General features: G+C 42.1%; 209 protein-coding genes, 5 tRNA genes, 2 pseudogenes and 1 CRISPR repeat array (2 of these 217 cut by a window edge). Of the genes and pseudogenes, 95 read left to right on the top strand and 121 right to left on the bottom strand.

Translation table 11 applies throughout. The features are described 5' to 3' along the window. The 9 genes from THEIN_RS01135 to cas2 all read left to right on the top strand — a co-directional run. Positions 1-390, top strand: the 3' portion of a protein-coding gene (locus tag THEIN_RS01135) for a (Fe-S)-binding protein (RefSeq protein ID WP_013906857.1). It extends 159 nt beyond the left edge of the window; 390 of the gene's 549 nt are visible here — the last part of the coding sequence; the start codon falls outside the window, past its left edge; it ends in the stop codon at positions 388-390. Positions 391-823: 433 nt separating this feature from the next. Then, entirely contained in the window at positions 824-2,275 is a 1,452-nt protein-coding gene (locus THEIN_RS01140; RefSeq protein WP_013906858.1) for a hypothetical protein, read from the top strand. Between the two features lies 1 nt (position 2,276). Further along, positions 2,277-3,227, top strand: a complete 951-nt coding sequence (cas7i, locus tag THEIN_RS01145) for a type I-B CRISPR-associated protein Cas7/Cst2/DevR (protein WP_013906859.1) — start codon at positions 2,277-2,279, stop codon at positions 3,225-3,227. After that, complete coding sequence (gene cas5, locus THEIN_RS01150; RefSeq protein WP_013906860.1) at positions 3,215-3,940, top strand: CRISPR-associated protein Cas5; 726 nt, start codon at positions 3,215-3,217, stop codon at positions 3,938-3,940. Before cas7i ends, cas5 begins: the two co-directional genes overlap by 13 nt. Then, a complete protein-coding gene (locus THEIN_RS01155; RefSeq protein ID WP_013906861.1) occupies positions 3,925-6,105 on the top strand; it encodes a CRISPR-associated helicase/endonuclease Cas3 in 2,181 nt (726 codons plus the stop codon). Before cas5 ends, THEIN_RS01155 begins: the two co-directional genes overlap by 16 nt. 96 nt (positions 6,106-6,201) lie before the next feature. Continuing rightward, complete coding sequence (locus tag THEIN_RS01160) at positions 6,202-6,435, top strand: AbrB/MazE/SpoVT family DNA-binding domain-containing protein (RefSeq protein WP_013906862.1); 234 nt, start codon at positions 6,202-6,204, stop codon at positions 6,433-6,435. Then, positions 6,435-6,932 (top strand): CRISPR-associated protein Cas4, encoded by a 498-nt coding sequence (gene cas4 / locus THEIN_RS01165; protein WP_013906863.1) that lies wholly within the window; start codon positions 6,435-6,437, stop codon positions 6,930-6,932. Before THEIN_RS01160 ends, cas4 begins: the two co-directional genes overlap by 1 nt. Positions 6,933-7,347: 415 nt before the next feature. Continuing rightward, complete coding sequence (cas1b, locus tag THEIN_RS01170) at positions 7,348-8,340, top strand: type I-B CRISPR-associated endonuclease Cas1b (protein ID WP_013906864.1); 993 nt, start codon at positions 7,348-7,350, stop codon at positions 8,338-8,340. Beyond that, on the top strand, positions 8,340-8,606 hold the full coding sequence (cas2, locus tag THEIN_RS01175; protein WP_013906865.1) for a CRISPR-associated endonuclease Cas2: 267 nt from the start codon (positions 8,340-8,342) through the stop codon (positions 8,604-8,606). Before cas1b ends, cas2 begins: the two co-directional genes overlap by 1 nt. Before the next feature lie 133 nt (positions 8,607-8,739). After that, positions 8,740-12,582: direct repeats of the CRISPR family, unit length 30 nt; unit sequence GTTCACAGCCTAACTAAAAGGAATGGAAAC. Between the two features lie 465 nt (positions 12,583-13,047). On the opposite strand, the gene THEIN_RS01180 is transcribed toward cas2, so the two are convergent. Continuing rightward, positions 13,048-14,301, bottom strand: coding sequence for an IS110 family RNA-guided transposase (locus THEIN_RS01180; RefSeq protein ID WP_013906731.1), 1,254 nt, complete (start codon positions 14,299-14,301; stop codon positions 13,048-13,050). A 991-nt stretch (positions 14,302-15,292) separates the two neighbouring features. Here THEIN_RS01180 and THEIN_RS01195 point away from each other — a divergent pair. Then, positions 15,293-15,916 (top strand): FmdE family protein, encoded by a 624-nt coding sequence (locus THEIN_RS01195; RefSeq protein WP_013906866.1) that lies wholly within the window; start codon positions 15,293-15,295, stop codon positions 15,914-15,916. A gap of 83 nt (positions 15,917-15,999) precedes the next feature. Continuing rightward, a complete protein-coding gene (locus tag THEIN_RS01200; protein WP_013906867.1) occupies positions 16,000-16,752 on the top strand; it encodes a sulfite exporter TauE/SafE family protein in 753 nt (250 codons plus the stop codon). 375 nt (positions 16,753-17,127) lie between these two features. On the opposite strand, the gene extKL is transcribed toward THEIN_RS01200, so the two are convergent. From extKL to THEIN_RS01245, 8 genes are all read right to left on the bottom strand, one after another. Then, the gene (extKL, locus tag THEIN_RS12440) at positions 17,128-18,435 is read right to left on the bottom strand and encodes a multiheme c-type cytochrome (seleno)protein ExtKL (protein WP_281054743.1); all 1,308 of its coding nucleotides are present in this window, start codon (positions 18,433-18,435) and stop codon (positions 17,128-17,130) included. Positions 18,436-18,583: 148 nt separating this feature from the next. Beyond that, on the bottom strand, positions 18,584-19,405 hold the full coding sequence (locus THEIN_RS01215; protein WP_169311138.1) for a hypothetical protein: 822 nt from the start codon (positions 19,403-19,405) through the stop codon (positions 18,584-18,586). Positions 19,406-19,407: 2 nt separating this feature from the next. Then, positions 19,408-20,010 (bottom strand): DUF8082 domain-containing protein, encoded by a 603-nt coding sequence (locus tag THEIN_RS01220; protein WP_013906872.1) that lies wholly within the window; start codon positions 20,008-20,010, stop codon positions 19,408-19,410. Beyond that, complete coding sequence (locus THEIN_RS01225; RefSeq protein ID WP_013906873.1) at positions 20,007-20,795, bottom strand: DUF4388 domain-containing protein; 789 nt, start codon at positions 20,793-20,795, stop codon at positions 20,007-20,009. Before THEIN_RS01225 ends, THEIN_RS01220 begins: the two co-directional genes overlap by 4 nt. Before the next feature lie 56 nt (positions 20,796-20,851). After that, entirely contained in the window at positions 20,852-22,999 is a 2,148-nt protein-coding gene (rnr, locus tag THEIN_RS01230; RefSeq protein WP_013906874.1) for a ribonuclease R, read from the bottom strand. Then, positions 22,999-23,373 (bottom strand): hypothetical protein, encoded by a 375-nt coding sequence (locus THEIN_RS01235; protein ID WP_013906875.1) that lies wholly within the window; start codon positions 23,371-23,373, stop codon positions 22,999-23,001. Before THEIN_RS01235 ends, rnr begins: the two co-directional genes overlap by 1 nt. Positions 23,374-23,383: 10 nt before the next feature. Next, the gene (locus THEIN_RS01240; protein ID WP_013906876.1) at positions 23,384-23,713 is read right to left on the bottom strand and encodes a histidine triad nucleotide-binding protein; all 330 of its coding nucleotides are present in this window, start codon (positions 23,711-23,713) and stop codon (positions 23,384-23,386) included. A gap of 23 nt (positions 23,714-23,736) precedes the next feature. Beyond that, positions 23,737-25,167, bottom strand: coding sequence for an RtcB family protein (locus THEIN_RS01245; protein WP_013906877.1), 1,431 nt, complete (start codon positions 25,165-25,167; stop codon positions 23,737-23,739). A 490-nt stretch (positions 25,168-25,657) separates the two neighbouring features. On the opposite strand from THEIN_RS01245, the pseudogene THEIN_RS12315 reads away from it, so the two are divergent. Beyond that, a pseudogene (locus tag THEIN_RS12315) lies at positions 25,658-26,950 on the top strand (SLC13 family permease). A gap of 381 nt (positions 26,951-27,331) precedes the next feature. Here THEIN_RS12315 and def read toward each other — a convergent pair. From def to THEIN_RS01270, 4 genes are all read right to left on the bottom strand, one after another. Then, positions 27,332-27,835, bottom strand: coding sequence for a peptide deformylase (gene def / locus THEIN_RS01255; RefSeq protein WP_013906878.1), 504 nt, complete (start codon positions 27,833-27,835; stop codon positions 27,332-27,334). A gap of 29 nt (positions 27,836-27,864) precedes the next feature. Beyond that, positions 27,865-28,815: a branched-chain amino acid ABC transporter permease gene (locus tag THEIN_RS01260; RefSeq protein WP_013906879.1), complete on the bottom strand. Its 951-nt coding sequence runs from the start codon at positions 28,813-28,815 to the stop codon at positions 27,865-27,867. Beyond that, complete coding sequence (locus THEIN_RS01265) at positions 28,812-29,684, bottom strand: branched-chain amino acid ABC transporter permease (RefSeq protein ID WP_013906880.1); 873 nt, start codon at positions 29,682-29,684, stop codon at positions 28,812-28,814. Before THEIN_RS01265 ends, THEIN_RS01260 begins: the two co-directional genes overlap by 4 nt. A gap of 114 nt (positions 29,685-29,798) precedes the next feature. Beyond that, positions 29,799-30,938: an ABC transporter substrate-binding protein gene (locus THEIN_RS01270; RefSeq protein WP_013906881.1), complete on the bottom strand. Its 1,140-nt coding sequence runs from the start codon at positions 30,936-30,938 to the stop codon at positions 29,799-29,801. Between the two features lie 78 nt (positions 30,939-31,016). Between THEIN_RS01270 and THEIN_RS01275 the strand changes: the two genes are divergently transcribed. The 4 genes from THEIN_RS01275 to THEIN_RS01290 all read left to right on the top strand — a co-directional run bounded on the left by THEIN_RS01275 (position 31,017) and on the right by THEIN_RS01290 (position 35,761). Further along, a complete protein-coding gene (locus tag THEIN_RS01275; protein ID WP_013906882.1) occupies positions 31,017-31,478 on the top strand; it encodes a hypothetical protein in 462 nt (153 codons plus the stop codon). A 266-nt stretch (positions 31,479-31,744) separates the two neighbouring features. Next, complete coding sequence (locus tag THEIN_RS01280) at positions 31,745-32,827, top strand: 3-isopropylmalate dehydrogenase (RefSeq protein ID WP_013906883.1); 1,083 nt, start codon at positions 31,745-31,747, stop codon at positions 32,825-32,827. Then, positions 32,827-34,134 (top strand): phosphomethylpyrimidine synthase ThiC, encoded by a 1,308-nt coding sequence (thiC, locus tag THEIN_RS01285; RefSeq protein WP_013906884.1) that lies wholly within the window; start codon positions 32,827-32,829, stop codon positions 34,132-34,134. Before THEIN_RS01280 ends, thiC begins: the two co-directional genes overlap by 1 nt. 10 nt (positions 34,135-34,144) lie before the next feature. After that, positions 34,145-35,761, top strand: a complete 1,617-nt coding sequence (locus THEIN_RS01290) for an SWIM zinc finger family protein (RefSeq protein WP_013906885.1) — start codon at positions 34,145-34,147, stop codon at positions 35,759-35,761. 9 nt (positions 35,762-35,770) lie between these two features. Here THEIN_RS01290 and THEIN_RS01295 read toward each other — a convergent pair whose 3' ends face one another. The 5 genes from THEIN_RS01295 to THEIN_RS11460 are packed head-to-tail and all read right to left on the bottom strand — an operon-like array spanning position 35,771 to position 45,359. Then, positions 35,771-37,306 carry an ATP-binding protein gene (locus tag THEIN_RS01295; RefSeq protein WP_013906886.1) on the bottom strand — a complete coding sequence of 512 codons (1,536 nt, stop codon included), beginning with the start codon at positions 37,304-37,306 and terminating at the stop codon, positions 35,771-35,773. Positions 37,307-37,320: 14 nt separating this feature from the next. Then, positions 37,321-40,578 carry a carbamoyl-phosphate synthase large subunit gene (carB, locus tag THEIN_RS01300; protein WP_013906887.1) on the bottom strand — a complete coding sequence of 1,086 codons (3,258 nt, stop codon included), beginning with the start codon at positions 40,576-40,578 and terminating at the stop codon, positions 37,321-37,323. 8 nt (positions 40,579-40,586) lie between these two features. Continuing rightward, entirely contained in the window at positions 40,587-42,473 is a 1,887-nt protein-coding gene (locus THEIN_RS01305; protein WP_013906888.1) for a SurA N-terminal domain-containing protein, read from the bottom strand. 47 nt (positions 42,474-42,520) lie between these two features. Then, a complete protein-coding gene (locus THEIN_RS01310) occupies positions 42,521-43,480 on the bottom strand; it encodes a glycoside hydrolase family 3 N-terminal domain-containing protein (RefSeq protein WP_013906889.1) in 960 nt (319 codons plus the stop codon). Beyond that, positions 43,464-45,359, bottom strand: a complete 1,896-nt coding sequence (locus THEIN_RS11460; RefSeq protein WP_013906890.1) for a PAS domain-containing hybrid sensor histidine kinase/response regulator — start codon at positions 45,357-45,359, stop codon at positions 43,464-43,466. The genes THEIN_RS01310 and THEIN_RS11460 overlap by 17 nt, the downstream gene beginning before the upstream one ends. A gap of 147 nt (positions 45,360-45,506) precedes the next feature. Here THEIN_RS11460 and THEIN_RS01320 point away from each other — a divergent pair, with 147 nt between their 5' ends. Further along, positions 45,507-46,241, top strand: coding sequence for a lysophospholipid acyltransferase family protein (locus tag THEIN_RS01320; protein ID WP_013906891.1), 735 nt, complete (start codon positions 45,507-45,509; stop codon positions 46,239-46,241). Here THEIN_RS01320 and THEIN_RS01325 read toward each other — a convergent pair. The 6 genes from THEIN_RS01325 to THEIN_RS01350 form a co-directional block, all read right to left on the bottom strand. Further along, positions 46,227-47,132, bottom strand: a complete 906-nt coding sequence (locus THEIN_RS01325) for a D-alanine--D-alanine ligase family protein (protein WP_013906892.1) — start codon at positions 47,130-47,132, stop codon at positions 46,227-46,229. The two genes, THEIN_RS01320 and THEIN_RS01325, sit on opposite strands and share 15 nt — an antisense overlap. After that, positions 47,122-47,679 carry an HD domain-containing protein gene (locus tag THEIN_RS01330; RefSeq protein WP_013906893.1) on the bottom strand — a complete coding sequence of 186 codons (558 nt, stop codon included), beginning with the start codon at positions 47,677-47,679 and terminating at the stop codon, positions 47,122-47,124. Before THEIN_RS01330 ends, THEIN_RS01325 begins: the two co-directional genes overlap by 11 nt. Before the next feature lie 181 nt (positions 47,680-47,860). After that, entirely contained in the window at positions 47,861-48,838 is a 978-nt protein-coding gene (locus THEIN_RS01335; protein WP_013906894.1) for a 2-hydroxyacid dehydrogenase, read from the bottom strand. Next, positions 48,819-49,481 carry a 2-C-methyl-D-erythritol 4-phosphate cytidylyltransferase gene (gene ispD / locus THEIN_RS01340; RefSeq protein WP_052299024.1) on the bottom strand — a complete coding sequence of 221 codons (663 nt, stop codon included), beginning with the start codon at positions 49,479-49,481 and terminating at the stop codon, positions 48,819-48,821. Before ispD ends, THEIN_RS01335 begins: the two co-directional genes overlap by 20 nt. A 1-nt stretch (position 49,482) precedes the next feature. After that, the gene (locus THEIN_RS01345) at positions 49,483-50,160 is read right to left on the bottom strand and encodes an endonuclease V (protein WP_013906896.1); all 678 of its coding nucleotides are present in this window, start codon (positions 50,158-50,160) and stop codon (positions 49,483-49,485) included. Next, the gene (locus THEIN_RS01350; RefSeq protein ID WP_013906897.1) at positions 50,136-51,551 is read right to left on the bottom strand and encodes a UDP-N-acetylmuramate--L-alanine ligase; all 1,416 of its coding nucleotides are present in this window, start codon (positions 51,549-51,551) and stop codon (positions 50,136-50,138) included. The genes THEIN_RS01345 and THEIN_RS01350 overlap by 25 nt, the downstream gene beginning before the upstream one ends. Before the next feature lie 120 nt (positions 51,552-51,671). Here THEIN_RS01350 and THEIN_RS01355 point away from each other — a divergent pair. The 3 genes from THEIN_RS01355 (at position 51,672) to THEIN_RS01365 (ending at position 55,688) form a co-directional block, all read left to right on the top strand. Further along, a tRNA-Pro gene (locus THEIN_RS01355) sits at positions 51,672-51,748 on the top strand. 20 nt (positions 51,749-51,768) lie between these two features. Continuing rightward, positions 51,769-55,317, top strand: coding sequence for a YhdP family protein (locus tag THEIN_RS01360; RefSeq protein ID WP_013906898.1), 3,549 nt, complete (start codon positions 51,769-51,771; stop codon positions 55,315-55,317). A gap of 2 nt (positions 55,318-55,319) precedes the next feature. Further along, positions 55,320-55,688: a DNA polymerase ligase N-terminal domain-containing protein gene (locus THEIN_RS01365; protein ID WP_013906899.1), complete on the top strand. Its 369-nt coding sequence runs from the start codon at positions 55,320-55,322 to the stop codon at positions 55,686-55,688. Here THEIN_RS01365 and THEIN_RS01370 read toward each other — a convergent pair. From THEIN_RS01370 to aprB, 21 genes are all read right to left on the bottom strand, one after another. Next, positions 55,685-56,449, bottom strand: coding sequence for a MinD/ParA family protein (locus THEIN_RS01370; RefSeq protein WP_013906900.1), 765 nt, complete (start codon positions 56,447-56,449; stop codon positions 55,685-55,687). The two genes, THEIN_RS01365 and THEIN_RS01370, sit on opposite strands and share 4 nt — an antisense overlap. Next, positions 56,439-57,143, bottom strand: coding sequence for a GGDEF domain-containing protein (locus tag THEIN_RS01375; RefSeq protein WP_013906901.1), 705 nt, complete (start codon positions 57,141-57,143; stop codon positions 56,439-56,441). The genes THEIN_RS01370 and THEIN_RS01375 overlap by 11 nt, the downstream gene beginning before the upstream one ends. A gap of 525 nt (positions 57,144-57,668) precedes the next feature. Further along, positions 57,669-61,772: a DNA-directed RNA polymerase subunit beta' gene (rpoC, locus tag THEIN_RS01380; RefSeq protein ID WP_013906902.1), complete on the bottom strand. Its 4,104-nt coding sequence runs from the start codon at positions 61,770-61,772 to the stop codon at positions 57,669-57,671. A gap of 61 nt (positions 61,773-61,833) precedes the next feature. Continuing rightward, positions 61,834-65,925: a DNA-directed RNA polymerase subunit beta gene (rpoB, locus tag THEIN_RS01385; RefSeq protein ID WP_013906903.1), complete on the bottom strand. Its 4,092-nt coding sequence runs from the start codon at positions 65,923-65,925 to the stop codon at positions 61,834-61,836. A 97-nt stretch (positions 65,926-66,022) separates the two neighbouring features. Further along, a complete protein-coding gene (gene rplL, locus THEIN_RS01390; RefSeq protein ID WP_013906904.1) occupies positions 66,023-66,412 on the bottom strand; it encodes a 50S ribosomal protein L7/L12 in 390 nt (129 codons plus the stop codon). 26 nt (positions 66,413-66,438) lie between these two features. Continuing rightward, on the bottom strand, positions 66,439-66,969 hold the full coding sequence (gene rplJ, locus THEIN_RS01395; protein ID WP_013906905.1) for a 50S ribosomal protein L10: 531 nt from the start codon (positions 66,967-66,969) through the stop codon (positions 66,439-66,441). 177 nt (positions 66,970-67,146) lie between these two features. After that, positions 67,147-67,863 carry a 50S ribosomal protein L1 gene (gene rplA / locus THEIN_RS01400; RefSeq protein ID WP_013906906.1) on the bottom strand — a complete coding sequence of 239 codons (717 nt, stop codon included), beginning with the start codon at positions 67,861-67,863 and terminating at the stop codon, positions 67,147-67,149. A gap of 3 nt (positions 67,864-67,866) precedes the next feature. Beyond that, positions 67,867-68,295: a 50S ribosomal protein L11 gene (gene rplK, locus THEIN_RS01405; protein ID WP_013906907.1), complete on the bottom strand. Its 429-nt coding sequence runs from the start codon at positions 68,293-68,295 to the stop codon at positions 67,867-67,869. 16 nt (positions 68,296-68,311) lie between these two features. Continuing rightward, positions 68,312-68,839 (bottom strand): transcription termination/antitermination protein NusG, encoded by a 528-nt coding sequence (gene nusG / locus THEIN_RS01410; RefSeq protein ID WP_013906908.1) that lies wholly within the window; start codon positions 68,837-68,839, stop codon positions 68,312-68,314. Between the two features lies 1 nt (position 68,840). Then, the gene (secE, locus tag THEIN_RS11885; RefSeq protein ID WP_013906909.1) at positions 68,841-69,134 is read right to left on the bottom strand and encodes a preprotein translocase subunit SecE; all 294 of its coding nucleotides are present in this window, start codon (positions 69,132-69,134) and stop codon (positions 68,841-68,843) included. Between the two features lie 23 nt (positions 69,135-69,157). After that, positions 69,158-69,234: transfer RNA gene (locus THEIN_RS01420), tRNA-Trp, on the bottom strand. 3 nt (positions 69,235-69,237) lie between these two features. Continuing rightward, positions 69,238-69,408 carry a 50S ribosomal protein L33 gene (rpmG, locus tag THEIN_RS11890; protein ID WP_013906910.1) on the bottom strand — a complete coding sequence of 57 codons (171 nt, stop codon included), beginning with the start codon at positions 69,406-69,408 and terminating at the stop codon, positions 69,238-69,240. 11 nt (positions 69,409-69,419) lie between these two features. Beyond that, on the bottom strand, positions 69,420-70,619 hold the full coding sequence (gene tuf / locus THEIN_RS01425) for an elongation factor Tu (protein WP_013906911.1): 1,200 nt from the start codon (positions 70,617-70,619) through the stop codon (positions 69,420-69,422). Positions 70,620-70,682: 63 nt separating this feature from the next. Further along, positions 70,683-70,758, bottom strand: a tRNA-Thr gene (locus THEIN_RS01430). 11 nt (positions 70,759-70,769) lie between these two features. Then, a tRNA-Gly gene (locus THEIN_RS01435) sits at positions 70,770-70,845 on the bottom strand. Positions 70,846-70,861: 16 nt separating this feature from the next. Continuing rightward, a tRNA-Tyr gene (locus tag THEIN_RS01440) sits at positions 70,862-70,946 on the bottom strand. A 74-nt stretch (positions 70,947-71,020) separates the two neighbouring features. Next, positions 71,021-72,295 carry a quinone-interacting membrane-bound oxidoreductase complex subunit QmoC gene (qmoC, locus tag THEIN_RS01445; RefSeq protein ID WP_013906912.1) on the bottom strand — a complete coding sequence of 425 codons (1,275 nt, stop codon included), beginning with the start codon at positions 72,293-72,295 and terminating at the stop codon, positions 71,021-71,023. A 12-nt stretch (positions 72,296-72,307) separates the two neighbouring features. Then, positions 72,308-74,524: a hydrogenase iron-sulfur subunit gene (locus tag THEIN_RS01450; RefSeq protein WP_013906913.1), complete on the bottom strand. Its 2,217-nt coding sequence runs from the start codon at positions 74,522-74,524 to the stop codon at positions 72,308-72,310. A gap of 4 nt (positions 74,525-74,528) precedes the next feature. Continuing rightward, positions 74,529-75,782 carry a CoB--CoM heterodisulfide reductase iron-sulfur subunit A family protein gene (locus tag THEIN_RS01455; protein ID WP_013906914.1) on the bottom strand — a complete coding sequence of 418 codons (1,254 nt, stop codon included), beginning with the start codon at positions 75,780-75,782 and terminating at the stop codon, positions 74,529-74,531. Positions 75,783-75,923: 141 nt separating this feature from the next. Continuing rightward, positions 75,924-77,924, bottom strand: coding sequence for an adenylyl-sulfate reductase subunit alpha (gene aprA, locus THEIN_RS01460; RefSeq protein WP_013906915.1), 2,001 nt, complete (start codon positions 77,922-77,924; stop codon positions 75,924-75,926). A gap of 39 nt (positions 77,925-77,963) precedes the next feature. Beyond that, positions 77,964-78,416, bottom strand: coding sequence for an adenylyl-sulfate reductase subunit beta (gene aprB, locus THEIN_RS01465; protein WP_013906916.1), 453 nt, complete (start codon positions 78,414-78,416; stop codon positions 77,964-77,966). Between the two features lie 278 nt (positions 78,417-78,694). On the opposite strand from aprB, the gene mobA reads away from it, so the two are divergent. Further along, positions 78,695-79,288 carry a molybdenum cofactor guanylyltransferase gene (gene mobA / locus THEIN_RS01470; protein ID WP_013906917.1) on the top strand — a complete coding sequence of 198 codons (594 nt, stop codon included), beginning with the start codon at positions 78,695-78,697 and terminating at the stop codon, positions 79,286-79,288. 130 nt (positions 79,289-79,418) lie between these two features. Here mobA and cybH read toward each other — a convergent pair whose 3' ends face one another. Genes cybH through THEIN_RS01485 form a run of 3 tightly spaced genes read right to left on the bottom strand, consistent with a single transcriptional unit; the run spans position 79,419 to position 82,897 of the window. Then, positions 79,419-80,069 (bottom strand): Ni/Fe-hydrogenase, b-type cytochrome subunit, encoded by a 651-nt coding sequence (cybH, locus tag THEIN_RS01475; protein WP_013906918.1) that lies wholly within the window; start codon positions 80,067-80,069, stop codon positions 79,419-79,421. A gap of 44 nt (positions 80,070-80,113) precedes the next feature. Next, positions 80,114-81,814, bottom strand: coding sequence for a nickel-dependent hydrogenase large subunit (locus THEIN_RS01480; RefSeq protein WP_013906919.1), 1,701 nt, complete (start codon positions 81,812-81,814; stop codon positions 80,114-80,116). 3 nt (positions 81,815-81,817) lie between these two features. Then, the gene (locus THEIN_RS01485; RefSeq protein WP_013906920.1) at positions 81,818-82,897 is read right to left on the bottom strand and encodes a hydrogenase small subunit; all 1,080 of its coding nucleotides are present in this window, start codon (positions 82,895-82,897) and stop codon (positions 81,818-81,820) included. A 199-nt stretch (positions 82,898-83,096) separates the two neighbouring features. Here THEIN_RS01485 and THEIN_RS01490 point away from each other — a divergent pair, with 199 nt between their 5' ends. The 5 genes from THEIN_RS01490 to hypF are packed head-to-tail and all read left to right on the top strand — an operon-like array spanning position 83,097 to position 87,111. Beyond that, positions 83,097-83,594, top strand: a complete 498-nt coding sequence (locus tag THEIN_RS01490) for a HyaD/HybD family hydrogenase maturation endopeptidase (RefSeq protein WP_013906921.1) — start codon at positions 83,097-83,099, stop codon at positions 83,592-83,594. An 8-nt stretch (positions 83,595-83,602) separates the two neighbouring features. Next, on the top strand, positions 83,603-83,815 hold the full coding sequence (locus THEIN_RS01495) for a HypC/HybG/HupF family hydrogenase formation chaperone (protein ID WP_245523079.1): 213 nt from the start codon (positions 83,603-83,605) through the stop codon (positions 83,813-83,815). Continuing rightward, entirely contained in the window at positions 83,808-84,158 is a 351-nt protein-coding gene (locus tag THEIN_RS01500; RefSeq protein ID WP_013906923.1) for a hydrogenase maturation nickel metallochaperone HypA/HybF, read from the top strand. The genes THEIN_RS01495 and THEIN_RS01500 overlap by 8 nt, the downstream gene beginning before the upstream one ends. Before the next feature lie 2 nt (positions 84,159-84,160). After that, positions 84,161-84,838, top strand: a complete 678-nt coding sequence (gene hypB, locus THEIN_RS01505; RefSeq protein ID WP_013906924.1) for a hydrogenase nickel incorporation protein HypB — start codon at positions 84,161-84,163, stop codon at positions 84,836-84,838. Beyond that, positions 84,805-87,111, top strand: coding sequence for a carbamoyltransferase HypF (hypF, locus tag THEIN_RS01510; protein ID WP_013906925.1), 2,307 nt, complete (start codon positions 84,805-84,807; stop codon positions 87,109-87,111). The genes hypB and hypF overlap by 34 nt, the downstream gene beginning before the upstream one ends. On the opposite strand, the gene rimO is transcribed toward hypF, so the two are convergent. From rimO to THEIN_RS11465, 4 genes are read right to left on the bottom strand one after another with little or no spacing between them, the layout of a single operon-like run. Next, entirely contained in the window at positions 87,081-88,364 is a 1,284-nt protein-coding gene (rimO, locus tag THEIN_RS01515; RefSeq protein WP_013906926.1) for a 30S ribosomal protein S12 methylthiotransferase RimO, read from the bottom strand. The genes hypF and rimO overlap by 31 nt on opposite strands. Positions 88,365-88,368: 4 nt before the next feature. Next, on the bottom strand, positions 88,369-88,743 hold the full coding sequence (gene panD, locus THEIN_RS01520; RefSeq protein WP_013906927.1) for an aspartate 1-decarboxylase: 375 nt from the start codon (positions 88,741-88,743) through the stop codon (positions 88,369-88,371). A 4-nt stretch (positions 88,744-88,747) separates the two neighbouring features. Continuing rightward, the gene (gene panC / locus THEIN_RS01525; RefSeq protein WP_013906928.1) at positions 88,748-89,593 is read right to left on the bottom strand and encodes a pantoate--beta-alanine ligase; all 846 of its coding nucleotides are present in this window, start codon (positions 89,591-89,593) and stop codon (positions 88,748-88,750) included. A 2-nt stretch (positions 89,594-89,595) separates the two neighbouring features. After that, entirely contained in the window at positions 89,596-90,501 is a 906-nt protein-coding gene (locus THEIN_RS11465) for a L,D-transpeptidase family protein (protein WP_013906929.1), read from the bottom strand. Positions 90,502-90,589: 88 nt separating this feature from the next. On the opposite strand from THEIN_RS11465, the gene extJ reads away from it, so the two are divergent. Beyond that, positions 90,590-90,799: a selenite/tellurite reduction operon protein ExtJ gene (extJ, locus tag THEIN_RS01535; protein ID WP_013906930.1), complete on the top strand. Its 210-nt coding sequence runs from the start codon at positions 90,590-90,592 to the stop codon at positions 90,797-90,799. Positions 90,800-90,810: 11 nt separating this feature from the next. Here the strand turns inward: extJ and THEIN_RS01540 are convergent, their stop codons facing one another. From THEIN_RS01540 to THEIN_RS01555, 4 genes are read right to left on the bottom strand one after another with little or no spacing between them, the layout of a single operon-like run. Further along, complete coding sequence (locus THEIN_RS01540) at positions 90,811-91,575, bottom strand: ATP-binding protein (RefSeq protein WP_013906931.1); 765 nt, start codon at positions 91,573-91,575, stop codon at positions 90,811-90,813. Then, positions 91,575-93,176, bottom strand: a complete 1,602-nt coding sequence (cimA, locus tag THEIN_RS01545) for a citramalate synthase (RefSeq protein WP_013906932.1) — start codon at positions 93,174-93,176, stop codon at positions 91,575-91,577. Before cimA ends, THEIN_RS01540 begins: the two co-directional genes overlap by 1 nt. A gap of 10 nt (positions 93,177-93,186) precedes the next feature. Next, positions 93,187-94,419 carry an aspartate kinase gene (locus THEIN_RS01550; protein WP_013906933.1) on the bottom strand — a complete coding sequence of 411 codons (1,233 nt, stop codon included), beginning with the start codon at positions 94,417-94,419 and terminating at the stop codon, positions 93,187-93,189. Positions 94,420-94,421: 2 nt separating this feature from the next. Continuing rightward, on the bottom strand, positions 94,422-94,724 hold the full coding sequence (locus THEIN_RS01555; RefSeq protein WP_013906934.1) for a J domain-containing protein: 303 nt from the start codon (positions 94,722-94,724) through the stop codon (positions 94,422-94,424). A gap of 156 nt (positions 94,725-94,880) precedes the next feature. On the opposite strand from THEIN_RS01555, the gene THEIN_RS01560 reads away from it, so the two are divergent. From THEIN_RS01560 to uvrA, 3 genes are all read left to right on the top strand, one after another. Next, on the top strand, positions 94,881-95,738 hold the full coding sequence (locus tag THEIN_RS01560; RefSeq protein WP_013906935.1) for a transposase: 858 nt from the start codon (positions 94,881-94,883) through the stop codon (positions 95,736-95,738). Positions 95,739-96,101: 363 nt separating this feature from the next. Next, positions 96,102-96,725 (top strand): 4Fe-4S dicluster domain-containing protein, encoded by a 624-nt coding sequence (locus tag THEIN_RS01565; RefSeq protein ID WP_013906936.1) that lies wholly within the window; start codon positions 96,102-96,104, stop codon positions 96,723-96,725. A gap of 1 nt (position 96,726) precedes the next feature. Beyond that, a complete protein-coding gene (gene uvrA, locus THEIN_RS01570) occupies positions 96,727-99,462 on the top strand; it encodes an excinuclease ABC subunit UvrA (RefSeq protein ID WP_013906937.1) in 2,736 nt (911 codons plus the stop codon). On the opposite strand, the gene THEIN_RS01575 is transcribed toward uvrA, so the two are convergent. Beyond that, positions 99,449-101,182, bottom strand: a complete 1,734-nt coding sequence (locus tag THEIN_RS01575) for a B12-binding domain-containing radical SAM protein (RefSeq protein ID WP_013906938.1) — start codon at positions 101,180-101,182, stop codon at positions 99,449-99,451. The genes uvrA and THEIN_RS01575 overlap by 14 nt on opposite strands. 56 nt (positions 101,183-101,238) lie before the next feature. Here THEIN_RS01575 and THEIN_RS01580 point away from each other — a divergent pair, with 56 nt between their 5' ends. Beyond that, positions 101,239-102,858, top strand: a complete 1,620-nt coding sequence (locus tag THEIN_RS01580) for a radical SAM protein (RefSeq protein ID WP_013906939.1) — start codon at positions 101,239-101,241, stop codon at positions 102,856-102,858. Here the strand turns inward: THEIN_RS01580 and THEIN_RS01585 are convergent. The 3 genes from THEIN_RS01585 to pomA are packed head-to-tail and all read right to left on the bottom strand — an operon-like array spanning position 102,855 to position 104,964. Then, a complete protein-coding gene (locus THEIN_RS01585; protein ID WP_013906940.1) occupies positions 102,855-103,436 on the bottom strand; it encodes a PilZ domain-containing protein in 582 nt (193 codons plus the stop codon). The two genes, THEIN_RS01580 and THEIN_RS01585, sit on opposite strands and share 4 nt — an antisense overlap. Next, on the bottom strand, positions 103,433-104,206 hold the full coding sequence (locus tag THEIN_RS01590) for a flagellar motor protein MotB (RefSeq protein ID WP_013906941.1): 774 nt from the start codon (positions 104,204-104,206) through the stop codon (positions 103,433-103,435). The genes THEIN_RS01585 and THEIN_RS01590 overlap by 4 nt, the downstream gene beginning before the upstream one ends. Further along, the gene (gene pomA, locus THEIN_RS01595; protein WP_013906942.1) at positions 104,206-104,964 is read right to left on the bottom strand and encodes a flagellar motor protein PomA; all 759 of its coding nucleotides are present in this window, start codon (positions 104,962-104,964) and stop codon (positions 104,206-104,208) included. The genes THEIN_RS01590 and pomA overlap by 1 nt, the downstream gene beginning before the upstream one ends. Positions 104,965-105,096: 132 nt before the next feature. Between pomA and THEIN_RS01600 the strand changes: the two genes are divergently transcribed. Together THEIN_RS01600 and rpe are read left to right on the top strand one after the other, a co-directional pair. After that, positions 105,097-105,483 (top strand): hypothetical protein, encoded by a 387-nt coding sequence (locus THEIN_RS01600; protein WP_148236920.1) that lies wholly within the window; start codon positions 105,097-105,099, stop codon positions 105,481-105,483. Continuing rightward, positions 105,480-106,148, top strand: coding sequence for a ribulose-phosphate 3-epimerase (rpe, locus tag THEIN_RS01605; RefSeq protein ID WP_013906944.1), 669 nt, complete (start codon positions 105,480-105,482; stop codon positions 106,146-106,148). The genes THEIN_RS01600 and rpe overlap by 4 nt, the downstream gene beginning before the upstream one ends. A gap of 596 nt (positions 106,149-106,744) precedes the next feature. Here rpe and THEIN_RS01610 read toward each other — a convergent pair. Together THEIN_RS01610 and THEIN_RS01615 are read right to left on the bottom strand one after the other, a co-directional pair. After that, complete coding sequence (locus THEIN_RS01610) at positions 106,745-108,244, bottom strand: methyl-accepting chemotaxis protein (protein WP_013906945.1); 1,500 nt, start codon at positions 108,242-108,244, stop codon at positions 106,745-106,747. Positions 108,245-108,499: 255 nt separating this feature from the next. Then, positions 108,500-109,423: a helix-turn-helix transcriptional regulator gene (locus tag THEIN_RS01615; RefSeq protein WP_013906946.1), complete on the bottom strand. Its 924-nt coding sequence runs from the start codon at positions 109,421-109,423 to the stop codon at positions 108,500-108,502. Positions 109,424-109,534: 111 nt separating this feature from the next. Here THEIN_RS01615 and THEIN_RS01620 point away from each other — a divergent pair, with 111 nt between their 5' ends. From THEIN_RS01620 to THEIN_RS11470, 3 genes are all read left to right on the top strand, one after another. After that, the gene (locus THEIN_RS01620) at positions 109,535-110,362 is read left to right on the top strand and encodes an ABC transporter substrate-binding protein (RefSeq protein WP_013906947.1); all 828 of its coding nucleotides are present in this window, start codon (positions 109,535-109,537) and stop codon (positions 110,360-110,362) included. A 133-nt stretch (positions 110,363-110,495) separates the two neighbouring features. Continuing rightward, positions 110,496-111,185: an ABC transporter permease gene (locus THEIN_RS01625; protein ID WP_013906948.1), complete on the top strand. Its 690-nt coding sequence runs from the start codon at positions 110,496-110,498 to the stop codon at positions 111,183-111,185. Then, the gene (locus THEIN_RS11470; RefSeq protein WP_013906949.1) at positions 111,179-112,186 is read left to right on the top strand and encodes an energy-coupling factor ABC transporter ATP-binding protein; all 1,008 of its coding nucleotides are present in this window, start codon (positions 111,179-111,181) and stop codon (positions 112,184-112,186) included. Before THEIN_RS01625 ends, THEIN_RS11470 begins: the two co-directional genes overlap by 7 nt. Here the strand turns inward: THEIN_RS11470 and THEIN_RS01635 are convergent. The 6 genes from THEIN_RS01635 to THEIN_RS12325 form a co-directional block, all read right to left on the bottom strand. Next, a complete protein-coding gene (locus THEIN_RS01635) occupies positions 112,183-112,917 on the bottom strand; it encodes an adenine nucleotide alpha hydrolase family protein (protein ID WP_013906950.1) in 735 nt (244 codons plus the stop codon). The two genes, THEIN_RS11470 and THEIN_RS01635, sit on opposite strands and share 4 nt — an antisense overlap. 19 nt (positions 112,918-112,936) lie before the next feature. Continuing rightward, positions 112,937-113,380: a hypothetical protein gene (locus THEIN_RS01640; RefSeq protein ID WP_013906951.1), complete on the bottom strand. Its 444-nt coding sequence runs from the start codon at positions 113,378-113,380 to the stop codon at positions 112,937-112,939. A gap of 146 nt (positions 113,381-113,526) precedes the next feature. Beyond that, positions 113,527-114,915 carry a sigma-54-dependent transcriptional regulator gene (locus tag THEIN_RS01645; RefSeq protein ID WP_013906952.1) on the bottom strand — a complete coding sequence of 463 codons (1,389 nt, stop codon included), beginning with the start codon at positions 114,913-114,915 and terminating at the stop codon, positions 113,527-113,529. Further along, a complete protein-coding gene (locus THEIN_RS01650) occupies positions 114,906-116,318 on the bottom strand; it encodes a sensor histidine kinase (RefSeq protein WP_013906953.1) in 1,413 nt (470 codons plus the stop codon). The genes THEIN_RS01645 and THEIN_RS01650 overlap by 10 nt, the downstream gene beginning before the upstream one ends. Before the next feature lie 368 nt (positions 116,319-116,686). Then, complete coding sequence (locus THEIN_RS12320) at positions 116,687-117,199, bottom strand: transposase (protein ID WP_245523077.1); 513 nt, start codon at positions 117,197-117,199, stop codon at positions 116,687-116,689. A gap of 104 nt (positions 117,200-117,303) precedes the next feature. Beyond that, a complete protein-coding gene (locus tag THEIN_RS12325) occupies positions 117,304-117,903 on the bottom strand; it encodes an IS110 family transposase (RefSeq protein ID WP_342606929.1) in 600 nt (199 codons plus the stop codon). A gap of 389 nt (positions 117,904-118,292) precedes the next feature. Here THEIN_RS12325 and THEIN_RS01660 point away from each other — a divergent pair, with 389 nt between their 5' ends. From THEIN_RS01660 to THEIN_RS01705, 10 genes are all read left to right on the top strand, one after another. Beyond that, positions 118,293-118,955, top strand: a complete 663-nt coding sequence (locus tag THEIN_RS01660) for a hypothetical protein (protein ID WP_013906954.1) — start codon at positions 118,293-118,295, stop codon at positions 118,953-118,955. A gap of 41 nt (positions 118,956-118,996) precedes the next feature. Then, complete coding sequence (locus THEIN_RS01665; protein WP_013906955.1) at positions 118,997-120,112, top strand: sulfite exporter TauE/SafE family protein; 1,116 nt, start codon at positions 118,997-118,999, stop codon at positions 120,110-120,112. Between the two features lie 218 nt (positions 120,113-120,330). Continuing rightward, positions 120,331-120,756, top strand: a complete 426-nt coding sequence (locus THEIN_RS01670; RefSeq protein WP_013906956.1) for a universal stress protein — start codon at positions 120,331-120,333, stop codon at positions 120,754-120,756. A 181-nt stretch (positions 120,757-120,937) separates the two neighbouring features. Then, a complete protein-coding gene (locus tag THEIN_RS01675; RefSeq protein WP_013906957.1) occupies positions 120,938-121,918 on the top strand; it encodes a sulfite exporter TauE/SafE family protein in 981 nt (326 codons plus the stop codon). A 15-nt stretch (positions 121,919-121,933) separates the two neighbouring features. Beyond that, positions 121,934-122,365 carry a hypothetical protein gene (locus THEIN_RS01680; RefSeq protein ID WP_013906958.1) on the top strand — a complete coding sequence of 144 codons (432 nt, stop codon included), beginning with the start codon at positions 121,934-121,936 and terminating at the stop codon, positions 122,363-122,365. Between the two features lie 120 nt (positions 122,366-122,485). Further along, complete coding sequence (locus THEIN_RS01685; RefSeq protein WP_013906959.1) at positions 122,486-124,261, top strand: ArsB/NhaD family transporter; 1,776 nt, start codon at positions 122,486-122,488, stop codon at positions 124,259-124,261. A gap of 10 nt (positions 124,262-124,271) precedes the next feature. Further along, the gene (locus tag THEIN_RS01690) at positions 124,272-125,225 is read left to right on the top strand and encodes a universal stress protein (RefSeq protein ID WP_013906960.1); all 954 of its coding nucleotides are present in this window, start codon (positions 124,272-124,274) and stop codon (positions 125,223-125,225) included. A gap of 565 nt (positions 125,226-125,790) precedes the next feature. Next, positions 125,791-127,536, top strand: a complete 1,746-nt coding sequence (locus tag THEIN_RS01695) for an ArsB/NhaD family transporter (protein ID WP_013906961.1) — start codon at positions 125,791-125,793, stop codon at positions 127,534-127,536. A gap of 9 nt (positions 127,537-127,545) precedes the next feature. Beyond that, the gene (locus tag THEIN_RS01700; RefSeq protein ID WP_013906962.1) at positions 127,546-128,496 is read left to right on the top strand and encodes a universal stress protein; all 951 of its coding nucleotides are present in this window, start codon (positions 127,546-127,548) and stop codon (positions 128,494-128,496) included. 272 nt (positions 128,497-128,768) lie between these two features. Continuing rightward, entirely contained in the window at positions 128,769-129,692 is a 924-nt protein-coding gene (locus THEIN_RS01705; protein ID WP_013906963.1) for a manganese-dependent inorganic pyrophosphatase, read from the top strand. A 38-nt stretch (positions 129,693-129,730) separates the two neighbouring features. Here the strand turns inward: THEIN_RS01705 and THEIN_RS12180 are convergent, their stop codons facing one another. From THEIN_RS12180 to THEIN_RS11475, 5 genes are all read right to left on the bottom strand, one after another. Continuing rightward, complete coding sequence (locus tag THEIN_RS12180) at positions 129,731-129,904, bottom strand: hypothetical protein (protein WP_013906964.1); 174 nt, start codon at positions 129,902-129,904, stop codon at positions 129,731-129,733. Positions 129,905-130,037: 133 nt separating this feature from the next. Next, positions 130,038-130,172 carry a hypothetical protein gene (locus tag THEIN_RS12445; protein WP_013906965.1) on the bottom strand — a complete coding sequence of 45 codons (135 nt, stop codon included), beginning with the start codon at positions 130,170-130,172 and terminating at the stop codon, positions 130,038-130,040. Between the two features lie 9 nt (positions 130,173-130,181). After that, positions 130,182-130,694, bottom strand: coding sequence for an LPS assembly lipoprotein LptE (gene lptE / locus THEIN_RS01710; RefSeq protein ID WP_013906966.1), 513 nt, complete (start codon positions 130,692-130,694; stop codon positions 130,182-130,184). A gap of 4 nt (positions 130,695-130,698) precedes the next feature. Then, on the bottom strand, positions 130,699-131,148 hold the full coding sequence (locus THEIN_RS01715; RefSeq protein WP_013906967.1) for a phosphate-starvation-inducible PsiE family protein: 450 nt from the start codon (positions 131,146-131,148) through the stop codon (positions 130,699-130,701). 120 nt (positions 131,149-131,268) lie between these two features. Next, on the bottom strand, positions 131,269-131,730 hold the full coding sequence (locus tag THEIN_RS11475; protein WP_013906968.1) for a hypothetical protein: 462 nt from the start codon (positions 131,728-131,730) through the stop codon (positions 131,269-131,271). A 394-nt stretch (positions 131,731-132,124) separates the two neighbouring features. On the opposite strand from THEIN_RS11475, the gene mutL reads away from it, so the two are divergent. Further along, positions 132,125-133,819 carry a DNA mismatch repair endonuclease MutL gene (gene mutL, locus THEIN_RS01725; RefSeq protein WP_013906969.1) on the top strand — a complete coding sequence of 565 codons (1,695 nt, stop codon included), beginning with the start codon at positions 132,125-132,127 and terminating at the stop codon, positions 133,817-133,819. Continuing rightward, the gene (gene miaA / locus THEIN_RS01730; protein WP_013906970.1) at positions 133,785-134,744 is read left to right on the top strand and encodes a tRNA (adenosine(37)-N6)-dimethylallyltransferase MiaA; all 960 of its coding nucleotides are present in this window, start codon (positions 133,785-133,787) and stop codon (positions 134,742-134,744) included. The genes mutL and miaA overlap by 35 nt, the downstream gene beginning before the upstream one ends. Here the strand turns inward: miaA and THEIN_RS01735 are convergent. After that, positions 134,724-135,572, bottom strand: coding sequence for a GGDEF domain-containing protein (locus THEIN_RS01735; RefSeq protein WP_013906971.1), 849 nt, complete (start codon positions 135,570-135,572; stop codon positions 134,724-134,726). The two genes, miaA and THEIN_RS01735, sit on opposite strands and share 21 nt — an antisense overlap. A 494-nt stretch (positions 135,573-136,066) precedes the next feature. Continuing rightward, on the bottom strand, positions 136,067-136,912 hold the full coding sequence (locus THEIN_RS01740; protein ID WP_013906972.1) for a damage-control phosphatase ARMT1 family protein: 846 nt from the start codon (positions 136,910-136,912) through the stop codon (positions 136,067-136,069). Between the two features lie 254 nt (positions 136,913-137,166). Here THEIN_RS01740 and THEIN_RS01745 point away from each other — a divergent pair, with 254 nt between their 5' ends. Continuing rightward, positions 137,167-137,778, top strand: a complete 612-nt coding sequence (locus THEIN_RS01745; protein ID WP_013906973.1) for an HNH endonuclease — start codon at positions 137,167-137,169, stop codon at positions 137,776-137,778. 311 nt (positions 137,779-138,089) lie between these two features. On the opposite strand, the gene THEIN_RS01750 is transcribed toward THEIN_RS01745, so the two are convergent. The 6 genes from THEIN_RS01750 to THEIN_RS01775 are packed head-to-tail and all read right to left on the bottom strand — an operon-like array spanning position 138,090 to position 144,487. Then, positions 138,090-138,551 (bottom strand): chemotaxis protein CheW, encoded by a 462-nt coding sequence (locus THEIN_RS01750; protein ID WP_013906974.1) that lies wholly within the window; start codon positions 138,549-138,551, stop codon positions 138,090-138,092. Continuing rightward, positions 138,532-139,461 (bottom strand): DnaJ C-terminal domain-containing protein, encoded by a 930-nt coding sequence (locus THEIN_RS01755; protein ID WP_041434455.1) that lies wholly within the window; start codon positions 139,459-139,461, stop codon positions 138,532-138,534. Before THEIN_RS01755 ends, THEIN_RS01750 begins: the two co-directional genes overlap by 20 nt. Further along, on the bottom strand, positions 139,458-142,160 hold the full coding sequence (locus THEIN_RS01760; RefSeq protein ID WP_013906976.1) for a hybrid sensor histidine kinase/response regulator: 2,703 nt from the start codon (positions 142,158-142,160) through the stop codon (positions 139,458-139,460). The genes THEIN_RS01755 and THEIN_RS01760 overlap by 4 nt, the downstream gene beginning before the upstream one ends. Positions 142,161-142,218: 58 nt before the next feature. Next, complete coding sequence (locus THEIN_RS01765) at positions 142,219-143,037, bottom strand: CheR family methyltransferase (protein WP_013906977.1); 819 nt, start codon at positions 143,035-143,037, stop codon at positions 142,219-142,221. Further along, a complete protein-coding gene (locus THEIN_RS01770; protein ID WP_013906978.1) occupies positions 143,034-144,119 on the bottom strand; it encodes a protein-glutamate methylesterase/protein-glutamine glutaminase in 1,086 nt (361 codons plus the stop codon). The genes THEIN_RS01765 and THEIN_RS01770 overlap by 4 nt, the downstream gene beginning before the upstream one ends. After that, on the bottom strand, positions 144,116-144,487 hold the full coding sequence (locus tag THEIN_RS01775; protein WP_013906979.1) for a response regulator: 372 nt from the start codon (positions 144,485-144,487) through the stop codon (positions 144,116-144,118). The genes THEIN_RS01770 and THEIN_RS01775 overlap by 4 nt, the downstream gene beginning before the upstream one ends. A 158-nt stretch (positions 144,488-144,645) precedes the next feature. Here THEIN_RS01775 and acpS point away from each other — a divergent pair, with 158 nt between their 5' ends. Further along, on the top strand, positions 144,646-145,020 hold the full coding sequence (gene acpS / locus THEIN_RS01780; protein ID WP_013906980.1) for a holo-ACP synthase: 375 nt from the start codon (positions 144,646-144,648) through the stop codon (positions 145,018-145,020). Here the strand turns inward: acpS and THEIN_RS01785 are convergent. The 4 genes from THEIN_RS01785 to THEIN_RS01800 form a co-directional block, all read right to left on the bottom strand. After that, positions 145,017-146,072, bottom strand: a complete 1,056-nt coding sequence (locus tag THEIN_RS01785; RefSeq protein WP_013906981.1) for a phosphotransacetylase family protein — start codon at positions 146,070-146,072, stop codon at positions 145,017-145,019. The genes acpS and THEIN_RS01785 overlap by 4 nt on opposite strands. After that, complete coding sequence (locus tag THEIN_RS01790) at positions 146,069-148,162, bottom strand: acetate--CoA ligase family protein (RefSeq protein WP_013906982.1); 2,094 nt, start codon at positions 148,160-148,162, stop codon at positions 146,069-146,071. The genes THEIN_RS01785 and THEIN_RS01790 overlap by 4 nt, the downstream gene beginning before the upstream one ends. Positions 148,163-148,223: 61 nt before the next feature. After that, a complete protein-coding gene (locus THEIN_RS01795) occupies positions 148,224-148,460 on the bottom strand; it encodes a FeoA family protein (protein WP_013906983.1) in 237 nt (78 codons plus the stop codon). Positions 148,461-148,469: 9 nt separating this feature from the next. Then, positions 148,470-148,940 carry a Fur family transcriptional regulator gene (locus tag THEIN_RS01800; RefSeq protein ID WP_052299080.1) on the bottom strand — a complete coding sequence of 157 codons (471 nt, stop codon included), beginning with the start codon at positions 148,938-148,940 and terminating at the stop codon, positions 148,470-148,472. 374 nt (positions 148,941-149,314) lie between these two features. On the opposite strand from THEIN_RS01800, the gene THEIN_RS01805 reads away from it, so the two are divergent. The 4 genes and pseudogenes from THEIN_RS01805 (at position 149,315) to THEIN_RS01815 (ending at position 155,289) form a co-directional block, all read left to right on the top strand. After that, positions 149,315-150,232 carry a PEP-CTERM sorting domain-containing protein gene (locus THEIN_RS01805; RefSeq protein WP_013906985.1) on the top strand — a complete coding sequence of 306 codons (918 nt, stop codon included), beginning with the start codon at positions 149,315-149,317 and terminating at the stop codon, positions 150,230-150,232. A gap of 265 nt (positions 150,233-150,497) precedes the next feature. Then, a complete protein-coding gene (locus tag THEIN_RS01810; protein WP_013906986.1) occupies positions 150,498-151,451 on the top strand; it encodes an IS5 family transposase in 954 nt (317 codons plus the stop codon). A 135-nt stretch (positions 151,452-151,586) separates the two neighbouring features. Further along, positions 151,587-151,811 (top strand): annotated as a pseudogene (locus THEIN_RS11895) (ABC transporter substrate-binding protein); the annotation flags it as partial. Between the two features lie 202 nt (positions 151,812-152,013). Further along, complete coding sequence (locus THEIN_RS01815) at positions 152,014-155,289, top strand: LAGLIDADG family homing endonuclease (protein ID WP_013906987.1); 3,276 nt, start codon at positions 152,014-152,016, stop codon at positions 155,287-155,289. Here the strand turns inward: THEIN_RS01815 and aroD are convergent. The 6 genes from aroD to priA all read right to left on the bottom strand — a co-directional run bounded on the left by aroD (position 155,286) and on the right by priA (position 161,707). Next, positions 155,286-155,960 carry a type I 3-dehydroquinate dehydratase gene (gene aroD, locus THEIN_RS01820; RefSeq protein ID WP_013906988.1) on the bottom strand — a complete coding sequence of 225 codons (675 nt, stop codon included), beginning with the start codon at positions 155,958-155,960 and terminating at the stop codon, positions 155,286-155,288. The two genes, THEIN_RS01815 and aroD, sit on opposite strands and share 4 nt — an antisense overlap. Beyond that, positions 155,960-156,565: an IMP cyclohydrolase gene (locus THEIN_RS01825; protein ID WP_013906989.1), complete on the bottom strand. Its 606-nt coding sequence runs from the start codon at positions 156,563-156,565 to the stop codon at positions 155,960-155,962. The genes aroD and THEIN_RS01825 overlap by 1 nt, the downstream gene beginning before the upstream one ends. A 9-nt stretch (positions 156,566-156,574) precedes the next feature. After that, positions 156,575-157,759, bottom strand: a complete 1,185-nt coding sequence (ahbC, locus tag THEIN_RS01830) for a 12,18-didecarboxysiroheme deacetylase (protein WP_013906990.1) — start codon at positions 157,757-157,759, stop codon at positions 156,575-156,577. Between the two features lies 1 nt (position 157,760). Then, entirely contained in the window at positions 157,761-158,126 is a 366-nt protein-coding gene (locus THEIN_RS01835; protein ID WP_013906991.1) for a response regulator, read from the bottom strand. Beyond that, positions 158,123-159,778 (bottom strand): AAA family ATPase, encoded by a 1,656-nt coding sequence (locus tag THEIN_RS01840; protein ID WP_013906992.1) that lies wholly within the window; start codon positions 159,776-159,778, stop codon positions 158,123-158,125. The genes THEIN_RS01835 and THEIN_RS01840 overlap by 4 nt, the downstream gene beginning before the upstream one ends. Positions 159,779-159,880: 102 nt before the next feature. Next, a complete protein-coding gene (priA, locus tag THEIN_RS01845) occupies positions 159,881-161,707 on the bottom strand; it encodes a replication restart helicase PriA (protein ID WP_013906993.1) in 1,827 nt (608 codons plus the stop codon). Between priA and THEIN_RS01850 the strand changes: the two genes are divergently transcribed. The 17 genes from THEIN_RS01850 to THEIN_RS12330 all read left to right on the top strand — a co-directional run bounded on the left by THEIN_RS01850 (position 161,706) and on the right by THEIN_RS12330 (position 175,427). Then, a complete protein-coding gene (locus tag THEIN_RS01850; protein ID WP_217125049.1) occupies positions 161,706-162,575 on the top strand; it encodes a TatD family hydrolase in 870 nt (289 codons plus the stop codon). The genes priA and THEIN_RS01850 overlap by 2 nt on opposite strands. Further along, positions 162,548-163,150 carry a Maf family protein gene (locus tag THEIN_RS01855; RefSeq protein ID WP_013906995.1) on the top strand — a complete coding sequence of 201 codons (603 nt, stop codon included), beginning with the start codon at positions 162,548-162,550 and terminating at the stop codon, positions 163,148-163,150. Before THEIN_RS01850 ends, THEIN_RS01855 begins: the two co-directional genes overlap by 28 nt. Further along, the gene (gene tolR / locus THEIN_RS01860) at positions 163,140-163,541 is read left to right on the top strand and encodes a protein TolR (RefSeq protein ID WP_013906996.1); all 402 of its coding nucleotides are present in this window, start codon (positions 163,140-163,142) and stop codon (positions 163,539-163,541) included. Before THEIN_RS01855 ends, tolR begins: the two co-directional genes overlap by 11 nt. Further along, complete coding sequence (locus THEIN_RS01865) at positions 163,538-164,290, top strand: energy transducer TonB (RefSeq protein WP_013906997.1); 753 nt, start codon at positions 163,538-163,540, stop codon at positions 164,288-164,290. Before tolR ends, THEIN_RS01865 begins: the two co-directional genes overlap by 4 nt. A 9-nt stretch (positions 164,291-164,299) precedes the next feature. Further along, on the top strand, positions 164,300-165,535 hold the full coding sequence (locus tag THEIN_RS01870) for a DPP IV N-terminal domain-containing protein (protein ID WP_083817641.1): 1,236 nt from the start codon (positions 164,300-164,302) through the stop codon (positions 165,533-165,535). Between the two features lie 296 nt (positions 165,536-165,831). Then, a complete protein-coding gene (locus THEIN_RS01875) occupies positions 165,832-166,998 on the top strand; it encodes an acyl-CoA dehydrogenase family protein (RefSeq protein ID WP_013906999.1) in 1,167 nt (388 codons plus the stop codon). Then, a complete protein-coding gene (locus THEIN_RS01880) occupies positions 166,998-167,780 on the top strand; it encodes an electron transfer flavoprotein subunit beta/FixA family protein (RefSeq protein WP_013907000.1) in 783 nt (260 codons plus the stop codon). Before THEIN_RS01875 ends, THEIN_RS01880 begins: the two co-directional genes overlap by 1 nt. After that, positions 167,780-168,793, top strand: coding sequence for an electron transfer flavoprotein subunit alpha/FixB family protein (locus THEIN_RS01885; protein WP_013907001.1), 1,014 nt, complete (start codon positions 167,780-167,782; stop codon positions 168,791-168,793). Before THEIN_RS01880 ends, THEIN_RS01885 begins: the two co-directional genes overlap by 1 nt. Further along, complete coding sequence (locus tag THEIN_RS01890) at positions 168,786-169,928, top strand: NAD(P)H-dependent flavin oxidoreductase (RefSeq protein ID WP_013907002.1); 1,143 nt, start codon at positions 168,786-168,788, stop codon at positions 169,926-169,928. The genes THEIN_RS01885 and THEIN_RS01890 overlap by 8 nt, the downstream gene beginning before the upstream one ends. A 2-nt stretch (positions 169,929-169,930) precedes the next feature. Continuing rightward, entirely contained in the window at positions 169,931-170,674 is a 744-nt protein-coding gene (gene fabG / locus THEIN_RS01895) for a 3-oxoacyl-[acyl-carrier-protein] reductase (RefSeq protein ID WP_013907003.1), read from the top strand. An 85-nt stretch (positions 170,675-170,759) separates the two neighbouring features. After that, positions 170,760-170,981, top strand: a complete 222-nt coding sequence (locus tag THEIN_RS01900; protein WP_013907004.1) for a type II toxin-antitoxin system HicB family antitoxin — start codon at positions 170,760-170,762, stop codon at positions 170,979-170,981. Next, positions 170,981-171,217 (top strand): type II toxin-antitoxin system HicA family toxin, encoded by a 237-nt coding sequence (locus THEIN_RS01905; protein WP_013907005.1) that lies wholly within the window; start codon positions 170,981-170,983, stop codon positions 171,215-171,217. The genes THEIN_RS01900 and THEIN_RS01905 overlap by 1 nt, the downstream gene beginning before the upstream one ends. A gap of 27 nt (positions 171,218-171,244) precedes the next feature. Beyond that, positions 171,245-171,484: an acyl carrier protein gene (acpP, locus tag THEIN_RS01910; protein ID WP_013907006.1), complete on the top strand. Its 240-nt coding sequence runs from the start codon at positions 171,245-171,247 to the stop codon at positions 171,482-171,484. Then, positions 171,484-172,731 (top strand): beta-ketoacyl-ACP synthase II, encoded by a 1,248-nt coding sequence (fabF, locus tag THEIN_RS01915; RefSeq protein ID WP_013907007.1) that lies wholly within the window; start codon positions 171,484-171,486, stop codon positions 172,729-172,731. Before acpP ends, fabF begins: the two co-directional genes overlap by 1 nt. 2 nt (positions 172,732-172,733) lie before the next feature. Continuing rightward, entirely contained in the window at positions 172,734-173,174 is a 441-nt protein-coding gene (gene rpiB, locus THEIN_RS01920; RefSeq protein WP_013907008.1) for a ribose 5-phosphate isomerase B, read from the top strand. A 4-nt stretch (positions 173,175-173,178) separates the two neighbouring features. After that, positions 173,179-174,438, top strand: a complete 1,260-nt coding sequence (locus THEIN_RS01925) for a serine hydroxymethyltransferase (protein ID WP_013907009.1) — start codon at positions 173,179-173,181, stop codon at positions 174,436-174,438. Next, positions 174,435-175,427 carry a deoxycytidylate deaminase gene (locus THEIN_RS12330; RefSeq protein WP_013907010.1) on the top strand — a complete coding sequence of 331 codons (993 nt, stop codon included), beginning with the start codon at positions 174,435-174,437 and terminating at the stop codon, positions 175,425-175,427. The genes THEIN_RS01925 and THEIN_RS12330 overlap by 4 nt, the downstream gene beginning before the upstream one ends. A gap of 110 nt (positions 175,428-175,537) precedes the next feature. On the opposite strand, the gene THEIN_RS01935 is transcribed toward THEIN_RS12330, so the two are convergent. Genes THEIN_RS01935 through THEIN_RS01945 form a run of 3 tightly spaced genes read right to left on the bottom strand, consistent with a single transcriptional unit; the run spans position 175,538 to position 177,862 of the window. Continuing rightward, positions 175,538-176,287 carry an amino acid ABC transporter ATP-binding protein gene (locus THEIN_RS01935; protein WP_013907011.1) on the bottom strand — a complete coding sequence of 250 codons (750 nt, stop codon included), beginning with the start codon at positions 176,285-176,287 and terminating at the stop codon, positions 175,538-175,540. Continuing rightward, on the bottom strand, positions 176,280-177,056 hold the full coding sequence (locus THEIN_RS01940; RefSeq protein ID WP_013907012.1) for an amino acid ABC transporter permease: 777 nt from the start codon (positions 177,054-177,056) through the stop codon (positions 176,280-176,282). Before THEIN_RS01940 ends, THEIN_RS01935 begins: the two co-directional genes overlap by 8 nt. A 59-nt stretch (positions 177,057-177,115) precedes the next feature. Then, positions 177,116-177,862 (bottom strand): basic amino acid ABC transporter substrate-binding protein, encoded by a 747-nt coding sequence (locus THEIN_RS01945; RefSeq protein WP_013907013.1) that lies wholly within the window; start codon positions 177,860-177,862, stop codon positions 177,116-177,118. Positions 177,863-178,208: 346 nt separating this feature from the next. Here THEIN_RS01945 and THEIN_RS01950 point away from each other — a divergent pair, with 346 nt between their 5' ends. The 3 genes from THEIN_RS01950 (at position 178,209) to THEIN_RS01960 (ending at position 180,675) form a co-directional block, all read left to right on the top strand. After that, the gene (locus THEIN_RS01950; RefSeq protein WP_013907014.1) at positions 178,209-178,928 is read left to right on the top strand and encodes an aspartate/glutamate racemase family protein; all 720 of its coding nucleotides are present in this window, start codon (positions 178,209-178,211) and stop codon (positions 178,926-178,928) included. After that, positions 178,919-179,812, top strand: coding sequence for an MBL fold metallo-hydrolase (locus tag THEIN_RS01955; RefSeq protein ID WP_013907015.1), 894 nt, complete (start codon positions 178,919-178,921; stop codon positions 179,810-179,812). The genes THEIN_RS01950 and THEIN_RS01955 overlap by 10 nt, the downstream gene beginning before the upstream one ends. A gap of 251 nt (positions 179,813-180,063) precedes the next feature. Beyond that, on the top strand, positions 180,064-180,675 hold the full coding sequence (locus tag THEIN_RS01960) for a Tll0287-like domain-containing protein (RefSeq protein ID WP_013907016.1): 612 nt from the start codon (positions 180,064-180,066) through the stop codon (positions 180,673-180,675). 202 nt (positions 180,676-180,877) lie between these two features. Here the strand turns inward: THEIN_RS01960 and THEIN_RS01965 are convergent, their stop codons facing one another. From THEIN_RS01965 to THEIN_RS02000, 8 genes are all read right to left on the bottom strand, one after another. Further along, positions 180,878-181,636 (bottom strand): carbonic anhydrase, encoded by a 759-nt coding sequence (locus THEIN_RS01965; protein ID WP_013907017.1) that lies wholly within the window; start codon positions 181,634-181,636, stop codon positions 180,878-180,880. Positions 181,637-181,826: 190 nt separating this feature from the next. Then, on the bottom strand, positions 181,827-183,410 hold the full coding sequence (locus THEIN_RS01970; RefSeq protein WP_169311140.1) for a cytochrome c3 family protein: 1,584 nt from the start codon (positions 183,408-183,410) through the stop codon (positions 181,827-181,829). A 2-nt stretch (positions 183,411-183,412) separates the two neighbouring features. After that, positions 183,413-186,016, bottom strand: coding sequence for a cytochrome c3 family protein (locus THEIN_RS01975; protein WP_013907019.1), 2,604 nt, complete (start codon positions 186,014-186,016; stop codon positions 183,413-183,415). Continuing rightward, complete coding sequence (locus THEIN_RS01980; RefSeq protein ID WP_013907020.1) at positions 186,017-186,982, bottom strand: NHL repeat-containing protein; 966 nt, start codon at positions 186,980-186,982, stop codon at positions 186,017-186,019. It abuts the gene before it with no gap. A gap of 10 nt (positions 186,983-186,992) precedes the next feature. Next, entirely contained in the window at positions 186,993-188,576 is a 1,584-nt protein-coding gene (locus THEIN_RS01985; protein WP_013907021.1) for a formate dehydrogenase subunit gamma, read from the bottom strand. 32 nt (positions 188,577-188,608) lie between these two features. Beyond that, on the bottom strand, positions 188,609-189,751 hold the full coding sequence (locus THEIN_RS01990) for a hypothetical protein (RefSeq protein WP_013907022.1): 1,143 nt from the start codon (positions 189,749-189,751) through the stop codon (positions 188,609-188,611). Between the two features lie 347 nt (positions 189,752-190,098). Then, entirely contained in the window at positions 190,099-191,244 is a 1,146-nt protein-coding gene (locus tag THEIN_RS11480; RefSeq protein WP_013907023.1) for a sensor histidine kinase, read from the bottom strand. Then, a complete protein-coding gene (locus tag THEIN_RS02000) occupies positions 191,222-191,896 on the bottom strand; it encodes a response regulator transcription factor (RefSeq protein WP_013907024.1) in 675 nt (224 codons plus the stop codon). Before THEIN_RS02000 ends, THEIN_RS11480 begins: the two co-directional genes overlap by 23 nt. Positions 191,897-191,908: 12 nt before the next feature. Between THEIN_RS02000 and THEIN_RS02005 the strand changes: the two genes are divergently transcribed. Genes THEIN_RS02005 through THEIN_RS02020 form a run of 4 tightly spaced genes read left to right on the top strand, consistent with a single transcriptional unit; the run spans position 191,909 to position 193,878 of the window. Beyond that, positions 191,909-192,556: a riboflavin synthase gene (locus tag THEIN_RS02005; RefSeq protein ID WP_013907025.1), complete on the top strand. Its 648-nt coding sequence runs from the start codon at positions 191,909-191,911 to the stop codon at positions 192,554-192,556. Beyond that, entirely contained in the window at positions 192,549-193,076 is a 528-nt protein-coding gene (gene scpB / locus THEIN_RS02010) for an SMC-Scp complex subunit ScpB (RefSeq protein WP_013907026.1), read from the top strand. Before THEIN_RS02005 ends, scpB begins: the two co-directional genes overlap by 8 nt. Continuing rightward, positions 193,069-193,494 carry a hypothetical protein gene (locus tag THEIN_RS02015; RefSeq protein ID WP_013907027.1) on the top strand — a complete coding sequence of 142 codons (426 nt, stop codon included), beginning with the start codon at positions 193,069-193,071 and terminating at the stop codon, positions 193,492-193,494. The genes scpB and THEIN_RS02015 overlap by 8 nt, the downstream gene beginning before the upstream one ends. Before the next feature lie 9 nt (positions 193,495-193,503). Next, positions 193,504-193,878 carry a hypothetical protein gene (locus tag THEIN_RS02020; protein ID WP_013907028.1) on the top strand — a complete coding sequence of 125 codons (375 nt, stop codon included), beginning with the start codon at positions 193,504-193,506 and terminating at the stop codon, positions 193,876-193,878. A gap of 42 nt (positions 193,879-193,920) precedes the next feature. Here the strand turns inward: THEIN_RS02020 and THEIN_RS12185 are convergent, their stop codons facing one another. The 7 genes from THEIN_RS12185 to THEIN_RS02045 form a co-directional block, all read right to left on the bottom strand. Then, complete coding sequence (locus THEIN_RS12185; RefSeq protein WP_169311141.1) at positions 193,921-194,070, bottom strand: hypothetical protein; 150 nt, start codon at positions 194,068-194,070, stop codon at positions 193,921-193,923. A 51-nt stretch (positions 194,071-194,121) separates the two neighbouring features. Next, positions 194,122-194,250 (bottom strand): hypothetical protein, encoded by a 129-nt coding sequence (locus tag THEIN_RS12450; RefSeq protein ID WP_013907029.1) that lies wholly within the window; start codon positions 194,248-194,250, stop codon positions 194,122-194,124. 9 nt (positions 194,251-194,259) lie between these two features. Then, the gene (gene thrC / locus THEIN_RS02025; RefSeq protein WP_013907030.1) at positions 194,260-195,651 is read right to left on the bottom strand and encodes a threonine synthase; all 1,392 of its coding nucleotides are present in this window, start codon (positions 195,649-195,651) and stop codon (positions 194,260-194,262) included. Positions 195,652-195,840: 189 nt separating this feature from the next. After that, positions 195,841-196,080, bottom strand: a complete 240-nt coding sequence (locus THEIN_RS02030; RefSeq protein ID WP_013907031.1) for a dissimilatory sulfite reductase D family protein — start codon at positions 196,078-196,080, stop codon at positions 195,841-195,843. A 23-nt stretch (positions 196,081-196,103) separates the two neighbouring features. Further along, positions 196,104-197,228: a dissimilatory-type sulfite reductase subunit beta gene (gene dsrB, locus THEIN_RS02035; RefSeq protein ID WP_052299081.1), complete on the bottom strand. Its 1,125-nt coding sequence runs from the start codon at positions 197,226-197,228 to the stop codon at positions 196,104-196,106. 176 nt (positions 197,229-197,404) lie between these two features. Next, on the bottom strand, positions 197,405-198,694 hold the full coding sequence (dsrA, locus tag THEIN_RS02040; protein ID WP_013907033.1) for a dissimilatory-type sulfite reductase subunit alpha: 1,290 nt from the start codon (positions 198,692-198,694) through the stop codon (positions 197,405-197,407). 178 nt (positions 198,695-198,872) lie between these two features. After that, positions 198,873-199,721: an HDOD domain-containing protein gene (locus tag THEIN_RS02045; protein WP_013907034.1), complete on the bottom strand. Its 849-nt coding sequence runs from the start codon at positions 199,719-199,721 to the stop codon at positions 198,873-198,875. Between the two features lie 84 nt (positions 199,722-199,805). Here THEIN_RS02045 and THEIN_RS02050 point away from each other — a divergent pair, with 84 nt between their 5' ends. From THEIN_RS02050 to THEIN_RS02095, 10 genes are all read left to right on the top strand, one after another. Further along, entirely contained in the window at positions 199,806-200,207 is a 402-nt protein-coding gene (locus THEIN_RS02050; RefSeq protein ID WP_148236924.1) for a roadblock/LC7 domain-containing protein, read from the top strand. A 9-nt stretch (positions 200,208-200,216) separates the two neighbouring features. Next, the gene (locus THEIN_RS02055) at positions 200,217-200,861 is read left to right on the top strand and encodes a GTP-binding protein (protein ID WP_013907036.1); all 645 of its coding nucleotides are present in this window, start codon (positions 200,217-200,219) and stop codon (positions 200,859-200,861) included. After that, entirely contained in the window at positions 200,858-202,162 is a 1,305-nt protein-coding gene (locus tag THEIN_RS02060) for a hypothetical protein (protein ID WP_013907037.1), read from the top strand. Before THEIN_RS02055 ends, THEIN_RS02060 begins: the two co-directional genes overlap by 4 nt. After that, positions 202,163-204,469, top strand: a complete 2,307-nt coding sequence (locus THEIN_RS02065; protein WP_013907038.1) for an ATPase, T2SS/T4P/T4SS family — start codon at positions 202,163-202,165, stop codon at positions 204,467-204,469. Between the two features lie 117 nt (positions 204,470-204,586). Then, positions 204,587-206,521 (top strand): c-type heme family protein, encoded by a 1,935-nt coding sequence (locus THEIN_RS02070; protein ID WP_013907039.1) that lies wholly within the window; start codon positions 204,587-204,589, stop codon positions 206,519-206,521. Next, positions 206,496-207,902 carry a sigma-54-dependent transcriptional regulator gene (locus THEIN_RS02075; protein WP_013907040.1) on the top strand — a complete coding sequence of 469 codons (1,407 nt, stop codon included), beginning with the start codon at positions 206,496-206,498 and terminating at the stop codon, positions 207,900-207,902. The genes THEIN_RS02070 and THEIN_RS02075 overlap by 26 nt, the downstream gene beginning before the upstream one ends. Before the next feature lie 225 nt (positions 207,903-208,127). Then, a complete protein-coding gene (locus tag THEIN_RS02080) occupies positions 208,128-208,331 on the top strand; it encodes a hypothetical protein (RefSeq protein ID WP_013907041.1) in 204 nt (67 codons plus the stop codon). Positions 208,332-208,333: 2 nt separating this feature from the next. Next, a complete protein-coding gene (locus THEIN_RS02085) occupies positions 208,334-208,588 on the top strand; it encodes a DUF5395 domain-containing protein (protein WP_013907042.1) in 255 nt (84 codons plus the stop codon). A gap of 1 nt (position 208,589) precedes the next feature. Next, positions 208,590-210,206, top strand: coding sequence for a putative sulfate exporter family transporter (locus THEIN_RS02090; RefSeq protein WP_013907043.1), 1,617 nt, complete (start codon positions 208,590-208,592; stop codon positions 210,204-210,206). Between the two features lie 109 nt (positions 210,207-210,315). After that, positions 210,316-210,585, top strand: a complete 270-nt coding sequence (locus THEIN_RS02095; protein WP_013907044.1) for an amphi-Trp domain-containing protein — start codon at positions 210,316-210,318, stop codon at positions 210,583-210,585. Here the strand turns inward: THEIN_RS02095 and THEIN_RS02100 are convergent. The 3 genes from THEIN_RS02100 to selA are packed head-to-tail and all read right to left on the bottom strand — an operon-like array spanning position 210,582 to position 214,263. Beyond that, the gene (locus THEIN_RS02100; protein ID WP_013907045.1) at positions 210,582-211,343 is read right to left on the bottom strand and encodes an MBL fold metallo-hydrolase; all 762 of its coding nucleotides are present in this window, start codon (positions 211,341-211,343) and stop codon (positions 210,582-210,584) included. The genes THEIN_RS02095 and THEIN_RS02100 overlap by 4 nt on opposite strands. Continuing rightward, positions 211,340-212,872 carry a tetratricopeptide repeat protein gene (locus THEIN_RS02105; RefSeq protein ID WP_013907046.1) on the bottom strand — a complete coding sequence of 511 codons (1,533 nt, stop codon included), beginning with the start codon at positions 212,870-212,872 and terminating at the stop codon, positions 211,340-211,342. Before THEIN_RS02105 ends, THEIN_RS02100 begins: the two co-directional genes overlap by 4 nt. Next, positions 212,872-214,263 carry an L-seryl-tRNA(Sec) selenium transferase gene (selA, locus tag THEIN_RS02110; RefSeq protein WP_013907047.1) on the bottom strand — a complete coding sequence of 464 codons (1,392 nt, stop codon included), beginning with the start codon at positions 214,261-214,263 and terminating at the stop codon, positions 212,872-212,874. The genes THEIN_RS02105 and selA overlap by 1 nt, the downstream gene beginning before the upstream one ends. Positions 214,264-214,395: 132 nt before the next feature. Between selA and THEIN_RS12120 the strand changes: the two genes are divergently transcribed. The 4 genes from THEIN_RS12120 to THEIN_RS02130 are packed head-to-tail and all read left to right on the top strand — an operon-like array spanning position 214,396 to position 217,404. After that, the gene (locus THEIN_RS12120) at positions 214,396-215,253 is read left to right on the top strand and encodes a hypothetical protein (protein WP_013907048.1); all 858 of its coding nucleotides are present in this window, start codon (positions 214,396-214,398) and stop codon (positions 215,251-215,253) included. Next, positions 215,246-215,545, top strand: a complete 300-nt coding sequence (locus THEIN_RS12125) for a hypothetical protein (protein WP_013907049.1) — start codon at positions 215,246-215,248, stop codon at positions 215,543-215,545. The genes THEIN_RS12120 and THEIN_RS12125 overlap by 8 nt, the downstream gene beginning before the upstream one ends. Further along, the gene (locus THEIN_RS02125; RefSeq protein ID WP_013907050.1) at positions 215,545-216,384 is read left to right on the top strand and encodes a DUF8082 domain-containing protein; all 840 of its coding nucleotides are present in this window, start codon (positions 215,545-215,547) and stop codon (positions 216,382-216,384) included. Before THEIN_RS12125 ends, THEIN_RS02125 begins: the two co-directional genes overlap by 1 nt. Further along, positions 216,385-217,404 (top strand): Tll0287-like domain-containing protein, encoded by a 1,020-nt coding sequence (locus tag THEIN_RS02130; protein ID WP_013907051.1) that lies wholly within the window; start codon positions 216,385-216,387, stop codon positions 217,402-217,404. 29 nt (positions 217,405-217,433) lie between these two features. Here the strand turns inward: THEIN_RS02130 and THEIN_RS02135 are convergent, their stop codons facing one another. Further along, positions 217,434-218,735, bottom strand: coding sequence for a multiheme c-type cytochrome (locus THEIN_RS02135; RefSeq protein WP_013907052.1), 1,302 nt, complete (start codon positions 218,733-218,735; stop codon positions 217,434-217,436). A 450-nt stretch (positions 218,736-219,185) separates the two neighbouring features. Here THEIN_RS02135 and THEIN_RS02140 point away from each other — a divergent pair, with 450 nt between their 5' ends. The 3 genes from THEIN_RS02140 to THEIN_RS02150 all read left to right on the top strand — a co-directional run bounded on the left by THEIN_RS02140 (position 219,186) and on the right by THEIN_RS02150 (position 221,947). Then, entirely contained in the window at positions 219,186-220,154 is a 969-nt protein-coding gene (locus THEIN_RS02140; protein ID WP_013907053.1) for an IS110 family RNA-guided transposase, read from the top strand. Between the two features lie 574 nt (positions 220,155-220,728). Further along, positions 220,729-221,544, top strand: coding sequence for a YkgJ family cysteine cluster protein (locus THEIN_RS02145; RefSeq protein WP_013907054.1), 816 nt, complete (start codon positions 220,729-220,731; stop codon positions 221,542-221,544). A 13-nt stretch (positions 221,545-221,557) separates the two neighbouring features. Further along, on the top strand, positions 221,558-221,947 hold the full coding sequence (locus tag THEIN_RS02150; RefSeq protein WP_013907055.1) for a DUF3135 domain-containing protein: 390 nt from the start codon (positions 221,558-221,560) through the stop codon (positions 221,945-221,947). On the opposite strand, the gene ftsZ is transcribed toward THEIN_RS02150, so the two are convergent. The 8 genes in view from ftsZ to mraY are tightly spaced (at most 6 nt apart) and all read right to left on the bottom strand, a layout consistent with a single transcriptional unit that may run on beyond the window. Beyond that, the gene (gene ftsZ, locus THEIN_RS02155; protein WP_013907056.1) at positions 221,944-223,098 is read right to left on the bottom strand and encodes a cell division protein FtsZ; all 1,155 of its coding nucleotides are present in this window, start codon (positions 223,096-223,098) and stop codon (positions 221,944-221,946) included. The two genes, THEIN_RS02150 and ftsZ, sit on opposite strands and share 4 nt — an antisense overlap. Further along, positions 223,095-224,288, bottom strand: a complete 1,194-nt coding sequence (gene ftsA, locus THEIN_RS02160) for a cell division protein FtsA (protein ID WP_013907057.1) — start codon at positions 224,286-224,288, stop codon at positions 223,095-223,097. Before ftsA ends, ftsZ begins: the two co-directional genes overlap by 4 nt. A 6-nt stretch (positions 224,289-224,294) precedes the next feature. Beyond that, positions 224,295-225,065, bottom strand: a complete 771-nt coding sequence (locus THEIN_RS02165) for a cell division protein FtsQ/DivIB (RefSeq protein WP_013907058.1) — start codon at positions 225,063-225,065, stop codon at positions 224,295-224,297. Further along, positions 225,046-225,936, bottom strand: coding sequence for a UDP-N-acetylmuramate dehydrogenase (murB, locus tag THEIN_RS02170; protein ID WP_013907059.1), 891 nt, complete (start codon positions 225,934-225,936; stop codon positions 225,046-225,048). The genes THEIN_RS02165 and murB overlap by 20 nt, the downstream gene beginning before the upstream one ends. Next, positions 225,933-227,321, bottom strand: coding sequence for a UDP-N-acetylmuramate--L-alanine ligase (gene murC / locus THEIN_RS02175; RefSeq protein ID WP_013907060.1), 1,389 nt, complete (start codon positions 227,319-227,321; stop codon positions 225,933-225,935). The genes murB and murC overlap by 4 nt, the downstream gene beginning before the upstream one ends. Further along, on the bottom strand, positions 227,314-228,378 hold the full coding sequence (gene murG, locus THEIN_RS02180; RefSeq protein ID WP_013907061.1) for an undecaprenyldiphospho-muramoylpentapeptide beta-N-acetylglucosaminyltransferase: 1,065 nt from the start codon (positions 228,376-228,378) through the stop codon (positions 227,314-227,316). The genes murC and murG overlap by 8 nt, the downstream gene beginning before the upstream one ends. Further along, positions 228,378-229,769 (bottom strand): UDP-N-acetylmuramoyl-L-alanine--D-glutamate ligase, encoded by a 1,392-nt coding sequence (gene murD, locus THEIN_RS02185; RefSeq protein ID WP_013907062.1) that lies wholly within the window; start codon positions 229,767-229,769, stop codon positions 228,378-228,380. The genes murG and murD overlap by 1 nt, the downstream gene beginning before the upstream one ends. A 6-nt stretch (positions 229,770-229,775) precedes the next feature. Further along, a protein-coding gene (gene mraY, locus THEIN_RS02190) for a phospho-N-acetylmuramoyl-pentapeptide-transferase (protein WP_013907063.1) crosses the window boundary here: on the bottom strand, positions 229,776-230,686 show its 3' portion. The gene runs 166 nt beyond the window's last position; only the last 911 of its 1,077 coding nucleotides appear in the window; its start codon lies off the right edge, out of view — the gene reads right to left on this strand; the stop codon is at positions 229,776-229,778.

The following is a 230,686-nucleotide window of genomic DNA, read 5'->3' on the forward strand; positions in this document are numbered from 1 at the left end:
AAGGGCTTAAGTATCATCACCATTTACAAAGACTCTTTTGTGGCCATGACTTACATGGCTGACCGAGAAGAAGCCTTGAAAACACTTAAATACATTGAAGAGATGGCAAGAGTTGCGTCCGCTAATAAAGATAAAATTGACCTTTCTAAACCCTTGATAAACCAAAACCTTACGGCACTAGACATTTATAAACTTTTGCCTCAGACTAATTGCCAAGAATGCGGCGAAGCCACCTGCCTGGCCTTTGCCGTAAAAATTCTCAATTCAGAACGAGAAATTTCTCAATGCCGTCCACTTTTTAACGAAGAGCAATACCAAGAAGCTAAAGAAAAACTTCTGAGTTTGTTTACCCTGCCTGACAACGTCAATAGCGGCCCGCAAAGTCAATAGTCACTGCGAAGCTACGCTAGCAACCGAAGAGGTTACTCAAAGCAACATATGAGGCATTAAATAGGCGACAATTGAGTCATTACAAGCGAAACGAAGCAATTCCTGTCGCGAGGTGACTTAGTTGTCGTGGCGATCACTATTTCTGAGACTGCTTCGTCGCGCTCGTGCGCTCCTCGCAGTGACAAATAGGCGGTCATTGCGAGCCACGAAGTGGCAAAGCAATCTCCCTGCTATCTGGTAGAGACTACCTCGTCGGCACTACATTTTTCCTCGTAAGACATGCGGGGTCACTTCGTCGGTACTTTGTGATAGTGCTATGTCGTGTAAAAAAACTCGGCTTAATAGTAGCTTCAGGAATCCCAATTTAAATTTTTTTATTGACTTACCGATAAGGAAAATATAGTAAGTCCTCAAAGGGATGGAGTAATTTTAAATGGCCTCAGTAAAAATAAGCCTTTCTCGTCAGAGGGGTAATTTCTGGATTGATAACGGCCTGGTCGTGCTCTATCGCCTCTTTGGTGAGGGGGAATTTGAGCACGAACAACTGCTTGAAGCCATTGTAGAAAAACTCGTGCAAGAGACCGAAAACGAAGGAGAATATGTCGATACAGAAACTGGTGCCATCAAAAAATACCCCAAAAAGAACTGGCTTTATCCGGCTAATCTGTTTATAAAGGCTACTCCCAAAGCCTCAAAAACAAAAATAGATGGCAAAACTTACTTCACTAGTCCACCGACCTACGACCTCAAGCTCTCTTTTAGCCGCAAAAAAGAGAGTTGCGATCTGTGTGGGGAAACAGCCCCGCTTACCAAGGCCAAAATGTGGAACTATCCCTTTGTGGTAGAGCCCGGAAAGTTTGCCAATTTTTACCCGGGGCTGAAACGTGAACTCAAAATTTGCCCGACCTGTGCTGTAGCTGGCCTTGCCGCCTATCTTGGCTGGCTCTGGTGCGCTCAGGGGCGTGAGGCCCTGCACATCTTTTGTTTTCAAGGTGATCTCAAAGATCTTGAACGTTTGCAAAGAGAAATCTTCGATCACCTACGCTTGGGAAATAAAAAAAGAAATACTCCTTTGGCCTTTTACGGTCCTTATCTTCATGAAACAACGCTAGGTCTTCTTTTAAGGCTTTTTTCCTATGTAAGGCGAAACTCAGAAGAGGCAGAAAAGCTTAGTGATGAAGCCCTGGAACTGCTCACCAAGCTTTTTGGAGCTTCGGAAAACCCCCTCTCTCGTCCTTTAGTGCTTTATGTAGTTACCGGAAAACCTGGAAAAGCTTTTGATATGCAAGCCTTTAAGGAATTCAGCCACCTGGCCACCCTTTATCGCCTTTATGAGGCTTTCGTTGAAAGCCTTCCCTCGGAACGTCCTCAAGAAATACTGGAAGGTGTCTTCAGACAGTTTCAAAAAAAAGAGGGGCGCGGCTACAACACCATCTGGCGCGAAAAGATCGCCGCTGCGGTCTTGGAGTTTGGTGATCCTCTACCCTTTATAGAAGATTTTCTTTACGAAGGCTCTGAAAAAAGGCCCCTGGTTTTCAAGACTCTTGAGGTCTTTGAGGTCTATCTCAAGGAGGTTCTTAACATGGACGCACAATTACTAAAGGTAATTCGAGGTTTTGGGTATACCCTGGGCTCTCATGCCCAAAAAGAAAACGAAATGGGGCTGCTGTATGCCTTGCGAAACGCCAAAAATCTAGATGAATTTTTCCGAGTCTTAAACGACGTGCAATATCGTCTTGGTTTGACCGTACCTGAAGACATGCTTGCTGTAGAATCCGGAGAGCTCATAAAAGGTAGCCCCTGGAGACGGGTCAAAACATTGCTTTCGATATACGCCATGAATGCCTTTTTAAGAGGCCAAACCGAAACATCTAAGGAGGACTAAAATGAGCAAGGCTATAAGCCTGGGATATCTCTTCAAAGTCTCGGCAGGCAATGTAAACGCATCTCACACCGAAGGAAACGTTATGGTCACCAAAAAGGTAACTCTTCCCGATGGAAGCACCCTCCCTTATATCTCTGGCCAGGCCATAAGGCGCATGTTGAGGGATCGCCTTGAAGACCTGGGCTGGGCCCTTTCCGAACCCTTCTGTAAGGTCTCCGGCCAGGAAGTAACCCCGCCGGTAAGGCCCTGGGACTTCATTGACGAAGACCTCTTCGGTTATCTTGACCCTTCTGGAGGGAAGCGGCGTACCTCTCCGGTGCGGGTCTCAGCGGCGATAGGACTTTTTCCTTTCCAGGGAGACCGCGACTTAGGAACTCGCTCGTTCGAAAAATTCGGCCAGGCCATGAGCGAAGGCGGCAATATGTTTGAAACCGAGCTCTACGCCAATCTCTTTCGGGGAGCGATATTGATAGAACTCGACCGAGTGGGAAGCTTTACCACTCTCGAAATAAATACTGAGAGGATTCCCGAAAATTTAATCAAAGAAGAAAATCTATTCTCACTTCATCCAACGGAAAAAAGAAATAGGCTCCAAACCCTACTCGAAGCTCTGAGCTTACTTTGGGGCGGTGGCCGTACAGCCAGAATGCTGGCTGATCTTTCGCCACGCTTCCTGGCATACGCGCGTCTTTCAGTAAAACACCCGGTTTTTCTCGAAAACATAGAGGTTGAATTTCAAAATGGAAAATACCGTCTTATGCTAGCCCCGCTAAAAAATGCCATGGAAAAATTTCAGGATCGGATGGAAAAAGCCATCTTCGGTCTTGAACCTGGCTTCTTTGTCAATGAAGAGGAAATACGCGACAACCTTTCAGCCTATGGTGACGTGGTAAGTCTCTCTGAAGCTATTGGTAAAGCTAAAAAAGACGTAGAGGAGCTATGGAAGGATTAGCTGTTACCGTAAGCGCTCCGGTGGCCTCTTTTCGGAGGCCACTTGATATAAATTTTCAGCGCACCCTGCTTCTGCCCCCGCCGACGACCTGCCTGGGAATCGCCGGGGCAGCCCTGGGGCTTTCTGAAGGCGAATTATGGCGGCGAGGGAGCCCTCTTTCCGATCTAAAGGTCTCTGTACTTCTTGAACCCTCTCCGGTGACTGGTGGAGACCCGGCGGTGACCCGCGATCTTTTGAAAGTATTAAAAATCAAAAATAAAAAGATTTCCGCCGAACGTTCCCCCTATTTTCGAGAGCTTCTCTTCTTCTCGCGTTATACCTTGCTATTTGCCGGAAAGGATGAGCTTCTTGACCGTCTCCGCAAGGCCTTTGCTGATCCGGCTTATCCCCTTTCCCTCGGACGGGAGGACGAACTCGCCAGGATTGAAGCCATAGAGGAGGCCGTATTTTCTCCCGGAGAACCTCTTCTTTTCGGGACCATGGTGCCAGGAGATCTTCGCGAGCTGGAGGTAAAAGTAAAGCTCGCCCCAGGTCTGCGTGTAGAACCACCGAGTGTCGAGGTCCTTCCCGCGGGCTTTGAGGTGGTCAAGGGAGTAAGACACCCTGTAGGGCGTAAACCCTTCACCATCATCCCTTTGAAGTGCCGGCTGGAGTTTCCGAAACTGGAGACTTTATCCTTCCGTGGGCGCAACTTTGTATGGCTGAACTCTTAGCCAAACCGGATAAAACCCTCCGGGAACACCTTGAAAAAGTAGCAGAACTTGCCCGGGAATTGGCTCTCCGGCTGGGTTTAAGAGAAGACTTGCTCAAGAGGAGCATTCTTGCGGCTCTATTTCATGATCTCGGCAAGGCTACAAGAGATTTTCAGCGCTACATGCAGCTCTTGAAAGAGGGATGCGAAAAAGAGGCCCGGCATCTAAAGCCTAAAGTATTTCCTCACGCTCTAGCCTCTCTAAATTTTGTCTTCCTTGTTGAGGCCGAAATTTTTGGAGAGCCTTTCCTGGCCACCGGGGCGGTGCTGAGTCACCACTCTCCTCTTTCAGGAGATCTTTACCATACCTGGGAAGGGAAGCCGGTCTTCGAGAAAGGCTTAGAGGAGCTCATCACCCACCTGTTGGAGGCATGGAAGACGGTTTTGGGTGATATCCCGGGGCCAAATAACTTTGACACTATACGTAAGATTCCGCCTCTTGTCCTTCTTGAAAGAGCTCACGAAAGAGATGGCCGTAAGGTGAGTCTTCGGGGGCTTATCAAAGAGGCCCCGCGGTGGGATTTCGCCCGGGTAAAAGCCGTGCTCCATCTTGCCGATTGGCTGGAATCTTCAGGAAAACAGAGTGTTGACGAGATTTTCCTCAAAGACGCCAGAAAGGCAGTAAAAGATCATTTTTCTCGGCGTAAACTTACACCTTACGAATTTCAGCGAAGAGCCGAAGAGTCTTCTCAAAATGGCCTGGCTCTCAGGGCACCTACAGGTTCTGGAAAAACAGAGGCCCTTCTGCTTTGGGCCGGAGGTGCCGAGCGCATTCTTTATCTTCTCCCCACCCAGGCCACGGTAAACGCCATGTTTCAGAGGCTGAAGGATATTTACGGGGCCAAGAAAGTGGGGATTGCTCACGGCCACGCCTCTTACATATTGCATCAGGAAAATGAAGAAGACTTTCTCTGGGAGAGGCTTTCCTCCTCAGTCTTTGCCAAACCGGTTACCGTAGCCACGCTGGATCAATTCCTCCTGGCCGGCCTTCAGGGAAGGCACTGGGAGGAAAGGCTTACACTAGCAGCTTCGGCGAATATCATATTTGACGAAATTCATTCTTACGAACCCTATACCTTGGGGCTCCTTGCGGAGGCACTTTCCGATTTCCCGGCCCAATCTCTCGCCTTTGCTAGTGCCACTTTGCCAAAGGCGCTACTTGAAATCTTTTCACCAGAAAACCTTCTTGAGGCGGAAGAGGAATTCTTTTCTCGAAAACGACATCGTCTGTCCCTTAGGCCTTTTCCCCTCAAAGAGGCCCTTCCTGAAATCATTGCTCTTGCTCAAGATGATCACCGAATTTTGGTAATTTTGAATACTGTTCGAGAAGCCCAAGAAATCTATCGGGAATTGCGTCAAAACTACTCCGACCAGGTCTACCTCTTTCATTCTCGTTTTGTGTTCAGGGACCGCCTGGAAAAAGAAAGACTGGTGCAGGAGCAAAGGCCGGGCACCATCCTTGTGGCCACACAGGTGGTAGAGGTAAGCCTTGATATTTCGTACGATGTGCTCTTTACGGAACTTGCCCCGCTTGATGCCCTTGTCCAGCGTCTGGGGCGGGTAAACCGCCGGGGAGAAAGACCTCTTGCAGAAGTGAAGATCTTTACCCAAGTGGGAGAAGGCAGCCAGCGTGTTTATCCAGAAGGTGTCCTCAAAAATAGTCTTTCCCTTTTGAAAGATCTCCCCAAAAATCCTGCGGAGAGGGAATGGGTAGAGGCCGTAAGCCTGCTATACGAAGAGATTGTTCGGGAAGATTCGTTTCAGAGGGATTTTGATCTCGGGCGCAGGACTTTGCAAGAGGTTCGAGAAATACTCGGTTGCTATACTATTGATCTTGCTGACGAGGAGCTACGGGCGCGCTTTGCTACCCGGAAGGGTACTCCCTCGGTGGAAGTATTGCCGGAAACCTTGCTTGAGGAGGCTCAAGCCTTCAAAGCTCAAGGGGAAGCCTGGCGCCTGGTAGAACTGCTGGTCCCGGTTCCCATCTGGTGGCTTCATGCCTTCAAAGGTTGGTTCTATCCTTCAGAAGATCTCGGATGTTTTGTAACCCGCCTTCCCTACAGCATCGAAGAGGGCCTTCTACCACCGAAAAAGGACGAGACGCCTGAAGAGTATGAATTCTGGTGATTCTTAAAAGTGGTTGTCTTTCGAGTTTTTCTTACTCAAATTTAAAGGTAAGACATGAGTCAGAAGGTAAATCGAATTTAATATGGAGGCTCTAAAATGCTCGTTACCGTTACTTCCAAGGGGCAGATAGTCATTCCTGCCCCGGTGCGGAAAAAATTGAACATCCAGAAAGGGGCTAAATTTGTCGTTTCCGTGGAAGAAGACAAAATAATACTAGAACCGGTGGAGAATGTTATCCGAAAAGGAAAGGGGCTGTTAAAAGACGGCGGCGGAGAAATTCTAAAATATCTCTTAGAGGAAAGAAAAAGAGAGGCTGAACGTTTTACATAATGCCCAACCTGGCGCATCTCAACGGTACCATTTTCTATGCCTATCAGGTATGCCCGCGGGAGGCGTGGTTTTACTACCATCGTCTAAATCCCTCCCAGGAACACGACCTCCTTTTGCTTGGCCGGCTTGTACACGAGGGTTCGTACCAGCGGGCGCGGAAGGAAATTTTCGTAGACCGGCTGCTCAAGATCGACCTCTTTCGCGATGAAATGATCGCCGAGGTCAAGAAATCTTCCCGCCACAAAGAGGCCGCAAAACTTCAGCTCGCTTTCTACCTCTACTACCTGAAACACGAAAAGGGGCTTATACTTTCAGGCTTATTGCTCTTCCCAAAAGAACGAAAAACAGAAAAGGTTGAGCTTAAGCCAGAGCTTGAGGCTGAGATTGAAAAGCTCCTCCAAGAAATGCTCCCAGTCCTTACAGCCGAAAAACCACCCCCACCGGTAAAGTCAAAATTCTGCCGGACTTGTTCTTTTCAGGAAATGTGCTGGGGGTAATTCATCTATAACTACGGCCAAAAGCGAAGAGGCAGTATCAATCTCTATCTTCTTAAAGTTCTTATCGCGTCAAAGGTTGCCTCCCTAGACAAGGTTTGCGATAAGCGAAAAGGCAAAAGGAGGTTTATTTCCTCCTTTTTTGTTGCTCGCTTAAATTTATCAAAAAAGCCGGCTGTCAGAATAAGATTTTTTGAAGGCCTTAAGCCCGCGCGTATCAGCAAGTTTTATTTGGGTTTTAAACTTGACCTCAAGTGCTAGCTGATAAATGAATAGTTAAAAACCTTAGGTCAAAAAATATCTATTTTGGACTTTAGGTCAAATTTAGAGCATATATTTTGAACTTAAATTGGGGACAGGCAAATATGCCTGCCACTTTTGTGGTAACTTTGGTTAACTTGGGTTAAAAAAATAAGTTATGAAGCGTTCTCTTTATATTTTCAACCCTGGCCATATTAAACGAGAAGGGAATACCTTGGTTTTCATAAGCCGGGACGGAAAAAAGGCTCTGCCGATTGAAACCATAGATAGCCTATACGTCTTTGCCGAGGTAACTTTCAATAAAAAACTTTTAGAATTTCTGAGTCAGAAAAAAATTCCGGTCCATTTCTTCAACTACTTTGAGTATTACGTGGGCTCGTATTACCCGAGGGAATACATGAATTCCGGCCTGATTACCTTACGTCAGGCGGAGTATTACCTTAACCGAGAGTGGCGCCTTGGTCTGGCCCGGGCCTTTGTTTATGGTGCTCTGGCCAATATGCTCTTCAACTTACGCACTTATTCTTCAAGAGGAAAAGAGCTTGCCAGCCGCATTGCCGATCTTGAAAAAATTATAGCGAGATTAAACGAAGCACAAAATTCAGCGGAACTTATGGCTTTGGAGGGCCAGGCCCGCCAGAGTTATTATCAGGCTTTTGATGTAATTTTAGCTAACCCGGATTTTTCTTTTGAGGTAAGGACGCGCAGGCCACCTGCCAATCGCCTGAATGCTTTGATTTCCTTTGGCAACTCGCTTATTTATGTAACGGCTCTTTCGGAGATCTACCGCACCCATCTTGACCCCCGGATTGGCTATCTCCACGAAACTAACCAGCGTTCTTTTACCTTGAACCTGGATCTAGCCGAAATTTTTAAACCTTTAATTGTTGACCGCGTAATCTTTAGCCTAATCAACCGCAGTGAAATTAAGCCCGAAGATTTTACCGAGGAAATGGACGGTATTTATCTCAAAGATAAAGGAACTAAGAAATTCCTTGAAGCTTATGAGAAGCGTCTTTCAGAAACTATTATGCACAAGGGCCTTGGGCGCAAAGTTTCTTATCGGCGGCTCATCAGGCTTGAATGTTACAAACTTTATCGCCATTTTCTGGGAGATGAACTTTATAAGCCCTATGTGAGGACGCGCTGATGTTCGTAATTTTGGTTTACGATGCCGGCGAAAAGAGAGTGCAGAAGTTTCATAAGGCCTGTAAAAAATTTCTCCACTGGGTGCAGCTTTCCGTATTTGAGGGAGAATTAAGCAAGGCCCAGCTTGAACAGCTAAAATTTGAGCTAAAAGCCCTCATGAAACCTGAAGAAGACTCGGTGATTATTTATACTTTCCGCACCCGGCACTACTTTTCGCGAGAGGTAATGGGTAAAAAGAAAGGAGACCCTGACAGCATTTTCGTTTAGCCTCTCCAGCCGCCGGACGGCCGAGTATTTTTGCACTACTAGGGGTTAAGCGGCTAAAACGCAACTTTCGGAAGAATTGACTTTTCCTGAAACCCTTGGTATTTAAGTCTAAAATGCTCTTTGAACTGATTGGGTTCACAGCCTAACTAAAAGGAATGGAAACCTAACTCTACTTTCTTTTTCCCCTGCTGTTTTGTAGGTTCACAGCCTAACTAAAAGGAATGGAAACTTATTTTGTAACTTTTCTTGTATCTCATCCCAACCAGTTCACAGCCTAACTAAAAGGAATGGAAACAAAATCCTTGATAAATTCCTGCTGCTATTCTTCTTAGGTTCACAGCCTAACTAAAAGGAATGGAAACAACAATTAAAAAATTCTCCTGCTCTTTCCCCTCCAGCGTTCACAGCCTAACTAAAAGGAATGGAAACGAAGGTTATAGAGCTTTGATTTCTTTAGTTAAACAGGGTTCACAGCCTAACTAAAAGGAATGGAAACTTAGATTTAAAAATTAAGGTAGCAGTTAAAGAAGGAGTTCACAGCCTAACTAAAAGGAATGGAAACTGGGCAACAAATATTTATAAAATCACGCCCCACATTGTTCACAGCCTAACTAAAAGGAATGGAAACATAGAATACAGCTAAGAAGAATAGCAGCAGGAATTTGTTCACAGCCTAACTAAAAGGAATGGAAACGGGCTTTAAGAGAAGACTTTGGAAAAGTGGTTGGAGGTTCACAGCCTAACTAAAAGGAATGGAAACAAGTCTCAAATATTTAATGCAGTTAGCACAGTATTTGGTTCACAGCCTAACTAAAAGGAATGGAAACTTCCCTTAGAGGGACAGGTTATGTGGTAATAAAATCCTGTTCACAGCCTAACTAAAAGGAATGGAAACCTAACAAAATCTCTCCACTTTCTCATAAAAACCTCCGTTCACAGCCTAACTAAAAGGAATGGAAACATAGACATAAGTGCGTGGGGGACATACCCATTTGCGTGTTCACAGCCTAACTAAAAGGAATGGAAACGACTGATGGAACATACGGCCTCCATTCAAGCTCTCCCGTTCACAGCCTAACTAAAAGGAATGGAAACGGGGGTGTGGGTGAGGAAAATAGAAAAAAGAGTACTGGTTCACAGCCTAACTAAAAGGAATGGAAACCAAGAACTTATACTTTTTAGGAAAATGTTTCTTAGCAGTTCACAGCCTAACTAAAAGGAATGGAAACTCATTATTGAGGCTGACACAGCACGATGCGAAAGCCCGTTCACAGCCTAACTAAAAGGAATGGAAACTCTTCCTGCTTTTTGGTTTTTGGATATTTTTGGTTACCGTTCACAGCCTAACTAAAAGGAATGGAAACCGATTTCCGCGGCTCTAATACTCCATGGCGGAGCATGTTCACAGCCTAACTAAAAGGAATGGAAACGGTAGCGTTCAAGGGCTGTTGCGTCAAAGCCTTGCTCGTTCACAGCCTAACTAAAAGGAATGGAAACGTGCGTAACGCCTGAACATTTACCCTGGCATCTGCACAGTTCACAGCCTAACTAAAAGGAATGGAAACTTGATATTATTAGTGAAAATCCTTACTCATTGACTCGTTCACAGCCTAACTAAAAGGAATGGAAACATATCCAATAGTTATTATTCCTATGACTTCATCTCACGTTCACAGCCTAACTAAAAGGAATGGAAACATGGCAAAATAACGGGCCGCCCTTTCTGCAGCCAGAGTGTTCACAGCCTAACTAAAAGGAATGGAAACTTACCTAACCTCTATAAATTTTAGCTTGAACGAAGTAGTTCACAGCCTAACTAAAAGGAATGGAAACATTAAACTAATTTGGTTAGCAAGAAAACACACCACAGTTCACAGCCTAACTAAAAGGAATGGAAACTAATCATATTCAGATAAGGCCTCTAACAAAGGAACTAGTTCACAGCCTAACTAAAAGGAATGGAAACTTTGGTGGCCGTCATACCCTCCGACTATTTTCACTTTGTTCACAGCCTAACTAAAAGGAATGGAAACTAAAATGTTTTATCCCCTGCCTAATAGTTCCCTTGAGTTCACAGCCTAACTAAAAGGAATGGAAACAAGCTAAACTTCGGGACTTGTGAAATAGTCATATCGAGTTCACAGCCTAACTAAAAGGAATGGAAACTTTCTTCTATGCTCCGCATTATTTATCCTCCAATAAAGTTCACAGCCTAACTAAAAGGAATGGAAACTCGCCACCAGCCCGGATAATACGGGCATTCTTCTAGCGTTCACAGCCTAACTAAAAGGAATGGAAACTCGCCACCAGCCCGGATAATACGGGCATTCTTCTAGCGTTCACAGCCTAACTAAAAGGAATGGAAACTTTTGCCATCGGTCAGGTGCCGGTGGCCGTCCAGGTAGTTCACAGCCTAACTAAAAGGAATGGAAACTAAACTCTGCTTTGGTTAACCCTAGGCCCGCCTTTACGTTCACAGCCTAACTAAAAGGAATGGAAACTTACCAGACTTTTGGTTAATATTATTAAGCTCGTTCTGTTCACAGCCTAACTAAAAGGAATGGAAACAAAGATTGAGCATCAACAGCGTTAATAATAATGTTGTGTTCACAGCCTAACTAAAAGGAATGGAAACCTTTATTGGTAAAATTATCAATTGTAGAGGAATTGAGTTCACAGCCTAACTAAAAGGAATGGAAACGAAGGACAATGCAAATAATACTAACCGAGAAACCAAGGTTCACAGCCTAACTAAAAGGAATGGAAACCTAAACCTTCTGCACTTCTTTGAATTAAAGCCACTGGGTTCACAGCCTAACTAAAAGGAATGGAAACGATATGGTAATGGAGAAATGAAAACAACAGCGTATTTGTTCACAGCCTAACTAAAAGGAATGGAAACAGCATTTTGGTGAGGAATTTGAGCGTTATATGGGAGTGTTCACAGCCTAACTAAAAGGAATGGAAACTTTTATTATTCATTTCCCCCTTTTTCTATGTATTCTTGTTCACAGCCTAACTAAAAGGAATGGAAACTTTTATTATTCATTTCCCCCTTTTTCTATGTATTCTTGTTCACAGCCTAACTAAAAGGAATGGAAACTAATCCCACCGGAGTGGTTCCGGTTCAGCAATGCATAGTTCACAGCCTAACTAAAAGGAATGGAAACGCGAAACGTCTGGCTTCAAGAGGGGACAACCTGATTCGGTTCACAGCCTAACTAAAAGGAATGGAAACTCGGCACCCACGAGGCAGGAATCTGGCGAAGAGTCGGGTTCACAGCCTAACTAAAAGGAATGGAAACAGCATTTTGGTGAGGAATTTGAGCGTTATATGGGAGTGTTCACAGCCTAACTAAAAGGAATGGAAACAAAAGCTTGAGGTAAAACTGGAAGAAGTCTTCCCTCAGGTTCACAGCCTAACTAAAAGGAATGGAAACAGTACTAACTAACTACTTTCTTAATACTTAACTAATAGTTCACAGCCTAACTAAAAGGAATGGAAACACCTCATTTCCGAGAGCCTTAGCAATGGCACTTTTACCGTTCACAGCCTAACTAAAAGGAATGGAAACACCTCATTTCCGAGAGCCTTAGCAATGGCACTTTTACCGTTCACAGCCTAACTAAAAGGAATGGAAACGGTAAAATTTCTTTGTTACGCATATTCACAATCCTCGTTCACAGCCTAACTAAAAGGAATGGAAACCTGGATCGGCCTATCGATGTAATTTTTGGTGCCTTAGTGTTCACAGCCTAACTAAAAGGAATGGAAACTCGTCCATGAGGGCTGGCACGACCGAAACGCTTCGAGGTTCACAGCCTAACTAAAAGGAATGGAAACTTTGAACGAGCTCATGCGGAGGTTCAAAGGGAAGGAGTTCACAGCCTAACTAAAAGGAATGGAAACTTTGAACGAGCTCATGCGGAGGTTCAAAGGGAAGGAGTTCACAGCCTAACTAAAAGGAATGGAAACTGGCCTTACGATAACGGAAGGCGGCTCTGAGAGAGGGTTCACAGCCTAACTACTAAGGGGAGCACTAAATAGGCGACAATTGAGTCATTTTGCGAGCGAAGCGAAGCAATCCCTGAGACTGCTTCGACCTCTAACGAGGCCTCGCAGTGACAGCGAAGGTTACTTTGCTTTAGCGATTATGTAAGCGGCGATACTTTGTCGTGTAAAACACACTCGGATTAATATTACTGGGAGCACTTTTTAGGTGACACTCAGGCCTCATGATTACAAGCTTTTAGAAGCTGAAAATGTCATATATTTGATGACCCCATCCTGTGAAAACATCGACCAATAACCACCAACTCTAGTTCAAGAGAGATTCCTGTGCGTGGTCAAAGCCTACAATTTGTTGTGCCTGCTGGTGGTCGGTCAGGTTAATATCGCGCTCTTTGGCTTCAGTGGGGGCTACGACCTTACCTCGCTGTTTTATGCCGCTACCACTTTATACCCAAGTCTTTCTGCTTCTTCTTTTATTTTTGTCAATAATCTCTCCCTATTTATCTGCTTCAGATGATTTGCCCCTAATTCCCTGTATTCCTGACCCTCTTTGATGATAAAATACACCGCTTTCAATATCTTATGCGCTATGGCCCCTATGGCTTTCTTAGGCCCTCGACGAGCACGAAGTTGCCTATATTTTGCCGCATAATATGTCCCTTTCTTCCTCGTGGCCGCCCAAGACACCTCTATCAAAACGCTTCTTAAAGGATGTTTCTTTACCGGGCTCTTGCCGCTAATCCTCTTTCCTCCACTTTCGTTATTCCCTGGACAAACTCCTGCCCAACTGGCTAGCGCCCTCTCATTTGGAAAACTTCTCAGATCCGGCCCTACTTCTGCCAAAATAGCTCGCGCTGAAACTTCACTTACTCCTGGTATCCCTTTTAATCTCTCTATTAAATCTTCATGGTGTCTCATTACTTCCTTGATCCTTATATCCATAATCCCTATCTCTTTTTCCAGAGTCTCTATTATGCTTAAGAGCGAATGCAAAAGAAAACGATGATGCTCTTCGAAAAAGCCACAAATAGAGCGATAGAGCTCTTCTACTTTCTTCTTAAGTTTCCCTTTAGCACAAGCCCTAACTTCTTCAAGGCTAGGCTTGGGGGTCTCTAAAAGTAATCTCATGATTTGACGACCTGTTTCCCCAAACAAATCTGAAACTACATTGTCTAGCTTAATATTTGCTGATTCAAAAAGCTTTTGAACTCTTTTCTTATAATCAGCAAGCGTTTTGACATGTTTCTGTCTAAGTCGTACTAGCTCTCTCCAGAAACGAACTTGTTTTGGGGGAATATAACTTGCCCGTAGCAGACCTACACGAAGTAATTCTGCTAACCAGCGGCTGTCTGAGACATCCGTCTTTCGTCCAGGGACATTTTTGATATGCCTGGCATTGACTAAGATCACTTCCACATAGCCTTCTAAAATATTGTGTATAGGCTGCCAGTAAACACCTGTGCTTTCCATGGCTACAATGGGACAATCTTTTTCGATCAGCCATTCTCTCAGGGCTATAAGATCGTCGGTAAAAGTTTCAAATTCTCGAACTTCGACTTCTATAGAACCATCAGGAAGAGTCTTTAGGATACATGCTGAGACGAAACGCTTATGAACGTCAAGGCCACAACAAATGGGATGAATAATTCTTAAAACCTGGTTATTTTCTTTTTCAGGAGCCATGGGTATATACCTCCTTTTTAAAGACTTTTTGAAGCAACAAAATATCCATGGCTCCTCTCTTTTCAATGTTTTCATGCCTTCGTTGTGCCCCTTTGGGGCATGGAGGTTAATAAAAGGAATGGAAACTGCGTTCTGAAATTTCGCGTAGCGCCTCCTTAACACCCTTGTCATCCACTTTCATCTTGATGTCCATCGTAAAACCCCTTATCCTGAATTTGGGCCTATGGCAAAATCCCCCGGCGATATGCTGAGCGTGTCCCGGCACGCAAAAAGTTCCGTCGGCGGGGCGAGGGGGGTCCGCCGCATAGGCCCCAGGGGAGCCCGGGGACTCCCCGCTTACTTTCCTAAAGTTCATCCTTGAGCACGTTCACATCCTAACTAAAAGAAATGGAAACAAGTTAGGCCCTGGCAACGCGGTAAATCCCCCGGCCGTGCTTCCACGCCTCGTTGAGGCGTGTCAGAGAGCTCAGGAGGAGGCATGGGGGTCCCTCCCCAGGGCCTATTTATCTTTTCAAAACCTATAAATGGGGGCTTTAAATAGTGACAAAAACACAGTATCTTGCGAGCGAAGCAATCCCTGTCGCGAGGCGACTTATTCGCTGTGGCGATCTCTATTTCTGAGACTGCTTCGTCGTGCTCGTGCGCTCCTCGCAGTGACAAATGGGCTGTTATTGCGAGCCAAAGTGGAGAAGCAATCTCCATGCTCTTCGGTAAAGATTACCTCGTCGGCACTTCGTGCCTCCTCGTAATGCCCCAGTCAAGTCAATTAGCTACAGCTACTCCGTAACCTTGTGGACACTGGGTCGTGTAAAAACGCTCGGATTAATAACTACAAGAAACGCCCTTCGAAGATCTATTAGAACCTCTATTCACCAACTGACTAATTCTGGTCTAAGAGGTTTTTTATTAAAACTTATTGACAAATAGCTAAATAGCTATATATTTGCACGCAATTGAGAATCTTTATTAATAGAATAGAGGGGAGGTTTATATGGCCTTAGAGATCAAAGATCCAGAGTTAGCCGAAATGTTTGCCCACGGTGTGTATTTTCACGGACACCTTTGTCCGGCCATGCCTATGGGGCTTCGGGCCGGACTTATTGCGCGCAAACGCCTTGGAGTAGAAAGGGCCAAGAGTAAGGAGCTCATGTTACTTTCTGAGACCGGCACCGGCCATCTCATGCAGTGTTTCCTAGACGGGGTGATGATGGCCACGGGGTGTACCTACGGCAAAGGGAACTGTCAAAAACTCTATTACAACAAGATGGCCTTTGTTCTGATTGATGTAGTAGAAGAGAAGGCCGTGCGGGTGGCGGTGAGGGCAGAATTCATCAAACATGCCTTAGAGCATTCGCCTTTTATGAAGAAACGCCAAGAGGGTATCCCTCCGGAGATGATCGAACCAGAGATTGCCGAGGCCGCGGTGAATAAGGTCTTGACCATGCCTGAAGAGGAACTCTTTAACATTAGTGATGTTTATGATTATCACTATGTTTACGCCCAAGAGGGCCCTCCAGAATTTTGTACCTCCTGTGGTGAGGTAGTCTTTGGGAGCAAGGCCCGGGTCAAAAAGGGGAAGATCTACTGTATACCGTGTAGTGGCTACAAAGATTGATATACGAGGCTTTGAGGTAAGCGCATTCAAAGGGGACGGGCTAGAGCTTGTCCCCTCTAAATTTTTGTACACATGAGGCAGAGATGATCTACTTGGTCGTATCCCTCATCATTTTATTGGCAGCCTTTGTCTTTTCCATGTTGGGGCTTGGAGGGGCCTTACTCTACATCCCTATCTTCAAGTGGTTTGGCTTTGATTTTAAGAGCGTGGCCATCCCCACGGGACTCTTTCTAAACGGGGTTACGGCGCTTTCTGCGGCCCTTTACTATCTCCGCGCGGGTATGGTTGATGTACGTGGAAGCCTACCCATGGTGTTGGCCTCGTTTCTCGGGGCACCGGTGGGGGCCTATTTCACCCGTTTTGTCCCTACGGATACATTAGTTCTACTCTTTTCTTTCGCTATGGTAGTGGCTGGCATACGCATGCTCTTTGCCAGCGGCCAGGCCGAACCCACGGAATTAATGCCCTTTGCCAAACGGGCCCTTATCACCGGAGTAGCAAGCTTTTTTATCGGGTTTATCGCTGGCCTTTTGGGCATAGGAGGTGGTTTCCTCTTTGTCCCCTTGATGATTGCCGTGGGATATCCCACCAAAAAGGCCGCAGCCACCTGTTCTTTTATTGTGGTCTTTTCTTCGTTTTCCGGTTTTTTGGCCCACGTAGCCGAAGGACATTTTGACCCCAAGCTCCTAGTGGCCACTACTTTAGCGGTGATTGTAGGGTCTCAACTAGGGGCCCGGGTCATGCGGGGCAAGATGAAACCCAAATGGATCAAACGCCTCTTTGGAGTGCTACTCATTGCCGTGGCCATAAAGCTTGCCTGGCGCGTATTAGGCTAATGAACTTAAAGCCCAAATTATTAATGGGTTCACTAAATAGGCGACAATTGAGTCGTTTTGCGAGCGAAGCGAAGCAATCCCTGAGACTGCTTCGACTTCTAACGAGGCCTCGCAGTGACAGCGAAGGTTACTTTGCTTTAGCGATTATGTCAGCGGCGATACTTTGTCGTGTAAAACACGCTCGTATTAATATTAACTTCACTCACTGAGTTAAAAAAGAAGAAAAAATTGAGGGCTAAATACTCTTGTAACCATGGACTTGAAGGTAACCCAATAGCAAAACGGCGATTTTGGGTAATATAAATGTTTTGCAAAACTTCCGCGAGTAATAAAAAGAAAGGGGGCCAATAAGCCCCCATTTCTTTAAGCCAAAAATCAATTACGCCAGACCCACTCGGTTTTCAAATCTACTTTCTTTGTCTCTTTGTAAAAGAGGACTTCATAACCATCAAATTCACCGTAAGGCAGATACCAAACCTTTACGTCTATTTCTAATTCGTCTGCCAATAGTTCACGTGTCTTCTTGCCGTTTTTAACTACATCTTTATACGGGAAGGGAATTTCGAAGGTCTCTTTTACTTTTCTCAAAGGTGGAAGGCTTGTATCTCTTAACAAGCCGCTCTTCTCGTAAGGACCTCGGCCCATTTCTTTACCTCTACCCAAACGTCCAGGGTGAGGCATATAAATTACTTGTTTTTTATAGATTTCTTTAGCATCTTTGCCCACAGTTTTAGCGGTCACTTCCAGGACCACTCTGTTAGGAGTAGGTCAGCCATCAGGGATTACGTGGCCCGCTTTATTAAATATTTCCACGTTTACTACCGCCAAGGGAATAACTCCCTCTTTTTTATTTTTACGCCAGAAATAAGACATGGCATCCACATCTACATCCAGGGCCATTTTAATCATCGTTTCATCACGATAGGCCTGCATATCATGACCCAGGCCACTTTTTTTCATGTGACAATCCTGGCAGCTTTCATGCCCCCCTTCAGGGATGTAGGCGTAAAGATAACTACCGTAAAGCGTGGCACACTGAGACGGATGCTCTAGCTCAAAATTTGGTCCTAAACCGTGACATTGGCCGCAGAAAATAGACTCACCAAGAGCCGGAGCCTTTTTTACCATAGGATATTCTTCAAATTCGTGTTCATATTCATCTTTACCATAAACAGCCTTGGGATCTACCGGACCATCAACCCAAGGATGAATAATGGCCTTTTTCTGATGACAAACGAGACAACCTATGTTCAACGAGTTTAGCTTTTCTTCCATTTCGTCAGCCAGGTCGTCGTCCCCCTCTTGCAAAGCCTTTTTCCAGGTATAAAGGGTTTCTACTATTTCTCGAGCAACATCATCGGTGGCTTCGTCAAGCTGGGGCAAGTGACATTTGGCACAAATCATCAAATGCTTAACTTTAATGTCCTTGATGTCTTTTACACCAGAGTAGGGGAAACGTTTTAGCCCCTTTTCAATAGCGGTAATGATAGTAGGTGCGGTGCGTCCGGTGCCGTAAAGAGGACGAGCGTGAAGCGAATTTTCCCATTGCTCGTAAATTTCTTCATGACATTCCTGACATGATGATGAGTCGTATCTGGCTGCTAGTTCAGCCATGGTTTTAGCTTTCTTCTTTTGGGCCGCTAAAACCTGGCCACTGCTAAAACAGCCTAAAAAGGTGAAAATGAAAAAATAAAGTGATTAATCTAACAATTTGCATAAGCCCCCTTCAATTTAATTAATCATTTCATTCACCGAAACTAGCATAAAGAAAAAAAGGGGAGCAAGAGTCAGAAAAATAGGAATTTACCCATTTAGAAGTTTTTATCGGCTTTTATAGCATCAGAGAATCGTCATCCAGCATTTTTTCCATTGTTTTTTGACTTCTTCTAAGACGTTCAATAGAAATAGCCAATTTGACAATCTCGTCTCGGGAATTTTCTTCAGCCAGGCCTTTTACTCCGAGATCAACATCAAGGTTGCCAAGGCTCATCTCATGTACTTTTTGGGTCAATTCAGAAAGGGGTTTAATCAACTCAAAACGAACTAAAACATAAAGAATAAGAGTGACTAACAGAAAGACTGCTGGTGCGTATAAGGACATAGATTGTCCCAGCAAAGTCCAGAGATTTTGATCATAAAACTTGATAGATATAGCCCCCGCAGCCTCACCTAAACGAAGAGAAGGGGCTCCTTTATTCGCTTGGTGACAGGAAACACAGGCTTTAGAAACAAGAACAGGTTTTTTATAAACAAACACACCATCTTTTAAAGACCAGGTTTCACTGGAAGGGGGAACAGATTTAAAGTCTAAGTTGATTTTAGCTTTAGGATCATTAATTAGTTTGGACACAAAATACATAAATTCCGGATCGTGTATTCGATAAAGATCTACTTGGGAACCATTAGGAGTAATACCATAAACCGTAGCTACAGCCTTTAAATCTTTTTTATCAGCAACCCAAAGACCTTTTAGCTCAGACGAAGCAGAAATAAGTGAATTGATCATATTAGCCATCACTCGCGAACTCATGAGAAGTTCTGTCTTTTGTAAACGGGTTAAGTTGTAATAAAGGCCAGCTGCTCCGAAGACAAAAACCATTATAAAAAAGAGCGCTACTTTATCAGCCAAGCTAAAACGCCTATCTTTGCGCATTATCATTGCAACCTCCAGTTGCGAACAAGATCTTTGGTTTTATTAATGGCCTGCTGGGCCAAGTGACTTTCATCTATTTGTTCTTGAAGCGCTTTCAAAAACAAAGAAACATTAGCTAGGGGCAACCCTTTGTCTGTAGCTTCGGCTTTTTGGAGAGATTTCTTTACGATTAATTTGGCGGCTGGCCCGTAATGCTTGGCAAGGAGTTTGACTATTTCGTTGAAAAGAACAAGAGGAACAAGCTCCTGAACTTTGGGCGTCTGCTGCTTGTTAGCAAGCTTTTCAAGCTTAAGACTTAAGGCGTTTAATGCTACACTGACCAGGGGCCCAGGAGTTGGCGTTTTAAGCACTAAAAGAACCTGATAATCTTTCACATTCTTGACCACTACTGAACCGGCTTCAAAAAGGGCCACTAGTTCCTGAGATGAAGAATCCTTTTTTTGGTCCAAAGCAGCAAAAATTTCCTCAAAAGATTGGAATAGTACGTCTTGAATCTCTGAGGAAAAAAATTCTGGCAAATAACTAAATACAGGCTGGCCTTCACGACTTACCAGTATGGCATTAACTTCGTCTAATTTGACCAGGCTGGTTAGCAAGTTCTTCACTGGACTAACTCCTTACGCAACTCAATAAGTTTTTTGCTCCACCACAGGAGACCTTTTTTAAACGGAACCTTCAAAGCGATAATGTTTTCATCGAGAGAGACAGCGCCAATAAGCTTGTTTTTTTTGGCTAGAGCAAATCCAGACAGTTCTCCTAAGCTTAGAAGGTTTCCTATTTCCTGAAGATGGAAAACAGCATAAGAAACAATTCCAGCGAGTTCTTCACTTTTGCTTTCACCTCGCTCTTCTATTACTTCACCTTGTTTATCAAGCAAAATAAGATTATCTGCTTCGGAAAACTTTTTACTTACTCGCTCAAGCAAAGATGGTTTTAATTCTTCTCTTTCGGTAACTTCAGGAGGGTCAAACTCTAAGGCTTTTTCAAACAGATCCTCGTTAAAGAAAGTTTCTTTAAAAGAGGCTTCATCTTCCTGGCGAAGGGCTTCAAGCAAAAGGGCCTGAACCGGGCCAATTAAGTTTCCCTCCTCAGGCCACCTAATAGGCAGCCTCACTTCAAAACGGCCGTCTTTGAGAGAGATGAGCTTGCGCAAGGCCGAAAGCCCTTCTTCATATTGGCTCCCGGCTATTTCTACATGAAAGAGATTTTCTCCTTCAAGAAAAACCCGCCCCACCCCATCTGGAAGATGTATCAACACTAATAAACGTTCCCCACGACCCGCTAAGAGCTGTAAGACATCTCCAAGAGAAATGGTTTTTAACTGCCCTTGCATTATAGGAGGGCCGCTTAACTCTACGACCTTTTCTTTTTTGCGTTGCGGTTGGCCCATAAGGACCTCCTGAAAAGTCTCTTTTACTAATTTTTCGGCTAAAAAAGGGGAAAGGTTTAATTTGGAGACTTTAGTTTTTCTACTAATTCAAAAGTGATGTGACGGCGGGAAACATTTACTTCTTTTACTTTTACGCGCACCAGGTCTCCCAGTTGAAAGACTTTTCCGGTGCGTCGGCCCACTAAACGATGATTTTTTTCGTCAAGCACGTAGTAATCGTCAGCAAGGTCCACCAAGCGCACCACTCCTGAGACATAAATCTCAAAAAGATCTACAAAAAAGCCAAAGGCCGTAACACTTGAGATCACCCCGTCAAAAACTTCACCAATGCGGTGCTTCATAAGCATTACTTTCACCCGGTCAAGGGCCTCGCGCTCAGCCTCCATGGCCGTGCGTTCTCTATCAGAAAGGTGTTTGCCCATTTCTTCAAGCTTCTGAAGCTTATAAGGTGGCTTTTTCTTTTTAAGTGCCGCCTTTAAGGCCCGGTGAACAACCAAATCAGGGTAACGCCTGATAGGCGAGGTGAAATGGCAGTAACACTCAGAAGCCAAACCGAAATGGCCAATGTTTTCAGGTGAATACTTGGCTTGTTTGAGAGAGCGTAAAAGAAGGGTACTTACCAGATAAGCATAAGGTTTTCCTTCAGCCATTTCTATGACCATCTGGAGCCAGGAAGGCTCAGGCTCGCGGGGAAGTTTAAGTTCAAGGCCTAAAGTTGCGGCAAAATCTACGAACTCTTTAAGTTTCTCAAGATCTGGTGGCTCGTGAACCCGATATAATATCGGATACCCTTTTTCAGTCAAATATTCAGCTACAGCCTCATTGGCCGCAATCATAAATTCTTCAATGATAAAGTGGGCGAAATGCCTTTCACGACGGACTATGTCTTCAGGCTGGCCCTGAGCATCAAGGATTACTTCCGGCTCTGGCAGGTCAAAGTCAATGCTTCCGCGGGCCAGGCGTTTTCGCCTTAAAAGACGGCAAAGCTCAGCGGCATTCTCAAGCATTCCCAAAAAACGCTTGTACTTACGCCTGACTTTAGGATCTTTCTTTTCAACAATGTCTCGCACAATGTTATAGGTAAAACGCTGGTGGCTTTTTATGACTGCTTCGTAAAACTTCATCTGGCGGCGATTGCCCTCTTTATCAAAATCTATCACCGCCACCATGGCCAGGCGGTCCACCTCGGGGTTCAAACTACAAAGGTTGTTGGAAAGTTTTTCAGGAAACATGGGGACCACTGTGCCCGGGAAATAAACACTTGTGCCCCGCTCGTAAGCCTCTTTATCAAGGGCAGTGTTTGGCCTTACGTAATGGGCCACATCAGCAATGGCTACGTAAAGACGCCAGCCCTTGGGCAACTTGCGGACATAAACGGCGTCGTCAAAGTCTTTAGCCGTCTCCCCGTCAATGGTAACAAAAAGAAGTTTACGAAAATCTTTGCGGCCGGCTTTATCTTCCTCGCGCACTTCATCGGGAATTTCTTTTAATTCTTTCTTTACCGCTCGGCTGAAACGAAAAGGAAGTTCATATTTATAAATAACGGCTTTAATTTGGGTAGAGAGGTCTTCTGGGTCTCCAAGAACCGCGATTATGCGGCCTTCGGGAATCTTGCGCCCGGGGCTAAAATCAATAATTTCCGCCACCACCATATCGCCATCTTCAGCTCCTTTGGTAGCGTCTGGCGGGATAAGGATTTCAAAAGGAAAGCGGTCATCCTCGGGAATTACCGTAGAGACCCGCTTCCCGCGGTAGAAAAAGCCAACGATATATTTTTTAGCCCGCTCAAGAATTCTTATAACCGTGCCTTCGGGACGCTTGCGCTGGGAAACTTCCACCCGCACTACAACCTTATCGCCGTTTATAGCCCCTTTAAGGCGGCTTGGCGGCACATAAACCATAGGTTTTTTAGGGTCTTCTGGCTCAACCAGGCCGTAGCCGTCAGGGTGAATCTTGATTTTGCCAGGTACAAGTTGCATCTGCTCTGGGAGCCCGTAACGCTTGCCTTTTATGTGAACGAGCTTGCCTTCTTTGGTAAGCCTCTTTACCAGAGTGCGAAATGCTTTGCGGTCAGAGGTGGGAATATTCAAGATGTGATAAAGTTCGCGCAAAAGAACCGGGCGTCCAGCTTTTTTCATGGCCGCCACTATTTCTTTTTCCGTCGGAAGCCCTTGACGGGGAGATTTTTTCTTCTTTTTAGCCATTAATTTAACCTGTTAAGTTCATCTGAAGTTATTACCCTTATAATTACTCTTTTACCCTTGGCGTTGGGACGCACCTCTTGAAACATCCAGCCTGTTATATCTTTTAAAAACACATGACGTCTGAAACCATCTGTAGGCGTATAAACAAGGAAAACTCCTGCCACTTTTCCGTCTCGGTCAAGCACAATGTCCACTCTTTCAAGGTAATTAATGCTTCCTGGGCCAAAATTGGTGAAAATATAGCCAAGGGTAGTAGGCGGCCTTTCAGGGGCAAAGAAGTAAGCCGCGTATAGTTCTTTCTCTTGTTGAGAAATAACTATCGCCTGCGCAACACTAGCCCAAAACAAAAAAAATAAAAATAAAAGTAAGCGCATTTGGTCTCCCCTACTTCCAACCACCAACCAAGTGTAGATGCAGATGAAATATTATTTGGCCACCGCCTTTTTCTACATTAAAAAAGAGCTTATACCCACTTTCTGCTGTACCGAGCTCTTTAGCTAGGTTTTTGGCCACCATTATCATCTCGGCTACCAAAGGGGCGTCTTCTTCGGTAAGGTCATTGATGCTTCGTATGTGCTTTTTGGGGACAATGAGAATGTGAATAGGAGCCTGGGGATTTATGTCTTTAAACGCCACTATACGTTCGCCCTTATAAACAAAATCTGCCGGTATTTCGTTATTGATAATCTTACAAAAGATGCACTCTTCAGCCATAAGCCACCTCCTATTTTAGACTTTTATCCCTTAATACAACCCATGGGCAAAAGTTTAACTACCTTGCGGGCAAGGCCAGCCCGGTGAGCTGCCTCCACCACTTCTATCACGTCTTTATACGCCTCTGGGGCCTCTTCCACAAGCCCTCTTTTTGATTTTGCACGCACAATTATGCCTCTCTTGCGGAGCTCAGCAATAATCTTGTCTGCCCGCCAGCGCTTTAACGCTTGATGCCGGCTCATGGTGCGCCCTGCTCCGTGACAGGCCGAACCAAAGGCCTTTTCCTCACCTTCTTTCGTACCAACCAATATGTAAGAAGCCGTCCCCATACTTCCACCAATTATTACCGGCTGGCCTACGTGGCGATATCTTTCTGGAAGCTCGCGCCTGCCCGGCCCCCAGGCGCGCGTTGCTCCTTTACGGTGCACGTAAAGCTTTTTCATTTTGCCGTTCACTTCGTGCTCTTCTATCTTGCAGGTGTTGTGGCTTACATCGTAGATAAGACTAATTCTTGCTTGAGGCAAGACCTCCGCAAAAACTTCACGCACTAGATGGGTAATAACTTGGCGGTTAGCCAGGGCACAATTCACTCCACAGGCCATGGCCCGGTAATATTGCTCACCTTCAGGAGACCTTATAGGCGCGCACACAAGCTCCCTTTCTTTTATGGGAATCCCGTATTTTTTAGAGGCCTTGGCCAACACTTTTAGATAATCAGTAGCAATTTGATGGCCAAGGGCGCGAGAACCACAATGAATAGAAACCACTACATCTCCTAATTCAAGGCCAAAGGCCTCGGCAGCTTCTGGGTGATATATTTCCGCTACGTATTGTATTTCAAGATAGTGATTGCCAGAGCCCAAAGTTCCCACCTGGCGGTGCTGCCTTTTTTTGGCTTCAATAGAAACACACTTGGGGTCTGCCCCTGGGAGACAACCCTTTTCTTCAATGTATTCAAGGTCTTCAGGAAAGCCATAACCTTTAGCCACGGCCCAACGGGCCCCGCCTACTAGAACTTCGTCAAGCTGGCTTACCGAGAGTTTGATTTTGCCCTCGGAACCTACGCCAGCCGGGATAGTATGAAAAAGCTCGTCAATTAACTCTTCAAGGACAGGTTCTACCTCTTCGCGTTTAAGGCCAGTGCGTAAAGAGCGCACTCCGCAGGATATGTCATACCCTACTCCGCCTACGGAAATAATGCCTTCATCGTCAGGATCAAAAGCGGCCACTCCGCCAATGGGAAAACCGTAGCCCCAATGGGCATCTGGCATGGCAATAGAGGCCCTCACTATTCCAGGAAGGCAAGCTACATTGGTTACCTGTTCGCGGACTTTTTCATCCATCTCTTCTATCAGCTTTTTGCTGGCAAAAATACGGCCTGGTACCCTCATAGAACCTTTTTGGGGAATTTCCCACTCATATTCGCTAATCTTGACTAAAGATTTGAGTTCCATAGCGGCCTCCCTTGTAATTCTGTCCTCAAATTAGATGATAAGAGTTAGACTGATGAAATACAAGTAATTTCCCTTTTCAGAGAAGTTATCCGCGATTAAAGTTTTTTAAGAGATAACTCTTTGGCAAATTTTTCGCCCGATAGCAATAGGAAATAAGCGACAGTTGTGGTTATTGCGAACTACGAATTGGCGAAGCCTTCCCTGTCCCGAGCGCTAGCGAAGGGATCCCTGCCGCCAGCAGCCGAAGCAACTCTCTCGCGAGGCGCCAATGGCGCCGTAGCAATCTCTGTCGAAGCAAATTTCGAGAAATTCGTCTTCTGGTAAGACAGTTATCCAAAAACTGGCTTATATAAAATAGGCAAGTAGCTTACAATATAGCTAGCCTGGAAATAATAATGAACAACAATTTAAACAAAATACTAAGCTTAGAAAAAAGATAAATACAAATTTAACGCCTAAATGTATTATCTCGCTGATTACTGCTCCGATTTTGGCCGTACTGATTTATTGGTTGACCATACCTCAAGGCCATCTTATTGCAGGAGCCCTGGCAGTCACTGTTTTCGCGGCCGTACTATGGTTTACAGAGGCAATACCTTTACCTGTCACAGCGTTATTGATTCCTGTAGGGTTGGCCACACTCGGTGTATTTAAAACCAAAGAGGCTTTCCAATCATTTGGTAGCCCGGTTTTGTTCTTGGTCTTGGGTGGCTATGCGCTGGCAGTAGCGGTTGAAGCAAATGGAGTAGATCGCTGGTTAGCACAAAAAATACTAGGTTTGGCAGGAAGTAAGGTAATTGGCTTGTTGGTCGCTTTAATGGTATCTTCGGCCTTGCTTTCAACGCTTATTTCTAACACTGCAACCACGGCTTTGTTGTTGCCGGTGGTGCTCGGGATTCTCAGCCGTCAAAAAAACTACGATGAAAAATTACCCCCATTATTAATGCTTGCAGTTGCCTATGGTGCAAATATCGGAGGAGTAGCGACTTTAACAGGTACTGCCCCTAATGCCATTGCTGCAGAGCTACTAAATATAAACTTTTTGGAGTGGTTAAGTTACGGTTTACCTGTAAGTATAAGTATGTTGATTTTGGCCATTCCCATACTCTGGTGGACATATCGTCCTAAACAAAAAAACAATCAACATTCAATTAGGCGAAAAAGTCTTAGTGAATAAGAAAGGAAAGCACACCCTCGGTGTTGTTGGTGGTTATTTGGCCCTATTATAGGAAAAATGTTACAGTTGCCAGCATTTTTGTTTAGCTCTGCTTCAGTAGCCATCTATGCCATAGTATTGTTAATATTGACCTGTAGTGCGAACTGGAAAACCCTAGAAAAAGGAGTTCATTGGGGTGTATTAATACTTTTAGGAGGAGGGTTAAGCCTAAGTCGTGGGCTTACAGAGTCTGGGGCCGCAGATTGGCTTGCTAAAATGTTAAGTGCAAGCGTAAGTGACTTGCCCATGTTTGTCATAATGTTAGTACTTGTTAGTATTGGTGTCTTTACTACAGAGCTTATTTCAAATACGGCGGTAACGGCCAAGCTTGCCCCTATTCTTATGGGGGTTGCGTTGCAGCTTGGAGTATCACCAGATAGTCTGGTTGTGCCTGTAGCTATATCAACTTCCATGGCATTTATGTTACCTGTTGCCACTCCTCCTAATGCTTTAGTGCATTCCAGTGGGGTAGTAACTCAACGGGAAATGATACGTGTTGGTTTGCGCCTAAATTTTGCGGCAATAATTGTTATTACTTTACTTTTCCATTTTGGAATTACCAAATGATTTGGCTTCTAACCCTATTTCCGCTCAAAAAGCAATTTAAATCATATGTTTTTAAACAGGAGCTCAGAGGCAGAGTCCTAATTCTTAACCAGAGATTAGAATTTTAAAGTCATCTTTTGTAGTTTTAAGTCTTTCAGTAAGAAAATTTTTTCTTTAAAAATTTTTCAAGAAAAATTCTTGACACTTAAAAGACATCCGCTATCTTTATAAATGGCTCTTGGGCCATGGAAGCCCTTGGGATTCGTCCCAAGGGCTTTTTTATTTTTTGACAAAAGAAAATGATGGGGGATGGTGTCTGGTTTTTGTTAGTCCAGCGGGCCGGCCTTTCAAAAAATCTCGCCCGCCCCTCCCGCAGAGATTTAGGCGGCCCGCTGGTTTTTTTTATTTAGGACGGTGTTTTTTCCACCAGCGCTTGAAGAGATTCTTTTTAAGTGGTGAAAGATAATCTATATAAAGCCTTCCGTTTAAGTGGTCCAATTCGTGTTGAATTGCCTTGGCTCCAAGGCCTTCAAGTTCCATTTCAAAAGGATTGCCTTCTCTATCTAAGGCTTTTACTAATACTTTTGCTTTGCGCTTGACCTTAGCACTATAACCGGGAATACTTAAACAGCCCTCTTCTTCTACAATCTCACCTTCAGCTTCAACTATCTCTGGATTAATGAAAACTAAAAGTTCAGGAGAACCTTCCCGTTGTTTTAGGTCAAGCACAAAAAGACGTTTAAGCTCCCCTACCTGATTAGCTGCCAAACCAAGGCCTTTGGCCTCATACATGGTTTCGGCCATATCATCTATCAGGGATTGGAGCTCACCGTCTATTTCAGACACAGGCTTCGCCGTCTCCCTTAAAACCGGATCACCTAGTATTCTTATTTTTCTTTTGCTCATAGCTAAACTCTACCAAAAAGATAGAAATTTTAAACCCTATTTAGCTGTTTTTTAAATGAACTTACCAATTTTCCTAAACCTTTAAACAAACCTTCAGGCAAAAATATCATAATTAATACCAAAATGGCACCAAAAACCAAGACATCATAATCTTCAAAAACAGTAAGAACTTCAGGAAGAATAGTAAGTACTACTGCTCCTAAAAGAGCTCCCCAAAGGCTAGCCACCCCACCGATAACCACCATAGTGACAAACTTTACCGAGTGAAGAAAAGTAAAGCTTGTGGGAGCAATGAACATGGCAAAGTGAGCGTAAAGACTTCCAGCCAGCCCCGCTAGCGCTGCCGAAAGAAGAAAAACCACTAACTTTAGCCGGTTGGTATCGTAACCTAAAGAGACCGTGGCGGCTTCGCTGTCGTGAATAGCAAGAAGGCTCCTACCAAAAGGAGAATGAGCCAAATGCAAGGCTCCAAGCAAGGCCAGCCATAAAACCCCACCAAAAATAAAATAATATTCACGGCTTTCCATAAAGGTCTTGCCAAAAATTTCTAAAGGAGGAATTCCCACTAGCCCAGATGGACCGCCAGTTAGAGAGATAAGTTCCTTAAAAATTATGTAAACAATCACGCCAAAACCGAGCGTAGCCATAGCCAAGTAATGGCCTTTAAGCCTTAGAGCAGGAAGCCCAATAATTAAGGCGGCTACCAATGTTACTAGCTGAGCCATTCCTAAAGCTGGCAAGCAGCTCCAACCAAATTTGGTGGTCAAAATTCCTGAAGTATAAGCTCCCAAGCCGTAAAAGGCTGCGTGCCCTAAAGAAACCTGGCCGGCGTATCCCATTAACAAAGAAAGGCCGATAACAATGAGGCCTTTTAAGAAAAGAATGTTCAACACATTGAAGTAATAATCATTCTGGTTTAAAAAACCCACCACGAGAATAGTCAGGGCAAAAATAATCAGGGCCAGGTATTGCTTTCTCATAGTTTTTTGACCGCCCCTTTACCAAAAAGGCCTTCAGGTTTTAGTAACAACACCAGAATAAGAATCACAAAGGCCGCGGCGTCTTTATAGGCTGAAGAAATAAAACCTGCGGCAAAAGATTCTAAAAGGCCAAGAACAAAACCTCCTATTACTGCGCCAAGCCCTGAAGTAAGCCCCCCTAAAACAGCCGCACTAAAGCCTTTCAAGCCCAAAAGGGTTCCCATGTCATAGGTGGCAAAAGTTATAGGAGAAATAACTACTCCGGCCACCGCCGAGGTAGCAGCACTTAAAGCAAAGGCCAGCAAAACCAGAGGTTCTACTTTAACTCCGATAAGCCTTGCCGCCAAACGGTTAGCCGCAGCGGCCCTCATGGCCTTTCCCACCAAAGTTTTTCTAAAGAAAATTTCAATTAAAAGTACACAAATCAAGGTAGCACAAACAATTAAAATCTTTTGGGGAATAATAGTTGCGCCTAACAATTTAATTGGTTTATCACCTAAGAAACTGGGGACGGATAAAGGATCCTTACCCCAAACAAACATGGCAACGCCTTTTATCAAAATAGAAAGTCCAATAGTAATGATAATTAGAGTTATATGGCTGGCCTGGCGGGCAGGATAAATAGCTAATCTTTCAATGATTATACCCACAAGAGAAGTAAGCCCAACAGAAAGTAAAAAAGCAAGAGGAATAGGTAGCCTTAAAGAACAAAAGGTAGCCATAAACATGGCCCCAAGCATTACAAACTCGCCCTGAGCAAAGTTTATCACTTCGGTGGCGTTATAAATAATGGTAAAACCAAGGGCAATTAAGGCATAAATTGCCCCGTTAGTTAGGCCAGAAAGGATAAATTGTATTAATTCACTCATCTGGATCTTCCGCTAAAAACGGAAGTGACTTTATTACGAGGATCTAAAATTAGCAACCCTTCGTGGCAGAAGTCATAAAAGAAAAAGGGGGAGCTTGTCCCCCTTTTTTACAATCTATTTCATGAGCTGCCAGTCGCCGTTTTGAATACGAATGAGAACAAAAGCGGTTTTTTCATCAAGGCCATTATGGTCGGTGAGAGACATATTGAAAACTCCATGGATCCCTACAATACCTCTGGTATTTTCGAGGGCCTCACGAATTTTTGCTCGATCAGCTCCGGCCTTTTCAAGGGCAGCTTTCAAAAGCAAGAAGGCGTCATAGGCGTGCCCACCAAAAGCCGAAGGCTCTTTGCCGAAACGGGCCTTGTACTTGGCAATGTAGTCCAAAAGAAGCTTTTTCTGCGGGTCATCATCGGGAAGCTGATCAGCCACGAGAATCTTTCCGGCCGGAAGAATGATCCCTTCAGCGGCATCACCGGCTAGCTCTATAAATTTTTTAGAGGCCACCCCATGGCTCATAAAAAGCTGCTGTTTCATACCGAGCTGCTTCATGTTTTTGGCTACAATAGCAGGCCCGGGGTTGGTTCCCCAGCAGATAACAGCATCGGGGTTTTTAGCCCTTATACGGGTAAGTTGTGGAGTCATGTCTGAATCTTTAGGACCGTAAAGCTCATCAGCTACGATTTCAATCCCGTAATTTTTGGCAAGGGACTTGAGCTCTTCCCTTCCACTTTGTCCGAAACCATTTGAAACCGTAATAATAGCCACTTTTTTAAGGCCATTTGCCTGGCAATATTCATAAATTTTTTTAACGGCCAGACGATCACTTTGGGCCGTCTTAAAAACCCAGGGCTTTACCGGTTCTACTATTTTTATACCTGCCGCACAGGAAATAAGCGGAACTTTATAGCGCTCAACAAAAGGAATTACAGCCAGGGTGGTACCTGTCCGGCTGGGACCAATTATGGCGAGAACTTTATCCTGAACTATGAGCTTGGTAACTTTTTTAACCGTGTTGGTCTCTTCGCCTTCGGTATCATAAACCACTAATTTTACAGGATGGCCATTAATTCCACCGGCTTTGTTTATTTCATCTACAAGCATAACCAGGGTATTACGTTCAGGTTCTCCAATAAAAGAAGTAGGCCCTGTAATAGAAAAGAGGGCTCCTATTTTGTAGGGCTTTGCTGCCCAAACGCTGGTGCTAGCCATCAAGAAAAAAGCTAAAACCACTGCTACCATAAACTTTTTCATACGCTCCTCCCTCAATTTTGTGGATTAAATTTTGGACATAATAGCCAAAATTTTTTATTTTTTCAAAAAGAAACAGCGATGATTAAAATTTTTGTTCATCCTCATAGAATAGCTATTGGCGAGCTTGGCCATTTCAGGACTAAGGAAGAACTTATCTGCTGGCTAGCAGCTTATAAGGACAAACTTCCGAGCGCTAGCGAGATTATTAAACCCAAGTTTTATTTATTTCTAAATTTTGATGACGTAAGAAGCGAACAAGAGGCTATTAATTTTGGCCTCACGCCTTTTGACGAACTTATGGCCGAGCTTGCTGCTGAAACCTTGTTAGAAGCTTTAAGGGCTGGCTGCCAAAAGTTTATTTTTTCATGCGACGCCGGGGTTAGCCGTTCAGCTGGTATGGCCGAAGGGTTCGGCCTCTTTCTTCAAAAACTAGGCAAACCTTTTCAAATGGTTTCCTCCCGTCAAACCAGCCCAAATTTGCTGGTCAAAGAAAAGCTCTTTGAGAGCCTCAAAAAACTTTATTTTGGCGTGGCCACATAGGCTATTGTAAAACCACAGGAGCTTTTATAAAAACACCTATCGGTCTTTTATTTTCAGTCACGGCCAGCCCTTCCCTGTCACTGCGCGCCATAGCCACAATTGTCTCTGCTAGGAGCCGTTCCCATCCCGTCACTGCGAGCCCGTAAGGGCGAAAACTTGAGCGAAAATACAAAATTAACGCCAATAATATCTTCCATTTAAAACCTTGAAGAATTTTTCTAATGTTACTAAAAAAGACTATTCAAGATAAAAGGAGGAGGAGTGTTATGGCTGAAGAAAAAGTTTATAAAATTGCGGTAATCCCTGGTGACGGAACCGGCCCAGAGGTTATTCGCGAGGGAGTTAAAGTCCTTGATGCCGCCGCTGAAAGATTTGGCTTCAAACTTTCCTACAATTATTTTGACTGGGGTGGTGAACGCTACCTCAAAACCGGTGAAACCATTCCTGAAGGGGGAATTGACGAGCTTCGCAAGCACAACGCCATTTATTTAGGCGCCATCGGCCATCCTGATGTTACCCCAGGTATCCTTGAAAAGGAAATACTTCTGCGTATCCGCTTTGAGCTTGACCAGTATATCAACCTTCGTCCAGTAAAATTATATCCTGGAGTGTGGACTCCGATAAAAGATAAAGGCCCTGAAGATATAGATTTCGTAGTAGTGCGTGAAAACACCGAAGGATTTTATGCTGGAGGTGGAGGTTTTTTGCGTAAAGGTACCCCCCACGAAATAGCTGTTCAAGAATCCATCAATACCCGTTACGGCATAGAGCGCTGTATTCGCTATGCCTTTGAGTATTGCCGCAAACGCAACAAAAAGAAAACTTTGACCATGGTAGGAAAAACCAACGTTCTTACTTACGCCTGGAATTTATGGGAAAGAACGTTTCACGAAGTAGCCAAAGATTACCCAGACATAAAAACTGACTACGCCCACGTGGATGCCACCTGCATGTGGTTTGTTAAAAACCCCGAGTGGTTTGATGTCATTGTCACTGACAACATGTTTGGTGACATCATCACCGACCTTGGCGCCATGATCCAGGGTGGAATGGGCATTGCCGCCGGTGGTAATATTAACCCTGAAGGTGTTTCCATGTTTGAACCCATTGGCGGTTCAGCTCCAAAATACACTGGTAAGAATGTAATTAATCCTTTAGCCGCCATTTGCGCCGGTATGATGATGCTTGAACACCTTGGCGAAGAAGAAGCTGCCCGCGCTATAGAAAACGCTGTTATCAAAGTCTGCCGTGACCACTTAAAGAGCCTTTCCGCTGGCAAAATGGGATACTCTACCACTGAAGTAGGCGATCTGGTCGCCAATTATACTAAAGAAGGAGTAGAGCTTTAATGACCGAGCTAGAATTGGCCAGAGCCGGGCAAATAAGCCCGGCCGTAAAAGATATAGCTTCAGCCGAAGGTATTGACCCTGAACTTTTACGCCAAAAAGTGGCCACCGGTGAAGTGATCATCATCAAGGCCCGCCAGAGCGGTAAAGCCGTTGGCGTGGGAAGCATTTTAAGAACTAAAGTTAACGCCTCCATAGGCACTTCAAGTCTTGTATGTGACCTTGAATTTGAAAAAAGAAAGGCCCTTCTGGCTGAAAAAGCCGGCGCTGACACCCTGATGGAGCTTTCTGCCGCTGGCGATATGGATAAAATCCGCCGCGAAATCATAAACACTGTATCACTGCCAGTAGGAAATGTTCCTCTTTATCAGGCCTTTTGCGAAACCATTCGCCATTATCAAGACCCGGCCAAATTAGACCCGGAATACCTGTTTGACTTAATTGAAAAACAATGCGCCGACGGCATTGCCTTTATGGCCATTCACTGTGGTATAAACCTTTTCACCATGGAGCGCCTGGAAAAACAGGGCTATCGCTACGGTGGCCTGGTCTCAAAAGGCGGAAGTCTTATGGCCCAGTGGATGGTCAAAAATAAGCGCGAAAACCCCCTTTACGAACAGTTTGACCGTCTTATTAGCATTTTAAAAAAGTACGACACGGTACTTTCTTTGGGAAATGGTCTGAGAGCCGGTGCCATTCATGATTCTCTTGACCGGGCACAGATAGCCGAGCTCCTAATAAATTGCGAACTTGCAGAGCTAGCCCGCGATGCCGGTTGCCAGGTAATGGTAGAAGGCCCTGGACACGTGCCTCTAGATGAAATTGAGACTTCGGTGCTACTTGCCAAAAAGATGTCTGGCGGCGCCCCTTATTATATGCTTGGGCCGCTTCCTTCAGACGTGGGCGCTCCTTTTGATCACATAACTGCGGCCATTGGGGCGGCTATTTCCGCCAAAGCCGGAGCAGACCTTATTTGTTATGTTACGCCAGCGGAACACTTATCTCTTCCCAATGAAGAAGATGTAGTTATCGGGGTTAAAGCGGCAAGACTTGCGGTTCATGTTGGAGATGTCGTCAAAAGGAGAGGAATTGCTGATCTTAAAGATAAACAAGCAAGTAAAGACCGCCGTGACCTTAAATGGAATAAGGTTTTTGAAAGCTTGCTTTTTCCAGAAGACGCCAAGCGCCTTGTAGAAGAAAGAAAGTCAGTGCAAACCAGGCGCTGCTCTATGTGTGGTGACCTTTGCGCCTTGGAGCAGGCGGAAGTAGTTTTTAAGGATTACCTGAAAAAAGACAAATTAAATGACTAAAGTGAGCTAAATGAATTATAAAGAATGGCTTGATTTAATTCCTGAGCAGATAGTAAAACGCGGCGAAAAGTTAAAAGATCACATCACAGACCTTATTCTAAAAGAAGACAAAATACTGGCGCAGGTCAAAGGAAATTATCAGCCTTATTACCGGGTGGAAGTCAAGTTTAAAGAAGAAGAGATAGAGAGCTGGGAGTGTGATTGCCCCTATGACGGCGAGGTCTGTAAGCACGTGGTGGCGGCAGTTCTTAAAGCCTTTGAACCTGAGTCTAAAAAGGGCACAAAAAGGAAGGGCAAAATAGAAAGCGCCCTTGAGATAGTTGAAAAGCTCTCCGAAGACGAACTCAGATCTTTACTGAAAGAGCTAGCCTATGAGGATATGGCGGTAAGGAATATGCTTCTGGCTCGCTTTCCGCACTATGTCTCCTCAGGGCCATTTAGCCTTGAGTCAATCTATCGTGACATCGTAAACAAACTTATCCAGGGCTACAAAAAACAGGGCTTTATCGGCTACTACGAATGTATGGACCTGGCGAGAAATCTATCCGACTTGTTACGCACCGGTGAAAACTTCGTTCAGCAAGGAAAGCTTGAGCCAGCTTTTAGCATCGCTAAGGCGGTTTTACAGGGCTTGACGAGAGCCATGAACAGCATGGATGACTCATACGGCTCAACCGGCGTGGTTTTAGCTGAAGCATTTGGACTGCTGGTTAATATTTACCGGGCAGGGAAGGAAGATGTCTTTGACTTCCTTTTAGGAGAAATCAAAAAGAAGGCCTATCGGGATTTTGACCTTCACTATGACATCGCCGAGGCCCTGGTTGAAATGGCAGACTCTCCTAAAAAGGCGAAAAAAATTCTAAAACTTATTGAAAAGCTTAAATACGGACACGAACTTAAAGCCACACTGCTGGCGAAATTCTTCCCTGAAGAATACGAAAAGTTCGTTTGGGACGAAAAAAACATTTTAAAAGTCTGGGAGCTACACCTCGAAAAATTACAAGAAGAAAACAGACTGGATGAAGCTTTGCGCTACTTAGACCATGTGCTTTCACACCATGAGCTTTCTACTTACCGCAAGCTAGATGTGCTTGAGATTAAAGCCGAGATTCTTGAAGCCCTTGGTCGGTTAAAAGAAGCGCTTGTCCTTTACCGCAAGCTTTTTGATAACACCCTGGAAAGCCGTTTTCTCCCGAAAATAAAAGAGTTTGCCTCGGATGAAGAATGGGCCGAAGTTAGCCAGCTTGCCAGAGAAAAATTAAAAGGCCTAGAATTTTTAGAGTTTCTCTTGGAAGAAAAAGATTTTGAAGCGGCACTTGAGCTTTTAAAAAGTGGAAAGGTTACGCCCTCTGATGCTTATTCTCTTAAAGACTTATTTGAACTTAGCCAGGAATTTCCCGAAAACTTGCGAAAAGAGGCCTTTTTAACGGTACTTTCTTCATCTTTGTCCGTTATAAAAGAGGCCTCCTCCCGCGACAAATACCGGGCTTACTTAAAAGCCTTAAAGCCCTATCTAAAAACTGAATACAAAGAGCAGGTAAAGAATTTTATTCTCAAGCTTAAAAAGCTTTTCCCTCAACGCCGCGCCCTCCACGACGAAATAGACAAAGTTTTGAAGAAGGTGTGAGGAAAATTTTTATACTTTCTCCCACTCAAAGCCAACGATGTTACGTTCCCTATAGCTAAATTCAACACCTATGAGGTAAATCTCTTCACACCGGGCGGCATATTTTTCGTGGTAGTGCCGGGTTTTAAGTTGCTCTAACGCCCTGCCCTTTCCTTCAAACTCCACCACTTTGAATTCAAATAAATAGCAGCGGCCGTTAAACTTGACGGCCATGTCAAGACGGCCGTGGCTGGTAGCGTCCTCTACCTTTACCTCCAGCCCTAAGGCGGCAAAGTAAGCGTAAAAAATACTGGCGTAAAAACCCTCATAACGGTGAAGCTCCGTTTTACGGTACCAGTCGTGCGGTATGGAGGCAAAAAAGGCCTGAAAGGCCTCCCTGAGGCCTTCAAGGTCGTTTTTCTCAAGCGCCTCATAAACACGGTCTAGGTTTTTCTCCTTTTCAATGAGGTCAATGAAGGTATTCAAAAGATAATTATTAAAGCTTACTTTGACTTCAAGATTAGGCCAGCCTAGACAGTATTTAAGCATTACCCTCCGCTTTTTTACTTCTTTTATGGTGAGATAGCCTGTCTGAAAAAGAAGGCTCTCGGGATAAATTCTATCCACATCAAAGCTTTCAATAATTTCATCACCGAGCTCAAAGTTTTCAAAAGTTGGCACACAAAGACGCTTTTCAAGAATGAGTTTTATGAGAAAACTCGGCGTGCCGGTCTCAAACCAGTAAGGCCGAAAGATCTTTTCCCGCAGGAAAAGCAAAATGTCAAACGGGTTGTAAACAGGCTCGCCAAGCCAGGAGTAGCCGTTATACCAGCGGCGGACTTCGTCCAGGTCAACGCCTTCAAGGCGGTCGGCAAAAACAGTTTCAAATTCCTTTTGTGTATAGCCGCAAATGGTGGCAAATGCCGGCGAGATGGTTATGTCTTCAAGGTTGTTAAGACCAGAGAAAAGAGAGACCTTGCTAAATTTGGTAACACCGGTGATGAAGACGAATTTAAGATACGGGTCAGCGTCTTTTAAGACTGAGTAAAAATTTTTAAGTTCCTCACGTATTTCAATGGCTATTTCTATTTTGTCTATGTTGTCAAGAATGGGTTTGTCGTATTCGTCAATTAGAACTACTACCTTCTGGCCGTATTTTTTATAAAGTTTTTTTATTAGTTCAAAAAAACGCCTGTTTGGTATCTCTTCCGTTAAAGTAATTTGTTCTTCTTCGTAATGTTCCCGCAATATTGATTCAAAAGTTTTAAGAAGAATCTCTTTTTCTCTGATTACACCGCTTCCGAATGAAATGTAAATAACCGGGTATTTTACCGACCAGTCCCAGTTATTCTCTAAATAAAGGGAGTGGAAAAGTTCTCTTCTACCGAGAAAGGCCTGGCGCAAGGTGTCCAGGAAAAGAGATTTTCCAAAACGCCGCGGACGAGAAAGAAAAAAATATTTTCCTTCGTCAACGAGCTTCTTTACAAAAGATGTTTTATCTACGTAGTAATAATTTTCCGTGCGTATCTCGACAAAACTTTGAATCCCTACCGGAAGTTTCTTCATAAATTAAATTATACCTACTTCCTAGCGTAAAAGCACTCGGGCAGGTGGCGGTAGTAATCCTGGAGCGCCCTTACCTCAAGGCGCGACTCTTTTAAGCGCCTTATGGCCTCAACCATGGCCTTGGCACAGGAAAGCGTGGTAGCGTAAGGTACATCTAGTTCCATGGCGTAACGCCTGATAAGGTAGGCATCCTCCCGGCTTTCTTTGCCGTAAGCCGTGTTAATCACCAGGGCAAATTCGCCATTTTTTAACTTATCAAGGGCATTGGGGCGGACTTTTTCAGAAATCTTAGGAATTACCTCTACCTCAAGGCCGGCTTCCCTTAATACCGCCGCCGTACCCCGTGTAGCCACGATTTTAAAACCGAGTTCCGCGAGAGCCTTGGCAATAGGCACTACCAGCGGCTGATCAGGGTCTTTTACGGAAATAAAAACCGTTCCTTCAAGGGGAAGGTTCATACCGGCCGCCAGTTGAGCCTTGGCATAAGCCATACCAAAATCAAAGTCTATACCCATAACCTCACCGGTTGACTTCATCTCCGGGCCAAGCATTACGTCAACCCCGGGGAAACGCCTGAAAGGAAACACCGCTTCTTTAACCGAAATGTGTTTGGGTTCAATCTCTTTAGTAAAACCGATTTCTTTTAGGCTTTTACCCATCATCACCCAGGTGGCCAGACGCGCCAGCGGCACCCCGATGGCCTTGGAAACAAAAGGAATGGTCCGCGAGGCCCGTGGATTTACCTCTAACACAAAAAGCTCGTTATCTTTTATGGCGAACTGAATATTCATAAGCCCGATGACATTAAGCTCTCTGGCCAGGGCTTTAGTGGCGGCCTTAATATCTTCAAGGATATTTCGCGGAATAGAAATAGGCGGAAGTACACAGGCCGAGTCTCCAGAATGAATACCTGCTTCTTCAATGTGTTCCATGATACCGCCTACCACTGTAATTTCGCCATCAGAAATGGCGTCAACATCCACCTCAATGGCGTGCTCTAAAAACTTGTCTATCAAAACCGGATGTTCCGGATTTACTTTAGCAGCGGTGGCCATGTAATTTTTGAGGCTTTCTTCGTCCCAGACGATTTGCATGGCGCGGCCACCAAGCACATAAGAGGGCCTAACCAGCACGGGATAGCCGATTTTTCTGGCAATCTCAACGGCCTCTTCAATGGTAAACGCTGTGCCGGCCGGTGGTTTTTTAAGACCAAGCTTATCAAGCAACTCTGTAAAACGCTCACGATCTTCTGCCCGGTCAATGCTATCAGGTGAAGTACCAAGGATTTTTACTCCGGCCTTCTCTAACGGCACCGCGAGATTAAGAGGGGTTTGCCCGCCAAACTGGACTATCACTCCCTCAGAATTCTCCTGCTCGTAAATATGAAGCACGTCTTCAAGGGTAAGGGGTTCAAAGTAAAGACGGTCAGAGGTGTCGTAGTCTGTTGAGACGGTCTCAGGGTTTGAGTTAACCATGATGGATTCAATTCCGAGTTCGCGCAAGCCAAAAGAGGCGTGCACGCAGCAGTAATCAAACTCAATGCCCTGGCCGATACGGTTAGGCCCACCGCCAAGGATCATAACTTTTTGCTTTTTAGAGGTACGGGCTTCGTTCTCCACTTCGTAACTTGAGTAATAATAAGGGGTATAGGCCTCAAACTCAGCAGCACAAGTATCAACCAGCTTGTAAACCGGCCTGATACCGACCTCTTTACGGCGTTTAGCCACTTCTTCTTCGGTTTTTCCGGTGAGAAAGGCAATCTGTTTATCGGAAAAGCCAAAACGCTTTACTTCAAATATTTTTTCCGGCTCAAAAAGACTGTCGCCCGCTTCTTTGACTTCGTCTTCTTTTTCGATTATGGCCCGCATCTGCTCAAGAAACCAGGGGTCGATGTGGGTGAGTTCGTAAATTTCCTGAGTGGAAAAACCGGCCTTATAAGCTTCTCTTATGTAGAAAATACGCTCACTGTTAGGAATTCTAAGTTTTTCAACGATAAGTTTATGAGGGACAGTTTCGCCGCGGTCCGAAGGGGATTTACCATCAGCCCCAAGGCCAGCCCGGCCTATTTCCAGGCCGCGAATGGCCTTTTGCAAGGCCTCTTTGAAAGTGCGGCCAATGGCCATGGTCTCACCAACGGACTTCATGGAAGTAGTAAGTTCGTCAGGGGTCTCGGGAAATTTTTCAAAGGTAAACCGCGGGAACTTAACCACCACGTAGTCAATGGTGGGCTCAAAAGAGGCCATGGTCTCCCGGGTTATGTCATTAGGGATCTCATCAAGGGTGTAACCAATGGCCAGTTTGGCCGCTATCTTGGCTATAGGAAAGCCCGTGGCTTTACTGGCCAGCGCTGAGGAGCGAGAAACCCTGGGGTTCATTTCAATGACGACCATATCTCCGTTTTCAGGGTTAATGGCGAACTGGACGTTTGAACCTCCAGTCTCAACGCCTATCTCTCGCATTATAGCGATGGCGGCGTTTCGCATCCGTTGGTATTCGCGGTCGGTAAGGGTTTGTGAAGGAGCCACGGTGATAGAATCGCCGGTGTGCACGCCCATGGGGTCAAAGTTTTCGATGGTGCAGATGATAACCACGTTGTCATTTTTATCGCGCATCACCTCAAGTTCGTATTCTTTCCAGCCAAGAACGCTTTCTTCTATCATCACTTGATGGATAAGCGAAAGCTCAAGGCCGCGGGTGGCAATTTCTTCTAGTTCTTCCCGGTTATAGGCCACGCCACCACCGGTGCCTCCCAGAGTAAAGGCCGGCCTAACGATGACGGGATAGCCTATTTTTTCGGCCGCGCGCAAAGCATCTTTTACGGTGGTAACAATTTCGCTGCGAGGTACTTTAAGGCCTATGTTTTTCATGGCCTCGCGAAAGGCCTCCCGGTCTTCGGCCTTGCGAATCACTTCGGCCGAAGCGGCAATCATCTCTACGCCGTATTTTTCAAGCACGCCGCGGCGAGCCACTTCAAAGGCGGTGTTAAGGGCCGTCTGCCCGCCAAGGGTGGGGAGAAGGGCATCTGGCCGCTCTTCTTTTATGATTTCTGCCACCACTTCAGGGGTAATGGGTTCAACATAAGTGCGGTGGGCGGTTTCTGGATCAGTCATAATAGTGGCTGGGTTTGAATTGACGAGGACTATCTCGTAACCCTCTTCTTTTAGGGCTTTACAGGCCTGGGTGCCGGAATAGTCAAACTCACAGGCCTGACCGATAACTATCGGGCCTGAGCCGATTATCAAAATCTTTTTAATGTCTTCCCTTTTGGGCATAAATCCTCCTAAATTTTGGGAAGTTCATGGTAAAGTTTTATCTCCGCCTTTTCACGCAGGTTTTTATACCAATCATTAAAGGCCTCTTCTCGCTTTTGTCTGGTAAGCAAATCTTGCAAAAGTTTTTTCTCTTCCTCAAACTTTGTCATATCCGCTGGTTTTATTTCCAGAAGTTTTACCAGATAAATGGCATCGCCTGTGAGAACCGGAGTGTCCAGCCATTGACCGGGATTGGCGAGGGTCTTGGCCTCCCTAAGCACTTGTGGTGGAACACCCAGTATTTCAGTATCTTCACGTGTAAAGAATTCACTCTCTTTAAAGGTAAGGCCGTATTTTTTAAAGACCTTTTGATAATTACCTTTCTTGGCTTCTTCTAAAATATGTTTGGCCTTTTCCGCACATAACTCCTGGGCCTTTTCATGTTTTAGATCACGAACTACTTTGTCTTTAATCTTTTCTAAAGGCGGAATTCTTGGTGGTTCTTTCTTAGTCAGTTTAAAAATTAAAATACCTTCTGGCACTTCCATTATAGGCCCAAGTTCCCCTTCGCTAAGCTTAAGAGCGGCAGAAATAACATCATTCGTAATATGGTTATCTGGAGGCGGAGAATCAGGGCTAAAAAGAGGAGTAGTAACTAGCGTTTTATTCTCTTTTTGAGCCCAAGGTTTTAAACCTCCCACCAAAACTATTTTGTCGTAAATCTTTTCGGCCCTATCCCAGGCGTAAGACTTTAACTTTGTTTCAATTAATTTTTTCCGAATCTCTTCTTTAACTTCCTCAAAAGATTTAGTTTTAGCAGGCTTAATCTTTTCTATAAGAAAGATGTGATAACCAGACGGAGTTCGTAAAGGGCCTATAATCTCTCCTTCTTTGGCCGTAAAAATTACTTCTCTAAGATTTTGGGAAATTTCGTTAGCTTTAACCCATCCTAACTCTCCACCTTTATCTTTAGTATGAGGATCATCAGAATATTTAGCCGCGACTTTAGCAAAATCTTTAGGGGCTTTAATTTTAGCTCTGATTTCTTGAGCACGTTTTAAAAAGTCTTCTTCACTTTCTCCTTTCTTCCTAGCTATAAAAATGTGTCTAAGTTTACGTTCTTCAGGAAGAGTATATTCTTTTTTATGGGCTTCGTAATAATTTTTTAAATCTTTATCAGTAATTTTTATTTCTTTTTCTAAACTTTTAAAAGGTAAAAAGTAATAAGTTAAAGCTATTTTAAGTTTTGTTTTATATCTTTCCTTGTTAGCTTCATAGTAAGACTTTATTTCTTTTTCATTTATTTTTACTTCTTTTTCACAGGTAGATATAGGCAGTTTTGCCCAAAGTATTTTTAGTTTTTCATTTTGAAAAATATACCATTCTTTAGTTTCCTCTGAAGTAGCAACAATTGGTGTTAGTAAGAGACTCTTAATTTTAGCTTCTATAAATTCAGATTTTATCAAGTCTTCGAATTCTTTAGGTGTAAGACGCAATTCCCGCAATACTAGCTGATATTTCCGTGGATCAAAGCGACCGTTTGTTTGGAAGGTGGGAATCTGTGAAATAGCAATTTGTAGTTCTTTGGTGGTTACGGTGATACCCATTTCTTTAGCTACTTGGAACATCAGTTTACGTCGCACAAGATCTTCAAACACCTGGGCAGGCAACTGCAACTTTTTTAAAAGCTCATCATTTAACTGGGGGCCAAAAAGACTGCGTAACTGGTTGAGCCGCTGGTTATAAAGGACTTGAAACTCTGTAAAGGTTATAGGTTGGCCATTTACTTCAGCCAAAATGTTTTTTTGGCCGGTACGAAACGTTCCTACTCCCCAAAAAATAAAAACGATAATAATAGCTCCCAAGATAATTTTTACCAGCCAAGAACCTGCACGCTGTCTAAAAAAATCGAGCATATTTTCCTCCCCTAATCTCCAGCTTAAAAGGCTTTAACATTTAACCTCTAACTAGGCAAGAACGAGTTTAAAACCTTGTTTTGCCGCCCCAAAGACTCGGCAATTAATTCTTTTAACGAATAGCTATGTTCTGCCTCTTTAATAAAATTTTCAATAACTATAACTGATTGCCAAAAATCCTCACAAAGGAGTAATAAGTCATGTCCAGAAATAAAAGCCCTAAGAACCCTTTCTTCAAAAGAAGAGATAGCCGCTCCTTTCATGTAAAGATCATCTGTTAAAACAAGCCCGCGAAAATCTAACTCTCTGCGTAACATATTTATTATTTTTGGAGAAAAAGTGGCCGGCTTATCATCAATGTTTTTGACGACCAAATGAGTAGTCATCACCGCGGGCACGCCAGCTTCGAAGGCTTTAACAAAAGGATAAAGATCATCTTTAGTAACTTCTGGTTTTTCAGGAAGACTGTGGTGGGGATCAAGATCAACACCTCCCAAGCCGGGAAAATGTTTGGCACAACAAAGAAGACCTTCTTCAATAAAAGTTTTTATGTAAATAGTTCCGAGTTCAGCCACAAGGGAGCTTTCTTTGTCAAAAGAGCGTTCGCGAATAAAAGAAGGGGCTTTATCATCAGCCAGATCGAGCACCGGAGCAAGATTGAAATTAAAGCCCAGTTCCTTTAGATTTTGAGCACAAAGTTTAGCGGTGTTTCTCACCTCCTCGGCAGGTTTTTCTCTCTGGGCTAGCGCATATAGAGAAGGCAATTGCGGAAAAAGCGGAGGCAAAAGCCTTACTACAGGCCCGCCTTCTTGGTCAACAGCCCTTAAACCCAGGCCTGTTTTTTCATTAAGTTTTGTCAAAAGACTTTCTATTTGCTCTTTAGAAACAAGATTCCGTTTAAAAAAAATAAAATGGGAAAGCTTTAAAGCTTTGATGGCTTCCAGTTCTTCGGCACTCAGAGAATCTCCTTCAAGGCCAACGATAAAAAGTTTACCTATTTTTTGCATTTTTAGTGGATTTTGTCGGCAGAAGTTTATCAATCACAGCAAAAAGTTCATCAAAAGTAAAAGGTTTTTTTAGAAAAGCGTCAAACTCCTTAACTTTTTGGGCTTCAAGGGAATAACCACTCATAAGAATTGTTTTTGTTTTGGGGGTATAAGACTTGATAAAAGGAAGAACTTCTTTAGCTCCCATGCCCCCAGGAATAGTCAAATCAAGGATGGCCAAGTCAAAATTTTGAGCCTTTATTTTTTGGATAACCTCTTGGGCGTCTTTGGCTTCTTCCACCTGAAAGCCACTCATTTCAAGGACTTCTTTTAGTGTTTCCCTGATAACTTCTTCGTCGTCAAAAATGAGTACTCGTCCTTTACCTTTAAAAATTTCTTTCTGGACCAGATTATACGAAGTAGGTTTTTCTTCTTTTGAGGCTGGAAGATAAATTTTAAAAGTGGCCCCTTTCCCTTTTTGAGAAGTTACTTCGATATGCCCCCCATGTTTTTTAATGATAGAATGGCAAATAGCTAACCCCAGGCCGCTTCCGTCTTTTTTAGTAGTGAAATAAGGATCAAAAATTTTGGAGAGATGTTTTTTAGGAATCCCCATTCCTTCGTCTCTGAAAATAATCTCTACATAATCTCCCGGTTTTAAAGGCCCTTTAGGCTCCTTAAGTTTTAAATTGCTGGCCTTAATCCAGAGCCTTCCACCTGAAGGCATGGCCTGTTTGGCGTTTATGACAATGTTGCTCACCACCTGACCGAATTGAACAGTATCGATATTAACCAGAAATAAATCATCGGGAATAGAGATCTCCCAGCTGACATTTGAACCCCGCAAACAGAAAGAAACCGTATCTTCAATCATTTCTTTGATAGAAGCTACTCGTTTTATTGGAGAGCCACCTTCAGCAAAATTCAAAAGTTGCTTGGTAAGCCCCTGGGCCCTAAAACACACACTTTCCATTTGTTTAAAGAGCTTTTCCTCTTTCTCAGTAAGGTGCTTTTTCAAACGCAGGCGCAAAAGGGAAATGTTTCCCAAAATGGCTGTCAGAATATTATTAAAATCATGGGCAATACCGCCAGCCAGAAGAGAAATTGATTCAAGCTTAGAAATTCTGAGTATTTCTTGCTGGGCCCGTTTTTGCTGAGTGATATCCATAAGGATATGTAAGGCGTGCTGGCTTCCGTCAGGATATATCAAAGGGGTAGCCACTACGTAATACCATTTGTCCTCCTCAGGAATATGAATATCTTTTTTAACTGAACGCCCTTCTAAAACTTCTTTGAGACTACACCAAGGACAGGGTTCTTTTAAACCAAATATTTCTTCGTAGCATAGTTCCCCAGAAACAGGATGGCCTATTTGCTTTTCCAATTTTTTGTTAACAAAAGCTAGGCGAAAATCTGGGGTAACTGTATAAAGAAGACCATCAAAGGCCTGTAAAATGGCCTTATATTCACTTAAAGTATCTGCCAGATTTCGTGAATAATTTTTGATTTCTGTAATATCAATAGTGGTAGCAATACAATAGATTTGGTTATCTTTTTCAAAAGTGGCCACTGAAACTTCAAACCACTTTTCCTGACCTTCAGAAGTTAAGATTTTTATCTCGTATTGAGGAGGAGTTTTTTCTCCTCTAAGTCTTGCAAGTGTTCTTTCTTTAACTGTTTCCCGATAATCTGGATGCACTAGCTCCCAGACTTTTTTGTTTTTAAGTTCAGAAAGTTTCCAGCCGGTTATTTTTTCAAAGGCGGGATTCACATAAATGAATTCTTCGCGATACAGATAAATACCCACACTTGCTGATTCTAAAAAAACACGTAGTACTTCTATTGCTTCGTGGGTATCAAATAATTGAGAAATTTCGCTCAAACTTTTACAATTTGACATCTAGGTCTAAACTATAACTTAAAATCTATACTATTAAACTGAAATTTTATTAGATAAGTTTGAGATTTCTGTAAAACCTTTAAAAAATTGGCTTTGATATGTTACTTTGCCGATAGCTCATCAAGATTTTACAAGCCGAGGAGCAAAATGAAGTTTTTAAAAACTTGCGAAATCATTATAAGAAATTTCTTCTTTGGCCTCTATCTTCTAATAACCGTCCCTACGCTGGGTACTATAATTATTCTCCTTTCCGTTACCCCCTGGGAACGAATAATTCCCAGGATTCAACATTTCTGGCTTAGCAACATGGTGCGCATTGCGGGCGTTAAACTTGAAGTAAGAGGGCTTGAGCATATCAAGCCAGATCAAAATTACGTCTTTGCCGCCAACCACCAGAGCCAGTTTGATATTCCTGTAATAGGCACCGTATTGCCGCACCGCATTTCCTGGCTGGCCAAAAAAAGCCTTTTCAAGATACCCTTTTTTGGCTGGGGGTTGGCCGCGGCTGGCTGTGTACCTATTGACCGGGAAAACCCACGCAAAGGCCTGGAAAGCCTTATGAAAGCTGTAGAAAAAATCAAAAAAGGCTTTTCTGTGCTTATCTTCCCTGAAGGAACCAGAAGCCCTGACGGTAAACTTCAGGAGTTTAAGGTAGGCGGGTTTATTCTGGCCATAAAAAGCGGCTTACCCCTTGTCCCCATAGCCGTGTGTGGCACACGCCATGTTATGCCTAAAGGAAAACTTTATGTTAAACCAGGGCTTGTAAGGGTAAAAATATTCCCTCCTATTCCTACTCAAGGCCTTACTTTAAGAGACAAACATAAATTGGCCGAACTCGTTAAACTCCGCCTAGAAGACGGCTTAAAATCAGGCTGCCGTTAATGCTAAGTCAAGAAGCTTTTGCACTAAATCCTCAAAAGGATACCCGGCCACTTTAGCCGCCAAAGGCAAAAGGCTTGTTTCGGTCATACCAGGAATGGTATTGGTCTCAAGAACATAAAGCCTCTCTCCTACTAAGATAAAATCTGTACGGCTGTAATGCCTGAGTCTTAAAGCCTGGTGAGCAGCAAGGGCCGCCCTCTGTGCTTCTCTGGCTATTTCTTCCGGGATAGGAGCCGGGCAGAGCTCCTGCGTAACACCTGGGGTATATTTGGCCTGGTAATCAAAAAAGGTATGCCCTTCTCCAGGTATAATTTCAACTACCGGCAGAGCTTCTTCTCCAAGAATACCCACGGTAAGCTCACGACCTTCCAGATACTCTTCAACCAAGACTCTCTCTTCCAAAGCAAAAGCCGCTTCTAGGGCAGAGTCTAATTCATCGGGAGTTCTGACTATGGAGATCCCCACACTTGAACCTTGCGAGACCGGCTTAACTACTAACGGAAAAAAATTTATCTGGGGCAAGGGTTTGTTTTTTTCTAAAACCAGACCTTTGGGCACCAGAAGGCCTGCCTCTTGGTAAAGGATTTTACTAAGGGCTTTATCCATAGCCAGGGCGCTTCCCAAAACCCCTGCCCCTTGGTAAGAAAGCCCAAGCGAATCGAGAAAACCCTGAATAGTTCCGTCTTCACCTCCAGGGCCGTGAAGCACAAGAAAAGCCACGTTATAATTTTTAGTTTCCTGGGCTAACAAGGGAAGGTCTTTGGCCGGGTCAAAAATTTTAAATTGATGCCCTAATTTTTTTAAGGCCGCGGCCACGGCCTGGCCACCTTTTAAAGAAACTTCTCTTTCAGCCGATTTTCCACCGCAAAGAAGGGCTACTTTAAGCATCATTTAGTTCCTCAAGTCTCTCTGGATTAAAGGGCAATTTTTTGAAAAGTCTTCTTTCAAGAAGCTTACAAAGTGATTCCATATGTTCAATTTTTATAAGAGAATGTACCGTTTTACCATAACGCACTTTTAAATCTCTAAAACGCTCTTTTAGGGAAACGATCTCAGTGTGTTTTACTCTTTTATCCGCGTAAAAAACCACTTCTTCTTCACGAATAGGCGCACCTGGAGGCCCAGGTTTTAAAAACACATGCTGCCCAACAATCCTTGCCACTTCAGGATAGCCTAATTGTTCAAGAAGTTTTTGCCCTGAAAGGGCATGATCTTCTCCGCTTTTTAGCGAAAGATGCTTGGTAACATCATGAAGAAGGGCTGCGGCCTCAATTAAAGCTAAATCAAGATCTTCATCCACTCTGTTTAGCTCTCGGGCTAAATAAAGCGCCACTTTGGTAACCACCTCACAGTGTTTGACAATATGAGGGGGAACCTGATTTTCGCCAAGAATTTCATAGCATCTTTCGCGATTGGGTATCCTTAAAGCGTCCGCCATTTCTTATTAATCCGAACGTTTTTTATCATCACAGGCATAATCGGCCACGGAAATAACCCTATTAAGTCACTGTGAGGCCTCGTTAGAGGCCGAAACAGTCCTTGCCCTGAGCGCAGCAAAGGGATCTCCGAGATCGCCACGGCGACTGCGTCGCCTCGCGATGACAGAGAGAAGGCTAAACTCAGATTTCATTTTTAAGCTTTGCCTGGGGATTCTTTTGCCATTCTAAAATATTTTCTACGGTAGTTTCTTCTATGTTTTTTACAGCCTCTCGCGTAAGAAAGGCCTGATGCCCGGTTAACACTACATTGGCCAACCCCAAAAGCTGGGCAAGATAAGGGTCTTTTATACCTTCTTTTTGGTGGTTTTTAAAAAAGAGGCCCCGTTCATATTCATACACATCAAGGGCTGCGCCGCCAAGTTTTCCAGACTTTAAGGCCTCAAGCAAGGCCTTGGTATCTATAAGACCTCCTCGCGCCGTGTTAACCAAAATAGCCCCGGGTTTCATCCGCTTAAAAGTCTCTTCATTAAACATATGAAAATTTTCTCGCGTAAGAGGACAATGAATAGAAATGATATCAGCCTGAGTGATAAGGGTATCCAAATCAACATTTTCTACTATTTCCGGCTGAATGTATGGATCATAGCCTAAAACTTTGCAACCAAACGCTTTTAAGCGGGTAGCTACCAGGCGACCTATTTTCCCTAGCCCAATTACACCAGCAACTTTGCCATTTAAATCAAAGCCCATAAGACCATCGAGATCAAAATCTCCCAGGCGCACTTTATCATGGGCCCGGTGAAGACGACGAATAAGAGCAAGCATTATAGCTAAAGTATGGTCAGCGATAGCGTGGGGAGAATAGGCTGGCACATTAACTACTTTTATACCCAGGCGTTTTGCGGTCTCAATATCTATGTGATCATAGCCAGCACTACGAAGGGCCAAAAGGCCCACTCCGTAAGAATGTAGCGCTTCAAGTACGGGACCATCAGCTTTGTCCGAAACAAACAAGCTTACTACCTGGGCTCCTTTAGCCTTTTCCACCGTGGTTTCGTCTAAAAAGTCAGGCGTCATTTCTACGTCCCAGTCAGAAGGTAAAATAGGCCCTAAAAATTCCTCTTCATACGGGTGCATACTAAAAAAAATTACTTTCATAATGGCCTCCATTTAAGTTTCTTTCTAACAAACATTTAGCTAGTTCAAAGTCTTCTTTGGTAGTTATTTTAAAATTTAAAGGCGAAGACGGAACTACATAAACCTCTATACCCGCCGCCTCAAAGAGGGCTGCCTCATCAGTAAAAACTAGATTTCTTTCCTGAGAGTAAGTTAAAGCCCTTTTAAATAAGAAATACTGTGCTCCTTGTGGAGTGTGAGCCAAAAAAATTCTTTCTCTAGGAAGAGTTCTTACAACCCTTTTTTCTTCAACTTCTTTTACGGTATCCCTGGCAGGCAAAGCGGCCAGGGCCGCTCCCTTTTCTTTTATTTTAGAAATGACCTGCCTTGTTAATTCTGGCGTAATAAAAGGCCGGCACGCATCGTGGACCAGGACTATCTCTGTGTCTTCTGGAAGAAGAGAAAAACCATTAGCTACTGAGGCCTGCCTGGTTTCACCGCCAGAGGCTAGCAGATAAGGCTTGCTAAAACCGTTTAAAAGATCTTTAAGTGTTTCTTTCCATTCAGAGAGCACAGGAACGACCAGCAGGTCTATTTCGTCAACCTGTTCAAAAACAGAAAGGGTATGGGCTATAAGGGGTTTTCCCGCAATTTCTAAAAATTGCTTGGGGATTTTTTCCCCCACTCTACTGCCTATCCCCCCAGCCGGAATTATTACGGCATTCACCACGCAACCTCTGGGTCAATAGATGGGCCTTACGCAACGGCTCTGGAATACGATAACCAGAAAGACTGGCCTTGACCACCTTTAAGGCACTTTCAAGATCAATTAAATGCCCGGGAGATACAAAAACCGGCTTAACTCCTTTTCGCGTGCGTAAAACAACACCCTTAACCTGGCCATTTATAAAAATGGGACAAAAGGCACCAGGCTTGTCCTCGGGAAGCTCAAACTCACCTATTAAAGGTTTTTTGGCTACGCCAATCGTTGGTATGTTAAGTTCGAGCCCTAAATGTGAAGCTAACCCCAAACCCCTGGGATGTAAAATACCCTGCCCATCAACTAGCAAAACTTCTGGTTTTATCTTCAATTTGGCAAAGGCCTTTTTCAAAACCGGTACTTCTCTGAAGGAAAGAAAACCTGGAATGTAAGGAAAAGTTACTTTTTCCACCGCGTAGGTCTCTTCTATCACTTTTCCTTTTTCAAGATCATAAACTACTACAGCTCCAATAGCATAACCTGGCTCAATGTAAGAGACATCAGCTCCGCCTATTAAGCGCGGCAAGTGCGAAAGGGGAGCTAGTTTTATTTGCCGGGCTAGATTCTTTTGTAATGTTTTCAGGTCATCAAGTTTTCCTGGCAAAACTTTACCAACTCTTCAGGAATATTGGCCAAAGCGGCGTTTGACATGAAAAGAACAATATCACCAGGGCTTATCTCTTCTTTTAAGGCCTTCAAAAGCTCCGGATAATCGGCAATAACAGAGGCTGATGCCCCTAAAGAGGTAATTTCCTGAGCTAATTCTTTGAGGTTAAGCCTGTCCTCAGGCGGAACTTTTTCTATGTCAGCAGGCACCTTAATAAAAACCACGTCAGCTATTGAAAAAGCTATGGCATAATCTTTTTGAAAGATCTTGCGGCGACTGGTATTAGTGCGTGGTTCAAAAACGGCTATGAGTCTTCGGCCAGGCCAAGTTTCTTTTACCGCTTTAGTAGTGGCCGAAACCGCCGTTGGATGGTGGGCAAAGTCGTCAATAATGGTTACCGGTTCCTCTAACAAAATCTCCTGGCGCCGTTTGGTGCCGGGAAAATCAGCAAAGGTATTTTTTAAATTTTCTCTCCGAAAGCCAAGTCCTAAAAGCAATCCATAAACCCCTAAGGCATTTAAAGCGTTATGTTCACCAATCAAGGGAAGAAAAAATTTGTCTTCTTGTTGGTTAAAAGAAAAAGTTAGCCACTGCCCGGGAGGGGTTGAGGTAGGTTCTCTCTTAATTAGCTTTAGGTCTCCCTTTTTACCATAGGAAATTTTTGGCCCAGAAAAAAGAGCCGCAAGTTCCGAGGCACCCTCATCATCTGCCGCATAACTCAAAAATCCATTAGAGGGAATAACCGAAAGGAAATATCTAAAGCTTTCTTTTAAAGCAGAAAAATCAGGATAAATGTCAGCGTGGTCAAATTCAACGCTAGTTAAAATGGCCCCATAGGGCGCATAGTGGATAAACTTCGGCCGTTTATCAAAAAAAGCGCTGTCATATTCATCACCTTCAAGAACAGCAAAACGGCCTTGAGTGTAATTGAAGTTACGGAGGATATCTCGCCTTAGCCCTCCAATAAAATAAGTTGGGGCCTCACCGAGTTTTTCCAACACATAGGCTAATAGGGCCGAAGTAGTTGTCTTTCCGTGGGTTCCCGCTACGACCAGGCTTTTTTTTCGAGCAATAAAATAACCGTAAAGAGCTTCTGGAAGCGAAAGATAAAGAATTTTATTTTCAAGTACAAACTGGACTTCAGGGTTATCAACCCGGGCCACATTGCCTATAATAACCAGGTCTGGATCAAAATTTTTAATATTGGCCGGATTGAAACCTTGAAAGTAGGTAATACCCAGTTCGTTTAAAAGATCACTCATAGGGGGATAAACGGGGCCTTTTTCTGAACCAGAAACTTTAGCCCCAGCCTTTTTAAAAAGGCCCGCTAGGGCTCCCATCCCTACTCCACCAATTCCAATAAAATAAACTTTTTCAGGAAATTTCATGCCTAAACTTTATGGGGACAGGCAAAATTTGGCAAGTCTGTTCGCAGAATTTGCCTGTCCCTAAATTCATTTTTCAGGTTGCCAAGGTTATCTTTAGAGGATAAATTTTAAGAAGTTTTTCGGGGAGTGGCGCAGCCTGGCAGCGCACCTGCCTTGGGAGCAGGGGGTCGGCGGTTCAAATCCGTCCTCCCCGACCATTCTCTAAAAAGTATTCCCTATGAAAAAGCGACTTAAAACCTTAGCGCTCATTCTGAGCATCACCACTTTTGTTTTACTGATACTTTTGGCTTTTATCGTAGTTTTTCTCCCTTATCTGGTAAATCTCGAAGTGATTCGATCCCAGATAGCCAATAAGCTCTCTAAACAATTACACGCCAAAGTTTACTTAAAAGAAGTCAGAATTCGCCTAATACCTAGGCCTACAATCAAAACCAAAGAACTTGAAATAGAACACCAAAAATATTCATTTTACCTAAAAGAAGGGGATCTCATTCTCAAACTGGTTCCTCTTTTTCATAAAAGAATAGAAGTCGAAAAATGTCTCCTTAGCCAGCCAGTTTTTGTTAAGAAAAAAGGAAAAGGGCCACCTCCTGTAATTTCACCCCAAAAAATTTTTAAAATTACAGGAGAACTCTTACCCAAAATTCCTACCCTCACTGTCCAGATAAAACAAGGGGCCATTATATTTAGCTCAGCTAACCAAAAGGAAATCCTTTTTGATAAAATAGACGCTACCCTTTCTCTTCAGCCAGACTTTTTAGAATTTGAAGGCAAGGCTCTAAATCCGGCTTTAAAAAATTTAACGTTTTCTCTACGACTCTGGCCAAAGGAAGAATTAGCCGAAGGTTTACTTAGAGTAAAACATTTAGACTTGTCGCTTTTCCCTCTTTTAAATTCATATAGCTCTATAACACGTCTAAAAACCGATATAAATTTGGATTTATCTTATCGTTACGAAAATCAAAAATGGTTATTGGGATTCACGGCCTCAGCTCCTTGCTTTCTTAAAGAAGAACCTAATAACTTAATTTTTGATTGCGCCGCCCTGGTTGGCCAAGCCACTTATGGCTCTTCTGGTCTAAAAATAGAAATAAAAGACCTTGCCATGAAAAATCCCGCCCTATTTGCCTCGGGGTATTTTTTGCACGAAAACAAAAAAGCTGCTTTTGACTTCCACATCCGAGAAGGAGATTGGGGAGCTATCAGAAAAAGGCTTTTACTGCTTCTACCTGAAAACCGAGGCCTTAAAACTCTTTGCGAAATCGTAATAGACGGTAAGGCTAAAGATATTCACCTAAAAAGTGAAGCCCCAAACCTAAAGACCCTTTTCCATCTAGACAATTTTTCTTATGAAGGGACAGCTGAAAATGGTGTCATTCGAGTTCCTACCCTTAATTTGAGACTGGAAAATGTATCTGGCTGGGCTTCTTTAAAAAAGGCAATTCTTAAAGTAAAAAAAGGAGAAGGAGATTACCAGCAAACCCATCTTTCTAATGTTTCTTTAGAACTTAATTTAAGAAAATTAAAAGACAAAACATCGCCGCTCATTTTTGAAGCAGATTTCAAAACAAATTTCAACGACCTTAGAAAAATATTAGGCGCCTTGCCCTTACCGGCTAAAATAAACGAAGAGTTAAACAACTTAAATGGTACCGGAAAACTTTTCGGTCAAGTAAAAATCGGCGGCCTTTTAAAAAAGCCCATTGTTTCCTTTTCTTTTACGCCTGCTAATCTCTCATTGAAATATGCTCACTTTCCTTTACCAGCAGTTTTAAATGACGGGCTGGTCACTTATAAAGCCCATACCCTATCCGTAAAGGGAATAGAAATCTCATTCCCTAAAAGTAAGATTTTTACTTCTTTTTCGTTAAATATTTCTAAAAAACCTTATTTTTTTACTTTATCTGAGGCTAGAGGAACAATTTTTATACCTGAACTCAAAAAAATATTACATAGTTATCCCAAAGGAGAGGAAATACTAAATCGCTATCCTTTTGACGGCGAGTGGATAGACTTAATTTACGCCAGCTACAAAGGCCTTTTAGAAGAAAAATCACTTGTCCAAAACTTTTCTCTTAAAGCTCAAACAACAAACTTCAAAATATCGATGACCTATTTACCTGGACCCCTTTTCTTTAAAAGAGCCACGGTGATTTATGACAAATATAGCCTTGCTTTTGAAAATTCAGAAGCAAATCTTCTTGATGCTCATTTTTTGGGAGCAGGAGAAATAGATTTTAAGCCTTTAAGCTTATACCTAAGAGGTGAAGGGCAAAGTGGAAAAGATTTCATTTCTTGGATTTATAAAAAAGGAAAAATTCCTGATAAATTCTTTCCTGTAACGCCTATTAAAGCAAGTTCCCTAAAATTTAAAATGGCTCTTCCAAAAATTACTTTTAACGGACAATTAATAAACCATAAAAACGTTAAGGCCTCTTTTAATTTTGAAAAAGATAAAAACTATTGGAAAATCAAATCTATAATTTATCCCAGTGCTTCGTCTCCAATTAATATCCAAATAGAAAAAAATTATATGTGGAACATAGCTTTTAACGGGCATTTAACCCAAGATCAGATAAAACAGTTTTTCTTAAAAAATCCCTTTGTATTAAAAAAAATTTCCGGCGATTTTACCGCTAAAATCAATGCAAAAGAGTTAACTCGTAGTCAATTTACGGGAACCTTAAAGGTAAGCGGGTTTAAATGGCCAACTAAGCCTAATATCTGGATAGAAGAACTCGATGTCAAAGCTCGTAAGAAAAATGTAAAAATAAAACATCTGGAAGCAGATATCGGCGATACTACTATCGAAGCCAAAGGTAATTTATATTTTGACCCTAATTTTATAAACTTTGAAGGTAAAGTTTACTCTCCTTTCATTGTCCTTGACGATATTCTTTCTCTAAGAAAAAGAAATTCAAACAAAAATTCTAAAATTAAATTAGTAGGAACAGTAGATTTTGAAGTAGACTCGTTAGTTTACAAAAATTTTGAACTATCTCTCGTAACAGGAACTCTGTTTTATTATCCTGAAAAAATCCGTGTGGTAGTAAATCAAGCCAATTTATGTGGCATAAAATTCTGGGGAGACTATGAAAAGTCTTTAAAAGCACGAAAGTTAAAAGTTTTCTTCAAACGTCAAAATGGAGAACTGGCCAAAACATTATTTTGTCTTTTCCATCAGAAAAAATTTGAAGGCCCTTATAATCTCAAAGGAAATCTCTTAACTAGCGGTCATAAAGCCTTATTTGAGAAAAGTAGTGGTGAAATAAATTTTATCTCTAAAAAGGGAAGGATACATCAGTTTGGTCTTCTATCTAAGCTTCTAGCATTTTTAAGCCCTATAGATATATTTCAGGGAAATCTGCCCAATTTAGGAGAAGAAGGCTTGACCTACAATTTGTTAAAACTGGATGGTCGCTTTCAAAAAAAATATTTAGAGATTGAAAATCTCGAATTAAATGCCCCGGGGTTTCGTTTCTTCGCTACTGGAAAGATAGACATCTTGAATAAAAAAATAAACCTTACCGCTTTAGTCTCTCCCTTCAAAACTGTTGACACCGTAGTAAGCAATGTCCCATTAGTAGGCTGGGTGTTAACTGGGAAGTCAAAAATGATCGTAGGGGTACCGATTCGTATAAGTGGAAAACTTGAAGACCCTAGCATTATTCCCCTTGACCCTACTACCCTTGGATCTCACTTTTTAGGTATCGTAGGAAGAACATTTAAATTGCCATTTAAAATACTATTTCCGGGTAAAAAATAGCTATGCCTCGCTTTTCGGTACAGGAACACCATGCCAGCCATCTACATTGGGACCTGCGTCTTGAAAAAGACGGAGTCCTTAAATCTTGGGCTATACCCAAAGGCCCTCCCCTTGAACCAGGTGTAAGACGGCTTGCCATTCAAACAGAAGATCATCCCCTTGATTACATTTATTTTGAAGGCATAATCCCGCCAGGATATTACGGAGCAGGCGTAGTAAAGCTTTGGGATAAAGGCGAATATGACATTGAAAAATGGGAAGACGAAAAAATTGTGGTCAATTTTCACGGCGAAAAATTAAAAGGCCGCTACACCCTTCTTCGTTTACGAGACAAAAATTGGCTTATATTTAAAAATAAAAGACAAGATTAAGATTTAGAAAGCAAAGAATTTTCCGTCTTTTGAGGGATTATCCCCTTAATTTTACCTGCTATTTCTAAAATGGCTTTAGCGGCTTTTGTCTCCCGATTATAAGCTAGTAAAGGTTTTTGGAGACGAATACTTTGCGTGAGGGCAGGATCTTTAGGTATAGAGCCTAAAAACAAAGGGTTGGCCCCCAAATAATGATCAATAACCTTTTTAAGGTGTAGAAAATATTGTTCTCCTTCCTGTTGAGAAGCCTGATTAGCCACCAATAAAAAGTTTTTTTGACCGTAATCTCGAAAAAGGACCTTTATAAGGGCATAGGCATCGGTAATAGAAGTAGGTTCAGGGGTAAAAACCACTATAGTATAGCTAGCCAGACAATTAAACCAGAGAACTGCCGGAGAAATGCCAGCTCCAGTATCAAAAAGTAATAAATCATAGCTAGAAGAAAGCTCATGAAACCCTAATTCCAGAATACCTTTCATATCCGAATCAGGTTGTACTAACTCCACTACCCCAGAAGCTGCCGGAAGGACATGGAAACCGTATCCCCCTTCCACTACAGCCTCTTTAAGGGAACGGCCTTCTAGGAGGACATGCTTTACAGTAACTTTAGGCGCCAGAGAAAGCATTATGTCTACGTTAGCCAGACCAAGATCAGCATCCACCAACAAAACTTTATATTCTGGACTCAACGCCAGAGCCAGATTAACAGCCAGAGAAGTCTTACCTACTCCTCCTTTACCGCTTGTTATACTAATCATCATATTGCCACACTCCTTTTAAAGCTTCCCTTTCTTCGTAGGTGATACCATCCTGTTCGGTAGAAAGAATTTGCTCTTCTTGGTCAGTCACGATACAGTTACGTCCAGCTTCTTTGGCCTGATAAAGAAGCTTATCAACTTTGGCCAAAAATTCTTCGGCAGAAAGCCCTGAAAGAGGTCTGTAAGTTCCTACTCCCATACTAGCCGTTATATGGAAAGGTTTATCTTTAGGGCCAAAGAGGGCCTCGTTTATACTGCGTTTAAGACGTTTGGCTACCGCAAAAGCCCCCTCACTCCCTGTAGTTGGGAGAATAACAGCAAATTCCTCACCACCATAACGAGCCGGGATATCTATTTTGCGGATATTCTTCTTTATTATTTCGGCGACTTTTCTAAGTACTTCGTCACCGACAAGATGGCCATATTGGTCATTTACCTTTTTAAAGTGATCAAGATCCATAAGAATTAACGAGAAAACACTTCTATCTCGCTTGGCCTTCTCAACATTAATTTCCAGCTCTTTTTCAAAAAAACGACGATTATAAAGACCCGTCAAAAAATCAATAGAAGCCTGGGCATGGAGTTCCTCACAGAGACTACACAGCTCTTTTATCATCTGGTTGGTTTTGGGGTCTATTTTGTGGCCGTTTTGGGCCAAAAATTCCTTTATTTGTTTTAAACGTCCTTCTATATCCATAAATGCCTCTAAAAATTTTTCGGAAAGCGGGTAAAAAACTAAAATAAAAATTAATTATTAGCTACTTTTTGAGGAAAAATCTAAAAGTAGAAGCGTATTTATTTGAGACCTTTGCAAAAACTCTAAAAAAACAGAGATTGCTTCGGCTGCTAACGCACCATACAATGACTCGTTTCCGGTCTTACGGTGAGCCTTTACCTCCGTTGTCATTGCAAGCACTTACCATATTTGTTACGGTGAGGAGCCGTAGGCGACGAAGCAGTCTCTGCGCCAATAGCTATCTGCCATCGGCCATCAGCCATTTAGTCGCTGCGACCCCGTACGGACGAAGCAGTCTTTCAATACAAAGTTCTTTACTTTGACTTTCTTTTACTCTCACGGGATTTACAAAAATAAAGCTTTTTAAGGTTTATGCTTATAGCTTTTAAAACTCTAAGCCCGGGGAAGATAAATTTGAACTCGGGGCTATTGAACAAAAAAGGCGGCCTAAAGGCCGCCTTTTAAAGCTAGTCTCAAATTACATAGTTAAGCAGTCAATTCAGATAGACCAGAAGGCGATTTTTTGGCTCTTTGTTCTTCTTTCATGTCGTAATAAACACGACCGGTTCCCGCAGGAATTAAGCGTCCAATAATGATATTTTCCTTCAAGCCCCGTAGATAATCCACCTTGCCGGCCAGAGAGGCTTCGGTAAGCACCTTGGTGGTTTCCTGGAAAGAAGCTGCCGCGAGAAAGCTTTCCACCGCCAGCGAGGCCTTGGTAATTCCTAAAATCAAAGGCTCAGCTACAGCCGGACGCCCTCCCATAGCCAGCACACGTTCGTTTTCTTCCTGGAAGCGGGTCTTATCCACCAGCTCACCCAGCATGAAGTTGGTATCACCTACTTCGCGAATCTTAACCTTCTTGAGCATCTGGCGCACAATAACTTCAAAGTGCTTGTCATTAATGCGCACACCCTGAAGACGATAAACTTCCTGAATCTCTTCTACCAGAAAGCGCGCGAGCCCCTTTACGCCTTTAACTCGCAAAATATCGTGCGGGTTAGGAGAACCTTCAATCAAGGGCTCACCTGCCCTAACATAATCCCCCTCGTGAACGGCAATGTGCTTGCCTTTAGGGATTAAGTATTCTTTAGGATCACCTACTTCAGGCTGGATGATAAGCTTTCTTTTACCTTTAATTTCCTTATCAAAATGGACTATACCGTCAATTTCACTGATAATGGCAAATTCTTTAGGTTTGCGGGCTTCAAAAAGCTCCGCCACTCTTGGCAGACCACCGGTAATATCTTTAGTCTTGGTGGTCTCACGAGGGATCTTAGCGATAATATCTCCGGCCTTAACCTCATCGCCCTCGTTAACCGTAAGAATGGCACCTACAGGCAGAAGATAACGAGCATGACCCTTGCCAGGAATTTTAACGGTGCGCCCGCGTTCGTCTTTAATAGAGATACGTGGGCGATAGTCCGTATGTTTGTATTCCCTCACTATGATACTTACCTTACCGGTAATCGGGTCAGTCCTTTCGTCAACAGTAACACCTTCTATGATGTCTCCAAACTTAACTCGCCCGGAAACTTCCGTAATAATGGGAATAGTAAAGGGATCCCATTCAACTAGAAGGTCTCCGGGATTTACCTTCTGGCCTTCTTCTACAAGAATGCGAGCTCCATAAACCACCGGATAACGCTCTTTTTCGCGGCCGTCAGGAGTTATGATAGCAATCTCGCCCTGACGATTCATAGCCACCAGATAGCCCCTGTCAGTCCTAACTGTACGCAAATTGATAAACTTAACTATACCCTGGCTTTGAGCCCGGTGTTCCGACTGCTCAGCTGCCCGACTAGCCGTACCACCAATGTGGAAAGTACGCATGGTAAGCTGGGTTCCCGGCTCACCAATTGACTGCGCCGCTATAACACCTACCGCTTCACCTATTTCCACTAAACGACCAGTTGCAAGATCTCGGCCATAACACTTGGCACACACACCATATTTGCTCTGGCAGGTAAGCACTGAACGAATGGTTACTTTTTCAATACCTGCCTCTCGGAGTTTTTCCGCAGCTTTTTCGTCGATCTCTTCATTGGCACGAATAAGTATTTCACCGGTAACAGGATCTTCTACATCTTCCAGAGCCACACGGCCAAGCACACGATCCCACACGGGCTCCATAATTTCACCACCTTCAATCAGGTGGCCCACTTCAATACCGTCAATGGTGTGACAGTCTTCTTCAGTAATGGTGCAATCTTGCGCCACATCCACCAGACGACGAGTAAGATAACCAGCGTTAGCCGTCTTAAGAGCCGTGTCTGCTAAACCTTTGCGCGCACCGTGAGTGGAAATAAAGTATTCAAGCACCGAAAGACCTTCACGGAAGTTGGATTTAATAGGCGTTTCAATAATCTCACCAGTAGGCTTGGCCATCAAACCACGCATACCAGCCAGCTGGCGAATCTGGTCTTTAGAACCACGAGCACCAGAGTAAGCCATGATGTAAAGAGGGTTTCCACTAGGCCCTTTTTTCTTTTTCTTCCCGTCCGGGCTGACATACTCTTTAGTTTCCATTTCTTTAATCATTTCTTCGGTAACCTGCTCTGTTACCGTAGCCCAGACGTCAACTACCTTGTTGTATCTTTCACCATCGGTGATAAGACCTTCCTGGTACTGTTCCCAGATTTCGCGGACTTTTTTCTCGGCCTCTTCAAGGAGCTGCTGCTTTTTAGCCGGAATCTGCATATTGTCTAAGCAAATAGAAAGGGCCGCTTTGGTGGCGAAGTAATAACCCATATCTTTCATTTTGTCGGCAAAGATAACTGTCTTTTTAGCCCCAGCCCGACGATAGGAAAGGTCAATTAATTGCTGCAAGGCCTTTTTAGCCAAAGGCTTGTTGTATTCTTCAAACTTGATTTCCTCAGGCACAATGGTGGAAAAAAGTACCCGCCCCACGGTGGTCTCTACCAGCTTGCCGTCCATGCGCACTTTGACTTTGGCCTGAAGATCAACCTCACCTTCTTCATAAGCAAGAATAGCCTCTTCTCTGTTGGCAAAAATACGGCCTTCTCCCCTAGCAAAAGGCCGTTCCTGAGTGATGTAAAAGATCCCAAGTACCATGTCCTGAGTGGGATAAACCACCGGAATACCACTTGCCGGAAGCAAAATGTTATTGGTGGAAAGGAGAAGCACCCGGCATTCAGTTTGGGCTTCAACGGAAAGAGGCAGATGAACGGCCATCTGGTCACCGTCAAAGTCAGCGTTATAAGCCACACACACCAGTGGATGAAGCTGTATGGCCTTAGAGTCGATAAGAATGGGCTCAAAGGCCTGAATACCAAGGCGGTGAAGAGTTGGAGCACGGTTTAGCATAATCGGATGTTCTTTTACGATTTCGTCAAGGGCATCCCAGACCAGGGGATCTTCTTTTTCCACCATCTTTTTAGCACTTTTAATGGTGGTTACGTGACCATTTTTCTCAAGCCAGTTATAGATAAAAGGCTTAAAAAGCTCTAAGGCCATCTTTTTAGGAAGCCCACACTGGTGCATCCTGAGCTCAGGCCCCACCACAATAACCGAACGCCCAGAGTAGTCCACCCGTTTACCAAGGAGGTTCTGCCGGAAACGGCCCTGCTTACCTTTGAGCATATCAGAAAGACTCTTAAGCGGCCTGCGATTTGGCCCTGTAACAGGCCGTCCACGGCGGCCGTTGTCAAATAAAGTGTCCACCGCTTCCTGGAGCATGCGCATCTCATTGCGCACAATGATGTCAGGAGCATCAAGGTCCATCAAGCGTTTGAGCCGATTATTGCGGTTGATAACCCGTCGATAAAGATCGTTCAAATCAGAGGTGGCGAAACGTCCGCCTTCAAGGGGCACAAGTGGCCTCAAATCCGGTGGGATTACAGGGATAACATCAAGTATCATCCATTCAGGTTTATTCCCAGACTCTTTAAGGGCTTCCACGATACGCAGACGTTTACCAAGCTTTTTGCGTTTAGCCTCACTGCGGGTCTTGGCCATCTCTTCCCGCAACTCTTTGGAAAGTTCCTCCAGGTTGAGATTCTGAAGTATAGTCTTTATAGCCTCAGCTCCAATGCCAATTTTGAACTTCGGCCCATGAGCCTGAAGAAGATTCTGATACTCTTCTTCATTTAAAACTTTGCCTACCGGAACCTCTGGAATTTCGCTTTCCGTAACCACAAAGCTTTCAAAATAAAGAACGCGCTCAAGTTCTTTTAAGGTCATATCAAGAAGGGCCCCGATTTTGCTAGGAATACTCCGAAGATACCAAATATGGGCCACCGGGGCTGCAAGACTTATATGCCCCATGCGTTCACGGCGCACTTTGCTTTGAATCACTTCAACACCACACTTTTCACAAATAACACCGCGGTGTTTCATGCGTTTATATTTTCCGCAGAGACACTCGTAGTCCTTAACAGGACCAAATATTTTGGCACAGAAAAGCCCGTCTCTTTCTGGTTTTAAAGTACGGTAGTTAATGGTTTCAGGTTTCTTGACTTCTCCGTGACTCCATTCAAGAATCTTTTCTGGAGAAGCAAGCCCAAGCCTTATCGCTTTGATATTCATGGGATCTTTTGGCTTGGAAAAATAGGAAAGGAGATCTTCCATATCTCTCACCCCTTAAAAAATTTTTTAGGTAGGTCCCTAAAAGGGACCTACCGGTGATTCGTTATTCTTCTTCAATCATCTCTACGTCAAGGCAAAGACCCTGGAGTTCTTTAACCAATACTTTGAAGCTTTCAGGAAGACCTGCTTCAAGGAAATTATTCCCTTTAACAATGCGCTCATACATACGGGTACGGCCAGTTACATCGTCACTTTTAACGGTAAGGAACTCCTGAAGGGCATAAGCTGCTCCGTAAGCCTCCATGGCCCAGACTTCCATCTCACCGAGACGCTGCCCACCAAACTGGGCCTTTCCACCAAGCGGCTGCTGGGTAATAAGGGAGTAAGGCCCGGTAGAACGAGCATGAATCTTGTCTTCCACCAGGTGATGAAGCTTTAGCATATACATATAACCCACTGTCACCGGCTCGCGGAAAGGTTCTCCTGACATACCATCGTAAAGCACTGTCTGACCAGTTTCAGAAAGGCCAGCTAGCTTAAGGAGCTTTTTGATTTGTGGCTCTTTAGCGCCATCAAATACTGGCGTAGCTACCGCCAAACCATCTTCAAAGGTAGCAGCAAAACGCAAGATGTCTTCATCGGTCTTATCTCTAAGAAACTCTTCAAGCTCTTCTGGCCCGAAAATTTCCGCCAGAAATTGCTTTACTGCTTCTACCTGATAGGCTTTAGCTAATTCGGCTATCTTTTTACCAACTTCCTTAGAAGCCCAGCCGAGATGTGTTTCAAGGATCTGCCCAATATTCATACGAGAAGGCACTCCCAGTGGAGAAAGTACCATGTCTACTGGAGTACCATCAGGGAGATAGGGCATATCCTCAATGGGTACCACCTTGGAAACCACACCTTTGTTTCCGTGACGACCAGCCATTTTATCTCCTGGCTGAAGCTTGCGCTTCATAGCCACATAAACTTTTACCACTTTAAGAACTCCAGGAGGCAACTCATCTCCCTTCTTCATACGATTGATGCGTTCTTCGATCTGTTTTCTAATTTGTGCTTCTTTGGCTTCGTAATCACGCAAAATATCTTCTACAACCGGATCCTTCTTACGGCCGCCAGCCAATTCACGGATCTTCATAAAAGGAACCTTGGCCAGAACTTCAGGTGTAATAGGCTCCCCTTTCTCTATAACTACCTCGCCTCTGACTTCTATAGTAGCCGCCGCCGTCTTTCCAGTGAGATGGCGCTCAAGACGCTTCAAAATACTCCGACGTAACACTTCTAAAAATTCTTCCTGATCTTTAAGAAGCCTTGCAATTTCACGGTCTTCTATTTCTTTGGCCCGAGCGTCTTTTTCAAGGCCTTTGCGCGTAAAGACTTTGGCGTCTATCACGATTCCTTCAATGCCAGGAGGCACCCTTAAAGAAGTGTCTTTTACATCACTTGCCTTTTCACCAAAAATGGCCCTGAGAAGCTTTTCTTCAGGTGAAAGCTGGGTCTCCCCCTTAGGAGTTACTTTACCAACCAGAATATCTCCTGGCTTTACATAGGCACCAACCTTAACAATACCGCTGGCATCAAGGCGTTCTAAGGCCTCTTCTCCTACGTTTGGAATATCACGGGTAATTTCTTCACGCCCAAGCTTAGTCTCCCGAGCGATACACTCAAATTCTTCTATATGAATAGAGGTAAAAACATCGTCACGTACCAGCCGTTCAGAAATAACAATGGAGTCTTCAAAGTTATAACCACGCCAGGGCATGAAAGCCACCAGGATGTTTTTCCCTAGAGCAATTTCACCCTGGCTGGTAGAAGGACCGTCAACCAAGACCTGGCCTTTTTTTATCCTCTGACCAGGTTGCACCACTGGCTTCTGAGTAAAGGTGGTATTTTGATTAGACTTGCGCCACTTAATAAGCTTATAGATCTTTACTTCTGGGATATCCCCGTTTTCAGTTTCGTAACGTACCACTAAACGAGTAGCATCAAGATCTTCAACCACACCGTCAGCCTCAGCAATAATGGTAAACCCGGAGTCACGCGCCACGTACTTTTCCATGCCGGTGCCTACCAGCGGAGCCTCGGTGCGAATTAATGGCACTGCCTGACGCTGCATGTTAGACCCCATGAGCGCACGGTTAGCGTCATCATGCTCAAGAAACGGGATCAAAGAAGAAGAAACACTGACTACCTGAACCGGCGTAAGATCAATGTAATTCACCGTTTCTTTGGGAGCCATTATGAAATCACCAGCCTTACGTGCCGGGACAAGCTCCTGGATAATATTTCCATCTTTGTCTATTTCTATAGTGGCCTGAGCGATAATGTTATCTCCCTCATCAAGGGCACTCATATAGACAACTTCGTTGGTTACCTTGCCATTTAGCACCTTGCGATACGGGGTCTCTATAAAGCCATAGCGATTTATCTTAGCATAGGTAGTAAGAGAGACGATAAGTCCGATATTAGGACCTTCTGGTGTCTCAATAGGACAAATACGGCCGTAATGGGTATGATGAACGTCTCGTACTTCAAAACCAGCCCGCTCTCTGGTAAGTCCACCAGGACCTAAGGCCGAAAGACGACGCTTGTGCGTCATCATGGAAAGTGGATTGGTCTGATCCATAAACTGAGAAAGCTGGCCTTGCCCGAAAAATTCTCTTAAAGCAGAGGTGACCGGTTTGGGGTTTATAAGATCATTAGGCATAAGGGCTTCTACATCCTGCAAAGTCATGCGCTCACGAATAGCCCGCTCCATACGCACTAAACCTACCCGCATCTGATTCTCAACAAGCTCTCCCACCGAACGCACCCGACGATTACCAAGATGGTCAATATCATCTACCGGGCCTTCAATTTCTTTAAGATAAATAAGATGCTTTAAAGTGGCTAAAATATCTTCTTTAGTAAGCACACGAACATTTATGGGAATATCAAGTCCCAAACGTTTGTTCATTTTATAACGGCCAACTTCTGAAAGGTCATACGTACTTGGATCGAAAAAGAGTGACTGGAAATAAGCTCTAGCTACTTCAAGGTTGGCCGGACTTGAAGGACGAAGACGGCGGTAAATCTCTATCAAGGCCTCTTCCTGCGTGTGAGCTTTGTCTAAAGTAAGGGTATCGCGTAAACAAGGTGTATGACGGTGAAGACTCATATAAAGACACTCTATCTCTTCAATGCCGGCTTCTCGCAATCTCTCAAGGGTTTCTTTATCAACTACCGCATTGCAAGAAATAATAACTTCGCCGGTGTTAGGGTCTATTACGTCTCTAGCCACCACCTTACCCAAGAATTCTTCCTCAGGTACAGGAATGGTCTCTAGACCGGCCTCTTGAATGCGTTTTAAAGCCGCCTTGGTAATCTTGCGTCCTTTCTTTAAAATGACTTCCCCTGTCTCAGGATGATAAATATCGAGAAGGGCCTTTTGCCCAAGCAATGTCTCAGGATTTACTATCTTTTCGATGCTATTGGGCTTAATAATGTATTTTTCGATTGGATAAAAAGTAGTAAGTATTTCTTCAGTAGATAATCCAAGAGCCTTTAAAAAGGTTGTTACCGGAAAGCGACGACGGCGATCTATGCGAACATAAAGATAATCACGGTGGTCAAACTCAAAATCAAGCCAGGAACCACGAGTGGGAATAACCCTTGCCGAATAAAGTACTTTACCACTGGCATGAGTTTTTCCCTTGTCATGATCAAAAAATATACCCGGAGAGCGCTGAAGTTGGTTAACTACTACTCTTTCCGTACCATTAATGATAAAAAGCCCATCTTCCGTCATTAAAGGTACAGTGCCAAAATAGATTTCCTGCTCTTTGATATCGCGAATACTTTTGTCACCTGTATCAGGATCTATGTCATAAGTAAGCAAGCGCACCCTAAGCCGCATGGGAGCTTCATAGGTAAGCCCCTTTTCACGGCATTCATCAGGTGTATATTTGGGAGGTAAAATAGAATAATCTACGAATTCAAGTTCACAGGTACCAGTGTAATCTACAATTGGAAAAACGCTTTTTAATGCCCCTTGAATACCACTTTCTTCTCTGGCTTCTGGAGCTACATCAGCTTGCAAAAAACGCTTGTAAGATTCTTTTTGAATGGCTATAAGATAGGGCACATCAAGGATAGGCTTAACACGACCAAAATTTTTACGTACACGGCCGGGAATAATGCTAAGATCTTCTGACATAGGCTTTCGCCTCCCTTAAGAAATGATAAAACGCAAGATGGGACCTTCCTCCTAACCGAGGACAGGTCCCTCTTTTAGCTATAAAAATACCTATTTTTTACTTAATTTCAACCTTTGCGCCAGCTTCCTCAAGACGTTTTTTGAGCTCTTCAGCCTCTTCTTTGGACACACCTTCTTTAACAGGCTTAGGTGCACTTTCAACCAGTTCTTTGGCTTCTTTAAGTCCAAGACCGGTGATAGCTCGAACTTCTTTAATAACCTGAATCTTGTTACCGGTAACTCCTGCAAGAATTACGTCAAATTCAGTCTTTTCTTCGGCTGGGGCTGCCTCGGCACCAGGAGCCGCACCAGGAGCCGCAGCCACTGCTGCTACCGGAGCCGCAGCAGACACACCAAACTTATCTTCAAGTTCTTTAATAAACTCTGCCAACTCCAAAACAGTCATATTACTGATAAATTCAATTACTTCTTCTTTTGTTACTGCCATTTTACATTCCTCCTTATTTCTAAAATTTAAGCCGCTTCTTCAGCCTTCTTTTCTTTAATGGCATTAAGGGCAAACAAGAAATTACGTGGCACCGCCGCCATAAGCTGTACAAACTGAGCCATAGGCGCTTGTAAGAGCCCAAGAAGCTGGGCCATAAGTACCTCGCGCGGTGGCACCTTGGCCAGCGCTTCAAGAGAAGCTGCCTCTAATGGCTTGCCACCAAGAACCCCTCCGCGATTAATCAAACTTTCGTGTTCCTTGGCAAACTCTACCAGAACTTTGGCCACTTCTACTGGGTCTTCGTAACAAATGGCTACTCCAGTAGGACCTTCAATAAATTCCTGCAAAGGCTCAGCAGGAGTCCCGCTGCTGGCCCTTCTCAATAGGGTATTTTTGACCACCTGATAACGTGCACCCTTTTCACGTAACTTTTTGCGAAGTTCATTGCTTTCTTCGGCAGTCATAGCACGGAAGGTGGTCACAAATACGGCAGGAACTTCTTCAAATTCTTTACGTAGCTTTTGAACTATTTCTTCTTTCTGTTTTCTAGTAAGCAATACTCTCTCCCCCCTTTCCTTTGACATTTAAATGTCAAAGGCAGAGGCCACCCATGGTCTAGGTAGGCCGGATCTGTTGATCCGATTAAACACCCTGGGTGTACCTACTGTCTTTGACTGGCCTTTCGGCCCGCGACCTCCCGGGGGACTCTACCGGGAAATCACAAAAATTAAAGGCTAGTCGCGCCCATACTTTTCAAGAAGGTCTTTTACTGCTGCAGGGTCTATTTTAATACCAGGACCCATAGTAGTAGAAAGGGTAATATTTTTTATATATTGCCCTTTAGCGCCAGAAGGTTTGGCCTTAATTATAGCATCAAAAAACGCTGCCAGATTTTCAAGAATCTTCTGAGGACCGAAAGAAACCTTACCTACCGGCGCATGAACCACTCCAGCTCTATCAACTTTAAAATCAACCTTTCCTGACTTAATCTCTTTAACTGCTTTAGCCACATCCCAGGTAACCGTCCCCGTTTTGGCGCTAGGCATCAAACCACGTGGACCAAGAATTTTACCAATACGGCCTACAAGCGGCATCATATCAGGAGTAGCTACAGCCTTATCAAAATCAAGCCAACCTTCCTGAACTTTCTTAACCAGGTCTTCAGCCCCTACATAATCTGCACCCGCAGCCTCAGCTTCTTTGGCCTTATCTCCCTTGGCAAAAACTGCTACACGCTGGGTTTTACCTGTACCGTGAGGCAAAACCACTGAACCACGGACCATCTGATCGGCATGGCGAGGGTCAACCCCTAAAACCACTGCTACATCAACACTTTCATCAAACTTGGCATAAGCATTTTCAAGGGCTAATTTAACCGCTTCTTCAAAGTCATATCTTTTAGAACGGTCTATTTTTGCCAAAGCATTTGCATACTTTTTTCCGCGTGCCATAATTTACCCCTCTACAATTTCTATTCCCATACTACGCGCTGTACCTTCTATGGTACGCATAGCTGCTTCTAAGTCTGCCGCCTGAAGGTCTGGCATTTTTATCTTGGCTATTTCTTCAACCTGCTTTTTAGTCACCTGGCCGACCTTTTCTCTCTTCGGATCAGAAGCACCTTTTTCAATACCAGCTGCTTTTTTAAGCAAGACCGAAGCTGGTGGTGTCTTCAAAATAAAGGTAAAAGAACGATCAGCATATACCGTAATAACCGCCGGTATAATCATTCCTTCCTGGCCTTTAGTCTTAGCGTTAAAGGCCTTACAAAATTCCATTATGTTTACACCGTGCTGACCAAGCGCAGGCCCTACAGGAGGGGAAGGGTTTGCCTGACCAGCTGGAAGCTGAAGCTTAATAACCGCTATTACTTTTTTGGCCATACTACATCACCCCGAACTAAATTTTCTGTACGTGGGCAAATTCTAACTCAACTGGAGTTTCTCGCCCAAAAATACTAACTAAAACTTTAACCTTACCTTTATCAGGCTTAACTTCTGTTACCACACCGTGAAAGTTTGCAAAAGGCCCCTGGGTAACACGTACGCGATCACCCTCTTGAAACTGATACCTCGGCTTAGGTTTAATCTCAGCAACCTTAAGACGTTCAATAATCTTTTTGGCCTCTTCCTCACGCAAGGGCAGAGGTTTTTCTCCACCCATAAATCCTACCACTTTGTCAATCTTTTTAATGACTTCAAAAACTTGATCCTCAGGCTCTGCCTTTATAAGCACATAGCCCGGATAAAAGCGTCTAGCCACAGGGCCAGACTCTAGGCCAATAATCTCAATAATTTTTTCAGGCGGCACTACAATCTCTGAAATTTTATCGCTTAGACCAGCCGCCTCAAGAGCTTCTCTTAACTTTTGCCCTATTTCCCTTTCAAAACCCGCATATACGTAAACGACAAACCATTGCTGTGCCATCTTAGTAAACCAACCATTGAACTAATTTAGAAAGAACCATATCTACAATGCCCAAATAAAAAGACACAAACAACGTAAAACTAACAACGGCTGTAGTAGTGGCCAAAGTTTCTTTACGAGTAGGCCAGGTAATTTTTTTAAACTCTACCTTAACTTCCACAAAAAAGTTCTTGGCTCTATGAATAAAGTTCTCCTCACGTTGCAGAGGAACCACCTTAGCCTCGCCCTTGTCAGACGAAGCTCCAGATCCAGACACAGATGCCATCCGTTGTTTCCGAGTCCTTCTTTTGGCCATCTCTTTCTCCCAAACAAGAAAAATGGCAGGCCAGGAGGGATTCGAACCCCCAACCCCCGGATTTGGAGTCCGGTGCTCTAGCCGTTCGAGCTACTGGCCTGCACTATTTAGCTTTAACTTCCCTGTGAATCGTGTGTTTACGATCCCAAGGACAATATTTTTTTAATTCAAGTTTATCCGGTGTATTCCTGCGATTTTTAGTAGTTGTATAGTTACGCCTCTTACAAACCGTACACTGCAAATGAATAGTAATCCGAACGTCTGATTTTGCCATAACCTATCACCCTATTCCAAAATCTTGGTAACAACACCAGCACCTACTGTGCGGCCACCTTCTCTTATCGCAAAACGTAAACCCTCTTCCATCGCCACCGGCTTTATCAACTGTACCTCAAACTCCACATTGTCTCCCGGCATCACCATCTCTACTCCCTCTGGCAACGTCACTACTCCTGTTACATCCGTCGTCCTAAAATAAAACTGTGGCCTATATCCATTGAAAAACGGCGTGTGCCGCCCTCCCTCTTCCTTCGTCAATATATATACCTCTGCCTTAAACTTGGTATGCGGCGTGATACTACCAGGCTGCGCTAATACCTGACCCCTCTCTACCTCGTCCTTCCCTACTCCTCTTAACAATATCCCTACGTTGTCTCCTGGAAGACCCTCATCAAGTATCTTCCTGAACATCTCTACACTAGTCGCCACTGTCTTTATCGTCGGCCTAAGCCCTACTATCTCTACTTCATCTCCAGGCCTTATCACTCCTCTTTCTACCCTACCTGTCACCACCGTCCCTCGTCCACTTATGCTGAATACGTCCTCAACCGGCATCAAGAACGGCTTGTCTACCTCCCTCTTGGGCTCAGGTATATACTCATCTACCGCCTTCATTAATTCCCATATCTTCCCACACCACTCACAATCCTCCTTCCCACATCCACACTCTAGCGCCTTTAACGCACTCCCCCTTATCACCGGCACATCGTCTCCAGGAAAATCATACTTAGAAAGCAACTCCCGAATCTCAAGCTCTACCAACTCCAAAAGCTCTTCGTCATCTACCATGTCAACTTTGTTCATAAATACCACGATAGCCGGAACGTTAACCTGACGCGCCAACAATATGTGCTCACGGGTCTGCGGCATAGGACCATCAGTGGCCGCTACTACCAAAATAGCTCCGTCCATCTGTGCCGCTCCCGTAATCATGTTCTTGATATAGTCAGCGTGCCCAGGACAGTCCACGTGGGCATAGTGGCGCTTCTCTGTCTCATACTCAACGTGCGCCAACTGAATGGTAATCCCCCTCTGCTTCTCCTCAGGCGCACGGTCAATATTATCAAACGGAATCCATTCCGCCCATCCCTTGGTAGAAAGCACCCTGGTTATGGCACTGGTCAATGTCGTTTTTCCGTGGTCAATGTGACCAATCGTCCCAATGTTTAAATGCGGCTTACGCCTCTCAAACTTCTGCTTACTCATTTCCTCTCCTCCTCAAGAAGTTCGATGTTTACTTTTTGATCAAGTTGATCAAGCCAAAATAAATGGAGCCCACGACCGGACTCGAACCGGTGACCTCTTCCTTACCAAGGAAGTGCTCTACCTCCTGAGCTACGTGGGCTCAATAAAAAATGGAGCGGGAAACGGGACTCGAACCCGCAACCCTCAGCTTGGAAGGCTGATGCTCTACCAATTGAGCTATTCCCGCTCCCAATTTTCTAAATTGGTGGAGAGGGGAGGATTCGAACCTCCGAAGGCTACGCCATCGGGTTTACAGCCCGACCCCTTTGGCCACTCGGGAACCTCTCCACAAAAACGGCAGGCCAAGTATGCCCTGACCTGCCGTAACCGAAATATAACAATAGTTAAATTAATGTCAAGAACTAAGCTTCTTTCTTTTCAGAAGATTCCTCGGCCTGGATGGCCTCTGTTTCTACAGGCTCTTCTTGAGCTTTAGGCTGAGAAAGCGCAGCGGTAGCGGCGGCCATTTTGGTTCTCACTCCAGCCATATAATGATCAAAAACCATAACCGTAGTCCTGTAAAGAAGGTGAGCAAACTTAGAATAAGGGAGTCCTAAAAATAGGACAAAGATGCAGGCTAAATGTGCTACGTAAACAAAGTAGGCAATTTTAAGATCAAAGATACGAAGATATTGAGCCGCAAGACCAGTAATGCCGACAAAAAGAACTAAATAAAGAAAAAACCAGTCACTATAGGAACTGCGCATTATACCTTCAGCCTCTTTGGCCTTACGGTTCTGGATCAAAAGAATGGCTCCATAAATTAAAATGAAACCACCAAGATTTCCAAGAATTTTTATGGGATTCCAAAGAGGCCATGGGGTGTGGAAAATCTCGTTTCCAGTAATTGTTCCCACAATATCGGCAAAGAAAAACACCACCATGGTAACAAAGAAAAGAATAATAAAGGCCCAAAGAACTAAACGGTGACCACTATATCTTGGCAAATTAGCTACACACTTCTTGAAACGCTCGTGATTAAGAATTTCTTTAAAAACAGGGATTACATGGTCTTTTATTAATTCCCAGGTGGTTGCCCGATAAGCAACAGGGATATTGGCTCCTTCATTTAATTGACGCCAGAGATTACTTATTCCTCGCCAAGCAATTATCGCGGCAAAACCAGCTACAGGTAAAAAGATAGCGTCAACCGCTAACACCGGTAAAAAACCGTGAAATAGCCCATGAGAGAAACGCACCGGTGATTCAAGCTCTGGTAACCCCTGATGAACAATTAAAAGCATAGCAAAAATAACCGCTAAAGCAAAACCAAAAAGCAAAACGGTCCCTGCTAGGCTATTGTAAAGAGACCAGAGAAACTTAGGCTCAGCCAACTCCCTTATAGCCATGGCCCTTATAGCTGAAAGAACATCCCCTGGCCTTGCCCCACGAGGACAATATGCCGTGCAGTCACTACACTGGTGACAGAGCCAGATAGCTGGATCCTTGGCCACTCTGTCCGCCATTCCCCACTGGGCCAGAATCATCTGCTTTCGCGGAAAAGGCACATCCTCTGTGGAAAGAGGACACACCACCGCACAGGTGGCACACTGGTAACAACGCTTTACCGTATCACCACCTGAGGCAATAACACCTTCAACAAACTTTAAATCCGGTTCGACATAATGATGAGACATATCTCTACCTCCTTACCAACCTTTAAAGGGGCTTTCTCCCACAGCTTCAAGTGCTTCTTGAAATTCCTGAAGCAGTTTAGGCAATTCTTCGTATTCGTCAATAGATACCGTTTTAATTACCACTCGTTCGGGTTCAAGGGCTAACTGCTGTAAGGTTTCAGCTACGTTTTCCATACGACGATTAGCAAGCTCACTACCTTTAATAAAGTGACATTGATAATTTTCACCATATTTACAACCAAGCATAAGTACTCCGTCCCAACCTCCACTCATAGCATCTCTAATCCAGGCCACATTCACTGCCCCTAGGCATCGAACCGGAATAAAGCGTATAGAAAGTGGAACATTTTTACGATGATAAGCGGCCATATCAAGGGCTGGCAGGGCATCATTCTCACAGATAAAAGCCACGACTCTATACTGACCATATTCGGGCTCAGGCATCTCACAGGCCTTAAGCATGGAGCTACCCATGTCAATATTGTAGTCCTTGAAATTAATGACCCTTTCGGGACAGGCGCCAAAACAGGTTCCACAACGCCTACAACGCGTAGGATTAGGCATCGGGGTGCCTTCAGGATCGTCATCAAGGGCCCCAAAAGGACATTCTTCGGTACAACGTTTACACTGGGTACAACGCTTAAAATTAAACTCCGGATAAGCAAAATCCCAGGTACGCGGATGGACAGCATGCCCCATTTCTACCGCCTTCAAACACTGAATAGCCTTTAGAGCCGCTCCAGCCGCATCTTCCATGGCCTGAGCTGTAGCCATAGGCTGATGCACACAACCAGCCGCATAAATTCCGGTCCGTCTGGTTTCATAAGGGAAGCATATATAGTTTGAATCCGCATAGCCGCTAAATAGTTCAAGTTCAGGGAAACCAGGACCCTGACGGTATTCAAGAGGGATAATAGGATCATCAGCCGTAGTGGGGACCATACCCGTGGCCAAGACGACCAAATCAACAGGTACAGCCATATCATCACCCAACAAAGTTTCTCCTACTTCTACCACCAAACGGCCGTCATCAGCCTGGGCAAGCCCCTTAAATTCAGCCTTGGTCAAAAAGACACCAGGATCGTCCTGAAGGGCCAAATAAAAGTTTTCGTAAATCCCCATAGTGCGCATATCTTTGTAGAAGATATACGCTTTAGCCTCGCTATCCATTTCCCGCAAAAGTTTGGCCTGTTTTAATGAAGCGAGACAACACACTCCTGAACAGTATGGAAGATGATTTTCATCACGCTGACCAGCACACTGAATAAAAGCAACACTTTTAACCGGAGAACCATCAGACGGACGTTTAAGCTCGCCCTTGGCAAGCATCTCTTCAAACTGAATATTAGTTACTACATCGGGATACTTCCCATATCCATAAGGCTCTTCAAGTTTTGTAGCGTCATAGGGCTTCCAACCTGTAGCCACTACAATAGCCCCAATGTCAACAGTTTCTTCGTTGCCACCCGCATTATAAGTAACTTTAAAGGCCCCAGGAGCTCCAGCAATCTTTTCTACCGTAGCTCCGGTTACCACTTGAATTTTGTCATTAGCTTGAACATCTTCTATAAGCTTTTTAACCACAGGATCAACAAGATTTTTGTAAGGATGGCCAGGTTCAAGCTGCTTTTTCATCTTAGCCACAAAACCACCAAGCTCATTTTCCTTCTCTACCAGTAAGGCCTCGTAACCAGCCTTGGCTACTTCCAAAGCCGCCGTAAGACCAGCTACACCACCACCCATAACTAATATCTTCTTACAAATTTCCCCTTCAAGTTTATAAGGCTCAGGCGGGGCGATCTTTTGAGCCTTAACTACACCCATACGAACATAATCTTTAGCCAGAGCCATAAGTTCATCTTTAAAGGACACCCCTTCAGCAAACTCAATCTGGCTTTCATCTTCGGGCATTTCTTGACCTTCTTCAAGTTTAGGCCAACGAGACCAAACTACCTCTTCACGTAAGCTAACTCGCACTACCGGCAATTTTTTGCCAAAATCAAATACGTCGTAATTTACCCTAGATGAACAGGCACAAATTACCACGCTATCAAGCTCATTTTCCTGAATAGCTTTTTTTATAGCTTCTACCCCTTCTTTACCACAAAGAAAGGGCATAGAAGCACAATAAGCACAGCCCTGTTCATTGGCTGCCGCTTCAAGATCTCCAATTTCCAAACGATCGCCAATATTACAGGAGGTGCAAATAAAAACTCCTACTTTTTCCATTGATTTACCCCCTTACCAAAGTTTGAATAGCTTTTAAAGCCGCAGCAGTTGCGGTTTCATTCGAAGACATAACATCTAGAGGCAACCTAGCACAGCCACAGGCATACATGCCTTTAGCTTCACTAGGAATGACAAAACCATTTTCGTCCATCTCCAAGATCTGAGGCACTTCCTCACCAGCTAAGCTCGGCTGCATACCGGTAGCTAGAACTACCATATTCACCTGCTTCTGGATCTTTTTCCCGGAAAGAGTATCTTCAGCCACTACTATCAGGTCACCATTTTCGGCTTGCTGAATATCAGCAACTTTTCCTTTAATAAATTCGATATTGGCTTCTTCTTTAGCCCTGTTTAGGAACTTTTCATAACGGCCAGGAGTTCTAATATCAATGTAAAAGAAGTAAACTTTTCCTTCAGGATTTTGCTCAGCAAAATAAATACTGTGCTTAAGAGAAGCCAAGCAACAAATATACGAACAATAAGGCAAGTGGTTCTCATCTCTTGAGCCAGCACACTGTACAAAAGCTATACTTTGCGGAACCTGCTGATCTGAAGGCCGGACAATCTTTCCGCCCGTAGGCCCATTGGGAGCGGCTAACCTTTCCATCTGCATATTGGTAATTACATTTTCAAAACCAGGCTGGCCGTACTTCAGATTATCAAGCTTTTTAGCGTCATAAGGCTTCCAGCCAGTAGCCCAGATGATAGCCCCTACTTCTAGAGTTATAGTCTGAGGCTGCATATCAGGATCTATAGCATTATACTTGCAAGCTTCTTTAATTCTTTCTAAATCGCCATCAGCTAAAGCTGACTTGTCCAGAACGTAACGGGCGGGAAAAGCATGCTCATGGGGTAAATAAATGGCCTTAGTTTTTCCCAGTCCAAAATTAAAAGTGTCTTCCCGCTCCCCTTCACATACCTTTTCACATTCACCGCAACAGGTGCAGTTTTCATTTACATAACGAGGTGCGATTTCAACGGTTACTTTATAGTTTCCCGGTGCACCCTGAATGTCTTTTATGGTTGCCATAGTGTAAAAATTAATGCGTGGATTCTCTTTGATCCGGCGATAGTTGATTTCCAAACCGCAAGTCGGAGGACAAAGTTTAGGAAAATAATAGCGAAGCTGATTAACTCGACCACCTAAAAAGGGTTCCTTTTCAATAAGAATTACGTCATATTCCATTTCGGCTGCCTCAACGGCAGCAGTAACACCACTTATTCCCCCGCCTACTACGAGGATCTTCCCCTCTCCCATATACGCCTCCTTACAGAAATTTCCTTACCCAGAACTCAAATCCCTTTTAAAAGGAATCTCAGATCTGAATAAGGTTAAAAAAAACTCCAGGCACCGCCTATTAGGCAGCACCTGGAGTTTTATATTAGCGCAAATCAAGCATTACGGTCCAAGAGGATCAGGAATAATCTGGACATAAGGGAATTTCTCCATTTCCCACTCGCCAGTTTCAGGGTTGTAGCGAGAAAGGGTGAAGCAGCGCCATTCAGCATCGTTGAGCTCAGGGAAGTCTGCACGATAGTAGTAACCAGGATAGCGAGTTTCTTCTCTAAAGAGAACGTGGCGGAGATGAAGCTCAGCCGTCCAGACACGGTGAATGTTTTCCCAGGCTCTCATGAGCTCGTGGAGATCCCGAGCTGCTGCCTTTTCCATATCTTCCTTGAGCATGGTCAAAAGTTCAAGGCCGCGTTCAAGCATGACCTTATTCGTCTGATAGAAAGTAGCGATACCAGCGACATATTCGTCCATAAGTTTCATAAGACGAGCCTGGATCTGTTTAGGCAAGAGGAAATTCGGGTTAACTTCATAGGAAGTAGAAGCCTCTTTATTTTCTTCAAAGCGATACCAAGGTGCATAAATCTCTTTCTTGAGAGCTTCAGGATCTTCCTTAGGAGTAGGCACATAGTCTTTATTGTCAAGACAGAACTTAACCATAGCCTTAGCCGCAATACGGCCCTCAGCATGAGCACCAGAAGAGAACTTGTGACCACAAGCGCCCACGGTGTCACCAGCGCAGAACATGCCTTTAACCGTGGTCATACGGTTATAAAGACCAATTTCTTTCCAGGGTTCTTTATACTGATCAGGCACCCAATCTTCGTCAGGACCGCAGCACCAAGCACCAGCACAACCAGCGTGAGAACCAAGGAAGTAAGGCTCAGTAGGCATAATTTCGGAAGGTACCTTTTCAGGTTCGATGTTCAAGCAAGCCCAAAGACCCGCCTGAGTTACACACATGTCAAGGAAGTCTTCCCAGGCTTCGGCTTCGAGCTTCTTGAATTCCTTCTTGTCCATGGTCTTCATGGCTTCCTGAAGAGCCCACTCAGTATGGATGTAGATAGGACCACGACCTTCTTTCATCTCAATGAGCATGGCGTGGTTACGCAAGCAGGTTCCGATAACGGAAGCTTCACTGTAAGGCTTAAACTTTTCAAGTTCACCCTTGTGCTTGGCGATATAATCTTCACCAAAAGCGTTGGTAGCACGGGCTTTAAAAAGCAAGAACCAAGCACCAACCGGACCATAACCATCTTTAAAACGAGCAGGCACAAAGCGGTTTTCCATGAGTACAAGCTTGGCACCGCTCATGGCACACATGGCGTAAGCTGAACCAGGGTTCCAAACCGGATACCAAGCACGACCCTGACCTTCAGCCACAGAACGAGGACGGAAGATGTTAACCGCACCACCAGTAGCCAAGAGGGTGGCCTTAGCTTTAATGATGTAGAGCTTGTTTTCACGAACAGAAAAGCCTACACCACCACAGCAACGGTTGGGTTCATTAGCGTCCATCAAAGGACGGACTATAAATACACGTTCAAGGATTTCGCCATTTTCACCAAGCTGCTCCATGGCGTTTTTAGCCGCTTCCGCTACGATGCACTTATAAGATTCACCGTTAATCATGATCTGCCAGCGACCAGAGCGAACTGGCTTGGCCCCAGATTTAAGGGTCATACCCTTGGCCTTGGCCTGAGCACCGTCAAGAATCTTACCATCATCGGTACGCTTCCAGACGGGAAGACCCCATTCTTCAAAAGCAATAACACTATCATCAACGTGGCGACCTACGTCAAAAGAAAGATCTTCACGGATGATACCCATCAAGTCACAACGGACCATGCGGACATAGTCATCAGGCTTGTTTTCGCCAATGTAAGTATTAATAGCCGAAAGACCCATGGCTACCGCACCAGAACGCTCAAGCGCGGCCTTGTCAACCAAAGTTACCTTGAGCCCAGCAGGCTTAGCCCAACGAACAGCCTCTACAGCGGCACCGCAACAGGCCATACCACCGCCCACCAAAAGAATATCGGTTTCTTTTTCTACAATCTCAGGCTCAGCACAAGGAAGCCCAGGATTATAAGACCAAATCTTAGCCATAATTTACCTCCTTATCTTAAAAATTTTTATTTTCGTTAATTATTTCCAAGCTACTGCTTCAGGCACAGCCGGAGTTACATTATCAGCCACCTCGGTGAAAAGACGGTTATCACCAATAGCAGAAAGATCAGGATCAGGTTTACCAAGAGTGGGATCAGCTTCACCTTCGGGTGTAGTACGAATCGGGAACTTAAAGCGCTTTACTACACCATTACGGAACTTAATGGTCCACATAATGTCAGTAGTACCACGCATAGGCTGACAAGTTCCGCCAAGGGGAGCAAAGTCAGCATAGTGACGGACCATAATCGCACCTTGAGGACAAATCTTCACACAAGAATAACATTCCCAACACTGATCAGGTTCCTGGTTGTAGGCCTTCATGGCTTCAGTGTCAAGGATCATCAGGTCGTTCGGACAGATGTACATGCAAGCTGTCTTTTCGCCGCCCTTACATCCGTCACACTTCTCGGGGTTTACATAGCTCGGCATACTCCTACCTCCTTATTTATTTTTATGCTTTAAACAGAACATTAAGCTGAATTGAACTTTTTTAAATGAACGTTCACTCATTTCGCCATTCCTTATACGTTGGACGAAAAATAGTGTCAAGGCAAATTTAAGAAATTAATAGCGATAAAAGAGGTTTAATTCCCATTAAATAGGGCTTTTAGGCCGTTTTTCTAAAAAATTTGTCTTATGACTTTTTTTTTTACAAAAATGTTTTAAGCTGATAATTTCATGAATATTGTTTGACATTTTTAAAACAAATGAAGAATTGCTTTTATAAGCTAACTATAGGACTAATACTTGCGGGAGGAGAGGCTCGCCGTTTTGGAGGGGGCAAGTGCCAGGCCATACTCCAAGGCAAACCATTAATACAATGGGTTTACGAATCTATAAAACCTTTTACCTTTGAGATATGGCTTTCAGTAAAAAAACAAGAAGATTTTGGTTTGACATTTACCAAGGTTATAAAAGATCCCTTTCCAGGAGCTGGGCCAGCAGTAGCTTTAAGAGAAACTTTAAAACATGTTGCTAATAATAAAGTTTTATTGGTTACAAGCTGTGACCAGCCCTTAATCCAGAAAAAATTACTAAAAGGTTTAGTCTCTTTTTTTGATCCCCATCAATACGAAATAGCCGTCTTTATTGATGAAAAAGGAAAAATTTTACCCTTTCCCGGTCTTTATAAGGCTTCGCTGAAAAATAAAAAAGTCAACGCCTTAAGAGATTTCTTGAAAAATACTAAGGCCCTTATAATAAAACCTGAACTCTGGCGTAAATGGGACCCAAAAGGACTAAGTTTTTATAATATAAATTACCGTAAAGATTTAGAAAGATTAGAAAAAGGTACTCCCTAATCCTCGGTTAACCCTCTGATAGGTTTTAGGCATAGCTCTAATAGAGCCAAAAGGCTCTCGGAATCCCTCGTTTCTTTTGTTTTAGGGGATCAGGGGCAAAGCCCCCGATGACTATGCCCCTTTGAAATATTTAATGGTGATCTTTTAAATATTTACGTCCGGAAAAAATACTAGAAATAATACCTTCGTCGCCAAAAATGTCATTCCAAACTACTAGATATATATGCACCATACAAAAGATAGCAAAAATCCAGAACAAAAAGTAATGCCATAGACGAGCTACCTGTTGATTGCCGAAAATAGCAGTACCTATGGCGTAAATAATCCCATTTTCAGGATACATTAAATAAAGTCCTGTCAAAATCATAATTATACCGAGAAACACCATTCCCATATATGCAGTTCCAGCTAGAGGGTTGTGACCACCATGACCAACATGTTCATCGGTGAGATATAAATAGTGTTTAATGGTGATAAAAAGGCCTCTGATATTACGAGGAGTAACGGGAATAAAATCTGTAAAGCGTTCATATTTATTTCCAAAAATAAACAAGTACAGCCTCACCATAATAGCGGCAATAAAAATATAACCTGCTAGGAAATGTATATAACGCATTTCAGCCATAATAAAGTTGGTATTGATCCCTTCCCAGACCCCCAGGACAAAAGGATCTCGGATATAGTAACCAGTAATACAAAGGGTTACGATCGAAAGGGCAAAGGCCCAGTGATATAACCTCATTAAAACGCTCCAAACTTTAACGCGTCTGTAACCGCCCATACTTACCTCCTTATTAAAAAGAGGCCGGAGCCCCGGCCCCAATTTTATAAAGCTTTGACCTTAATAAGCTCCTCTCTTTCAGGATTCAAAACATGTACGGCGCAAGCAATACAAGGATCAAAGGAATGAATAGTCCTTAAGGCCTCAAGCGGTTTTTCTGGATCAGCCACGGGATTACCTACTAACGCCGCCTCATAGGGCCCCATACGCCCTTTATCATCACGTGGACTCATATTCCAAGTAGAAGGAACCACACACTGGTAATTTTCTATACGTCCGTCACGAATTACCACCCAGTGAGAAAGGGTACCGCGAGGGGCTTCATGAAAGCCTACGCCTTTTATAACTCCCTTAGGAAACTTAGGCGGGACATAAACTTCCAGATCTCCGCGACCAATATTTTGGGTCAAAAGGTTAAGATGTTTGGGACCAAGCTCGGCCAGCATAGCTGCTCTTATAGCCCGTGCCAAATGTCTTCCAGGAGTGGAGTGAAAAGCCTCAAGAGGTACCGGACCACCTACCAAAGAAGAAAGTTTTTCTACAGCGTAATCTACCCATTTTTTAGTAAGCTCGTGACCCAAGGCGTAACCAACAAGCACCTGAGCCAGAGGGCCTACCTGCATAACTTCACCTTTAAAACGCGGAGCTTTAGACCAAGAATACTTACCATCAGGCTGAAAGTCAGTGTAATGCGGAACAGTCTCTTCTTCCCAAGGATGCTTGGTCCAATCACCTTCGTACCAGGAGTGTGCGATACACTCGGCTACGTTTTCACGGAAATAAGGATCTTTGAAGCTCTTAATCGGTTTTACGCCGGCCAGGTTACCATTGAATATAGTTCCACCAGGAAGGTCAAAGGTTTCTCCTTTAGTGTCAAGAGGAAGATCAGGCACAGCCAGATAGTTCTTAACACCAGCCCCGTATTGAAGCCAATCTTTATAAAGGGCACCTACAGCGATTACATCAGGGAGATAAACCTGATGGACAAATTTCTTTACTTCTTCAAAAAGCTTTTGGGCAAAAAGAATCCTTTCCATATTAAGGGTGGCTTCGTTATCAGGATTAATGGCTAATGCCACTCCTCCTACTACTACTGTCTGGATATGCGGACTTTTACCGCCAAAAATAGCTACTATCTGGTTAGCTTTATATTGGTACTCAAGGGCCTCAAGATAATGAGAAACCGCCATTAAGTTTACTTCTGGCGGAAGCTTCATGGCCGGATGGCCCCAGTAGCCATTTTCAAAGGGACCAAGCTGGCCACTGGCCACAAAGGCCTTTAATTTTTCCTGCACTTCACGAAAACGATTGACATTATTTCCTGGCCAGGGAGAAATGCTTTGGGCTAAATCTGCGGCCTTTTTGGGATCTGCCTCTAGAGCAGAAACCACATCTACCCAATCAAGAGCAGATAGGTGATAGAAATGGACGATGTGGTCGTGCAAAGAGTGGGCCGCCATGATTACATTTCGCACATACTGAGCATTGATAGGAATTTCGAGATTTAGAGCGTCTTCCACGGCCCTTACCGAAGCTAGAGCGTGAACCGTGGTACAAACTCCACAAATACGTTGGACAAAAGCCCAGGCATCTTTGGGATCTTTGCCTTTTACTATGAGTTCTATTCCACGCCACATCTGGCCAGAAGACCAGGCGTTAGTAATCTGGCCTCCATCTACTTCTATATCAATACGTAAATGGCCTTCAATTCTGGTTACGGGGTCAATGGTAACTTTATGGGCCATACTTTATTCCTCCTCTTTTTCTTTTGTTACTACTTTTTTAACTACACCGGCCGCAGCGTGGACGGCAATACCTGCGGCAGCTGCTCCAAGGGCAAATTTACCAATACGTTCGGCCTGACCAACAATACCCATACCAGAAGGCACTTCGGTACCAGGCACATGCTCATAGAACGGAATCATGGTATCCCAGCAGTCTGGCTCTGTACAACCAATACAGCCATGACCAGCTGATACCGGCCAAACCCCAGCATCACAGAAACGGATTACCGGACAATTAGCATAGGTTACAGGGCCTTTGCACCCGACCTTATAAAGACAATAGCCTTTCTTGTGGCCTTCATCGCCAAATTGCTCCACAAAGCGGCCTTCATCAAAGTGAGGACGGCGCTCACAATGATCATGAATTTTTCGCCCATAGGCAAATTTAGGACGCTTAAGATAATCAACCTCTGGGAGTTTATTGAAAGTAAGAATGTAAGCAATAGTGGCCAACAAATTATAACCATTTGGAGGACACCCAGGAACATTGATCAAAGGTTTGTCCTTAACTACATCAGATACTCCTACCACACCAGTAGGATTGGGCGAAGCTGCGGCCACTCCGCCAAAAGAAGCACAGGTACCATAGGCAATAACCATACTCGAGTGCTTGGCCACTTTTTTCAACAGTTCAAGAGTAGTGTGACCAGAAATCTTGCAATAAATTCCTTTGTCTTTTAAGCTTACCCCGCCTTCCACCACACAAATCAGCTTGCCACTGTATTTTTCGAGAGCACGTTCAAGATTTTCTTCCGCCTGATGACCTGCAGCAGCCATAAGGGTTTCATGATATTCAAGAGAAATTAGATCAAGTATTAAACTTGCTACATCAGGATGAGAGGTTCGCAATAGAGCCTCAGTACAACCGGTACATTCTACCAAGTGGAGCCACACAACAGGTGGTCTTGCAGGATCTTTAAGAGCTGCCTCTACTTTAGAAATCATTGAGGATGGGAGCCCCATAGCTGCCGTAGCAATAGTGGCAGCTTTTAAAAAGTCCCTCCTCTTTAGTTTTAGAAGATCATTTGCTAGAAATCGATTCATACCCTGCCTCCTAAATTAAGATTAGGATTTACTTAAATAAATTATTTTAATTTCAACTTTCAATTACATTTCACTATCTACTAACTATTCTTTCGTTATTTTATAGGTTAAACTTTAAAAAAAGTAAAGCTATTTAATTCGTAATTTATAATGTTTTTTGATTACAGTATCGTCTATATTACTTTATAGGATTTAGTATATGATAAGTGCTACCATAATAGGATTAGATAACATCTTATTCCAAGATGAGGGTTTTGGGGTACATTTAATTAAATTTTTAAAGAAAAATTATTCTTTTCCTGAGGGTTTTACTTTGATAGACGGTGGTTGCGCAGGCCTTTCTTTAATTAATTTAATACGTGATAAAGACTTGGTCTTTATAGTAGATGTTTATCTATCTGATAGTCCGCCTGGAACTCTAAAAGTTTTTTCCTGGGAAGAAATAGAAAATTTAGGCGGGCAACATTTTGCCTCTGTACACCAGTTTGGAGTAAAAGACGCCTTAGGATTAGCCAGGCTTTACCATATAAGACCCAAAACATTTAAAGCCTATGCTGTAGTTCCTGAAAGCATGGAACTTGGTACAGAACTAAGTCCTACTCTAAGAAAAAATCTTCCTTTAATTGCCGAAAGAATCGTTAAAGACTTAAGAGAATTAAATTTTGTTATAAGAGAGGAAAACAGCTTATGTGTTTAGGCGTACCGATGAAGCTTATTGAAATAAACTACCCTATAGGCATTGCTGAAGCTGAGGGTGTAAGGAGAGAGATAAACTTACAATTACTTCCTCAAGAAGAAATAAAAGTTGGCGACTATGTAATTGTTCACGTAGGTTTTGCTATTCAAAAAATGTCTCCAGAAGAAGCCGAAGAGACCTGGCGCCTTTTAAAGCAGGTGATGGAACAAAGATATGCATGAGACTTCTCTTGTAATAGCCATGTGTACCCAAATAGAAGAGATGGTCAAGGCTCAAAATGCCCAAAAAGTGGTTTCTATCACTGTTCGCGTGGGAGAATTTTCAGGTGTTGAAGAAGAGGCCTTTAGTTTTGCCTTTGAAGTATATAAAAAAGAACACCCTCTTTTTAAAGAAGCGGTTTTAAAACTGGAAAAAGTACCTGCCCTTAAAAGATGCCTCAATTGCGGGGAAGAATTTAGCTATTTTCAACAAAGGGTCTGCCCTCGTTGCCAGAAAGAAGAAATAATCTACACTGGTGGCGAAGAACTAGAAATTGCCAAACTTGAACTTTTAGTGGAGGATTAAAAATGTGTGAACACTGTGGTTGTAACCAAAGAAGTCAAGAAATCACCCTTGAAAAACAAATTCTTGCCGAAAACGATCTTATCGCCCAGAAAAACCGAGCTCATTTCCGGGAAAAAGGTATAAAAGTTATAAATTTGATCAGTTCGCCTGGTTCTGGGAAGACAACTCTCCTTGAAGCCACCATAGATGCCTTAGGTAAAGAAATCCCCCTAGCCGTTATTGAAGGAGACCCGGAGACAGAACGCGATGCCGAACGCATTCGCCAAAAGGGTGTTCCTGCTATCCAGGTAACCACCGGTGGGGCCTGCCATCTTGACGCGCGCATGGTGCACCGAGCTTACCATCAGCTTGAAGAAAACAACTTTAAACTTCTTTTCATAGAAAACGTAGGCAATCTTCTTTGTCCTTCTTCTTTTGATCTTGGTGAAGATTTAAGAGTAGTATTGGTCTCAGTACCAGAAGGGTCAGATAAACCTGCCAAATATCCGGCATCTTTTTACAAGGCCCACGTTTTCCTTATAACCAAGATAGATCTGCTGCCTTACTTTGACTTTGATCTTGAAGAGGCCGCTAAATTGGCTCGTCAGGTGAATCCGAATATTAAAATTATTCCGGTCTCCGCCAAGACCAGAGAAGGAATGGCCCTGTGGCTGGACACACTAAAGGCCTTAGTATCATAGTTAAAGGGGTTGTTCAGGGCGTAGGGTTTAGGCCCTTTGTTTATCGCCTGGCTAAAAAGCTGAACCTTTCGGGAAATATACGTAACACCGGTAAAGGCGTCCTTATAAATGTCTGGGGAGAAGAAAACCAACTAGAAGATTTTATTAAAGGCTTAAAAGAAGAAGCCCCACCCCTTGCTCGTTTAGAAAAAATAATCACCAGCCCTATAAACGGGACCCCGCCTGCAAAATTTGAGGTCCTTGAAAGCGAAGCCGGCCCAAAGCAAGCTAAAATTCCCGCTGATGTGGCCACCTGTGAGGCCTGTCTAGCCGAACTTTTTGATCCGCAAGATCGCCGGTATCGCTATCCTTTTATTAATTGCACAGATTGCGGCCCAAGATTTAGCGTAATTCTTGACTTACCTTATGACCGCGTAAAAACTACCATGCACGTCTTTCCTATGTGCCCAGAGTGCCTTGCGGAATACCAAAATCCCGAAAACCGCCGTTTTCACGCCGAGCCAAACGCCTGCCCGGTATGCGGCCCCCAAATATGGCTGGTTGATAAAGACGGTAATAAAATACACGCCGAAGATCCCGTAACCTATGCCATAGAAGCCATCAAACAAGGGAAAATAGTGGCCTTAAGAGGGCTTGGCGGCTTTCTTCTAGCCTGTGACGCTACTAACGAAAAGACAGTTAAACTTCTTAGGTACCGTAAAAAAAGGCCCCGAAAACCCTTTGCTATCATGGTAAAAGATCTTGAAAGTGCTGAGAGCTTAGCCTTTTTAAGCGATAACGAAAAAGAAATTCTAACTTCTCCGAAAAGGCCTATAGTTCTTGCCAAAAGAAAACTTGCCTCCCCTCTTCCTGAAGAAATAGCGCCTGGGCTTGAATTTATAGGCCTAATGCTACCTTATACCCCATTACATCACCTTATTTTAAAAGAAGGGAACTTTTTGGCCCTGGTAATGACAAGCGGCAACCTTTCAGGTGAGCCCCTTTGTGTTACCAATGATGAGGCCTTGCGAAGGCTCTCACATATTGCTGATCTTTTCCTCTTCCACAACCGCGAAATAGTTCAGGGCATAGATGATTCCGTAGTTCGTGTTATAGCAGGGAAGCCTCGTCTCATAAGGCGAGCCCGCGGCTATGTACCAGAGCCTCTACCCTTTACCTGCGAAACCAAAAAATTTTTTGCCTTTGGAGCCCATCTAAAAAACACATTTACCCTTACTCGTGGTAAAGAGGCTTTCATTTCCCAGCACATAGGAGATCTTGAAGATCTTGAAACCCTAAACTTTTTTCAAAAAGCACTAATGCACTTTGAAAATTTATTAGACATTAAGCCCGAAGTTCTTGTTTGCGATTTACACCCGGGCTATTTGAGCACGCAGCTTGCTGAAGAAAGAGCTAAAAAGGCCCAGATCCCTTTGATTAAGGTCCAGCACCATGTGGCCCATGCGGCAGCGGTTGCCGGGGAGTTTGGCCTTGAGCCGCCCTTTCTGGCTCTAATTCTTGATGGCTTAGGCTTAGGAGATGATGGCACCCTCTGGGGGGGCGAACTTTTAAAAATAGAAAGAGGGCAATATGAACACCTTGGACATCTCTTTCCCGTAAAACAACCTGGTGGTGACGCCGCCTCTCGTGAGGCCTGGCGCATGCTTCTCGCCTACCTTTACGAAATTTATGGCGAGAAAACCTCAGAAATCGCCAAAAAATTACTCCCTAAAACTTATCACGAAAAAATTCCTCTTGTCTTAAAAATGCTTGAAGGAAACATTAATGCCCCCATAACCACCAGTACCGGAAGGCTCTTTGACGCCTGTGCCGCCTTGCTTGGTATATGCTTTGAGCAGACTTTCGAAGGAGAAGCCCCCATGCTCCTTGAAAGCCTGGCCTTGAAAACAAAAAAGTCCCCTATTTTTTCTTCTAGCTTGTTTAGAAGCAAAAAGTTAGTCCTTGATACCAGGGCTTTAATAAAAGACCTGTTAGAAAATTTGGACTCTTTTTCCAAAGAAGAATTGGCTCTAAGCTTTCATTTATCCCTGGCCCATGGCTTAAAAGAAATGTTAGTCTCGGCCTCTCGAAAAACAAAACTTAAAAATATAGTTTTTTCGGGAGGGGTTTTTCAGAACAAAATTCTTGCTGAAGCCCTGATAAATTTTCTCAGAAAAGAAGGTCTAAAAGTTTATTTCCCAGAAAAACTTCCGGTAAACGATGGAGCCATTTCTTATGGCCAAGCAGTTTGGGCCTCCTGGATTTATGAAAGAGGTTTAGCAAAACAGTCGTAAACGTCAGTACTTACAATTTTTACCGGGACAATATCGCCCACCGTGGCTTCTCCTTCCACATAAGTTATACCGTCAATTTCAGGGGCCTGAAAACAAGCATGGCCAACAAGACGCCCTTCTTCGTCCACCCCTTCGATTAAAACTTCGGTAGTATCTCCCAAACGCTTGGCTAAACGTTTTTGAGAAATCTCCTGCTGAAGCTTCATTACCTCGTGGAAACGAGCCTTTTTCTCTTCTTCAGAAATCTGGCCTGGCATTTTGGCAGCCAGAGTACCTTCTTCTGGTGAATAAATAAAAGCCCCCAGATGGTCAAACTGAGCCACTTTCAGAAATTCGAGCAGAATCTCGAAATCTCTTTCCGTCTCTCCGGGAAAACCAACAATTATACTGGTTCTAATGGCGGCTTCTTTAGAAGCCCCGCGAATTTGCTCAATAAGAGACAATATTTTTTTGGGATCAGCTAAACGCCTCATTTTTTTGAGAATTTCAGGACTGGCATGCTGAATAGGTATGTCAAAGTAAGGGCAAATGGATTTTTCCATCAAAACAACCTCAATAATTTCTTCGCTAAGGCCATCTGGATAAAGATAAAGGAGCCTTAACCAGTAAGGGGAGACCTCTTTTACCAGGCGACGCAAAAGAGACGCCAGTTTAGGCTTTCCTTGGTCTTTACCGTAAGCGGTGACATCCTGCCCTACCAAAATTATCTCCTGCACTCCCTGAGCCACCAAATTCTTTGCCTCTTCAAGGATTATTCCCTCAGGTACACTACGGAGAGGCCCTCTTATACGCGGAATAGTACAAAAAGAACAAGCATGGCTACATCCCTCAGTTATCTTGAGATAGGCACAAAAAGGATTTTCTGTAAGAAGACGTCGAGGAGTTTCTCTCCCTTCAAAACGTAGGCAATATCTATCTTGTGAGAAAATAACTTCAGGTGAACGGTAAGCCTCAATCCCTATAAATTGATCCACCTCTGGCAACTCATCTAAAAGCGATTCGCGATAGCGGGTAACAAGGCAGCCGCCCACCACCAAGCGCTGGCCTTCTTTTTTTTGCTCAGCTAATTCAAAAATAACATCAAGGGATTCTTCCACTGCCTCGCGAATGAAAGCACAAGTGTTTACGTAAAGGATTTCAGCCTCTTCGGGATCGAGAACAATGGTGACCCCTCTTTCTTTGAGCTCGGCCAAAAACTTTTCCGCATCAACACGGTTTTTGGGACATCCTAGAAGGACGGGATAAATTTTCATTGAATTATTCTTTTACAGGCAGGTCTTTTTCCTGAAGGATATTATTATCATTATCAACATAAACAAGCCTTACCGAAGCCCTTTCAATTTCTTCGGGCCTAAGCCAGTGATAAGAAACCACAATCAAGCGATCGCCGACTTCTCCTTTACGAGCCGCAGCCCCATTCAAACAGACTTCTTTGCTCCCCCACTCGCCCTTGATGACGTAAGTTTCAAAACGCTCACCATTTTCTAAGTTATAAACCCAGATGCTCTCAAAAGGCTCAAGGCCAGCGGCAATCATAAAACGAGGATCAAGGGTAAGACTCCCTTCGTATTCTAAATTTTTTGCCGTAACCCGCACCGTATGTAATTTTGAACGTAAAAATTTGCGCCACATAGACTTAAGGTTCAATAATCATGTTGTCTATTAACCGAGCCTTGCCTATAAATACGGCTAGAGCTAGAAGAGTTGGCTCAGTAATCTCCCTTACTTCTATTAGGTGTTCTGGGTCTCTAAATTCGATATAGTCCACTTTAGTATAAGGATGAGACAAGATAAATTCTTCGAGCTCCTTTTGCAAAATATTTGTATCCTTTAATCCCTTTTTTACCTTCTCTTTTGCTAAGCAAAGGGCCTTGTATAAGCAAACTGCTGACTTTCTTTCCTCAGGGGAGAGATAGATATTTCGCGAGCTCATGGCCAGGCCATCTTTTTCGCGCACAATAGGATGGCCAACTATCTCCACATCAAGGTTTAAATCTGCAATCATGCGTTTAACAACTAAAAACTGCTGATAATCTTTTAAGCCAAAAACCGCTAAATGGGGCTTTACAATATTAAAGAGTTTGAGACAAACGGTAGCCACTCCTTTAAAGTGCCCCGGGCGCTTGGCCCCACACAAAGGCTTACTAAGCTCGGTTACCTCTACATAAGTCTGGTAAACTTGAGGATACATATCCTTGGCATTAGGAGCAAAGACTACGTCCACCCCCACTTCTTGAGCAAGGCTGGCATCTCGTTCAAGGTCTCGCGGATATTCTTTTAAGTCTTCCTGAGGGCCAAATTGTATAGGATTTACAAAAATGCTTACCACTACCTTATTCGCCAGGGTTTTAGCCTTGCGCATAAGAGCAAGATGCCCTTCATGAAAATATCCCATAGTGGGTACCAAGGCAATTCTTACCCCGTTTTTGCGAGCGTTTTCGCTCCAGATCTTCATTTGTGAAACTTCTTTTATTAGTCGAATGGTTACCCTCCTTGATCTACCAAAGTCTTTTCTTCAATCCATACGGGCAACAAGTCTATAATAATATTTTGAAGTTCTTCAAATTTCCACTTCTTATTTTCAAAAGATCGAGCTTTCTCCCACCAGGAAAGTCTTCCATCTCCATTGTCATCTTCATACAAAAAATAAAGTTTCTGGCTAGTGGGTTCCTCTCCCCAGATAGTTAATCTTTTATAACCTGATAAATCTTCCCACAGAGAAACCCGCACCAATATTCCAGACAATCTAAAAGACCACTCTCCCCACCAGGGAAATAAAAGATTTGGCTGATTAATGGAAACAAGATTTTTCATAATTTCAAATAGAGGTTTTTGAGCATCAAAAATCAAAACTGGGGTTCCCTTTTTTACCAGCTTATAAAGATCTGCTACGTCTTTGTCTTCCATAGCTACGCAACCGAAAGTCCAGTCTCTTACAAGTTTGCCTTTTTTTAACCTCCAAATACCTCCTCCGTGGATACCCAAACCAAAACCTAAAGGACATTTGGGGTCTGGCGTCTTTTTAAAATACGCCTTAAGGCAACGCTTATAAGCCTCATCATCAAGTCGATGCTCCCAATACGCTAGATTTATGTCTTTCAAGTTTGGGTAAGAAATAGCTAAAAAAAGACCGTATTTACGGGACGGCCTTTTTTCAGTAATAAAATACAAACCCTCAGGAGTTGCTCCATCTCCTTGGCGAGTTTTAGGGGCCTCAGGATTCCAACCTAAAGAAATAGGATAGGCTTTTATAATATGATCGTTTTCATAAACATAAAGAGTTCGTGAATACTTTTCTATTACTATCAGACGAAAAGCTTTGGCTTCAAAAAATCCAAAAAACAACAAAATTGAAAGATAAAAAGTTAATTTCAAACCTATTTTTGGCAAAACCTTCTCCTTTCGTCAAAAATAATTTAGCATTTTGTTCAATTTTATATTACATTTTATTCGACAAAAAACATGAGGAGGTAAACTTATGAAGAAAAAGTTAATGGCCTTAATAATGGCAGTGTCCTTTATTGGAGCATCCAGCGGTTCTGTTTTGGCAGCTAAGTCTTGTAAAGGTATAGTAAAAGAGTTCGATGGAAAAGTCATGGTCATTAAAATCGAGGGCAAATGTAAGGTTGAGCCTGGAACTAAAGTAAAAATAAAACCTAAGAAAAAGGCTGCCATAGAAGGTTGTTAGTTTAAGGGGGCTTAAGCCCCCTTAAGTAATTTTTCAAAAAGTTGTCCTGCCTCTTTAATTACAGGAGTATTGTCTGGTAATTCAAGAAGAGATTGACGATTTATTTCTGCTTCAAAAATTTCCGGGCTTTCTTTTAAGTATCCTAAAAATGTCATCCCCTTTTCGTGACATACTTGTTTTACATAGTCATCAAGAACTTCGGGGATTTCCTGGGGGGCTCTGTTAACCAAAAGCCATATTTCTTTGACATCGAGCTGAAGGGGTTTGATAAGCTCTGCAATACGTCCAGCCGTCATAACCCCACGTGAAGAAGCATCTGAAACAATCAAGAGCTTATTTATCTTCCTAAGATTCATACGAGAAAGATGTTCCATGCCAGCTTCGTTATCGGTTATCACGTAAGCATAATTTTTAAGGAGCTTTTCTAAGGCCTGGGATAAAAAAGAATGGGCGGCACAATAACAGCCAGGGCCCTCAGGCTGCCCCATAACGAGAAGGTCAAAATCGTCTGTTTCGATAATGGCTTCATTTAGCCTCATTTCTATAAAATCACCGCGGGCCATATTATCTGGCACTGAGGAACGTAACTCGTCTTTTATTTCACCAAGAGTAACTTCTACCTGGAGTCCGAGAAGTTCATTCAAATTGGCGTTAGGATCAGCATCTACGGCTAGTATAGGTGTGCGGCCAGTTTCCGTTAGATAACGTATCAAAAGGGCAGCGGTGGTTGTTTTACCGGTACCGCCTTTTCCTGCCAAGGCAATAACTTGAGACACTACCCCTCCTTATTTTTATGTCTATCTTTAAAAAGTTTATAATTGATACTATCAACAAGGGCCCTACAGCTGGCCTCAATTACGTCGTGAGAAACGCCTACTGTTCCCCATACTTCATGGTTATCTCTTGAAAAAATAAGCACCCTCACTTTGGCCGCTGTCCCTGGTTTGCCCGGAAGTACTCTCACTTTATAATCAGCCAAGGCCATTTCTTTAAGCTGTGGATAAAATCTGCCTATGGCCTTACGAATAGCGTTATCAAGAGCATTAACCGGCCCGTTACCACTTGCCGCCGTATGCTCAATTACCCCTACCCCAGGCGGTACTCGTATCATCACAGTGGCCTCTACCAATGGCAAACCATCTTCTGTGCTCTTCATGTCAAGTACACGATAGCCCAATAATTCAAAATACTGCTTTGGTTCTCCAATTAGGCGATACATAAGCAATTCAAGAGAAGCCTCTGCTGCTTCAAACTGGTAACCTTCGGATTCTAGTTTTTTAACCTCAGCCACAATGTTGGCCAGCATGGGGTCATCAGGCTCAAGCCTTATGCCAAATTCCTTGGCCTTATACAAGATATTGCTACGGCCAGAAAGATCCGAAACAAGAATACGACGCACATTACCCACCAGCTCAGGTTCGATGTGCTCATAAGTACGGGGATGACGCATTACCGCGGAAACATGAACCCCTCCCTTGTGGGCAAAAGCACTATGCCCAACGTAAGGCAAATAAGATGGATGAGGAATGTTGGCCACCTCACATACGTAACGGGAAACTTCTGTGAGCCGGTGTAAATAATTTTTGGACTGGGCTTCATAACCCATTTTCAAGACTAAATTGGGTATCAAGGAACATAAGTTGGCATTTCCGCAGCGCTCACCAAAACCGTTGATGGTACCCTGCACCTGAATAACGCCTTCAAGCACGGCCATCAAAGAGTTCGCTACTGCACATTCAGAATCATTATGGGCGTGAATACCGAGGGAAACTCCTTTCCCAAGACGTTTCTTTACTTCTTTTATGATCTCTACGATTTCGTGAGGAAGGGTGCCCCCGTTAGTATCACAAAGCACTAATACATCTGCTCCAGCTGCCTGAGCTCTTTTGAGAGTCTCACAGGCATAGTCCTTATCAGCTTTAAAGCCATCAAAGAAATGTTCCGCATCGTAAAAAAGTTTCTCGCAATGGGGCTTAAGATAGGCTACCGAAGCTTCGATAATTTCAAGGTTGCGCTCAAGGGTTGTTTTAAGAGCTTCTTTTACATGAATATCCCAGCTTTTACCAAAAATAGTAATAACTGGCGTACGGGCTTCAATAAGAGCCTGTAAATTAGGATCATCTTCTGGATTTTTACGAGGATGGTGAGTACTCCCAAAAGCAGCCAGTTTGGCGTGTTTAAAGTTAAGGTCTCTCACTTCTTTGAAAAATCTAGCATCTTTGGGATTAGACCCAGGCCAGCCACCTTCAATATAATCTATGCCAAGTTCATCAAGCTTTTGAGCTACTCTCAGTTTATCTTCCACTGAAAGAGTGAAATACTCAGCCTGGGTACCGTCACGCAAGGTTGTATCGTAAAATTCAATTCTTTTGGCCATGCTAACCTCACTAAAGGGTTTCTTCTTCCGGGGCCCTGTCTAAACCAAAGGCCTCATGCAGTGCCCTTACAGCCAATTCTGTGTATTTTTCGTCTATCACACAGGAAACTTTGATTTCTGAAGTAGAAATCATGTGAATGTTTATACCGTGATCCGCCAGTACTTGAAACATCTTGGCCGCCACACCTGGATGAGCTCGCATACCAGCTCCCACAATGGAAACTTTGGCAATATCTTCGTCTCCTTCTATTTTTTCAATGCTTAGTTCAGGGGCAAGTTTATCAACCAGCTTAAGAGTGGCTTTGTAATCAGTCTTAGGGACGGTAAAAGTCATGTCCGCTCTGCCATCAGGACGCCCTGTTTGAATAATCATATCGACTACAATACCGGCATCCGCAATAGTCCCAAATATTTTGGCAGCCAGGCCGGGCCTGTCTGGCACACCGTAAAGCGAAATACGGGCTTCATTGCGATTATAAGCTACGCCTGAAACAAGGACTTTTTCCATGGATTCATCCTCCTCCACCACCATGGTGCCCGGCTCGTCGGTAAAACTTGAGCGCACATGAACCGGCACACCATAAATTTTAGCAAACTCAACAGAGCGAATCTCAAGAACCTTGGCCCCCATACTAGCCAGCTCAAGCATTTCTTCATAAGAAATTTTCTCTATTTTTCGGGCCTTAGGCACTATGCGGGGGTCTGCTGTATAAACACCATCAACGTCTGTAAATATTTCACAAACATCTGCTCCAAGGGCAGCGGCAATGGCCACGGCCGTGGTGTCAGAACCACCTCGACCCAATGTAGTTATATCACCTGAATCGGTAATACCTTGAAAACCAGCTATTATGAGTATGTTACCATTAGCAATTTCTTCTTTTAACCTTGCAGTGGCTACGTCTCGGATGCGGGCCTTACCGAAAAGTTCGTCTGTCTTAATGGGAATCTGAAAAGCAAGAAGTGCTTTGGCCGAATACCCCATGGCATTTAAGGCCATAGCCAAAAGGGCAGAAGAGACCTGTTCTCCTGTGGATACCAGCATATCTAGTTCTCTGGGGCTTGGTTCTTCTACCAGGTTGTAGGCCAGTTTTAGTAAACGATCCGTCTCGCCAGCCATGGCTGAGACCACTACCACTACGTCGTGCCCTTCGTCACGATATCTGGCAATGCGCCTAGCTACGTTTCTAATCCGGTCAAGATCACCAACCGAAGTACCGCCGTATTTCTGAACTACGAGCATTTCTAATCATCCTCCTTTTTACCTCGCCAGACTGGATCTTCACCAAAGTGTAAAAACCACCAATCCTCAGCGTCTGCCCCTTGATCATTGGGGCGCAGGTCAATGCGATAATGTTCACAGTAATCCATTAACAAATGGTAGGCCTCATTTAACCGCTGCATGGCCTGAGTATCCCCCTTTTTATCAGGGTGAAACTCAGCTGCAAGCTTCCGATACCGAGCTCTTATCTCTGCTCGCGTAGTTTGCAAAGGAAGTTTTAGCAACTTCCGTGCTTCTTCTATTTTTTGCCACTTATTTCTGGCCATATTTCTCTCTCATTTAACCCGTTGAAATTTAACCTATTTTAGAAAAATTGACTAATCCTATGTTGGTGTTTTTGGGGACAGGCAAATTTTAGCCTCCGCTACAACATGCCGATATAAGGGACAGGCAAAAAATTTTAAATTTTAAGGAGGTCTCTTATGCCACGTATCCCACGTTTTTTCATGAATGATCCACGAGCCGCTTATCATGTAATTTCACGCACCGCCCTACCCGGCCACGATGTCCTCGGCTATGAAGAAAAAGAACACTTGCTCCATCTTATAAGCTGGCTCTCGCAGGTCTATTTTGTCGAAGTCTATGGCTTTGCCATTATGGGCAATCACTTCCATCTCCTCTGCCGCATGCTCCCTGAAAACCAGTTCTCTGACGAAGAAGTAAAACGCCGTATCAGGCTCTACTATGGCGAAAAACGCAAAATTTTCTTCTACGAAGAGATGTTTAAAAAATGGCGGAAAAGACTCGGAAATCTTTCTCGATACGTCCAGGACATTAAGCAACGTTTTTCACGCTGGTATAACAAACGCGTTGACCGCAAAGGTTACTTCTGGGCTGACAGGTTTAAGTCCGTAATCATTGAAACTGGGGAGGCTTTGCTCAACTGCTTGGCTTACATAGAGCTAAACCCAGTGCGGGCAGGAATTGTAGAAAAGCCAGAAGACTACCGTTGGTGCTCGCTGGGATACAGAGCAAGAATAGGGACAGGCAAAAACTTTCTGTCGCTTGACCTAGGGCTACCGCGGTATGAGGAAAAAAGCGAGAAAGAGAGATTTGAACTTTTACGAGAGTTTGTTTATGGCAAGGGTGGGCTTGGCGAGCCAGAAAGAGAGACAGGTGAAAAATTTAGACAGAGAATCAGGTATTTTACAGAAAGTTTAGCCATAGGAAGCAAGAGTTTTGTAGAAGAGACGGTAAACAAATTGAAGGACTTGTTGGGCTTAAAAAGAAAGAGGAAATGTAAAGCTCTTAAAAACTTTGGAGATTTGGCGTTGATTTAAATTTTTGCACGTTAACCGAACTTGTTGCACGACAAATTGTCATCGCGAAAAACAAGGAAGGCGCCTAGACGATTTAAGCGCCAACGCAGTCTCTTTTAACCCTTAAACTTTTTACAAGATCGGCTAGCCATTTCGTGACCTGTAAGGCCCGTAATAACTGCATAAAACACTCGTCAAAAATAAAATTTCCCTTTTACTTCAGCAGAACACTTTCAGCAGAACAGGAACCTAAGGTATCCAGAGTTTCAGATTGATATAAGTTTCGAAAAACGAAAAAGAGCCAAAAATTTTGCCTGTCCCCAAAGCTGACAATGCCTGTCCCCAAAGCTGACAAAAAATTTTTTCCTGGTATTTATTAGCCCCATGATCAAAGGAGATGGTTTTGAACTGAGAAGTTGTCGTGGCGACTCCTGCCCCATGGCGGTAATTGATACGGAAAATCTCACTAAAAAATGCCAGGAGGTTCTTGAAAAAGCCAATTTAGGCGACTTTTTTCGCTCGCTCGGTTTAAAAAAGAATAAGTGCTATCGCTTTAGAGTAGCTATTGCCGCCTGTCCAAATGCCTGTACCCAAGTGCACATTGCTGACTTTGGTGTCATTGGCCAGGCCGTACCTGCCCTGGTTGGAGATTGCAACACCTGCGGCTCGTGTGTAGAAGTATGTGAAGAAGAAGCCATTACTCTTTTTGAGGACCGTTTCCCCTTGATTAACACTGAATATTGCGTAAACTGCGGTGCCTGCGTCAAGGCCTGCCCTAAAAGAGCTTTGCAAATAGAAGAGTGCGGCTTTAAAATCCTTGCTGGTGGTAAATTGGGGCGCCATCCCCGCCTGGCCGAAGAAGTTTTGGCCATGGTGGATAAAGAAAGGGTCCCCAAACTCCTTGAAAAGACCATTTTATTTTATAAAAAACACTGCCAAAACGGGGAAAGATTAAGAGTAGTCATAGAAAAACTAGGCTGGGACAGTTATCTTGCCTCACTAAAGTAAAGTGTCTGCCATCAGGTTAAAAAATATACGCCAGCACAATTTAAAGAACTTTGACCTGGAAATCCCTCTCTATAAAGTCACCGTCATTACCGGAGTTTCAGGAGCAGGTAAGTCAACGCTTGCTTTTGATGTGCTCTACGCCGAGGGCCAGCGCCGTTATGTAGAGACCTTTTCGGCCTATCTCAGGCAATACCTTGAGAGGCTTCCGCGCCCACAGGTGGAAAGCATTGAGGCCATCCCTCCAGCCATTGCCATCTCTCAGACGAATCCCGTAAAAAGCTCGCGCTCAACCGTAGCCACGCTTGCGGAAATAACCAGTTTTGCCAAAATGCTCTGGTTCAGAGCAGCCACTCCCTTTTGCCCGCTTTGCGGGCGAGAAGTCCTCACGGCTGACCCGTATTCAGCCGCACAAGAGGTAATACATCGTCTGGCCGAAAAACGCATCGTAATCACCGCTCCCCTCGTAGTTAAGGACGAAAATCTATTACGCGAAGGGCTCCTTCAGGCTGGCTATTTTCGCCTTTTCATGGAAAACCGCGTCTGCGACCTAGAAGAAGTAGAAAAAATTCCTGAACAGGTAGAAATCTTGCTTGACAGGCTTAAAGTCGGCGAAAAAGATCTTTCCCGCCTTATTGAGGCCTTTGAACGAGGGTTCAAAATTTCAGGAGAAATACGAGTCCACACTACTTACGGAGAAGAAATTAGATTTTCTAAAGAAGCGCGCTGCCCTTACTGTAATTTCAAAATCCCTGAAAAGAGCCCTGATCTTTTCTCTTTCAATAGTCCGGTAGGAGCTTGCCCTGAGTGCCGGGGTTTTGGCCGCGTGATGGACATAGACTGGGACCTGGTTATCCCTGACCCGCAAAAAAGTCTCGCAGACGGTGCTATTAGCATTCTTAGTATGCCTTCTTTCTGGGAGGACGAAGAAGAACTTTTTGACTACTGCCGTGAGAAAAGGATCCCTCTTGACCAACCTTGGCAGGAACTCTCCCAGGAAATGCGCGAAAAAATACTTTATGGAGACGGAGATTGGTACGGCGTAAAAGGCATATTTGATTGGCTTGAAACCAAAAAATACAAAGCCCACGTAAGGATACTACTTGCAAGATACCGGGCCTATCTCCCCTGCCCTTCCTGCCAGGGTACCAGATTCAAAAAAGAAAGCCTTTACTTTCGCCTGGGAGATCTTGACATTGCCTCTTTTTACGCTCTTTCGGTAAAAGACGCCCGCCACTTTTTAGAAAAACTTGGTTCTCAAAATCTGGATAAGGCCACTCAGGTTTTGTGGCGAGAACTTACCAGACGGGTAAATTACCTTGACGAAGTGGGACTTTCTTACCTTACCCTTGACCGCCAGAGTCGTACTTTATCTGGCGGAGAGGTAGCCCGCGTGCTGCTCACCCGCGCCCTGGCTTCAGAACTGGTAGAGACTTTGTATATCTTTGATGAACCCACTACCGGCCTTCATCCGAGGGATACGGCCCGTATCATATCTTTTCTCAAAAAATTGGCCTCCCAGCAAAATACAGTAATAGTGATCGAACATGACCCCGAGGTGATTCTTTCTGCTGACTATGTGATTGACCTGGGGCCAGGAGCCGGGGAAGCCGGCGGAAATTTGCTTTTTGTGGGGACAGGCAAAGATTTAGTTTCGGTTAAAACTCCCACCGCCGAAGCTATAAAAGAAGTCCAGAAACCTAAAAGCCTTGAGCCTGTCTCTCCGGTAAGTGACGAATTTTTGGAAGTCATTGGGGCCAGGCAAAATAATCTCAAAAACATAGATGTCAAAATTCCGCTTAAGGCCTTAACGGTATTTACGGGCGTTTCTGGCTCAGGCAAATCAACGCTTCTTGAGCTAATTCTTTACCGGGGGCTTAAACGCCTGAAAGGCGAAGCCACCGAGCCACCAGGGGCTTTTACGGCTATAAAAGGAGCAGAAAACATAAACGAAGTGATCCTCATTGACCAAAGCCCTCTGGCCAAGTCTCCCAGGGCCAACCCCGCCACTTATCTCAAAGTTTATGACTTGATTCGCAAGCTCCTGGCTAACACGCCTTTGGCCAAGGAAAAAGGCCTATCCGCCTCGGCCTTTTCTTTCAATTCAAGTATTGGCCAGTGCCCACATTGTGAAGGGCTTGGCTTTGAAGTAGTAGAAATGCAGTTTCTCTCTGACCTTTATTTTCCGTGCAGCCTCTGCAAAGGCAAGCGTTTTAAGGAAGAAATACTTCAGGTGCGTTACAAAGGTAAAAATGTCGCGGAAATCCTTGAGCTTACGTTTGACGAAGCTATTTCTTTCTTTGAAAGCGAAAAAGAGCTCATAAGACGTCTTGACGCAGCCAGAGCCCTGGGGCTTGGTTATCTGAGGCTCGGCCAGCCTTTGAACACCCTCTCTGGTGGCGAGGCCCAGCGCCTAAAAATGGCCAAATATCTATTTTTGGGAAAAGGCCAAGGGCACCTGTTTTTACTGGATGAACCCACCGTGGGCTTACATCTTAAGGACATAGAGGTACTTGTAAACGCCCTAGCCCACTTAGTAGAAAAAGGAAACACAGTAGTGGTGGTTGAGCATCATCTAGAGCTAATCCGCCGGGCCAGTTGGGTAGTGGACCTGGGGCCAGAAGGAGGAGAACAGGGTGGAGAGTTACTTTACCAGGGGCCTTTGGCAGAGTTTATCGCTAGAGATACTCCTACCAGCCGGCATTTAAGAAATTATTTAAAAGGAATTAGGCCTTTTTAAGCGACTCCAGCCGGGCGAGGTACTTTTGCATGCGTGGAATATCTCCAAGGGCCTGGTAGCAAGCCGCCATACGAGCCAGGACATCAGGTGAATTTTCAAAGGGCAAAAGATGCTCAAGGGCCTTTTTAAAATCTCCCAGTTGCATGTAGTTTACCGCCTGGCAAACATTGAGTTGTTCACTCTTGGGATAGAAAGAAAGGCCTTTATGTAAAATTTCTATGGATTTTTCAAAATCTCGCCTTTGTTGATAAATAATACCAAGCCCCAAAAAAGCATGGTGGTCCGGATGATAACGTAAGGCCTTTAAAAATAGCTTTTCAGCCAGGTAATCTTTTTCAGGAATGTCTCGTTCGGCAAGCTCGCCGTAACGTAAAGTCATGGCCAGGCGGGTTAAAAAATCCGCATGATGAGGGTAAAGCTCCTCGCGGTCTATTAAATTCAGGGTCTCTACAAAACGCGGGAAGTTCTTATCAAAGGCCTGATGCAATTTGCGGCCGAAGTTTTTAACCCTTTCAGCAGAAAGATTAGGGTCGGTTTCGTAATACATAATATCTTCTATACGCTTTAGCCAGATGTCATCATTAACCCCTGCACGTTTTTTAAAGTCATCATAGAGAGCAGTGCCGGGATAGATATCAAGGATATAACAGAGCATGCTAAGGGGTTTAATCTCTTTCATGAGATCAATGCTGGCCTGGATGGTCTTTTTGCTTTCACCAGGGCAACCGTAAATAAAATAAGCCCGAGGAAGAATCCCGTACGCACGGCAAAGGGAAAAGGCTTTTTTAATACTTTCTTTTGAAATTTTTTTGTTAAGGATTTTATTGCGGATCTTCTCGGAACCACTTTCCACCCCGAAGCTTATTTGCAAACAACCTGCCCGCCGCATCCAGTAAATTATCTCTTCATCAAGGCAATCAACCCGAGAGATGGCCTGCCAGGTGATGTTTAGCCCTCGTTTGAGAATACCCTCGCAAATTTTTATAACCCTTTCTTTATCAAGGGTGAAAGTATCGTCAGAAACGTAAAAAAAGTTTATACCTCGGCGATAAAGACGTTCCAGTTGTTCCAAAAAATACTCAGCCGAATGAAAGCGAACTTTACGCTTCCAGAAACGCGGGGAGCCACAGAACACACAGTTCCAGGGGCAACCACGAGAAGAGATTACGTGCTGGAAACTAAAAAACTTGGCTGGATTTGGTAAAGAGTCGATATCGTCAATAAAACCAGCCTCACCGGTAAAATACACTTGGCCATCAAGACGCAGACCAAGGCCTTTAATCCTGGTTATTTCTTTTGAAGAAGCTTTGGCCGCGAGCGCCTTAGTCAAATCAAGAAAAGTCTTTTCGCCTTCGCCTACTACCACGTAGTCAATTTCGGGAAAATGAGTGAGCAAATGCTCCCAGAGATAAGTGGCCCCTACCCCGCCAAAGATAATCGGTGTGTCCGGCAAGACTTCTTTGGCTACTTTGGCCAGGTCAATACCTCCCCAGCGGTTGGCGTTAAAAATGGAAAAGGCGATTATATCCGGCCTTAAGGTCTCAAAAGTTTTTTTAGCCAGAGAAAGGTCATTGAGATTGTACCAGTTAAGGATTTCTACCTGAAAATTCTCCTGCTTCAACACCGCGGCCAGGTAATAAAGCCCGATTGGTAAAGGGCGCACGTCATAATCTTTAGGCCGTGGGTTCAGAAAATAGGGATAAACCAATAAAACTTTCATACCGGAAAATATAACAGATTTTTGCCTGTCCCCATAAGTTCCAGTAAATTTATAACATGTCGTTTAAGAAACCTGCTGAAACTGGAGCTATTCGCAAGAGGTGGCGTGGTCGCCTACCTGTCGCTCTAATTTTTCCCAATACCTATCACGTGGGAATGTCAAACCTTGGCTTCCGTTTGGTTTACGAAACCCTTAACGCTTACGACGAAATCGTTTGTGAACGCTTCTTTTTGCCCGAAGAAAATGCACCACTGCGGTCTATTGAATCAAACCGTCCTCTTAGTGACTTTAAACTCGTATTTTTCTCTGTGTCCTTTGAGGCGGATCTAATAAATCTCGTCAAGATCTTAAAATTAGCGGGTTTTTCCCCTTTGCGCCAGGAAAGGAAAGACGCCCCTTTAATAGTAGCCGGCGGTATTGCCACCTGGCTTAACCCTGACCCCTTTACTCCTTTTGTAGATGGCTTTTTTATTGGCGAAATAGAGGCCTTTGCCGAAGAGTTAGTTACCTGCTTGGTTGACGAAAAGCCCCTGGATAATATTTCCTGTTACCTTCCGGCTGATTACGAGCTCGTTTTTGACGAAGAGGGCTATCTTCTAGAAATCAGACACCCCCGGGTAAAAAGGCTCATCGCCCAGAACCTGGATAAACCGCCACTTTCTGGTCTCTTAACCAAGGAGACGGAATTTTCCGAAACCTATCTATTGGAAGTTGGCCGTGGTTGTGGCCAGGGCTGCCGCTTCTGCGCTGCTGGTATCCTTTATCGCCCGCCTAGACCCTGGCCTAAAGAACTTCTTCTAAGCGCCGTTGATGAAATACCAGAAGGAGCCAAAGTGGGCCTGGTGGGCCTTGAATTTGCCTCAGCAGAAACTATAGAAGCTCTGGGAAAGGCCCTTCTTGACAAAGACTGTGTAATCACTTTTTCTTCATTAAGAGCCGATGCTTTAACCCAGAGTTTTGTAAAACTACTTGCCCGTCAGCGCACAGCCACCATTGCCCCAGAGGCCGGAAGCCAAACTATGCGCCAAGCGATAAACAAAGGTTTAAGCGAAGAAGACATCATTTCGGCGGCCAAACTTTTGAGCAAATCAGAAATCAGGGTCTTGAAACTATACTTCATGGTTGGGCTTCCGCAGGAAACCCAAAAAGACCTTGAAGCTATCGTAAAACTCACCAAAAAGATAAGACACGTGCTTGATAGTGAAACCCGGCCCAAAGGCTACGTGATAGACTTGCGGGTAAGCGTTGCGTCTTTTGTGCCCAAGCCCCATACACCTTTTCAATGGGCTCCCTTTGAAGGGGCTAATCTCCTTAAAAAGAAGCTTTCCTGGCTTAAACGCGAGCTCCGCAAGATCTCAAGCACCCGCTTTACCAGCGACTTGCCCAAATGGGCGGCCTTACAAGCCCTCATCACCAGAGGGGACCGGCGAATCAAAAATCTATTTTTAGCCCTGGCCCATGACCAAAACCTTAATCAGGCCTTGAAAGAACTTCCCCTTAATCCAGAGTTCATCATTGGCCGAGAGAGAAAAAGAGAAGAAATTTTTCCTTGGGAAATAGTTGATCTAGGGGTTAAAAAAGAATTTTTATGGGAGGAATGGCTGCTTGCCCAAAAGGGCAAGCCAAGCCCGAGCTGTTTGTTGGGCCGCTGTAAACGCTGTGGGGCCTGTGGCTAATCTTTTTTGACCCTACGCGTAGCCCTTAACTGGAGAACCTGCTGTCTAAAAATGTGCTCTACCAGGCGGTCCTGGTCGGCCTCGGTTATCCAGATAAATTTAAAGGCTACTTCGTAGCCACCTTTTGGTGAAGGCTCAACTCGTATTACCTCGCCAAAAGTCTTTAGAAATATCCAGTCTGGTAATAAACCAAGATCTATTTCATAAATAGTACCTACTTGAACCTCTTGGGGAAGATTTACCCTAAGCCCTCCTGCACTGAGATTTACTTCTACTTCCTGAAATCCCTTTAAAAACTTATCTCCCAGAAGATTTATCAAAATACGGTCAATCTTTTGGTTTAAAACCTGAAGGACACCTGCTAGTTCACGATCTTTTTCGCGCAATCTTTTAAGATAAGATTCCAGTTTAAATATTTCCCCTGGTGGCCTGATAGGGTCAATCCACGGGCTTTCTTTACCTTCACGAAAATTCTCAAGTTTTTTTTCAAATTCTTCCCGTGAAATAGGATTAAGCCTTAAGAGAACATGGTCATATACACGAATGTAATTACGTTTTTCTTCGGGTTTTTCCGTCATTTGGCCTCCTGTGGTAAAGGTTCTTGTTCTTTAGTATGTTTAAAGCCTTCTTTGTACTCTAAAAGGGGGACTTTTTTCTGTAAAAGAATTATTTCTACCCGACGATTAGCAGCCCTATGTTCTGGAGTATCGTTGGGATAAAGAGGTCGGCTTGGCCCATAACCCACAGCCGCGATCTGGTCTGGAAGAACGAACTTATGAGCCAATAAAAACTCAACTACGGCTACAGCCCTAGCGGCAGAAAGTTCCCAGTTAGAACGATAACGTCCAGAAACAATGGGTAAATCATCAGTATGACCTGCTACAACAATTTCGCCGTCAAAAAGCTCAAGGATTTCGCCTATTTTCAATAAAATCTTTTTGGCCTTGGGAGTTAAGGTGGCGCTACCTTTAGGAAACATTAATTCATCTTTAAAACGAAGTACAACACGGTCTTTAAGGCTCTCTATCTGGATTTCGCCTTTTATCATTTCAAGTTTTACCGTAGCCTTAACCCGTTCAAGCAGGTCATCTACGGTAAATTTAGGTGGGAATTCCGTAGTCACTACGCTTATGCCTTTAGGTAGCTGAAAAACTATCTCTTCGCGCTGCACACCAAAGGCGTCTTTTAAAGAGCCGGCTACTTCTTTAAAACGAGCAGGGTCCATTTCCGAAAAAGAGAGCAGTAATACGAAAAAACACATGAGAAGGGACATAAGGTCAGCAAAGGTGGTCATCCATTTAGGAGCACCGCCTCCCTCTGCTTTTTTACGTCTGGGATTGCTGGCCATTACTCTCCACCTTCAGAACGCTTCTTAGGAGGAAGGAAAGCCTTTAATATCTCCTCAAGCACCCGAGGGTTTAAGCCTTTCTGTAACCCGATTACCCCTTCGATAATTAAACGGTAGTTGAGCTGTTCCTCCTGTGAACGCAATTCCAGCTTGTTGGCAATAGGCATAAAGATAAGGTTAGCCAAAACAGCACCATAAAGGGTAGTCAAAAGAGCCACGGCCATTGAAGGCCCGATGGACTTAGGATCAGACATGTTGGCCAGCATTTGTACCAAACCGATAAGGGTTCCAATCATCCCAAAGGCTGGAGCAAGATCGGCCATGGTCTTAAAAAGTTTCTGACCTGTTTCGTGACGCTCCGCCGTGAGTTCTACCTCTTTGTTGAGTACTTCTTCAATGAATTCGGCCTCGTGCCCGTCCACACAAAACATAATGGCCTTCTTGAGAAAAGGATTATTTATAGGCTGCTTTTCAAGTTTAAGAAGCCCCTCACGCCTGGCGATGTTAGCAAGATTAGTGATTTCTTTGATTATCTCTTCAGGGGGCTCAAGTTTATTAAAAAAGGCCTTCATAACTACCTTCATAGAACCAAGCACATCAGCTAGAGAAAAAGAAATAAAAGAGCCGGCAATAGTTCCTCCGACGACAATCAAAATTGAAGGGATATTGATGAAGAGCCCCAGGCTCCCGCCCATTAAAATAGAAACTAAAATCAAGACAATACCGAGCACCAGGCCGATAACCGTTCCCAGGTCCATAGAACCTCCGCCAATCTAAAGTTCTCTCCGTTGTTATCGGCAAAAAGGCAAGAAGGTTTAAGGCCATAATTTTGTACTTTTTGTTAATCAAAAAAAACTTGCAAGAAACAAGCCTTTGTTTATGTTAAAGGCATGCTGCCAAAAGCGACAAAAAGAGAACCGGTATTATTTCAAACGAGTTCTGGCTTGATGATGGGCCTGGTCTGCTATCACCACGGCATGGAAACTCTGGCCTTTGTCCTTGAAAAACGAGAATTCTTTGACCTAGAATGGCCCGCTCTTGTGGCTATTGACGCCCAAGGCTGGCACCCTATTCCACTGGGTATTGAATATGTCGTTATGCAAAGGGCTAATATTATCTGGTACACCACACAAATTCCTGAAATTCTCGTCACCCAATATCGTGAAAGGCTCCCTATTAAACCAGATAAGCCCCCTGAACCGCCTACTCCAGAACCACCTAAACCTACTAGAAACAAAAAAGAAAAAATCGTCCGTTTCCCGGGGTTGAAGAAATGATAAAAATAGCGCCTTCTATTCTTTCCGCTGATTTTGGCCGTCTGGCCGAAGAAGTGAAGGCTATTACTGAAGCTGGAGCAGATGTTATTCACATAGACGTGATGGACGGGCATTTCGTGCCCAATATCACTATCGGGCCAGTGGTGATAAAGGCTATTCGTGAGGCATCCTCCCTTCCCTTTGACGTACACTTAATGATTACCAACCCTGATAATTACCTGGAAGATTTTGCCAAGGCCGGGGCTGACTGGCTTTCAGTCCACGTAGAAGCTGCCGTTCATCTTCATCGTACTATTTCCCGCATCAAAGAACTTGGCAAAAAAGCAGGCGTAGTTTTAAACCCGGCTACCCCTATTGAAAGCGTAGATTATATCCTGGAAGAAGTTGATTTTGTTCTCATCATGAGTGTAAACCCGGGTTTTGGTGGGCAAAAGTTCATCCCTTCAGCCCTTCGCAAGATCAGGGAATTAAAACAGCTAATAAGGAGCCGTGGGATTGATATACCTATACAAGTTGACGGCGGCGTTAACCTGGAAACCCTGGCAGAGGTAGTAAAAGCTGGTGCAGATATCGTCGTAGCTGGTTCAGCCATATTTGGCACAGAAGACTACGCTAAAACCATAAAAGCTTTTCGGCAGAAGATTACTGAAACCCTGGCCATATAATTTTTTTGCTCCCCTCGCAAATAGGTAAAAAGATATATGATTGGCGTAGCTTTACAAAATGATTTACCTAAGAGACTGCTTCGCCCTTGCGGGCTCGCCGTGACAAGGTAGGGAAAGGACTCGCCGTGACTAAATGGCAGATGGCAGATGGCCGATGGCTGGTGGCTGGTGGCTGGTGGCTGATGGCTGATGGCTGATGGCTGATAGCTAATGGCTGATGGTAAATAATTGTTACTTCTCACTTACTTGTATACGCGAGGATACCAGTATTGCCGACGAAGTAATCTCTGAGACTGCTTCGCTCCACTCGCAGTGACAGGCTGACCAGAGGCCACTGGCCGATGACTATAAGTATTTTTCACTTTTCGCTTATCATTTCACTTATTCTTGCAAGGCTGCGTTAGCAGCTGAAGCAACACTCTCGCCAGGCGATAGTATCGCCGTAGAGAAATCAGTATCTTTTCAAACTCGCTGGCCTGGCTGATAATACTTAGTCGAGATGTTTAACAAGTCGGCAAGAAAATATTTCAGACAAGCAACTTTAGGGCTCCTGGCTCAAAAAACCAGAAGCCCCGAAAGTATTAACTTTATCTAAATTAAACCTTGAATTTAGAAGCCAATTCTTTTAAACGACCAGCAAGAGTTATCATCTCTTCCGATAGCGCCTTGCTCTTAAGGCCTTTTTCCGCGGTCTCTTGAATAGCTACAGACATTTTTTCAACTTTTTCTTTGATTTGATCAACACTTTCGGCAGACATGTTAGCTGCCTGGCTTATTTCGCCCATCATGGCCGTCTGTTCTTCTACAGCGCTAGCAATCATATTAGAAATATCATTTATGCGGCTAATGATTTCGGTAATCTCTTCAATAGCTTTAACCGAAGCCCGGGCATCTGTCTGAATGGCCTGAATCTTTTGCGTAATCTTTTCGGTAGCCTGGGTGGTCTGACGGGAAAGCTCTTTTACTTCTCCGGCCACTACGGCAAAACCTTTGCCAGCTTCACCCGCACGAGCCGCTTCAATGGTGGCGTTTAAAGCCAACAAATTAGTTTGTTCCGCAATACTTTGAATGAGATTTACCACCTCACCGATTTCTTCTGAAGAAATACTAAGTTTATTTACGATTTCATTTGTTTCCTGAGCTTTTATGACGGCATCGTTAGCAATGTGGGCTGCTTCAGAGGTATTACGAGATATTTCGGTAATGGCTTCAACCATTTGCTCAGAAGCTGCCGAAACCGCCCGAATATTATTGTTAATAGCCTCTTCGGCCTCTTTTACTTCTTCGCCTTCTCTAGCAAGGTTTTCGGCCTTTTCCGCCACTTCTTCACCAGCCCGATATATTTGTTGAGAGGCCGAATAGACCTTGTCTGACGAGTCTACCACGTGGCTCAAAGTTTCGCGTAATCGCCTGGTCATACCTTCAAGGGCAGCCAACAGGCGGCCTATCTCATCCTGGCTGGCTTTAGGAAACTTAACGGTAAAATCGCCATTGGAAATTCTGGTTACTAAGGCCACCGCTTTATCAATAGGAGCAATGATTTTGGTTCTGGCCATCCACCAGATAGCCAGAAGTAGCATTATGCTAAAGCCCGAGATAATTACCTGATATATTCTTAATCTATGAAGGCCAGCCACCGCCTTTTCTTCAAACTTTTTTGTAAGATCATTGGCCAGGGAAAGAACTTCCAAGTTATGATCAAGGAGATACTTTAAGGCTTTTTCGTCTTGGGTTTTTATGTAAATATCAAAAGAAGTTTTAAACTTTTGCCAGGCTTGATTTAATTTTTCCCAGCTCGCTAGAATTTCAGGGTCTTTTACCGATTTAAGCCCCATACTGGTATCGCCGTCTTTTAAGGCTTTAAGACTTTTTTCAAAAAGGGCCGCGGTCTGCGTGGCTGAAGCAAAATCTTTACTTAAAATTTCTTTAGTAAGTTTTTGCACAAGCATTCTCTGTCGTCCGGCAATATTTACATATTTGGCGTCCCCTTCGTTTTTATGAAGGGACCAGAAAACTACCCCAGCGTTAAAAATGCTCAAGAAAAACATTATCAAAATGATCGCCTGCACCCGGGCTTTAATAGTATTTAATTTCATAACTATCCTCCTTGTAAAGTTCTTCACTATGTTTGTCGGCAACAATGAGAAAAACTTTAGAGAGATTTAAAAAGGAAGGATTAAACTCCATGGCATTTTCCAAAGGGGAAAATAGCCGAAACTCAGCAAGGCTCTACCAAACATTCACTAACAACCAGCCATCATCAGCCACTTACTATCTAGTCAATACGAATAGCGTTTAAGCACGCCAAAGCTGTCTCTTGAGACAGACAAATCAGCTCTACCTAAAAGCAATTAAGCAGTTGTAGCTGCCTTAGGAAAAATCACTTTCCCACTAAGACTTACATCATACCCTGATAAGCTATTAGCCAAAGTCTGAAATTCTTCATCTTGAAGAAGACCTAAAAAAGCCTGGATATTTTCTTGAAAGAAAAACTCTTTCGGTATAAGCAAATCATAGCGTTCTTGCTTAAGGGGAACAAAATCAAGCCCAAGAAGATCTGCCACTACCTTTATAGCCAGACCTGCTTGGGCTTTACCTGTTAAAACAGCTAAACCTACTTCTAAATGGCTTGCATATTCTTCACCTTCAATTTTTTCTGACGAGAGGCCTATCTTTTGTAACTCATGCTCCATCAGAACCCTTGTGCCTGTACCTTTGGGACGTAAGGCAACTCTTATTTTCTTTTTAATAAAGTCCTCTACAGAAGAAATTCCTTGAGGATTACCAGGGGAGACTACGATTCCCTGCTCTCGAAAACAAAAATTAACTACTGCAGGTAAAGGCCCTTCTAGCTTCTCCTTTAAATAGGCAAAGTTGTAGTCTCTTTCATTAGATTCCATGAGATGTGCTGTGGCTATATGACAAAGCCTTTTGGAAAGAGCCTTTAACCCACCCATACTGCCTACTGAAGCGAAAACCGCTGGATTATCAGGGAAACGACGGTTATAAAGAGCTATTGTTTTTTCAAGTAAGGGATCGTTACTGCCTATAATTACAAGAAGTCTTTCTCTGTATGCTCCTTGTTCAGGATGATTAATTACATGCTTTTCAAGCCAGGCCTCTACCAGATGCCTAGGAAAAAGCCACTTACCCGTAACTTTAGTGGCCGGAAGACCCTTTTCATTTATAAGCTGATAAACAATCTTTTCATTTACTCCTAAAAGCTCAGCTACTTCCTTGGTAGATAGATAAGATTTGGGGTTGTCTTTTGACATTTTATTCTCCTAATCGGATTATTTTCTTCCAAAATGATTTATATCAACTTGATCTACTTTAATAATCTATTATATATGTTCCAACAAAACAAATCAAAAGGGAGGTACTTGATGAAAAAATTAGCTTTTCTTTTAATTATCATGTTGTGTCTGTTTGTTGGCCAGGGATTTGCTGGCGAAAAGAAAGTCTTACGAATGGCCACTACCACCAGCACTGACAACACTGGCCTTCTAGACTATCTTGCTCCCATGTTTAAAAAAGACACTGGCATTGAACTTCAATGGATAGCTGTGGGGACAGGCAAGGCTTTACGTCTTGGGCAAAACTGCGATGTCGATATCCTTTTAGTTCACGCTCCTCCAGCCGAAAAGAAGTTCGTAGCTGCAGGTTACGGTATAAACCGCCGGGAAGTAATGTACAATGATTTTGTAATTGTTGGCCCACCTGAAGACCCTGCCGGTATTAAAGGTCTATCTGTTAAGAAAGCCCTAAAGAAAATTGCCGCTAAAAAGGCTACTTTTGTGAGCCGTGGTGATGACTCGGGCACCAACAAAAAAGAGCTAGCTCTCTGGAAAATGGCAGGTATTGACCCCAAAAAGTTGGATAAAGAACCCTGGTATATTCAAACTGGCCAGGGGATGCTGGCCACTTTAAACGTAGCGGCAGAGAAAAAAGGTTATACCCTTACCGACCGCGGAACTTACATAAAGTTCGAATACAATCATAAAGGGAATCCGCCCTTGGTTATTCTAGTGGAAGGCGACAAGGCCTTGCGCAATCAATATAGCGTCATAGAAATTAACCCTAAACGTTGCCCTAATGTTAAAAATGACCTGGCTCGCGCTTTTTCCGATTGGATAACTTCACCAAAGGTCCAAAAAGCCATTGCCGAGTTCAAACTCCTTGGTAAACAACTTTTCATCCCTAATGCCAAGTAAAAAATTTAAAAAGACCTTTAACCCTGTCACAGCGAGGCCTCCAGCGGGCCTCGCCGTGATTCCCTGTTATCACTGCGAGCGGAGCAAAGCAGTCTAAAAAACTCAAAAAGTGAAGAGGTCTACTTAGGATTAAATGGGCTACATAACTGAAGGAATTTTAAAAGCTTTTGAGCTACTGGTAACTTTTGACCCTGAAACTTATTCAGCCATAAAAGCTACTCTCAAAGTTTCAAGTTATTCTATGGCGGCAAGCCTGGCCATCGGTATTCCCCTTGGTTTTCTGCTTGGTTTCTACGAATTCCCAGGGAAAAAACCAATAAGAACTATTGTTGATACTTTGCTGGCCCTACCAACTGTGCTAATAGGCCTTTTGGTGTATGCCCTGCTTACCCAAAAAGGCCCGCTTGGAGAATATGGTCTATTATTCACTCTTCCAGGAATCGCTATAGGCCAAACTATTTTGGCTTTGCCTATTGTTATCGCCCTTACCGCCACCGCTGTAGAGAGTCTTGACCGCAATTTACGCCTTACCCTTTTATCTCTTGGTGTAAATCGAATTCAGCTTCTTTTTACCTATTTGTGGGAAGCTCGTTTTGGCATTTTAACCGCGGCGGTGGCTGCTTACGGCCGAGTATTAACAGAAGTAGGTATCTCCTTAATGGTTGGAGGGAATATCAAGTGGCATACACGTACCATTACTACCGCCATAGCTCTTGAAACATCTAAAGGCCAATTTGCCATGGGTATAGCTTTAGGCCTGGTGTTGTTAACCATTGCCCTTCTGGTGAATTTAAGTCTCTCTTTTTTTAGGAAGCGATGTTAGCTCCAATTTTTGAAATAAAAAATTTATTCCACACTTATGGCCCGAAGCCAGCCATAAAAATAGACCATTTATTGGTTGAAAAGGCTGAAATAATAGCCCTGGTAGGGCCAAATGGTGCAGGTAAAAGCACTCTCCTCAAGCTCTTAGGTTTAATCGAAAGGCCAACTTCAGGAGAAATCCTTTTTAAAGGGAAACCTGTTAGCCCTTTCAGCCAAGCTGCCAAAAATATTACCCTTCTTCCTCAGCAGCCTTTTTTATTAAAACGAAGAGTTTTTGAAAATGTGATATATGGGCTAAAAATTAGAAAAATTAAAAACAAAAACCTACTCCGACAAAAATTTCATCAGGCTTTAGAACTAGTAGGACTTCCGCCTGAAGAGTTTGCCAAAAGGCCCTGGTATGCCCTCTCAGGCGGAGAAACCCAAAGAGTAGCCCTTGCCTGCCGTCTAGCTCTGGAACCAGAAGTCCTGCTTTTAGATGAACCAACCGCAAGCGTAGATATTCATAGTGCCCTGCTAATAAAGGAAGCTATTTTAAACGCGTACCATTTATGGAACACCACTATCATCATAGCTAGTCACGACCAGGCCTGGCTTGACGAAGTACCTCACAAAACTTGGCATATCTTCAAAGGCCATGTTTTTACTAAAGAAATAAATTTTCTTTGGGGACCATGGGAAATGGCTAATGGAAAATTGATAAAAAAATTTAAAAATGGTCAAAAACTTATGTTCAATGCTCCTAGAGAAAATATAGATAAGCCCGTGGCCATTATAGAATCATCTAAAATCAAAGTACTACCACAAAAAGATAAGAAATCTTTAAAAATGACCATTAAACAAATAAATAAAGAGATCAATTGTAAAGACCTAAAAATAACGGCTTCGCTGGAAGATATTTCCTTAAATTTCAAAATAAATGAAAATTTATTGAAAAAGTACAATTTCTGGCCAGGCGAACCTATATATGTAGATTTACCTGACCAGGTAACCTGGCTTTAATGTTTAAAACTTTTGACCCAAAATGGTCTAGCCTCAAGGGCATGTTTAGCTGACACTTCTTTCAAAGTAAAGATATATTTTATACCTTTGTTTTGCATAAGGAATTCTTCTAAAACTTGTATTGGCTCTCCAAATTTTACAACTTGAGCTACTTGTACTTCTGGATATTTCTCTTTCCAGAATTCTAGACCTTCTTTAGCCCTTAGTCGAAATTTATCCCGCCATTTTTGAGTATGTTCTGAATCTTTAGCATGCATAGTTTGCATAAAAATATTTAAAACAATCAACTCCGTATTCATATTTTTAGCCATATCAAAAGCTTGTCTCATAAGGCGTTCTGGAAAATTTGCTCCCTCACAGACTACTAAAACTTTCTTTCCTCTTAGCCGAGCAATAATTTTAACCGCTTTATAGAATTCGCTGGCTTCAGCAAAAGTAGCAGCAGTGGCCACTTCAATGGATTGTTCAAGCAAATTCTCAACTGCTCTTGTTTTAATTTTTACATCAGACGTAGGCGAAACAGCCAACCATCTTAAAGCCTCTTCAAATTCTCCAGCCTCAGCGAAAGCTGAAGCCGCAAAAATTCGATGCCAAAACGGAAGTTTTTCGGAAAAACCCAGATTCCATTCACGAGCCCATTTCTGGGCAATATCAAATTCCCCAGCCTCTGCAAAAGTCTTCACTACGAAAGAGTCTATAAACTGACGCAAAATGTTTGAAAATTTGGCCATTTCTCTAACTCCTTTGAGACTATTTTTTTAAAGTTATACAAATAAAAGGACACATAAATTCCCTGTTTATTTTATTAGCCAAAGCTTTTAAACGCGGGGTATTACTAGAAGAAATAACCATTTTAATATTTTTAGTTTGTCTAAGATAAACGGGCAAAATTCTATTCAACTCTTTATTTGTCAAATCAGCTTGCCAAAAAATATCTTTTAGTTCTTTAACAAAAAGATCTTCTGATATTTTTCCTTTCCATATTATTTTTAATGCACTCCTATTAGCCAAACATAGTTTTTTCACATAAGAAATAACCTTATGAGAAAGGTTATCTCCTTCTCCAACTAGTACAATCCAACCGTTTAAATCCTTAGCTATTTCTTTAGCACAGTCAAACTCTCCCGCTTCCGCAAAGGCGGCAGCGCTAAAAGAGTCCTCCCATTCTTTGTTTATACGTTGCCATATTTTCATATAAACCTCCAACTAACACAAATTTTATCTTCAAAAAGCATGCCAGTTTATAAAAAGCTGATAAAAATAAAATAGAGATTGGACAGACTAATAAAGGGAAAATTTTACGTTAAAAAGAGCAACATTAATATTGCATATTGCAACGCCTAAAATATAAAATCTTTGTCTAAGCCATATTTTTTTAGCTTCCTCCAGAGGGAGACCCGATCAATACCCAAAATTTTAGCCGCTTTAGTTTTATTGCCTTTGGTTTCCTTTAAAATCCATTTAATATAGGCCAATTCGTGCTCTTCAAGAGTAGGATAATGACCGTCTTTTCTCCTAAAAGTATGAATTTCCAAAGTTTTTAATTCCTCAGGTAAACAGGTGAGATCAAGAACCTCACCTCGAGCTAAAGCAACTCCTCGTTCGATAATATTTTCTAATTCTCTGACATTTCCAGGAAAGTCGTACTGTTGCAAACTGTGAAGAACCTCCGGAGCAATTTCTTTTACGTTTTTATTCATAGCTTTAGCGTGGCGCCTCAGAAAATAGTAAGCAAGAACAGGGATATCTTCTTTTCGTTCTGCTAGAGGAGGTAAATGAAGATGAACCACATTTAAACGATAATAAAGATCCTGTCTAAAAGAGCCAAGTTCTACCATCTTTTTTAGGTTGCGATTAGTAGCGGCAATAAAACGTACATTAACTTTTATAGGTTTTAGACCGCCAATCCTATAAAATTCATGTTCTTGTAGTAGGCGTAACAACTTAACTTGCATAGAAGGAGACATTTCGGCAATTTCGTCAAAAAAGAGAGTTCCACCATCAGCCTGCTCTACAAGACCCATTTTCGTTTGTGATGCGCCAGTAAAAGCACCTTTTTCATAACCAAATAATTCACTAGCTAAAAGTTCTTCAGAAAAAACCCCACAATTTATAGCTATAAACGGTTTATCTTTTCTATTGCTAGCTTCATGGATAAAACGAGCAAATAACTCTTTTCCTGTACCAGATTCCCCTGTTATGAGTACTACACAATCAGTTTTAGCAATTTGTAAAGCAGTGTTTAGCAAGTCTTGCATATATTGATTGTGAGTAATAATTTTAACCTTTCCCTTCAAACTTTCGATTTCCTGTTTTAACAATTTATTTTCTTTCTTTAATTTAACTTTCTCCATAGCCTCAGCAATTATCTTTCGGACTTCATCTAATTTAAATGGCTTAGAAATATAATGAAACGCACCGGATTTTAAAGCCTCTATAGCAGAATCAATGGTAGCATAAGCAGTTATTATAACTGTTTCAGCCTCTGGCTGATAATACTTCATGGCTTTAAGCAATTCTAGACCATCTATTTTTTCCATTTTAAGATCAGTAAGTAAAACATCAAACTCTTTTCTTTTTATTAATTCTAACGCTTCGACACTATCACTAGTGGCTACAATGTTATAATTTTCTTTTTTAAAGATATAAGTTAGATTTTGTAGTGCGACTCTTTCGTCATCAACTATCAATATTTTCCCTTTATATTTTTTTTCTGAATTTAAAGACACGACAATCCTCCCTCTATGCTATTTTCATCTGTCGTATTACGTGGAATAAATATGTAAAAGCATGTTCCTTCTCCTTCCTTGCTTTCTACTTTAATAGTTCCTCCATGACGAGAAACAATTTCATTTACTAAATATAGACCTAGTCCAGATCCTTTTACTCCTTTAGTAGTAAAAAAAGGATCGAAAATCTTATTCAAGATATTTGTAGGTATTCCACAACCATTATCTTTAACAGTAACAACAACTCCTTCTCGACCATGATCAAAATAAGCTTTAACTAAAATATGACCATCGTCTTCTAGAGCATCAATGGCATTAGATAATAAGTTTATTAGTACTTGCTGAAATTTCTTTTTATCTACATAAATATTTAAACCTTTATCCACATCAATATCTATTTTTAAATTAGTTTTTATTCTGTCTTTTAAGATAGATAGCACTTCTTGTATCACTTGATACAAATTAATTTCTTCTAATTTAAGATTGCGATATCTCGACAATTCTAGCAAGGACAACACAATATCTCTAGCTCGCCATATTTCCCGATCTATTTGTTCAATAAAAGCTTTAGCCGTATTTTTGTCCATGTTTTCTATATCTTCCAACAATATTTGGCAACTAGAAGATGCATTCGATAAAGGATTATTAAGTTCATGAGCCACACCAAAAAGCAAAGTACCTAATGATGCCAACTTTTCTGACTGAACTAACTGAGACTTTCTTGCTTCTAATTCTTGCAAAATTATATTTAGCGTTTTAATAACCGATCTTATTTCCTTATCTTTTGTTCTTGGACAATCAATAGAAAGTTTTTGAGTCTTCAAAATCTTTTTCATACATTCTTCTAAATTTTCTAAAGGAGAAACTACTCTCCTGGCCATAAAATATCCTACTCCACTTATTATACCAATAGATATTAAAGCAAAAATAAAAAGATATACAATCAATTTTTCAAATATACCATCTATAATAGCTAATTCCTTGTCTCTCAAATCCTTACTTATAATGACCAAATCATGACCTAATTTCCTCATTTCGTTAGCATCAATAGTATTCAGATTAACCAAATAGGAGAAATATTTATTTAATTTTTCAATCAATTCCTTAGCTTTATCATCATCTATTTGAAAAAATAAACTTTTATGCTTTTGCAAAGTTTTAATAGCTTTATTAGTTAACTCTTTAGTCTTTTGTAAATCTTCCTTGCTATTATAAAGAAAAAAATTTTTTTCATATCGTCTAACATCAAGTAAGTTTTGAGTGAAGCAATCTATTGTTTCTAAATTTTTAATCTTATGCCAAAGAGAGTTCAAACTAATATAGGATAAAATTAAAGAAAGAAACAAGGGAATCAATAATACCAAATATCCTATCTGGATTTTAAAACGCAGGCTGGTCTCCATATGGCCTGACCCCCAAAATTATTAATCCGAGCATTTTTTAATTAACAAAGTGTCATCGCTAACATAATCGCTAAGGCTAAGTAACTCTCGCCGTCACTGCGAGGCCTCGTTAGAGACCGAAGCCGTCTCACAGACCCCTTCGCTGCGCTCGGGACAATGATTGCTTCGCTTCGCTCGCAATGATTCAATTGTCGCCTATTTAAATGACTCCATTCCTGTGAAAACATCGACCAATAACCACCAACTCTAGTTCAAGAGAGATTCCTGTGCGTGGTCAAAGCCTACAATTTGTTGTGCCTGCTGGTGGTCGGTCAGGTTAATATCGCGCTCTTTGGCTTCAGTGGGGGCTACGACCTTACCTCGCTGTTTTATGCCGCTACCACTTTATACCCAAGTCTTTCTGCTTCTTCTTTTATTTTTGTCAATAATCTCTCCCTATTTATCTGCTTCAGATGATTTGCCCCTAATTCCCTGTATTCCTGACCCTCTTTGATGATAAAATACACCGCTTTCAATATCTTATGCGCTATGGCCCCTATGGCTTTCTTAGGCCCTCGACGAGCACGAAGTTGCCTATATTTTGCCGCATAATATGTCCCTTTCTTCCTCGTGGCCGCCCAAGACACCTCTATCAAAACGCTTCTTAAAGGATGTTTCTTTACCGGGCTCTTGCCGCTAATCCTCTTTCCTCCACTTTCGTTATTCCCTGGACAAACTCCTGCCCAACTGGCTAGCGCCCTCTCATTTGGAAAACTTCTCAGATCCGGCCCTACTTCTGCCAAAATAGCTCGCGCTGAAACTTCACTTACTCCTGGTATCCCTTTTAATCTCTCTATTAAATCTTCATGGTGTCTCATTACTTCCTTGATCCTTATATCCATAATCCCTATCTCTTTTTCCAGAGTCTCTATTATGCTTAAGAGCGAATGCAAAAGAAAACGATGATGCTCTTCGAAAAAGCCACAAATAGAGCGATAGAGCTCTTCTACTTTCTTCTTAAGTTTCCCTTTAGCACAACCCTAACTTCTTCAAGGCTAGGCTTGGGGGTCTCTAAAAGTAATCTCATGATTTGACGACCTGTTTCCCCAAACAAATCTGAAACTACATTGTCTAGCTTAATATTTGCTGATTCAAAAAGCTTTTGAACTCTTTTCTTATAATCAGCAAGCGTTTTGACATGTTTCTGTCTAAGTCGTACTAGCTCTCTCCAGAAACGAACTTGTTTTGGGGGAATATAACTTGCCCGTAGCAGACCTACACGAAGTAATTCTGCTAACCAGCGGCTGTCTGAGATATCCGTCTTTCGTCCAGGGACATTTTTGATATGCCTGGCATTGACTAAGATCACTTCCACATAGCCTTCTAAAATATTGTGTATAGGCTGCCAGTAAACACCTGTGCTTTCCATGGCTACAATGGGACAATCTTTTTCGATCAGCCATTCTCTCAGGGCTATAAGATCGTCGGTAAAAGTTTCAAATTCTCGAACTTCGACTTCTATAGAACCATCAGGAAGAGTCTTTAGGATACATGCTGAGACGAAACGCTTATGAACGTCAAGGCCACAACAAATGGGATGAATAATTCTTAAAACCTGGTTATTTCTTTTTCAGGAGCCATGGGTATATACCTCCTTTTTAAAGACTTTTTGAAGCAACAAAATATCCATGGCTCCTCTCTTTTCAATGTTTTCATGCCTTCGTTGTGCCCCTTTGGGGCATGGAGGTTAATAACTTCCATGTTTCTCGTTAATAACTTCCATGTTTCTCGTTTTAGCTATTTTTATTTAATTTTTTATATTTTGCAACATTATGTTGCATTTTGCATCAAAAAATTTTTTTCTTTTATAAAAAAGAACTTTTAAAAAGTCAAAATTTTTTTGAATTTTTCTTACATTCTAAGAAATTTAGAACAAATCCGCTGTATGGCATAAGTTTTGCTTTTCAAACAATGAAAATTAAAAAGGAGGTCTATATGGAAAGAATACTTTTTATTGAAGAAGTGGATCGAGAACCGAAATATATTAATCATGCTATTGAGATCGCTAAAAAGAAGAAAGCTAAACTTTACATCTTATTTCTAGTTCCTGTATCTCTTGAAACCACAGACTGGATAGATATACAGGAAAAACAAATAAAAGAAAAGAAAGAAAAGCTAGAAAATTTACTCAATGAAATAAAAGCAAAAGGAATAGGAGTAGAAATAGAAGGAAAAGTTATTGAGTATTTACCAAGGGCTTTTATGTTAGCTTTAAAAGAATTTTCTCCAATAGATTTAGTAATAGTTGGGAATCTTGATCTTGAGCCATTAGCTAGCGAAAAAATAAAACATCTTGAAGACATAAGTATCCGTTTAAAGTGTCCTGTATTGTCTATAAAGACTTTATTACCTCAAGAAAGAACTTCTAAAAAGAAGGTAATATCTAAAATGTGCTTATATGGATCTCTGTCGGCCATCAGCTATTTTGGGTTCTTTCCAATGATAGAAAAACTAAATTACAAAATATATATGACTGGAACCTTCTTAGGAGCTATTGCTGTTCTCGCTACAGTTCCTATACATGCTTATATCTACGGTAGTTTTGCTGAATGTCTTCCTAAATTATTAGGATTAGAAAAATCTGCAGGCAAACATTAGCACTTTAAACTATAAATAAAAAATTATCTAAGGAGGAAAAAATGGCAGGCGGACCAGTAACAGGGCATGTAACTGTGGAACAGATTGAATTAGTTACCCAGTTGCTAAATTCAAATCATCTTAATTATTTATGGATCGCTTTATTAGGTTTCATGGGTGGTACACTTTCAGGTTTTATAGGCTCTGGAGGAGCTTTTTTAATGACTCCAGGAATGATGAACTTAGGCATTCCCGGAGTAATGGCTGTAGGCGCTAATATCACCCATAAGTTTGGAAAAGCTATGATGGGGTCTAGAAAACATGGAGAAATGGGCCATGTAGACAAAAAATTAGCTGTTTTTCTATTAGTAACCGCTTTAATAGGAATTAAATTGGCGGTTTGGGTCAACGGATATTTTTTTCACAGCCTAGGTAAAGCGGGATCAAGTTTATATGTAAGTACTTTTTTTGTTCTTACGTTAAGCGCTATAGGTTCTTCTATGTTTCGAGATGCATGGCGTACAGCTAAAGGAGTAGCTATTGGCCCATCTGAATTCTTACTAAACTTATCTAAAAAACTTCGTATTCCCCCTATGATCAATTTTCCCGTAGCTGGAGTAAAAATTTCTCTGTGGGTTGTTCTTTTTGTAGGTACAGCTGTAGGCTTTATGGCGGGAACTATTGGAGTTGGTGGTTTTATTGGTGTTCCGGCCATGATTTATGTCTTCGGTGTCCCTACAGTAGTAGCCGCAGGAACAGAGCTTTTCTTGGCCATGTTCATGGGAGCATGGGGAGCCTTTAATTACGCCTTAGCTGGATTCGTTGATCTTCAATTAACTTTCTTGCTTTATGCAGGTTCTCTGATAGGCGTTTATTTTGGAGCCATTGGAACTACTCTGGTGAAAGAACTTTATATCCGCATGGTTACCGCGATCTTGATACTTTTGTGTTGTGTTTCAAGAGCTCTCGCTATTCCAGAGTATTTACACAAACTAAATGTTATTACCCTTTCAGACAATGCTCTCAAAATGTTTGATCTAGGGAGCAAACTCTTTTTGTTTGGTAGCGGAGGAATAACTACTATTTTAATCTTATATTGGACATTCAAGGGACATATCGAAAAACAACGCTTGGTCAAAAAATATGGTTTAGTTACGATAGCAGAAAAAACTATTTAAGTAAGGGAAAAAATCCCTCCTTTACCAAGATTCCCGGTTAAGCGGGAATCTTGGTAATTAAAATGGCTTTAGTTATAGCTCAAAGTCAGAATAACTTTTCATCCACTAGGTGAAAGAACAAAAAATCGAAAATAGAGCTTGACATATTGGTAATAGGAGGTTTGGGGGCGAAGCCCCCAATGCTTAACCGGGGATTAGGGTACTTTTATTTGATGAGAATGGGATACAAACATATTTTAATTCCTATTGACGGCTCAGAAGTAAGTTTTAAAGCGGTTGAAAGGGCTATTGATTTAGCTAAGCAATATAATGCCAAAATAACTATTTTATACGTTATACCCAAAGGAGGAGAATTTATCGATCTTTTTAATTTAAAATCTGTTCGCCAAGCCTTTGAAGAAGAAGCCCATAAATATTTCGAAAAAGCAAGGAATATTACCAAAGCCCAAAATATATCGGCTGGTTTTCGCTTAGCAGAAGGGAAACCCTGGGAAAAAATTATAGAAACCGTTAAAAATTTACATTGTGATTTAATAGTTATGGGAAGCCACGGGCGAGGACGTATAGAAAAATTTTTAATAGGTAGTTGTACCAAAAGGGTCCTTTCCGAAGCTCCTTGTCCTGTTTTAGTGGTTAAAGAGTAAACATAAATTCTTAAATTTCTCTTTGTTTTCAAAAAAACAGAACAAAATTGAGAAAAAGTTTACAAAATCTTATATGTTTCAAAATTAAACAACAGATTGTCTGTATTCAACTCTTATAACTTTTGACCTCCCTAATTTATTTTTTTAGAAAAGCATAAACCCTATAAGGGGAGGTTTTTATATGGAAAATAAAAAACTTATCCTAGGTCTTCTGGTTTTTTTTGCTCTAGCTTTTCTTTATTACTCTTGGGGACAAGCCTCGCCTGAAGAAGCCAAACACGCTATTGCCTCGGTAGCAGAAAATACCCAAGCGGTAAGTAGTAAGCCGTGGTGGTTCTGGCCTATAGCCCTTTTTATTACTAACTTTCTCATAGGTATTGTAGCTGTTTTGGGCGGCGTAGGAGGCGGAGTACTTTTTGTTCCCATCGTAAGTGGATTTTTTCCGTTCAACCTTGATTTCGTCAGAACTGCTGGCCTTTTGGTAGCATTATCAGGTGCGCTGGCAGCAGGTCCTGGGCTTCTTATGCGGAACTTGGCCTCTTTAAGGCTAGCTATACCCATCGCTTTAATAGCCTCTACAGCCTCTATAGCCGGGGCTATGATAGGTCTTGCTTTACCACGTAACTTAGTTCAGTTATTACTAGGTGTAACTATTTTATTTATTGTTGCTCTCATGTTCTTTTCTAAAAAAAGCGAATTCCCCGAAGTCAAAAAACCTGACAAACTCGGTTTAGCATTAGGCATATGGGGTATTTATCGCGAAGAATCCACTGGTGAAGTATATAAGTGGCATGTCCATCGCACCCCTATAGGTTTATTACTTTTTGTAGTGATTGGGATTATGGCTGGTATGTTTGGTCTGGGTGCAGGTTGGGCTAATATCCCGGTACTTAATCTATTGATGGGAGCTCCTATTAAAATATCAGTAGCTACCAGTAAATTCTTATTAGCTATTACTGATACTTCTGCAGCTTGGGTGTATATTAACAGCGGCGGAATAATACCATTGATAGTTATTCCTTCTCTTGTGGGAATAATGCTCGGTTCTTTTATAGGAGTAAGATTGTTAGCTATAGCGCGTCCAGCTACAGTAAGGTGGATAGTTATTGGTATGTTACTCTTTGCAGGAATAAGGGCTGTATTAAAAGGTTTAGGAATCTAATTTAGGAGGTAAATCATGGCTGAACGTCTTGACCCCAATACCCAGATAGAAACACCACCAGAGGCTATTATTTTTGCCAAAATTTTGCAGTATGGTTCTATGTTTGGAATAGGTTTAATGATAATTACTTTTCTAATTTATATTTTCGGAATTTTACCATCATTTGTTCCTCCAGAAAAATTGCCTAAAATTTGGCATCTTACTGCTCATGAATTTGTAAAACATATAGGCCTAAAAACTGGCTGGAACTGGATTCATTATATAAATTATGGAGACATTCTAAATTATATTGGCATTGCTTTTTTAGCAGGCCTGGTCATCATTGGTTACGTAGCTATTTTACCCTTCCTTTTTTCTTCTGGAGCCTATGCTGTAGGCATTATATCCGTTCTCGAAATAGCTATTCTTATTTTAGCAGCTTCTGGCATCCTTCAAGCTGGCCACTAATTGTCTGTCAAAAGTGGGGCCTTTGCCCCACTTTTCCTTTCTTTTTAATTTTTCGTTTAAGTATATAAACACTTTTATCGAAATATAAAAACAGCAAAAAAATAGAGAGGGAGAAATCCCATGCTTAAAGCCTATATGGAAAAAGTTTTTTTGGGGAATTTATTCTATCTTCTAAGTTTAACTATTTTTCTATTAAATTTAAGTTCTCCGGTATGGGCTGGAGAAGGAGGTGCTAAACAAACTCTTTCTCTTGCTGGAAATGTTTATATTTTTGGCAAAATTTTAGATTCTCATAAAGAGCCTGTTGCTCAAGCCGAAATTTCCGTTTTTGTTAACGGAAAACCTTATCATTTCGACTCCAAACATGAAATTTCTAAAATTTATACCGAACTTGATGGATCTTTTTATTTAGCTCTTGATATACCCAAAGAAAAATTTCAACAAAGCAAGATAAAGTTAAAAATTTACAAATCAGCATACAAGACCCAGGAGGTTTACCTTTCTCCAAAAGATTTTGCTATAAAAAATGGAGAATATTACACTAAAGTCAAAGTAGTCCTAGAAAGGACTTTAAATCCGGCCTTCTGGATTGCCACAGTTGTTTTCTTCCTTGCTTATATCCTTATTTCTTTTGAGCTCCTTCACCGAACACTGGCGGCTATGCTGGGAGCCGCCATTATGCTGGCTATCAGCTACACTATAGGCACTTTCAATCCTGACTACCATATCATTTCCTACGAAAGTGCCATCAAAGCCATTGATATGAACGTTATTTTTCTCTTGATGGGCATGATGATCATTATCGGTGTTCTCAAAAACACCGGTGTTTTTCAGTGGTGTGCCTACAAATGCTACCAGCTTTCTAGAGGAAATGTATTTCTCCTTTCTATTATTTTGATGGTTTTTACAGCGGTATCTTCTGCCTTTTTAGACAATGTTACTACCATGCTCCTTTTAACACCAGTAACTATTGAAATTGCTCTAGCTTTAAGAATAAATCCTTTATCACTTTTAATCCCTGAAATTCTCGCTTCAAACGTTGGCGGGACGGCCACACTCATCGGTGATCCTCCCAATATCATGATTGGTTCTTATGCCAAATTAACTTTTTTACAGTTTGTTGAAAATCTCGCTCCAGTATGCCTAATAAGTCTTCTAGTGCTTTTTGTTTATAATCGTTTTGTTTTTCAAAGTGAATATAACAAATCAAAAATTGATAATGTCGAAGCTTTTATAGAAAAATTACGTCAAGAATATCAGATAACCGATAAAACTCTTCTTACTTTTGGTCTCCTCATAATGGGAATTGTTATTCTTATGTTTTTACTTCATGGAGTTTTACACATGGAAGTAAGTATTGCGGCTCTTTTCGGAGCTAGTATCTTATTCGCTTATAGCGCTGTTACCAAAAAAGTAGATATCGCTCACTTAGTTGAAAAAGACATTGAGTGGCTTACTCTTCTATTTTTCATATTTCTTTTTATTCTCGTTGGTGCAGTAGAATCTGTAGGACTTTTAGATATGGTAGCTGATGGTGTTCTAAATCTTTCTCAAGGAAATCTTACCATAGCTATTTGTCTTATTTTATGGGTCTCAGCCATTATGAGCGCTTTTGTAGATAACATCCCTTTTACCGCTACTATGTTACCTATTACTGCTTATCTCACCAAAGTTATTCCAGGGGCAGAGTCAGGAGTACTCTGGTGGGCCCTGGCCCTTGGAGCCTGTTTTGGAGGCAACGGCACCATAATAGGCGCCAGTGCCAACGTAGTTACCTTGGGAATTGCTGAAGCTGCTGGGTACCGGATAACATTTTTTAACTTTATGAAAAAGGCTGGGCCATATACTATACTCACTATCATACTGGCTAATATCTGGTTGCTATTATTCTTTTAAGGGAGGCCTTATGGATAAACTTTTACCTAATCTTAGAAAAGTATTAATACCTATAACTGACGATGACCATTCTCTAAGGGCTGTAACCTTCGCTGCTAATCTCCTCTCTCCCCTTTCTCCTAATATCGCCCAAACGGTCTTCCTGCTACACGTTATCGCCCCTAGCTACATCGAAAAAATGGCTTCTAATGTCGATATTCGCTTCCGAAATATCCTTGAATCCCCCATCTTTAAAAATATTATCCAACAACATATCGAAAATAACGTTAAACCCTTCCTCGATAAGTTCGCCCGTATATTCAAAGAAAACTCCTTCCAAGGCGATATCCAAACCATCGTCTCCCAAGGTGAACCCGGAAAAGAAATCGTAAATGTCGCTCAAAAAAATAATGTCCAAAGTATTATTATGGGCCGACGCCGCCGCTCCCACGCCGCTGAAACTTTCCTCGGTAGTGCCAGCCAGATCGTCATCCATCGCGCTAAAAAACAATTCGTCTATATCGTCGGCCAATGCCTCCTAGAAAATGGCTGCCCTGTAAATAAAATCCTTGTTGCCCTTGACGGCTCCTCCCCCTCTTTAAAAGCCCTTAATGAAGCCGCTGCTATCGCCTCCTCATTCCCCCCGGGCTTGGTTAAAGTCTCTGTGGTCTCCGTTATCGATCCTCTCTACCTTGAAAAAAACTCTCAGGAAGAAAAAGAAGCTCACCTGCTCCTTGAACAAGCTAAAAATTTCCTTCTTAAATCAGGTCTTAATGAAAACTACATAGAAACCTTTCTCGAATTCGGTGACCCTGGAAGAACTATCGCCAAAATTGCTGACGATGAAAATTACCCCCTAGTTATGATGGGTCGCACCGGAAAAACCGGCCTTAAAGAAATAGTCCTGGGAAGTGTCTCTACCAGAGTTATTCATAAAGTGAAAAAGGCTACCGTAGGACTAGCTCCTGTTGAAGAAAATATATGATATTTTTCTTTACAAAACGTCTAAACTGTAATTCTTTTAAAAAAGATCTTTGCAAAATTCAGAAAATATAGATTGATCGCCACAGCGCTTAGCGCTTCGCGACAGGGATTGCTTCGGCTGCTGGCGCAGCCTCGCAATGACTCTTTTCCGCTGTCACTGCGAGCCCGGATGGGCAAAGCAGTCTCTTGAACAAGATATTTTGCAAAGGTCTCTTAAAAAGAAACCCTAAAATTTAGGTTTAGATTGTTTACAGGAGGTTTTACCGTTGCAATGGGAAAGATCACTTCTGGCAGATTTTTTATCCGCTCAAGAAAAAGGCAAAGAAGTCTATTAAATTTCACAATTTGTTCAAGGAGGTATAAAAAGTGACTTATCATGCAAGCGGCTTTTTGTTTTGCAAGCCCTGTAATAAACAAAGCATTCTCAGAAGCGAAAATACTTCGTCGGCCTAACAGGCTCCTCGTAATAATAACAGGGGTTTGTTTGCCATGGTAACAATATTGCCTCGTGAAATATTTTGTCGTAAAAAACGCTAAATTGATATTTTTTATCAAAGAGGTGAGCCATGTTAAAATTGTTTTTAAAAGCAGTAAGTTTATGTGCTATTTTAACCCTAGTTTTTACTTCTTTTGCTATGGCAACTCCTCCAGAAACCCAAAACTCCCTTCAAAAAGTCTTTATCTTTGGCAAGGTTATAGACACGCATAAAGAACCTGTAGCTCAGGCCAAAATTAAAATTTTTATAAATGGAAATCCCTACCATGTTGAGACTCCTGGCAAGTCAAAAGAACACCTTCTTACCGAAGAAGATGGGTCCTTTTATTTAACCTTAGATATCCCTAATAAAGAATTTTCTGAAAGCAAAATTTCTCTTATTATTGAAAAGTCAGCTTACAAAAAAACTAAAATTTCTTTTACTCATTCTGACTTTGCCCAAAAAGATAACAAATATTTTGTACAAACAGAAGTAATACTTAAAAGGACCTTAAATCCTGCTTTTTGGATTGCCACAATCGTTTTTTTATTAGCTTATATCCTCATTTCTTTTGAGCTCCTTCACCGAACACTGGCGGCTATGCTGGGAGCAGCCATTATGCTGGCTATCAGTTACACAATAGGCACTTTTAATCCTGACTACCATATCATTTCCTACGAAAGCGCTATCAAAGCCATTGATATGAACGTTATTTTCCTCTTGATGGGTATGATGATCATCATAGGTATTCTCAAAAATACCGGTATTTTTCAGTGGTGTGCCTACAAATGCTACCAGCTTTCTAGAGGAAAAGTATTTTTACTTTCTATTATATTCATGAGCTTTACAGCGATAACTTCTGCCTTTTTAGACAACGTTACAACTATGCTCCTTTTAACACCTGTTACTGTTGAAATTGCTCTTGCGCTAGGAATAAATCCTCTTTCTCTTTTAATTCCTGAAATTCTTGCCTCAAATATTGGAGGTACCGCTACTCTTATTGGTGATCCCCCTAATATTATGATTGGTTCTTATGCCAAATTAACTTTTTTACAGTTTGTTGAAAATCTCGCTCCAGTATGCCTAATAAGTCTTCTAATGCTTTTTGTTTATAATCGTTTTGTTTTTCAAAGTGAATATAACAAATCAAAAATTGATAATGTCGAAGCTTTTATCGAAAAGCTACGTCAAGAATATCAGATAACCGATAAAACTCTTCTTACTTTTGGTCTCCTCATAATGGGAATTGTTATTCTTATGTTTGTTCTACATGGAGTTTTACACATGGAAGTAAGCATTGCGGCTCTTTTTGGAGCTAGTATCTTATTCGCTTATAGCGCTGTTACCAAAAAAGTAGATATCGCTCACTTAGTTGAAAAAGATATTGAATGGCTAACTCTTCTATTTTTTATGTTTCTTTTTATTCTCGTTGGTGCGGTAGAATCTGTAGGACTTTTAGATATGGTAGCTGACGAAGTTTTGCGGTTATCCCACGATAATCTAACTGTTGCCATCAGCCTTATTCTTTGGGTCTCAGCTATTATGAGTGCTTTTATAGATAATATCCCCTTTACCGCTACTATGCTGCCCATAGTGGCTTATCTCACCAAAGTTATTCCTGGTGCAGAATCAGGAGTACTCTGGTGGGCCCTGGCCCTTGGAGCCTGCTTAGGAGGTAACGGCACTATGATAGGAGCCAGTGCCAACGTAGTTACTTTAGGAATTGCTGAAGCCATGGGATATCGCACTACTTTTTTTGGCTTTATGAAAATAGCTACTCCTATTACCATTTTGACAATAATTATTTGTAATATCTGGCTTTTACTCTTTTATTAGGAGGACGAAATGTCAAATAGTTTACCTAATCTTAGAAAAGTATTAATACCTATAACTGACGACGACCATTCTCTAAGGGCTGTAACCTTCGCTGCTAATCTCCTCTCTCCCCTTTCTCCTAATATCGCCCAAACGGTCTTCCTGCTACACGTTATCGCCCCTAGCTACATCGAAAAAATGGCTTCTAATGTCGATATTCGCTTCCGAAATATCCTTGAATCCCCCATCTTTAAAAATATTATCCAACAACATATCGAAAATAACGTTAAACCCTTCCTCGATAAGTTCGCCCGTATATTCAAAGAAAACTCCTTCCAAGGCGATATCCAAACCATCGTCTCCCAAGGTGAACCCGGAAAAGAAATCGTAAATGTCGCTCAAAAAAATAATGTCCAAAGTATTATTATGGGCCGACGCCGCCGCTCCCACGCCGCTGAAACTTTCCTCGGTAGTGCCAGCCAGATCGTCATCCATCGCGCTAAAAAACAATTCGTCTATATCGTCGGCCAATGCCTCTTAGAAAATGGCTGCCCTGTAAATAAAATCCTCGTTGCCCTTGACGGCTCCTCCCTCTCTTTAAAAGCACTTGATGAAGCCGCTGCTATCGCCTCCTCCTTCCCCCCGGGCTTGGTTAAAGTCTCTGTGGTCTCTGTTATCGATCCTCTCTACCTTGAAAAAAACTCTCAGGAAGAAAAAGAAGCTCACCTGCTCCTTGAACAAGCTAAAAATTTCCTTCTTAAATCAGGTCTTAATGAAAACTACATAGAAACCTTTCTCGAATTCGGTGACCCTGGAAGAACTATCGCCAAAATTGCTGACGATGAAAATTACCCCCTAGTTATGATGGGTCGCACCGGAAAAACTGGCCTTAAAGAAATAGTCCTGGGAAGTGTCTCTACCAGAGTTATTCATAAAGTGAAAAAGGCTACCGTAGGGCTAGCTCCTGTTGAGGATTTATAAGGCCAATTGAAATGATAGTTGGATTTTTATAACAAGAGGGTGATCATAAAATAGAGTTTATAAATTTTAATTTTTTAATTATATCATCAAAAATTGGCCTTTTAAAAAGATTTTCAAACTAAAAGAAGAAAAACGCTTGTCATTTCTCAATATTACCACTTGGCAAAAAAATTTTACTTAGGCTATCTTTAAATGACCTTAGGCTTTAAGCATCAAAAAGATTTAAAAGAATTATATAATCATTCAAGAAAACAAATTAAAAGGAGGGTAACATGGCAGCAATTGTAGTAGGTCACAAGAATCCTGACACTGACTCTATCACCGCGGCAATTTCTTTAGCTTATTTGAAAAGCAAGTTGGGAGTAGAGGCTAAACCAGTAGCTCAGGGTGAACTTAATCCTGAAAGCAAATTTGTCCTTGATAAGTTTGGTTTCTCTGCACCTGAAATTGTAACTGATGCTACAGATCAGAAAATCTTTTTAGTTGATCATAGTGACAAGTCTCAAAGTCTTGACAACCTGGATAAAGGCGAAATTCTTGGCATTGTTGACCACCACAAACTCGGTGATATCACTACCCCCAATCCCATTGAAATCTGGGTCTGGCCAGTAGGGTGTACCTGCACGGTTTTAAAAGGCATGTATGATTTTTACGGCGTAGAGATTCCTAAAGAAATAGCTGGTATCATGTGCTGTGCTATTTTGAGTGACACAGTTATTTTTAAATCTGCTACCTGTACACCTCAAGATGTTGAAGCTGCTGAAACCTTGGCCAAAATCGCTGGCATTGATGATCTCAAAGCCCTTGGCCTCGAAATGTTCAAAGTAAAGAGCGCCATAGAAGGCACTCCTATTCGTGACCTTGTCTATCGTGATTACAAAGATTTCGATATGAGTGGCAACAAGGTTGGCATTGGTCAGCTTGAAGTAGTAGATCTTTCTTTAGTTGAGCCTATAAAAGATGAACTTTATAGCGAGCTTCAGAAAATCAAAGAAGAAGGTGGCTATCACAGCATATTCTTCATGCTCACTGATATTATGAAAGAAGGAACTGAGCTTCTCATTGTTTCTGATAATCCGGCTGTAGTAGAAGTAGCCTGGGGAGTAAAACCTGAAGGTCGTTCAGTATGGCTCCCTGGTGTAATGAGCCGTAAAAAACAGGTAGTACCAAATCTTGAAAAGGCCTTTGCTGGCTAATATAGAGTTAGGGGCACTAAAGGTGCCCCTAACTACTTCTACTGTATTCTTTTCTCAAGCTCTTTTATCAGATTTGTTAGCTTTTCTTTGAGTTCGTTTTCGTTTATTAACTCCAGATCATCAGTTACATAATAATCAAGCGGAATACGCACTTTTATTTCTTCATCTAAGTCAAGCTCAATACCCAGAATACCCTCTAAAAGGTCTTCCATTTTTTCACGGTGGAAAGTTTCTGCTTCTAATTTTAAAATAAATTGATTTCCTAGGCGTTTGGCATCTATTTCAAGCTCACGGCACGGATAGGACTCTGGAAATTAATATATGAGGCCTCGTGTTCATCACCTTTCATAACAAATTTTTTGATTCCCAGCCGAGTTCTTCGGTCAATATGCGGTGTATAGCAGTAAAAAGCACATCATCTTTTTGGGCCTTAACCGCATAGTTTCTTATAAAGTCAAGCAATCCATCAAATAGTCCCATTTCCCTTCCCTAAAAAGATGAAGATATTTGATGATAAATTATTTCTGCTAGGTCCTGACATATCTTTTGTAAGGCTAACTCTCGCCCAGGGTCTACTTCTTCTCCCACTACTTCACGAAAAACAGGATATTCTTCAGTTCTCGAAAGGCTATCATTGCGCCAGATGACATGACCCGTTTTGTCTATAAGTTTGGCCCTAGCCCTAAGATATACTCGACGTTCAAGCGTCTCAGTATAAATGTTATAAGAAAGGCCACCTACTGAAACTGAAAGGATTTGGCCTTCAAGGATAAGATCTGCATCGTCCTGGTCAGTTATTTGAAAATCGCCAGCCATTTCTATACGTTTCCTAAGTTCCTGGGCGAGAATTTCTCCCAAGCGAATCTCAGAGGTGGGATTTTTCCAAACTGGCACGTAAATCGTTTTCCATTTTGAAGAAAAGTTAGTCGGCCGACCTTCAAGCTGATATCCACAGGAACACAATGAAAATAAAAAAAATAGAGCTATAAAAAGACGAAACATTATTTTATTCTTCCTTGTAACGTAAAGATTGTTCTCTTAGAAGCCAATAAATTATTCCTAAAACCAACACCGAAAATGCCAAAGCAAAAATTTTAAGAGGAGCTACTCCCTTAAAGTCCAAAATAATAAACTTACGAGTAAGGGCCAAAAGGGCTATCAAAACCACGGTTTTTACCTGAACAATTCCCTCTTTGTGCACGGTAACTTTTAAAATTGAATGCTTGAATTCAAGGGCAATTAAGACCGTCATAAACATACCAAAAAGGGTTTGAAAAACTTTGTGTTCAAGCGGATTTAACCTAAACTTGAAAAGGATTAAAAAAGTCTGCAAGAGCAGATCATAGAGGGAGATCAAAATAATGAGAGCAATAACAAAGGTTAAAATCCAGGCCACTACCTGTTCAAACTTTTGATAAAAAGTAAGGGTATGCCACTCTTTACACCATCTTTCCATAGTGCCCATTTCCTACCTTCCATTTGGCGTTTTTGATCAAGACATTGAAGGCCAGGCCTTAGTCCCAAGCCCGGTTTTTAAAAAATCTTTTTAAACAAAAATTTCGGAGCTGCTACTTTATTATTCTCCTATAACGCGTTTTTCCAGGTAGCGCAGGCGGTCTAACACATCGGCCATCACCTTTTCTTCACGTTTCAGGCGTTCCAATTCCTGAGCCACTTTGCCAACCTGGAAAGTAAGCTGATCAATACGATGGTTGGTGCTGTCTATACGGGAGGTAAGATCCGATTTCACCTCATCAATTCTTGCAGTTAGCTCATTACGAACATCCTCAATTCTTGCCGAAAGCTCAAAACGTACTTCATCAATACGCTTGTTGGTCTCATCAATTCTTGCCGAAAGCTCAGTGCGAACCTCGTCAATACGGCGGCTCTGATCAGCCAGGTGGATATTTACATCATCAAGTCGCCTGCTGATCAGTTCAATAGCGGTTTTTATTTCCCTCTGCTCCTGTTTAATGCCTTCAAGTTCAGGGAGCATATACTCTTTAAAAACACTTCTAACAGCTTCTTTGATGTCCATAGTTTTCTCCTGAGGTATTTTTTAAATTATCGTTCCAAAAGGACAATTTGAAAAGAGTTAATTATTTAAACCTCGGAAAAAAGGATTTTTAGGAACTCTCATATTCAATTTAAAGAAACCTTTGCAAAACTCAAAAAATAGAAAGTAAATCGCCACGACGCCACCGGAGCCTGGATACAGGGATTGCTTCGGCTGCTAACGCTGACTCGCAAGAATAAGTGAGAAGTGAGAGCCATCTACCATCAGCCATCAGCCATCTGCCATTTAGTCACTGCGAACCCGTAGGGCGAAGCAGTCTCTTGAAAGATATTATGGTCTCATTAAAAATTAAATTCTTACAGCAAGCTGTTTGCTACCTTCCTTTTTAACTATTAACATCTAACTTTGATTGATCATGGCGCGTATCAAGATTTTACCCGAAAACATAGCCAGAAAGATAGCCGCTGGCGAGGTTATAGAACGCCCAGCCTCGGTAGTCAAGGAACTTTGTGAAAATGCCTTTGACGCCCAGGCCAAACAAATAGAAGTAGAACTTGCCGATGGTGGACTTTCCCTAATTAGAGTAAGAGATAACGGCCTTGGTATGTCTCCTGAAGACTTAAAAGTCTGCTATCTTCCCCACGCTACCAGTAAAATTGAGACCGAAGAAGACCTTTTACGTATTAGGACTTGGGGTTTCAGAGGAGAAGCCCTTTCTAGCATTGCCGCTGTCTCCGAGCTTACTATTACTTCGCGTGAAAAAGAGGCCCTAATAGGAGCTAGGATAAAAATAAAGTTCGGTAAAGAAGTCTCTTTTGTGGAAAAAGGGCTAGCCCCAGGCACTATCGTTGAAGTTGTTAATCTTTTTGCCAATGTACCAGCCAGAAGGGCCTTCTTAAAAAGTCCGCGTGCGGAAACAGCAAGGGTAAATGAAATTGTAAAACTTATGGCCCTTGAAAACCCTCAAACTAATTTAAGCCTTAAAACTAAAGGTAAAATTCTTTTTGAATATAATTACAAGCTCGGGCGTTTAGGACTTTTAGCTGAATTTTCTGGTCTCAAAGCAGAAAATTTCCTAACAGAAGAAGTAGAAGTAAGAGACATCCGCTTAACTATTATCCTTTCTAAAAGTGAACATTTCTTTCCCACGGCAAGATATCTATATTTTCTGGTAAATAACCGAGTGGTCAAAGATAAGCTTATTTCTGCCGCCGCCTTTGAAGGCCTAAAAAGTGTTTATCCCAAAGGGCGCTATCCCGCCCTGCTCCTTGCCCTTACCCTTCCGCCTGAACAGGTGGACGTAAACGTACATCCAGCCAAATGGGAAGTACGCTTTCGCGAAGAACGCCGCCTTTTTGAACTAATTAAAAAAAGTCTTGAAAATCTATTTAAGCCTACTGTTTCCTTTGAAATCAAAACTAAAATTGAAGAAGACTTACCTATCTCATATGACCGTAAAACTACTTCAGAAGAAGACATCTGGTCCACTTCCAAAGTAGCTGAACCAGCGGAAAATATTTTTAAAAAACCCTCAACGTTATTTTCTAAAAATACGAGTTATCAAGTACTTTCTCGCTTCGGTAAAGAATTTTTTCTAATCCTTGCTGATGATGAACTTTATATATTTGATTACCACGCTGCTCATGAAAGGCTTCTTTTTGAACAATGGAAAAAGGAATTAAAAGATAATTTAAAAATTCAAGCCCTCCTCGTACCACAAGTGTTTTCCCTTACGGGAAAAAGTCTTGAAAGAGTGGAAATTCTTCTGCCTGTGCTTAATTCTCTTGGCTTTGAGATAGATTTTTTCGGAGAGGAAAAAATCATTTTAAGAAGCGTTCCGGCACTTTTAGGCGACTTTTCAAGAGAAGTTTTAGAAAAATTTCTGGCCGAAGAACTAAGTTTTTCTGCAGAAAATCTTTTGGAAGAAGTAATGGCAAGAATCTCATGTAAGGCTGCCCGCAAAGCCGGTGAAAAATTATCTTTTGAAGAAGTGCTTAATTTATTCATTGAAGTTAAAAATACCGGGCTTTCTAATTGCCCTCACGGAAGACCTCTTTATTGGAGAATTGGCCTTGATGAAGTGCGCCGCAAACTCGGACGAAAGATTTGAGCACAATATTCCTTTGATAGCCGTAGTGGGGCCCACAGGGGTAGGGAAAACCGAAGTAGGTATATTTTTAGGTGAACACCTGAATGGCGAAATCATAAACTATGATTCTGTCCAGGTATACCAGTTACTAAACATCGGGGCCGCCAAGCCAAGCAAGGAAGAACTTGCCCGAGTGCCACACCATTTGCTTGACTTTTTACCTCTTGATGAAAAATTTAACGCCGCTCGTTTTGTAGAGATGGCCGATCGGGTAATTAAAAAACTACACCACCAAAAAAAAATACCTATTTTGGTAGGCGGAACAGGACTTTACCTCAAGGCCCTGCTCCATGGTCTTTTCGAGGTGGGGGACACTTCTTCTGCCAGGAAAAAGTTAAAAGAAAGACTTAAAAAAGAAGGACTTAAGCCTCTTTACGAAGAACTCCTAAAAATTGACCCTACCTATGCCCAAAAAATAAGTCCTAGAGACTGGGTTCGCATCTTGCGGGCCCTAGAAATTTATTACACTACGGGAAAGCCCTTTTCGGAGCTTGCCAAAAAACACGCGTTTGCTAGAAGGCGGTATCCCTGTTTTAAAGTTGGCCTTAGTCTGCCGCGAGAAGAACTATATCGTCGCCTTGATCAGAGAGTTGATAAAATGCTTGAAGCTGGCCTTTTAGATGAAATTCGCGATATTCTAGCCAGAGGCTATTCTTCAGGGCTTAAGCCACTTAAATCCATTGGTTATAAACACATGATAGCCTATCTCAAAGGAGAATTAGCTTTCGAAGAAGCCGTACGCCTTATGAAGAGAGACACCAGACGCTATGCTAAAAGACAACTCACCTGGTTTAAAAAAGACCCTGAAGTAAAGTGGTTTCACCCAGAAGAAAAAGAAAAAATCCTTACCGAGGCCCAAAGATTTTTAAACTCGTATCGGTTTTAAAGACCCGTTTTCCTTACACCAGTACATAGAAAAATCCGCTCGCTCAAGGGCCTTCTCCAGATTGTCAGAGGCAATGATATTAGTAAGCCCTATGGAAAATTTTATCTGGTGAACTCCATCTGGAAACTTCATAGCAAAACCTTTTTCGTATAATTCTTCAGCAAAGGAAGTAAACTTATCAAGGGTAACCCCTACAATTACCGCACAAAACTCATCACCATGGAGCCGGCAGGGAAAGTCTTTGGGTTTGAGGTTTCGCCTTAACACCTCAGCAAAGGCTATAAGGGCCCGGTCCCCCCATTTATGGCCGTATTTATCGTTAATAGACTTAAATTTATCTAAATCAAAATAGCAAAGCAGATAGTCCTCTTCAAAGATGTTAGCGATTACTACTTCGTAAAAAAACTTCTCAAGGGCGTTTTTATTCCAGAGAAAAGTTAGTTTATCCCGCAAAAAACTCTCTTTTAAGAAAGAAAGCTCCTGTTCAAGCTCTTCTATGCGGCGAATGTAATTGGCGATCTTGTTAATTTCTTCGGCGATGCCAATACGGCCTGCCAAATGAGGATCAAGCTTTTCAAGAAGAGAATTAAAAAGCCCTTTCCCTTCAATTAAGAGATTCAAAATATAATTGTCTTTCTTCTTGACTTTGGTAGCCGCATAAAAGGCATCGGCATATTGAGGAGGGAAAGGAACTTTCTTGGCCCGTTGAAGCTCAAGAAAAGCAATCCAAGCTGCTAAAAGGGATTCTCTTTCGGCCTTGAGTTTTTCTTCGAAACCTGAAGCCTCTGTTGCTTTGGGAACAATTTCTTCTCTAGCGCCTTCAAACATACCCGCCCCTTTCAACAGTTTATTTATTTTATCGTCTATTGTCAGGAAAAACTTAAAAATTTATTTAAAGTTATAACTATTCTTTATTGTTGGAACAATTGAAAGATTGAGATCACCGACCGCGTGCCTCATTGCTAGGCGCAGCCTCGTAATGACTCGTTCTCAGTCTAACGGTGAGCCTTTACCTCCGTTGTCACTGCGAGCACCTAGCATATTTGTCACTGCGAGCGGAGCGAAGCAGTCTCAGAGATTACTTCGTCGGCGCTACGCGCCTCCTCGTAATGACCCGGTTGGGCCACTTCGTCGGCAATACTGGTATCCTCGCGTGTATAAGTAAGTGAGAAGTGACAATTATTTACCATCAGCCATTAGCTATTAGCCATCAGCCACCAGCCATCGGCCTCCACCATGTAGTCACTGCGAGCCCGTATGGGCGAAGCAGTCTCTTAAATAAACATTTTACAAAGGTCTCATGAAATGTCAGCAGCCATAGATTATTCCATTAAAAAAACTACGTAACTTTTGTGGGGAACTTTTAAGGCTGTAGCTACTGGCACACATTTGGCACAGAGCAAAAAAGCAATTTCTTCTCTTCCCGGTTTCATACTCAAAGTTTCAAAATGGCCCATGCCTTTAGCCAAAACCAGATCGGCATTTAAATAAAGTTTTTTGAACTCCTCTGAGGCATAATCTAGATCAAGCCCTACCATCTCAGCTCCAGTAGCGATCACTTTGGCCGGTATTTTGAGATGTAGTTTTTCAAGGTCAGAAAGAGATAGGTCATTTTGAATGGGTTTAGGCTTAACGGCGTAATAAATCTCGTATCCCCTCTGAGAAAACCACTTAAGTAATGGTAAATCAAAAAAAACTTCGCCAGCATTATCGGTAAGCAAAATAATAGTTTGAGATTGTTTAAGGCGATTTTCTATTTCGATTACGTGGTCAATAGCCAGCGTTAGACCAGTTTTAAGGACTTCTTCTATATCTTCTGGCGGACGAAAAAAATCTATCGTATTGCCTAAAAGAGAAAAGATTAATCGTTTTCTAAAGCTATCTTCAAAATCTTTCCCGTATCTTTGAAAAATATCTCGGCTTATATCTATCTCTCTAGTCTTCAAAGGCGCATAGGGGTCTTCATTTTGACAATAATTTTTTATGCGGCAGTGAAGCTTAGAAGCTATTAACGGAGGAGACGTGCTTTCATCATAAATCTCATCAAGCCAGGAAAGGGCTAAAGTAAGCTTTTCGTGGTCCTCACCACAGGCAAACCCCATGGCCTGTTTGACTAAATTCTCTAAACAAGGACGACAATATTCAGGAATCTGTTTAAATGTAATCACTTTAACCTGCCAAAATTATTTTTACTTTTCTCTCTTTTGAGTTTAAGAAAACCCTTCGCCTTGGCGGACGTCCCTTTGGAAAAAACTTTACCTGTATTATAGCGGACATCCTGCAAAACACCTAATTCTCTATCTAAAAATTTTGCCTGTCCTTAATTGTCCTAATTGTTACATTTTTTGAACGTTTTCTTCAGAGAATGACAAAAAATATTTTTTGAGTTAGATTATCTACAAAATTAACTTTAGGTGGTTGCTTGAGTAGTAACGGAAGTATCCTAAGCGAAAAGGTCTTAGTGCTTAACCGTAGTTATCAAGCAGTACAGATCACTACGGTACAAAGGGCTATTTGTCACCTAGTAAAAGGAACAGCCAAAGTAATTACTCCTGATTGGACCACCCATACTTTAGAAGAGTGGATTCTTGCCTCGCAATTTTATGCTAACGGCAATGGACATCGTTTTATAAGGAGCCCTAATCTTTCCTTCTTAGCCCCAGACGCCATTTATCTCACCACTTATGACCGCCTTCCTCGCGTTGAAGTGGTTTTTTCGCGGGCTAATCTTATGATGAGAGATCGTTATACCTGCCAATATTGTGGCAAAAGTGTTAAAAATCCTAAAGACCGCACTATTGACCACATCATCCCCCGTTCCCGTGGAGGCAAAACCACCTGGGAAAATGTAGTACTTTGTTGCCGCAAATGTAATATTAAGAAAGGCAACCGCACGCCAGAAGAAGCCGGTATGAAACTACTTTCAAAACCTAAGGCCCCACGCTGGGAAAGCCTCATTATGGAAGATTTCCCTAAAGAAAAACAAAAAGTCTGGCGTCATTTCCTTGATTTTGCCGGCCTTATAGAATTTTAATTAAACTTTATTTGAGACTTTACAAAATGCCATACTTAAGAGACTGCTTCGCCCATACGGGCTCGCAGTGACTACATGGTGGAGGCCGATGGCTGGTGGCTGATGGCTAATAGCGGAAAAGACTGCTTCGCTCCGCTCACAGTAACTAAATGGTAGATGGCAGATGGCTGATGGTAGATGGCTCTCACTTCTCACTTATATTTACGAGGAGCCCCCGCAGGGCCGACGAAGTGGCCCAGCAAGGTCATTGAGAGCCACAAAGTGCCGAAGCAAAGCTCTCGCGAGGTGACATAGTCGCCGTGGCGATCAATCTAAACTTTAAACAATTTTTCAGAATCAAGAATTACTAAAAGTCTATCAGGAAGCTTGGATACATTTTTTACAAAATCAGTATCAATACCTTCTATTACCTCTGGTGGTTCTTCTATTTGAGAAATTGGTATTTCAAGCACATCACCAATTTGTTCTACCAAGAGGCTTAGGGGTTCTTCTTCTCGGCCCACAATTACGTTATGATTGGCTTCTCGTTCTCTCTTAAGCCCAATCCTTTGGGCCAGATCAATAGCTGTAAGTATTTGACCACGCAGATTAATTATTCCGCTCACGTAATTAGGAGCTTGTGGTACTGGTGTGATATCAAGGGAACGATTAATCTCCACTACCTCTTCCACCGGCAAAGCAAACAAAAAATCTGCTAACCAAAAAGTAATAAAAAGTTTAGTTTTTTCAGATACTATACTTTTTTCCTGTTTTTCAGGAGTTGGTAGGCTCATCTTTTACCTCCTTCATTATTTCCTTTATTTCTTTAAGTTTTTGGCATACTATTTTCGGCAAATTTTCTGGAAAATAGACCTCAAATTTAACTAATAAATCATCTCGAGAACCATCAGATAAATAAGCCCCTCTCTTTGGTAAGGTCACACAATATGTTTGCGAAAAGTTTTCAGGAATCTTTATCGTTTCAGGACCTTCAAGGGTACAGATAGAAATTTCTTCTTTTAAGGCTGCCTCCCAAAAAGGAACTCTAACTTTTAGAACTAAAGTTTCTCCCTCAAAATAAAAGCCACAAGACTCATGGACTTGGAGCTCAAAATAAAGATCCACCCGGGCTTCAACTTTTTCTGCTGGTAAATAAAGAATATCTCCAGGTCGCGCTCCCAAAGGAAGTTTAAGTGTTATTTCCATGTCTTGAGCTATAGCTCCTTTTCCTCGGCAGTGGGGGCATAAATCAAGCCATTTAACACCTTTACCTTCACAATGGGGGCACGAAATCGCTATATTCTTATCGTTCAAAAAAATTTGTCCCTTTCCTTTACAAACTTCACACGTAATTTTACGACCTGACAAATCTTTTCCTTTTCCCTGACAAGCCTCACATTTAACTGGAGGACCTGGCACCGCAACCACTACTTCAGCCCCTAGGGCCAACTCTTTAGCCGTTACATCTAAGAAAGAAAAAACATAATTCCCTTGTCCGGGCCGTTTTTTTACAATTTCAAGGGAAGGGCTTAAGTGTTTCTTTTTTAAAAATTCATAAGAACGCTTAAGCTCCCGAAAGGCTTTTTCTTCTCCTCCTCTGTCAGGATGAAGGAGACGGGCCTTACGCCTGAAGGCCCGTTTTATCTCTTCTGGTTTTGCTCCAGGAGATATTCCTAAAATACGATATGGATCAAAAGCCATCATGCTGCCTGCGCTTCTTCTTTTTTCCTTTTTAATAGCTCAGCTAAAGATTCAAGTACTCTGCTTCTTTCAAGTTTCACCTGATATTCGTCAATTCCAGCTTCAAGACCTCGGCGTCGGTCTTCATCACTAGCCAAAGAAGTAAGGGCTATAATCGGAAGATTGGCAAAGCGTTCGTCACTTCGCACTTGCTTGGCCAGTTCAATACCGGTCATCCTTGGCATTTCAATATCAGTAATCAGCACGTCAAAAGAGTCTTTCTGGAGTTTTTCCCAGGCATCCAGGCCATCAGTAGCAGTTTCTACTTCATAACCAGAGGAAGCCAAATAATTGGCAATCATTTGACGGAAAAATGGAGAATCCTCGGCCAGAAGTACTCGATAAGGTCTATCATCTTGAGGGACAACTTTTACGAAGAAATAGGGATCATGCATTTCAATGATCTTGTAAACATCTAAGAAAAGCGTCGTACGGTCTTTAATAATCGCCGAACCTAAAACCCCTTCAATTTGATAGAGTTTTTCGTCAAGATCTATTTTAGTTTGGATACTATCTACGATACGGGACACTAAAAGGGCTACCTCGTTTTCACCCTCAGCAAATACCAACAAATGATATTCTTCCTGTTCAGGCAAGGGTTGTATAGGCAGGAAGTTTTCAAGCCGAATAATCGGCATACTACGCCCACGATATTGAATAATCTCTTTACCACCGACAAACTCAAGTTTATCAGCTGAAATCTTGTCTAAACGAGCCACTAAAGCCAAGGGAATGGCAAATTGTTCTTCAGGAGCTACATTGAAGAGTAAAATGAATTGCTGATCATCTTCGGTGAATGTTTCGCTTACTATCGTTTCTTTAGCACGATCTACATCCTCGGTCTTAAGGCCAATTTTTCTAGAAATGCCAACTACATCAAGAATAAGAGCCATTTTTCCGTCACCCATGATGGTCGCCCCGGCAAAAATGGAAAGGTCTTTGAAATGCTTACCAAGGGGCTTTACTACTATCTCTTCAGAATCCCATATCTCATCTACCACCAGCCCAAAGTCCATAGCCCCACTAGTAAGAATCACGAGACTTTCTTCTTTATGATTTTCCTCACTGGGTTGTACGCCAAGAATTTTAGAGAGCCTGATTATGGGGACCATCTCTCCTCTCAATCTAAAGAATTCAGAATTACCAATCTGATGGATATTTTTACGGGTCTCCTCTGAAAGGCCTACCAGTTCTCTCAAGCTTACTTGAGGGATAGCGTAACGTTGACTATTACAGGTAACCACCAAGGCGGGGATAATGGCAAGAGTAAGCGGAATCTTTAGTCTAACAGTTGTTCCTGCCCCAAGTACAGACTGAATATCTATACTTCCACCAAGTTTTTCTACGTTAGTTTTAACTACATCCATGCCCACACCACGGCCAGAAATGTTAGTGACCTTTTCCGCCGTGGAAAAACCAGGCCTAAAAATCAGGGCCAAAGCCTCTCGATCACTTAATTTTTCGGCCTCAGAAGGAGAAATTAAGCCTTTTTCAATGGCCTTTTGTTTTACCTTTTCAACGTCTATACCTCGGCCGTCATCTTCAATTTCTATAACTACTTGGCCCCCTTCATGATAAGCTCGAAGAATCAGCGTACCAGCAGGAGGTTTACCTACCTGAACTCTAATGTCAGGATCTTCGATACCATGGTCAATAGAGTTACGCACTAAGTGGGTTAGTGGGTCTTTTATGGCATCAATGATAGAACGGTCTAGCTCAGTATCAGCCCCCTCTATGCGCAAAGTAACTTTCTTCCCTGTTGAACGGGCAAGGTCTCGCACTATGCGAGGGAACTTATTGAACACATTACCAATAGGCTGCATGCGCGTCTTCATTATCTTTTCTTGAAGCTCAGTAGTTACTAAAGAAAGATTTTGCGTGGCGTTTTGAAGCTCTGAGTCGCTTAGTCTGGAGGCAATTTGCACCAGCCTGTTTCTGGAAAGAACAAGCTCTCCAGCCAGATTCATAAGCTGGTCAAGAAGTTTGACATCTACTCGTACATGAGTCTCAGTAAGCTGGACATGAGGAGTTTTATCTGTTTTTGGAGTTGCTTTTTCTTTTTTCTCTGGCTCCTTCTTGGGGGCTGGAACTTTGGCCTCAGCTTCTTTTTGGGGCTGTTCTTCAGGTTGGGTTTTTTCTTTCTCGGAAGTCTTTTCAGATTTAGGTTGTTCTTCGGTTTTAGCTTTTTCTTCAGGAGAAGTCTCGGAAGCCTCTTCCGCCTTCGCTTCCTGAGATGGCTTTTTATCCTCCCCTCCCCCTTCAGCTCTTTTGGCCACTTTTTCGGCAAAATTTCGCAAATCCACCAGAAATTCAAGATAGGTATCATCTATAGGTTCTTTCCCTGTTTCTTCAAGGGCGGCAATTATGGCCTTAATGTAATCCACCGACTTTAGTAACACGTCTATAGTTTCTTCATCAGCTACAACTAATCCGTCACGAAGTTTGGCCAGGATATCTTCAGCAAAGTGGGCAATGGCTTCTAAAGTTTTAAAACCAAAGAAGCCAGCTGTTCCTTTGATAGTGTGAATAGTTCTAAAAATACTTGATAAAAGCTCTTTGTCTTCTGGCCGCTGCTCAAGTTCAACAAATTCTTCATCTAAACGTTCTAAATTTTCTTTAGCCTCGGTAATAAAGTCCTTTAGGACATCTTCTTCAAAACTCATAACTTCCTCCTTATTAAAGGCCTTTCTTCCTACTATTCGTTAAGAAACAGAAAAAACTTTAACCTTCCCACTGATAGCAAATAGTCCTTCCGATAATCTTGCGTTTAAAACCCTGAGGAAGCCCCTGTGGACTTTCAGTAGCACCTAAAAACAAATAACCTTTAGGTTTCATCACCCGACTAATATTTTTTAAGACCTTGGCTTTTATTTCTGGAGAGAAATAAATGAGCACGTAACGGCAAAAGACTACGTCAAACTTACCAAGCGTAGGTGGGAAGGGTTCTACCAGATTTAACTTGCGAAATTGAATCATACGACGGATCTTATCCTGAACCTTCCACTTGGCCCCGTTTTGCTTGAAATACTTAACCAAAAAGGTAACAGGAAGCCCACGGTTTACTTCTATCTGTGAGTACTCACCCTTCTGACCTTTTTTAAGGGCCTCCTGAGATATATCCGTAGCAAGAATCTGGATACGCCAAGAAAGCAGATCAGGAAAATACTCGTGAATGAGCATGGCCAAACTGTAAGGCTCCTGACCGGTTGAAGCCGCTGCCGACCAGAATCGTAGCTCTTTTTCCTTTTCCCTTAGCTTCTTTAACTCAGGAATTACCACTTTACGTAAGGCCTCAAAGGGATGCTGGTCTCTAAAAAAATAGGTCTCATTAGTGGTCATGGCCTCAATAATTTCGTCGCGAAGCTGAGGGGTAAGACGTTTTGAGGCCACCTGATATAATTGATCCACATCACGATAATTAAGGGCCCTAGCAAGTTCCCTTAAGCGGCTTTCAATAAGGTATGTCTTTTCTTCCTTTAAAACTATACCGCTATGCTTAAAAACCAAATCTGCAAAAAAACGATATACTTCGGGTCTCATGCTACCTTCCGTTGCAAGAATATTTTCTGAAGAAATAAAGGTATTTCTTGAAGGGGCAGCACATAATCAGCAAGACCGGCTTCAACTACCGCCCTTGGCATACCGTAAACCGTAGAAGTAGCTTCATCCTGAGCCACAATAAGAGCTCCGGCCTCTTTCAAAACCATGGCTCCTGCAAGACCATCCTGCCCCATTCCTGTAAGCACCATGGCCACACTTCGGCCTCCGTAAACTTTAGCTACTGAGCGAAAAAGAACATCTACTGCAGGACGACAGCTATTTTCAGGAGGGCCTTTGTGCAAGTGTATGACCTTAGCCACCCCTCGCTTAACTACCTCCATATGTTGATCACCCGGGGCAATAAATACCTTTCCAGGCCCTACCGGCACGCCAGCCTGAGCTTCAATGACCTTCAAAGATGAAAGTTGATCAAGTCTTGCGGCCAGCTGAGCTGTAAAAAGGGGCGGCATGTGCTGCACAATAAGAATAGGAACTGGAAAGCCCGCCGGAAGTTTGGGAATTATTTCGGAAAGGGCTTTAGGCCCTCCAGTAGAAACACCAATGGCCACTACTTCTCTTCTTCCAACAATAGGCCTTCGAGGAACGGCTCTTACCGCTGGTTTAACTACTGAAGGCCTTGAAGGGAGTGGCCTTGCCGGTGTTACTGGTTTAGTTACTCTAGGAACAGCTGTTTTTATTTTTGGGATGAGCTCTTCTTTTATGCGCTTAATACTTTCATTTAAAGAACTGGTAGAAGGTTTGGTGACAAAATCAAAGGCCCCTAAAGACAAAGCCTTTATAGTTTCTTTAGCGCCTTTTTCCGTAAGAGTGGAAAACATTATTACCTGAATCTTAGGATAAAGGCGCTTGAGCTTCTCTAAAGCCGTAAGCCCATCCATAACAGGCATTTCGATGTCAAGAGTAATTACTTCAGGGCGCAAGAGCCTGGCTTTATCAATAGCTTCCTTGCCGTTTGAAGCTGTGCCAACCAGTTCAATGTCAGGGTCAGCTCTTAGAGCCTCAGAAATAAGGCGACGAATAAGGGGGCTGTCATCCACTATCAGAACACGAATCTTTCTCACAGGGCTTCCTCCATAAGCCAACGGATCTTGGACTCAAGCATTTCTTGATCAAAAGGTTTCATAAGATACTCGTTAGCTCCGGCCATAATGGCGTCAATTACGCTTTTTTCCTGGTTTTCAGTAGTGACCATCATAATCTTTACGTTATTCCAGCGTGGGTCCTGGCGAACGGTCTTTAAAAATTCGTAGCCATTCATCACTGGCATGTGCCAGTCAAGGAGAATAAGGGCGACATCGGGATTTTCCTCAAGCACCTGAAGGGCCTCTTTTCCATTAGCAGCTTCAAGAACTTCATAACCCATGCCTAGTAAATAACGTTTTTCGATTTGCCTGATGGATTTTGAGTCATCAACCACCAGTACTTTCATAATCTATCTCCTAAAGGTCTTTGACCAGATGTCTCTTCTATCTTCGGCAAAAAGAGGGAGTTTCTTAAAAAATTTTTAGTTGATGGCTAACGGTTAATAGTGAATGGTTATAAAATCTGTTCTGCTAACCAAAACTAAAAAATTCTTGGGAGTTCATTATGATAATTGGCCTAGGAATTGACCTGGTAGAAGTTCCACGCATAGAAAAAGTGCTTACCAAGCACCAGAAAAGATTTTTAAACAGAATTCTTACTGAGAAAGAAAAAAATGCTATTTCTCGCAAAAGATTCATAGCTACTTATGTAGCGGCTTATTTTGCCACTAAAGAAGCTTGCTCCAAGGCTCTTGGCACCGGGCTTCGCGGCGTTTCCTGGAAAGAAATGGAACTTCTTCACGAACCTTCAGGAAAACCTTTTATGAGACTACACGGCCGCGCTTTGGAACGATTCAAATTTTTGGGTGGTAAAAGAATACACGTTTCCCTTTCTCACGAAAGACTTTACGCCACCGCCATAGTTATAATTGAAGATTAGCTTACGAATTCGGCTAATTTGTCGTAATCAAGGGAGCGAGCCGTTATTTCAAAGGCACAGGAAAGCTTTTCTGGATGGCGTATGCGAGCCTGCCCAGGAAGGCGTTCAGTGCGTCTGGCCACCGAATAGGTATCTTCTTTCGCAATAAGAATGGCTACCTGTTTCTCTTCTGCTCTGGCTAAAATTATTTCGTTAGGATAAAGACCACCAGTTAAGATGAGACAAACCGCTCCAGTTTCAATAGCCGCTAGCTGAATATCTGAGCGATCTCCTCCCACAATAACACCAAAATTTGAAAGCTTACGAAAATATTGAATGGCTTTATCCACTTGCATACCACCAATGAGGAAACTTTCCACCAGGCGGTCTTCAGCGGTATGGCCCAAAAGGCGAGCCCCAAGGTATTCCCTTAAGTCTTTCACAGAAACAGCAGCTAACTTGTTATGATGAGGGATTTCTCCAAGAATCTCTATTCCCTTTTTCTCTAGATAAGGCTTTATGAGATCTTGATAGTTATAAAGGTGCTCTTCACGTATGTCATTAAAAATCACACCGAGTTTTTGTTCTGGAAATTCTTGAGCCGCTTGCAAAATGTAATCTACCACGTATTCTCCCTCGTAGCGTACTACTAAACATATGTGAGCATTTAGGCTTTTGGCTAGATCAACACCAGAGATCCCCAAAAATTTTCCTGAGTAAAGACTTCCGTATCCACCCAGTAATAAGACATCAGCCTCTTTTTGTGCCTCTTCACAAAAAGTCAAAACTTGAGGCATAAGAGCTTCTAATTCGCCTTTAAAGCCTTTCACCACTGTATCTTGCGTAAGAATTACGGCTGAAAGCTTATCAAGGGGGACATCAAGCTCAAAAACCTTTGCCAGAAAAGCGGCGTCATCGTCAACAATATAACCATTTTGATAAACAGGCCGGTTTCCAACAGGTTTGCGATAAGAAAAAGGAATATTTTTTTTCTTAAAAAATTGGCCAAGCCCCAAGAGGGCCAATGTTTTGCCAGAAAAACCTGAGGTTGAACAAACATAAACAATACTCATTTTTCTCCCCCTAAACTTAAGCGGGCATCAACGGCTATGGTTTTGGAGCCCTTAGGGCCAACAATCAATGGGTTTACTTCCCCCTCACTTAGCTCAGGAAAATCAGAAACAAGCTGACCCATGGCCACTATGGAACGCGCTAGAGCATTCATATCAACTTCTGGTTCGCCTCTTATACCTTTAAGCACTGGATAAGCTTTAATTTCCCTAATCATTTCAAGGGCCTCTTCTTTACTCAAAGGCGCCAGGTTAAAAGTCACGTCTTTCATAACTTCTACGTATATGCCTCCTAGGCCGAACATTACCATGGGGCCAAATTGAGGGTCTCTCAAGAAACCTACGATAACTTCTTTGCCTTTAGGGACCATCTCCTGGACTATAACCCCTAAAACTGAGATACCTGGCAGGCGTTTACGGACATTGATGATCATTTCCTGGAAAGCTTTTACTAGTTCTTCATCATTTTTAATATTAAGCCTTACGCCGCCAATATCAGTTTTGTGTTGCACCTGTGGGGAAGCAACTTTTAAGACCACAGGGTATCCTATAACTTTGGCCGCTAAAAGGGCTTCATCCGTAGTGCGCGCCAGCAAACTTTTGGGAAAAGCAAAACCATAGGCTTCTAGAAGCTGTTTTACTTCATGATCAAGAAAATGGTTACGCCCCTCTAAACGTAAAGTTTGTAAAACTTGAGCCGCTTTTTCAAAATCTACTTTAAGGCGCTTGATTTTAACCGGCGGCCTTTTTCGTCTGTACTCATAAATCCACGCTTTTTCAAAAGCAGAGACCGCCTCTTCGGGAAATTCATAATGAGGTATATGTTTTTTCAAAAGATGAGACCTGGCTTTTCTAACACTTTCCTCACCTATAAAACAGGCGGCAAGTGGCTTAATATCTTTTTTATCAGAAAGTATTCGAGCCACCGCTTCAGGGTCCACCATAGCTGTACGCGAAAGGATAACCAAAAGGCCGTTTAGGCTTTTATCTTCAAGAAGAAGGGACAAGGTCTTTTCGTAACGTTCAGCATCAGAATCACCAGTAATGTCAACGGGATTATAAAACGAAGCATAGGGCGGCAAGACTTTTCGTAATTTTTCCACCGTCTCGGTGGGAAGGGTTGGAAGCTCAAGAGAAGATTTTTCGCAGGCATCGGCAGCAACAATGCCTGGGCCACCAGAGTTAGTAAGTATGCCAAGATAAGGGCCAGACATCGGTGGGTTACAGGCAAAGAAAAGGCCAAGATTGAAAAACTCTCTTAGTGTTTGCGCCCTGATAATCCTTGCTCTTTTTACCGAGGCTGAAAAAGCCTCTTCAGAACCAGCAAGGGACCCGGTATGTGATGAAGCCGCCCTTGCCCCTGCAGCCGTTGTGCCGCTTTTAAAGATTATCACAGGTTTTTTACGAGAAACCTCGGCCGCTACTTCGGTAAAGGCGCGTCCATCTTCAATGCCTTCAAGATAGCCCATTATAATTTCCGTATGAGGGTCTTCTGCAAGAGCCCTTAAACATTCTATTTCAGAAATATCAGCCTTATTACCTAAACTAACAAAACGAGAAAGGCCTATTTTTTGTGCTCGTGACCACTCTAGTACCGCCAGACATAAAGCCCCTGACTGTGAAAAAAAGCCGATCTTGCCTTTAAGAGGCTTCAAAGCAGCAAAGGTTGCGTTTAAATGCGAATAGGTATCAAGAATCCCCAGACAGTTAGGCCCTATAACCCGAATTCCGTAATTTCTGGCCTCTTTAACGAGCTCTTGCTCAAGTTTCGCCCCTTCACGGCCCATCTCTTTAAAACCAGAGGAAAGCACCACCGCCCCTTTTATGCCTTTCTGGCCACAAAGAGAAATAACTTCGGGAACAAAAGAGGCTCGCACGGCCACAATGGCAAGATCTACTTTTTGGGGAAGGTCTTTGATAGAAGGATACACTTTAAGCCCTAAAATCTCCTGGGCTTTGGGATTTACTGGATATATGGCCCCAGGAAACTTGAAATCTAAAAGATTTTTTAAGACATCATGGCCAACCTTTCCCGGTTCCCTGGAAGCCCCTACAACGGCAATGGCCCTTGGTTTAAAAAAGAAATCTAACAATTTACGCCTCACGAAGTTTTAATTAATGATCGGCAATTTGAAAGGGCCAGTCAAGCAAAATTTAATCTAATTTTTTAACTAAAATTTGGGCAGCTTCTTCGTGCCTTAAAGTGATGTGATAACCTTTGATTTCGTACTCTACAGGGTCTTTTAGAGGGGCATATCTTACAACTTTTACCTCGGCACCGGGCACAAAACCTAATTCCATCAAACGAATACGAAAAGAACCGTTTCCTAAAATTTTTACTATTTTTCCTTTTTCTCCGGTACGTAAGTCATCGAGTTTTAATTCCGCCATTTTCCCTCTTTAAACAGGGACTTTCTTTAAACAATCAGGGCAATACCCTAATATCTCAAAACGAATACCTGTAATACGATATCCGTATTTTTCAGTTACGTTTTTTTGAATTTGCTTAATGCGCTCATCATCAAACTCTTCTACTCGGCGACACTCAAGACATCTTATATGGCCATGGGGATGAGGCGAAGCCGGCTCGTAGTGCATATGGCCATCTTCATGGTAAACTTCCTGGAGAAGGCCACAGTCAATAAGCAAAGGAATAGTTCGATAAATAGAAGCCTTGGATAATTTTTTGCCCTTGTTACGTAGGCGTAGATAAAGTCCATCTACGTCAAAATGCCCCGAAAGAGAAAATATTTCTTTGATAATGGTCTCTCTCTCTGGGGTGTATCTAAGGCCCTTACGGCGAATGTATTCTTTAAAAACTTCGAGCTGGATAAGAGCATCTTCTTGCTTAGAATTATTTTGTTCTGCCATAAAAACCTCTTTTTGATTTTCTTTAACAATTACTAAAAGATTTATAGCTATTTTGTCAAGTAAAAAGCTAAACCCTGATATATAATGCTCTTTAAAAGCCCCTTCTGGGGAGTGGAAAAATTTTTCCCACAATGAAAAAAAATTTCCCACAAAGTGGAAGTCTTTTTCCCTCTTTTTTGCTGGCTTATTTGGCAATCTCTTTTTTTCTCCTTTTTTCTTTAATTTTCACCCTTATTTAAATTGGCATAATATTTGCTCTTTATTAAAAATAGAAAAAACAAAAAGGAGGTGGGAAACAGAATTTAGTGGCTATTATCTATCTACTTTAATTTAGATTATCTCACTTCAAAAAAATAACCAAAGGAGGAGGGGTTATGTTTAAGAAGGTTTTAAGTAGTTTGTTTTTAGCGGTTTTAATGTTGGGTCTAGCTGTATCAAATGCAAAGGCTGCCCCTATTGTTATGGAAGGTAACTATGTTTATACCCAAGTTTCAGAAGACGGAACTCTTGGTAATGGTTTTAATTTTCCCGGAATTCAATATGATCCTTCTGGAACGGCATCTTTTCCCGGGAGTGGGGGTAAAGACTTTCTTCAGCCAGGCGATCCGTTTGAAGGTTTTTATCTTAAAAGTAATGAATCGGGTATAATAGGGAATAACAATGACTGGTCTGTTTTTATAGGAACCTTAACCGACCTTAGCGGTTCTGGTTATGACAACTTTATTAGATGGGAAGGCTCACTAGGAACTTATTTTGATGTGGCAATAGAAACTTATTTCAATGACAGTGATAAATTTATCAAATTTTCCACTACTGTTACAGCTTTAAATGATTTGACCGATGTTTATTTTTTGAGGGTTATTGATCCCGATCAAGACACAAATGACTTTGGTATCTTTGACACCAATAATGCTAGAGGGTTTGGTTCTTTTTCGCCAGAGGATTGGGTTTACGCTGCCGGACCTATCAGTAACTGGACCATCGGCTTATATTCTGATTCTCTTGTCCCCCACAATACGGGAGTTTCATTTGCATGGTCAGGCGATCCTGAATTCTATTACAACGGAAACAATGACGGAAACGGAGACTATACTATCGGATTAGCATTTTACCTTGGAGATCTCTCCGTGGGAGACTCCGTTACCTTTGACTACTACTATGTTTTAGGAACCAGCCCTGCTGATGCTGCTAGTAATATTCCAGTTGCTAGCCCCATTCCCGAGCCCTCCACCGTCGTCTTAATCGGTGTGGGCCTTGGTGCTTTAGGCTTTTACAGATCCAGACGGAAGTAATCAAGATCCAGAGGGGGCGGAAATTTCCGCCCCCTCTGCTTTCATGTCAATCTTGCCTCGTCAATAAATCAAAAATCTCTTACCCAAAATCCGCTAATAATTCTCTGGTCATTTTCTGGTAATTTCGTTTAATTCCGCTAAAAATAAGAATTTAAAATCAGAAGATAAGAAGCGAAAAATCTATTTAACAGAGACCTTTGCAAAATTTGTTGAATAGTAATATTTCTCATGATAAATCTACTTAAAAACTAAAGGAGCTTCATTTATGTTCAGAGAAAATAATACAAATCTAACTATAGGCGAACATCTTATCTATCAAAACTTACCTGATGACATCTTGGCTCGTATCAATAAACTCATCAATTGGGATCCTTTTCAACAAATCCTCGTTTCTCTTCATCCTTCTAAAGTTGGACGCAAGGCTTATAACCCCGTCCAGATGCTAAAAATCCTCATCATTCAACAAATCTACGGCCACTCTGACCCGGAAATGGAACTTATGCTCAAAGGCAACCTCTTCTACCGTCGCTTCCTTGGCCTCTCTGCTATTGACCCCGTTCCTGACTACTCTACTATATCTCGCTTCCGTTCTGATCTCAAATCCTTGAACCTTTATCGTAGGTGCTTTGAAGAACTTAAACGGCAGCTCGCTCAAAAGGGTTTTGAACTTCGCTCTGGCAAAATCATTGATGCTCGTCTGGTTAAAGCGGCTAGACGTCCTGGCAAGGATGATGATGCCTCTTTTATCAAAAAAGGCAAAAAGACTGTCTACGGCTACAAAGACCATATTGCTATTGACGTTAAAAATGAGTTTGTTTCAGAGTTCGTTTGCACACCAGCTAACGTGCACGATTCCCAAGTTCTTGATGAATTACTTGAAGGAGAAGAGGCAAGTGTTTTTGCAGATAAAGCTTATGATAAGCAAGAGTTAAGGAGGAGGTGTCGTAAGAAGGGGATATTTTGTGGAGTTTTAGCAAAGGCCAGGAGGAATAGGCCCCTTTCGGCCAGACAGAAGAAGAGGAATCGAATTTTTTCTCGTATAAGGGCCAAGGTAGAGCGAGTATTTGGCATTTTTTCCTTACATCTTCAGAGGGAGAAGGCGAGATATGTGGGACTATTTGCCAACGAAATTCATTTATTTTTAACCTGTTTTACGTATAATCTTTTGAATTTAGCGTGGCAGATGAAGAGGAAGGAGGAAATAATAAGGAAAACATGATTAAAACCTGGAAAAATTAAGAAATTTTGAAGGAGAAGAGATAAGCAAAAGGGATAGAAATCAGAGATTTTTGCTTTAATGGCCAAAACGGAGAATAGAAAACAAAATTAAAATTATTTTTTCAAAGGTCTCAAAGAAATAAAAGTTATAGATGATTACACCATTGATTTTATAACCGAAGAACCTTACGCTGCTTTTCCCGCTACCCTTCACTACTCAAAAGTTTCTATAGTTTCTCCCCATTCTAAGATGGACAAAAACGGCGTTATCACCAAACCTATAGGCACAGGGCCTTTCATGTTGGTAAAATGGGATCCCGCCACTGAAACCCTCTATTTAAAAGGATTCAAAGATTACTGACAGGGGAAACCCAAACTTGACGAGCTTATCATAAAAGCCATTCCTGACCCAGCTTCAAGAGAAGTGGCTGTAGAATTTTTTTGCCTGTCCCTACTATCGACATATTTTCGCCTGGGCTTAAAATTTTGCCTGTCCCTACTTTCCTCTGGCCATTTCTTTTAATTCTCGTTAAAACTAAGAAAAAAGCAGGAGAAAAGAGGAAATGGTGCTTCCTCAAACCAGGCTTAGTTTAACTGAAAACGCCCTCATCGTTCTTGCCAGGCGCTATCTTAAGCGAGATGAAGAAGGAAACCCTGTGGAAACACCTGAAGAGATGTTCCGCCGGGTAGCTCGCACCGTGGCTTCCGCCGACTTGATTTACAACCCCAAAGCCGACTTAAAAGAAACCGAAGAAAAATTCTATAATCTTATGACAAGCCTTTATTTCTTGCCCAACTCTCCTACCCTGATGAACGCTGGCCGTGAGCTTGGCCAGCTTTCGGCCTGTTTTGTCCTGCCCATAGAGGACTCACTGGTCTCTATTTTTGAAACCTTGAAATATACCGCTCTTATTCACCAGTCAGGAGGCGGCACCGGTTTTTCCTTTTCCCGCCTGCGTCCTAAGGGAGACATTGTGCGGTCCACCCACGGGGTCTCAAGCGGGCCTGTTTCTTTCATGCTGGTGTATGACGCCGCGACTGAGGCCATAAAGCAGGGTGGCACTCGCCGCGGGGCCAACATGGGCATTTTGCGCATTGACCATCCGGACATAGAAGAATTTATCACCGTTAAGCACGATCTTACCAAACTCACTAATTTCAACATCTCGGTGGCCGTAACCAACGCCTTCATGAAGGCCCTCAAAAACAAAGAATCCTTCCCCCTTATAAATCCACGAAATGGCGAAGTGGTCCGCCAGGTTTCAGCCGAAGAACTCTTTGACCTGCTGGTGGAAAACGCCTGGTTAAGAGGAGACCCGGGAGTCATTTTCATTGATACCATAAACGCTAAAAACCCTACCCCTCACCTGGGAGAAATTGAAGCCACCAATCCTTGTGTTACTGGTGACACCTGGGTTATGACCGATGAAGGCCCGCGCCAGGTGAAAAATTTAGTTAACTATCCATTCAAAGCCAGAGTAAACGGAAAAGACTATCCGGCCCCCCAAGGATTTTTCTCAACCGGGCGGAAACCAGTCTTAAAAATCGTTACCGAAGAAGGTTTTGAATTAAAGGTAACTGCCAATCATTTGCTATTAAAAGCGGCTTCTTTTACCAGAAATTCTCTTGAAACTGAATGGGTAGAGGCCCAGAAACTCAAACCAGGCGAATTTCTCTTAGTTAATGCCCATTTCACAGAAAATAGCTGGTCAGGAGAAGGTACTTATGAAGAAGGCTATTTAATAGGCTTTCTTATAGGGGATGGCACTATAAAAGAAGACAGTGCTATATTGTCTGTTTGGAAAGAACCCGGTATAGAGGGCATTTTAGAAGAAATTTCTTTAGCTATAAAAACTCTTCCTCATCGCCAAGATTTTAAAGGTTTTTCCTTTTTACCAGAACGCAAAAAATATCGCTTAAAAAGCGCTTCTTTAAAAAAGCTGGCCAGCTCCCTAGGTTTAGAAATCGGTGGCAAAAATATAACCCCTTTAATAGAACAAAAATCCAGTAACTTTTATCGTGGTTTTTTAAAGGGATTATTTGACGCGGATGGTTCAGTGCAGGGGACGCAAAGTAAAGGGGTAAGCATAAGACTCTCTCAATCTAACCTGGCTTTACTTAAAGCCGTACAGCGTATGCTCTTGCGGTTGGGCATTTTTTCAAAAATTCACACTAACCGACGCAAAGAAGATTACAGACTACTACCCAATGGTAAGGGAGGAAAAAATCTTTACTTAACAAAGGATTCTCACGAGTTAATTATTAGCAAAGAAAACATCAAAGCTTTCGCTGAAAAAATAGGCTTTTCACACCAAAAAAAGGCGGCTCGTTTAAAAGAGTTGCTATCCAAATACAAAAGAAGTCTCAACAAAGAACGATTTCTAACCAAAATAAAAGAAATAATCCCAGCTGGTTATGAAGAGGTCTATGACTGCCAAGTGCCCGGTATAAACGCCTTTGATGCCAATGGTTTTATCGCCCACAATTGCGGTGAGCAGCCGCTTCTTCCCTTTGAATCCTGTAACCTTGGCTCTATTAACCTTTCACGTTTTGTAAAAAATCAAAAAATTGACTGGAAGAGCCTCAAAGAGACAGTTCATCTAGCCGTGTATTTTCTGGACAACGTTATTGACGTAAACCGCTTTCCTATTCCCCAAATAGAAGAGATGACTAAAAAAACCAGAAAAATCGGCCTGGGTGTCATGGGCTTTGCCGATATGCTGATTAAACTCGGTATCCCCTACAACTCAGAAAAAGCCGTAAAAATAGCCGAAGAAGTCATGGCTTTTATAGCCGAAGAGTCCGTCAAAAAAAGCGCTGAACTAGCCAGAGAACGTGGCAACTTTCCGGCTTACAAAGGAAGCATCTGGGATAGCTCGGAGACGCCTTTTATGCGCAACGCCACCACCACTACCATCGCCCCTACAGGTTCAATTTCCATTATCGCCGGCTGTTCGTCTGGTATTGAGCCTCTTTTTGCCGTAGCTTACACCCGCCGCGTGCTTGACGGCACCGACTTAAAAGAATTTCACCCCCTTTTCTTGAAGGCCCTAAAAGAACACGGATTTTCCGAAAAAAAAATAAGGAAAATACTTGATAAGGCCTTGAGCCTTGGTTCTATCCAAAAAATAGAAGAAATCCCTGAAGACCTACGAAGGTTATTTGTTACCGCCTTTGACATCACTCCAGAAGAACACTTAAAGATTCAGGCGGCTTTCCAACGCCACGTGCATAACGCCGTTTCAAAGACCATAAACTTCCCGGAAAACGCCACGAAAGAAGACATTCGTAAAGTTTATCTCCTGGCTTATGAGTTAGGGCTAAAAGGTGTTACGGTGTATCGCTACGGGAGCCGCCCCAGGCAGGTGCTTGAGCTAAGGCGTGGCGAGGGCCTGGCGCCACGGCCAAGGCCTAAGGTAACCCGCGGTTTTACCCGCCGTATTCGCACCGGCTGTGGTAATCTTTACGTAACCGTTAACTGGGACGAAAAAGGCCTCTGCGAGGTTTTTGCCACCATGGGCAAAGCCGGTGGCTGTGCCTCCTGCCAGATAGAGGCTGTAAGCCGTCTTATTTCCCTTGCCCTGCGCTCTGGCGTAGCTCCAGAGTCCATTATCAAACAGCTGGCTGGTATCCGTTGCCCTTCACCTACCTGGGAAGAAGGACGTCCTATTCTTTCCTGCCCGGACGCCATTGCTAAAGTGCTGGCGGAGGCTATAAACTTTGAGATTAAACCCGAAGAAGGAAAAAGTTTTGGCCCCTGCCCTGATTGCGGCAGCCCACTTGAGACAGAATCAGGCTGTCTCTTATGCCGTAGTTGCGGTTATTCCAAATGCGATTAAGTAGTTTTTAGCTTCTCAAAAATAGAGCGTAAGGTATCAGCGCGAAGCTGGCCAGGAGCTGCTTTTTCCCCTAAAGGAAGAGCCGCATAAGTCCACGGAGAACCGAGAAGAAGGCACACGACCCTTGAGAAACAGCCGGCCTCTCCCATGGCAAAAGCAATCAGGGGAAAAGATAGTTCCTTTCTAGCCCAGGAAATTAAAGATAAAGGAATTAAGGCTTCTTCAGGCTCGCGGGCATAAGTAACTATTTTACCTAGGTCAGCACCGGCTTCCTTCATTTGCCTGGCAATTTCTTTTAATTCTTCCTGCGCAGGAGTGCCCTGAAAATTATGAAACGAAAGTAAAAGCTTGGTCTTCTGGCAGGCCCTTTTTAATTCACTGATGGCTTGCTCACCAGAAGCTAATTCCAAATCTACGGCGAAGGCCTTTTTTTGAGCCGCCTGGTTAAGATAGTTTAGGCGCTCTTCTAAAGAGCTTTCTTTAAGACCGCCTTCTTCTCTGGCGCGATAGGTGAAAAGAAGAGATTTATTTGCCCTCTCCAAAAAAAGATCTATTTCAGGAGACTCAAGGGCATCTAAACGAATTTCTATTAAATCCGCCAAACTTTCCGCCCGGGCCAAAGCCTGTAAGGCTTCGCCCCGGGTCTTTTCTACCAGAGAAACACAAATCATCAGGCTAAAGATGACGGATCTATAGTCTTTAAATAATTGGCTATGGCCGTGTCGTACTTGCTTGTGGTTTCAAAGACTTTGCGGGCCAGTTCAAACCTGGTTTTTAAGGTGGTTTCACCGTTGTTTTCGCGCATTTCTTTAAGAACCAGCTCGTAATCAGCTGGATCAACCACCACGGTAACATCGCGGAAGTTTTTGGCCGATGCCCTTAAAAGGGTGGGGCCGCCAATGTCTATGTTTTCAATGGCGTCTTCAAGGCTTGCCCCAGAGGCCACAGTCTTTTCAAAGGCGTAAAGATTTACCACTACTAGATCAATAGGCTTTATGCCCTGCTCTTCTAACTGGCGCATGTGTTCCGGGTTAGAACGTATGGCCAGGATACCGCCGTGGATCTTGGGATGAAGGGTCTTTACCCGGCCGTCAAGCATTTCTGGAAAGCCGGTAACCTCAGAAACATCAACTACAGGAACGCCAGCCTCTCGTATGACCCTTGCCGTGCCTCCGGTGGAAATAATTTCTACGCCTAACTCATGTAAGGCCTTAGCAAATTCCGCTACTCCTGTTTTATCCGTAACACTAATAAGCGCTCTTTTTATAGGGGCCATAACTCCTCCTTACTTTAAACCTATTTCTTCGTCAGTAAGATAACAAGCCGGATCAGGGGCCCAGAGGTCGCCAGTGGCGGCTTCAGCTCGCACCCTGAAATTCCCAGCACAGCAATCAAGGAAACGACACTTGGCACAGCGGCCTTTTACGTGCTTCCATTTTTCCTTAAGCTTGGCCATAAGAGGGTCACTGGTGTCCATCCAGATTTCGCTAAACGGGCGCTCGCGCACGTTACCAAAAGAATAGTGGCGCCAGAACTGATCAGCATGGACTGAGCCATCCCAGGATACACAACCAATGCCCACTCCGGAATTGTTCCCCCCATTCATGCGCAAAAGTTCAAGAACCTCTTCGGCCCGAGGATTACCTTCGCGTTTCATGCGCAGATAAAGATAAGGGCCATCAGCGTGGTTATCCACGGTTAATACCTCTACTTTCAGGCCTTTATCATGAAGTTCCTTAGTGCGGTCGATTATATAGTCTACCCAGTAGCGGGTTTCTTCGTGGTTTAAGTCTTCTTCCATGAGTTTGGTGCCCCGGCCGGCGTAAACCAGATGATAAAAACAGATGCGCGGAATCTTTCGCTCTTCAACCAGGTCAAACACTTTAGGGATTTCCTGGGCATTGAGGCGATTAATAGTAAAACGAAGGCCAACTTTTATGCCTTCAGCCTGGCAGTTTTCCACGGCCTCCATGGCCTTGGCAAAGGCCCCTTTGACTCCCCGGAACTTATCATGAACTTCTTCAAGCCCGTCAATGCTAATTCCCACATAAGATAAACCGAGTTTTTTAAGCTCGCGGGCCAGAGGTCTGTCTATCAAAATGCCGTTAGTGGAAATAACGGCCCGCATCCCAAGAGACACGGCCTTGTGAATCAAATCTAAAATGTCTTCCCGCATAAGGGGCTCACCGCCTGAAAAAAGCATGACCGGTGAGCCAAATTGAGCCAGGTCTTCAATCAAGGCCATGCCTTCTTTAGTGGTGAGTTCGTCAGGGTCAGCCTTGGCCGTAGCGTGGGCGTAACAATGGATACAACGCAAGTTACAACGCTTAGTAACGTTCCAGACCACGACCGGCTTTTTATCTTTAGAGAACTGGAGTAAATGAGAAGGTAAATCTTTGGCCCGGCGGCCGTAGCGTAAAGGGTCAGAGGCTTCTACTGTTCCACAATAGAGTTTAGAAATTCCTATCACTTTAGCTCTCCCGGTAAAATCTATTTAAAATTTCTTTAATTTTATCGTTAGTTAAAGGTCTGGTAAGATAGGCATCACAACCAGCGTCAGTAGCTTCTTCTTCCTGCCTTTCCCGACATTCACATACCACTATTACCGGTATATTTTGAGTTTCAGGATCATTTTTGAGAAGAAGAACAGCTGAAAGACCATCTAAAACAGGAAGCTTCCTTTCAAGAATAATAAGATCCGGTTTTTCTTCGCGGGCTAAATCAAGTAGTTCCTGGCCATCAGAGGCCTTAATAACATTTAAATTTTCTTCGGCCAATATTTTTTCAAAATCAAGAGCAAGGGCTTCAGCCAAACCTAAAAGGACTTTTCTCTTCATGACTTTTTACCGGAATAGGTGTGCCTTATAAGGCTATTTAAATACAGATCAGGCTGTTCTATAGCTTCTTTGGGAATAGTAAACTGAACCTGCCCGGTACGCTCATTAACCAACCTTAAACCATACTCGAGAAGATTTAAAATCCTATCACAATAAGCGTAAACACCCTGATCCATTTCTATAATGTGCCTAAGTATCAAATCAAGGGCTTCATCAGAAAAAGAAACCTTAAACCCCGTGCGCCGTTCAAAGCTACGTTCGTAGTTTTTGACCTGTCGCATCAAAATAAAAAGCTCCTCAAGGGCCTGATGAAGATCAAAATCATCGCGACGGTGAAGAGCGATAGCCAGCTCCATACGCTCAGGGGTAAGTTTTATACCCTTGCCGCGCCAGAGCTTTTTTTGCCGCTCCTCAATGAATTTTTTGATGCGCTTGGTTTCTTCTTCAAGAGCCCTTTTATATCTGGCTTCCCATGACGGATCATGAGGGTTGGCCTCAAAGGTGGCCAACATTCCTTGAGGATCTTCAACCAGTTCTTTAGTAACTACAAAAAAGCGAGCCCTTAAGGAGGGAAGTCTCTTTTCAAAAGGAATTAGCGCCCTCTCAATAACCCGTACCAAAGCCCGGGCTCCGGTCTTTTCTTTTTCCGCCTGAATAGCCAGGAGTTTTAAGGCTTCGTCTTCAAAAACCAAATTTATGCCGTAAGCACGAAAATCCCTCTTTTTATTAACTATTACCGAGCTATTTGGATTACATAAGATTTCGTAAAGTTCATCAACGGTAAGAGGATCAAAGACCGTGATTACCGGAAGCCTCCCTACAAATTCAGACTCAAATCCGTATTCAATAAGGTCTTCGGTCTTCACAAAACGCAAATAATTAACTTCGGCGTCTTGTTTAGAGGCAACTTCGGCCATAAACCCGAGGCCCTGTTTACGCAAGCGTTTTTTTATTATCTCTTCAAGGCCGCTAAAGGCGCCGGAGACTACAAAGAGCACGTAGCGGGTGTTAATAGTTCTACGTTTTTTCTGGCCGGTACGCCTATAATGCTCAATGGCCTCTAGCTGGCTAACCGGGTCATGAGGGACCCTTAAATCAACTTCTGTCTCCTCTAAGGGCTTAAGAAGGGCTCGTTGAACACCGGTGCGGGAAACATCAGGGCCTATTAGATTGCCAGAAGAGGCAATTTTGTCTATTTCGTCAAGGTAAACAATGCCAAACTGGGCCCGTTCAATATCACCATCAGCTTCGTGGACGAGATCCCTAATCAGGTCTTCCACATCGCCACCTACATAGCCGGTTTCACTAAATTTCGTGGCGTCTCCCTTTACAAAAGGAACTCCTAATTTTTGCGCCAGGAGTTTTACCATGTAAGTCTTCCCCACTCCGGTGGGGCCAATCATAATGACGTTATTTTTAACAAAACCAGCGTCTTGAAAGCGACCACCTCGTTCAAGCATATAACGCACCCTACGGAAATGGGTACAAATCTTGGTGGCGAGAACGGCCTTGGCCTCACGCTGGCCAATAACGTATTCGTCGAGATAGATTTCAAGGTCTTCAGGGGTTAAGTCAAAATTAATCAAGGCCTGTTGGTGGGAGGAGCCTCCCCTTGAACGAGTCTGTTGGGTGCCAAATCTGGGAACTACCATTTTCTCTCCCATAATAAATTTTAATTACCCATAAATATTTTACGCCCAAATATTATTTGCATGATACTTTTTGCTAAGCCACTTGGCAAGAAAAGATTAAACCTAAAGAGGACTCATATCTACCACAATTCTCAAGCGGTTTTTGAAAAGCTTTTCCAAATCTGTTTTTATAATAACCAGTTTTTTCCGCAAAAAATCCAGGTTTTCTGTTTGAATGAGATAAGAAACCCTTGCCTTTCCGCGGGGATGCCTCTCAAGTGGCCCCCAGAAAGACAAACCGTGTTTTTCTAATAGGCCTTCTGTCTGGCCGATGGCCTGGGAAATATGTTCATCTTTACCTAATAGAATTAGTTCGACCAAACGGCCAAAAGGTGGGTATTTTTGCAAGTAACGAAACTCTAATTCTTTCTGGAAAAAATATTCATAACCCTCCTTTAAACCCAAAATGGCATGGTGAGAAGGTCTAAAGGTTTGTACTAGCATCACTTTTTCTTCACCGCCGCAAGCCATTATCGCCAGTCTTTTAAGCAATTGATAGGCCTCTTCAGCGGCATGATAGCTAGGATGAACCAAAAGCTGATCAGCCATAACTACGCCTACGCAACCGAGTCTAGGAAGTGGCGAAAAACGCTTAATCTTAGCCGTAGAAATAAGGATATCGATTTTTTCCGGATCGGCTAATTCGTTAGTATGGCTCTCAAGACGAACCACCCGTGCCCCTTTAAAAAATTGTTTGCAAATTTCTTCCAGGCGTTCGGTACCCACTCCCAGAGGCTTTATGGCCTCGCTTCCACACTCAGGACAAAGTGGTGGGCCTTTCAAACGAAAGGCACAAAGAGGACATTCCAGAAGATTTTCTTTTTTATAAAAACGAAGAGTTACCCGACAACGAGGACAGCTGAAAAGATATCCGCAGGCTTCACATAGTAAATGCGGGGCGTAGCCCAGACGATTCATAAAAAGAAGAACTTGTTTATTCTTAGCTAATGTTTGGCGAATAGTGTTTATGAGCTTTTGCGAGAGGAGGCCCTTAGATTCTTTAAGGTCTATAATTTTGATTAGGGGTTGTAGTCTTATTCCAGCTTCTAATTTATAACGTCCGTGCTTGGCAAAGTAGAAGCTTTTAACGCTAGGAGTAGGAGAAGCCAAAATAACTTGAGTCTTGGCCATTTTGGCCCTCATGAGGGCCAAATCCCTAAAGTTGGCCCGAAAACCTTCTTCCTGCTTGTAAGCCAGATTTTCTTCTTCCTCCACCACGATAAGAGCTAAATCCGAGGCCGGCAGAAAAAGGGCAAGTCTTGTGCCTATTACCAGTTGTTTTGGCTCTCTTAAAAAGGTCCTCCAGATCTTTTCACGTTTTTTAGGGGTTAAGTCTCCGTGATAGAGATGAGGTTTATACTCCGCTAAAAATTTTCCGTAAAAACTTAAAAGCTCGCGATCTGGCACTAAAAAAATTACACTACCCTGTTTTAAGGCCTCTTTTACGGCTGTTTTGATCTTTTGAGTTCGTTCGTTAAAATCTTTAAAAAAATGAAGATAAGCCTGATAGCCTGTGTCTTTTGCCAAGACACAAGAAACTTCATCAACCGGTTCTAGCTTTTTCTTTTTGGGTAATCTAAAAAACGAAGCTGGAAGAGCATATTTTACTATTTCACCAGCAGGAGCCAGATAATAGCCTGACATCCATTCGAAAAAAGAAAGGAGTTTTTCTGGCAAGACCGGAGCTTTATCGATAACTTTTTTTATTTCTCTTACATTTTCTGGAATATAAGAACTTTCACCCCAGACAAGGCCGATTTTAAAAGTATTTTTTAAAGGGACAAGCACTCTTGTGCCTAAGGGAACAGGCTCTTTAGAAATATAGGTTAAAGGATCAAGCCGATACGGAAAGACTATATCGTAGGCCTTTTTGGCTTCTGAAAAATCCATGTACATGAAACTAATTTATCTATCCTCAAGTTTCCAGACCAAAAGAGTTAAGCAAAAAACCAGCTTGGCTAAAATAAGAATTACGTTATCTTTAAAAGCTATGAAACTTATTGATACCCACGCCCATTTAAATCTCAAAAGTTCTTACAAAAAAGAAGAATTGCCGGAAATAATAGCCAGGGCCAAAGAAGCCGGCGTAGAGAAAATCATAAACGTAGGCATTGACATAAAAACATCTATTCGCGCCCTGGAACTGGCCAAAGAATATGAAGGCCTTTTCGCTACGGCGGGCATCCATCCCCACGAGGTCAAAAAAATAGATGAAGAAACCTACCCCTTGCTAAAAGCACTCCTTGCTGACTCTAAAATGGTGGCGGTAGGCGAAATTGGCCTTGATTACGCTAAAGAATATAGCCCGCGCAAACTCCAGCAAGAGCACTTTTTAAGACAGCTGGCCCTGGCTAAAGAACTAGGGCTTCCCGTAGTAATACACTCGCGGGCCGCCTCCCCTGACATTATTGACCTGCTCGTAACCGAGCTTCCTGAAAAATTTGTGTTCCATTGTTATGCCGGAGACGTGGCCGAAGCCCGCAAAATCCTTGACCTGGGCGGTTTTATCTCGGTAACAGGGATAATCACCTTCCCCAAGGGAGAAAACATTAGAGAAGTGGTTCGGTACGTGCCGCTTGACCACCTGATGGCCGAAACTGATTGCCCCTTTCTCACCCCAGTGCCCTTCCGTGGCAAGCGGAATGAGCCGGCTTTTGTGCGCTACGTGGTTGAAAAAATAGCTGAAGTGAAAAAAATTTCTTTTGAAAAATGTGCCGAGGCCACCACCAGATGCGCCGAAGAATTTTTCGGAATCTAAAACCGCTTACTCTCGCTTCCCAGAGCCCGAGGCGTAAAGAGCTTCTGGCTAATCTAGGCTTAGTCTTCTCTGTTGAACCAGCCAAAATAAATGAGCCCCCACCAGAGTCTGAAACTCCCAAACATTACGCCCTAAAACTGGCGAGGCTAAAAGCCAATGAAGTAGCCTCTCAGGTTAAAGAAGGCGTAGTTCTAGCCGCTGATACCATTGTAGTTTACCAGGATGAAATTTTAGGTAAACCGCAAAATGAAGAGGACGCCTTTCGTATGCTTGAGTTACTCTCCGGGAACAAACACGAAGTCTTTACGGCTTATATTATTCAGGAAAAAAGTGCCATTTTGGCCGAAAATGTCGTTAAGACCGAGGTTTTCTTCAAAAAACTTACGCAAGAAGAAATTAAAGCTTATTTAGCCACCGACGAACCCTGGGACAAGGCCGGAGCTTATGCCATTCAGGGCCTGGCCTCTTATATGGTAAAATGCATTAACGGCTCGGTTACCAATGTAATAGGGCTGCCACTTACAGAAGTTATTGAAGACTTATTGAGACTTAAGGTTATAACCTATGAAAAATAAGCGAAATGGCCTTATGGCCGACATAAACGTAACCCCTCTGGTGGATGTGATGCTTGTGCTCCTTATAATTTTTATGATAACGGCTCCTCTTCTATCTACAGGCCTTGAAGTTGACCTTCCTAAAACCAAAGCCGGCGAACTGGACCAAAAAAAAGAAGCCCTTCTCATTGTAATTAACGAAAAAGGCGAAATTTTTATAGACAAAAAGAAAATAGGCGAAAAGGAACTTTCCCGTTTCTTGGAACAGGCCCGAAGAGCCGGATTAACCAAAGATGTAAACATAAAGGCGGATAAACGCTGCCCTTATGGGCTGGTGGCCAAAGTGTTGGCTGAAGTCAAAAAAGCCGGTTTTGAAAGTGTTGGTCTTATAACCCGTCCAGAGGAAACATGAATAATCAACTCTGGTTCAAAGCCATTTTATTCTCCCTCATTCTTCACGCCTTCTTTTTCACCGGCCTTATTCTGGCCAATAGGCCTACGCCCAAAAAGGCAGAAGTTATACGCATTAACCTTAAAACTTTGAGTTTTGAGCCCCCTGCCCGAAAAGCTACGCCTAAAGAAGTAAAAAAAGAAACCAAAAAAACTATTCCCAAAGCCCCCACCCAAAAAATTAAAAGAGTTAAAAAAGTCTCTACTAAAAAAACAGTTTCTAAAGCCGGGAAAAAGCCGGTTACAAAAGGGACAGGCAAAAAGAAGATAGGCAAAAAGAAAAAAGGGACAGGCGAAATCGCCACCAGTGAAGAAAGGCTCCTGGCCCAAAGATTAGCCGCTCTTAAAGCCAAGGTCGAAGAAGAAGAACTTGAAAAGAAACTTGAAGAAAAGCTGGCCGCTTTAAAAAACAAAGAAACCCAAGGAGGACTTTCTTTAGGAAGCGGGCTTTCTCAGGAGCTCACCAAGCGGCTTGCGGCTCACATCATGAGTTACTGGGCGGTTCCCAAAATACTTGAAGACAAGCCTTATCTCTCTGCAGAAGTAGAGCTTGAGATCGCCCCCAATGGCAAGATTATTTCCTGGCGTTTTATAAAGCGTTCAGGAGAACCTCTTTTTGACGAGGCGGTGGTAGCCACTTTAAAAAAAGCTGACCCTTTACCTGCCCCGGGAAAATATCTTAAACTTCCTGCAGTGTTCAAAATGAAGTAAAAGGATGGCATGATGAAAAAATTATACAGCCTAACACTAATTATCATTTGGTTATTTTGGGGTTGCTCTTATCTTTATGCTCAGGAAAAGCTAGAGATTGTTAGCCCTGAACTCATCAAAATTCCCGTAGCCGTCCCCGAGTTTGATGGCCCTCTCCCCTTGAGCCGAGAGATGGCGGCTATGGCCAGGCATGATCTGGAATTACACCTGCTTTTCAACGTGCTTGGCGAAGGGCTTAAGCCAGAAGCCACCAAAATTTTTGCCTCCCTTGGCGTAGATTGGCTAGTAAAGGGCAAGATAAACCTTTCAGGGAACCATCTTCAGGCGGCCTTTTACCTCATCGATATGGTCAAGGGCAAAACCGTGCTAGCCAGAGGCTTCCGCGGCCCCAAAGCTTCAGCCCGCTATATGGTCCATCGTTTTGTTGACCAGGCCATAAAAGAAATGCTGGATGTCCCCGGTGTGGCTATGAGCCGGGTGGTTTTTGTGGAAAGAAAAGGCCTAAAAGATACCCTTTATGTCCAAGATTTTGACGGCCATAACCCTGTTCCCCTTCTTAGCGGGGAACTCATCTTGAGCCCTAAACTTTCTCCAGATGGCCGTCAGGTGGCCTTCGTCTATTACGAAAACCATCGCTCCTCCATTCAAGTAATTGATTTGGCCACGGGAAAAAGACGAATTATTTGTCAATACCCTGGGCTTAATGCCTCACCAGCCTGGCATCCTGACGGCAAAAAGCTAGTAGTAACCTTAAGCAAAGACGGAACCATTGATCTCTACCTGATAGACCTAAACGGCAAAATATTGAAGCGCTTGACCCATGGCGAAGGCATAAATACAGGGGCCAGCTTTTCTCCTGACGGAAAGTATCTCGCCTTTGTGTCAGACCGCACTGGACCCCCCCAAATCTATATCATGGACCTAGCCACCAGAGGAGTAAGACGACTCACCTTTGAAGGAAGTTATAACACCTCTCCTGATTGGTCTCCCACTGGCGATAGAATTGTTTATGCCAGCTTAAAGGGAGGGGTCTTTTCTCTTTTTACCATCGACCCCGAGGGCGGAGAACCGGTCCAAATTACCGACGGCGCTAAAAGCTTTGAAGCTCCTTGCTTTGCGCCAAACGGAAGACTCATTTTGGCCCAGGGAAAAGACGGCCTTTACCTGTTTTTAGTCAATGGCGCCGCTAAAAAAGAATACCGCTTAGGAAAACTTCTTTTTCCTTCCTGGGCTCGTTTAAGGTAGGCTTTTACGAGACCTTTGCTAAAAATTCGAGCGCAGCGAAGGAATCTCAGGGATTGCTTCGCCACTTCGTGGCCCGCAGTGACGGAAAAGGAAACTAGGCCTCGCCGTGACAAATTGGAAAGGGCTTGCCGTGCCACAAGAATAACTCCTGGAAAAAATAGCCTCCCTGCCATAGAAAATTTCTTTTAGCAAGTTTTGGATTGTTTGAAATATTTCTTCAGGGTAAATTGAGACAAAATTTTTAAAAAATTTCGGAATAAGTAATTTCTTAACTCCGTAAGAACCTGGAGGCACTGATGATTGAGAGGAAGCTTACCAAGGAACAGCAAGTAGTGGTAGAAGTAGCCAACTACATTGGCCGAAATTACATAGCTCCTCACGCTATTGAATGGGACGAAAAAGAAGTTTACGACCCCACGCCAATAAAGGCCATGGCCCAAGCCGACCTCTTTGGCCTGCTTATCCCTAAAGAATACGGAGGCCTTGGCTTCGGTTCTACCGAAACAGCGCTGGCCATGGAAACCCTTTCTAAATACTGTCCAGGTGTGGCCACCACCTTTGCTGCAGGCTGCCTTGGCGCCCTCCCCTTACTTATAGGTGGCACCAAAGCCCAGAAAGAAAAATATCTCCCCCTCATAGCCCAGGGCAAGGCCCTTTGTGCCTTTGCCCTTACCGAACCCCAGGCCGGCTCAGACGCCGCGGCTATCAAAACCACCGCCAAAAAAGACGGCGATCACTATATCCTGAACGGCATAAAGACCTGGATTACCAACGGCGGCATCGCTGATATTTACGTTATAATTGCGCTTACTGACCCGAAGAAAGGCCCACGCGGCGCAAGTGCCTTTATCGTCCATAAAAATGACCCCGGTTTTGTTCCCGGGCGCAAGGAAAAAAAGATGGGCCTCAGGTCCTCGGTTACTTCGGAGCTCATCCTAATGGATTGTCGCATTCCCAAAGACCGCCTGATTGGCCGGGAAGGCATGGGCTTTATCCTGGCGGTGAAGGCCCTTGATCTCGCAAGGCCTGGGGTAGCCGCCCAGGCCATAGGTCTGGCTCAAGGAGCCATGGAGGTTTCACTGCTTCACGCCAAACGGCGTGTCCAGTTCGGCCAACCGGTTTATAATTTCCAGGCCGTAAGCCATACATTTGCCGAGATGGCCGCCCGCCTTGAAGCGGCAAGGAGCCTTCTTTACGATGTAACCCGCATGATTGACTCTAAGGCCAAAAATATCTCTGGCGCCTCGGCCATGGTCAAGTTTTACGCCACCGACATGGCCATGTGGGTCTCCGAACGGGCGGTCCAGATGATGGGAGGCCTGGGCTATAGCCGGGATTCTCTCGCCCAGAAATACATGCGCGACGCCAAGTGTCTGCAAATCTACGAAGGCACTAACGAAATCCAGAAAAACGTGCTGGCCCGCGAGCTTGCCAAGATTTACCAGCATGAGGAGGCTGCCTAATGCGTATCATGTGTTGCTTAAAACCCGTGCCCAAACCGGGATCGGTGAAAATTGACCCCGAAACCCATACTTTAAAACGCGAAGAAAGCGAACTGGTGTTAAACCCTTATGACCGCTACGCTCTGGAAGCCGCGGTGGACCTGGCTGAAAAAACCGGTGGCCGGGTAGTAGCCGTCTCTATGGCTCCACCTAACGCCAAAAACATTCTCCTTGAGGCCTTTGCCTTCGGAGCCGACGAACTGGTCCTGGTCTCTGATAGGGCCTTTGCCGGGGCGGATACGCTGGCTACCAGCTATACCCTCGCCTGTGCGGCTAAAAAGCTTGGCCCCTTTGACTTAATCATCTGTGGCAAAGTATCTGTTGACGGGGAAACCGCCCAGGTTGGCCCGGAACTGGCTGCCTGGCTTAATCTTCCTTCGGTTACCTGGGTAAAAGAAATAACTCCTCATGAGGGCTACCTTGATCTCGTGCGCACCAGGGAATTCGGCGAAGAAAGGCTTAAAGCCAGGCTCCCTCTGGTTATAACCATTGAAAACGAAGCCAATATCCCTAGGCCACCTTCTATTAAAAGGCTCCTTAAGCAAGACGAAGTAGAAGTAAAAGTTCTTTCGGCCAAAGATATAGAAGCCCAGGAGGATTATTTGGGGTTAAAGGGTTCTCCAACCCAGGTAGTAGATACCTTTGCGCCGGAATACCAGGGCAAACGCGAACTTATATCTGGCTCGGCTGAAGAGGTGAGCGAACGCCTTTTGAGTATCCTCAAAGAAAGGGGGCTAATCTAATGGAAAACTACCAGGGAATAGCCATATTTGGAGAATGGACAGGTATTGAAATACACGAAAGCACCTACGAGCTATTAAGTGAAGGCAGGAGGCTTGCTGACGAGCTTGAGTCTTCTTTAAATGTACTGATTCTCGGCCCGCCTGAGGCCAAAGAAGCCGCTCAGGAGCTCATTTCCTACGGAGCAGATAAAGTTGTCGCCACCTTTGATGAAAAGCTAAAAGATTTCCGTGACGACATTTACGCCCAAGTAGTGGCTGAAATGCTCAAAAAATACCAACCAGAGATCATGCTTTTCCCGGCGACCTCTCTTGGCCAGGCCCTGGCCCCCAGAGTGGCTGGCCTTTTAAAGCTTGGCCTTACGGCCCACTGCATTGCCTTTGAAATTCGTAAAGAAGATAGGGCCCTTATCCAGATTCGCCCCTCTTTTGGAGAACAGATAATGGCCCGCATTGTCTCGCGCACTAAACCTCAGATGGCCACAGTGCGACCCGGAGTTTTCCCACACGCCCAAAAAATAGAAAGTCACCAGGGAGAGTTTGAAATTTTTGAACCATCTGAAAAGGCCTTGGTAAGCGCTCTCGAAGTTATTGAAAAAAAGCCCAAACCCAAAGCTGAAGTTGATATAACCAAGGCCAAGACTATCGTGGCCGGAGGTCTTGGGCTGGGCTCAAAAGAATACTTTCAGAAACTCTTTGAGCTGGCTGAACTTTTAGACGGAGCCGTAGGCGCGACGAGGCCCGTGTGTCATCTGGGCTGGGTCTCAGAAGACCACATGATAGGTGTAAGCGGAGTTAATGTGCGGCCTAAACTTTATCTAGGTTTCGGTATTTCTGGCTCCCTTCATCATACGGTGGGGTTGCAAGGTGTGGAAACTCTGGTAGCCATAAATACTGACGCCAATGCCCCACTTATGAAACAGGCCGACATTGCCGTTCAGGGGGACGCCAAAGAGATTTTACCTCTTTTGATAAAAAAATTGAAAAAACTAAAAAGCCAGAGGGAAGATGACTAGCGAACAAAAAATTAAAAAATGGTCGTGTGAACCACCCAGTTTAAAAATTGGCCAGTTTGAAGCCCCGGTACCCATAATTCAGGGAGGTATGGGAGTAGGTATTTCTTTGGCCGGGCTGGCTTCTGCCGTGGCCAGAGCCGGGGGAATTGGCGTAATTTCTGCTGCTTTGATTGGTATATTTGAAGGCGAAGCGGTGTTTTTTAAAGATCCCCGGGCCGCCAACATTCGTGCGCTCAAAAAACAAATCGCTCTGGCCAAAAGCAAGGCCAAAGGCGGGGTTATCGGCGTAAATATTATGGTGGCCCTTACGGACTTTGAGCCTCTTTGCGTGGCGGCTTTTGAGGCCGAAGCTGATATCATTTTTGCCGGAGCAGGGCTCCCAATGAATCTTCCAGGGCTTCGCCCTGAAGGGATGGACCACACGCGTCTTGCACCCATTGTGTCTTCAGGAAGAGCCGCTGCTCTCATAGCTAAGAGATGGCTTAGCAAATATAACTATCTGCCTGACGCCGTAGTGGTGGAAGGCCCTAAAGCTGGAGGACATCTTGGCTTTTCCTACGACAAAATAGACGCTCAAGAATCGCAGCTTGAAAACATCACCAGAGAAGTAATTGAGGCCATGAAACCTTTTGAAGACAAGGCCGGGCGTAAAATCCCGGTAATTCCGGCCGGTGGTATTTATACAGGGCGGGACATTTATTTTTACATAAACAAACTTGGCTGCGCGGGCGTACAGATGGCCACCCGTTTTGTAGCCACCTACGAATGCGATGCCGCCCTGCCCTTTAAAGAGGCTTACATCAAAGCTACCCAGGAAGACATAACCATCATCAAAAGCCCGGTGGGGCTTCCTGGCCGGGCCATAAAAGGCAAATTTATTGAAGCTGTTGAGCAAGGCAAAAAATCTCCCTACAAGTGTATTTACCACTGCCTTAAAACCTGTGACTATCGTAAAGCACCGTATTGTATTGCCGCGGCCCTTATCAACGCCCAGCGCGGACGCCTTGATGCCGGTTTCGTGTTTGCGGGCTCAAATGCGTATCGGATAGACAAAATCGTCTCTGTTCAGGAATTAATAGACGAACTTATGACGGAATATTGTGAAGCCCTAAGAGAAGACCAAGAAAGGAGTTAAGCATGAAGATTGAAAACCGCATCGCTCTGGTAACCGGAGCTTCTAGAGGTATTGGCAGGGCCATTGCTTTGGCTTTGGCTCAAGCCGGAGCGGATGTCATCGTAAATTACAGTTCCTCTGAAGAAGCCGCCAAAGAAGTAGTAGAGGAAATTAAAAAGCTTGGGCGCCGGGCTATGTCTTCTAAGTTTGATGTGGCCAGGGCTGAAGAAGTCTTAAAAGCTGTAAAAGAAGCCGAAGAGACCTTGGGCCCAATTGACATCCTGGTAAATAACGCCGGTATCACCAGAGACACTTTGTTTTTACGCATGAAAGAAGAAGACTTTGATCGCGTGCTTGAAGTTAATCTCAAAGGGGCCTTCAACTGTAGCAAAGCTGTTATTCAGGGAATGCTAAAAAGACGTTTTGGCCGAATTATCAATATTTCTTCAGTCATCGCCATGAGTGGAAATGCCGGCCAAACAAATTACGCCGCAGCCAAGGCCGGGCTTATAGGGTTTACCAAATCTCTGGCCAGAGAAGTGGCCACTCGTGGCGTTACGGTGAACGCCGTAGCCCCGGGCTACATTGAAACCGACATGACGGCCAAAATTCCCGATAAGATAAAAGAAGCTATCATTTCTCAGATACCCATGGGAAGGGTAGGAAAGGCTGAAGAAGTAGCCCCAGCGGTGGTTTTTCTGGCTTCTCCTGAGGCTTCTTATATTACGGGCACAGTGATACATGTAAACGGCGGGCTTTACATGTAATTTTATTTTAATTTTATTTTAGGTCTTGGAAAAATTTTAAGTTTCGGGTAAAAGTCGCCATAAAGAAAAGGGAAGAGGAAGTAGTATGAAAATTAAAGTAATAATTGAAAAACATTCAGATGGATATATTGCCTATCCACTAGGCCTTAAAGGTATAGTAGTAGGCGAAGGAGATTCATATGAAGAGGCCTTAGCTGATGTAAAGTCAGCGATTAAATTTCATATAGAAACTTTTGGAAAAGAAGTATTAGAAAATTATGTTGACGTAGAAGAAGCTTTTATTGCTGAAACACAAATTGCAGCTTAATGAAATTTCCCAAAGATGTTCCGAAAAATAAGGTCATTAAAATTTTTGAAGTTTTAGGTTTTAAAGTTGTAAGAGAAGGTAATCATATAGCTATGATAAAAGAAAATCCCGATGGAAGTAAAATTCCTTTAACTTTACCTAACCACAAAAAAATTAAAGGTTCAACGTTAAGACATATTTGTACGCAAGCTAAAATTGATAGGCAAAAATTTTTAGAAATTTATCAAAAAATCTAACCCAAAAAGTAATAAGAGGAGGAAGTTATGTCAGTAGAAGAAAAGATTATAGACATTATCGTTGAAAAACTTGGAGTTTCTCGTGATGCGGTAAAACCTGAGGCTTCTTTTATTGATGACCTTGGCGCTGATTCACTTGACCTGGTAGAATTGGTAATGGCCATGGAAGAGGCTTTTGACATAGAAATTTCTGACGAAGAGGCAGAAAAACTTCGCACCGTAAAAGACGTCATTGATTACGCAAAATCAAAGATAGGAGAGGCCTAGTGAAAGAAAGACGCAGGGTTGTTGTAACCGGCGTAGGAGCTATTACCCCTGTAGGCATAGGCATAAAAGAGACTTGGGAAGGCCTTATAGCCGGCCGTTCAGGCATAGGGCCAATAACCAAGTTTGACGCTACTGGCTATCCCAGCCGAGTAGCAGGTGAAGTAAAAGGCTTTAAACCTGAAGATTTTATCCCCAAAAAATTGGTTTCCCGTCTTGATACTTTTATTCACTATGCCCTTGCTGCCTCGCAAGAGGCCCTTGAAGACGCGGGGCTTGCCGAAAAAAAGCTAGGGGAACGAGCTGGCGTTATTATTGGTGTGGGCATGGGTGGTATTGACGTAATAGAAGAATACACTCCCATACTGCTCGAAAAAGGCTGGCGGCGCATTACCCCGTTTTTTGTTCCCAAGATGATTCCCAATATGGCCGCTGGCCAGGTAGCCATTTTTCACGGAGCCAAAGGGCCGAATCTCGCCGTGTGCACGGCCTGTGCCGCCGGCACCCACGCCATTGGCGAGGCCATGAGATATATTCGCGAAGGCCGCTGTGATATTGTTATCACCGGTGGGACCGAAGGTCTCATTACTCCCCTTACCATTGCTGGCTTTGCCGTGGCTAAGGCCCTTTCCACCAAATTCAATGATCAGCCTGAAAAGGCCAGCCGACCCTTTGACGCCAAACGGGATGGCTTTGTCATCGGAGAAGGCGCCGGTATTCTCGTGCTTGAAAGCCTTGAGCATGCCCAAGCTCGCGGGGCCAAGATTTACGCTGAGGTTTGTGGGTATGGTTTAACCGCTGACGCCTATCACATGACCGCCCCACCTCCAGACGGCGAGGGAGCGGCTCGGGCTATGGCTCAGGCCCTTGAAGATGCCGGCCTAAGTTACCAGGAAGTAGATTACATAAACGCCCACGGCACCAGCACCCCTCTTAATGATATAGCGGAAACCAAGGCCATTAAACAGGTCTTCAAATATAAAGCCAAAGAGATTCCGGTTTCCTCTACCAAGTCTATGACCGGACATCTCCTTGGTGGAGCCGGTGGTATTGAAGCGGTGTTCACCGTGAAAACTATAGAGACCGGCGTTATCCCGCCCACCATAAACTACGAAGAACCTGACCCTGAGTGCGATCTTGACTACGTACCCAATAAAGCCAGAGAAGCTGAGGTAAAAATCGCCATGTCAAATTCCTTTGGCTTTGGAGGCACAAACGCCGTATTAGTTTTCAAAAAATTTGAGGAATAGCCATGAAAATAGCTATCGGAAGCGACCACGCTGGCTTTGAACTAAAAGAAAAGATTAAGGCCTTTCTGGAAGACTTTGGCCATAATGTATTAGACCTTGGCTGTTATTCAAAAGAATCTGTTGATTACCCGGAATTTGGAGTAAAAGTAGCGCAAGCGGTGTTAAACAAAGAGGCCGAGCGCGGAATCCTTATTTGCGGAACTGGCCTTGGCATGAGCATGGTGGCTAATCGCTTCCGCGGCATTAGGGCGGCTCTTTGCCACGAACTTTTCACCACCAAAATGGCCCGTCTTCACAACGACGCTAATGTTTTAGTTCTGGGTGGCCGGGTAATTGGTGAAGCCCTGGCCCTTGAAATGGTAAAAGTTTTCATTGATACCCCTTTTGGAGGCGGCCGCCACGAAAGAAGAATCAAGCTTATAGATGAATTGACCAAGGAGTAAAAACATGAATTTTTTAAGGCAAACAGATCCTGAAATTTTTAGCCTGGTTGGCAAAGAACTTAAACGCCTTCAGAACCAGCTTGAAATGATTGCTTCAGAGAATCTGGCCTCTTTAGCGGTTATGGAAGCTGAAGGCTCAGTTCTCATGAATAAATATGCCGAGGGCTATCCTGGCAAACGCTATTACGGTGGCTGTGAAATTGTTGACCAGGTAGAGGATCTGGCTATTGAACGGCTCAAACTTCTTTTTGGGGCTGAACACGCCAATGTTCAACCTCATTCTGGCTCACAGGCCAATATGGCGGTTTATTTTTCTGTACTCAACCCCGGAGATACTATTCTTTCCATGAATCTTGCCCACGGGGGGCATCTCACCCATGGTTCTCCGGTAAGCTTCTCAGGAAAGCTTTATAAAGTGGTTCACTACGGTGTTTCCCGCGACACGGAGACCATTGACTACGACGAAGTAAGAAGGCTCGCCCTAGAACACAAGCCTCAAATGATAGTAGCCGGAGCCAGTGCTTATCCCCGCGTCATTGATTTTCAGGCCTTTCGCGAAATTGCCGACGAAGTTGGTGCCTATATTATGGTTGACATGGCCCACATTGCCGGGCTGGTAGCGGCCGGTATTCACCCTTCGCCTGTTCCTTACGCTGAATTTGTCACCTCCACCACGCATAAAACTATGCGCGGGCCACGAGGCGGATTTATTCTCTGCCAGGAACGCTTTGCCAAAGCCATAGACAAGACCATATTCCCTGGCATTCAAGGCGGCCCGCACATGAACATCATCGCTGCCAAGGCGGTTTGCTTTAAAGAAGCCTTAGCTCCAGAGTTTAAGACCTATCAGCAACAGGTAGTAGCCAACGCTCAGGCCCTGTCCGAAGTCTTAAAGGCTGAGGGGTTCAGATTGGTCTCAGGTGGTACAGACAATCATCTTATTTTGGTTGATCTTACCAGCCAGGGAATAACCGGCGCTGAGGCCGAAGAAGCCCTTGAAAAGGCAGGTATTACCGTTAATAAGAACGCCATTCCTTTTGACACCAAGCCACCAAGGGTAACCAGCGGCATTCGGATAGGAACACCAGCCGTTACCACCCGCGGCCTTAAAGAAAAAGAAATGCAGCAGGTCGGTGAGTGGATGGTAGCGGTGCTAAAAGACCCGAGTAACGAGACTCTGATAAAGGATATTCGGGCCAAGGTGGAAAAGCTCTGTCAGGAATTTCCTATTTACAAAGAACTTGACACTCTTTTGGCCGCATGATTAGAGCCCCGTGGCACGAATACTTTATGCTACTTGCCAAGATTGTGGCCCTGCGTTCGGGTTGCAATTCGCGGCCTTCTGGAGCTGTAATCGTAAAAAATAAACGAATTCTCGCCACAGGATACAATGGCCCTATGCCAGGGGCCTGGCACTGCACAGACCGTGGCCCTGGCTATTGTTTTAGGCGAGAAAAAGGCATCCCCGACATTGACAAATATAACTTTTGTCGGGCTACCCACGCTGAGGCCAACGCCATCGCTCAGGCGGCCCGTTTTGGTATCTCGGTAGAAGGTGCCTCTCTTTATTGCACCCTTGCTCCATGCTATGTGTGCTTAAAGCTCATAGCTTCGGCGGGCATAAAAAAAGTCTATTACGAGCATGATTACGGGAGCCGCGACTTTGAGCGTGACCAGTTCTGGAAAGAGGCCATCAAAGAAGCCGGCCTTGAAAAGTTTGAACAAATTACAGTTTCTCAAGAGGTTATGGAACAACTACAGGAAATACTCCCCTACCCAACTTCTAAACGGCGGCTTGCTCCTACGGAATTTTTAGACGAATTTGAAGACGGTAAAAAATACGGGGTACCAAGCATTGAAGTGCTTTTCAATAAACTTAATTATCTTACCAGGCAGGCCCTAAAAGATATAACATTTGTTATTGAAAAGACGACTGTTACAGAGGAGCCTGAGGGAATAAGTTTTTATTTAAGCGGCAAAATGGTTGAGCTCTCAGAGCTAATCAATACCGTCAAAAAACAAATAAATGCCGACCAAAACTTTTACTTTTTAGCCAAACATAATGCTATTGAAGCGAAGATAGAAATTTTAAGAGAAGCAGAAAATATAAGGCTTAAAGCCTTCTTAAACGAATGCCCCCTAGAATCCTTCAAAAGGATAGCCGAATCTCTAGATTACATTCTTTATCAAGTCTCAAATTCCTTATCCCTTCCTACGAGATTGGAGTTAAGTGTTAACTTATTGAGAATTTAAATAACGGAGTGTTAGATAAATTAACATCTGTTAGATTAAATCTGAACTAATGCAGTCTAAAAATTCTCTATTTTTTATATATTCTCAAATTTTTACTCAAACTCTAAATTTTAATCTAGAGCCAGGATTTGATTCAAAAATTGTTTTGTTCGTGGATGGGTTGGATTCTTAAAAAAGTGCTCTGGTGTTCCTATCTCTATTATTTTTCCGTGGTCCATAAAAACTACTCGATCAGCTACTTCTTTAGCAAACCCCATTTCGTGAGTCACTACTACCATGGTCATACCATCTTTAGCTAGATTCTTCATAACATCTAATACTTCACCTATCATTTCTGGATCCAAGGCCGAAGTAGGTTCATCAAATAACATAATTTTAGGATTCATAGCCAGAGCTCTGGCAATAGCTACTCTCTGTTGCTGGCCACCTGAAAGCTGGCCTGGATAACTATGGGCTTTATCTTTGATACCCACTTTTTCCAATAAAGAATAAGCGATTTCTTCAGCCTCTTCTTTTTTCATTTTTTTGAGTTTTATAGGAGCTAACGTTAAATTTTCTAGCACTGTTTTATGAGGAAAAAGATTAAAATTTTGAAAAACCATTCCTACTCTCATTCTTACTTTAGTCATATCTACTTTTGGATTGGTAACTTCTACACCATCTACGATAATCTTTCCAGAACTTACTGTTTCAAGCTGGTTAATAGTTCTCAATAAAGTTGATTTCCCAGAACCACTGGGACCAATAATTACTATTTTTTCTTGCTCATATACGTCGAGACAAATATCCTCAAGAGCTAAAAATGAGCCAAAGTATTTATAAACATGTTCTATTTTTATAATGGGATCTTTTTTAAGCATAAGGTGTCAACTTCTTTTCCATATAACTTACACATTTAGATAAAATCAAGGTAATCAAAAGATAAATAAGGGCTATCATTGTAAAAGTTTCAAAATAGTTAAAAGTAGCTGTTGCGTACTCTCTACCGCGTCTTAAAAGATCAGCTACTGCTATTATTGAAACTAAAGATGTATCTTTCAATAAAGCGATAAATTCATTTCCAACAGGGGGCAGTATAGTTCGCATAGCTTGAGGAAGAATCACATATAACATAGTTTGTCTTTTATTAAAACCTAAAGAAAGAGCAGCTTCTGTTTGACCTTTATCAATAGATTCAATTCCCGCACGGAATACTTCTCCCATATATGCTCCATAACAAATAGTCAAAGCTAAAATAGCAGCAAAAAAAGGAGGTATTTGCGTAAAAGTACCTATAGCATAGTATATATAAAAAAGTTGAACTAATAAAGGAATTCCTCTGATTACTTCTACATATGTGGAGGCAACTAAATTTATAATTCTATTTTTTGAAATTCTCCCAAGACCTGTTATTAGCCCTACAAAAAAAGAACAAATTATAGAAATTATTGTTACTTTAAATGTAACGATTACTCCATCAGGAACAAACTCTAAAATTTCCAAATAGGGATCAGGTTTAAAGAGGCAAAGAGCTATTATTAGGACTATCGTTCCGACAAAAGCTATTCTCCAAGCAGTAAGAAGACCGATATCTTCTTCTGTCGGGATAGCAGCACCGTCGCTAATTTCTATTCTTTTCTTGTCCTTCATATGTAAAAAACCTCCATTAAAAAGGGCTGGTTAACCAGCCCTTTTTAAATGGTCCTTATTTACTGCTTAATCCATTTTTTAATTAATTGTTCTTCGATTCCTTTTTCTTTTACGGCCTTAATGCCTTTATTAATCAAATCTAATACTTCTTTATTACCTTTTCTTACGGCTATTCCGTAGTATTCCGCCTCTTTAGTTTCAATAACACCGGCAAACTTTAGCTTATCCTTAAAGCCCTCTTTTTGTTGGGCATAATTGGCAGCTACAGGATCATCACATACCACCGCGTCTAAATTTCCATTAATCAAATCTTGCATAGCAAGTCCTATTTCATCGTAAGACTTGGCAATTATTCCCTTTACTTTTTTTATAGCAAAATAGCCCGTAGTACCTATTTGGGCTCCTACCTTTTTACCTACTAAATCTTCAAGGGTCTTCACATTTGAATCTTTCGGCACAACTATAGCTTGTCTTACTTTATAATATGGGATACTAAAGTCCATTTTCTTCTTTCTTTTTTCTGTAATACTTACAGAAGAACAAATAGCATCGTACTCGCCTGCCATAAGGCCAGCGAAGATTCCCTCCCAGGCTACACTCTTAAAAACCGGCGTAAAACCTGCTTCTTTACCTGCAGCTTTCATGTAATCAATGGAAAAACCCACGATTTGTTTGTCCTTATTGACAAATTCCATTGGAGGCCAGGTAGGGTCAACAGCAAACACAATTACCCTTTTTTTAGCCAGAGCTATGGTGGAAAAACTCAACAAAAAGATTAGCATTAATGCCCAAAATTTCCCTTTCATATAAACCTCCTCTTATTTGAATTTTGAGTTATAAATATTTAACAGAAGATTGACGATCTTTAAATAAAAAACTACAACGAAAAATATATTTTAAAAGCTATTAACCTGGATTTTATATAACAAAAGTCACCACGATACAGCCGATCATATAACCCCTGAAAACAAAAAGACCTCCTAATTCTCAAAACTTATAAAGCCTTTATAACTTTGGATTATGACTACTTGGTGTCTCGCATGCTAGGAAAAGTTTTATCTCGGAGGAAACGGTTGAAATTGAGTAAAAATTATAAATTGGCTTCCTGTTTAACCGTGATAGAATAAACCTAAAATTCGACAAGGAGAAAAGATGAAAACTATAGGTATTTTGGGAGGTATGAGCTGGAAATCTACTTTGGAATACTATCGTTTGATCAATGAAGAAATAAAATCTCGCCTGGGAGGTTTTCATTCTGCCAAAATTCTTCTCTATTCTTTTGATTTCTCCGAGATTGAACACTTACAGCACCAAGGCTCCTGGCAAAAATTGGGAGAGATTCTTAAAGATAAAGCCCAAAAATTAGAACAAGCTGGAGCAGATTTTCTTTTGATAGCCACCAATACCATGCACAAAGTCGCTCCGATGATCGAAAAAACAATCTCTATTCCTCTTTTACACATTGCAGATGCAACAGCTGACGCCATAAAAAAACAAGGACATCAACGCGTAGGTCTTTTAGGAACAGAATTTACTATGGAGGAAGACTTTTATTGCGGCCGGTTAAAGAAAAAACACCAAATCGATGTCCTAATACCTCCGAAAGAAAAACGCAGGTTAATTCACAAAATTATTTTTCACGAATTAATCGGAGGTAACATTAATGAGGAGTCACGCCAAAAATTTATAGAAATTATTGAAGACTTAAAAGCTAATGGTGCTCAAGGTATAATACTTGGGTGTACAGAAATTCCCCTTTTAATTAAACCTGAACATAGTCCTTTGCCTGTATATGATACTACGGCTATTCACGCCCGTAGTGCTGTCGATATGGCTCTAGCACAAACAAGTGGAGTAACTAAATGGAATTAAAACAATTAACCGAACATGTTTATTATATTCCTAACTTTACAAATATAGGAGCTATTAGAAATGGAAAGAAACTAATACTTATAGATAGTGGATTAGATAGCGATACCGCTAAAAAAATTTTAAAGACTATAAATGATAAAAATTTTCATATAGAAGCTATAATTAACACTCATTCTCATGCTGATCACTGTGGAGGGAATGCCTATCTCAAAGAAAAAGTAAAATTAAAGATTTATGCTCCAGAGTTAGAATATGTTATGATAGAAAACCCGCTGTTAGAATCAATATTCCTATTCTCTGGGGCCATGCCTATAGAATCTTTAAAAAATAAATTTTTAATGGCTCCTCCTTCAAAAGTTGATTATGTAATCAAAAGTAACGAAAACAAATTAATCTTTGATGATGTTGAAATAAAAATTGTTAAACTACCAGGCCATTCTCCCAACCATATTGGCATAGCCATAGATAATATTCTTTTTTGTGGAGATGCTATTTTTTCACCAAAAGTATTAAGAAAACATAAAATTCCATTTTATATCGATATAGAAGTTCAAAAACAAACTTTAAACTATTTAAAAAACAGTAGCTATAACCTTTATATACCTAGTCATGGAGAACCAATTAAAGATATCAACAGCATAACTGATAAAACTTTAAAACTAATAGACAGCATAGAAGAAACAATTATCGAATTTACTAAAGAAGCAAAAACTACCGAACATATTATAAAAAAAATATGCAATAGCTTTAAAATTGAAATCAAAAATTACCAGCAATATTTTTTAACTAAAACTATAATTATGGCTTACCTTGGGTCTCTAAATAATAACCAAAGATTAAACGTACAAATAAAAGATAATCAGTTATTCTGGAAAAGAATTTGATACCTCCAAACCTCTATAATTCTAATGTTCTGCTCTAGACAAACGAAAGAAAATAACAATTGTGAAATTACCACGGCTCCTAGATCACCTAATGCTACCCCTCCCTTTTTCATACAAACTTGCTGGGATTAATAGTCTAATTTTTTAAATTGTCCTAATCTATTTATTTTTTTCATAAAAAAATTTTATTTTTGGAATTTGTCCACCTTCCGAAAAGTATTCCAAGAATATTCTATTTTTGGGAGTCAAAAATGAAAAAATTATTAAGTATCATTTTATTTGTTTTAGCTTTGCATATTAAGATAAGTTGGGCTGAGAATTTGGTTCTCTCTCAAGAGATAGCTTTTTGGCTGAACTATCGCTATTTAAAGTTAGAAAAAGAAACACTAAAAGTTATGATAGAGAATAAAGGTTTTGAAGGGGCTAGGCTATTTTTTAATGATCTAAATAGATGGTTAACCTTTGATATTAGAGAATATTTACACGATTGGAATAGTAAAGTTGCTCTAGTATCCATAAACTATCGCAATCCTAGTCACAGTGCAGATAAAATTGCCCAAAAAATATTAATTTCTTATCAAAAAAAACGGACAAATAACAAGAAAATAATGCCTGTGATCATAAGTAAAAATAATAAAACTACATATAGATATTTAATACCAATTTATGTCAAAAAAGATTGCTTAAAATGCCATGGAAATAAACATGAAATTCCTTTTTCATATCAGACCAAAATAAAGAAATTTTATCCTAATGATAAAGCTATCAACTTAAAAGAAGGAGACATAATAGGTGCTTTAAACATAGAGATCCCTATAGATACAATTGACTATTTATTGTCAGTTAGAAATTATTCTAAATAGGGATGAGGCCTTGAAATATCTAACAACTTACTGTTTGTCTTTATATAACTGAAACACCTTATAATATTTTATTTATAACCAGAGACCTTTGCAAAATTTATTTAAGCAATCTTCTTTGTCGTGTTTATATTCTCCTTCTTGTTAGTAACACTGTGATCACTTGAAGCTAAAGTTTTAAAATTTTGCAAAGGTCCCATATATATCAATGATTAGTAACAATAATTAAGTCTTTTAACTCTTTCGAAAGCTTTTTCACAATAGGATGAGTTTTTAGTTTTTCTGGATTTTTCTCTCCGTTAATATTTATTATTACCATTCTACCATATCCTTTCCCGTAGGCGTTTATAAAATCATATACAGCTCCCACTACTACTAATTTTCCTTGATTTACAAGTTCCGGATAGAATGACATTGCCTGTATTACTTGCCAGTCTACATTACGTTCTACATTTCTCAGCCATCTAGTTTCCAAATTTCCCTTTTTATCATCTTTAGATAAAGGAATGTGAAGATGATCAAGCTCCTTTCTAATACCTTCAGTTTCTTTACTATAATCTCCCATAGCTGCTTTAACTGCTCCACAATGAGTATGACCAAGTATCAAAAGAATCGGAGTGTGGAGATGGAGAATTCCGTAATCTATTGATCCTCTAGAAACCACTAATTGATTACCAATGTTTCTTATAACAAATATTTTGTCTATAGGATCATCTAAAAGCACATTACTATGCACACGAGCATCAGAACATGTTATCATTGTTACAAAAGGATGTTGAGAAGTTTGATAAGGTTTAAAATAATCATAATGGTGTTTTTTTACAAACTGATTATTGCCTTCAGCGATCCTGTTTAAAGCTTCTGAAGGAGAGATATTAGCTTTATAGCTGGAAGCAAAAACTAAAGAAGTTGACATAATTAAACTGAGAATAAATAACACCACAAACCTCCCTGTTCTTTTCATAACTACCTCCTTTAATATTTTTTATAAGGCCCCATCCCTTATTTATGAATAATTCTCAAATTTATTTGAAAAAGTCAATAAATTTTTTTGTCATTTTTTTAAATGATTTTCTGTTGCAGTTTATATTGACTAAAAACAGAAAAGTATTCTTTCTATGATAGATTTATAATTTTTTAACTAATTTTTATTATTATTTCTTAATAGTATGATTAGTAGATTTTTTATGGAAGGCCTTATCTATATGGCATGCAAGACACATTTCTGTAGTGGCCTTAAGCCTTAATTTATTATATTGGAGTGAACCTGTAGCTGCAGCCTTAAACTTAATAACTCCTTCTTGGTGTGGATTATGACAAGTAGCACAAATAATTCTTCCATTATATAATGGTATTTCTACACCTATTCTTTCTATGCTTGTATCTATAGCTTTTTTAATTTTTTTAGAAGGCTTAACCCCCGTATGGGTATAACCTGCAGGATGATTTTTTTCATAACCAGGATGACAACCGATACAACATTCATCAGGATCCTTCATAGCAAATTTTATATCTTTTAATCCAAAATTATGCTCAGGATCAGGTACCGAACTATGACATAAAAGACATTTTTCTTTAATAACTTGCCCCTTTTTATCAATTTGATTTTCATGAGGGTTCATCCGTCTATAAGTATTAGCTTCATGGCAAAGGAAACAAAATTGATATCGTGAAAGACCTGCTACCCTTAAAAATAGGGGATTTATTCGCTTTGCTTCTTTATAACGAAAACATTGAATACGAGCATTATGACAAGTCTCACAAGTTAGCAACCCATCCTGAAGAGGCAGAAATTTAGGAACTTTTATCTTTTTAGGTTTAATACCAACCGGATGAATATCCGCTCTAGCAAACTGATCATTATGACATCTCTGGCACAACTGATTAAAATTTTTATTTTTTAAAGGAGCTCTATTAGGTGATGGCTGATTAGAATGACAGTTTTTACAAAATAATTTCTTCCAGTGAGGATTAATACTACGAGACTCCCATGCTAATAATAAGTAAGTCTCTTTTATAGAATTCTCTTCTTTAGTCTTAAAATGATTTAGGTGGCAAGTAGTACAAATTGGCTTTTTATTAGAAAGATTCAAATTTAATTCTTTTGCCTTTTTTTGGATCTCTGGATCTATAAATGGATTATATCCACGATCTATACTACAAATAACGTTCTGATGACAAGGAGTACAACTATACTTACCTAAAAAATCTTTAAGCCTTTGATTATTTTTATCTTTATCTATTGAAACTAAATGACAATATGTGCAATTATTTTTTTGTCTATCATGTACATTCTTTTTTTCTAAAAAATCTCCATGGCAAGCTACACAGAGAACAGAATATAAATTTAAATTTGGAAGAATATCTCTATTATGTCTCAAAAAGTTCTTAGATCTAAGCAAATAATCTACGTTTTCTCTCAAATGTATTTGATGACAAGTTGTACATGTAATTTTTCCATTATATAAAGGAAGTTTCATTAGAGAAAATATTATTGTACGATTTTTTACTTTTATTGCTGTAGGATGCTTCATGACTTGCTGATGGCATTTTTGACATATTTTAATTACATTACCACCATAAATTAGTTCTTTAGTCGGTTTACCATGATAATCTGATTTATGACACGCTATACAATCTATCTTGTCATGTTTAGGTGTAAATATCTTTTGAGCTTTAGCAGCAGAAGCAAATATCAAATTAGCTACAAACAAAAGTATTATCTTTTTTATAAACATCTTCATCTCTGAATTAAAGGAATTTCTCTACGATGTAACTCTTCTCGCATTTCAGCATCATGATAGTAGCGATACAAAAACAATGCACTTGGCCCATGGCAAATAGAACAGAAGTTTTCCATTAAATCTAGACGTTTTCTAAGAAAACTATTCATTACATTCCCTTCTACATTTTTCCAAGGAGCTTGTTCAGGATTATTATCATCCCAAATATGTGGATCGTGACAGGTAGAACAAGTAATAACTCCTTGAGGAGATCGCTTGCCATCTAAAGTAAATAGAGGAACATATTTTGCTATCAAAAGTGACAGATATTTTTTATGATAACCAAAATATAGTTTAGTTGGATGAGAACCAACTGGTACAGTTTTGTCTGCTGCTGGGCCATCTTTACTATGACAGCCATAGCAAGTTTTTTCTATATAGTCTTGACCATTACCTAAAGGAGCTACCCAGAGATAAGGCTCATACAAAGCATTGTGAACACCATGACAAGCGGTACACGGAGAAGCATCTTTTATAGATTTCCCTTGGAGATTAACATATTGAGGAGCTGTAACTCGCAAATCATGATCTGTACCGGTTACAAAGGCTTGATCATGATGGCAAGTTCCACATAATTTTGGATACTTTAAATTAGGTTTCCGGAGAAAACTGCTCATTTCAGTACCCTCAGTATTCTTTCCAGGACCTTTTTTCTTCTTATTAGGTGCCCACTGGTGCGGATTATGACATGTACTACACTCCAAAAGATCTTTCTTATCTCCTACCTTATAAAATGGCAAATCTTTCGGAGGATTCTTCATCACTATCTTTATCGGATGAGTCTCCTCTCCTACAAGCTTCTTTGATGCTATCGCTTCCTTATTATGACAAGTTAAACAAAGATCTGATGGATAGGCCTCTTTAACATCTAGCTTGCGCGCCCATAAATATGGCCCTGTTGCATTATGCGGTACATGACAGGGACTACATAACCCCCCTGTCTTAACATCTTCTCCTAAAATATTCTTCTCCTCAGGAGCTGTTACCCTTAAATCATGCTCCGTCTTCTCTACTAAAAGCTGATTTTGGTGACATGTTCCACAAAGAACAGGATTCAAACCAGCTGGCTTACGCAAAAAGCTAGTAAGGGGAGTACCCTCAGTATTCTTTCCAGGACCTTTTTTCTTCTTATTAGGTGCCCACTGGTGCGGATTATGACATGTACTACACTCCAAAAGATCTTTCTTATCTCCTACCTTATAAAATGGCAAATCTTTCGGAGGATTCTTCATCACTATCTTTATCGGATGAGTCTCCTCTCCTACAAGCTTCTTTGATGCTATCGCTTCCTTATTATGACAAGTTAAACAAAGATCTGATGGATAGGCCTCTTTAACATCTAGCTTGCGCGCCCATAAATATGGCCCTGTTGCATTATGCGGTACATGACAGGGACTACATAACCCCCCTGTCTTAACATCTTCTCCTAAAATATTCTTCTCCTCAGGAGCTGTTACCCTTAAATCATGCTCCGTCTTCTCTACTAGGAAGGCTTTAGGGTGACAGGAAGAACATAAAGGATTGTACTCAGCCACTAATGATTTTGGAAAAGATTTTTTTTGATGAATACCATGACAAGTAAGACACTGCAGAGTTCCTTTAGGACCTACAAAAAATTTTAAGCGAGATTTTTCAGGAAGTTTAAACGTAATTTTTACAGGATGATTTTTTACAGGGGTTCCCTTTTCATTATGACAAATCAAACACAGTTGAGAATCAAAAATAGGAGCTGCCAGAAGCTTAAAAGGTTTTTGCGGAGCATCAGGTTGATGGGCTTTATGGCAAGAACTGCATTGCACCGTTCCCTTCTTACCAGCAAATAGTTTAGGAGCACCATGTTTTTCATGAAATTTTACAAACAAAGGATGGTTTTTGCGCCGTGGACGTTGGGGCTCGGTTTCCCTGTATTTTTCTTCATGGCAGGCACTACACAAAGAAGAATCACTAATAGGTAAAATAAAATTCTTTTCGGTTCCTCCATGAGCGGTATGGCAGCTTTCACAAATTATGTGTTTTGGATTAGTTACTGAAAGTACTGCCCCGGCTTCTACAAGTTTTTTAGGTATAGGACGGTCTCCCTTGTGCATAGGATGGTTACGATCTTTTTTGGTTTGTCTTACATGGCATAATTCACACATTATAGAATCTTTATTAGAAATTCGTAAAAATATAACCCTTTCTATACTAGTATCTGTTGGTACTCCATGAGCAGAATGACAGGTACAACACACTATTTTACCATCTGGAGAAAGGGGAAAAATCTTTGGAATTCTAACTTTATCAGAAGGCTTAATATTGACTTTATGCCTATCTCTAAGCCAAACTTTTACCCGTGAATCCTCATTAGAACCATCGTGGCAGCTAAAACACATCATTTCATCACCAGCTACTTTTTCTACCTGCAAAGGATGCAAAGGAGTGCCACGGTGCTCGTAGTAAAAAGGTTCCATCCAACGAAAATGGCATATAGCACATTCTCTGGTGGGACTGGGCTTTAAAGTTACAGCCCAAACATTACCAGCCAAAAAATTTATTAATAGAAATAAAATCAAATAAAACATCTAAGGTACTTCTTCTAAGACTAACACTCTATTTTTAATCATTTCTACCACATAAAGCCTTTTACCGTTGACAGCTAAACCAACTGGAGTTTGAAAACGCCAGAGTTTTCCGTCAGGCCCTCCCACGGCTCCTAAGAAATTTCCTTGTTTGGTAAAAATTTGTATTACCCCTACATAACTGTCAGAAACAAAAACTTTCCCATCTTTAGAAACAGCAACCCCTTTCGGGCGAAAAAACTGACCCGGATCAATTCCCCATTCACCTATAAATCGCAAAAAATGGCCATTTTTATCAAGAACCTGTACCCTGGTATTAATTACTTCCACCACATAAATATTTCCTTGCTCGTCTGTATCCATTAAAAATGGATAGCGAAATTCTTCCGGCCCTCGGCCCATTTCTCCTGTAGCCCAAACAATTTTCCCTTTATAATCTAGGGCTAAGACTCTATGGTTATCATTATCTACGGCGATATATGTCTTTCCGTCTATACCAAAGCCTACATCAGTAGGGTCAGAAGGCCTCCCACCCTTTGGAGAAGGTACACTAATATAATGAGGCTTATTAATGCCTGGAGGGAACAGAGCTAATCTATGGTTTTGAGAATCAGCTACCAGAACCTCACCTTTAGCAGATACTGCTAAACCTAATGGCCATTTTAAGAGCTTGTCTCCTCCCAAAGTAAACAAAGGTTGGCCTAAAGCATTAAAAATGCGTACTAAGTTTTGAGTTCCATCTAGTACATATATCCATCCTTCAGGACCTATATCTACATCGCTAGGAAGCTTAAAACCCTCAATTTTGAATAACAGTTTATACTTGAATATTGGAAGAATACTTTTATCACTTTCCGATTGCGATAAACAATTTGTTGGCCAAAAAACTATAAGGGTAAAAATAAATAGAAATATATATCGCCACCTGTTAAGTACTCTTTTTGCAGTTATTAACAGGTGGCGACACATTATTTTACTCCTATTTAGTTTTTTCGGGTCGAAGTAGGCGCTGTTGGCGCATCAATTCAGGCTCAAACATAGTTGGAAGATAGAATTTCATGTAGCGATCAATCATTCTAGCTACTTCAGTTCTATAAAGGCTAGCTGCCCTTTCTGGTGGATAACCTACAGCAACAAAGTCTATATATCCATTCTTACGATGACATTCGTCACATTGGATAGGCTTACGAGACAAGTGTCTATGTAATAAAGCTTTGGCACGAGCCTGCTCCTCTGGTGTTAATTTATCTTTTATTTTTAAGTATTCTTCAACAAATTCTTTATTCATCTTATCCATGCGTATTTTCTTACCATCAGGTGTTGTAAGTACAGGAACAAGCATAGCTCCATATACACCATTATCCCCTTTAATTGTAGTAACCACTTCTCCAGTTTCATTGTTAAACCATACAAAATTAATTTTTCCTTTAACTTCATCTTTTCTAACATGACAAACTTCACAAGCAAAGAAATAAGTATGCATATTTAGTAGAGAACGCACCTCAGGAGACTTTGAGTGAGGATATATTCCATGACACTTTATACAAACTGGAGGATCTGACAATTTTAAATAAATGGTATTATCAATATTATGAAAATGCCCCATCCATTTTCTAGCTTCGGATTCTTCTTTTATCTGCTTTTCAATAAGCAATGAAGCTTCTTGTATTTTAGAGGTAGCTTCTGTAGGAAAGTAAAGTAGTTTAGCTAGAAAGAGAAAAATACCTATAAAAAATATTATAGAAGGAATAGCTAGAAGCTTAAATAAATAATGAAAAAGTAATTTAATTCCTTTTGGCCTCACATATTTATGATGCATTCTATGTAACTCTTCTAAATCCTCTTCAGACAATGGAATTAACTTACCTTCTTTAACAAGCCGCTCATACCATAATGGATGTTCCTCTAAAACCTCATAAACATGCATTTTTCCGTCTATCCAAATCCAACTCATTGGATATTTACCGGGCTTCCAATGTACTGCGTAAAAATGCCATACGATAATGGCCATAGTAGCTAAAGTAGCTTCCATTGTATGGATAAGATCAGACAATTCAATAGCAAAAAGGCTAAAATGAGTATTAAACCATAATATTATTCCAGTAACAGAAACAATAATAGTACCAGCTACTAAAGCCAAATATTCCATTTTTTCCTTATAATCAAAACGATCAAACTTTGGGGGTTCAGGCCGTTTACCTAAAAAGTAAGCAATATTTTGAAAAATATCTATAGCATCTTTTTTGCGAGGTATCATATCTTTTATAAAGCGGCGACCATCAGGATGGAAAATACAATAAAGTATATGATAAAAACAAGTGATAATCATAGCTGCGCCGGCATAATGGTGAATAGCTGTACGATAATCATAAAAACTTGGACCTACTCTTTCTACAATTTTATTAACCCAATCTTCTGGAAGCTTTAGTAAAAAACCAGTTAACACTAGAAGAAAAAAGGTAATAACTGTCAACAAATGTTGCAACCTTTCGTGCCCATTAAGCCTTACTACATATTGATTTTTAGGATCAACATTTAATTCTTTTAGTTCTCTGTTTTCCATATCTCCATCCTCACTCATTTTTAAATTTTATATTAATGGTGATCTTTCCGTCTAATTGTACGATAAAAATCCATCATTTGATGAAGCATCATTCCACCTATAACAAAAGTGATTAGCAAAGTATATAAAACTTTTACCCAGTAGTATATTTTTCTCTGCATGAGTTCTTGAGGACTTAATTCTTCTTCTTTTACATCAGAAGCAGTAATTTTTGATTTAGCTTTTAGTTCTTTTAATGGATCTCCCGTTAACCCTATAGGTACTTTATGAATTTTTCCTGAAGCAAACTTTTCAGTAGCTCCAGGGTGACATTGGATTATTCCATCAGGACTAGCACAAGTTAACGGTCTATTTGCGGGAGCTAGAGGTGAGTTAGGGTCTTTTACCGAAAGCATATTATGTATATCGCGTTTGAAACGTGGAGGAGCATGACAACTAATACAGTCCGGAGCATTAGGATCATTATAAAGAACCGCCTTCCAATGAAAAGTATCTTTATATCCAGACACAGGTTCTAAACCGTGACGTGCCATCATATTAGCATCGGCGTGACAAGCAAGACACAAATCAACTAACTCTTTAGGGGTCTTAGCCCGATGCATACGATGAGCAAAGTGTTGATAAAATCTTTTGGTCCACTTTTCTTGGGGATGACATCCCAAACAGCGTCTCAGAACTTCTGGATTTATTCCTGGCTTTAAAGTTCTCAGGTCAACTACAGGCTTATAAATTTGATTTACATGGCACTCAGAACACTTAGGATAATCTTCAGGATATTTTTTGAGATTTGGAGGTTCCCCAGGCCAGTGGACACCTTCTTTTAAACGGGCACAAATTGGTTCGTGGGAAAACTCTTTATTAGTAGAAGGTTCCTTTATATGGCACTTATTAGCACAGTTTACTTTTTTAACATTATTGTGAGGGATTACATCTAAGCCTATATGACAATAGCGACAAAGTATTTCTCCATGAACTGATTGAGCATATAGTTTAGGGTTCACATAAAAAAGCCTCATCTTTCCTGTCTTTTGGTCAATATAAGCTAGACCAGGATACCTATGACAGATAGCACAATTCTCTTCGTCTGGAGATGTGTTAACCGAAGCTACTACTAGGGAAGAACTACAAAGAAAAGCAAATAAAAAACACAAAATTAAAGGCGCTTTGGGTTTCATTTTCTTGCTCCTTTTATAAATTTTTCTTAAAAAATAATCTTTAAAACCTGAAATTATCAAAATTAATAATTAAAATCACTTAAAATCTTGATCGTTAGAGAGTGTATATAAAAGCGGATCTCTTTGTCAAGCAGTTGTATTTGCCGAGAAAAGTAACCCTTGGGAAAAGGAATTATCTTTATTTTTAAGCTTTCGACTTATTCTTTAAAAAACGCTTACAAGTTAATATTTTTGCTTTATTATTATTTGAAGTATTTAGATATCAAAATACTTTATTTTTGATGATAAACTTTTTATTATTTAGCTTTAAGTTTTTACTACTTTATAAGTCTTTTAAATTATTACATTTAACTCGTTTTCCTTTGAGGAGGGCTGTGTTTGGGGAGCTTAACAATAAACTCACTGCCTTTGCCTATACTACTTTCTACTTTTATTTTCCCTTTATGGGCCTGGATAACATGTTTTACAATAGCTAGCCCCAGACCTGTTCCTGCTTCTTTAACATCTTTACCACGATAAAAGCGTTCAAAAATTCGTTCCTTTTCATAGTCTTTTATACCAGGACCTTCGTCTTTTATACTCACTTGCCATTCTTTTTCTTTTTCTTCCAAAACAATCCATATATTCTTACCAGAAGGGCTAAACTTTATAGCATTATCAAGCAAATTAATAAAAGCCCGCAAAAGGTCGTCAAAACTACCCCACACAGGAACAGATTGTTCAGGAAATTTCCAATGTACAATTATTTTTTTATTTTGAGCCTTTATAGAAATCGTTTCTATAGCCGTTTGGATAACTTCTTTTAAATCAACTACTTCAAAGTCTTCTTCTGGAATGCCCTGCAACTCAAGCCTAGACAAAACTTGGAGCTCCTTTAAAAGACGAGAAAGTCTCTTGGTATTTTTTATTATAATGCTCACATCCTGACGCATATCTCCAGGTACTTCTTCTAACAAGGCTTCAGCATAACCTTCGATAGCCGTCAGAGGCGTACGAAATTCGTGAGCTAGATGAGCTACAAAATCTCGTCTTATATGAGAAAGTTTTCTAAAAGGTGTTAAATCCAAGAAAACCAAAGCTCTCAAAGCATCGTCTATGGCCAAGGTAGTAATTTTAAAAACTCGATAAGCTGGCCAAAAGAGTTCTTTTTCAAAAGAACGCCCTTCTCCTTTTTCAATGGCCTGCTGAATGTTTGGATCTCTTAAAATGTCAAAAAGATTGGGAAGCTCATTTGGACGTCCAACACCTAAAAAACTATAAGCTTTGGGATTTAAAAAAACGATAGAACCATCTTTTTTACAAATGACTACTCCTTCTTCAAGGATATCAAAAATTTTTGGCCAGGAAATTTCTCTTTTGGACTCAGGCTTACTTGATTTTGGGGGAGGAGTTTCTTTAGAAATAGGCCTTTTGCGCCATTTTATTACAAAATATATCCAGCTGGCTATTAAAACCAGTGATAGGAATAGATTAATCTTTAAACCGGTATCCAATGCCCCAGACAGTTTCTATCATTTCAGCACAAGGGCCAAGTTTTTTGCGAAGGCGTCTCACGTGAGTATCAACCGTACGCGCATATCCTTCAAAAGTATAGCCCCATACTTTTTCAAGAAGTATCTCTCGAGTGAGTACTTTGCCCTTAGCTTTGGCCAAAGCTAATAATAAATTAAATTCAGTTCTAGTGAGTTTTATTTCTTCTTTGTCTATTTTTACTTTCATAGAATTCGGATCTATATAAAGAGGCCCTATAGTAATAGCGGCCGAGGGAGCTTCTGTTTGTTTAACCCTTTTAAGAATGGCCTTAACCCTTAAAGACAACTCTTTGGGACTAAAAGGTTTCACAATATAGTCGTCTGCTCCCATCTCAAAACCAAGAATGCGATCTATCTCTTCACCTTTGGCTGTTAATATCATAACGGGAATTTCTGTCTTCTCCTGAAAACGAAGGTACTTACAGAGTTCAAGACCATTTCCATCAGGAAGCATCAGGTCAAGGATTACTAGTTCTGGAATTTCTTTATCGATTAATTCTTGACCTTCGGCAAGGGAAGAGGCAATACGGGTTTTGAACCCTTCTTTTTCTAAAGTGCGAGCTACTAATCTTGCAATATCTTGTTCGTCTTCTACGATTAGTATATACGACATAGGAGGTCTCTCATGTTTACGGGTATTGTAGAAGGCCTAGGAGAAATTGTAAAGATAGAACCCCTGGCTAATGGTAAAAGATTTTTCATTCTAGTCCCATTCGATATTTCCGATACCAAACTTGGTGACAGCATAGCGGTAAATGGGGCCTGTCTTACGGTCACTTCTCTCAAAGGAAATGTCTTTTCGGTAGATGTCTCTCCAGAGACCCTTCGAAGAACCACTTTAGGGAACTTTTCAACAGGGGAAAAAGTCAACCTTGAACGGGCTTTGCGCCTAGGAGATCGCTTGGGAGGACACTTGGTTACGGGCCACGTTGATGGAATAGGCCGAGTGCTTGACCGACGTCATCAAGGAGAGTTCATCTTTTACAAGGTAGAAGTTCCCAAAAAACTTAATCGCTATCTGGTGGAAAAAGGCTCTATAGCTGTTGATGGTATAAGCCTTACGGTGAACCAGGTCAAAGAAAACACAATAGAGCTTGCCATCATTCCCCACACCGCTAAACTTACCACCATTGGTTTTAGAAAACCCGGAGACGAAGTAAACATCGAAGTAGATATAATTGGTAAATATGTGGAAAGACTTTTAAAACCATACAATCAAGGTTCTATTTCTGAAGAATTTCTCAAACTTCACGGTTTTGATATCAATGGATAGGGCACAGCTTGAAAGAGCGTTAGAGGCAGTTTTTTTGGCCGCTGGCCGAGTGGTCACTATAAAAGAGCTTTTAAAAATTTTTCCTGATGCTAATCAAAAAGAGTTAAAAGAAGCACTAAATTCTTTAAAAACTTTTTATGAAAATAGAGGCTTTGTTCTGCGTGAAGTGGCGGGAGGATTTCGCTTCGAAACAAAAGAAGAGTTCGCTCCCCTCCTTAGACGTTTGGTTTTTGGTGCCCCGCCCAAACTTTCGCGAGCAGCTCTTGAAACCCTGGCTATTATAGCTTATAAGCAGCCAATAACCAAAGCAGAAATTGAAAGCATAAGAGGTGTTGATAGTAGCGGCGCTATAAAAAATCTTATGGAAAAAGGGCTGGTAAAAATTTGTGGCCGAAAAGATGTCCCTGGGAAACCGTTGCTCTATGGCACTACTCCTAAATTTTTAGAAATTTTCGGCCTAAAAGACCTCTCAGAGCTTCCCAAAATGAAAGAAATAGAAAAGATGCTTGCTGATGAGTAGTTTAAGAGAAGAAGTAATTGAAGAAGCAGAAATTATAAAACATGCTGGCGAAATTCCTGAAGTGGCTTTGTGGAATAGCCTTCATTACCTTACCGAAGACCCAGAAGGCCCAAAACTTAACCTCACCTCTCAAGAAAAAAACTATTTAAAAAAAGCGGTAATAGACCGCTATCTCTCTATTATCAAGCGTGATCTTACTTACGAAAACCGAAAAGAATCATATTATCGAGGTATAGAGCGAGCCCTTATTAACTGGAAAAGGCTTAAAAATTTTACAAAAAAAGAAAATTTCCCTCTAGAACCTTTACGAAAGGAAGTTAAAATTTGGCTACAAAAATACATGGCAAATTTATCTCCCGAGGAACAAGAAAAAGAAAAAGTCCATCTTGAAGAACTTAAAAAACTTTTAAATAACTAGGAAAACGCTATGGATGAAAATTGGGTTAAATCACTTTTGCCCAAAGAACGTGTAAATGAATTTTTTGAAGCTTTTTATTTTGGCGAAGAACCCGCTTATTATCTTGAACTAGGTTTGAGAGAATGGAAGCCAGAAGAAGGCAAAATTGTGCTTGAATTGCGTCTTAGTGCCAGGCCTGGTAAATGCCTGGTCTGTAACTTAACTTCAGGACTCCCCCCTGTCCTCAAAAAACATCCTATTTTGAATCTTAAAGGAATAGTAGAAGATGTCATGAAAAAACTTGGAAATGAATATAAACTTGAATCCTGGGATCTAGGCTGGACAGAACAATTAAACCACGATTTACACGTAATTCCGTTGATTATAAACGTTTCAAAAATTTAAAAATAATTTTTCCTCTGCCAAAATGAGAGATAAAAATTCATTTTATGGATTAATTTTTTTTAGAATAAGTCTTTTGATCTTTTCATATTCATAAACAATGGCCTTAACGCACCATTTTTCGCCTGAGGATGCTTTAAAACAAAGTTTCACCCTGCTTGAGGGATAATCTTTAATATCTACTTCTACTTTCAAGCTGCTTTTAGGTGGAATGCTTTTTCCCTCCGGAAAAATAATATCAACCGGTCACGGCTTGTTAACGGCAGCCAGCCAAAGTTTTTTATCTGAAGGGTTTTTTATTTCCAAGGTTACGACCTCAGCCAAAACAGGAGTAGCTATAAAAAATGTGGCCAATATTAATATAAACTTTTTCATTAAAGCTCCTTAAATTAAAGCATTTTGGGCTACAAATTCTTTTACTTTTTCAATCTTCGCAGGTAAAACTTTAACCCGCTTAGGCTTTTCTTCGAGCCCTTTGAGAGATTCAGGCTTTTCGGGTTCACGCCCTATAGCTTGTTTTACAGCCTCAGGGAATTTAGCAGGATGGGCCGTGGCCAAGGCTATCATTGGTCGTTCGTCTTTAAATTTAAAACCTGCCGCTACCCCAACAGCCGTGTGAGGGTCGAGTACGTAGCCAGTTTTTTCATAAAAAGAAGCAATCATTGCCAAGGTTTCTTTTTGACTAATAGAGGCTGAAAGGAAATCTTTTTTTACCTTGGCAATTTCTTCTGCAGAAAAAGCCAATTTGCCTGTTTGAGAAAAATGTTCCATGGCTTCGCGCACGCGAGATGGTTCTTCATTTAAAAGATAATAAAGATAGCGTTCAAAATTACTGGCAATCTGAATATCCATGGAAGGGCTGATGGTAGAAGTTACCTGGCCAAGAGAATAATCTCCCTTATTCACAAAGCGGGTCAAAATATCGTTTTCATTAGTGGCTAAAACCAAGCGTTCTATACCTTTGCCTATTATGCGTTTGGCGAGATACCCTGCAAAAATATCACCAAAGTTCCCTGTAGGAACAGAAAATCTAACTTCCTTCACTTTTTCGCTTTCAATGACCCTAAAATAGGCCCAAATATAATAAACAACTTGAGCCAAAACCCTAGCCCAGTTTATAGAGTTAACAGCTCCGAGAGAATATTTCTTTTTGAAATCAAGATCATTAAAAATACTTTTGACAATATACTGACAATCATCAAAAGTGCCCTCAATAGCCAGGCAAAAAACATTTTGATCTGGCACCGTAGTCATCTGCAATTCTTGTATAGGTGAAACACGTCCTTTAGGAAACAAAATGAAAATATTTATATTCTGGCGCCCCCTAACTCCATAAATAGCCGCCGAGCCAGTATCTCCAGAAGTAGCTCCCAAGATATTCATCTTTTGTTTACGTTCAATAAGTAAATACTCAAAGAGATTGCCCAAAAATTGTAGAGCAATATCTTTAAAAGCAAGAGTTGGCCCGTGAAAAAGTTCAAGTATCCAAATATCACCTTTTTTTACCACCGGACAAATTTCAGGATGAGAAAAAGAAGAATAGGCCTTTTCAACCAAGTTTTTTAAATCATCACCAGGTATATCATCGGCAAAAAGGCTTAACACCTCGAAAGCCAGTTCTGAATATGAAAGGCCACGCCATAAATACAGGGTATTAGCTGATACTTGAGGGATATTATCTGGTAAAATTAGCCCACCATCTTCAGCAAGCCCCATTAAAACCGTTTCTTTAAAAGGAATAGGGTTTATACCACCCCTAGTACTTATGTATCGCATAACGAAAGCTTACCAAAGATAAAAAAACTTGGCGAGCTTTTGGAGCTGAATAATTTAACGAAGATTACTTGTAGGACTAAATTATTGATCTTATTCACCAATAGCGTATAACAAGGCTATTACCTTAGACGCTCAGGCCGAATAATAAACTATAGTAAATAAAAAGGGCCGGTTGCCCGGCCCTTTTTGTTATTCCTGGGTCATACCCTTTTCAAGGTCTTGCCCAGGTAAGCTGTACATCACCGTAGAACCGGTAGAAAAATACTCTAACTTGCCTTCTTGTACCAACTGATTGGCTGCCTTCTTGATAAGCATGGGCTTAGCATCCGGAATAGCCCTCTGCATATCCTTAAGATAAATTTTAGACTTACTTTTGGCTTTTTTCTCCATAAATTCCAAAATCTTTTGTTTGACTTCTTCTATATCCATAGAACTACCCCCTTATTTATTGGCTACTTAATATCCACATGGCTGGTGAACCTAAAGTGCATAGAAGTCCTGTAAGTATCATAAGCCAAGCGATAATCGTCCATAGTCTTAGGAGAGAATGGAATTTCACAGAGTTCAAAGAAGCGTTCCCAGCCAATACGTTCAGCCCATTCACCAACACGCTCATATTTACGGGCGTGTTTAGCATAGGTTTCAAGGATTTTACGGACCCACTTAACAGTAGTTTCCCAACGAGGAGGCTCGTTAGGAATATAAGGAATAACCAGTTTAGAGAATTTCGGAGCAGAAACACGGTTAGAAATCTTTCCACCCACCAGAATAGCTACACCGTCACCCTCACCATCAGCAATAGGCATGGCTGGACACATGGTATAGCAGTTACCACAGAACATACAACGACTTTCCTGTACACGGACAGTCTTTTTCTTTTTGCCGTCAATTTCTACGGTAGCAGGCTTAATAGCACCCGTAGGACAGGAAGCGAGAACCAGCGGAATCTCACAAACATATTCTAGACGGTCATCTTCAATTAGAGGGGGCTTACGGTGAATACCAAGAATAGCGATGTCAGAGCAGTGAACCGCACCACACATATTCAAGCAGCAAGCCAAAGCAATACGAACCTGAGCCGGAAGAGTCATGCTCTGGAAATAATCAATCAAATCGTCCATAACCGCCTTAACAATACCAGAGGCGTCAATAGCTGGGGTATGACAATGAACCCAACCCTGAGTATGCACGATGTTAGTTACCCCAGCTCCAGTTCCACCTATAGGAAACTTATAAGAACCACCAGGATGTTTGCGGCTTTTAAGGTCTTCTTTAAGGGCCCTTAATTTTTCCTCGTCAGTTACGTGAAATTCAATATTATTACGGGTAGTCCAGCGGACATAACCGTCACAGTACTTATCGGCAATTTCGCAAACTTCACGAATATAGTCAGTGGTAACCAAACGAGGTGTTCCTACTCTAACTACATAAACTACATCACCTGTTTCACTGATATATTTCAACACACCAGGTTCTATAATTTCGTGGGACTTCCACTTACCATAGTTCTTTTTGATAACGGGAGGAAAAAACTGGGCATAATATGGAGGACCAATATCAGTGATACGGTTCTCCATAGGTTTTTGTGGATTATAAAGTTTCTCACCTAACTCCGGATCATAAGGTTTGGAAAAAATTTCATCCAGTTCAGCTTGTTGAATCTTCTCATAAACCTTATCAGACATATTAACCTCCTTCTTTTATAAACTTTTTTAATAACGGGGCCTCATAGGCCCCCTTATTTTTCATAATACTAAGCAGGGTGACGCTCACGATATTCTTTAATATCGCGTTTCCAACCACCTTCAACCTCTTCTTCTTTCCAGAAAACGTATGGGTTAGAACGAGGCTCTTTCACCATCTGAGGTACATGCTTTAATTTCACGGTTTCTACAAAGTTCGCTAAACCAACACGCTGCATCAATTCACCCAGACGTTCACGGTTTTTACCTTCTTCCATCCAGAACATCCAGACATTTTCAATGATCTCTTTGAGTTCATCATAAGGAGGCTCAAGGCGAATGAAAGGTACCATAACCGTAGAAAGCTGAGCACCTTCAAGAATCGGAGCTTTAGCTCCCATAAGAATAGTAGCCCCTGTATCAGTGCCAGGGCGAAGGGCCTCAGGCATTACATTTATACAATGCATACAACGGTTACATTCTTTATTGTTTATATAAAGTTTTTCGCCATCCCAATACATGCACTGGGTAGGACAAAGATCAATAACTTCTTTCTGAATGTCAAACTTACCCCAATCACGGCCCGCATGGGCACCGGCATTGGGCTTAAGCTCACCACCTACATAAGCCTTTACGGCTTCCTGATCAATACGAATATCGTCGATCCAGGTACCGATAATTGAAAAGTCAGCACGGGCAATAGAAGCTACGCAATCGTTGGGGCAACCAGAAATCTTAAACTTGAATTTATATGGAAAAGCCGGACGATGGAGCTCATCCTGATAGGTCATGGTTAGATCATAACAAAGTTCTTGCGTATCAATGCAGCTCCATTCGCAGCGGGCCTTACCTATACAGCAAGCAGGAGTACGCAAGTTAGAACCAGACCCACCCAAGTCCATCTTTAGCTGATGAGTAAGGTCAAAAAATACAGGCTCTAATTGTTCGGTTACCGTTCCAAGCAAAATAATGTCACCGGTAGAACCGTGAAAGTTGGTCATCCCGCTACCGCGGTGATCCCACATTTCACAAAGTTTGCGTAAAGCAGAAGTATGATAAAACTTAGAGGCCGGCTGATTAACACGGATAGTATGAAAAGCCCAGATAGCAGGAAATTTATCCTGCTGGTCAGAATAACGACCAATTACACCACCACCGTAACCAAAAACGCCGACAATACCGCCGTGTTTCCAGTGGGTCTCCTTGTGCTTGTACGAAAGCTCAAGCTGCCCCAAAAGATCAAAACAAGCCTGTTTCTTGTGTTTCTCACCGTACTGCTCAATGTCATCCACAAAGCTCGGGAAGGGACCTTTCTTAAGTTCTTCCATCATCGGGGTGTCATGTTTTTTAATTTCCGACATCAATTAACCTCCTTGAAGAGTTTTTCTACTCCTTGTTATGGCGAGCCTAGTAAGATTTAAACCAGGTGTCAAGGAAAAAAGAAAGCTATTATTCAAAGTTATTCAGAAAATTTTTTAAAAATTCTCTTATAAACTAGCTTAAGTGAAAATAAGAAATTTTTTTGCTAATATTAAAGAACTAAGAAGAAATAATTGGGTGCCAGGCTTGAAGTAGATCTTCTCTTTCTTTTTTTAAGGCCAAAATAACTTTGGTTAATTCTTTTTTATTAAGAGGAAGGGCTTTGGGCCACTTAGGAAGTTTATTGTAATCTTCTTCTGGGACAAATCCGGCCGCTCTAGCCACAATATCTGCTTTAAATATGAAAGCAGATATTTTGTCTACCTTTCCATTCTGAACTGGTTGATGATGATTTTTTATTGCTCTTACAAAATCTTCGGAAAAACGCCATTTTTGCGCTACATAACTACCTATCTCGTTATGGAAAATTCCTACTTCTTTTTCCGCTTCGTAAAACGAACAACTCTTAGCCTCTTGAATAGCCAGAATTTTTAGGAAATAATCAGGCAAGAACACAGCCTCTACCAAACGGCCGATATCATGTAGTAGCCCTAAAGAATATAGCATTTCCGCGTCGCTATTTTCCTGTTCCCCTAAAAGAAAAGCGGCTCTGGCGGTACCAATGGCATGTGTCCAAAGACGGAGCATATCAAATTTTTTGAAAGTTGCCGAAGGTTTAAGAATATAACTTAAAGCACTGGCTAAAACTATATTGCGCACCTCTCCAAAACCCAAGCGAACAATAGCCATTTTTAGACTTTTAGTTTCTCCACTGGCTGCCGCATAAAGGGGGGAATTAGCAATTTTTAATATTTTAGCCGCTAAGGCCTGATCTTCATATATGATTTTTTCAAGCTCTTTGGCCGAAGCGTCTTTTTCAATGGCACTGAGAACTTTTTGACTAGTTTGAGGCAGCGTGGGAAGCTTCTCAAGCCTTTTCGTTAGTTCTGCCAACCGATCTTTTTCCATCAATAATCTTTTTCGGCTATATCCGTAGAAAAGTTAAAAGAAAAAAATTTTTAAAGCTTTTTTTTCATAAAGCCGAATACAAGAATGATGACGATGATGGTTCTTACTTCAAAAAGGGTAAATAAGTTAAAAGGTGTATTAGAAGAACAGTTATTATCTATTGGGGTTAATTTAGCCATCCTGATAGATGAAGCCGGTAATGTAATCGCCTCTTCGGGAGAAGAAAACGGAATAGATACAACTTCACTAGCGGCTTTGGCGGCAGCTAACTTTGGAGCCACTGCTCAAATAGCTAAATTACTAGGAGAGGAAGATTTTTCCATTCTTTATCACAAAGGTAAAAAAGACAACATTCATTTCAGCCGCATCGGAAAAGAGTTTATATTGGTAACCGTATTCACCGATGAAACTCCGTTGGGGCTGGTTCGTTTAAGAGTAAATCAAATTTCTCAAGAACTACTTAATTTATTAGAAGAGGAAGACTAAGGGTGATAGATGGCTTTAATAGATCTACACAAAAGAGAAATACATTGCAAAATCGTTTACTACGGTCCGGGACGCTGTGGAAAAACGACTAATCTTTTCTACATTTACAACGCTATCTCGGAAAAATATCGTGGTAAACTTTTAACTATAGAAACTAAAGGTGATCGAACTCTATTCTTTGATCTTTTACCAATTAATTTAGGTAAAATACATGGGCTTGATATAAGGATACAGCTTTATACAGTTCCTGGTCAAGCTCATTATAGAGCAACCCGAAAATTAGTCTTAAAAGGCGTTGATGGTATTGTATTTGTTGCTGATTCTTTGAGAAAAAGACGCGAAAAAAATATTCAAAGTTTATTAGATTTAAAAAACAATCTTAAAGAATATGGCTTGAGTTTAGAAGAAATTCCCCTTGTTTTTCAATATAATAAAAGGGACTTAGTTGCTGCTAATATACCGCTTTTAACTATAGAAGAACTAGAAAGTGATCTTAATCAAGAATTGAAAGTTCCTTATTTTGAAGCCGCTGCAGTCAAAGGAATCGGGGTTTTTGAAACACTAAGAGAAATTAGCAAACGCACTGTTAAATATGTAGCACGCAAATATATTTTCGCCCAAAAAACAGCCAAAGCCCAAGGAGGCATTTTATGAGCCTTCCCAATGACAAAGATTTTGAATTAGCAGTAGATAAAGCTATTGATGAAATTTTCGGCAAAGTGGAGTCTCAGACCCTTGAGCCTTCTGAAGACGACGAAGTAAAAGTCCAATTAGAATTGGAACCTCTTTTAGAAACGGAATCAAACCTTAATGATACAGAAAATAAAGTTATAAACTTTCCTCAATTAGAGGAGACTCTGAGAATTGTACCTAATGAAGAAAAAGAGGAAGAGGCCGAAGAAAAACTAACTCAACAAGACTTAGAAAAGATAGCAGCTTCACTTCTAAGCCTAGAATGGGAAGTCACTCCTGAAACTTCCTTTGAGTTTTTGGCTACTCTTGAAGAAATAAAGCAAAAAGCTGACCAAGAGCTTCATCCTATATTTGATTTACTACATGAAGTAGGAAACTGGTTAAAAGAAAGACCAGAAGAAGCCCGTCCTGAATGGCTCCATTTTCTACATCAGGGCATAGTAGCTTTAAATCTGATAGTAATCCACGGAAAAGATATAGATCCATATCTAAGACAACTTCAAACAGCTCTTAAAAAACTGAAAAAAGGTCCTGAAACCAAAGAAGATAAAATTAAAGGACAGCTGATTAAACAATTAGTATATGATTATCAGCGTTTCTTAATGTTTGAATGGCTATTTGGACGTTCGCCTAAAACCAGACACTGGCTAGGAATATGTCAGAAATCACTTAAAGAAATAGAAGATACTCTAAAGCTTCTTCCGCCAGAAGAGCAACCTGACTTAGAAAAAATAAAAGAAAAAATTTTTGAAAAAACTAAAATATTAGCTAAGAAATCGACTCAATCTAAAATAATCAATAAAAAAGAAATTAAAGAGAAAATACATTATCAAAAAAGATTGAATTTCAAAGAAGGATATCATTGTTTTACAGACAATGAAGAGTTCATCGTCCCTGCTTCCCAAGTAGCTTATTTCGGTCCCTTCAAACCTAATTGGGAAAAGAAAATAAGCGAAAACTTTCCTCTTATATTATTACTTGGTATTTGGCGATTCTTTTCTTTTATAAAGCTTAAAAATAAGTTTAAAGGAGAATTATCTCAAAAGAGCGAACAAGAACTAAAAAATATGTCTTTACCAATAATAAAAAGAAGTGATGATCCTGAATTTATTATGATTTTGTGGGAAGATAATCGCGGAGGAATATTATTATTGAAAGAAGCGGTCTTTGTTGAAATTCCTGAAAAAGCTTTCAGTGTAAGTAAAGGGAATAAAAAAATCGTCTTTATAGAAGACAAAGAACTACCAATTATACAAGTATAAATGAGCGAAATAAACGTAGAACAAATATTCAAGGAAGCCGAAGTTTATGCCTCACAAGGCCTTTATGACGAAGCTATCTTGGCCTTAGAGGTTTTACTGTCTCAATATGAGGAAGAAGTCAATCAGAATGGCTTTAAAGAAAAGGTTTTAGAACGTATAGAAGAACTAGAAGAACTAAAAAAACAAAAAGAACAAGAAGAAGACCTTAACATCGAAATAGAAACTTCAGAAGAAGAGGCCCTACAGGAAGCTCAAGTACTCAAAGAAGGGGGTTTTTACGAAGCTGCCCTTGAAGTTTTTGAAAATTTATTAAATGAAGGTTCTCAAAATCCAGAAGTTTATCGAGGTTTAGCCGAGTGTCTCTTAGAATTGGGTCGCTATGATGAGGCTATAAGCACAATTAAAATGGCTTTAGAAATACCTGACCTAATACTAGATGATCTGGCTGCTTTATACTATTTATTAGGTAGAGCTTACGAAAGTGTTAACAAAATAAAAGAAGCGCTTGACGCGTATAACAAAGCATATCACTATAATACCCATTATTTAGATGTTGCTGAAAAAATTGAAAAACTAAAAGCCCTCCAAGAAAAATTTGGTCGCTTACAATTACTTTTTGCTGAAGGCCTACTTGACGAAAAAACTTACGAAGAAGCCAAACAAATAAGTCAAGATACAGGAAATAGCCTGGAATTCGTACTAATAGAAAACTTTGGTATATCAAAATTTGACATCGGCCGTGCCTTAACCGACTACTACGGCTATCCTTTTATTGAATTTAATGAACTAAATTTAGGGCCAAAACCTTCCTGTTTAACGGGTATAAAGGAAAGCTTTTTCAAGCAAAATATTTGTATTCCTATAGAAGAAGATGATGAACGCATTATCCTTTTAATAGATGATCCTTCTGACAGCATACGTCTTGACCTTATACGTCAAGTTCTAAAGGCAAAAAAATTAGAAATAAAAATTGGTATTAAAGAAGACATATTTAAATTTATAGATTACTTCTTTGGTAAATCAGATTTCGATTTACCTGAAGATCTTTCAGAACTTGAAGTCGTAGAGGAAGAAGAAGACCAAGAAGTAACAGAAGAAGAACTTTCAAATAGCGTAGTAGTTCAATTAGTTAACCACATTTTAGAAGAAGCCTACCGTAAAGGTGCTTCTGATATCCACATAGAATCTTATCCAGGTAAACGTGGAGCACAAGTACGCTACCGTATAGATGGAGAATGCCACTTGGTCCGAAAAATACCTTATACTTTAAAAAGGCCTCTTATTTCTCGTATAAAAATTATGGCTAATCTCGACATTGCTGAGAAACGCCTTCCACAAGACGGAAAAATTAAGTTCAGATTAAAAAATGGCCGCTATTTTGAGGTACGTGTGGCTACCATTCCTACCATTGAAAACAATGAAGACGTGGTCATGCGTATTCTCGCCTCAGTAGAGGCTATGCCCCTTGACAAACTTGGTTTAAGAGAAGAAAACTTAGAGGCATTCAAAAAACTCCTACAAATGCCATATGGTCTTATTCTGGTAGTAGGTCCCACGGGTTCTGGTAAAACTACCACTCTTCACGCAGCCCTTGGATACATCAACACTCCAAACAAAAAAATCTGGACAGCAGAAGACCCAGTAGAAATCGTTCAGGAAGGATTGCGTCAGGTCCAGGTAAAACCCAAAATAGGGCTTGATTTTGCAAAAGTATTAAGATCCTTTCTCCGGGCTGACCCTGATATCATAATGATCGGAGAAACCCGAGACGAAGAGACTGCTCGCACGGTGATCGAAGCCTCTTTAACTGGCCACTTAGTTTTTACCACTCTTCACACCAACAGTGCTCCTGAAACTGTTACTAGACTTTTGGGCATGGGAATGGATCCTTACAATTTTGCCGATGCCTTATTGGGCATTTTAGCCCAACGACTGGCAAAAAGGCTTTGCCCTAATTGTAAGCAACCATATCAACCTTCAGAAGAAGAAATCGAGCTTTTAATTGAAGAATATGGGGACCACCCCACAACTCCTCTTACCAAAGAAGCCTTCAAAGAAGCTGCTCTCTTTAAACCAAAAGGCTGTTCTTCGTGTAATAATACTGGTTATAAAGGACGCCTGGCCATTCACGAATTACTGGTAGCCAATGATGAAATAAGACAACTCATCATCAAGAATGCCCCTGTCCATGAAATCAGAGAAGCAGCCATGAGAGCTGGCATGCTTACTCTTAAACAAGATGGTATCTGGAAAGTTCTCCAAGGACTTACGGATCTTAAACAAATTAGAGCTGTCTCCATAAGATAAAAATTTTTCGCTTTGCCAATTTTCTGAGTATTTTCCTTTATTTCCTCTAAAGCGGAGGTCTAGGTAAAAAAACATCTAAACTTGCCAAGTATCTAAAAAAGCAGCAAAATTTGATATATGTTAAAACTTTTGCGCCAAAGTTGGCTGGTTATTTTTTTATTACCCTTAGCAGCTTCTATTTGCCTCTTTTATTATTCTTATCAGCGCTCTCAAATTATTGAGCAGGCCGATAAAGAAACGGAAATTTTTATTGTTACCGCTGAAGCTACCAGACTTTACGTTAAAGAAGTCCTGCGTCCCAAAATGTATAAAATTTTTTCTGACGAGCGTTTTATTCCTGAAGCCATGTCCACTTCCCATGTAGGCCGAGAAATAATGAAGCGCATAGGTAAATATTTTCCTTACATGGAATACAAAAGAGCTGCCTTAAATCCTCGTAATCCCATAAACAAAGCAGATATCTTGGAAATAAAAATAATTGACGAATTCAAACATTCAAACGTGAAAGAAATAACCAAATTACTTGACCGTAAAGGAACTATATATTTTGGCAGGTTTAGACCAATTTATGCTGAAAAATCTTGTCTAAAATGCCACGGAGACCCCCGCAAAGCTCCTCGTGAATTAATAAAAATTTACGGGAACACTGGAGGTTATTACTATAAGCCTGGTCAAATTGTAGCTATAGATGCCGTCTATATCCCTATAGGCCCAGCCCTAGTTACACTTAAAAAACAAGTGCTTTCTAGTTTTCTTTTCGGTGTAGGACTTCTAATTTTTCTGGTTTTCTCTGTAAGACTCCTTCTTCAGTATGAATTTTTGCCCAGTTTAAGAAAACTTTCTGTTTACTTAAGTAGTATTATCCATACAGAAAAATTTAAAAATCTTTCTGTTGACGATAACGTTGAACGTATCACCTCTTCTCTTGAAGACCTCGCCCTAGAAGTAAAAAGAATACATACCGAACTCCAAAAATCAGAACAAAAATATCGCTCGCTTTTTGAATCATCACAAGATGCCATTTTAATGTGGAACAGAGAAAACAAACTGGTAGATATAAATCCTGCAGGACTCAAATTTTTTGGATTCATTAGTAAGGAAGAAGCTCTCGGTATCGAAACCATTGAACAACTTTTCTGGGACCACCAAGATGCCATTGCCTTTATAAGTAAATTAGTTGAAAAAAGCCAGATAAAGGATTGGGAAACCATAGTAGTAAATCGTGAGGGAAAACGTTTTCAGGTTTTAGTTACCGCTAGTAAAGCCATCGAAGTAAACGGCTTGACCCTTTACGTTGGCCTTTTTCGCGATATAACCGAAAAGAAACTTATAGAAAAACATATTATCACCACGGAAAAATTAGCCGCTGTGGGGCAACTAGCTGCGGGGCTAGCTCACGAAATAAACAACTCCTTAAGTGTAATCAAGTGTTATGCCAATCTTTTAGCTAAAACCAACTCAAAAGACGAACAGGCATTAAAAGACCTAGAAACAATCAAAAAGCACGTCAAAATGTGTCAAGATATCTTGCAAAACCTGCTTAACTTTTCTCGGCCAACTGAGTATAAAAAAGTCAAAGCCAACATAAATGACATAATCAAAGAAGTAGCTGAACTCTTTGCCACAAGACTCCAAAAAAGAAAAATAAATCTTTATCTAGATTTATCTCCTGAGCTTCCAGCGCTTTGGGTTGATTGGGATAAAATAAAACAGGTCTTTATGAATATGTTGCTAAACGCCTTACAAGCTATCGAACAAAAAGGCGAAATCAAAGTTAGCACACATTTTGACAAAGTTAAAAATCGGGTCATTATTAAAATTTCAGATACAGGCTGTGGTATTCCTGAAACAATAATAGATAAAATATTTGATCCGTTTTTTACCACCAAAGCTCCCGGAGAGGGAACAGGGCTTGGTCTTTCCGTAAGTTACGGTATCGTAAAAGACCATGGAGGCCAGATTTTTGTGGAAAGCCGGCCAGGTGAGGGAACAATCTTTACCATAATTCTGCCTGTTGAGACAAACGATGAAAGAAACCATCCTTATAGTTGATGATGAAAAAGACCTTCTTGAAGGCCTAAAACGTCTCGTGGAAATAGAACTTCATTGTCGGGTCCTTACTGCAGAAAACGGCCAAGTAGCCCTTAAAATTCTTGAGCAACAAGAGGTAGACCTGATTTTAGCAGACGTGAGAATGCCCGAAATGGACGGGTTTTCCCTTTTAAAAGAAGTCAAAAAACTATATCCTGACATAACTTTTGTGATTATCACCGCTTACGGCACCATTGATCAGGCAGTACGTGCGGTAAAAGAAGGTGCTTATGATTTTATTCAGAAACCTTTTGAAGATGAACAACTACTTCATGTACTCAAAAAGGGCCTGGAAAGAGGCCGTCTTATCCGAGAAAACAAGCGTCTTCAAAAACAGGTAGGGGCAAAAATTTTTGAAAATTTTGTAGGCCAAAGTACTCATTTAAAAAAAATATTCGAAACCATTCGTATGGTGGCCCCTACTGATGTAACTGTTCTTATCTTAGGTGAATCTGGCACAGGAAAAGAACTCGCCGCCCGGGCTATTCATGCTTTAAGTCGTCGAGCCAACAGGCCCATGATCACTGTAAATTGCCCTGCTCTTCCAGAGCCTATCCTTGAAAGCGAGCTATTTGGCTATCGCAAGGGGGCCTTTACTAATGCCACCTCTGATCACCGTGGCCTCTTTGAAGAAGCCCACAAAGGGACCATTTTTCTTGATGAAATAGGCGATATAACTTCTTCTGTACAAACCAAGCTATTAAGAGTTCTTCAGGAAAAAGAAATAAAACCCCTTGGATCTACTCAAACCAAAAAAGTTGATGTGCGTATAATTGCTTCTACTAACCAGGATCTCGAAGAAAAAGTTAAAGAAGGAACTTTTAGGGCTGATCTCTTTTATCGTTTAAACGTGGTTACCATTGAAATGCCACCCCTTAGAGAAATCAGAGAAGATATTCCTCTTTTGGTAGACCATTTCCTCAAAAAAACAGCCAAAGAGCTTGGCATTCCACCTAAATATGTATGTCCTGAAGTAATTGATTTTTTTATGGAATATCCGTGGCCGGGAAACATTCGCCAGCTTGAAAATGTAATTAAGGCCGCCGTAGTAACCTCTCCTTCTGATATAATCTCTCTTGAAAACATTCCTTTAACGCAGAAAAAAAATTTGTCTCCTAAAGCACTTGCGGAAGATAACGCCCAACTAGATATTGATCTTTCTCTTCCTTACAAAGTTCTTAAAGAAAAAGTTCTTTCAAACTTTACGGTAAATTATGTAAAACATCTTCTTGAGCGAACTAAAGGAAATATAACCCGAGCCGCAGAAATAAGCGGGATTAAAAGACAATCTCTCCAAAAAATTCTAAAACGCTACGGTCTGGACCCTGCCAACTTTAGATAGCACTCAAATGCCAACTCTAGTTGGCAGTGCAAACTCTAGATAGCATTTTTCAAGACCAATCATTTCTGGCCGGCCTTATTTTTCAACTATTTTGCCTGTCCCCAACTCTTGGAACAAAGTTTGCTTACTAAAACAGTAGAAAATTCAGAAAGGAGGTGAAATGCAAATTTTAGGCGTAAAAGAAAGTTAAATGAAATTGCAAACCTAAAATGAAGGAGGAGGAAAATGGCAGAAGAAAAAAAGAAAGAAGTTCACGGAACAGGTTCTTTGAGTGCTGATGCCCTTGAGGCAGAAGATGTTTTATCCGGGGCTGAGCCCTGGGAGTCTTGGGAAACCAAGTTGGTAGTAGGTTCTTTTATTGTGGCTTTTATCATTTTGCTTATCGGTCTATTTATCGTACCGACCTCAATCATTAATGCTGGAGGTTAGGCATGGAGCTTCAGGCCACTATTTGGCACGACGGGAAAAACTGGGTAGTAGAAGCCGAAGGTTTTAAAGTGGAAGCTCCTGAACTTGATGAACTGGACCGCAAGGTGGCAAGAACTATCAAAAACAATCCAGATTTAGCTAGTAAAAACATCAAAAGAGTCAACATGTATTTTGACATGATGACCATCCCCCAATGGATGCGGCAATACATGCAACATTATTTTTCCCGCATCATAGAAATTGAGGAGGTGAAGTAAAATGTCACAAGAAAAAAAAGGCTGGACTTACGGCATGCTCACCCAGGAAGACTGGTGGGCGGTATGGATCGGTAGCTTTTTCATGATATTGGGCCTTTTGAGCGTATGGGGCATTGATTTGGTCGGCTGGATTACTTACCCCAAAATTTGGGTATTCAAGATGCCCGAAGGGGCCATCCCCAAAAAAATAGTTCCCTGGTACCAGGCCTTTTATCCTCTAGGCGCCAAGTATAGCTTGACGGCCAAAGAATTTTGGAAGTCTATTGGGCCCATTGGTGGCATACTTATAACCTATGTGGCCTTTACCATTCCCTTGTGTATTGGCGCCTATTTCATGCGCTGGAATGTTCGCCAATTTTTCTTAGGATGGACGGTTATTTTCTTTCTGACTTATCTTTGTTGGTTTATTGGGCACCACGCCTTTTTTGCCGCTACTACGGTACACCTCAAGAAAAGCCACTTTCCCGATATGTTTACCCTTTCTCTGGGTGGTGGTGCTTCTTTTATCTTGGCCCTTATTGTGGGCTTGATAATTGGAAACTTTTTTAAACCACTGGCAAGATTCTTATCCGAAGCAGCTAAACCTGAGTGGTACATCAAAACCGCTATCGTATTTTTGGGTGTAAAAGTTGGTTATCTTCCTATTAAAATGGCTACTTTCTCCCAAAAACTCGGTCACAAAGTAGCCGGGCTTACCTTTGAACTATTCTTGGCCGGAGCTGTAGCTACCTTTGTGGCTTATCTCATCTTTTGGCCCGGTATTTACACCATCTCCCGTAGACTTTTTAAACTTCCCCGTAAAACCGCAGCCGTTCTTGGCTCTGGTATCTCCATTTGCGGTGTTTCCGCGGCCGTAGCTACGGGTGGTGCGGTTAGGGCCAAACCTGTGGTCTCTATTATGGTCTCCGCTTTGGTCGTGGTTTACGCCGTGATAGAGCTAATCGTTTTGCCCTGGTTCTTTACTTACGTATGGCCTGGCCCTGAGGGAGCCTTAATTGCCGGCCCGGCCATGGGTCTTTCGGTTAAAACAGACGGTGCTGACGCCGCCGCTGGTGAACTTCTTGACGAACTTTTGCGGGCCAAAATCGCCAAAGACACCAACGGTGCCGTCCAGTGGCCTGAAGGTATCATCACCGTAAGCGCCGTTGTTACCAAGCTCTGGATTGACATGTTCATCGGTCTCTGGGCCTTTATCCTGGCTCTACTTTGGTGCTATGTGGTAGAGAAACGTCCAGGCGAAAAAGTCCCAGCTATAGAAGTCTGGCATCGCTTCCCCAAATTCGTAATTGGTTACTTTGCGGCCTGGATTATTTACTTAACCATTTTCTTTGGTCCAGGACATGCCGGTGCTCCTGAAGGTATGGCTATTTTAAAAGCAGCCAAGGCTGGAGCGGTTCCGGTAGAAAAAGGTATGCGAAAGCTCTTCTTCATGCTCACCTTCTTAAGCCTAGGTATTATTACCGACTTCAAAAAACTCAAAGAAGCGCAGTTCGGTAAGATGGTCTGGGTCTACCTTATAGGGCTCTTCTTCTTCATCATTCCTGTAGCCTGTTTGATTTCCTGGCTCTTTCATCAGGGCATGGAACTTCCGAACATCGCTGGTATGGGTATCGAGTAAATAAAAAGGGGGCCTTGAGCCCCCTTCCCAAAAGAAATCGCCGCGTCCACTAAATCGCCCAGTAATGGTACTTTGTTATATAAAAAGTTTCCATTAATTAGGAGGTCTTATGGCCCAAGAAAAAGTTCTTTTTAAGTCTGAAGAGCCCAAGTCTTTAGCTGAAGTGGCTGATTTTTTGAAAACTCTGGCTGAAAAAATCGTGCAAGGGAAAATAACTCTTCGTAAAGGTTCAGAAGAAATTACCCTGGCCATACCTGAAAACGTTATTCTGGAAATAAAAGCCGAAGAAAAAATCAAGACCTCGAAAACAAAATATTCCCTTGAAATTGAAATAGAATGGAAAGAGGGAGAAACCGAAGGCCCTTTAACTCTCGGTTAAAGTTCAAAGGTTAAGAAATCTATGGCCAGAATAATTTCGCCGTCATAGAAGGCCCGACAGGGAGAAATAAGATCTGTCTCATCGCAGGGTGGATAAAAATGGGTAAGCATTAATTTTTTAACCCGAGCCTCACCGGCAATGCGTCCGCAAAGGCTCGGAGTAAGATGGCCTTCTTTTTTCATGCCCTCAGGGGCCGAACACTCAAGGATTAAAAGATCTGCCTCGTGGGCCAGTTTTACCAAGTTTTCTGTGTAATCCGTATCTCCTGAGTAAACTAGGCTTTTCCCCTGGTATTCAAAACGATAGGCCAGGCTTTCAGGATTATGCTTGACCGGGGCCGAGCGCACGGTAAAAGGTGGGCACATAAAGGCCGCTTCGTAAGTACAAGACAGCTCCTGAATTTCGAGTAGTCCAAGAGGGGGAACCACCCATTTCCCAAAAGCACTTTTTAGCCCTTCAAAAAAAGAAGAAAAACCGTCTCCAGCTACTAAAAGAAACGGCTTTTGCCTGTTATATCCCAAAGAATAGCGGGTAGCAAAGAAAAAGGGTATCAAATCTGTAACATGATCTGGGTGGAAATGGCTTAAGAATATAGCGTCAATATCTGGCAAAGTTAAACCTGTTTTCAATATACGTGGAATAGTCCCAGGGCCAATGTCAAGAAGGATATTTTCCTTTTCGATTTGCAAAAGATAACCGGGGGCTCCACGTTCCAGACGCGGCCAGCCGGTCCCAGAGCCTAAAACTGTAAGCCTCATGCCCGTGCCTCCAGAAAAAACCTGATATTTTCGGCAAGGCTTTTTAGAGAGTCACTGGTATTAAGCTGAGAAATCACAGCCTCAGCCACTTCAAACTCACCTTTTAATTGTATATATAGCAAAGCCAAATAGCCCAGCACCTCCAGATTCTGGGGTTCCTCATTGGCCAGTGAACGAAACATTTCAAAGGCTTTATCCAGTTCGCCAAGTTCGTAATAGGCTTTGGCCAGTAATAATTTCCCTTTGTTGGAAATAGCCAGATTTTCTAAAATATCTTTTACTTTTGCCCATGAGTTATCTTTCGTCAGATGTGAAGCCAAAGATTCCGCAAAAATAGCTTCACTCGGCGCTAAAGAATAAGCTTTTTCAAGGGCCGCCAACGGATTTTTGCCTATTTTTTGCAGGAAAAGTCCTAAGTTGTAGTGAAGCATGGGGTCTTTTGGCGAAATAGAGATAGCCCGTCTGAGGGCTTTTTCACTTTTTTCAAAGTCTCGTAGCTCAAGATATATATAAGCCAAGCTATTTAAAAGCTCTACCGGCTGCGGGGTCTCAGCTTCGGCCTCAAGATAACACTTTAAAGCGCCAAATAAGTCTCCCATATCTAGCAGAACATCTCCCAAGACATGAAGGCTATAAGGCTCAAAGACTACTGGTTTCTCATGAGGGAGTCTTTTGGCGTGCTCAAAAGCGGCCCAAAGTTCTTTTAAAGGCGAAGACGTTTTTTTAGGCGGCCTGACCCCTGCCCTTAAAGAAAGAGAAGAAAGCAGCGTTGTTAGGTTATCTATACTTTCAGTGAGGACAAAAATGGCTTCATTTTCAGATAAAAATAAATTCCCTTTTGCTTTTTTAAGTAAACAATTTAGGGAATCTCTTGGCCCTTTGGCCCATACAAGTATGTGTCCATTAGCCTCTTTAAGTAATTTTTTGAAAAAGGCTCGATGTTCGAAAATAACGGAAACAGGAAAGTAATCTTCTCCCTTTTCCGTAAGCCAGCAGAAACCAAAATTCTCAGATAGTAATAAAGTTTCAAGGGCCTGTTTCACGTCATCAGGTGAGGTTAGCAAACAAGAAATAGCCGAAAACTCTATCCCTTCTTGCCACAAACTTTTCAAGAATGATCTGGGTTTTATTTCCTCCGCAGGCACAAAATAAATTTTTGTTGATAGGGCATAAACTTTTTCAGGAAGGGTGACAGATTTATTTAATTTCAGAAGAAATCCAGTAAGTTTTCTTTTCTCTAACTCTCGCTTCAAAAATTCAGGACCAGGCCGTTCTTTGATAAATCGTTCTTTAACAAGCAAGTACAAAGTTTGCTCAAAGTAAGCTAGGAGCAATGATTGCCACTTTTTTAATTCTTCTTCGGGAGGCAGAGGGTCAAATTGTAAATAAGCTATCTTTTCTCCATTAAACTTTAAAGGTAAATGTCCATCTTCTGCTGAAAGTTTAAATTTTACTGGCAAAAGAGGCGAAACGGTCTCGGAAAGTAAAGGTAAAAGATGCTTAAGGGCCCAACTAGAAAGTGTTTTCACTAGGCCTCCCCTAATATGTTAGCTAATACCTCAGTAATAACAGAAAACTCTTCAGGAAAAACTGTTCTCATATCAAGTAAAAAGCGTTCATTTTCTATACGACCTATAATCGGTGGAGAGGAGTTTCTTAAGGCACGCTCTAACTTAGCTGCTGTAAACTTAGGTGTATCAATAACTAAAGCATAAGATATCGGATTGGAAAGAGGCATAGCACCGCCACCTACACGAGACGTAGTCTGAATTATTTTTAGACTGACTTCTTTAGGCAATTTCTTTCTTAAGCGGCGTCTGAGCTGTTTTGCCTTTTTCTTTATTTCTTCAGGCGGCAGAGAGATAAAATACAAAGTAGGTATTTTAGAAAGGGCCTCTTTTTCATCGCGATAAAGCCTAAGGGTAGCCTCAAGCCCGGCTATGGTCATTTTGTCTATTCTTACCGCCCGGTTAAGGGGATTTTTGCGTATTTGTTCTATAAGTTCTTTTCGGCCTACAATAATACCTGCCTGTGGGCCACCCAAAAGTTTATCTCCAGAGAAAGTTACCACATCAATTCCTGAGGCCAAAACCTCTTGGACTGTGGGCTCTTTGGGGAGCCCAAACTTGGTTAAATCAACAAAACAACCACTTCCCAAGTCTTCTACAACTGGCAGGTTATATTTTCGACCAAGCTCCACTAGTTCTTTGCCAGAGACCTCTTTAGTAAAACCGAGTAAGGCGTAATTACTTTTGTGGACTTTAAGGAGCAAAGCTGTATTTTCATTAATGGCTTCTTCGTAATCACGCAGATGAGTACGATTGGTAGTCCCCACTTCTCTCAATATGGCCCCTGAACGGACCATCACGTCAGGGATACGAAAAGAGCCCCCAATTTCTACCAATTCCCCGCGAGAAACAATAACCTCTTTCCCAAGCGCCAGGGTGTTTAAAGTTAAAAGCACAGCTGCGGCGTTATTATTGACCACCAACGCTGCTTCAGCCCCGGTAATCTCGCGAACAATTTTTTCTATATGGACATATCGGCTACCACGCTTACCTTCGGCCAAATCATATTCCAGATTAGAATAGTAAGCAGCCACTTCTTGTATAGCTTCTAAAGCCTCTTTGGCTAAAGGCGAACGTCCGAGATTGGTATGGACGACCACACCCGTAGCATTTATGACTCGCCTAAGACTTGGCGTTAATTTTTCTTGTAAAACTTTTTGAGCTAATTCGAAGACTTCTTCTTTTGAAAGAGAAATTCTTTTCCCTTCTAAAATTTCACTTCTTATTTGAGAAGCTGCCTCTCTGGCCGCAAGAAGCAAAAGTTTTTCTGGAACTTGAGGAAAGCAAGAACTAAGTCGTTCTTTAAGCTCATTTATAGGCGGAATAGAAGCAAACATAACCTGTTTTTCCATTAAGCCACTCCCACAAAATTTTCGTTCTGAAAGATAGGCCAAATAAGGATTTTTGTAAATAATAAATAAAAGAGTCGAAATTTAATTTTTTAAAAAATTTTTCCGAAAAGGAACAAAAAAAGAGGTAAATCAATGGTTGTTCCACCTTTCCCGAAAAAATTTGAAAACATTCCTACGGATATGACTACCCCTGCAAATCTTATTCAGACCTTTGGCGGGGAATTGTTTACAGGATTATTAAGAGTTTCCTTCAATAACAATCACGAATTGATAGGGCTCTTTGAAGAAGGAAGCCTTCTAGGCTTTATAGAAGAAAAAGAAAAAATTCGTCAAGAAATTTCTATAAGTAGGGTTGAAAACATATGGAAAGCCAAAAAAGGAATAATAAACGCATATCAAAGTTATCCAGACGAAATATTTATTTTGCAAAAGTTATTAAGCAAAGGGCTAACATCTAAATTAGAAACCTTTGGCCTTGATCTTGGCAGCAAGACAGTAGCCTTAAAGAAAAGAAAAGAAAACTGCATAATAGAAATAGACACAGAAGAAAAAGCACAAGCAATTTATCTATGGGAAGGAAAGATTATTTGGAACTTAGCTGAAAAAGAAATCTTTACCGAAAATCAAAAAATAATAGCAAGAATTTACAAAGGGAAAAAACTAGATAGCAAAAAAGAGTTAGAAAAAATAAAAAAAGCCCTAAAAGAATTGTCAGCCATTTATCAAGAAAAATACAAAAAAAATTTTGTAGAAGAATTTCTCTTTTATATACATCAAAACTTAGCCGAAAAATATCCAATAATAGATCCATTTTTAGGAGCTTATGAACTAGAAAAAGGAGAACTCAAAATAAAAGAAACTGAAAAATCAAGTGAATTTATAAAACCATTTAAAATAGCCATAAACGATTTTATAAAAAAGATAAACTTTACAACGGAAGAAAAAGAAAAGATTAGTAAAATTATAATAGAGGAGGGAAAAGATGATTAAAACTGACGAAATAAAAAAAGAAAAAATAATTCAAGAAATATTTGGTGACATGGACGATATATTTAAAGGTGAAGACGAAGAAAAAGAAGCGATTTACGAACAAGACCATAAAGAAAAGCTAGTGCCCATTTCTTTAATTAAGGAAGAAATAAAAAAAGAAAAAATTTCTGAAGAAGAAATAGTCCAAACAGTCAAAGAAACTATAGACGAAATAGAAGAAAAAATTAAAGAAATTATCAACAGAAAACTTACGAAAAAGATATTAGTTAAAGTCCTTGAAAGGATTGAATAATGGCCTTTACCGGCAAAGCCAAAAGCATTGAAGAAGTTTTTGACATTTTACAAATTATTGAAAACCAAAACAAAGAAGGAAATTTATTGCTCAACAGCGAGAAAGAAAATTTTACAATAAAAATCAAAAAAAGAAACATACAAAAAATAGAGACAAATTCAAAAAACTTAAAAAAATTAAAAGACAAAGAAAACATACCTGAAACATGGAAAAGTTATTTCCATTACATAAATATTGAATGGCAAAACTTCTATTTTAATTTTGAAGAAAACAATATAAATGAAAACCAAAACAGCATTCCTATATCTCATTTTCTACTAAATTTTTGCACAGAAAGAGATGAAATAAGCCATATAATAAAAAAGCTAACCAAAAATCCAATAGGACTAACTATAAGAGGGGAACTAAAAGAAGAAAAGTTTGACACCGTTGATTTATGGGTTTATGGAGAAATAATCAAAGGAACACCAATAAAAGAAATTATTTTTGGAAATATTCCCTTAAAAGGGATACTTAAATCTATAAATAAACTTTTCAAAGCAGGATTAATAGAAGTAGAAATCTTATCTAAGAAAGAAACAAACAATAAAACTATTGACTTTGATAAAATTGAGAAATTTGAAGAATTTTTAGCTAAAATAGTTGGTCCTGTAGCAGGCCTACTTATTTTTGAAACTTTAGAAGAACTCAATCTTTCAAATGAAAAAATACCAGTTAATAAGGCTCAAATATTTATTGAAACTGTTGTTAATAAAATTCCAGAAGATTGCCTATTTGAAGGAGACTTGTGCACAAAAACTATAAAAGAAAAATTTTTTGAAATTATAGGGAGGAATTAAATGACAAACAAATTTTCAATATTGACAAAATATATAGCTTTTTGGATTATCCTGGGATTGGGCCTTATAGGATGTACAATCGTAACTATTTACCAATTATATACTTGGTTTTTATACGAAAAGGCTAAAACTGTAGCTGAACAAGTCATTATGTTTAGACAATGGACAGCTTCTTACGGAGGTATATGGACTAAAGATAAATATGACAATCACTTTGGCTATTTATTGAAGGCTAGTAACGAAAAAACGAGTTTGCTTAGTACTAACGAAAATTTAATTGGTGAAGAAGTCAACACGATCTTTTATTTACATAACCCCGCCTTAGCTACCAGAGAGCTCTCAAGTCTATCAGAGAAAAAAGCAAAAGAATTTAGATGGATATTTAAAGTAGTTTCTGATAGACCTATTAGTCCACAAGGAATACCTGATCAATTTGAAAGGGAAGCTATCAAAACATTAAGGAAAGAGAAAAAAGAAGAGCTTGGTAAATTTATAAAAGATGGATTTTTTAACTTCAGTAGCTATAAGTATCGCTATGTAAAAGTCATAAGAGTTAAAAAAGGGTGCCTTAAATGCCACGGAACTCCTGAAGAGTTAGATCCTCGTTTTAAACAGGCTATTTTAGACAAATATGGACCCGCTGCTAAAAGAGGCATGAATTACAAAGAAGGAGATATAAGAGGAGTTATTAGTGTTACTATCTTTCCTGATTTCAGAGGAACGGCTGCACAATTCTTAAAACCAGTACCTGAAAACTTTTTTCTTCTGCTTATTTTGGTGACAATTATTTTCATGACTTTTGGTAGCTTTGTAGCGGTTTACTGGATGATAACACGCATTAAACAACTGAGAGATGCCGCCCGAAACATCAGTATTGGAAAACTGGAAGTTGACTTAGGTGTTAAAGGCTTAGACGAAAACAAAGTAAAAGATGAATTAACCCAGGTGGCTATTGCTCTAGAAAGGTTAAGAATAAGTACCAAGATTCTTATTGAAAGATTTAAAAATCGGAAAAAATAAAAAGAAGGGGGGCGTTACCCCCCTTCGAACTATTTACCGTGAGTAGCCCGCATCTGTTTGGCTAGCTCTTTGATTTCTCCGAGGTCTTTTACCATCATGGCCCAGCCGTACCAGTAAGCATAGTCAGGATTAATGTGGAAGAAGGACTGATAGGCCCTCATGCGGTGCTTCATATACATTTCAAAAAGAACCTGTTCAATATACTCAAGCTTGTCGTAACCAGCTCCATAATCAGTTCTCATAAAATACAAGAAGTCCGGATAAGGATAGGCCTGATTACCACGCTTTTTGAGGATACCGTCTTTGTAGAGGTCAGCCACAATGTTTATGGCTTCAGCTAAGAGCATATCAATCTGCTTGTAATACTGGTCAGCCTGTTTGAACTGAAAATCAACGTAATCCTTGGAATGGCAACGATAGCAGACCTGTTTCATTTTGTTACGCTCACGGTCAAAGTCTTCTTTGGTAAGACGGGCTAATTGGAGGTCTTTAACTACCTGCAAGCGAGCGGTAGGCTTACCGGTCATAGGGTCAAGCACGCCCAAAGCCTTCAAAATAGTAACCTGCGCTGCGGCCCAATCTTTATCCTCAGGTAAAGGTAATCTTACTCCCAGGAATCCCCAGGCTGTACGGTTTTCGTGGTCGCCATTAGGCATGTGGCAGTCCTGACACTTAGGCGCCGCTGCTCCTTCAGGTAAGTTTCCAGCTAGCTTGGCAAAATAGCGGGTGCCGTGCTTTGAGCTTGACCACATTTCCCACTGGGGATGGTCGTAGCCCATGTGGCATTGCTGACAGGCATGGGGATCTAGAGCCTCTTTTTTGGAAAAAGCGTGCCTTGTGTGACATTCATCACAGGAGTTGTTTTGGTAGCGATAACCTTGAGCATGAAGTTTTTGCTTTTCTTCTTCACTCTTTATCCCCATGTTATGACAACCACCACAACCCTTACCACCTTCCATTAATTCGTCAGGCTCAAGATGGGTAACGGGAAGGGCGTTTAAAGCCTTCCAGCCGAGATTGTGTTTGCCACGGACAAATTGATCAAACTGTTCCTGGTGACATTCAGCACACACGTGCTCATCTGGAAGCTTAGCCTTAGCAGCATCTTTTACTGAAGTATGCGCTGTTCCATGACAATCGGCACAGGAAATATCTTCCGCCGCATGTTTACTGGCACGCCAATCCATCACCTGACCTGGACTAATCTTTTCGTGACACGAAATACAAGCTTTCTTAATCTTTTCTTCATCTTGAGCAGCCATACTATAACTAACTGAAAATAAAAAAGCTAAAACTACCCAGATACTTAAAAAACATTTCCCCTTCTTCATCACTCCCTCCTTATTTTTATTTGATCAACAAGTGATTAAAACTTTATAGTCTCTAAAAATTAAATAGAATAAACAAAGAAATTTGGCAAGCTTTTTCTTAAACTAGCATTAAAGAGTCTTAAATACAGAAAAATAACAGCATAAATAATCGTAATTTGATATATTAATGGAATCACTAAACAGGCGACAATTGAGTCATTGTATGGTTTTAAGTAAAGGGCAAAAGCATTAAAGTAAAAAAAGTTGGTAGGGAGGGACAGGCTGTTGAGTCATGGAACGTTTGCTTTTTAGCAAACTGTTCGATCGCAAGATTAGCCGTCCTTCCCTGTGTTTGAACAGTATCCGGGACGTTTCCAATTACGGAAACTGTCCGTATACAAGGCTAAACCTGGAAGGACCTCCCTACCAACAATCTTTATTTTATCTCAAAGAAAGGAGAATTGAAGACCTATGAAAAATTTATCTTTTCTTGGGGTGGATGTGGCCAAGGATACATTGGTTATTTTTGATGGCCAGAAGGTTTACGAGTTTCAAAATGAAAGGGGTTTAAAGAAATTTAAGAGGAAGTTTTTTAAGAAGAAAGAAGACAGGAAGAAAAGGGTGGTGATATACGAGCCCACAGGGCCATATTCGGCATTTCTGGAGGAGTTCTGTGCTACGAATATGATAAAAGTAGTATCCCTTAACCCCAGAAAAGTCCCCCGTTTAAGAGAAGTATTAGGTCATAGAGCAAAAACAGATAATCTTGATGCGAAACTGTTATACGAATATCACAAGATAGTTAGCGAAGAAGAGATCAAAGAAATAGAATATAACGAAAATTTAGAGAAATTATCTTTATTGTTAAGTGAGTATCAATTATATCAAAACATAGAAAACAAGTTATCTAATTTTCTAGACTATTTAGATAGAGTACCAGTAGATAGTAAAGAAAGCAAAAAACACATACAGAAAAACTTAGAAGAAACAAGGCAGAGGCTTCAGAAGATAAAGAAAGAGATGGAGGAATTAGTAAATAAAGATGACGACATAAACAAAGGGGTTAAAGAAATAGAGAAAGTTAAAGGTATAGGGAAGATGATAGCGACATATTGTTACATCTTTTTTCGGAAGAGGCGGATAAGAAACCGGCGGGAGGTAGTAGCTCTAGCAGGATTGGACCCGGAAGTAAAGGAATCTGGTAAGAGGAAGCTGGTAACCAGGATAAGCAAGAAAGGGGATAATAGGTTAAGGAGTTTGCTTTTTATGGGGGCGCTTAGTGCCATAAGATGTAAAGAAGGGGGACTAAAAGAGTATTACGAAAGTTTGATAAAGAGAGGAAAACCGAAGAAAGTGGCCATAATAGCCTGTGCCAGAAAATTATTGATATTTGCTTTCTATAATTACAAAAAATGGCAAATGGAAGCTCAAAGTGCTTGACAAAAACCACAGTATCTTGCGAGCGAAGCGAAGCAATCCCTGAGACTGCTTCGACCTCTAACAAGACCTCGCAGTGACAGCGAAGGTTACTTTGCTTTAGCGATTATGTCAGCGGCGATACTTTGTCGTGTAAAAAACACTCGGATTAATAAACTAAATCGACACCTTTGCAAAATGCTTTACTTAAGAGACTGCTTCGCTTGCAGTGACAGAATGGTAGATGGCAAATAGTTGATGGCCCTCACTTTTCACTTCTCATCTATATTTGTAAGCCCCTATAGAGGTACCAATAGGGAAAAGAATCCCTGAGAGTGCATAGGCCTCTGTGATAGAGGAAGAAAAAACTTTTTCCTGTCCCCAAAACAAAAATTTGCTCACGGCCACTATCTGCGCTAACATAGGGTGGAAGACCTTTACAAAATACTTATTCAAGAGGCTGCTTCGCCTATCTGGGCTCGCAGTGACAGCGGAAAAGAGTCATTGCGAGGCTGCGCCAGCAGCCGAAGCAATCTAAATTTATGTTTTTTTGAATTTTGCAAAGATCTCAAGAAGACTACATAATCCAGGAGGCCCTATGGGTGAAGCTATAACAGAACTTAAAGGCACTGACAGGATCATCGTTCCTATAAAACTTGAGCCACACACCAAATTTAAGTTTACCTGTGGTCCTGGTGTTCCCTGTTTCAAACTCTGTTGCTCTGAACTTTATCTACCCCTTACCCCTTATGACATACTTCGTCTGCGTAATCGGCTAAAACTCACCACTGACCAGTTTCTCGTGGCTTACACTGAGCCCTTCATTCTGCCGAAGTCCAAACTTCCGGTAGCTCGCTTAAAAATGCGGAATGACGAACATAAAACCTGTCCCTTTGTCTCGGAAAAGGGCTGCCAGGTTTATGAAGACCGGCCGCTTGCCTGTCGCTATTATCCACTAGGCCTGGGTATCTTTCGCAACCGGGACGAAGGCCGCAACGAGGACTTTTACTACCTGGTCAAAGAAGGTTTTTGCCAGGGGCTTGACTCCGGCCCAGAAATCACCGTTGAAGAATACCGCCAATCTCAAGGTATCCCCGAGTTTGAAGAGCCTGTCCTTGAATGGGCCGAAATCATCATGAAGAAAGAATCCCTTGGTCCTATAGACGTTCCCCAAAAGAGCCTGGAACTCTTCTTTATGGTTAGCACCAACCCAGAAAGATTTAGGAGTTTCGTCTTTGAAAGCCGCTTCCTGGAAATATATGAGGTTGACAAGGAAACCATCGAAAAAATCAAAGAAGACGATCTGGCTCTCTTACAATTCGGGTTCAAATGGCTAAAAAGTGTTCTTTACGGTGAAAATTTAATCCCCATCAAGAAGGACTTACCTAAAAAGAAAAAGATGAAACCTTTTTAGTGAGGAGACATCTATGGTCAATCAAGAACACTTTGACGACTGGTTTGAAAGAATGGCCAGACTTGCCAAAGAAGACCCTGAGGCCTTTGAAAAAGAACGCCTGGCTCTTATAGAAGAAACCATTTCTCAGGCTCCCCCTGAAAATCAAGAAAAACTTCGTAAATTTCAGTGGCGTATTGACATGGAAAGGAAAAGGGCCAAGACCCCTCTTGGTGCCTGTATAAAGCTTTATGACATGTTACTTGACATGGTTTACGGCGAAGGCGGCTTTCTGGAATCCTTGCAAACTTTAAAAAATATTCTCACTGACGTTAAAGAAGGCCGCACTCCTACCCTTCCATCAGAGCCAGAAGCCCGAGCAAAAATAATCCCCTTCCCTGCTGACAAGGCCAAGAAACACTAGTCCGCCTTGCGCCGTAAAAAGGCCGGAACTTCGAGCTCTTCCTCTGAAGGGAGCTTTTCCAAAATACGCTTTTTGCGTCTTCTTTCAGAAAGCTTGGCAAGCTTGGGTTCAGGTTTTTCAGGCGTAACTTCTCTTCTCATACCATCTACATCAAGGTTAACCACTTCAGCTAAAGGCTCAGCCGCTTCTTCTTCGGCTCCGATACCAGTGGCCACTACTGTTACCCGCATCTCGTCGCCAGCCTGCTCGTCAAAAACCACACCCCAGAAGATCTTGGCCTCTTCGTGGGCCTCTTTGGAGACGAGCTCAGAGATAAACTCAGTTTCCTCCATGGTCAGGCTTTCAGCAGAAGCCGTAATGTTTAAAAGAACACCTTTGGCTCCTGAGATAGACACATCATCAAGAAGCGGGCTTGAAATGGCCTTTTGCGCCGCCTCTTCGGCCCGGTTTTCTCCACTGGCCACTCCAGTGCCCATAAGAGCCATACCCATTTCACTCATCACTGCCCGCACGTCAGCAAAATCAAGGTTTACGTAGCCCGGAAACAGTATCAAATCAGAGATACCTCTTACCGCGTAATAAAGCACGTCGTCGGCCTGGCGAAACATGTCCAATAACTTGGCCTTGGGAGAGGCTAGCGCTCGCAGGCGATCATTAGGAATGGTAATGATGGTATCAACCTCGCGTTTTAGTTCTTCAAAACCTTTTTGGGCGATCTTGGCCCTTGGCTTTCCTTCAAAGGAAAAAGGCTTGGTCACTACGGCGATAGTTAAGGCCCCTAATTCTTTGCTGATGCGGGCCACAATAGGAGCCGCCCCGGTGCCTGTGCCACCCCCAAGCCCTGCGGTTATAAAAACCATATCCGCTCCGGAGAGGGCCTCTCTTATCTCGTTTTCAGCCTCAATAGCCGCCTCTTTACCAACTTCCGGATTACCACCGGCTCCTAAGCCTTTGGTAAGCTCTTTGCCAAGCTGGATTTTTACCGGTGCCGGGGAGAGATCAAGCACGCGGTAATCGGTGTTAGCCACGATAAATTCTACTCCCCTAAGCCCTTTGCTTATCATATTGTTAACGGCGTTTCCGCCGGCACCACCCACACCAATTACTTTAATCTTGGCCTGATATTCGCTTTCTAAAATTTCAAAGCTCATAGCCCCCTCCCCAGGATTTCAAATATTTTTTTAAGCGGGTTTTTAGGTTGCGTTTTTTGTTTCTCAAGATTCATTTCGCGGCCAAAAAGCACCAGGCCCACGGCGGTGGCCAGACGCGGATGGTTGACCTCTTCGGTTAAACCGGGAAGCTTTTTCGGATAACCGATTCTTGTAGGTAACTCAAAGATCTGGTCGGCCAGTTCGAGAAGCCCTGAAAGCAAAGAAGACCCCCCGGTAATTACGGCCCCTGAACCAAGCCGGGGTTTGAGCCCGGAATTTTCAAGCTCGGTGTTTATAATTTCCAGCAACTCTTCTACCCTAGGTTCAAGGATTTCCGCCAGCACCTGCCGCGAAAGCCTCCTGGCCGGACGGTTTCCGAGCCCCGGCACTTCTATGTACTCTTCCCTGGGCACCAGCGGTGCCAGGCAACTACCGTAATGAACCTTTAATTTTTCCGCCGCGGCCATAGTGGTTCTCAGCCCAACAGTGAGGTCACTGGTAAGAATTTGCCCCCCTACTCCCACCGCACTGGTATAGCGCAGGTTACCTTCAAGAAAGATGGCTATATCAGTGGTTCCGCCACCAAAGTCTATCAAAGCCACACCGAGCTGTTTTTCCTCTTCGGTAAGCACAGCCTGCGCCGAGGCAAGAGGCTGTAAAACTACGGCATCCACCGTAAGACCGGCTTTTTCCACACACTTAACCAGGTTATGCACCGCCGAAGCCCCGGCCGTAACAATGTGCACCCTAGCCTCAAGGCGCACCCCGCTCATGCCAACTGGTTTTTCAATGCCGCTTTGTTCGTCAACAATGTATTCCTGCGGGATAGCGTGTAAGATAAGCCGGTCGTTGGGCAGGTTGATGGCCTGAGCCGCCTCAAGCACCCGCTGAACGTCTTCTTCAGTAACCTCTCCTGACTTTAAAGCAATAACCCCATGGCTTTGCTGGCTACGTATGTGGCTTCCGGCAATCCCTACGATGACGTTGGTAATTTCTTCGCCACAGGCCTCTTCTGCCTGCTGCACCGCCTCAATTATGGCACTCACTGTGCTTTCAATGTTTACCACCACTCCACGGCGAAGGCCTGAGGCATTGGCCATGCCAAGGCCAATAGCCCTTAGTTCACCATCTATCTCCTCCGCCGCGAGACAACATACTTTAGTGGTCCCAACATCAAGCCCTACAATCATTTAGTCTTAACTCCTTCGGCCTTTCTTGAATATCAAAGCCGCTGAATTTTCGGGATAATCAAGCCTTACTGTCTTTACTCTCTGGTACTGCTTAGTGTCATAGAGATAAACAAAAATGCGGTCAAGCTTTTTGTAAGCCTTTTCGTAATCATCCAGCTTATTTCCGGCAAACTTTATCAACAGGGCGTCCCGGGTAAGCAGCAAAAAGCCATCGGGCAAAAACTTTATCTGGGAAATATTGGCGTAAGGCGGCACCAAAGTTTCACTTTTCTTGAGCTTGGCCAGAAGTTTTAAAACTTCTACTTTTTGAGCATCCAAGCGCCGATTTTTAATTTCTTTTTCAGAAACCCCTTCAAGGGCTGGCAACTCTTTTAATAAATTTTTGGGCGCTCTAGCAAAAATATGGCCTTTTTCATTCACCAGCCAGATCTCTCCGTTTATGGAAAGCATAGCCAGTGGTTTTTCTTCTCTTACTTTTATAAAGATTTTGTCAGGCAATTTTCGGGAAACAAAGGCCTCCGCCACCCAAGGGTGAAGTTCAAGGCGCTTTTTTATATCTTGAAGATTAAGGGCAAAAATATTGGTCCCAAGGAGAAGGTCCGCCTTTTCAAAAACTTCTCGCTTATTGAGAAAACGCTTACCTTCTATGGTTATTTCTACGCCTGAAAGGGCAAAGTAAGGGCTTTTTTTGATATAAACCCCTCCTGCTACCAGAGCAGCCAAAACCGTAAGCCCCATTAGAACTATAAGAAACCGTTTACCCTTCACCCACCACACGAAGCTCCTCCTCAAGTTCCATCCCAAAAAGCTGAAAAACCCTTTCTTTGGCAAAATTAATAAGACGCAAAATATCCTGGGCTCTTGCCCCATCCCGATTGACGATAAAATTGGCGTGTTTGCGGGAAATTTCTGCTCCACCGGCCCGCAAACCTTTGAGACCTGCCTGGTCGATCAAGGCCCCTGCGGAAAAACCAGGGGGGTTTTTAAAAATACAGCCCGCAGACGGCTCGTTAAGGGGCTGAGTCTTTTTCCGTCTGAAGAGATAATCAGCTATGCGCTTGTTTATGGCCTCTTGAGAGTCTTTTTTAAGACGCAAATTAACGGCTACAATCACCGCCTCATCAGGAATACTTGAAAAACGATACGAAAAAGTGAGCTGCCCCCGCGAAAGAGAAAAAAAACGCCCTTCTTGATAAATCGTAACTTCTTCCACCAGGGAGCCTATCTCCTGGCCAAAGGCCCCGGCATTCATTTTGACGGCTCCACCAACGGTAGCCGGAACTCCTGCCATAAATTCAAGGCCTGACAAACCGCGTTCGGCACAAAGTGTAAGGAACCTAGCCAGCGGCACTCCAGCCCCAGTCCGAACTAATTCGTCTTCAAATTCTACGAAATCAAGTTTTTCAAGAGAGATAAAAGCTCCCCTAAAACCACCGTCTCTCACCAAAAGATTGCTTCCTCCGCCTAAAAAATAAGTAGGTATATTTTCCGCTTCAAATATTTCAAAACCGCGGGAAAGTTCCAAAAAATTGCGCGGATAAAACAGATAGTCTGCCGGCCCGCCCACTCTAAAAGTGGTGAGGCGAAAAAGGGGCACTTTTTCTTTTACTAAAAGACCTTCTTTAGCAAACAGATTAGTAATCTTCATGCCACCTCGCGCTCTCGCAATCCTAGTTCTTCTAAAAGCTTCTCACCCAGGCGATAAACGTTTCCCGCACCCATGGTCACAAAAACATCTCCGGGCTTTAAGACATCCAGGGCTCTCGCCAGCGCCAATCCCTCTCCTGAAACAAAGTAGGTAGGTCCTTTCCGTCTTCGGGCAAGGGCTTCGGCTAATTTTTCTCCCGTAATCCCGGCAATGGGCTTTTCTGAAGCCGGATAAATCTCCGTTACCAAAAGCACATCTGCCTCGTCAAAACACTTAATAAAATCATCAAAAAGGGCCTTGGTGCGCGTATAGCGGTGCGGCTGAAAAAGAATTACCAAGCGCCTTTTGGGAAAAGACTTCTTAAAAGCCGCTATGGTGGTCTCAATCTCTCTGGGGTGATGGGCGTAATCGTCAAACACGAGGATATCGCCAGCTTTGCCTTTTAAGTCAAAACGCCTTCTAACCCCTTTGAAATCCGAAAGGCCCTTTCTTATATCTTTAAAAGAGATCTCAAGAGTTCGGGCCAAAGCCACGGTGGCCAGAGCATTTAAAATGTTGTGTTTGCCAGGAAAGGGCACCACCACCTCGCCCAGGATCTTGTCGTTTTCAAACACGGCAAAAACCGAACGAGCCCCTTCTTTTATAACCCGCGCCCTGTAAAAGGCCTGCTCCTCGAAACCGTACGTGAGGTATTTGGCAGAAGGCTTTCTTTTTAAAAGCTTTTTAACGCCCGGATCGTCAAGGCAGACTATCACTTTGCCTTTGACTTGATCTACAAATCTGACAAAGGCCTCAAGGATTTCGCCAAAATCCCGGTAAAAGTCTAGGTGTTCTTTATCAATGTTGGTGATAATGGCGTGCTCAGGAGTCATTCTAAGAAAAGAGCCGTCACTTTCATCGGCTTCCGCCAAAAGATATTCCCTTTCTTCTCCCAGCCAGGCGTTGCCGTCAAAGCCGTTTACTTTGCCTCCCACCACCACCGTGGGGCTTAGACCGCCTTTGGTTAACACCGAAGCCAGCATGGAAGTAGTGGTGGTTTTTCCATGGGCGCCGGTAACCACCAGATTGTGCCGATGAAGGGCCATGATTTCCACAAGCATTTGCGCCCTTGGCACCACCTTCAAACCCAGCTCGCGCGCCCGTTTGATCTCGGGGTTATCCTCAGACACCGCTGACGAATAAACTACAAGCTCGGCCCCTTCCACCTGCTTGGGATGATGGCCGTAGTAAACAATGGCCCCCTCTTCAGCAAGCATCCTCGTAGTTTCAGAGGCATTTAAGTCAGACCCCGAAACATCAAAACCAAGACGCAGGAGCAGGCGAGCTAGCCCACTCATGCCTATTCCGCCAATTCCTATAAAATGAACCCGTTTATATTCACGCATAAGCGATTAATTCCTCCAATTCTTTGACAATTATTTCAGCCGCATTTTGCGGAAGCACGCCAGAAAGGCTTTGCGCCATCTTCTGACGCCGTCCTTCATCAGCAAGAAGAGCGCTTAAAGTATCCAGTAGCTTTTCCTCTGAAAGTTCCTCCTCACGCATGACAAGAGCCCCGCCTCGCCTAGCCAGCACCTTAGCGTTATGAAACTGGTGGTCACCTATGGCGTAAGGGTAAGGGATAAAAATCGCCGGCTTTTGCAAGGTAGCCACCTCAGCCACGGTAGAAGCCCCGGCTCTAGCCAGCACCAGATCCGCCTGGGCGTAAGCCCAGCCCATATCGTGGAAAAAGGGCTTAACCACCACTTTGTCTGAAAACTCCCGGAAAGCCTCTTTTACCCAGGAAAAATCCCGCTCTCCTGTTTGATGGAAAAGACGAACTGTGGGCACTCTTTCAAAGAGAAGCGGGAATACCTTGACTATAAGTTCGTTTAAGCGGTGTGCTCCTTGTGAACCCCCGGTTACCAGGAGCCCTATCCCGTCATGTTCCCGAAGGCCGCAAGTTATTTCCTTTCTTACCGGCATGCCAGTGACGACCGTGCGCTCTTCAGGAAAATGGGCCTTACTTTCCGGAAAGGTGACAAGAATACGATGGGCTAATTTAGCCAGAAAAAGATTGGCCCGTCCGGGTACGGCGTTTTGTTCGTGAATGGCCCTTTTGATGCTTGCGAGGCGGGCCGCTAGCATTACAGGCACGGAAGCATATCCTCCCACACCTAGCACCACCTGGGGAGAAAACTCTTTTAAAATTTTTAAAGCCTTGCCCGTGGCCACAAACATCTTGCCAAGGGCGCGCACTTTGGCGCTAAAGGCCCTACCTAAAACCCCTTCTACCGGCAAATACTTCACCTGATAAGGAGTTCTTTCCGCCACCAGTTTTTCAATTTTTCGCCCACTACCAACCAGTAGCACTTTGCCTCCAAGCGCCGTAATTTCTTCGGCCACCGCCAAGGCCGGAAAAAGATGCCCCCCGGTGCCGCCTCCAGTTATCACCACTTTCATCAATGGTAAGTCACCAACTGAGAACGGTTATCTTCACCCAAAAACTGGGGAGCGTAACCTTTTACCAACTCTTTAAAAACATCGCCGCGTTCCTGATAATTTTCAAACTGATCAAAGCTAGCCGCGGCTGGAGAAAGCAAAACAGTATCTCCAAGAGTAGCCTCTGAAATAGCCACTGCTACTGCTTCTTCAAGGTTTTCTACAATTTTCATATCCGTACATTCACGCAGATCCTCGGCCATAACGTAGCGAGACTCTCCCATAAGGATTAAAAGCTTCACTTTTCTTTTTATTTCACCCATCAAAGGCCGATAAGAAGAGCCTTTATGCTTACCACCCATGATGAGAATAATAGGCGCACTAAGACCCCTTAGGGCCTTTAAAGTGGCGTCAACATTGGTGGCTTTAGAATCATTAACAAAGTAAACCCCACCAAAAGTTCCCACGAACTCTAGGCGATGGGGAAAACCGATAAAGCTTTTGATAGCCTCTTTGATTCCTTGAGGGGTAGCTCCTAGCAGACGAGCAGCCAACGCCGCCACCGTAAAGTTCAGACGATTATGCTCTCCCAAAAGCTTAAAGCCAGCGAGAGAATACTCTTCAGGCCCGCTTGGCAGGTGTAAAACAAAAGAGCTTCCTTTAAGCTCAGCCCCATTAGTCCCTTTTTTGCCAAGGAAAAACATTTTTGATTTTGGAGTTGGAAGAATTTCTAAAAGCTCTTCTGGCAAAATAACAAAATCTTCGGGGGTTTGATTTTCGTAAATACGAGCCTTGGCCAGGGCGTATTCTTTAAAGCCTGCATAGCGTTCCAGGTGATCAGGCGTAATGTTTAAAATCACCGCCACTTGAGGCCTGAAAGTATCAATACTTTCAAGCTGGAAACTTGAAGTCTCAAGCACCAAATAATCAGCCTTCTGGCCATTTATAATAAACTCAGAAAGGGGCGTGCCGTAATTTCCCCCTACAAAGACCTGCTTGCCTGAAAGTCGCAAAATATCTGTAGCCATAGCCGTAGTAGTGGTTTTTCCGTTGGTGCCGGTAATAGCTAGGATTTTTTTTCCGGGCAAAAGGAAGCGATAACCTAACTCAAGCTCGCCTATCACGGGGATATTTCTTTCACGAGCCGGAGCGGCTGCATCAGGAGGCACACCAGGGCTTATAACCACCAAATCCGTCCCTTCAAAAACCTCTGGACGATGGGCTCCGGTATCGAAAAGAACACCCTGTTCCTCAAAATTATGCACCAGAGATTGAGGTAATTTTTCTTTTGGGCGACTATCAGAGACGACCACCCTGGCCCCTGCAAGCAAAAGCAAGCGCGTGGCCGCTTGCCCTGAACGCCCAAACCCAAGGACTACCACTTTTTTACCGGCTAATTTGCCTTCTAACATATCCCCTTACCTCAACTTCAAAGTACTTACGGCTAAAAGCCCCAAAAATATAGCCGCAATCCAGAAGCGCACAATTACTTTTGGCTCAGGCCAGCCCAGCTTTTCAAAATGATGGTGAAGTGGAGCCATACGAAAAATGCGTTTCCCTCCAGTTAGCCGAAAGTAGACCACCTGAAGCATTACAGACAAGGCCTCAGCCACAAAAACACCGCCAGCAATCACCAGTAAAAGTTCCTGCTTGGAAATTATTGCCAAAGCCCCAAGAGAAGCCCCTAAAGAAAGTGAACCAACGTCCCCCATAAAAATTTCTGCTGGATAAGAATTATACCAGAGAAACGCAAGCGCTGCTCCTAAAAGTGCTCCGCAAAATATACAAAGCTCACCAGCCCCTGGCACATAGGGAACATGCAAATATGAAGCCAACTTGAAGTGTCCGGCCAGATACACAAAAAGGAGATAAACGCCTGTGGTTACAATAAAAGGCCCAGTAGCCAAACCATCGAGGCCGTCAGTCAAATTGAAGGCGTTAGACGCGCCTACTACCACTATCATTACAAAGGGAAAATAAAGAAAACCAAGATCTGGTCTGAATTCTTTGAAAAATGGCACCGCTAACTTAGTATCAAATGAGCCGTACTTTAGGGCTAGGAACAAAAAAACTCCAGCTGTCAGAGATTGAAGTAAGAGCTTTTCTTTAGCGGTAAGCCCTAGACTTTTTTGTCGAGAAACCTTACGCCAATCGTCAAAAAAGCCGATTAAACCAAAAATCAGAAAAAGCCCAAGGGTTATCCAAATATAAATGTTAGTAAGTTTTCCCCAGAGTAAGGTAGCTATTATCACGGCCAGGATAATAACCACACCTCCCATAGTGGGAGTGCCCGCCTTGTGCTGGTGGTCAGGGCCAATTTCCCTTATAA

Origin of the sequence: Thermodesulfatator indicus DSM 15286, assembly GCF_000217795.1 — a bacterium.
GTDB lineage: Bacteria > Desulfobacterota > Thermodesulfobacteria > Thermodesulfobacteriales > Thermodesulfatatoraceae > Thermodesulfatator > Thermodesulfatator indicus.

Excerpts from the sequence above, each read along its gene's own strand:
- tuf (WP_013906911.1), bottom strand. The coding sequence starts at position 70,619 with ATGAGTAAGCAGAAGTTTGAGAGGCGTAAGCCGCATTTAAACATTGGG.
- rplA (WP_013906906.1), bottom strand. The coding sequence starts at position 67,863 with ATGGCACGCGGAAAAAAGTATGCAAATGCTTTGGCAAAAATAGACCGT.
- rpoC (WP_013906902.1), bottom strand. The coding sequence starts at position 61,772 with ATGGAAGATCTCCTTTCCTATTTTTCCAAGCCAAAAGATCCCATGAAT.
- THEIN_RS01935 (WP_013907011.1), bottom strand. The coding sequence starts at position 176,287 with ATGCTTAAAAAAGATCCCATTATAAAAATAGAACATGTTTATAAATAC.
- THEIN_RS01360 (WP_013906898.1), top strand. The coding sequence starts at position 51,769 with ATGAAAAAGCGACTTAAAACCTTAGCGCTCATTCTGAGCATCACCACT.
- qmoC (WP_013906912.1), bottom strand. The coding sequence starts at position 72,295 with ATGTCTCATCATTATGTCGAACCGGATTTAAAGTTTGTTGAAGGTGTT.
- THEIN_RS01885 (WP_013907001.1), top strand. The coding sequence starts at position 167,780 with ATGGAAAACTACCAGGGAATAGCCATATTTGGAGAATGGACAGGTATT.
- THEIN_RS01485 (WP_013906920.1), bottom strand. The coding sequence starts at position 82,897 with ATGAATCGATTTCTAGCAAATGATCTTCTAAAACTAAAGAGGAGGGAC.
- THEIN_RS01450 (WP_013906913.1), bottom strand. The coding sequence starts at position 74,524 with ATGGAAAAAGTAGGAGTTTTTATTTGCACCTCCTGTAATATTGGCGAT.
- THEIN_RS01265 (WP_013906880.1), bottom strand. The coding sequence starts at position 29,684 with ATGAGTGAATTAATACAATTTATCCTTTCTGGCCTAACTAACGGGGCA.
- THEIN_RS01880 (WP_013907000.1), top strand. The coding sequence starts at position 166,998 with ATGCGTATCATGTGTTGCTTAAAACCCGTGCCCAAACCGGGATCGGTG.
- THEIN_RS01975 (WP_013907019.1), bottom strand. The coding sequence starts at position 186,016 with ATGTTTTATTTGATTTTATTTCTATTAATAAATTTTTTGGCTGGTAAT.
- THEIN_RS01635 (WP_013906950.1), bottom strand. The coding sequence starts at position 112,917 with ATGGCCAAATTTTCAAACATTTTGCGTCAGTTTATAGACTCTTTCGTA.
- THEIN_RS01180 (WP_013906731.1), bottom strand. The coding sequence starts at position 14,301 with ATGGCTCCTGAAAAAGAAAATAACCAGGTTTTAAGAATTATTCATCCC.
- THEIN_RS11470 (WP_013906949.1), top strand. The coding sequence starts at position 111,179 with ATGTTAGCTCCAATTTTTGAAATAAAAAATTTATTCCACACTTATGGC.
- THEIN_RS01280 (WP_013906883.1), top strand. The coding sequence starts at position 31,745 with ATGGCTGAAGAAAAAGTTTATAAAATTGCGGTAATCCCTGGTGACGGA.
- THEIN_RS01455 (WP_013906914.1), bottom strand. The coding sequence starts at position 75,782 with ATGGGAGAGGGGAAGATCCTCGTAGTAGGCGGGGGAATAAGTGGTGTT.
- THEIN_RS02060 (WP_013907037.1), top strand. The coding sequence starts at position 200,858 with ATGAGCCTTCCCAATGACAAAGATTTTGAATTAGCAGTAGATAAAGCT.
- THEIN_RS01490 (WP_013906921.1), top strand. The coding sequence starts at position 83,097 with ATGATAAGTGCTACCATAATAGGATTAGATAACATCTTATTCCAAGAT.
- THEIN_RS02130 (WP_013907051.1), top strand. The coding sequence starts at position 216,385 with ATGACAAACAAATTTTCAATATTGACAAAATATATAGCTTTTTGGATT.
- cas4 (WP_013906863.1), top strand. The coding sequence starts at position 6,435 with ATGCCCAACCTGGCGCATCTCAACGGTACCATTTTCTATGCCTATCAG.
- THEIN_RS01795 (WP_013906983.1), bottom strand. The coding sequence starts at position 148,460 with ATGGCGGAATTAAAACTCGATGACTTACGTACCGGAGAAAAAGGAAAA.
- THEIN_RS01275 (WP_013906882.1), top strand. The coding sequence starts at position 31,017 with ATGATTAAAATTTTTGTTCATCCTCATAGAATAGCTATTGGCGAGCTT.
- ftsA (WP_013907057.1), bottom strand. The coding sequence starts at position 224,288 with ATGATTGTAGGGCTTGATGTTGGGACCACTAAAGTATGTTGTCTCGCG.
- THEIN_RS12450 (WP_013907029.1), bottom strand. The coding sequence starts at position 194,250 with ATGAAAAAGTTTATATTAATATTGGCCACATTTTTTATAGCTACTCCT.
- THEIN_RS12330 (WP_013907010.1), top strand. The coding sequence starts at position 174,435 with ATGATTAGAGCCCCGTGGCACGAATACTTTATGCTACTTGCCAAGATT.
- THEIN_RS02095 (WP_013907044.1), top strand. The coding sequence starts at position 210,316 with ATGGCCCAAGAAAAAGTTCTTTTTAAGTCTGAAGAGCCCAAGTCTTTA.
- cimA (WP_013906932.1), bottom strand. The coding sequence starts at position 93,176 with ATGGCCAAAAGAATTGAATTTTACGATACAACCTTGCGTGACGGTACC.
- THEIN_RS01325 (WP_013906892.1), bottom strand. The coding sequence starts at position 47,132 with ATGATGCTTAAAGTAGCCCTTCTTTGCGGTGGAAAATCGGCTGAAAGA.
- THEIN_RS01305 (WP_013906888.1), bottom strand. The coding sequence starts at position 42,473 with ATGCTCGATTTTTTTAGACAGCGTGCAGGTTCTTGGCTGGTAAAAATT.
- hypB (WP_013906924.1), top strand. The coding sequence starts at position 84,161 with ATGTGTGAACACTGTGGTTGTAACCAAAGAAGTCAAGAAATCACCCTT.
- THEIN_RS01310 (WP_013906889.1), bottom strand. The coding sequence starts at position 43,480 with ATGCAAAAAATAGGTAAACTTTTTATCGTTGGCCTTGAAGGAGATTCT.
- THEIN_RS01615 (WP_013906946.1), bottom strand. The coding sequence starts at position 109,423 with ATGTCAAAAGACAACCCCAAATCTTATCTATCTACCAAGGAAGTAGCT.
- selA (WP_013907047.1), bottom strand. The coding sequence starts at position 214,263 with ATGGAAAAACAGGTTATGTTTGCTTCTATTCCGCCTATAAATGAGCTT.
- THEIN_RS01835 (WP_013906991.1), bottom strand. The coding sequence starts at position 158,126 with ATGAAGAGAAAAGTCCTTTTAGGTTTGGCTGAAGCCCTTGCTCTTGAT.
- murC (WP_013907060.1), bottom strand. The coding sequence starts at position 227,321 with ATGCGTGAATATAAACGGGTTCATTTTATAGGAATTGGCGGAATAGGC.
- THEIN_RS01890 (WP_013907002.1), top strand. The coding sequence starts at position 168,786 with ATGACTAGCGAACAAAAAATTAAAAAATGGTCGTGTGAACCACCCAGT.
- THEIN_RS01855 (WP_013906995.1), top strand. The coding sequence starts at position 162,548 with ATGCGCCGAAGAATTTTTCGGAATCTAAAACCGCTTACTCTCGCTTCC.
- THEIN_RS01585 (WP_013906940.1), bottom strand. The coding sequence starts at position 103,436 with ATGACGGAAAAACCCGAAGAAAAACGTAATTACATTCGTGTATATGAC.
- THEIN_RS02050 (WP_148236924.1), top strand. The coding sequence starts at position 199,806 with ATGATGACGATGATGGTTCTTACTTCAAAAAGGGTAAATAAGTTAAAA.
- THEIN_RS01495 (WP_245523079.1), top strand. The coding sequence starts at position 83,603 with ATGAAGCTTATTGAAATAAACTACCCTATAGGCATTGCTGAAGCTGAG.
- THEIN_RS01660 (WP_013906954.1), top strand. The coding sequence starts at position 118,293 with ATGGAAAGAATACTTTTTATTGAAGAAGTGGATCGAGAACCGAAATAT.
- THEIN_RS01925 (WP_013907009.1), top strand. The coding sequence starts at position 173,179 with ATGAATTTTTTAAGGCAAACAGATCCTGAAATTTTTAGCCTGGTTGGC.
- rpmG (WP_013906910.1), bottom strand. The coding sequence starts at position 69,408 with ATGGCAAAATCAGACGTTCGGATTACTATTCATTTGCAGTGTACGGTT.
- acpS (WP_013906980.1), top strand. The coding sequence starts at position 144,646 with ATGATAATTGGCCTAGGAATTGACCTGGTAGAAGTTCCACGCATAGAA.
- THEIN_RS01960 (WP_013907016.1), top strand. The coding sequence starts at position 180,064 with ATGAAAAAATTATTAAGTATCATTTTATTTGTTTTAGCTTTGCATATT.
- THEIN_RS01575 (WP_013906938.1), bottom strand. The coding sequence starts at position 101,182 with ATGAAAGTTTTATTGGTTTATCCCTATTTTCTGAACCCACGGCCTAAA.
- THEIN_RS01750 (WP_013906974.1), bottom strand. The coding sequence starts at position 138,551 with ATGAGCCTACCAACTCCTGAAAAACAGGAAAAAAGTATAGTATCTGAA.
- cas7i (WP_013906859.1), top strand. The coding sequence starts at position 2,277 with ATGAGCAAGGCTATAAGCCTGGGATATCTCTTCAAAGTCTCGGCAGGC.
- aprA (WP_013906915.1), bottom strand. The coding sequence starts at position 77,924 with ATGGCTAAGATTTGGTCTTATAATCCTGGGCTTCCTTGTGCTGAGCCT.
- THEIN_RS01240 (WP_013906876.1), bottom strand. The coding sequence starts at position 23,713 with ATGGCTGAAGAGTGCATCTTTTGTAAGATTATCAATAACGAAATACCG.
- THEIN_RS01700 (WP_013906962.1), top strand. The coding sequence starts at position 127,546 with ATGTCAAATAGTTTACCTAATCTTAGAAAAGTATTAATACCTATAACT.
- THEIN_RS01900 (WP_013907004.1), top strand. The coding sequence starts at position 170,760 with ATGAAAATTAAAGTAATAATTGAAAAACATTCAGATGGATATATTGCC.
- THEIN_RS01160 (WP_013906862.1), top strand. The coding sequence starts at position 6,202 with ATGCTCGTTACCGTTACTTCCAAGGGGCAGATAGTCATTCCTGCCCCG.
- cas5 (WP_013906860.1), top strand. The coding sequence starts at position 3,215 with ATGGAAGGATTAGCTGTTACCGTAAGCGCTCCGGTGGCCTCTTTTCGG.
- THEIN_RS01665 (WP_013906955.1), top strand. The coding sequence starts at position 118,997 with ATGGCAGGCGGACCAGTAACAGGGCATGTAACTGTGGAACAGATTGAA.
- THEIN_RS01680 (WP_013906958.1), top strand. The coding sequence starts at position 121,934 with ATGGCTGAACGTCTTGACCCCAATACCCAGATAGAAACACCACCAGAG.
- THEIN_RS01970 (WP_169311140.1), bottom strand. The coding sequence starts at position 183,410 with ATGTTTATAAAAAAGATAATACTTTTGTTTGTAGCTAATTTGATATTT.
- THEIN_RS12120 (WP_013907048.1), top strand. The coding sequence starts at position 214,396 with ATGGTTGTTCCACCTTTCCCGAAAAAATTTGAAAACATTCCTACGGAT.
- THEIN_RS01870 (WP_083817641.1), top strand. The coding sequence starts at position 164,300 with ATGATGAAAAAATTATACAGCCTAACACTAATTATCATTTGGTTATTT.
- THEIN_RS01140 (WP_013906858.1), top strand. The coding sequence starts at position 824 with ATGGCCTCAGTAAAAATAAGCCTTTCTCGTCAGAGGGGTAATTTCTGG.
- THEIN_RS01810 (WP_013906986.1), top strand. The coding sequence starts at position 150,498 with ATGTTCAGAGAAAATAATACAAATCTAACTATAGGCGAACATCTTATC.
- rimO (WP_013906926.1), bottom strand. The coding sequence starts at position 88,364 with ATGAAAATTTATCCCGTCCTTCTAGGATGTCCCAAAAACCGTGTTGAT.
- THEIN_RS01965 (WP_013907017.1), bottom strand. The coding sequence starts at position 181,636 with ATGAAAAGAACAGGGAGGTTTGTGGTGTTATTTATTCTCAGTTTAATT.
- THEIN_RS01735 (WP_013906971.1), bottom strand. The coding sequence starts at position 135,572 with ATGTTTGAAGGCGCTAGAGAAGAAATTGTTCCCAAAGCAACAGAGGCT.
- THEIN_RS12320 (WP_245523077.1), bottom strand. The coding sequence starts at position 117,199 with ATGGATATAAGGATCAAGGAAGTAATGAGACACCATGAAGATTTAATA.
- THEIN_RS12180 (WP_013906964.1), bottom strand. The coding sequence starts at position 129,904 with ATGGAAGACCTTTTAGAGGGTATTCTGGGTATTGAGCTTGACTTAGAT.
- THEIN_RS01270 (WP_013906881.1), bottom strand. The coding sequence starts at position 30,938 with ATGAAAAAGTTTATGGTAGCAGTGGTTTTAGCTTTTTTCTTGATGGCT.
- THEIN_RS01945 (WP_013907013.1), bottom strand. The coding sequence starts at position 177,862 with ATGAAAGGGAAATTTTGGGCATTAATGCTAATCTTTTTGTTGAGTTTT.
- THEIN_RS12445 (WP_013906965.1), bottom strand. The coding sequence starts at position 130,172 with ATGGGACTATTTGATGGATTGCTTGACTTTATAAGAAACTATGCGGTT.
- lptE (WP_013906966.1), bottom strand. The coding sequence starts at position 130,694 with ATGTTTCGTCTTTTTATAGCTCTATTTTTTTTATTTTCATTGTGTTCC.
- THEIN_RS02135 (WP_013907052.1), bottom strand. The coding sequence starts at position 218,735 with ATGAAGAAGGGGAAATGTTTTTTAAGTATCTGGGTAGTTTTAGCTTTT.
- THEIN_RS12125 (WP_013907049.1), top strand. The coding sequence starts at position 215,246 with ATGATTAAAACTGACGAAATAAAAAAAGAAAAAATAATTCAAGAAATA.
- THEIN_RS01850 (WP_217125049.1), top strand. The coding sequence starts at position 161,706 with ATGTACATGAAACTAATTTATCTATCCTCAAGTTTCCAGACCAAAAGA.
- THEIN_RS01330 (WP_013906893.1), bottom strand. The coding sequence starts at position 47,679 with ATGGCGGACGCTTTAAGGATACCCAATCGCGAAAGATGCTATGAAATT.
- THEIN_RS01990 (WP_013907022.1), bottom strand. The coding sequence starts at position 189,751 with ATGAAACCCAAAGCGCCTTTAATTTTGTGTTTTTTATTTGCTTTTCTT.
- rpe (WP_013906944.1), top strand. The coding sequence starts at position 105,480 with ATGATAAAAATAGCGCCTTCTATTCTTTCCGCTGATTTTGGCCGTCTG.
- THEIN_RS01690 (WP_013906960.1), top strand. The coding sequence starts at position 124,272 with ATGGATAAACTTTTACCTAATCTTAGAAAAGTATTAATACCTATAACT.
- THEIN_RS01800 (WP_052299080.1), bottom strand. The coding sequence starts at position 148,940 with ATGGCAGAACAAAATAATTCTAAGCAAGAAGATGCTCTTATCCAGCTC.
- THEIN_RS01875 (WP_013906999.1), top strand. The coding sequence starts at position 165,832 with ATGATTGAGAGGAAGCTTACCAAGGAACAGCAAGTAGTGGTAGAAGTA.
- THEIN_RS02055 (WP_013907036.1), top strand. The coding sequence starts at position 200,217 with ATGGCTTTAATAGATCTACACAAAAGAGAAATACATTGCAAAATCGTT.
- aprB (WP_013906916.1), bottom strand. The coding sequence starts at position 78,416 with ATGCCGAGCTATGTAAACCCCGAGAAGTGTGACGGATGTAAGGGCGGC.
- THEIN_RS01955 (WP_013907015.1), top strand. The coding sequence starts at position 178,919 with ATGGAATTAAAACAATTAACCGAACATGTTTATTATATTCCTAACTTT.
- cas2 (WP_013906865.1), top strand. The coding sequence starts at position 8,340 with ATGTTCGTAATTTTGGTTTACGATGCCGGCGAAAAGAGAGTGCAGAAG.
- rplL (WP_013906904.1), bottom strand. The coding sequence starts at position 66,412 with ATGGCAGTAACAAAAGAAGAAGTAATTGAATTTATCAGTAATATGACT.
- cas1b (WP_013906864.1), top strand. The coding sequence starts at position 7,348 with ATGAAGCGTTCTCTTTATATTTTCAACCCTGGCCATATTAAACGAGAA.
- THEIN_RS01685 (WP_013906959.1), top strand. The coding sequence starts at position 122,486 with ATGCTTAAAGCCTATATGGAAAAAGTTTTTTTGGGGAATTTATTCTAT.
- THEIN_RS01195 (WP_013906866.1), top strand. The coding sequence starts at position 15,293 with ATGGCCTTAGAGATCAAAGATCCAGAGTTAGCCGAAATGTTTGCCCAC.
- rnr (WP_013906874.1), bottom strand. The coding sequence starts at position 22,999 with ATGGCTAAAAAGAAGAAAAAATCTCCCCGTCAAGGGCTTCCGACGGAA.
- THEIN_RS01670 (WP_013906956.1), top strand. The coding sequence starts at position 120,331 with ATGGGATACAAACATATTTTAATTCCTATTGACGGCTCAGAAGTAAGT.
- scpB (WP_013907026.1), top strand. The coding sequence starts at position 192,549 with ATGGATAGGGCACAGCTTGAAAGAGCGTTAGAGGCAGTTTTTTTGGCC.
- carB (WP_013906887.1), bottom strand. The coding sequence starts at position 40,578 with ATGCCCAAAAGGGAAGACATTAAAAAGATTTTGATAATCGGCTCAGGC.
- THEIN_RS02070 (WP_013907039.1), top strand. The coding sequence starts at position 204,587 with ATGTTAAAACTTTTGCGCCAAAGTTGGCTGGTTATTTTTTTATTACCC.
- THEIN_RS01765 (WP_013906977.1), bottom strand. The coding sequence starts at position 143,037 with ATGAGACCCGAAGTATATCGTTTTTTTGCAGATTTGGTTTTTAAGCAT.
- THEIN_RS01865 (WP_013906997.1), top strand. The coding sequence starts at position 163,538 with ATGAATAATCAACTCTGGTTCAAAGCCATTTTATTCTCCCTCATTCTT.
- THEIN_RS01825 (WP_013906989.1), bottom strand. The coding sequence starts at position 156,565 with ATGGCCCCTATAAAAAGAGCGCTTATTAGTGTTACGGATAAAACAGGA.
- THEIN_RS01905 (WP_013907005.1), top strand. The coding sequence starts at position 170,981 with ATGAAATTTCCCAAAGATGTTCCGAAAAATAAGGTCATTAAAATTTTT.
- THEIN_RS01560 (WP_013906935.1), top strand. The coding sequence starts at position 94,881 with ATGCCACGTATCCCACGTTTTTTCATGAATGATCCACGAGCCGCTTAT.
- extJ (WP_013906930.1), top strand. The coding sequence starts at position 90,590 with ATGAAGAAAAAGTTAATGGCCTTAATAATGGCAGTGTCCTTTATTGGA.
- thrC (WP_013907030.1), bottom strand. The coding sequence starts at position 195,651 with ATGCGATACATAAGTACTAGGGGTGGTATAAACCCTATTCCTTTTAAA.
- acpP (WP_013907006.1), top strand. The coding sequence starts at position 171,245 with ATGTCAGTAGAAGAAAAGATTATAGACATTATCGTTGAAAAACTTGGA.
- THEIN_RS01320 (WP_013906891.1), top strand. The coding sequence starts at position 45,507 with ATGAAGTTTTTAAAAACTTGCGAAATCATTATAAGAAATTTCTTCTTT.
- THEIN_RS01260 (WP_013906879.1), bottom strand. The coding sequence starts at position 28,815 with ATGAGAAAGCAATACCTGGCCCTGATTATTTTTGCCCTGACTATTCTC.
- THEIN_RS01550 (WP_013906933.1), bottom strand. The coding sequence starts at position 94,419 with ATGCTCGTAGTTCAGAAATACGGCGGTACTTCGGTTGGTGATCTTGAC.
- THEIN_RS02150 (WP_013907055.1), top strand. The coding sequence starts at position 221,558 with ATGGTCAATCAAGAACACTTTGACGACTGGTTTGAAAGAATGGCCAGA.
- def (WP_013906878.1), bottom strand. The coding sequence starts at position 27,835 with ATGAGCAAAAGAAAAATAAGAATACTAGGTGATCCGGTTTTAAGGGAG.
- THEIN_RS02085 (WP_013907042.1), top strand. The coding sequence starts at position 208,334 with ATGGAGCTTCAGGCCACTATTTGGCACGACGGGAAAAACTGGGTAGTA.
- THEIN_RS01940 (WP_013907012.1), bottom strand. The coding sequence starts at position 177,056 with ATGAAGGACAAGAAAAGAATAGAAATTAGCGACGGTGCTGCTATCCCG.
- THEIN_RS02080 (WP_013907041.1), top strand. The coding sequence starts at position 208,128 with ATGGCAGAAGAAAAAAAGAAAGAAGTTCACGGAACAGGTTCTTTGAGT.
- THEIN_RS01200 (WP_013906867.1), top strand. The coding sequence starts at position 16,000 with ATGATCTACTTGGTCGTATCCCTCATCATTTTATTGGCAGCCTTTGTC.
- mobA (WP_013906917.1), top strand. The coding sequence starts at position 78,695 with ATGAAGAATTGCTTTTATAAGCTAACTATAGGACTAATACTTGCGGGA.
- THEIN_RS02100 (WP_013907045.1), bottom strand. The coding sequence starts at position 211,343 with ATGAGGCTTACAGTTTTAGGCTCTGGGACCGGCTGGCCGCGTCTGGAA.
- THEIN_RS02030 (WP_013907031.1), bottom strand. The coding sequence starts at position 196,080 with ATGGATATAGAAGAAGTCAAACAAAAGATTTTGGAATTTATGGAGAAA.
- THEIN_RS01805 (WP_013906985.1), top strand. The coding sequence starts at position 149,315 with ATGTTTAAGAAGGTTTTAAGTAGTTTGTTTTTAGCGGTTTTAATGTTG.
- rpiB (WP_013907008.1), top strand. The coding sequence starts at position 172,734 with ATGAAAATAGCTATCGGAAGCGACCACGCTGGCTTTGAACTAAAAGAA.
- THEIN_RS11475 (WP_013906968.1), bottom strand. The coding sequence starts at position 131,730 with ATGGACATCAAAGAAGCTGTTAGAAGTGTTTTTAAAGAGTATATGCTC.
- THEIN_RS01715 (WP_013906967.1), bottom strand. The coding sequence starts at position 131,148 with ATGGAAAGATGGTGTAAAGAGTGGCATACCCTTACTTTTTATCAAAAG.
- THEIN_RS01245 (WP_013906877.1), bottom strand. The coding sequence starts at position 25,167 with ATGGAACTCAAATCTTTAGTCAAGATTAGCGAATATGAGTGGGAAATT.
- THEIN_RS02000 (WP_013907024.1), bottom strand. The coding sequence starts at position 191,896 with ATGTCGTATATACTAATCGTAGAAGACGAACAAGATATTGCAAGATTA.
- THEIN_RS01610 (WP_013906945.1), bottom strand. The coding sequence starts at position 108,244 with ATGAAATTAAATACTATTAAAGCCCGGGTGCAGGCGATCATTTTGATA.
- dsrA (WP_013907033.1), bottom strand. The coding sequence starts at position 198,694 with ATGTCGGAAATTAAAAAACATGACACCCCGATGATGGAAGAACTTAAG.
- pomA (WP_013906942.1), bottom strand. The coding sequence starts at position 104,964 with ATGGACCTGGGAACGGTTATCGGCCTGGTGCTCGGTATTGTCTTGATT.
- THEIN_RS01590 (WP_013906941.1), bottom strand. The coding sequence starts at position 104,206 with ATGGCCAGCAATCCCAGACGTAAAAAAGCAGAGGGAGGCGGTGCTCCT.
- THEIN_RS01980 (WP_013907020.1), bottom strand. The coding sequence starts at position 186,982 with ATGTGTCGCCACCTGTTAATAACTGCAAAAAGAGTACTTAACAGGTGG.
- THEIN_RS02020 (WP_013907028.1), top strand. The coding sequence starts at position 193,504 with ATGGATGAAAATTGGGTTAAATCACTTTTGCCCAAAGAACGTGTAAAT.
- dsrB (WP_052299081.1), bottom strand. The coding sequence starts at position 197,228 with ATGGAGAACCGTATCACTGATATTGGTCCTCCATATTATGCCCAGTTT.
- THEIN_RS01235 (WP_013906875.1), bottom strand. The coding sequence starts at position 23,373 with ATGCGCTTACTTTTATTTTTATTTTTTTTGTTTTGGGCTAGTGTTGCG.
- THEIN_RS01650 (WP_013906953.1), bottom strand. The coding sequence starts at position 116,318 with ATGGAGACCAGCCTGCGTTTTAAAATCCAGATAGGATATTTGGTATTA.
- nusG (WP_013906908.1), bottom strand. The coding sequence starts at position 68,839 with ATGGCACAGCAATGGTTTGTCGTTTACGTATATGCGGGTTTTGAAAGG.
- THEIN_RS01500 (WP_013906923.1), top strand. The coding sequence starts at position 83,808 with ATGCATGAGACTTCTCTTGTAATAGCCATGTGTACCCAAATAGAAGAG.
- THEIN_RS02125 (WP_013907050.1), top strand. The coding sequence starts at position 215,545 with ATGGCCTTTACCGGCAAAGCCAAAAGCATTGAAGAAGTTTTTGACATT.
- THEIN_RS01815 (WP_013906987.1), top strand. The coding sequence starts at position 152,014 with ATGGTGCTTCCTCAAACCAGGCTTAGTTTAACTGAAAACGCCCTCATC.
- THEIN_RS01335 (WP_013906894.1), bottom strand. The coding sequence starts at position 48,838 with ATGAAAGTAATTTTTTTTAGTATGCACCCGTATGAAGAGGAATTTTTA.
- THEIN_RS02145 (WP_013907054.1), top strand. The coding sequence starts at position 220,729 with ATGGGTGAAGCTATAACAGAACTTAAAGGCACTGACAGGATCATCGTT.
- THEIN_RS01295 (WP_013906886.1), bottom strand. The coding sequence starts at position 37,306 with ATGAAGAAACTTCCGGTAGGGATTCAAAGTTTTGTCGAGATACGCACG.
- THEIN_RS02045 (WP_013907034.1), bottom strand. The coding sequence starts at position 199,721 with ATGGAAAAAGATCGGTTGGCAGAACTAACGAAAAGGCTTGAGAAGCTT.
- fabG (WP_013907003.1), top strand. The coding sequence starts at position 169,931 with ATGAAGATTGAAAACCGCATCGCTCTGGTAACCGGAGCTTCTAGAGGT.
- ftsZ (WP_013907056.1), bottom strand. The coding sequence starts at position 223,098 with ATGAGCTTTGAAATTTTAGAAAGCGAATATCAGGCCAAGATTAAAGTA.
- THEIN_RS01365 (WP_013906899.1), top strand. The coding sequence starts at position 55,320 with ATGCCTCGCTTTTCGGTACAGGAACACCATGCCAGCCATCTACATTGG.
- THEIN_RS01755 (WP_041434455.1), bottom strand. The coding sequence starts at position 139,461 with ATGATGGCTTTTGATCCATATCGTATTTTAGGAATATCTCCTGGAGCA.
- THEIN_RS01775 (WP_013906979.1), bottom strand. The coding sequence starts at position 144,487 with ATGAAAGTACTGGTGGTTGATGACTCAAAATCCATCAGGCAAATCGAA.
- THEIN_RS01215 (WP_169311138.1), bottom strand. The coding sequence starts at position 19,405 with ATGCGCAAAGATAGGCGTTTTAGCTTGGCTGATAAAGTAGCGCTCTTT.
- murD (WP_013907062.1), bottom strand. The coding sequence starts at position 229,769 with ATGTTAGAAGGCAAATTAGCCGGTAAAAAAGTGGTAGTCCTTGGGTTT.
- miaA (WP_013906970.1), top strand. The coding sequence starts at position 133,785 with ATGAAGTGCGCCGCAAACTCGGACGAAAGATTTGAGCACAATATTCCT.
- THEIN_RS01555 (WP_013906934.1), bottom strand. The coding sequence starts at position 94,724 with ATGGCCAGAAATAAGTGGCAAAAAATAGAAGAAGCACGGAAGTTGCTA.
- THEIN_RS02015 (WP_013907027.1), top strand. The coding sequence starts at position 193,069 with ATGAGTAGTTTAAGAGAAGAAGTAATTGAAGAAGCAGAAATTATAAAA.
- murB (WP_013907059.1), bottom strand. The coding sequence starts at position 225,936 with ATGAAGATTACTAATCTGTTTGCTAAAGAAGGTCTTTTAGTAAAAGAA.
- THEIN_RS01375 (WP_013906901.1), bottom strand. The coding sequence starts at position 57,143 with ATGGATATAGAAGGACGTTTAAAACAAATAAAGGAATTTTTGGCCCAA.
- mutL (WP_013906969.1), top strand. The coding sequence starts at position 132,125 with ATGGCGCGTATCAAGATTTTACCCGAAAACATAGCCAGAAAGATAGCC.
- THEIN_RS02140 (WP_013907053.1), top strand. The coding sequence starts at position 219,186 with ATGAAAAATTTATCTTTTCTTGGGGTGGATGTGGCCAAGGATACATTG.
- THEIN_RS02090 (WP_013907043.1), top strand. The coding sequence starts at position 208,590 with ATGTCACAAGAAAAAAAAGGCTGGACTTACGGCATGCTCACCCAGGAA.
- THEIN_RS01675 (WP_013906957.1), top strand. The coding sequence starts at position 120,938 with ATGGAAAATAAAAAACTTATCCTAGGTCTTCTGGTTTTTTTTGCTCTA.
- THEIN_RS01760 (WP_013906976.1), bottom strand. The coding sequence starts at position 142,160 with ATGAGTTTTGAAGAAGATGTCCTAAAGGACTTTATTACCGAGGCTAAA.
- tolR (WP_013906996.1), top strand. The coding sequence starts at position 163,140 with ATGAAAAATAAGCGAAATGGCCTTATGGCCGACATAAACGTAACCCCT.
- THEIN_RS01625 (WP_013906948.1), top strand. The coding sequence starts at position 110,496 with ATGGGCTACATAACTGAAGGAATTTTAAAAGCTTTTGAGCTACTGGTA.
- THEIN_RS02065 (WP_013907038.1), top strand. The coding sequence starts at position 202,163 with ATGAGCGAAATAAACGTAGAACAAATATTCAAGGAAGCCGAAGTTTAT.
- THEIN_RS01370 (WP_013906900.1), bottom strand. The coding sequence starts at position 56,449 with ATGATGATTAGTATAACAAGCGGTAAAGGAGGAGTAGGTAAGACTTCT.
- THEIN_RS11460 (WP_013906890.1), bottom strand. The coding sequence starts at position 45,359 with ATGTCAAATTGTAAAAGTTTGAGCGAAATTTCTCAATTATTTGATACC.
- THEIN_RS02075 (WP_013907040.1), top strand. The coding sequence starts at position 206,496 with ATGAAAGAAACCATCCTTATAGTTGATGATGAAAAAGACCTTCTTGAA.
- THEIN_RS01350 (WP_013906897.1), bottom strand. The coding sequence starts at position 51,551 with ATGAAATTTCCTGAAAAAGTTTATTTTATTGGAATTGGTGGAGTAGGG.
- THEIN_RS01705 (WP_013906963.1), top strand. The coding sequence starts at position 128,769 with ATGGCAGCAATTGTAGTAGGTCACAAGAATCCTGACACTGACTCTATC.
- THEIN_RS01580 (WP_013906939.1), top strand. The coding sequence starts at position 101,239 with ATGTCGTTTAAGAAACCTGCTGAAACTGGAGCTATTCGCAAGAGGTGG.
- THEIN_RS01640 (WP_013906951.1), bottom strand. The coding sequence starts at position 113,380 with ATGAAAATATGGCAACGTATAAACAAAGAATGGGAGGACTCTTTTAGC.
- THEIN_RS01565 (WP_013906936.1), top strand. The coding sequence starts at position 96,102 with ATGATCAAAGGAGATGGTTTTGAACTGAGAAGTTGTCGTGGCGACTCC.
- THEIN_RS01840 (WP_013906992.1), bottom strand. The coding sequence starts at position 159,778 with ATGGTAGTTCCCAGATTTGGCACCCAACAGACTCGTTCAAGGGGAGGC.
- THEIN_RS01950 (WP_013907014.1), top strand. The coding sequence starts at position 178,209 with ATGAAAACTATAGGTATTTTGGGAGGTATGAGCTGGAAATCTACTTTG.
- THEIN_RS01290 (WP_013906885.1), top strand. The coding sequence starts at position 34,145 with ATGAATTATAAAGAATGGCTTGATTTAATTCCTGAGCAGATAGTAAAA.
- THEIN_RS01785 (WP_013906981.1), bottom strand. The coding sequence starts at position 146,072 with ATGAGTATTGTTTATGTTTGTTCAACCTCAGGTTTTTCTGGCAAAACA.
- THEIN_RS01155 (WP_013906861.1), top strand. The coding sequence starts at position 3,925 with ATGGCTGAACTCTTAGCCAAACCGGATAAAACCCTCCGGGAACACCTT.
- priA (WP_013906993.1), bottom strand. The coding sequence starts at position 161,707 with ATGGATTTTTCAGAAGCCAAAAAGGCCTACGATATAGTCTTTCCGTAT.
- THEIN_RS01695 (WP_013906961.1), top strand. The coding sequence starts at position 125,791 with ATGTTAAAATTGTTTTTAAAAGCAGTAAGTTTATGTGCTATTTTAACC.
- murG (WP_013907061.1), bottom strand. The coding sequence starts at position 228,378 with ATGAAAGTGGTGATAACTGGAGGCGGCACCGGGGGGCATCTTTTTCCG.
- panD (WP_013906927.1), bottom strand. The coding sequence starts at position 88,743 with ATGTGGCGCAAATTTTTACGTTCAAAATTACATACGGTGCGGGTTACG.
- THEIN_RS01620 (WP_013906947.1), top strand. The coding sequence starts at position 109,535 with ATGAAAAAATTAGCTTTTCTTTTAATTATCATGTTGTGTCTGTTTGTT.
- aroD (WP_013906988.1), bottom strand. The coding sequence starts at position 155,960 with ATGATTTGTGTTTCTCTGGTAGAAAAGACCCGGGGCGAAGCCTTACAG.
- THEIN_RS02005 (WP_013907025.1), top strand. The coding sequence starts at position 191,909 with ATGTTTACGGGTATTGTAGAAGGCCTAGGAGAAATTGTAAAGATAGAA.
- THEIN_RS01985 (WP_013907021.1), bottom strand. The coding sequence starts at position 188,576 with ATGGAAAACAGAGAACTAAAAGAATTAAATGTTGATCCTAAAAATCAA.
- thiC (WP_013906884.1), top strand. The coding sequence starts at position 32,827 with ATGACCGAGCTAGAATTGGCCAGAGCCGGGCAAATAAGCCCGGCCGTA.
- THEIN_RS01225 (WP_013906873.1), bottom strand. The coding sequence starts at position 20,795 with ATGGGCCAACCGCAACGCAAAAAAGAAAAGGTCGTAGAGTTAAGCGGC.
- secE (WP_013906909.1), bottom strand. The coding sequence starts at position 69,134 with ATGGCCAAAAGAAGGACTCGGAAACAACGGATGGCATCTGTGTCTGGA.
- rpoB (WP_013906903.1), bottom strand. The coding sequence starts at position 65,925 with ATGTCAGAAGATCTTAGCATTATTCCCGGCCGTGTACGTAAAAATTTT.
- THEIN_RS01480 (WP_013906919.1), bottom strand. The coding sequence starts at position 81,814 with ATGGCCCATAAAGTTACCATTGACCCCGTAACCAGAATTGAAGGCCAT.
- cybH (WP_013906918.1), bottom strand. The coding sequence starts at position 80,069 with ATGGGCGGTTACAGACGCGTTAAAGTTTGGAGCGTTTTAATGAGGTTA.
- THEIN_RS01600 (WP_148236920.1), top strand. The coding sequence starts at position 105,097 with ATGCTGCCAAAAGCGACAAAAAGAGAACCGGTATTATTTCAAACGAGT.
- rplK (WP_013906907.1), bottom strand. The coding sequence starts at position 68,295 with ATGGCCAAAAAAGTAATAGCGGTTATTAAGCTTCAGCTTCCAGCTGGT.